207 protein-coding genes, 5 tRNA genes, 1 other RNA gene and 2 pseudogenes (1 of these 215 only partly in view) are annotated in these 228345 nt (G+C 68.3%); 120 read left to right on the top strand and 95 right to left on the bottom strand.

Going from position 1 to position 228345, the window contains the following annotated elements:
* Positions 1 to 18, top strand: partial view of a formate dehydrogenase subunit delta gene (locus J2126_RS21115; RefSeq protein WP_168456475.1) — the 3' end only. The gene continues 213 nt to the left of window position 1, outside the view; 18 of the gene's 231 nt are visible here — the last part of the coding sequence; its start codon lies beyond the left edge, outside the window; it ends in the stop codon at positions 16 to 18.
* Positions 19 to 33: 15 nt separating this feature from the next.
* Here the strand turns inward: J2126_RS21115 and J2126_RS21110 are convergent, their stop codons facing one another.
* The 6 genes from J2126_RS21110 to J2126_RS21080 form a co-directional block, all read right to left on the bottom strand.
* On the bottom strand, positions 34 to 1083 hold the full coding sequence (locus J2126_RS21110; protein ID WP_209488783.1) for a cation diffusion facilitator family transporter: 1050 nt from the start codon (positions 1081 to 1083) through the stop codon (positions 34 to 36).
* Positions 1084 to 1165: 82 nt separating this feature from the next.
* Positions 1166 to 1939 (bottom strand): 3-oxoadipate enol-lactonase, encoded by a 774-nt coding sequence (gene pcaD, locus J2126_RS21105; protein ID WP_209488782.1) that lies wholly within the window; start codon positions 1937 to 1939, stop codon positions 1166 to 1168.
* Positions 1940 to 2202: 263 nt separating this feature from the next.
* Positions 2203 to 2589, bottom strand: coding sequence for a DUF3126 family protein (locus J2126_RS25505; RefSeq protein ID WP_024279618.1), 387 nt, complete (start codon positions 2587 to 2589; stop codon positions 2203 to 2205).
* Between the two features lie 68 nt (positions 2590 to 2657).
* Positions 2658 to 3557 (bottom strand): serine O-acetyltransferase, encoded by a 900-nt coding sequence (gene cysE / locus J2126_RS21090; protein ID WP_209488781.1) that lies wholly within the window; start codon positions 3555 to 3557, stop codon positions 2658 to 2660.
* 78 nt (positions 3558 to 3635) lie between these two features.
* Complete coding sequence (locus tag J2126_RS21085; protein WP_209488780.1) at positions 3636 to 4388, bottom strand: alpha/beta fold hydrolase; 753 nt, start codon at positions 4386 to 4388, stop codon at positions 3636 to 3638.
* The gene (locus J2126_RS21080; protein WP_209488779.1) at positions 4316 to 5728 is read right to left on the bottom strand and encodes a hypothetical protein; all 1413 of its coding nucleotides are present in this window, start codon (positions 5726 to 5728) and stop codon (positions 4316 to 4318) included. The genes J2126_RS21085 and J2126_RS21080 overlap by 73 nt, the downstream gene beginning before the upstream one ends.
* A 196-nt stretch (positions 5729 to 5924) precedes the next feature.
* On the opposite strand from J2126_RS21080, the gene J2126_RS21075 reads away from it, so the two are divergent.
* The 3 genes from J2126_RS21075 to J2126_RS21065 all read left to right on the top strand — a co-directional run bounded on the left by J2126_RS21075 (position 5925) and on the right by J2126_RS21065 (position 9814).
* Positions 5925 to 7757: a type I secretion system permease/ATPase gene (locus J2126_RS21075; RefSeq protein ID WP_209488778.1), complete on the top strand. Its 1833-nt coding sequence runs from the start codon at positions 5925 to 5927 to the stop codon at positions 7755 to 7757.
* Positions 7758 to 7764: 7 nt separating this feature from the next.
* Entirely contained in the window at positions 7765 to 9117 is a 1353-nt protein-coding gene (locus J2126_RS21070; RefSeq protein WP_209488777.1) for an HlyD family type I secretion periplasmic adaptor subunit, read from the top strand.
* 61 nt (positions 9118 to 9178) lie between these two features.
* Positions 9179 to 9814, top strand: a complete 636-nt coding sequence (locus J2126_RS21065; protein WP_209488776.1) for a glutathione S-transferase family protein — start codon at positions 9179 to 9181, stop codon at positions 9812 to 9814.
* Positions 9815 to 9831: 17 nt separating this feature from the next.
* Here the strand turns inward: J2126_RS21065 and J2126_RS21060 are convergent, their stop codons facing one another.
* Entirely contained in the window at positions 9832 to 10581 is a 750-nt protein-coding gene (locus J2126_RS21060) for a sulfite exporter TauE/SafE family protein (protein WP_209488775.1), read from the bottom strand.
* A 137-nt stretch (positions 10582 to 10718) separates the two neighbouring features.
* Positions 10719 to 11426 (bottom strand): aspartate/glutamate racemase family protein, encoded by a 708-nt coding sequence (locus J2126_RS21055; RefSeq protein WP_209488774.1) that lies wholly within the window; start codon positions 11424 to 11426, stop codon positions 10719 to 10721.
* 252 nt (positions 11427 to 11678) lie between these two features.
* Between J2126_RS21055 and J2126_RS21050 the strand changes: the two genes are divergently transcribed.
* The 9 genes from J2126_RS21050 (at position 11679) to J2126_RS21010 (ending at position 20905) form a co-directional block, all read left to right on the top strand.
* Entirely contained in the window at positions 11679 to 13373 is a 1695-nt protein-coding gene (locus J2126_RS21050; protein ID WP_245327505.1) for an ABC transporter substrate-binding protein, read from the top strand.
* 279 nt (positions 13374 to 13652) lie between these two features.
* Positions 13653 to 14597, top strand: a complete 945-nt coding sequence (locus J2126_RS21045) for an ABC transporter permease (protein ID WP_209488773.1) — start codon at positions 13653 to 13655, stop codon at positions 14595 to 14597.
* Entirely contained in the window at positions 14594 to 15487 is an 894-nt protein-coding gene (locus tag J2126_RS21040; protein WP_209490432.1) for an ABC transporter permease, read from the top strand. The genes J2126_RS21045 and J2126_RS21040 overlap by 4 nt, the downstream gene beginning before the upstream one ends.
* Positions 15484 to 16545, top strand: coding sequence for an ABC transporter ATP-binding protein (locus J2126_RS21035; RefSeq protein ID WP_209488772.1), 1062 nt, complete (start codon positions 15484 to 15486; stop codon positions 16543 to 16545). The genes J2126_RS21040 and J2126_RS21035 overlap by 4 nt, the downstream gene beginning before the upstream one ends.
* The gene (locus tag J2126_RS21030) at positions 16542 to 16757 is read left to right on the top strand and encodes a hypothetical protein (RefSeq protein ID WP_209488771.1); all 216 of its coding nucleotides are present in this window, start codon (positions 16542 to 16544) and stop codon (positions 16755 to 16757) included. Before J2126_RS21035 ends, J2126_RS21030 begins: the two co-directional genes overlap by 4 nt.
* Positions 16754 to 18196, top strand: a complete 1443-nt coding sequence (locus J2126_RS21025) for an amidase (RefSeq protein ID WP_209488770.1) — start codon at positions 16754 to 16756, stop codon at positions 18194 to 18196. Before J2126_RS21030 ends, J2126_RS21025 begins: the two co-directional genes overlap by 4 nt.
* Positions 18196 to 19185 (top strand): ABC transporter ATP-binding protein, encoded by a 990-nt coding sequence (locus tag J2126_RS21020; RefSeq protein WP_209488769.1) that lies wholly within the window; start codon positions 18196 to 18198, stop codon positions 19183 to 19185. Before J2126_RS21025 ends, J2126_RS21020 begins: the two co-directional genes overlap by 1 nt.
* Positions 19185 to 20435, top strand: a complete 1251-nt coding sequence (locus J2126_RS21015; protein WP_209488768.1) for a Zn-dependent hydrolase — start codon at positions 19185 to 19187, stop codon at positions 20433 to 20435. Before J2126_RS21020 ends, J2126_RS21015 begins: the two co-directional genes overlap by 1 nt.
* The gene (locus tag J2126_RS21010; protein WP_209488767.1) at positions 20435 to 20905 is read left to right on the top strand and encodes an ureidoglycolate lyase; all 471 of its coding nucleotides are present in this window, start codon (positions 20435 to 20437) and stop codon (positions 20903 to 20905) included. Before J2126_RS21015 ends, J2126_RS21010 begins: the two co-directional genes overlap by 1 nt.
* A 64-nt stretch (positions 20906 to 20969) precedes the next feature.
* Here the strand turns inward: J2126_RS21010 and J2126_RS21005 are convergent, their stop codons facing one another.
* From J2126_RS21005 to J2126_RS20955, 11 genes are all read right to left on the bottom strand, one after another.
* A complete protein-coding gene (locus J2126_RS21005; RefSeq protein WP_209488766.1) occupies positions 20970 to 22133 on the bottom strand; it encodes an acyltransferase family protein in 1164 nt (387 codons plus the stop codon).
* Between the two features lie 184 nt (positions 22134 to 22317).
* A complete protein-coding gene (locus J2126_RS21000) occupies positions 22318 to 23262 on the bottom strand; it encodes an NAD(P)H-dependent flavin oxidoreductase (protein ID WP_209488765.1) in 945 nt (314 codons plus the stop codon).
* Positions 23263 to 23436: 174 nt separating this feature from the next.
* Positions 23437 to 24354, bottom strand: coding sequence for an enoyl-CoA hydratase-related protein (locus J2126_RS20995; protein ID WP_209488764.1), 918 nt, complete (start codon positions 24352 to 24354; stop codon positions 23437 to 23439).
* Between the two features lie 3 nt (positions 24355 to 24357).
* On the bottom strand, positions 24358 to 25566 hold the full coding sequence (locus J2126_RS20990; RefSeq protein WP_209488763.1) for an acetyl-CoA C-acetyltransferase: 1209 nt from the start codon (positions 25564 to 25566) through the stop codon (positions 24358 to 24360).
* Between the two features lie 42 nt (positions 25567 to 25608).
* The gene (locus J2126_RS20985) at positions 25609 to 27414 is read right to left on the bottom strand and encodes an AMP-dependent synthetase/ligase (RefSeq protein ID WP_209488762.1); all 1806 of its coding nucleotides are present in this window, start codon (positions 27412 to 27414) and stop codon (positions 25609 to 25611) included.
* 10 nt (positions 27415 to 27424) lie between these two features.
* Entirely contained in the window at positions 27425 to 28234 is an 810-nt protein-coding gene (locus tag J2126_RS20980) for an ABC transporter ATP-binding protein (RefSeq protein WP_209488761.1), read from the bottom strand.
* Positions 28235 to 28239: 5 nt separating this feature from the next.
* Entirely contained in the window at positions 28240 to 29421 is a 1182-nt protein-coding gene (locus tag J2126_RS20975; RefSeq protein WP_209488760.1) for an ABC transporter substrate-binding protein, read from the bottom strand.
* 208 nt (positions 29422 to 29629) lie between these two features.
* Positions 29630 to 30673, bottom strand: a complete 1044-nt coding sequence (locus J2126_RS20970; protein WP_209488759.1) for a branched-chain amino acid ABC transporter permease — start codon at positions 30671 to 30673, stop codon at positions 29630 to 29632.
* Entirely contained in the window at positions 30673 to 31551 is an 879-nt protein-coding gene (locus J2126_RS20965) for a branched-chain amino acid ABC transporter permease (RefSeq protein ID WP_209488758.1), read from the bottom strand. The genes J2126_RS20970 and J2126_RS20965 overlap by 1 nt, the downstream gene beginning before the upstream one ends.
* Complete coding sequence (locus J2126_RS20960; RefSeq protein ID WP_209488757.1) at positions 31551 to 32405, bottom strand: ABC transporter ATP-binding protein; 855 nt, start codon at positions 32403 to 32405, stop codon at positions 31551 to 31553. The genes J2126_RS20965 and J2126_RS20960 overlap by 1 nt, the downstream gene beginning before the upstream one ends.
* A gap of 126 nt (positions 32406 to 32531) precedes the next feature.
* Positions 32532 to 33311 (bottom strand): FadR/GntR family transcriptional regulator, encoded by a 780-nt coding sequence (locus J2126_RS20955; RefSeq protein WP_348634359.1) that lies wholly within the window; start codon positions 33309 to 33311, stop codon positions 32532 to 32534.
* Between the two features lie 339 nt (positions 33312 to 33650).
* Between J2126_RS20955 and J2126_RS20950 the strand changes: the two genes are divergently transcribed.
* The 3 genes from J2126_RS20950 (at position 33651) to J2126_RS20940 (ending at position 35531) form a co-directional block, all read left to right on the top strand.
* A complete protein-coding gene (locus tag J2126_RS20950; RefSeq protein ID WP_245327504.1) occupies positions 33651 to 34376 on the top strand; it encodes an alpha/beta hydrolase in 726 nt (241 codons plus the stop codon).
* A complete protein-coding gene (locus J2126_RS20945) occupies positions 34339 to 34986 on the top strand; it encodes a hypothetical protein (RefSeq protein ID WP_245327503.1) in 648 nt (215 codons plus the stop codon). The genes J2126_RS20950 and J2126_RS20945 overlap by 38 nt, the downstream gene beginning before the upstream one ends.
* Before the next feature lie 62 nt (positions 34987 to 35048).
* The gene (locus J2126_RS20940; protein ID WP_209488756.1) at positions 35049 to 35531 is read left to right on the top strand and encodes a YybH family protein; all 483 of its coding nucleotides are present in this window, start codon (positions 35049 to 35051) and stop codon (positions 35529 to 35531) included.
* A gap of 80 nt (positions 35532 to 35611) precedes the next feature.
* Here J2126_RS20940 and ilvC read toward each other — a convergent pair whose 3' ends face one another.
* From ilvC to J2126_RS20925, 3 genes are all read right to left on the bottom strand, one after another.
* Positions 35612 to 36631, bottom strand: coding sequence for a ketol-acid reductoisomerase (gene ilvC, locus J2126_RS20935; RefSeq protein ID WP_024279649.1), 1020 nt, complete (start codon positions 36629 to 36631; stop codon positions 35612 to 35614).
* Positions 36632 to 36779: 148 nt separating this feature from the next.
* The gene (gene ilvN / locus J2126_RS20930) at positions 36780 to 37295 is read right to left on the bottom strand and encodes an acetolactate synthase small subunit (protein ID WP_169121281.1); all 516 of its coding nucleotides are present in this window, start codon (positions 37293 to 37295) and stop codon (positions 36780 to 36782) included.
* A 91-nt stretch (positions 37296 to 37386) separates the two neighbouring features.
* A complete protein-coding gene (locus J2126_RS20925) occupies positions 37387 to 39147 on the bottom strand; it encodes an acetolactate synthase 3 large subunit (protein WP_209488755.1) in 1761 nt (586 codons plus the stop codon).
* A 428-nt stretch (positions 39148 to 39575) separates the two neighbouring features.
* Between J2126_RS20925 and J2126_RS20920 the strand changes: the two genes are divergently transcribed.
* The 7 genes from J2126_RS20920 to lpxK all read left to right on the top strand — a co-directional run bounded on the left by J2126_RS20920 (position 39576) and on the right by lpxK (position 45287).
* The gene (locus J2126_RS20920) at positions 39576 to 40058 is read left to right on the top strand and encodes a hypothetical protein (RefSeq protein ID WP_209488754.1); all 483 of its coding nucleotides are present in this window, start codon (positions 39576 to 39578) and stop codon (positions 40056 to 40058) included.
* A 10-nt stretch (positions 40059 to 40068) separates the two neighbouring features.
* Positions 40069 to 41034, top strand: coding sequence for a 4-hydroxybenzoate octaprenyltransferase (gene ubiA / locus J2126_RS20915; protein WP_209488753.1), 966 nt, complete (start codon positions 40069 to 40071; stop codon positions 41032 to 41034).
* 85 nt (positions 41035 to 41119) lie between these two features.
* Complete coding sequence (locus tag J2126_RS20910; RefSeq protein WP_209488752.1) at positions 41120 to 41971, top strand: 3'(2'),5'-bisphosphate nucleotidase CysQ; 852 nt, start codon at positions 41120 to 41122, stop codon at positions 41969 to 41971.
* Positions 41968 to 42213, top strand: coding sequence for a DUF4170 domain-containing protein (locus J2126_RS20905; RefSeq protein WP_168456440.1), 246 nt, complete (start codon positions 41968 to 41970; stop codon positions 42211 to 42213). Before J2126_RS20910 ends, J2126_RS20905 begins: the two co-directional genes overlap by 4 nt.
* A gap of 59 nt (positions 42214 to 42272) precedes the next feature.
* Positions 42273 to 42971, top strand: coding sequence for a lysophospholipid acyltransferase family protein (locus J2126_RS20900; RefSeq protein ID WP_209488751.1), 699 nt, complete (start codon positions 42273 to 42275; stop codon positions 42969 to 42971).
* A 10-nt stretch (positions 42972 to 42981) separates the two neighbouring features.
* The gene (locus tag J2126_RS20895) at positions 42982 to 44277 is read left to right on the top strand and encodes a 3-deoxy-D-manno-octulosonic acid transferase (RefSeq protein ID WP_209488750.1); all 1296 of its coding nucleotides are present in this window, start codon (positions 42982 to 42984) and stop codon (positions 44275 to 44277) included.
* A gap of 2 nt (positions 44278 to 44279) precedes the next feature.
* Positions 44280 to 45287 carry a tetraacyldisaccharide 4'-kinase gene (gene lpxK, locus J2126_RS20890; protein ID WP_209490424.1) on the top strand — a complete coding sequence of 336 codons (1008 nt, stop codon included), beginning with the start codon at positions 44280 to 44282 and terminating at the stop codon, positions 45285 to 45287.
* Positions 45288 to 45293: 6 nt separating this feature from the next.
* Here lpxK and J2126_RS20885 read toward each other — a convergent pair whose 3' ends face one another.
* Positions 45294 to 45665 carry a DUF423 domain-containing protein gene (locus tag J2126_RS20885; RefSeq protein WP_209488749.1) on the bottom strand — a complete coding sequence of 124 codons (372 nt, stop codon included), beginning with the start codon at positions 45663 to 45665 and terminating at the stop codon, positions 45294 to 45296.
* 278 nt (positions 45666 to 45943) lie between these two features.
* Here J2126_RS20885 and acs point away from each other — a divergent pair, with 278 nt between their 5' ends.
* Positions 45944 to 47896 (top strand): acetate--CoA ligase, encoded by a 1953-nt coding sequence (gene acs, locus J2126_RS20880; protein ID WP_209488748.1) that lies wholly within the window; start codon positions 45944 to 45946, stop codon positions 47894 to 47896.
* Between the two features lie 547 nt (positions 47897 to 48443).
* Here acs and J2126_RS20875 read toward each other — a convergent pair.
* From J2126_RS20875 to J2126_RS20865, 3 genes are all read right to left on the bottom strand, one after another.
* A complete protein-coding gene (locus J2126_RS20875; protein WP_229645783.1) occupies positions 48444 to 48716 on the bottom strand; it encodes a hypothetical protein in 273 nt (90 codons plus the stop codon).
* A gap of 105 nt (positions 48717 to 48821) precedes the next feature.
* Positions 48822 to 49223, bottom strand: a complete 402-nt coding sequence (locus tag J2126_RS20870; RefSeq protein WP_209488747.1) for a TIGR02301 family protein — start codon at positions 49221 to 49223, stop codon at positions 48822 to 48824.
* A 62-nt stretch (positions 49224 to 49285) separates the two neighbouring features.
* Complete coding sequence (locus J2126_RS20865; RefSeq protein ID WP_209488746.1) at positions 49286 to 49750, bottom strand: NUDIX hydrolase; 465 nt, start codon at positions 49748 to 49750, stop codon at positions 49286 to 49288.
* 182 nt (positions 49751 to 49932) lie between these two features.
* Here J2126_RS20865 and J2126_RS20860 point away from each other — a divergent pair, with 182 nt between their 5' ends.
* The 3 genes from J2126_RS20860 (at position 49933) to J2126_RS20850 (ending at position 54295) form a co-directional block, all read left to right on the top strand.
* Positions 49933 to 50496: an HD family hydrolase gene (locus J2126_RS20860; protein ID WP_169121510.1), complete on the top strand. Its 564-nt coding sequence runs from the start codon at positions 49933 to 49935 to the stop codon at positions 50494 to 50496.
* A complete protein-coding gene (locus tag J2126_RS20855; protein ID WP_209488745.1) occupies positions 50493 to 50999 on the top strand; it encodes a tyrosine phosphatase family protein in 507 nt (168 codons plus the stop codon). Before J2126_RS20860 ends, J2126_RS20855 begins: the two co-directional genes overlap by 4 nt.
* Positions 51000 to 51370: 371 nt before the next feature.
* The gene (locus tag J2126_RS20850) at positions 51371 to 54295 is read left to right on the top strand and encodes a calcium-binding protein (RefSeq protein ID WP_209488744.1); all 2925 of its coding nucleotides are present in this window, start codon (positions 51371 to 51373) and stop codon (positions 54293 to 54295) included.
* Positions 54296 to 54313: 18 nt separating this feature from the next.
* On the opposite strand, the gene J2126_RS20845 is transcribed toward J2126_RS20850, so the two are convergent.
* Positions 54314 to 55249: a methyltransferase domain-containing protein gene (locus J2126_RS20845; RefSeq protein WP_348634357.1), complete on the bottom strand. Its 936-nt coding sequence runs from the start codon at positions 55247 to 55249 to the stop codon at positions 54314 to 54316.
* Between the two features lie 78 nt (positions 55250 to 55327).
* Between J2126_RS20845 and J2126_RS20840 the strand changes: the two genes are divergently transcribed.
* The 3 genes from J2126_RS20840 to J2126_RS20830 all read left to right on the top strand — a co-directional run bounded on the left by J2126_RS20840 (position 55328) and on the right by J2126_RS20830 (position 58854).
* Positions 55328 to 56374: a ligase-associated DNA damage response exonuclease gene (locus J2126_RS20840; RefSeq protein ID WP_209488742.1), complete on the top strand. Its 1047-nt coding sequence runs from the start codon at positions 55328 to 55330 to the stop codon at positions 56372 to 56374.
* The gene (locus tag J2126_RS20835; protein ID WP_209488741.1) at positions 56371 to 56667 is read left to right on the top strand and encodes a GIY-YIG nuclease family protein; all 297 of its coding nucleotides are present in this window, start codon (positions 56371 to 56373) and stop codon (positions 56665 to 56667) included. The genes J2126_RS20840 and J2126_RS20835 overlap by 4 nt, the downstream gene beginning before the upstream one ends.
* A 555-nt stretch (positions 56668 to 57222) precedes the next feature.
* Positions 57223 to 58854, top strand: coding sequence for a cisplatin damage response ATP-dependent DNA ligase (locus tag J2126_RS20830; protein WP_209488740.1), 1632 nt, complete (start codon positions 57223 to 57225; stop codon positions 58852 to 58854).
* Positions 58855 to 58996: 142 nt separating this feature from the next.
* Here the strand turns inward: J2126_RS20830 and J2126_RS20825 are convergent, their stop codons facing one another.
* Positions 58997 to 59674, bottom strand: coding sequence for a LexA family transcriptional regulator (locus tag J2126_RS20825; RefSeq protein WP_209488739.1), 678 nt, complete (start codon positions 59672 to 59674; stop codon positions 58997 to 58999).
* 525 nt (positions 59675 to 60199) lie between these two features.
* Entirely contained in the window at positions 60200 to 61156 is a 957-nt protein-coding gene (locus J2126_RS20820) for an IS1595 family transposase (RefSeq protein WP_209488738.1), read from the bottom strand.
* 168 nt (positions 61157 to 61324) lie between these two features.
* Here J2126_RS20820 and J2126_RS20815 point away from each other — a divergent pair, with 168 nt between their 5' ends.
* Complete coding sequence (locus tag J2126_RS20815) at positions 61325 to 61675, top strand: DUF952 domain-containing protein (RefSeq protein WP_209488737.1); 351 nt, start codon at positions 61325 to 61327, stop codon at positions 61673 to 61675.
* 180 nt (positions 61676 to 61855) lie between these two features.
* Here the strand turns inward: J2126_RS20815 and J2126_RS20810 are convergent, their stop codons facing one another.
* The 3 genes from J2126_RS20810 to J2126_RS20800 form a co-directional block, all read right to left on the bottom strand.
* Positions 61856 to 63178 (bottom strand): MATE family efflux transporter, encoded by a 1323-nt coding sequence (locus J2126_RS20810; protein WP_209488736.1) that lies wholly within the window; start codon positions 63176 to 63178, stop codon positions 61856 to 61858.
* Between the two features lie 4 nt (positions 63179 to 63182).
* Entirely contained in the window at positions 63183 to 63452 is a 270-nt protein-coding gene (locus J2126_RS20805; protein ID WP_209488735.1) for a DUF6460 domain-containing protein, read from the bottom strand.
* Positions 63453 to 63525: 73 nt separating this feature from the next.
* Positions 63526 to 64413 carry an alpha/beta fold hydrolase gene (locus J2126_RS20800; protein WP_209488734.1) on the bottom strand — a complete coding sequence of 296 codons (888 nt, stop codon included), beginning with the start codon at positions 64411 to 64413 and terminating at the stop codon, positions 63526 to 63528.
* Between the two features lie 390 nt (positions 64414 to 64803).
* On the opposite strand from J2126_RS20800, the gene ffh reads away from it, so the two are divergent.
* From ffh to J2126_RS20785, 3 genes are all read left to right on the top strand, one after another.
* Positions 64804 to 66354, top strand: a complete 1551-nt coding sequence (gene ffh, locus J2126_RS20795; protein ID WP_209488733.1) for a signal recognition particle protein — start codon at positions 64804 to 64806, stop codon at positions 66352 to 66354.
* Between the two features lie 89 nt (positions 66355 to 66443).
* Positions 66444 to 66809 carry a 30S ribosomal protein S16 gene (rpsP, locus tag J2126_RS20790; protein WP_029557928.1) on the top strand — a complete coding sequence of 122 codons (366 nt, stop codon included), beginning with the start codon at positions 66444 to 66446 and terminating at the stop codon, positions 66807 to 66809.
* Positions 66810 to 67050: 241 nt separating this feature from the next.
* Positions 67051 to 68550, top strand: coding sequence for a leucyl aminopeptidase (locus tag J2126_RS20785; protein WP_209488732.1), 1500 nt, complete (start codon positions 67051 to 67053; stop codon positions 68548 to 68550).
* A 330-nt stretch (positions 68551 to 68880) separates the two neighbouring features.
* Here the strand turns inward: J2126_RS20785 and J2126_RS20780 are convergent, their stop codons facing one another.
* Positions 68881 to 69129 (bottom strand): hypothetical protein, encoded by a 249-nt coding sequence (locus J2126_RS20780; protein ID WP_245327500.1) that lies wholly within the window; start codon positions 69127 to 69129, stop codon positions 68881 to 68883.
* Positions 69130 to 69307: 178 nt separating this feature from the next.
* Here J2126_RS20780 and leuS point away from each other — a divergent pair, with 178 nt between their 5' ends.
* The 4 genes from leuS (at position 69308) to J2126_RS20760 (ending at position 74309) form a co-directional block, all read left to right on the top strand.
* Positions 69308 to 72001, top strand: a complete 2694-nt coding sequence (leuS, locus tag J2126_RS20775) for a leucine--tRNA ligase (RefSeq protein ID WP_245328045.1) — start codon at positions 69308 to 69310, stop codon at positions 71999 to 72001.
* The gene (gene lptE, locus J2126_RS20770; RefSeq protein WP_209488730.1) at positions 71988 to 72572 is read left to right on the top strand and encodes an LPS assembly lipoprotein LptE; all 585 of its coding nucleotides are present in this window, start codon (positions 71988 to 71990) and stop codon (positions 72570 to 72572) included. The genes leuS and lptE overlap by 14 nt, the downstream gene beginning before the upstream one ends.
* A gap of 3 nt (positions 72573 to 72575) precedes the next feature.
* The gene (gene holA, locus J2126_RS20765; protein ID WP_209488729.1) at positions 72576 to 73601 is read left to right on the top strand and encodes a DNA polymerase III subunit delta; all 1026 of its coding nucleotides are present in this window, start codon (positions 72576 to 72578) and stop codon (positions 73599 to 73601) included.
* 255 nt (positions 73602 to 73856) lie between these two features.
* Positions 73857 to 74309 (top strand): hypothetical protein, encoded by a 453-nt coding sequence (locus J2126_RS20760; RefSeq protein WP_209488728.1) that lies wholly within the window; start codon positions 73857 to 73859, stop codon positions 74307 to 74309.
* 10 nt (positions 74310 to 74319) lie between these two features.
* Here J2126_RS20760 and J2126_RS20755 read toward each other — a convergent pair whose 3' ends face one another.
* From J2126_RS20755 to J2126_RS20745, 3 genes are all read right to left on the bottom strand, one after another.
* Positions 74320 to 75672 carry an AmpG family muropeptide MFS transporter gene (locus J2126_RS20755; protein WP_209488727.1) on the bottom strand — a complete coding sequence of 451 codons (1353 nt, stop codon included), beginning with the start codon at positions 75670 to 75672 and terminating at the stop codon, positions 74320 to 74322.
* 108 nt (positions 75673 to 75780) lie between these two features.
* On the bottom strand, positions 75781 to 76455 hold the full coding sequence (locus J2126_RS20750; RefSeq protein WP_209488726.1) for a LuxR C-terminal-related transcriptional regulator: 675 nt from the start codon (positions 76453 to 76455) through the stop codon (positions 75781 to 75783).
* Between the two features lie 171 nt (positions 76456 to 76626).
* Positions 76627 to 77100, bottom strand: coding sequence for a secondary thiamine-phosphate synthase enzyme YjbQ (locus tag J2126_RS20745; protein WP_209488725.1), 474 nt, complete (start codon positions 77098 to 77100; stop codon positions 76627 to 76629).
* A 107-nt stretch (positions 77101 to 77207) separates the two neighbouring features.
* On the opposite strand from J2126_RS20745, the gene J2126_RS20740 reads away from it, so the two are divergent.
* The gene (locus tag J2126_RS20740) at positions 77208 to 78164 is read left to right on the top strand and encodes an alpha/beta hydrolase (RefSeq protein ID WP_209488724.1); all 957 of its coding nucleotides are present in this window, start codon (positions 77208 to 77210) and stop codon (positions 78162 to 78164) included.
* Between the two features lie 305 nt (positions 78165 to 78469).
* Here J2126_RS20740 and J2126_RS20735 read toward each other — a convergent pair whose 3' ends face one another.
* Together J2126_RS20735 and J2126_RS20730 are read right to left on the bottom strand one after the other, a co-directional pair.
* Positions 78470 to 78952 carry a hypothetical protein gene (locus tag J2126_RS20735; protein WP_209488723.1) on the bottom strand — a complete coding sequence of 161 codons (483 nt, stop codon included), beginning with the start codon at positions 78950 to 78952 and terminating at the stop codon, positions 78470 to 78472.
* Between the two features lie 98 nt (positions 78953 to 79050).
* The gene (locus J2126_RS20730) at positions 79051 to 79695 is read right to left on the bottom strand and encodes a 2-hydroxychromene-2-carboxylate isomerase (RefSeq protein ID WP_209488722.1); all 645 of its coding nucleotides are present in this window, start codon (positions 79693 to 79695) and stop codon (positions 79051 to 79053) included.
* A 43-nt stretch (positions 79696 to 79738) separates the two neighbouring features.
* Here J2126_RS20730 and J2126_RS20725 point away from each other — a divergent pair, with 43 nt between their 5' ends.
* Together J2126_RS20725 and J2126_RS20720 are read left to right on the top strand one after the other, a co-directional pair.
* Positions 79739 to 80203: a hypothetical protein gene (locus J2126_RS20725; RefSeq protein WP_209488721.1), complete on the top strand. Its 465-nt coding sequence runs from the start codon at positions 79739 to 79741 to the stop codon at positions 80201 to 80203.
* On the top strand, positions 80200 to 80649 hold the full coding sequence (locus J2126_RS20720; protein WP_209488720.1) for a hypothetical protein: 450 nt from the start codon (positions 80200 to 80202) through the stop codon (positions 80647 to 80649). Before J2126_RS20725 ends, J2126_RS20720 begins: the two co-directional genes overlap by 4 nt.
* 221 nt (positions 80650 to 80870) lie before the next feature.
* Here J2126_RS20720 and J2126_RS20715 read toward each other — a convergent pair whose 3' ends face one another.
* Positions 80871 to 81323: a DNA polymerase III subunit chi gene (locus J2126_RS20715; protein ID WP_209488719.1), complete on the bottom strand. Its 453-nt coding sequence runs from the start codon at positions 81321 to 81323 to the stop codon at positions 80871 to 80873.
* Between the two features lie 121 nt (positions 81324 to 81444).
* Here J2126_RS20715 and J2126_RS20710 point away from each other — a divergent pair, with 121 nt between their 5' ends.
* Positions 81445 to 82899 (top strand): sodium:proton antiporter, encoded by a 1455-nt coding sequence (locus J2126_RS20710; protein ID WP_209488718.1) that lies wholly within the window; start codon positions 81445 to 81447, stop codon positions 82897 to 82899.
* A gap of 299 nt (positions 82900 to 83198) precedes the next feature.
* On the opposite strand, the gene J2126_RS20705 is transcribed toward J2126_RS20710, so the two are convergent.
* From J2126_RS20705 to fabD, 4 genes are all read right to left on the bottom strand, one after another.
* Positions 83199 to 84551 (bottom strand): SAM-dependent methyltransferase, encoded by a 1353-nt coding sequence (locus tag J2126_RS20705; RefSeq protein WP_209488717.1) that lies wholly within the window; start codon positions 84549 to 84551, stop codon positions 83199 to 83201.
* Between the two features lie 176 nt (positions 84552 to 84727).
* A complete protein-coding gene (locus J2126_RS20700; protein ID WP_209488716.1) occupies positions 84728 to 87241 on the bottom strand; it encodes a hypothetical protein in 2514 nt (837 codons plus the stop codon).
* Positions 87242 to 87371: 130 nt separating this feature from the next.
* Positions 87372 to 88115: a 3-oxoacyl-[acyl-carrier-protein] reductase gene (gene fabG, locus J2126_RS20695; RefSeq protein WP_209488715.1), complete on the bottom strand. Its 744-nt coding sequence runs from the start codon at positions 88113 to 88115 to the stop codon at positions 87372 to 87374.
* A gap of 134 nt (positions 88116 to 88249) precedes the next feature.
* Entirely contained in the window at positions 88250 to 89236 is a 987-nt protein-coding gene (gene fabD / locus J2126_RS20690) for an ACP S-malonyltransferase (protein ID WP_209488714.1), read from the bottom strand.
* Positions 89237 to 89452: 216 nt separating this feature from the next.
* Between fabD and J2126_RS20685 the strand changes: the two genes are divergently transcribed.
* The 6 genes from J2126_RS20685 (at position 89453) to J2126_RS20660 (ending at position 94167) form a co-directional block, all read left to right on the top strand.
* The gene (locus J2126_RS20685; protein ID WP_209488713.1) at positions 89453 to 90526 is read left to right on the top strand and encodes a polysaccharide deacetylase family protein; all 1074 of its coding nucleotides are present in this window, start codon (positions 89453 to 89455) and stop codon (positions 90524 to 90526) included.
* A gap of 421 nt (positions 90527 to 90947) precedes the next feature.
* Positions 90948 to 91400, top strand: coding sequence for a 30S ribosomal protein S6 (gene rpsF / locus J2126_RS20680; RefSeq protein ID WP_209488712.1), 453 nt, complete (start codon positions 90948 to 90950; stop codon positions 91398 to 91400).
* On the top strand, positions 91400 to 91660 hold the full coding sequence (rpsR, locus tag J2126_RS20675; protein ID WP_168456403.1) for a 30S ribosomal protein S18: 261 nt from the start codon (positions 91400 to 91402) through the stop codon (positions 91658 to 91660). Before rpsF ends, rpsR begins: the two co-directional genes overlap by 1 nt.
* Before the next feature lie 139 nt (positions 91661 to 91799).
* Positions 91800 to 92753, top strand: coding sequence for a DUF2232 domain-containing protein (locus tag J2126_RS20670; RefSeq protein WP_209488711.1), 954 nt, complete (start codon positions 91800 to 91802; stop codon positions 92751 to 92753).
* 40 nt (positions 92754 to 92793) lie between these two features.
* Entirely contained in the window at positions 92794 to 93375 is a 582-nt protein-coding gene (rplI, locus tag J2126_RS20665; RefSeq protein ID WP_209488710.1) for a 50S ribosomal protein L9, read from the top strand.
* A 372-nt stretch (positions 93376 to 93747) separates the two neighbouring features.
* Entirely contained in the window at positions 93748 to 94167 is a 420-nt protein-coding gene (locus J2126_RS20660) for a hypothetical protein (RefSeq protein ID WP_209488709.1), read from the top strand.
* 21 nt (positions 94168 to 94188) lie between these two features.
* On the opposite strand, the gene J2126_RS20655 is transcribed toward J2126_RS20660, so the two are convergent.
* Positions 94189 to 94518 carry a DMT family transporter gene (locus J2126_RS20655; protein ID WP_024279705.1) on the bottom strand — a complete coding sequence of 110 codons (330 nt, stop codon included), beginning with the start codon at positions 94516 to 94518 and terminating at the stop codon, positions 94189 to 94191.
* A 326-nt stretch (positions 94519 to 94844) separates the two neighbouring features.
* Here J2126_RS20655 and J2126_RS20650 point away from each other — a divergent pair, with 326 nt between their 5' ends.
* The 6 genes from J2126_RS20650 (at position 94845) to J2126_RS20625 (ending at position 99402) form a co-directional block, all read left to right on the top strand.
* Entirely contained in the window at positions 94845 to 95303 is a 459-nt protein-coding gene (locus J2126_RS20650; protein ID WP_348634356.1) for a PaaI family thioesterase, read from the top strand.
* Positions 95303 to 96031 carry a DNA/RNA nuclease SfsA gene (gene sfsA, locus J2126_RS20645; RefSeq protein ID WP_209488707.1) on the top strand — a complete coding sequence of 243 codons (729 nt, stop codon included), beginning with the start codon at positions 95303 to 95305 and terminating at the stop codon, positions 96029 to 96031. The genes J2126_RS20650 and sfsA overlap by 1 nt, the downstream gene beginning before the upstream one ends.
* A 94-nt stretch (positions 96032 to 96125) precedes the next feature.
* The gene (locus J2126_RS20640) at positions 96126 to 97130 is read left to right on the top strand and encodes a L,D-transpeptidase (protein ID WP_209488706.1); all 1005 of its coding nucleotides are present in this window, start codon (positions 96126 to 96128) and stop codon (positions 97128 to 97130) included.
* Entirely contained in the window at positions 97130 to 97999 is an 870-nt protein-coding gene (gene mepA / locus J2126_RS20635) for a penicillin-insensitive murein endopeptidase (RefSeq protein ID WP_209488705.1), read from the top strand. The genes J2126_RS20640 and mepA overlap by 1 nt, the downstream gene beginning before the upstream one ends.
* A 120-nt stretch (positions 98000 to 98119) precedes the next feature.
* Positions 98120 to 98407 carry an HdeA/HdeB family chaperone gene (locus tag J2126_RS20630; protein ID WP_209488704.1) on the top strand — a complete coding sequence of 96 codons (288 nt, stop codon included), beginning with the start codon at positions 98120 to 98122 and terminating at the stop codon, positions 98405 to 98407.
* A gap of 83 nt (positions 98408 to 98490) precedes the next feature.
* A complete protein-coding gene (locus J2126_RS20625; protein ID WP_209488703.1) occupies positions 98491 to 99402 on the top strand; it encodes an alpha/beta fold hydrolase in 912 nt (303 codons plus the stop codon).
* Positions 99403 to 99406: 4 nt separating this feature from the next.
* Here J2126_RS20625 and J2126_RS20620 read toward each other — a convergent pair whose 3' ends face one another.
* On the bottom strand, positions 99407 to 99850 hold the full coding sequence (locus J2126_RS20620) for a nucleoside deaminase (protein ID WP_209488702.1): 444 nt from the start codon (positions 99848 to 99850) through the stop codon (positions 99407 to 99409).
* A 76-nt stretch (positions 99851 to 99926) separates the two neighbouring features.
* On the opposite strand from J2126_RS20620, the gene J2126_RS20615 reads away from it, so the two are divergent.
* Positions 99927 to 101921 (top strand): pseudouridine synthase, encoded by a 1995-nt coding sequence (locus tag J2126_RS20615; protein WP_209488701.1) that lies wholly within the window; start codon positions 99927 to 99929, stop codon positions 101919 to 101921.
* A gap of 16 nt (positions 101922 to 101937) precedes the next feature.
* Entirely contained in the window at positions 101938 to 102489 is a 552-nt protein-coding gene (gene rsmD, locus J2126_RS20610) for a 16S rRNA (guanine(966)-N(2))-methyltransferase RsmD (protein WP_209488700.1), read from the top strand.
* Between the two features lie 9 nt (positions 102490 to 102498).
* On the opposite strand, the gene J2126_RS20605 is transcribed toward rsmD, so the two are convergent.
* On the bottom strand, positions 102499 to 102774 hold the full coding sequence (locus tag J2126_RS20605; RefSeq protein WP_024279715.1) for a metal-sensitive transcriptional regulator: 276 nt from the start codon (positions 102772 to 102774) through the stop codon (positions 102499 to 102501).
* Between the two features lie 140 nt (positions 102775 to 102914).
* On the opposite strand from J2126_RS20605, the gene J2126_RS20600 reads away from it, so the two are divergent.
* The 5 genes from J2126_RS20600 (at position 102915) to J2126_RS20580 (ending at position 108189) form a co-directional block, all read left to right on the top strand.
* Positions 102915 to 105464 carry a heavy metal translocating P-type ATPase gene (locus J2126_RS20600; protein ID WP_209488699.1) on the top strand — a complete coding sequence of 850 codons (2550 nt, stop codon included), beginning with the start codon at positions 102915 to 102917 and terminating at the stop codon, positions 105462 to 105464.
* Between the two features lie 56 nt (positions 105465 to 105520).
* The gene (locus J2126_RS20595; protein ID WP_209488698.1) at positions 105521 to 106312 is read left to right on the top strand and encodes a ComF family protein; all 792 of its coding nucleotides are present in this window, start codon (positions 105521 to 105523) and stop codon (positions 106310 to 106312) included.
* A 63-nt stretch (positions 106313 to 106375) separates the two neighbouring features.
* A complete protein-coding gene (gene grxC, locus J2126_RS20590) occupies positions 106376 to 106630 on the top strand; it encodes a glutaredoxin 3 (protein ID WP_209488697.1) in 255 nt (84 codons plus the stop codon).
* A gap of 192 nt (positions 106631 to 106822) precedes the next feature.
* Positions 106823 to 107692, top strand: a complete 870-nt coding sequence (locus tag J2126_RS20585; RefSeq protein ID WP_209488696.1) for a carbon-nitrogen hydrolase family protein — start codon at positions 106823 to 106825, stop codon at positions 107690 to 107692.
* Positions 107689 to 108189, top strand: a complete 501-nt coding sequence (locus J2126_RS20580; RefSeq protein ID WP_209488695.1) for a DUF1178 family protein — start codon at positions 107689 to 107691, stop codon at positions 108187 to 108189. Before J2126_RS20585 ends, J2126_RS20580 begins: the two co-directional genes overlap by 4 nt.
* Positions 108190 to 108192: 3 nt before the next feature.
* Here J2126_RS20580 and ubiG read toward each other — a convergent pair whose 3' ends face one another.
* From ubiG to tkt, 13 genes are all read right to left on the bottom strand, one after another.
* A complete protein-coding gene (gene ubiG / locus J2126_RS20575) occupies positions 108193 to 108936 on the bottom strand; it encodes a bifunctional 2-polyprenyl-6-hydroxyphenol methylase/3-demethylubiquinol 3-O-methyltransferase UbiG (RefSeq protein ID WP_209488694.1) in 744 nt (247 codons plus the stop codon).
* An 82-nt stretch (positions 108937 to 109018) separates the two neighbouring features.
* On the bottom strand, positions 109019 to 110053 hold the full coding sequence (gene trpS / locus J2126_RS20570; protein ID WP_209488693.1) for a tryptophan--tRNA ligase: 1035 nt from the start codon (positions 110051 to 110053) through the stop codon (positions 109019 to 109021).
* Between the two features lie 130 nt (positions 110054 to 110183).
* The gene (murJ, locus tag J2126_RS20565) at positions 110184 to 111710 is read right to left on the bottom strand and encodes a murein biosynthesis integral membrane protein MurJ (RefSeq protein WP_209488692.1); all 1527 of its coding nucleotides are present in this window, start codon (positions 111708 to 111710) and stop codon (positions 110184 to 110186) included.
* A 164-nt stretch (positions 111711 to 111874) separates the two neighbouring features.
* Positions 111875 to 113797, bottom strand: coding sequence for an ATP-dependent zinc metalloprotease FtsH (ftsH, locus tag J2126_RS20560; protein WP_209488691.1), 1923 nt, complete (start codon positions 113795 to 113797; stop codon positions 111875 to 111877).
* Between the two features lie 114 nt (positions 113798 to 113911).
* Positions 113912 to 115063 (bottom strand): tRNA lysidine(34) synthetase TilS, encoded by a 1152-nt coding sequence (tilS, locus tag J2126_RS20555; RefSeq protein ID WP_209488690.1) that lies wholly within the window; start codon positions 115061 to 115063, stop codon positions 113912 to 113914.
* Positions 115064 to 115066: 3 nt separating this feature from the next.
* Positions 115067 to 116023 (bottom strand): tol-pal system protein YbgF, encoded by a 957-nt coding sequence (gene ybgF, locus J2126_RS20550; protein ID WP_245327499.1) that lies wholly within the window; start codon positions 116021 to 116023, stop codon positions 115067 to 115069.
* Positions 116024 to 116216: 193 nt separating this feature from the next.
* Positions 116217 to 116708: a peptidoglycan-associated lipoprotein Pal gene (gene pal, locus J2126_RS20545; RefSeq protein ID WP_209488689.1), complete on the bottom strand. Its 492-nt coding sequence runs from the start codon at positions 116706 to 116708 to the stop codon at positions 116217 to 116219.
* Between the two features lie 394 nt (positions 116709 to 117102).
* Complete coding sequence (locus J2126_RS20540; protein ID WP_209488688.1) at positions 117103 to 118230, bottom strand: tetratricopeptide repeat protein; 1128 nt, start codon at positions 118228 to 118230, stop codon at positions 117103 to 117105.
* Positions 118231 to 118271: 41 nt separating this feature from the next.
* The gene (locus J2126_RS20535) at positions 118272 to 118919 is read right to left on the bottom strand and encodes a thiamine phosphate synthase (RefSeq protein WP_209488687.1); all 648 of its coding nucleotides are present in this window, start codon (positions 118917 to 118919) and stop codon (positions 118272 to 118274) included.
* Between the two features lie 129 nt (positions 118920 to 119048).
* Positions 119049 to 120071, bottom strand: a complete 1023-nt coding sequence (locus J2126_RS20530) for a class I fructose-bisphosphate aldolase (protein WP_209488686.1) — start codon at positions 120069 to 120071, stop codon at positions 119049 to 119051.
* Positions 120072 to 120293: 222 nt separating this feature from the next.
* Positions 120294 to 121487, bottom strand: coding sequence for a phosphoglycerate kinase (locus J2126_RS20525; RefSeq protein WP_209488685.1), 1194 nt, complete (start codon positions 121485 to 121487; stop codon positions 120294 to 120296).
* 21 nt (positions 121488 to 121508) lie between these two features.
* Positions 121509 to 122516 carry a type I glyceraldehyde-3-phosphate dehydrogenase gene (gene gap / locus J2126_RS20520; RefSeq protein WP_209488684.1) on the bottom strand — a complete coding sequence of 336 codons (1008 nt, stop codon included), beginning with the start codon at positions 122514 to 122516 and terminating at the stop codon, positions 121509 to 121511.
* Positions 122517 to 122621: 105 nt separating this feature from the next.
* Positions 122622 to 124628 carry a transketolase gene (gene tkt / locus J2126_RS20515; protein WP_209488683.1) on the bottom strand — a complete coding sequence of 669 codons (2007 nt, stop codon included), beginning with the start codon at positions 124626 to 124628 and terminating at the stop codon, positions 122622 to 122624.
* A 369-nt stretch (positions 124629 to 124997) separates the two neighbouring features.
* Between tkt and J2126_RS20510 the strand changes: the two genes are divergently transcribed.
* The 6 genes from J2126_RS20510 to J2126_RS20485 all read left to right on the top strand — a co-directional run bounded on the left by J2126_RS20510 (position 124998) and on the right by J2126_RS20485 (position 128322).
* Positions 124998 to 125303, top strand: a complete 306-nt coding sequence (locus J2126_RS20510; RefSeq protein ID WP_209488682.1) for a DUF4164 domain-containing protein — start codon at positions 124998 to 125000, stop codon at positions 125301 to 125303.
* Positions 125304 to 125307: 4 nt separating this feature from the next.
* Positions 125308 to 125691, top strand: a complete 384-nt coding sequence (locus J2126_RS20505) for a cell division protein ZapA (RefSeq protein ID WP_209488681.1) — start codon at positions 125308 to 125310, stop codon at positions 125689 to 125691.
* A gap of 54 nt (positions 125692 to 125745) precedes the next feature.
* Positions 125746 to 125900: non-coding RNA, 6S RNA (ssrS, locus tag J2126_RS20500), on the top strand.
* Positions 125901 to 125931: 31 nt separating this feature from the next.
* Complete coding sequence (locus tag J2126_RS20495) at positions 125932 to 126543, top strand: 5-formyltetrahydrofolate cyclo-ligase (protein ID WP_209488680.1); 612 nt, start codon at positions 125932 to 125934, stop codon at positions 126541 to 126543.
* A gap of 41 nt (positions 126544 to 126584) precedes the next feature.
* On the top strand, positions 126585 to 127406 hold the full coding sequence (locus tag J2126_RS20490) for a TIGR00282 family metallophosphoesterase (RefSeq protein ID WP_209488679.1): 822 nt from the start codon (positions 126585 to 126587) through the stop codon (positions 127404 to 127406).
* A gap of 169 nt (positions 127407 to 127575) precedes the next feature.
* Entirely contained in the window at positions 127576 to 128322 is a 747-nt protein-coding gene (locus J2126_RS20485) for a YebC/PmpR family DNA-binding transcriptional regulator (protein ID WP_209488678.1), read from the top strand.
* Positions 128323 to 128413: 91 nt separating this feature from the next.
* On the opposite strand, the gene J2126_RS20480 is transcribed toward J2126_RS20485, so the two are convergent.
* A complete protein-coding gene (locus tag J2126_RS20480) occupies positions 128414 to 128854 on the bottom strand; it encodes a MerR family transcriptional regulator (RefSeq protein ID WP_209488677.1) in 441 nt (146 codons plus the stop codon).
* A 577-nt stretch (positions 128855 to 129431) separates the two neighbouring features.
* Between J2126_RS20480 and J2126_RS20475 the strand changes: the two genes are divergently transcribed.
* The 4 genes from J2126_RS20475 (at position 129432) to ruvA (ending at position 133663) form a co-directional block, all read left to right on the top strand.
* Positions 129432 to 131990, top strand: coding sequence for an SEL1-like repeat protein (locus J2126_RS20475; RefSeq protein ID WP_209488676.1), 2559 nt, complete (start codon positions 129432 to 129434; stop codon positions 131988 to 131990).
* Between the two features lie 70 nt (positions 131991 to 132060).
* On the top strand, positions 132061 to 132570 hold the full coding sequence (ruvC, locus tag J2126_RS20470; protein WP_209488675.1) for a crossover junction endodeoxyribonuclease RuvC: 510 nt from the start codon (positions 132061 to 132063) through the stop codon (positions 132568 to 132570).
* A 30-nt stretch (positions 132571 to 132600) separates the two neighbouring features.
* The gene (locus J2126_RS20465) at positions 132601 to 133032 is read left to right on the top strand and encodes a DUF1772 domain-containing protein (protein ID WP_209488674.1); all 432 of its coding nucleotides are present in this window, start codon (positions 132601 to 132603) and stop codon (positions 133030 to 133032) included.
* 10 nt (positions 133033 to 133042) lie between these two features.
* Positions 133043 to 133663 (top strand): Holliday junction branch migration protein RuvA, encoded by a 621-nt coding sequence (gene ruvA, locus J2126_RS20460; protein WP_209488673.1) that lies wholly within the window; start codon positions 133043 to 133045, stop codon positions 133661 to 133663.
* A gap of 5 nt (positions 133664 to 133668) precedes the next feature.
* Here the strand turns inward: ruvA and J2126_RS20455 are convergent, their stop codons facing one another.
* On the bottom strand, positions 133669 to 134199 hold the full coding sequence (locus J2126_RS20455) for a flavin reductase family protein (RefSeq protein ID WP_209490418.1): 531 nt from the start codon (positions 134197 to 134199) through the stop codon (positions 133669 to 133671).
* Between the two features lie 168 nt (positions 134200 to 134367).
* Here J2126_RS20455 and ruvB point away from each other — a divergent pair, with 168 nt between their 5' ends.
* The 9 genes from ruvB (at position 134368) to J2126_RS20410 (ending at position 142133) form a co-directional block, all read left to right on the top strand.
* Complete coding sequence (gene ruvB, locus J2126_RS20450) at positions 134368 to 135399, top strand: Holliday junction branch migration DNA helicase RuvB (RefSeq protein ID WP_029557872.1); 1032 nt, start codon at positions 134368 to 134370, stop codon at positions 135397 to 135399.
* Positions 135400 to 135455: 56 nt separating this feature from the next.
* On the top strand, positions 135456 to 136088 hold the full coding sequence (locus tag J2126_RS20445; protein WP_209488672.1) for a TetR/AcrR family transcriptional regulator: 633 nt from the start codon (positions 135456 to 135458) through the stop codon (positions 136086 to 136088).
* A gap of 83 nt (positions 136089 to 136171) precedes the next feature.
* Positions 136172 to 136579: a DUF2852 domain-containing protein gene (locus tag J2126_RS20440; RefSeq protein WP_209488671.1), complete on the top strand. Its 408-nt coding sequence runs from the start codon at positions 136172 to 136174 to the stop codon at positions 136577 to 136579.
* A gap of 121 nt (positions 136580 to 136700) precedes the next feature.
* Complete coding sequence (ybgC, locus tag J2126_RS20435; RefSeq protein WP_209488670.1) at positions 136701 to 137210, top strand: tol-pal system-associated acyl-CoA thioesterase; 510 nt, start codon at positions 136701 to 136703, stop codon at positions 137208 to 137210.
* A 295-nt stretch (positions 137211 to 137505) separates the two neighbouring features.
* On the top strand, positions 137506 to 138312 hold the full coding sequence (tolQ, locus tag J2126_RS20430; RefSeq protein ID WP_209488669.1) for a protein TolQ: 807 nt from the start codon (positions 137506 to 137508) through the stop codon (positions 138310 to 138312).
* Positions 138313 to 138315: 3 nt separating this feature from the next.
* Positions 138316 to 138774, top strand: coding sequence for a protein TolR (tolR, locus tag J2126_RS20425; protein ID WP_209488668.1), 459 nt, complete (start codon positions 138316 to 138318; stop codon positions 138772 to 138774).
* Between the two features lie 12 nt (positions 138775 to 138786).
* Positions 138787 to 139734, top strand: coding sequence for a hypothetical protein (locus tag J2126_RS20420; RefSeq protein WP_209488667.1), 948 nt, complete (start codon positions 138787 to 138789; stop codon positions 139732 to 139734).
* 180 nt (positions 139735 to 139914) lie between these two features.
* Positions 139915 to 141192 carry a Tol-Pal system beta propeller repeat protein TolB gene (tolB, locus tag J2126_RS20415; protein ID WP_245328042.1) on the top strand — a complete coding sequence of 426 codons (1278 nt, stop codon included), beginning with the start codon at positions 139915 to 139917 and terminating at the stop codon, positions 141190 to 141192.
* A gap of 152 nt (positions 141193 to 141344) precedes the next feature.
* A complete protein-coding gene (locus J2126_RS20410; RefSeq protein ID WP_209488666.1) occupies positions 141345 to 142133 on the top strand; it encodes an inositol monophosphatase family protein in 789 nt (262 codons plus the stop codon).
* A 154-nt stretch (positions 142134 to 142287) separates the two neighbouring features.
* Here J2126_RS20410 and mutL read toward each other — a convergent pair whose 3' ends face one another.
* Positions 142288 to 144135 (bottom strand): DNA mismatch repair endonuclease MutL, encoded by a 1848-nt coding sequence (gene mutL / locus J2126_RS20405; protein WP_209488665.1) that lies wholly within the window; start codon positions 144133 to 144135, stop codon positions 142288 to 142290.
* Between the two features lie 198 nt (positions 144136 to 144333).
* Here mutL and map point away from each other — a divergent pair, with 198 nt between their 5' ends.
* The gene (gene map / locus J2126_RS20400) at positions 144334 to 145161 is read left to right on the top strand and encodes a type I methionyl aminopeptidase (protein ID WP_209488664.1); all 828 of its coding nucleotides are present in this window, start codon (positions 144334 to 144336) and stop codon (positions 145159 to 145161) included.
* 9 nt (positions 145162 to 145170) lie between these two features.
* Positions 145171 to 145875, top strand: a complete 705-nt coding sequence (gene radC, locus J2126_RS20395) for a RadC family protein (protein WP_209488663.1) — start codon at positions 145171 to 145173, stop codon at positions 145873 to 145875.
* Positions 145876 to 145893: 18 nt separating this feature from the next.
* Here the strand turns inward: radC and J2126_RS20390 are convergent, their stop codons facing one another.
* From J2126_RS20390 to petA, 4 genes are all read right to left on the bottom strand, one after another.
* A complete protein-coding gene (locus J2126_RS20390) occupies positions 145894 to 146430 on the bottom strand; it encodes an adenine phosphoribosyltransferase (RefSeq protein ID WP_209488662.1) in 537 nt (178 codons plus the stop codon).
* Positions 146431 to 146601: 171 nt separating this feature from the next.
* On the bottom strand, positions 146602 to 147444 hold the full coding sequence (locus tag J2126_RS20385) for a cytochrome c1 (protein ID WP_209488661.1): 843 nt from the start codon (positions 147442 to 147444) through the stop codon (positions 146602 to 146604).
* A 20-nt stretch (positions 147445 to 147464) separates the two neighbouring features.
* Positions 147465 to 148739: a cytochrome b gene (locus J2126_RS20380; protein ID WP_209488660.1), complete on the bottom strand. Its 1275-nt coding sequence runs from the start codon at positions 148737 to 148739 to the stop codon at positions 147465 to 147467.
* 37 nt (positions 148740 to 148776) lie between these two features.
* Entirely contained in the window at positions 148777 to 149304 is a 528-nt protein-coding gene (gene petA / locus J2126_RS20375) for a ubiquinol-cytochrome c reductase iron-sulfur subunit (RefSeq protein ID WP_209488659.1), read from the bottom strand.
* Positions 149305 to 149724: 420 nt separating this feature from the next.
* Between petA and J2126_RS20370 the strand changes: the two genes are divergently transcribed.
* From J2126_RS20370 to J2126_RS20355, 4 genes are all read left to right on the top strand, one after another.
* On the top strand, positions 149725 to 150924 hold the full coding sequence (locus tag J2126_RS20370; protein WP_209488658.1) for a beta-1,3-glucanase family protein: 1200 nt from the start codon (positions 149725 to 149727) through the stop codon (positions 150922 to 150924).
* A 42-nt stretch (positions 150925 to 150966) separates the two neighbouring features.
* Positions 150967 to 151431 (top strand): tRNA (cytidine(34)-2'-O)-methyltransferase, encoded by a 465-nt coding sequence (locus tag J2126_RS20365; RefSeq protein ID WP_245327498.1) that lies wholly within the window; start codon positions 150967 to 150969, stop codon positions 151429 to 151431.
* A gap of 67 nt (positions 151432 to 151498) precedes the next feature.
* Positions 151499 to 152440, top strand: coding sequence for an oxygen-dependent coproporphyrinogen oxidase (gene hemF / locus J2126_RS20360; RefSeq protein WP_209488657.1), 942 nt, complete (start codon positions 151499 to 151501; stop codon positions 152438 to 152440).
* 73 nt (positions 152441 to 152513) lie between these two features.
* Entirely contained in the window at positions 152514 to 152723 is a 210-nt protein-coding gene (locus tag J2126_RS20355) for a YodC family protein (protein ID WP_209488656.1), read from the top strand.
* Positions 152724 to 152726: 3 nt separating this feature from the next.
* Here the strand turns inward: J2126_RS20355 and J2126_RS20350 are convergent, their stop codons facing one another.
* The 4 genes from J2126_RS20350 to J2126_RS20335 are packed head-to-tail and all read right to left on the bottom strand — an operon-like array spanning position 152727 to position 155552.
* The gene (locus J2126_RS20350; protein ID WP_209488655.1) at positions 152727 to 153965 is read right to left on the bottom strand and encodes a CCA tRNA nucleotidyltransferase; all 1239 of its coding nucleotides are present in this window, start codon (positions 153963 to 153965) and stop codon (positions 152727 to 152729) included.
* Positions 153962 to 154222 carry a DUF6111 family protein gene (locus tag J2126_RS20345; RefSeq protein ID WP_209488654.1) on the bottom strand — a complete coding sequence of 87 codons (261 nt, stop codon included), beginning with the start codon at positions 154220 to 154222 and terminating at the stop codon, positions 153962 to 153964. The genes J2126_RS20350 and J2126_RS20345 overlap by 4 nt, the downstream gene beginning before the upstream one ends.
* Entirely contained in the window at positions 154222 to 154899 is a 678-nt protein-coding gene (locus tag J2126_RS20340) for a CoA pyrophosphatase (RefSeq protein WP_209488653.1), read from the bottom strand. Before J2126_RS20340 ends, J2126_RS20345 begins: the two co-directional genes overlap by 1 nt.
* Positions 154899 to 155552, bottom strand: a complete 654-nt coding sequence (locus J2126_RS20335; protein WP_209488652.1) for a DUF1285 domain-containing protein — start codon at positions 155550 to 155552, stop codon at positions 154899 to 154901. The genes J2126_RS20340 and J2126_RS20335 overlap by 1 nt, the downstream gene beginning before the upstream one ends.
* 400 nt (positions 155553 to 155952) lie before the next feature.
* Here J2126_RS20335 and J2126_RS20330 point away from each other — a divergent pair, with 400 nt between their 5' ends.
* The 4 genes from J2126_RS20330 (at position 155953) to J2126_RS20315 (ending at position 163027) form a co-directional block, all read left to right on the top strand.
* On the top strand, positions 155953 to 156954 hold the full coding sequence (locus J2126_RS20330; RefSeq protein ID WP_209488651.1) for an AAA family ATPase: 1002 nt from the start codon (positions 155953 to 155955) through the stop codon (positions 156952 to 156954).
* Between the two features lie 20 nt (positions 156955 to 156974).
* Positions 156975 to 157940, top strand: a complete 966-nt coding sequence (locus tag J2126_RS20325) for a DUF58 domain-containing protein (protein ID WP_209488650.1) — start codon at positions 156975 to 156977, stop codon at positions 157938 to 157940.
* A complete protein-coding gene (locus tag J2126_RS20320) occupies positions 157940 to 160771 on the top strand; it encodes a DUF4159 domain-containing protein (protein ID WP_209488649.1) in 2832 nt (943 codons plus the stop codon). Before J2126_RS20325 ends, J2126_RS20320 begins: the two co-directional genes overlap by 1 nt.
* 189 nt (positions 160772 to 160960) lie before the next feature.
* Positions 160961 to 163027 (top strand): hypothetical protein, encoded by a 2067-nt coding sequence (locus J2126_RS20315; RefSeq protein WP_209488648.1) that lies wholly within the window; start codon positions 160961 to 160963, stop codon positions 163025 to 163027.
* Between the two features lie 304 nt (positions 163028 to 163331).
* Here J2126_RS20315 and J2126_RS20310 read toward each other — a convergent pair whose 3' ends face one another.
* The 3 genes from J2126_RS20310 to J2126_RS20300 are packed head-to-tail and all read right to left on the bottom strand — an operon-like array spanning position 163332 to position 166240.
* Entirely contained in the window at positions 163332 to 164147 is an 816-nt protein-coding gene (locus J2126_RS20310) for an ABC transporter permease (RefSeq protein WP_209488647.1), read from the bottom strand.
* Positions 164144 to 165061 (bottom strand): ABC transporter permease subunit, encoded by a 918-nt coding sequence (locus J2126_RS20305; protein WP_209488646.1) that lies wholly within the window; start codon positions 165059 to 165061, stop codon positions 164144 to 164146. Before J2126_RS20305 ends, J2126_RS20310 begins: the two co-directional genes overlap by 4 nt.
* A 12-nt stretch (positions 165062 to 165073) precedes the next feature.
* Positions 165074 to 166240, bottom strand: a complete 1167-nt coding sequence (locus J2126_RS20300) for an ABC transporter ATP-binding protein (RefSeq protein WP_209488645.1) — start codon at positions 166238 to 166240, stop codon at positions 165074 to 165076.
* 246 nt (positions 166241 to 166486) lie between these two features.
* Here J2126_RS20300 and J2126_RS20295 point away from each other — a divergent pair.
* A tRNA-Thr gene (locus J2126_RS20295) sits at positions 166487 to 166561 on the top strand.
* A gap of 224 nt (positions 166562 to 166785) precedes the next feature.
* Here the strand turns inward: J2126_RS20295 and J2126_RS20290 are convergent.
* Positions 166786 to 167499, bottom strand: a complete 714-nt coding sequence (locus J2126_RS20290) for a TetR/AcrR family transcriptional regulator (RefSeq protein ID WP_209488644.1) — start codon at positions 167497 to 167499, stop codon at positions 166786 to 166788.
* A 169-nt stretch (positions 167500 to 167668) separates the two neighbouring features.
* On the opposite strand from J2126_RS20290, the gene J2126_RS20285 reads away from it, so the two are divergent.
* From J2126_RS20285 to rnk, 5 genes are all read left to right on the top strand, one after another.
* On the top strand, positions 167669 to 168442 hold the full coding sequence (locus J2126_RS20285; RefSeq protein ID WP_348634355.1) for a cyclase family protein: 774 nt from the start codon (positions 167669 to 167671) through the stop codon (positions 168440 to 168442).
* Positions 168443 to 168465: 23 nt separating this feature from the next.
* Positions 168466 to 169392 (top strand): 3-keto-5-aminohexanoate cleavage protein, encoded by a 927-nt coding sequence (locus J2126_RS20280; protein WP_281066347.1) that lies wholly within the window; start codon positions 168466 to 168468, stop codon positions 169390 to 169392.
* A 16-nt stretch (positions 169393 to 169408) separates the two neighbouring features.
* Positions 169409 to 170425 (top strand): SMP-30/gluconolactonase/LRE family protein, encoded by a 1017-nt coding sequence (locus J2126_RS20275; protein ID WP_209488641.1) that lies wholly within the window; start codon positions 169409 to 169411, stop codon positions 170423 to 170425.
* A gap of 37 nt (positions 170426 to 170462) precedes the next feature.
* Positions 170463 to 171698, top strand: a complete 1236-nt coding sequence (locus J2126_RS20270; protein ID WP_209488640.1) for an ABC transporter substrate-binding protein — start codon at positions 170463 to 170465, stop codon at positions 171696 to 171698.
* Positions 171699 to 172086: 388 nt separating this feature from the next.
* Entirely contained in the window at positions 172087 to 172503 is a 417-nt protein-coding gene (rnk, locus tag J2126_RS20265; RefSeq protein WP_209488639.1) for a nucleoside diphosphate kinase regulator, read from the top strand.
* Positions 172504 to 172547: 44 nt separating this feature from the next.
* On the opposite strand, the gene J2126_RS20260 is transcribed toward rnk, so the two are convergent.
* A complete protein-coding gene (locus J2126_RS20260) occupies positions 172548 to 172961 on the bottom strand; it encodes a hypothetical protein (RefSeq protein WP_209488638.1) in 414 nt (137 codons plus the stop codon).
* Between the two features lie 269 nt (positions 172962 to 173230).
* Between J2126_RS20260 and J2126_RS20255 the strand changes: the two genes are divergently transcribed.
* The gene (locus J2126_RS20255; protein ID WP_348634354.1) at positions 173231 to 175054 is read left to right on the top strand and encodes an amidohydrolase; all 1824 of its coding nucleotides are present in this window, start codon (positions 173231 to 173233) and stop codon (positions 175052 to 175054) included.
* Between the two features lie 42 nt (positions 175055 to 175096).
* Positions 175097 to 175420, top strand: coding sequence for a hypothetical protein (locus tag J2126_RS20250; protein WP_209488637.1), 324 nt, complete (start codon positions 175097 to 175099; stop codon positions 175418 to 175420).
* A 43-nt stretch (positions 175421 to 175463) separates the two neighbouring features.
* Here the strand turns inward: J2126_RS20250 and J2126_RS20245 are convergent, their stop codons facing one another.
* Positions 175464 to 176486, bottom strand: coding sequence for an LLM class flavin-dependent oxidoreductase (locus tag J2126_RS20245; protein ID WP_209488636.1), 1023 nt, complete (start codon positions 176484 to 176486; stop codon positions 175464 to 175466).
* Between the two features lie 260 nt (positions 176487 to 176746).
* Here J2126_RS20245 and J2126_RS20240 point away from each other — a divergent pair, with 260 nt between their 5' ends.
* A complete protein-coding gene (locus J2126_RS20240) occupies positions 176747 to 178696 on the top strand; it encodes a YgiQ family radical SAM protein (RefSeq protein ID WP_432445354.1) in 1950 nt (649 codons plus the stop codon).
* 6 nt (positions 178697 to 178702) lie between these two features.
* On the opposite strand, the gene J2126_RS20235 is transcribed toward J2126_RS20240, so the two are convergent.
* The 13 genes from J2126_RS20235 to tuf form a co-directional block, all read right to left on the bottom strand.
* On the bottom strand, positions 178703 to 180028 hold the full coding sequence (locus tag J2126_RS20235; RefSeq protein ID WP_348634353.1) for an RsmB/NOP family class I SAM-dependent RNA methyltransferase: 1326 nt from the start codon (positions 180026 to 180028) through the stop codon (positions 178703 to 178705).
* 92 nt (positions 180029 to 180120) lie between these two features.
* Positions 180121 to 180606, bottom strand: coding sequence for a J domain-containing protein (locus J2126_RS20230; protein ID WP_209488633.1), 486 nt, complete (start codon positions 180604 to 180606; stop codon positions 180121 to 180123).
* A gap of 146 nt (positions 180607 to 180752) precedes the next feature.
* Complete coding sequence (locus tag J2126_RS20225) at positions 180753 to 182099, bottom strand: APC family permease (RefSeq protein WP_209488632.1); 1347 nt, start codon at positions 182097 to 182099, stop codon at positions 180753 to 180755.
* Positions 182100 to 182269: 170 nt separating this feature from the next.
* Entirely contained in the window at positions 182270 to 186454 is a 4185-nt protein-coding gene (gene rpoC, locus J2126_RS20220; protein WP_209488631.1) for a DNA-directed RNA polymerase subunit beta', read from the bottom strand.
* 102 nt (positions 186455 to 186556) lie between these two features.
* Positions 186557 to 190633, bottom strand: coding sequence for a DNA-directed RNA polymerase subunit beta (rpoB, locus tag J2126_RS20215; RefSeq protein ID WP_209488630.1), 4077 nt, complete (start codon positions 190631 to 190633; stop codon positions 186557 to 186559).
* A 273-nt stretch (positions 190634 to 190906) separates the two neighbouring features.
* Positions 190907 to 191278, bottom strand: a complete 372-nt coding sequence (rplL, locus tag J2126_RS20210; RefSeq protein ID WP_024279832.1) for a 50S ribosomal protein L7/L12 — start codon at positions 191276 to 191278, stop codon at positions 190907 to 190909.
* A gap of 68 nt (positions 191279 to 191346) precedes the next feature.
* On the bottom strand, positions 191347 to 191865 hold the full coding sequence (rplJ, locus tag J2126_RS20205; RefSeq protein WP_209488629.1) for a 50S ribosomal protein L10: 519 nt from the start codon (positions 191863 to 191865) through the stop codon (positions 191347 to 191349).
* Positions 191866 to 192598: 733 nt separating this feature from the next.
* On the bottom strand, positions 192599 to 193297 hold the full coding sequence (rplA, locus tag J2126_RS20200) for a 50S ribosomal protein L1 (RefSeq protein WP_209488628.1): 699 nt from the start codon (positions 193295 to 193297) through the stop codon (positions 192599 to 192601).
* Between the two features lie 5 nt (positions 193298 to 193302).
* A complete protein-coding gene (gene rplK / locus J2126_RS20195; RefSeq protein WP_024279835.1) occupies positions 193303 to 193752 on the bottom strand; it encodes a 50S ribosomal protein L11 in 450 nt (149 codons plus the stop codon).
* 178 nt (positions 193753 to 193930) lie between these two features.
* Positions 193931 to 194461: a transcription termination/antitermination protein NusG gene (nusG, locus tag J2126_RS20190; protein ID WP_024279836.1), complete on the bottom strand. Its 531-nt coding sequence runs from the start codon at positions 194459 to 194461 to the stop codon at positions 193931 to 193933.
* Between the two features lie 14 nt (positions 194462 to 194475).
* Complete coding sequence (secE, locus tag J2126_RS20185; RefSeq protein WP_209488627.1) at positions 194476 to 194673, bottom strand: preprotein translocase subunit SecE; 198 nt, start codon at positions 194671 to 194673, stop codon at positions 194476 to 194478.
* 273 nt (positions 194674 to 194946) lie between these two features.
* Positions 194947 to 195023: transfer RNA gene (locus J2126_RS20180), tRNA-Trp, on the bottom strand.
* 239 nt (positions 195024 to 195262) lie between these two features.
* A complete protein-coding gene (gene tuf / locus J2126_RS20175) occupies positions 195263 to 196453 on the bottom strand; it encodes an elongation factor Tu (protein WP_029557786.1) in 1191 nt (396 codons plus the stop codon).
* 300 nt (positions 196454 to 196753) lie between these two features.
* Between tuf and J2126_RS20170 the strand changes: the two genes are divergently transcribed.
* Positions 196754 to 197398, top strand: coding sequence for a hypothetical protein (locus J2126_RS20170; RefSeq protein ID WP_209488626.1), 645 nt, complete (start codon positions 196754 to 196756; stop codon positions 197396 to 197398).
* A gap of 26 nt (positions 197399 to 197424) precedes the next feature.
* Here J2126_RS20170 and J2126_RS20165 read toward each other — a convergent pair whose 3' ends face one another.
* Positions 197425 to 198261, bottom strand: a complete 837-nt coding sequence (locus tag J2126_RS20165; protein ID WP_209488625.1) for a substrate-binding periplasmic protein — start codon at positions 198259 to 198261, stop codon at positions 197425 to 197427.
* Between the two features lie 533 nt (positions 198262 to 198794).
* On the opposite strand from J2126_RS20165, the gene J2126_RS20160 reads away from it, so the two are divergent.
* Together J2126_RS20160 and J2126_RS20155 are read left to right on the top strand one after the other, a co-directional pair.
* Entirely contained in the window at positions 198795 to 200225 is a 1431-nt protein-coding gene (locus J2126_RS20160; RefSeq protein ID WP_209488624.1) for a DUF1254 domain-containing protein, read from the top strand.
* A 132-nt stretch (positions 200226 to 200357) separates the two neighbouring features.
* Positions 200358 to 200969, top strand: a complete 612-nt coding sequence (locus tag J2126_RS20155; protein WP_209488623.1) for a hypothetical protein — start codon at positions 200358 to 200360, stop codon at positions 200967 to 200969.
* A gap of 291 nt (positions 200970 to 201260) precedes the next feature.
* On the opposite strand, the gene J2126_RS20150 is transcribed toward J2126_RS20155, so the two are convergent.
* Positions 201261 to 201334, bottom strand: a tRNA-Gly gene (locus J2126_RS20150).
* A 132-nt stretch (positions 201335 to 201466) separates the two neighbouring features.
* Positions 201467 to 201551 (bottom strand) — tRNA-Tyr (locus J2126_RS20145).
* A 300-nt stretch (positions 201552 to 201851) separates the two neighbouring features.
* On the opposite strand from J2126_RS20145, the gene rlmB reads away from it, so the two are divergent.
* From rlmB to J2126_RS20075, 15 genes and pseudogenes are all read left to right on the top strand, one after another.
* Positions 201852 to 202709, top strand: a complete 858-nt coding sequence (gene rlmB, locus J2126_RS20140; RefSeq protein ID WP_209488622.1) for a 23S rRNA (guanosine(2251)-2'-O)-methyltransferase RlmB — start codon at positions 201852 to 201854, stop codon at positions 202707 to 202709.
* Positions 202710 to 203035: 326 nt separating this feature from the next.
* The gene (locus J2126_RS20135) at positions 203036 to 204703 is read left to right on the top strand and encodes an MFS transporter (RefSeq protein WP_209488621.1); all 1668 of its coding nucleotides are present in this window, start codon (positions 203036 to 203038) and stop codon (positions 204701 to 204703) included.
* 139 nt (positions 204704 to 204842) lie between these two features.
* A tRNA-Thr gene (locus J2126_RS20130) sits at positions 204843 to 204917 on the top strand.
* Between the two features lie 297 nt (positions 204918 to 205214).
* Positions 205215 to 205505 (top strand): annotated as a pseudogene (locus tag J2126_RS20125) (nickel/cobalt efflux protein RcnA); the annotation flags it as partial.
* Positions 205506 to 205809: 304 nt separating this feature from the next.
* The gene (locus J2126_RS20120) at positions 205810 to 205968 is read left to right on the top strand and encodes a hypothetical protein (protein ID WP_209488620.1); all 159 of its coding nucleotides are present in this window, start codon (positions 205810 to 205812) and stop codon (positions 205966 to 205968) included.
* Between the two features lie 90 nt (positions 205969 to 206058).
* Positions 206059 to 206265: a hypothetical protein gene (locus J2126_RS20115; RefSeq protein ID WP_209488619.1), complete on the top strand. Its 207-nt coding sequence runs from the start codon at positions 206059 to 206061 to the stop codon at positions 206263 to 206265.
* 616 nt (positions 206266 to 206881) lie between these two features.
* Positions 206882 to 207094 carry a cold-shock protein gene (locus J2126_RS20110; RefSeq protein ID WP_024278065.1) on the top strand — a complete coding sequence of 71 codons (213 nt, stop codon included), beginning with the start codon at positions 206882 to 206884 and terminating at the stop codon, positions 207092 to 207094.
* Positions 207095 to 207299: 205 nt separating this feature from the next.
* Complete coding sequence (locus J2126_RS25685; RefSeq protein ID WP_280938289.1) at positions 207300 to 207428, top strand: hypothetical protein; 129 nt, start codon at positions 207300 to 207302, stop codon at positions 207426 to 207428.
* A 9-nt stretch (positions 207429 to 207437) separates the two neighbouring features.
* Positions 207438 to 207743, top strand: a complete 306-nt coding sequence (locus J2126_RS20105; RefSeq protein WP_209488618.1) for a hypothetical protein — start codon at positions 207438 to 207440, stop codon at positions 207741 to 207743.
* Positions 207744 to 207794: 51 nt separating this feature from the next.
* Positions 207795 to 208034 (top strand): annotated as a pseudogene (locus J2126_RS20100) (DUF1488 family protein); the annotation flags it as partial.
* A gap of 96 nt (positions 208035 to 208130) precedes the next feature.
* Positions 208131 to 208352 (top strand): hypothetical protein, encoded by a 222-nt coding sequence (locus J2126_RS20095; RefSeq protein ID WP_209488616.1) that lies wholly within the window; start codon positions 208131 to 208133, stop codon positions 208350 to 208352.
* 103 nt (positions 208353 to 208455) lie between these two features.
* Complete coding sequence (locus tag J2126_RS20090; RefSeq protein ID WP_209488615.1) at positions 208456 to 217017, top strand: GH36-type glycosyl hydrolase domain-containing protein; 8562 nt, start codon at positions 208456 to 208458, stop codon at positions 217015 to 217017.
* A gap of 86 nt (positions 217018 to 217103) precedes the next feature.
* Positions 217104 to 217523 (top strand): CopG family transcriptional regulator, encoded by a 420-nt coding sequence (locus J2126_RS20085; RefSeq protein WP_209488614.1) that lies wholly within the window; start codon positions 217104 to 217106, stop codon positions 217521 to 217523.
* Between the two features lie 93 nt (positions 217524 to 217616).
* The gene (locus J2126_RS20080) at positions 217617 to 218867 is read left to right on the top strand and encodes an extracellular catalytic domain type 1 short-chain-length polyhydroxyalkanoate depolymerase (protein WP_209488613.1); all 1251 of its coding nucleotides are present in this window, start codon (positions 217617 to 217619) and stop codon (positions 218865 to 218867) included.
* 140 nt (positions 218868 to 219007) lie between these two features.
* Positions 219008 to 219229: a hypothetical protein gene (locus tag J2126_RS20075; RefSeq protein WP_209488612.1), complete on the top strand. Its 222-nt coding sequence runs from the start codon at positions 219008 to 219010 to the stop codon at positions 219227 to 219229.
* Positions 219230 to 219879: 650 nt separating this feature from the next.
* Here the strand turns inward: J2126_RS20075 and J2126_RS20070 are convergent.
* Positions 219880 to 221220, bottom strand: coding sequence for an ATP-binding protein (locus tag J2126_RS20070; protein ID WP_209488611.1), 1341 nt, complete (start codon positions 221218 to 221220; stop codon positions 219880 to 219882).
* Positions 221217 to 221879, bottom strand: coding sequence for a response regulator (locus tag J2126_RS20065; protein ID WP_209488610.1), 663 nt, complete (start codon positions 221877 to 221879; stop codon positions 221217 to 221219). Before J2126_RS20065 ends, J2126_RS20070 begins: the two co-directional genes overlap by 4 nt.
* A gap of 76 nt (positions 221880 to 221955) precedes the next feature.
* Here J2126_RS20065 and dsbD point away from each other — a divergent pair, with 76 nt between their 5' ends.
* From dsbD to J2126_RS20050, 3 genes are read left to right on the top strand one after another with little or no spacing between them, the layout of a single operon-like run.
* Positions 221956 to 223791 (top strand): protein-disulfide reductase DsbD, encoded by a 1836-nt coding sequence (dsbD, locus tag J2126_RS20060; protein ID WP_209488609.1) that lies wholly within the window; start codon positions 221956 to 221958, stop codon positions 223789 to 223791.
* Between the two features lie 22 nt (positions 223792 to 223813).
* A complete protein-coding gene (locus J2126_RS20055) occupies positions 223814 to 224443 on the top strand; it encodes a DsbA family protein (RefSeq protein WP_209488608.1) in 630 nt (209 codons plus the stop codon).
* A gap of 8 nt (positions 224444 to 224451) precedes the next feature.
* Positions 224452 to 225129, top strand: a complete 678-nt coding sequence (locus J2126_RS20050; RefSeq protein WP_209488607.1) for a L,D-transpeptidase — start codon at positions 224452 to 224454, stop codon at positions 225127 to 225129.
* A 136-nt stretch (positions 225130 to 225265) separates the two neighbouring features.
* Here the strand turns inward: J2126_RS20050 and J2126_RS20045 are convergent, their stop codons facing one another.
* Entirely contained in the window at positions 225266 to 227356 is a 2091-nt protein-coding gene (locus tag J2126_RS20045; protein ID WP_209488606.1) for a c-type cytochrome, read from the bottom strand.
* Positions 227357 to 228345: the final 989 nt, after the last annotated feature.

Raw genomic sequence — 228345 nt, 5'->3', positions numbered from 1 at the left:
GCGCCGAAGGCCGCCTGATCCCCGCGCCCTCCCCTACACCACGTCCTTCGGCGCGAGGGCGCACTGCATGCGCCCTTGCTCCACCTGAAGCACCGGGTGGACGATCCCGAAACGCGCCTTCAGCCCCTCGCAGGTCGCCGACAGGAAATCGTCGTCGAGGTCGGCGCCCGGCCGGACCAGATGCGCGCTGAGCGCCACGGACGTGGTGCTGAGGCCCCAGATGTGGAGATCGTGGACCTCGCTGACGCCGGGACGCCCGGCGAGATAGGCCTCCACCGCTGCAGGGTCGATGCCCTCGGGCACCATGTCCATGGCGAGGTTCACGCTGTCCTTCAGCAGCCCCCAGGTGCCGGCGATGATGGCGACGGAGATCGCCAGCGACACCACCGGGTCGAGCCACAGCCAGCCGGTGAGCGCGATCACCGCGCCCGCGACCACCACGCCGAGCGAGATCGCGCCATCGGCCACCATGTGGACGAAGGCGCCACGGACGTTCAGGTCGCCCTTGCGCCCCGCCATGAACAGCAGCGCCGTGCCGATGTTCACGCCGACGCCCACCAGCGCCACCACCATCACAATCCCGGTCTGGATCGGCTCGGGGTGGGAGATGCGGCCGAAGGCTTCCAGAATGATGCCGCCGGTGGCGACCAGCAGGAGCATCGCATTGGCGAGCGCGGCGAGGATGGACGAGCGGCCATAGCCGTAGGTGCGCTTCGCCGTCGGCGCGCGGCGCGACAGCCAGGCGGCGCCCCAGGCGAGCAGCAGGCCGAGCACGTCGGAGAGATTGTGCCCCGCATCCGCCAGCAGGGCGAGCGAGCCGGACCAGAAGCCGAACCCCGCCTCGATGATGACGAAGCCGAGATTCAGCCCGGCCCCGATGGCGAAGGCGCGGAGCGAATCCGGCGGGGCATGGGAATGGCCGTGACCGCCGTGGCCGTGGGCATGGCCACCGTGCGCACGTCCGGCGTGCGCATGTCCGCCATGGTCGTGACCCGCGTGGTCGTGGGAGCCGTGGTCGTGGGACCCTAGGCCTTGGCCGCCATGATCGTGATCGTGGTCCGGACCGCCGTGAAGGGATGCCATGCCGCGCCTCCATGCCTTTGCGCGGCATCTTCCACAAGCGCCGTGCGATGTCACGTCCGGCGGGCGCGGCGCAGGCGCGCGGCTATTCCAGGAACGTGGAGACGGTCCGCGCGAAAGCCTCAGGCTGCTCGATGGCGGAGAGATGCCCGCCGGGCAGCCGCGCCAGCTTCGCGCCGGGAATGGCGCCCGCGATGGTCTCGCCCCAGGCCGGCGGCGTGGAGCGGTCGCCGTCCGAGACGATGACCAGCGTCTGCGTGGCGATGCGCGGAAGGTCGGCGCGGAAATCCATATCGCGCATGGCGGCGCTGGTGCCCATGTAGCCGGCGGGCTTCGTGCCCGTGACCATGGCGCGGACCTCCGCCACCCGCGCCGGACGCTGGGCCTTGAACTGCGGCGTGAACCAGCTGTCGATGACGGAATCGGCAATCGGCCCGGTGCCGTCCTTGCGCACCGCCTTGATGCGATGATCCCAGAAGCGCGCCGGCCCAGCATGGGCGGTGGTGTTGGCGATCACAAGGCGGGTGAGGCGCTGCGGCGCGTTCAGCGCCAGCCACTGGCCCACCATGCCGCCGAGCGACAGGCCGCAGAAATCGGCGGTGGAGAGACTGAGGCGGTCCATGATGGCCAGCACATCCCGGCCGAGATCGCCCATGGCATAGACCTGATCCGGCGCGGCGCTCTCGCCATGGCCCCGGGCGTCGTAGCGGATGAGGCGGCGGCCGGGGAACAGGGGCACCACCTCGTCCCACATGCCGAGCGTGCAGCCGAGGGAGTGGGAGAGAATGAGCGGCGGCGCGCCCACCGGCCCGGTCACCTCCACCCTGAACCGCTCGCCCGAAACCTCCAGCAGCGCCACGGCGCCCTCCCCTCCGGATTCAGTATGCCAGAGGTGTAGCGCGTTCAGGGGAAGGCGCAAGCGTATGGTGGAAAGTGTGACCGCCGGAGCGGGCTGTAGCCCACCGTCGTCCTCCGGCTCGACCGGAGGACCCACCTCTCCTCCCGCACCGGCGCCGGGCCAGACCATGGCCCTCCGGTCGAGCCGGAGGGCGACGGCGGCAGAAGGGGAGAGCGAGGGAAAAAGGACGTGGACGGTTCGAGGGAGAAACCCTTACCGCGCGCTCACTCCAGATCGGTCTCGAAGATGGCCATGCGAAAGTTCTGCGTGGCCTTCCCCTTTTCCTCGTCCTTGGTGAGGGTGCCGATGGCATCATCGCCGAGATAGACCTCGGCCGTGTCCTTCGACTTGGCGAAGGCAACCACCTTGAACTTCGGATTGCCGAACTTGGTGCGGAGGTAGCTCGGAGCGTCCTTATCCAGAACCGGCATGCGGAAATGGTAGGAAAGCTCGCCGTCCTCCTCGTCCTTGTCCAGAGTGCCGATGGCTTCCTCGCCGAGGAACACCTCGGCGCTGCCCTTCGGCTTCGCGCGGGCCGCCACGTTGATCTGCGGATTGTTGAAGAGGTTCCGCATATAACGCTGCACCTGCTCGATCTCGGTCTTGTCCAAGGGGTGTCCTCCTGAGAGCGGATGGCCGCCTTATGGCCGCCATCGGGCGCGCGTTCAAGCCGGCCGGGTCAGATGTCCGCACCGGACCAGATGTTGTCCTCGAACATCTGGTCCATGGAGCGCGAGGGCTCGGCGCAGCCGGCCTCGCCCACAACCTTGGCCGGGATCCCGGCCACGGTTGAGTTGCGCGGCACCGGCTTCAGCACCACCGAGCCGGCGGCGACGCGGGCGCAGCGGCCCACCTCGATGTTGCCCAGCACCTTGGCCCCGGCGCCGATGAGCACGCCGCGGCGGATCTTGGGATGCCGGTCGCCGCTCTCCTTGCCGGTGCCGCCGAGCGTGACGCCCTGGAGGATGGAAACGTCATCCTCGATCACCGCCGTCGCGCCGATGACGATACCGGTCGCATGGTCAAAGAACACGCCCCGCCCGATCGGTACCTGCGGATGGATGTCCACGGCGAAGACGGAAGAGGCCCGGCTCTGGAGATAGAGCGCGAAATCCTTGTGCCCGTTGTTCCACAGGGAATGGGCCAGCCGGTGCGACTGGATGGCGTGGAAGCCCTTGAAATACAGCACCGGCTCCAGCGTGCGGTCGGCGGCGGGATCGCGGTCCACCACCGCCATCACGTCGGCGCGCAGGGCCTGGGAGATGTCCTTGTCGCGGGCGACCGCATCGAGCCAGGCGGCGCGGATGGCTGAGCCCGGCAGATCGGTGTCGCCGAGACGGGCGGCGATGCGCTCGCCGATCACGGCTTCCAGGCTCGGCTGGCCGAGGATGGCGCTGGTGAAGAAGCCGGCGAGCAGAGGCTCGCGCTCGGCGGCCTCCTCGGCCTCGTTGCGCAGGCGCGCCCAGACCGGGTCCACCACGTCGTGCCAGCGCTCGGTGCCAAGGCGCGTGACGCGCGGCGCGGCAATGTCCGGCGCGGACGAAACCGGCAGGGGCGAAACCATCGGCACTTGCGGCATCTCTGCCTCCTCGGGGATCAGACTTGCCTCTGTTCTAGCACATGCTGCGGCAAGGCGAGAGGTTCCCGCCGGCCGGCGTCAGGGGCGGGCCTTCAGGAAGTCGAGAGCGCCCTGCTTGAACACCTTGTCGCCCACGGCGGGATTGTGGTCGCGGTTCGGAATGTCGAGCTGGGTGCCGTCCGGCAGCAGGGCCACGAGCGGCGCGGCGGCGCCCGCAACCGTGTCGCGGGTGCCGATGGCCACCATCACCGGCTGGTAGATGCGGCCCACCTCCTCCCGCGTCAGCACCTGCCGGGACCCCCGGATGCAGGCGGCGAGCGCCTTGAGGTCCGCCTTGTTGGCATCGGCGAAGGCGCGGAACATGCGGCCCATGGCATCCTTCACGTCATCGAGGCTGGGCGCCTCCAGCGCGTCCGCCACCGTCTGCGGCAGGCCCGCGCCTTCCACCAGATGGATGCCCAGCCCGCCGAAGATGGCCGAGCGTACGGCGTGGGGGAAGTGGAGCGCCATCTGGGCCGCGACCCGCGCGCCCATGGAGTATCCGATTACGTCCGCCCGCTCGAGGCCGAGGTGTCGGATCAGGCGGTGCGCGTCCTCCGCCATCAGGCGCGTGTCGTAGAGCGCGGGATCGTAGAGCTTTTCGGATTCCCCGTGACCGCGATGGTCGAAGGCGATCACGCGGTAGCCGGCCTCGGAGAGCGTCTTCGTCCAGGAGGGACCGACCCAGTTGATCTCCTTGGTGGAGGCGAAGCCGTGGATCAGGAGGACCGGCTCGCCGGCACCCTGATCGAGATAGGCGATATCGACGCCATCGGAGGAGAAATGGGGCATGAGGGACCTTCGCGGGGAACGACAAGCGGGGGAGCCTCGCGCCGCTCGGGCGCGCGGGCCGGGAAACTAGAAGGTCCCTCCCCGCCTGCCAACTCCCCGCCCGCTCCTTGCTCCCGTCCAAGCGCACGCACCGCTTCCGTGGCCGCGAGCACGTCCCGCGTCGCGGCGGCGATGACATCGCCGGCGCTGGCGGCCGGAACGGTGCGTTCCGCCACCGGCGCGAGGGTCGGCGCGCGGCGCACGAACAGCTTCGCGCGCGGGGCGGCGCGGGGGACGTTACGCGGGACGCTGTTCTTGCGCCGCTTGTGCCGCCATGTCCGCCGGGCGCAGGCGACGCAGAAGGAATTGAAGCTCGATACGAGAGCGAAGAGGTAGAAGGCCGCCAGAAAAGCCCACCAGATGAGGTGGAACAGCAGGCTGGTGATGGCGATGGCGCCGCGCCCCAGCGTCTTCAGGATGGCCAGCGTCTGCGCGCCCTTGGCATCGGCGAGGCGGGCGACGCGGGAGAGATCGCGGCCGCCTTCCGCCACTTTGAGGCCCTCCAGCGCGGCGCGGGTGCCAGCCTTGGCCTGTACCCGCGCGGTGTCGTCCAGCATCCGCGTGAGGGTGGCGACACGATCGGTGCGCACCACGCTCTTCACCGCCGCTCCATCTACCGCCGCCGAGCCGGAGAGGAGGCGGCGCAGGGCGATGAAGTCCACGCTTTCCCGAGCGGCACGGGTGAAGCTGCGCAGCAGCCCTGCGGAGAGGCGGCCGGTGCGCTTCGCCACCTTCACCAGGGAAATGCCCATGCGCACCGGCAGGCTCGCGCCCACGGTGGCATATGTGCCGGCGGTCACCGCGATGCCCACGGCGGACAGGCCGAGAATCAGCTGGTCCGGCTCCTCGCCGCGCGCGATCTTCAGACCCTCGCGGCCGGCATCGCGGATGTCGCCCCAGACCATGAGGTCGCTGGTCGCCGCGCCGGCAAGACCCGCGAGATCCGTCGGCTGGCCGGTGACGAAGCCCATGCCGAACGCCTTGGCGGAGTGAAGCGCCTGCGCCGCCGCGCCGTTGGCCGTCTCCACCCGCGCGCGCAGATCGGCCGGGACTTCGAGGTGCCGGGCGTCGGCCAGCGCGAGATAGGAGCTGGCCAGCGCCGCATCGTCCTCCGCCAATGCCGCCTCGATGGCGCGCGCCGCGTCCGCCCCGCTGAAGCCCTGAAGGCCGAGGTCGGCGAGCGCGGCGGGGTCATCCCGCGCGGCGATGAGCTTCGCGCTCTCCTTCGCCACGGGCACGAGCCAGGGCGCCGCGCCGAGCAGCGAGATGAAGACGACGAGGAAGGCGAAGATGCGGGCCATGGTCTTTCCGTGCCGTCATCCTCGCACCGCATTGTGGCGAAGTCGAAGACGTCCACCTGCCGCAAGGATACGGCAGATTGCCGTCGCGCCGTGTCGCTGCGCGGCTTCCGCCGGCCGCTTCGCCCGCATACAAGGGAGGAGCGCCGTCGCGCGCGAGACGAGCACAGGCCCGAAGCCGGGCCGGAGACGCCGGGGCATGAGCGTTACGGGATCGAGAGAACCAGCCGCCGCGGGCGCGCCGACGGCACTGGACCAGGCTCTGAGGACGATCCGGCCGGCCTTCGTGAGCGTCGTGGTGTTCAGCTTCTTCATCAACCTGCTCGGCCTCAACGCCTCCATCTACATGATGCAGGTCTACGACCGGGTGCTCGGCAGCCGCAGCATCGAGACGCTGGTGCTGCTCACCCTCATCACCGGCTTCCTCTATCTGGTGTGGGCGGCGCTGGAGGGGCTGCGCTCGCGCCTGCTGGAGCGGGCCGGCATCGCCTTCGATACCAAGGTAGCGGCGGACGTGTTCGACGCCGTGCGCCGCATGGCGCTGCGCGCGCCGGGCAACGGACAGGCCCAGGCCCTGCGCGATCTCGACACCGTGCGCGACTTCTACGCCGGCGCCGGCCTCGCCGCTCTGTGCGACGTGCCGTGGGTGCCCATCTACATGATCTGCGCCACGCTGCTGCACCCCTATTATGGCGTGCTGGCGGTGGCGAGCTGTCTGTTCTCCGGCTTTCTCGCCGTGCTGAACAACCGCGCGACCCGACAGAGCCTCGCCGAGGCGAGCCGCGCCGGCATCAAGGCGAATGCTCTTGCCACGGCCACCCTGCGCAATGCGGAAGTGCTCAAGGCCATGGGCATGTCGAAAGCGCTGCGCGCGCGCTGGAGTGAGGCGCACGAGGCCGCCATGGGCTGGCAGAGCCGGGCGGGCGACCGGGGGGCGCTCCTCATCGGCATCACCAAGTTCAACCGGGCGCTGGTGCAGAGCATCGTGCTCGGGCTGGGCGCGTGGCTTGCCATTCAGAAGCAGATCTCCCCGGGCATGATCATCGCCGGCTCCATCCTCGTGGGCCGCTGCATCCAGCCCATCGAGCAGGCGGTGAGCAACTGGAAATCGGTGGTGAACATGCGCACCGCCTATGGCCGCATCCAGCTGCTGCTGCGCGCCGCCCCGCCCCCCGCCGAACGGCTGCGCCTGCCCGAGCCCTCGGGCGCGGTGAGCGTGGAGAACCTGTTCGTGCGGGCACCGGGCCGCGAGGCCGCGGTGCTGCGCCAAGTGTCGTTCCGCCTCGATGCCGGCAGCGTGCTCGGCGTCATCGGGCCGACGGCGGCGGGGAAATCCACCCTTGCGCGGGCGCTGGTCGGCGTATGGCCGGCCGCCACCGGCGCGGTGCGGCTCGACGGCTCCGACCTTGCCCACTGGGACGAGGAGCAGCTCGGCCGGCATGTGGGCTACCTGCCGCAGGACGTGGAGCTGTTCGCCGGCACCATCGCCGAGAACATCGCCCGCTTCACGACGGCCGAGTCGGAGGCCGTCGTGGCGGCGGCGCGGCTTGCCGGGGTCCACGAAATGATCCAGCAGCTCCCGCAGGGCTACAATACCGAGATCGGCGACGGCGGCCTCGCCCTGTCCGGCGGGCAGCGCCAGCGCATCGGCCTCGCGCGGGCGGTCTTCGGCCTGCCGGCGCTGATCGTGCTCGACGAGCCCAACGCGAGCCTCGACCCGGCCGGCGAGGCCGCGCTGACCGAGGCGCTGAAGCAACTGAAGGCGGCGCGCCGCACGGTGGTGCTCATCACCCACCGGCCGGCCGCCCTCGCCCAGTGCGACCTCGTGCTGGCCCTGAAGGACGGCGTCGCCCTCGCCTTCGGCGCCCGCGACGAGGTGATGAAACGCGTCGCAGAGGCGGCTCAAGGCGCCCCGGCCGGGGCGGCGCCCTCGCCGGCGCCCGCCGCGCCCTCTGTCCGGGTGCGAAAATCCGTCGCCGGCCTCGGGGCCACGCGCCCCGCACCGTCCGGCGATCCGGCGAACCAGCCGTGAGGCGCCCGTGACCTTTCCCGCCTCACCCGCTTTGACTGAGCGTCCCGTCATCGGCACCGCGCCGCGGCCGCCCTCGGGCTATCGCAGCGTCGCGCTCGTCGGCTACGCGCTGATCGCCGTCACCTTCCTAGGCCTTGGCGGATGGGCGGCGACGGCGCGCGTCGACGGTGCCGTGGTGGCGCCCGGCGTCATCGGCGTGGAGAGCAAGCGGCAGGTGGTTCAGCACCTGGAGGGCGGCATCGTCGCTGCCATTCTGGTGCAGGAGGGGCAGAGGGTGGTCCGCGACGCCGTGCTGTTCCGGCTCGACCCCACCCAGTCGCGGGCCAACGACGAGGCCGCCCTGGCCCAGCGCCGCGCCGCTCTGGCGCTGGAGGCCCGTCTCGTCGCCGAGCGGGACGACGCCCCGACGATCACCTTCCCGCCGGAGTTGATGGATCTCGCCCGCGTGCCAGCCGTGCGCGAGGCCATGGCCGACCAGATCGCCCAGTTCCGCGACCGCCGCGCCGCCTTCCAGAGCCAGATCGACATATTGAACGGCCGCATCATCCAGCTCGGCCACGAACTGGAGGGCCTCGCCCAGGAACGCGCGTCTGCCCGCCAGCAGCTCGATTTCATCGAGGACGAGCTGACCGCCGTGCGCGAGCTGGAGCGCAAGCGCCTCGTCAACAAGTCCCGCGTCTCATCGCTGGAACGGGAGAAGGCGCGCCTCGAGGGCCTCGTCGGCCGCAACATCGCCGACGAGGCCAAGGCGCGGGGCTCCATCGGCGAGCAGAAGATGCAGATGGTCCAGCTCAGCCAGCAGCGGGCCGAGGATGTCGGCTCCCAGTTGCTTGAGGTGCGCGAAAAGCTCGCGGAGCTGAAGGAGAAAGTGCAGGTCACCCGCAGCGTGCTGGAGCGCATCGAGATCCGCGCTCCGAGCGGCGGCATCGTGCAGAACATCAATCCGCGCATCTACACGGTGGGCGCAGTCGTGCGCCCCGGCGACACGCTGCTGGAGATCGTGCCCCTGGACGCCCCCCTGGTGGTGGAGGCGCGCGTGCCCGTGCAGGACATCGACCGCCTCGATCTTCATCAGGCGGTGGAGGTGCGCTTTCCCGCCTTCCACGGCCGCACCACCCCCATGGTGCTCGGCCATCTCGGCTCGGTGTCCCGCGACCGGCTGGTGGACGAGACCACCCACCAGCCCTACTTCCTCGCCCGCGTGGGGGTGGACGAAACGGATGTTCCCGCCGACCTGCGCGGCCGGCTCCAGCCGGGCATGGATGCGGAAGTCGCCTTCCATACCGGCTCGCGCACGGTGCTGAGCTATCTGCTGCGCCCCCTCTCGGACGCCATGGCCCGCTCCTTCACCGAGCGCTGACGCCCTCGCGCGGTGACGCCAACCGGACTAGAAGAGCCGCGAACGACGACAGGACACGACCATGCTGAAGGTCTGGGGCCGCATCAATTCGGTGAATGTGGAGAAGGTGATCTGGACCCTCCAGGAGCTCGGTCTACCCTTCGAGCGGATCGAGGCGGGCGGCGCCTTCGGGGTGGTGGATACGCCCGCGTTCCGCGCCATGAACCCGGTGGGCCGGGTGCCGGTGATCGAGGATGACGGCTTCGTGCTGTGGGAATCCAACGCCATCGTGCGCTACCTCGCCACCCGCCACGGGCTCGGCACGCTGATGCCCGCCGATCCGCGCGCGCAGGCCGAGGCCGGACGCTGGATGGATTTCCAGCTCGGGACAGTGGCCGCGCCACTGAGCGCGCTGACGTGGGGCATCGTTCGCACGGCACCGGAGAAGCGGGATATCAAGGCTGTCGCTCCGGCCTTCGCGAACCTCGGTGCGGCGCTGGCGCTCGTGGACACGGCGCTGGCCGGCCGCGCATTCCTGGTGGGCGAGGCCCTGACCGTCGCGGACATCCCCCTCGCCTGCTGCGCCCACCGCTGGTTCAACCTGCCGCTGGAGGGCACCGGGCTGGAGCGGCCGGACCTGCCCAACCTCGCCGCGTGGTACGGACGGCTGAAGGCCCGGCCGGCAGTTCAGGGGCTCATGCCGACGCCATTGACCTAAAGCAGGCGGGGCGCCTCTCAGAAGTGCGTCAGCCCGTCGTAGATGAGCTTCAGGCCGACCACGGCGAGGATCGTATAGACGAAACCGAAGAAGCGCTTCGGCGAGACCCGCCGCACCAGCCAGACGCCGGCCATGGTCGACACCACGGCGATGGGAAACAGCACGGCCGAGGTGGCGAGGTTCTCGAAGGAGACCTGGCCGAGCGCGAGGAAGAAGGGCAGCTTCACCCAGTTCACCACCGCGAAGAAGGCAGTCGCCGTCGCCGCGAACTGCTGGACGGGAAGCGAGCGCCGGAGCAGGTAGATCATCAGCGGCGGCCCGCCCGCGTTGGCGATCATGCTGGTGAAGCCCGAGACCGCGCTCCACACCGCGCCCGAGACCGGGCCCGCCTCTCCCGGCTCGCGCTTCAGCCGGCGGGACAGGAAAGCGCGCGTGGCCTCCACCACCGAGAGCACGCCGATGCCGAAGGCCACCGCCGCATCCGACACCGAGGCGGCGAGGAGATAGCCCAGCACGATGCCGGCGACGGCGCCGGGCAGGGTGCGCAGCAATTCGCTCCGGCTCCAGCGGCGCCAATAGGCGTAGAGGCTCACCACGTCCTGCACGATGAGCACCGGCAGGATGATGGCGGCCGCCTGGATGGGCGACATCACCAGTGCCAGAATGGGCTGGCCCAGCACGGAGAGGCCGGTGAAGCCGCCCTTGGAGAGGCCCACCAGAATGGTGGCAGGCACGGCGGCGGCGTAGAAGGCGGGATCGACGATCAAGGGGAACTCGCTGCGGCAGCCGCCCTCACGCGGGAGCGGGCGCCGGTCACAGGCAAGCGCCGGCCCGCCGCCTATAGCAGCCCGGCGGACCCGGCACGACAGAAATTACCCTTGAAGGCCAAGCTCCAGCAGGATCCTCACCGCCTTTTCCTGCGGCATGGGCCGAGCCGCGCGAGGGCCAGCGCCTGCTCGAAGCCGGCTTCGAGGGAATCGATCACCGGAACGGGTGCTTCGACCTCGATCTCGGCCGCATAGCCGGCGAGGGCGGCGCCGCCGAGGATGAGCACGTCCGGTGCCTGCGCCGCGATGGTCTCCTCCACCACCCGCGCCACGGCCCAGGTCTTGTCCGAGGAACCGTCGGGATGGCGCGTGGAGAGGCCGAGGGCATCGCCCGGAACCATGGCGATGCCCGCGCAGCGCCCCTCCAGATGGGTGCGGCGCATCAGTTCACGCAGCATGGCAGGCCACTCGCCGTGCGGCACCACGATGGAGAATCGTTCGCCCAGCTGGAGCGCGGCGAGGATGCTCGCCTCGGCCATACCCGCGAAGGGAAAGGCGAAATTGGCGCGCAGGGCCTCCAGCCCCGGCTCACCGAAGCAGGCATAGAGGGCGGCATCGAACGGCGGGCGCCCGGCCTCTTCCTCTTTCGTGACAGCCGCCGCCACCGCCTCAAGCGCCGCATGGCCCGCCACCACCGCGGATTGGCGCGTTGTGACGTAGGGCTGGCCGAAGGTAGCGGTGATGCCGGCGAGTTCGACCTCCCCAGGCGCGCGGCGCCTCAGGGCCGCGACCATCCGGTCGGTGACGGCCTCGCTGGTGTTCGCGTTCAGAACAAGAATCTTCACAGCCCCCTCCCCTGCCCGCACCAAGGGAAGCATCCTCGGGCCGCACTGAAAAGCGGCACGGGCCGTCTCCCACCTGAAATGCATGCGATGAGCCAGAGATGCCCAATCGATAGGCAAATATACAAATCGTTGATGATTTAAAGATGAATTGTTTGCCTCATTACCTAGCGGCACAAAGGTTCGCGGCCGGTTCCGGTCGGGTGGCACAGGGGTTGCTAGCCACCGGGGCATCTCGCCGAAGAGGACTCGACGATGCTCACCAACGATCTGCGCAACAGCCCCGCCCGCCGCCTCCTGCGGACGGCCGCCTTCCTTGTGGCCACCGGGGGTGCCATCACCGCCCCAGCCCTTCTGGCACCGGGCTTTGCCGCCGCCGAGACCACGCTGCGCATCGGCATGACGGCGGCTGATATTCCGCGCACCCTCGGCCAGCCCGACCAGGGCTTCGAGGGCAACCGCTTCACCGGCCTCACCATGTATGACGCGCTGGTGCTGTGGGACCTGTCCTCCGCCACCAAGCCCAGCGTCCTCCTCCCCGGCCTCGCTACCGAGTGGAAGGTGGACGAGAGCGACAAGACCAAATGGACCTTCAAGCTGCGCCCCGGCGTGACCTTCCATGACGGCTCGCCGTTCAACGCCGATGCCGTGGTGTGGAACGTGGACAAGGTGCTCAACAAGGAGGCACCCCAGTTTGATGCCAGCCAGGTGGGCGTCACTGCCTCGCGCATGCCCACCCTGCGCTCTGCCAAGAAGATCGACGATTTGACGGTGGAGCTGACCACCTCGGAGCCGGACTCCTTCCTGCCCTACAACCTCACCAACCTGTTCATGGCGAGCCCCGCCCACTGGCAGAAGCTCTATGAGACCGCCGAGGGCGCCGACGCCAAGGCGAAGGCCGCGGCGGCCTGGACCATCTTCGCCCGCAGCGCCTCCGGCACCGGCCCGTGGAAGATGGCCGCCTTCGTGCCGCGCGAGCGGCTGGAGCTGGTCAAGAACCCGGTCTATTGGGACAAGAACCGCATCCCCAAGACTGACCGCATGGTGCTTCTGCCCATGCCGGAGGCCAACGCCCGCACCGCCGCGCTCCTCGCCGGACAGGTGGACTGGATCGAGGCGCCCGCCCCCGATGCGCTGCCGCAGCTGAAGTCGCGCGGCTTCAAGATCGAGAGCAACGAGCAGCCGCACGTCTGGCCGTGGCAGTTCTCGCGCATCGAGGGGTCGCCCTGGAACGACATCCGCGTCCGCAAGGCGGCGAACCTGTGCATCGACCGGGAGGGCATGAAGGACGGGCTGCTCGGCGGCCTCATGGCTCCGGCCACCGGCACCGTGGAGCCCGGCCACCCCTGGCGCGGCAGCCCCACCTTCCAGATCAAGTATGATGTGAAGGAGGGCCAGAAGCTGATGAAGGAGGCCGGCTTCGGCCCCGACAAGAAGCTGAAGGTGAAGACGCAGACATCGGCCTCCGGCTCGGGCCAGATGCTGCCGCTGCCCATGAACGAATACCTGCAGCAGGCGCTCGCCGAGTGCTATTTCGACGTGCAGCTCGACGTCATCGAGTGGAACACGCTGTTCACCAACTGGCGCAAGGGCGCCAAGGACCCCTCCGCCAACGGCTCGAACGCGACCAACGTGACCTATGCGGCCATGGATCCGTTCTTCGCCATGGTGCGGTTCCTCCAGTCCGGCATGGCGCCGCCGGTGTCCAACAACTGGGGCTTCATCAACAACCCGAAGTTCGACGAGCTGGTGAAGAAGGCGCGCAATTCCTTCGAGCCTGCCGCGCGCGATGCTGCCCTCGCCGAACTGCACGCCGCCTCGGTGGACGATGCCGCCTTCCTGTGGGTCGCCCATGACGTGGGTCCGCGCGCGCTGAGCCCGAAGATCAAGGGCTTCGTGCAGCCCAAGAGCTGGTTCGTGGACTTCTCGCCGGTGTCCATCGGGCAGTGAAGTTCCTCAAACGGCCCGGATGCCCGAGCTTGTCCCGGGCATCGGCGACGGGGCGGAGCAGGCCGGAGGGCTTCCTTCTCCCCTCGCGGGAGAAGGTGGACCGCGGCGCAGCCGCGAGACGGATGAGGGGGCTGTCGCGGGCCGGAAGGTGCCCGTAGGCCGAGGCGCTTTCACCCCTCACCCCCGCCCCTCTCCCGCAAGGGAAGAGGGGAGAGAACAGAAGCGACCTAAGCGCGGAGCCGCCGCCCCGCGCTCTTCCGACACAAGCAAGGTGGCCCCGTGCTCCTCTATATCCTGCGGCGCATCGTCTATGTGATCCCCATCGTCGTCTCGGTGGCGCTGGTGTGCTTCCTGCTGGTGCACATGACCCCCGGCGATCCGCTGGTGGCGGTGCTGCCGCCGGACGCCTCCGCCGAACTCGCGGCGCAGATGCGCGCGGCCTACGGCTTCGACCAGCCATTGCCGGTGCAGTTCGGCATCTGGATCTGGAAGGCCCTGCACGGCAATCTCGGCACCTCCATCGCCACCGGCCGGCCGGTGCTCAGCGAAGTGACGGCTGCGGTGGGCAACACCTTCATCCTCGCGGTGACCGCCGCTTGCATCGGCTTTGTGCTGGGCTCCTTCTTCGGCCTCATCGCCGGCTATTTCCGCAACACCTGGGTGGACAAGCTCGCGACCTCCATCGCGGTGGCCGGCGTTTCGGTGCCGCACTACTGGCTCGGCATGGTGCTCGTCATCATCTTCTCGGTGTGGCTCAACTGGCTGCCAGCCGTGGGCATGGGGCCGGGCGGCTGGTCGTGGGACTGGGAGCACCTGCGCTTCCTCATCCTGCCGGCCGTCACCATGTCGGTGATCCCCATGGGCATCATAACGCGAACGGTGCGCGCGCTCACCGGCGACATCCTTTCCCAGGACTTCGTCGAGGCGCTGCGCTCCAAGGGCCTGCGCGAGACGCAGGTGTTCCGCCACGTGGTGAAGAACGCTCTGCCCACCGCCATCGCCGTGATGGGCCTCCAGCTCGGCTATCTGCTCGGCGGCTCGATCCTCATCGAGACGGTGTTTTCCTGGCCCGGCACGGGCTTTCTCCTGAACTCGGCGATCTTCCAGCGCGACCTGCCGCTGCTGCAGGGCACGATCCTGGTGCTGGCGCTGTTCTTCGTCTTCCTCAACCTCATCGTGGACATCGCCCAGGCGGCGATCGACCCGCGCATCAAGAGGGCCTGAGCGTGACCGCTACAAGCGACGCCGCCCTCGAGGCGGCCCCCATCGAGAAGGCCCGCGGCTACTGGGCGACGGTGGCCCGACGCCTCTCCCGCGACAAGGTGAGCATGGCCTGCGCGGCCATCCTCATCCTCATCGTGCTGGCGGCCATCTTCGCCCCCTGGCTCGGCCTCGCCGATCCCTATCAGGGCTCCATGATCCGCCGGCTGCGCCCCATCGGCACGCCCAACTACCCGCTGGGCACCGACGAGCTCGGGCGCGACATGCTCTCCCGCCTCGTCTATGGCGGACGGCTGTCGCTGCTCATCGGCATATTGCCGGTCATCCTCGCCTTCGGCATCGGAACCAGCCTCGGGCTGCTGGCGGGCTATCTGGGCGGCAAGGTCAACACGCTCATCATGCGCACGATCGACGTGTTCTACGCCTTCCCCTCCGTGCTGCTGGCCATCGCCATCTCCGGCGTGCTCGGGGCGGGCATCGTCAATTCCATCGTCTCACTCACCGTGGTGTTCGTGCCGCAGATCACCCGCGTGGCGGAGAGCGTGACCACCTCGGTGCGCTCGCTGGACTTCGTGGACGCCGCGCGGGCGTCGGGCGCCTCGGCCTTCACCATCATGCGCGTGCACATGCTGGGCAACGTGCTGGGACCCATCTTCGTCTATGCGACGGGCCTTATCTCCGTCTCCATGATCCTCGCGGCGGGCCTCTCCTTCCTCGGTCTCGGCACGCGGCCGCCCGAGCCCGAATGGGGCCTGATGCTGAACACGCTGCGCACCGCCATCTACGTCAATCCGGGCGTCGCGGCGCTGCCGGGCGTGATGATCTTCGCCGTCTCCATCTGCTTCAACATGCTCAGCGACGGGCTGCGCAGCGCCATGGACATCCGCAATTGAGCACCATCGAACCTCTTGAGGATCTCGGCGGACCGGCCCAGCCGCTGCTCGCCGTCAACAGCCTCACCAAGCACTTCCCCATCGGCGGCGGCCTGTTCGCCGAGAAGAAGACGGTGCGGGCGGTGGACGACGTGTCCTTCGCCGTCGCCAAGGGCGAGACGCTGGGCATCGTGGGCGAGAGCGGATGCGGCAAGTCCACCACCGCGCGGCTGCTGATGCACCTCATGCCGCGCACATCAGGCGAAATCCTCTTCGACGGGCAGGTCGTCGGCTACAGCCTCTCCCTGCGCGAGTTCCGGCGCGGGATGCAGATGGTGTTCCAGGACAGTTATGCGTCGCTGAACCCGCGCCTCACCATCGAGGACAGCATCGCCTTCGGCCCCAAGGTCCACGGCGTCTCCGACAAGGAGGCGCGGGCGCTCGCCCGCGAGCTGATGGGCAAGGTGGGCCTGCGCCCCGAGGTCTTCGCCAACCGCTATCCCCACGAGGTCTCCGGCGGCCAGCGCCAGCGCGTCAACATCGCCCGCGCCCTCGCGCTGAATCCCCGGCTCGTGATCCTCGACGAGGCGGTCTCGGCGCTCGACAAGTCGGTGGAAGCGCAGGTGCTGAACCTGCTCACCGACCTCAAGCGCGAGTTCGGCCTCACCTATGTCTTCATCAGCCACGACCTCAACGTGGTCCGCTACATCTCCGACCGCGTGCTGGTGATGTATCTCGGTCAGGTGGTGGAAGTCGGGCCGGTGGATCAGGTGTGGGAGGCCCCCGCCCACCCCTATACGCGCGCTCTGCTCGCCGCCATGCCGGCCCTCGATCCGGACAAGCGCACGCAGACGCCGCCGCTCTCGGGCGATCCGCCCAACCCCATCGATCCGCCCGCCGGCTGCCGCTTCCACACCCGTTGTTCCTTCGCCGAAGAGGTGTGCGGCCGCGTCGGCCCGGCGCTCTCCCCGGCGACGCCGGGCGATACGGCGCCCGATGTGCATCTCGCCGCCTGCCACATGGTGATTCCGGGCTCCGGCCATAGCCGCGCGCCCGCCGCGACGGAGGTCGCCGCATGAGCCAGCATCTCTCAACAGAAGACGCCGCCGCCATCATCCGCGCCGCCGGCCTCGATCTTCCCGCCAGTGATGCCGCACGCATCGCTTCCGGCATTTCGCCCGGCCTCACAGCCTTCTCGGCCATCGCCGGAACCCTGCCGTTCGATCTCGAACCGGCGACCTTCCTCGCGGTGCAGCGGCCCTGCGCGGAGCCGAAGGAGGGCGGCCAATGAGCCTGTCGCTCCGCCCCTCCGCCGGTGGCCCGGCCGATCCGGCGCTGATGACGCTCGCGGAAGCCGCCATGGCCATCCGCGCCGGAGTTCTCTCCTCCCGCGAGGCGACGGAGGCGTGCCTCGCCCGCATCGCGCGGCTCCAGCCGACCATCAACGCCTTCATCGCCATCGAGCCGGAGGCGGCCCTCGCCGCCGCAGACGCGGCCGACGCGGCGCTGGCGCGGGGCGAGGAGAAGGGCCTGCTCCACGGCCTGCCGCTCGCCCACAAGGACATGTTCTACGAGGAGGGTCGCGTCTCCACCTGCGGCTCGAAGATCCTGCGGGACAAGGTGGCGACCACGAACTCCACGGCCCTCGCCCGCATCAAGGCGGCGGGAACGGTGCGGCTCGGCACGCTGCACATGGTGGAGTTCGCGTATGGCCCCACCGGACACAACGCCCATTTCGGCGCGGCGCGAAACCCGTGGAACACCGCCCATGTGACGGGCGGCTCCTCCTCCGGCTCGGGGGCGGCGGTGGCGGCGCGGCTCACCTATGGCGCGCTCGGCTCGGACACCGGCGGCTCCATCCGCATGCCGGCCAATTTCTGCGGCGTCACGGGGCTGAAGACCACGGTCGGGCTCGTGAGCCGCTACGGCGCCATGCCGCTGTCCTTCTCCCTCGACACCATCGGCCCGCTGGCGCGAACGGTGGAGGATTGCGCCATCCTGCTCCAGCTGATGGCCGGCCACGACCCGTTCGACCCCACCACCGCTACCGCGCCGGTGCCGGACTATCTCGCCGCCGCCGAAGGTCGCCTCAAGGGCCTCACCATCGGCATCCCCGATGCGTTCTATGTGGACGATCTCGACCCCGAGGTCGCCCGCGTGCTGGACGAGACCATCGCCACCCTGAAGCGCGGCGGCGCGCGCATCGTCGGCGTCTCGTTGCCCGACCAGACGAAGCTCTCCGGCGCCTCGCAGGTGGTGCTGAACTGCGAGGCCTCTGCCAGCCACAAGGCGTGGCTTCTGGAGCGTCCGCAGGATTATGGCCCGCAGATCCGCTCCCGGCTGGAGAACGGCTTCGCCATCCCCGCCGTGACCTATCTGGAAGCGCTGCGCTGGCGCGGGCCGGCGCTGGCGGAGCATCTGGCCGCAGTCGCGGAGGTGGATGCCGTGCTCGCCCCCACCGCCCCCATGCCCGCCCCCACCATCGCCGAGACCGTCACGGACGGTGGGCCGGGCGCCGAGGCGATGATCCAGCGCATCACCCGCTTCACCCGTCCGGTGAACTATCTCGGCCTGCCCACCGTGAGCCTGCCCTGCGGCTTCACCGGCACGGGGCTTCCCATCGGATTTCAGGTCATCGGCCGGCCGTTCGCCGAGGCGACGCTGATCCGCATCGGCGCCGCTTTCCAGCGTGAGACCGATTTCCACGAACAGATGCCGGAGGAGGCATAATGGCCGACGCCCCCGCCCCCCTCGTCGACATCCGCGACCTCACCATCCGCTTTACCGGCGAGCGAACCGTTCACGCGGTGAACGGCGTGTCCCTTTCCCTCGGCGAGGGCGAGGTGCTGGGCTTGCTGGGCGAGTCCGGCTCCGGCAAGAGCGTCACCATGCGCGCGCTCATGCGCCTCCTGCCCAAACGCCGCTCGGTGATCTCCGGCAGCGTGCATGTGGCGGGGCAGAATGTGCTCGCCATGGACGACGCCACCCTTTCCGACTTCCGCGGCCGCACCGTCTCGATGATCTTTCAGGAGCCGGCGCTGGCGCTGGACCCGGTCTACACCATCGGCCGGCAGATTTCGGAATCGGTGATGCGCCACGAGGGGGCGAGCCAGCGCGACGCCACCGCCCGCGCGCTCGAGATGCTGGAGCTGGTGCGTATTCCCTCGGCGAAGCGACGGCTGGATGCCTATCCCCACGAGATGAGCGGCGGCATGCGCCAGCGCGCCATGATCGCCCTCGCCTTGGCCTGCCGCCCCAAGATCCTGCTGGCGGACGAGCCCACCACCGCGCTCGATGCCACCGTGCAGATCCAGATCCTGCTTTTGCTGCGCGAGTTGCAGCGGGAGATGGGCATGTCGGTGATCTTCGTCACCCACGACATCGGCGTCGCCATCGAGATCTGCGACAAGGTGGCGGTGATGTATGCCGGCCAGATCGTGGAGACGGGCACGCTGGGCGAGATCGTCCGCACGCCGCGCCATCCCTATCCGCGCGGGCTGCTCGCCTCCACCGTCCACGGCGCGGCGCGCGGGGCGAGGCTGGAGACCATTCCCGGCACGCCGCCCTCCCTCGACAAGGCGCCCGTCGCCTGCTCCTTTGCGCCGCGCTGCGCCTCTGCGCAGCCGCGATGCACCGCCGCGCCGCCGCCTTACGTCCATCTCGGACCCGGGCGCGACGTGCGCTGCATTCTGGCTGAAACCCCCGTCCCGGTGAATTGATGTCCGCGCCCGCCTCCAACCTCACGATCAACGCCGAACGCCTGTGGAGCACCATCATCGAGACCGCCCGCTTCGGCGGCACAGAGAAGGGCGGCGTGCGCCGCCTGACCCTGAGCGAGGAAGACCGGCAGGTGCGCGACTGGTTCCGCGCCGCCTGCGAGGCAGCCGGCTGCACCGTGACCGTGGACGGCCTCGGCAACATGTTCGCCTTGCGGCCGGGCAAGGACATGACGAAGCCGCCCCTCGGCATCGGCTCCCACCTCGACACCCAGCCCACCGGCGGCAAGTTCGACGGCGTTCTTGGCGTGATGGCGGCGCTGGAGGTGGTGCGCACGCTGAACGACGCCGGCATCGAGACCGACGCGCCGCTCTGCATCTGCAACTGGACCAACGAGGAAGGCTCCCGCTTCGCCCCCGCCATGATGGGCTCTGCGGGCTATGTGGCGGACCTGCCGGTCGCGGACATCCTCGCCCGCACCGATGCGGAGGGCGTAAGCGTCGGCGCGGCGCTGGACGCCATCGGCTATCGCGGACCGGAAGAGGTGGGCGCGCAGAAACTTTCGGGCTTCCTCGAAGTCCACATCGAGCAGGGGCCGATCCTGGAGGCGGAGGGGCTTCCCATCGGCGTGGTGGAGCACGGCCAGGGGATCATCTGGTACGACGGCCGCATTACCGGCTTCGAGAGCCATACGGGCTCCACGCCCATGCATCTGCGCAAGGATGCGCTGGCGACCCTCTCCGAGATCGTGCTCGCCATCGAGGCGCTCGCCAAGGCCCATGGGCCGAATGCGGTGGGCAGCGTCGGCGAGGCGGTGATCGCGCGGCCCTCGCGCAATGTGATCCCCGGCGAGATCGCCTTTTCCGGCGAGTTCCGCACGCCGGACGCCGGCATCCTCGATGCGCTGGACAAGGCGCTTCAGGTGCAGGTGAAGGAGATCGCCGCCCGGCGGAAGGTGGACGTCCGGCTCGACACCATCTGGCGCAAGGAGCCGACCCATTTCGATCCCGTGATGACCGGCGCCATCGCCGCCGCCGCCGACCGGCTAGGCCTGCCGCATCGGCCCATCGTCTCGGGGGCGGGGCATGACAGCTTCCACCTCGCCACAATGGTGCCCACGGCCATGATCTTCGTGCCGTGCAAGGACGGTGTGAGCCACAACGAGCTGGAGTCCGCCAAGCCGGACGACTGCGCCGCCGGGGCCAACGTGCTGCTGCATGCGGTGCTCGCAGTGGCGGGCGGCGGGGCTTGATGGCGCTGGTTCCGCGTCCGCTGACGGCCGAGGCCTTCGCGCCCTATGGCGAGGTGTTCGCGGTGCCGGAGGCGGTGGGCGTGCGCACCTCGTTCGACAGAGGCCTCGCCAACCTGAAGCCCCATGTGCCGGCCAGCCTCTCCATCATCCTCGCCGCGCCGGTGCCCCAGCCGGTGGTGGTGGAGGTGATCGAGCGGCACGTCTTCACCTCCCAGAGCTTCGTGCCCATGGCGGCGGCGCGCTGGGTGATCGTGGTGGCGCCGGGCACCGCCGAGGACAGGCCGGACCTTGCGGCGGCGGAAGCCTTCCTGCCCGCGCCGGGACAGGGCATCACGCTCGCCCCGGGCACATGGCATGCGCCGCTGACGGTGCTCGATGCGCCGTGCCCCTTCGCGCTCCTCATGTGGCGCGACTACGGGTCGGAGGATGAAGAGGTGATCGCCATGCCGGCGATAGCAGTGGCCCTCTAAGCCCGCGCGGCGCTTGAGCGGAGGCAACGGACAAGCCCGCGCGGCGCCTGAGCGGAGGCAACGTTTACGCAGCGGCCAGCCGCGCCCGCCCCCATTTGCGCACGGCGTGCAGGCCATCCAGCACCGGACGCTCCACGGCGACGAGGAACAGGCTGGCGAGCGCGAACGTCGCCAGCGCGGTCAGCGCGAACAGGAGCGCGAGCCCTCCCACGCCCATCGGCGCGAAGTGTACGAAGGCCCAGGCCGCCGGCCCGACGATCAGCGGCACATGCACCAGATAGAGCGGGAAGGAGAGCGCGCCCAGATGCTGCAGCGCCGGCCGCTCGAACAGGTCGCGCAGCCAGGGCGTGGTGAGGAAGGCGATGATGACGAGGAGCGCCCCCGCCTCCCGCCATCCGTCGCCGCCGAGGCGGGAGAGCACGGCATCGGCAAGTCCCGGCCCGGCCGCATGGCCGGGATAGGTCGCGCCCAGCACGAGGCCGAGGAGCGCGAGCAGCGTGCCCGCCACCGGAATGGGCCTCAGCCAGCCGCGCAACTCGAACACCAGCGCCCCGCCGCAGAAGGCGGCGAGGGAAAAGTTGCCGGCCACCCCCAAGGCGACCAGCCCCGCGACCAGCGCCGGAACCCGCGCCCGTCCACGCACGAGGGCATAGCCGCCATAGATGAGGATCGAGCCCATAAGCTCGATGCGCATGGTCCACAACGGATTGTCGAACAGCGGCCTGCCCGTTGCCACGAACACCTGCACCGCACCTTCCCACACCGCCTGCCATAAAGGCGGGATGGGCGGCTGGTGGGTCCAGCGGAACCAGGAGCTGCCGGAGAGCGCCTGCGCCGCCTTCCCGGCATCGGGAAAGCCGGCGATCCAGAACCAGGCGATGAGCGAGCCGGCCAGCGCGGGCAAGGCGAGGCGGAAATACCTGAGGCCGATCAGCAGCGGCGCTTCCTTCAGCGTGCGCGGCGCCGAGGCGGCCAGCACGAAGCCGCTCAAGGCGAAGAAGACGGCGACCGAGAAATGCCCGTTCCACAGCACCGCCAGCGGCGTGTCGGACACCGAAAACCCCTCGCGCCCCCAGGACCGGAAGGGGCCGGGCACGAAGGCGTAGAAGAAATGGAAGATCGCGACCGTGCAGGATGCGAAGCCGCGCAGGCCGTCGAGGCTCGTCACACGCCCGAGGGGCGGCGCGGCGTGGGGCGGATCGATGAAATGGGTTCCGGAAACGGGCATAAGGCGGGCATCGGGGCAGCAAGCGGGAGCCGGACCGTAGCGCCGCGGCGGGTGCCGGTCCATCGCCAGCTCCGCCGTGCGCCCGGCTCGAACCGAGCCCGCATTTCCGCCGCGCGGCCCGCCGCACGCATGATCCCTCCGGTCGAGCCGGAGGGCGACGCTGTACTGATAAGCCCCTTGCCGGTCAGACCCCGGCGAACGCATCCGAGGACAGGGCCTTGAGCGCCGCGCGATATTCATCGCCCAGCCGCGCGCACAGCTCCGCCGCGCCGGGCAAGTCTGCGATGCCGCCCACCCCCTGCCCGGCTGACCATACGGTCTTCCACGCCTTCGCCTCGTTGGACATGTCGAGCTTGGCGTGGCCCTGGAGATTGTCCGGATCGAGCCCTGCCGCGCGGATGCTGGGCTTCATGAAATTGGCGTTCACGCCACTGATGGCCGGGGTGTAGAGGATATCCGCCGCCGAGGAGGACAGGATCATGTCCTTGAATTCCTGCTGCACCATGGCCTCGCGCGTGGCGATGAAGCGCGTGCCCATGTAGGCGAGGTCCGCCCCGGCCGCGCGGGCGGCGAGGATCTGCGCGCCGGTGTTGATGGCGCCGGCCATCAGGATGGTGCCGGCGAACACCTGGCGGATCTCGGTGACGAGGGCGAACGGGCTGATCTGCCCCGCATGGCCGCCCGCGCCGGCGGACACCGCGATGATCCCGTCCACGCCGGCTTCAGCCGCCTTCTCCGCATGGCGGCGGCCGATGACATCGTGGAACACGATGCCGCCATAGGCATGCACCGCCTTCACGAGATCCGGCACCGCGCCGAGGGAGGTGATGATGAGCGGCACCTTCTCCTCGACGCAGATGGCGAGGTCCGCCTCAAGGCGCGGGTTGGACTTGTGAACGATGAGATTGACGCCGAACGGCGCCGCATCCGCCGTCTCGGCGAGGCGCGCCTTGATCTCGCGCACCCAGTCGCGGAAGCCGTCGCTCGTGCGGGCGTTCAGCGCCGGAAAGGTGCCCACGAGCCCCGAGCGCGACACTTCCACCACGAGATCGGGGCCGGAGGTGAGGAACATGGGCGCGGCCACGGCGGGGATTTTCAGGCGGCCCTCGAAGGCGGCGGGAAGCGGCATGGGGTGGTCCTTGTTCTGGGGCGGCTGAGCCGCCGTCTCATTGGCATATTGTGAACCGTCATGCCCCGGCTCGTCCGGGGCATCCACGACGCCGCCGGGGGGCGGTGCTACGCGTTCCGGCGCTCCTCTTGCGGCCAAGTGGATCCCCCGGACGAGCCGGGGGATGACGACCGCTTACGATGCCGCTCCGCCCGCCTTCGCGGCCTGGCGGGCGAAGAAGACGGCGATCTTCTCCTGCGCCTGGGGGCTCTGAATGAGGCTGGCGCAATAATCGCGCTCCACCCTGAGCGCCTTGTCGATGGGCAGGCGTGCGCCCTCGAACACACACGAGAGGATGGCGCGCTGGGCAGGGTCCTCCCCCCTGGTGCGCGCCAGCACCCGGGCGTTCCACAAAGCGAAGAGGTCGCCCGCGGCGATGCTGGTGGGCGCGAGGCCCGGCAGGCGGAAGCCCTTCACATCCCACGGCGCAACCGGGCTGACCCGGCCCTCGCGCAGGGCGGCCTTGGCGGCGGGAACGAGATCGTCCGGCGCCACGACCGCATCGATCAGCCCCGCCCCCTGCGCCTCGGCGGCGCTCATGGGGCACCCCTCCAGCAGGATCGGCAAGGCGGCGGCGATGCCGAGGCGGCGCAGCACGCGCTGGGTGCCGCCGGCGCCGGGGAGGATGCCGAGCGTCACCTCCGGAAGGCCGAACAGGCCTTTCGGATTGTCTGCTGCCAACCGGTGATGGCAGGCGAGCATCAGTTCCAGCCCCGCCCCCAGCGCGGTGCCCGGCGCTGCGGCGACCACCGGCTTGCCGCAGGTCTCCAGCCGGCGGAACAGCGCGCCCATGCGGCCGATGCGCCGCGCCGCCTCAGGCAGGCTCACATCCGGCGCCGCGAGGTCGCCCATGATGGCGAGGTCGGCCCCGGCGAGGAAGGAGGACTTGGCGGACGTGACGACGATGCCGGCAACGACGCCATCCGCCGCCAGCCGCTCCACCTCGGCCTCCAGCGCGTCCACCAGCGCCCAGCCGAGCGTGTTCACCGATCGGCCGGGCTGGTCGAGGATGAGGGTGGCGATGCCGTCGCCGTCGATCTCGGTGCGCAGCATGGCTCAGACCCGTTCGATGATGGTGGCGACGCCCATGCCGGCGCCGATGCACAGGGTGGCAAGCGCCGTGCCCTTTCCCGTGCGCTCCAGCTCGTCCAGCACGGTGCCGAGGATCATGGCGCCGGTGGCCCCCAGCGGGTGGCCCATGGCGATGGCGCCGCCGTTCACGTTCACCTGCGCGGGGTCCAGCTCCAGCGCATCGATGAAGCGCAGCGCCACGGCGGCGAACGCCTCGTTGATCTCGAAGAGGTCGATGTCCGCGACCGCCATCCCCGCCCGCTTCAGCGCCTTCTCGGCCGCAAAGGACGGCGCAGTGAGCATGATGGTGGGTTCTGAGCCGATCTCCGCGAAGGCACGGATGCGCGCGCGCGGCTTGAGCCCCGCCGCCGCACCGGCCTCGCGCGTGCCGATGAGCACAGCGGCCGCGCCGTCCACGATGCCGGAGGAATTGCCGGCATGGTGCACATGGGCGATCTCGCCCACCTCGGGATAGCGCAGGCGCGCGATCTCGTCGAAGCCGGGGTCCGCCCCCATGGCCGCAAAGGCGGGCTTGAGGCGGGCGAGATCGTCGACGCTGGAATTGCCCCGCACCGTCTCGTCGCGGTCCAGCATCACCTCGCCGATATGGTCGGTGACAGGCACGACGGAGCGGGCGAAACGCCTTTCCGCCCACGCCTGCGCGGCACGGCGGTGGCTCTCCACCGCGAAGGCGTCCACATCCGCGCGCGAATAGCCCCATTTGGTGGCGATGAGGTCCGCGCTGATGCCCTGCGGCACGAAGCGCGTGGCGAAGGCCACGTCCGGGTCCTGGCTCCAGGCCCCGCCATCGGAGAGGATGGGAATGCGCGACATGCTCTCGCAGCCGCCGCCGATCACCATGTCCGCCTGCCCGGCCATGACCTTGGCCGAGGCCATGTTCACCGCCTCCAGCCCGGAGCCGCAGAAGCGGTTGATCTGAACGCCAGCCACCTCGTCGTCATAGCCCGCGCGCAGGGCCGCGATGCGCGGCAGGCATTGGCCCTGCTCGCCGATGGGCATGACGACACCCATCACGATGTCGCTCACCATCGCCGTGTCGAGCCCGCTGCGATCGCGCAGGGCGGACAGCACGGTTGAGGCAAGATGCACGGGCGTCGCCGCGTGCAGCGCGCCATCCGGCTTGCCGCGGCCGCGCGGGGTGCGCACATGGTCGAAGATGTAGGCGTCTGGCATAAAATATCCTTGCAGCCCCCAAAGGTCTTTCAGCCGCGCCGCTCAGGCGTAGAGGCTTTCGATCTCGGAGGCGTATTTCTTCTGGATGTTGGAGCGACGGATCTTCATGGTTGCCGTCACCTCGTCGTCGTCATGGTCCAGCTCCTTGGTGAGGAGGTGGAAGCGACGGATGTGGGACACCTGCGCCAGCTCCGCATTGGCCTTGGCGATCTCCCCCTCGATCAGCGCGCGCACCTGCGGGTTTTCCACGAGGTTGCGGAAATTGGTGTAGGCAAGAGACTTCTCCTCCGCCCATTTGCCCACCGTCTCGAAATCGATCTGGATGAGGGCGGAGACATATTTGCGCGCCTCGCCGATGACGATGCACTCCTTGATGAAGACGCTCGATTTCGCGACGTTCTCGATCTCCGACGGGCTCAGATTCTTGCCGCCCGCGGTAATCATGATGTCCTTCAGGCGATCGACGATCTTCACCTGATCGCCCACCATCTCCACCACGTCGCCGGTGTGCAGCCAGCCGTCGCGCAGGGCGGCGGCCGTCGCCTCCTCGCTGCGGTAATAGCCGGCGAAGACCAGATCGCCCTTCACCAGCAATTCGTTGTGCGGGCCGAGTTTCACCTCGACGCCCTCCGCAGCCGGCCCGACACAGCCGGGGCGCAGGTCGTCGAGCCGCTGGCCGGTGCACATGCCGGTGGTCTCGGTGGCGCCATAGACTTCCACCAGAGGCACGCCGAGCGTGCGGAAGAAGCGCACAATGTTGGGCGAGATGGGCGCCGCGCCGGTCATCGCCACCTTCGCGCGCCTGAGGCCGATGAAGTTCTGCAGCGCGCGGAAGTAGAGCAGGTAGGCCACGAAGAAAAGCGCCCGCTCCTTCAGCGTCCGCGCGGAAGGATGCTTCTCGGCGAACGGCTCGCACGCCTTCACGAGGCGTTCGTAGAGCGTGCGGCGCAGGCCTCCCGCCTCCATCATCTTGATGGTGATGGACGCCGCGAGCTTTTCCCAGATGCGCGGCACGCCGAGGAACATGGAGGGCGCCACCTCCCGCAGGTCCTCCTGGATCGTGCGGATGCTCTCGCCGAAATTCACCTGCGAGCCCAGATAGATGGGCGCCATGGTGGTGAGCATCTGCTCGGCCACGTGGCAGAGCGGCAGGTAAGAGACGTGGGTGGTGGTCTCGTCGAGTCGAAGGCGCTCGGCGAGCGCGATCGCCTCGGCGCGCAGGTTGCGATAGGTGAGCATCGCGCCCTTGGGCTTTCCGGTGGAGCCGGAGGTGTAGATCATCAGCGCCACGTCGGTGAGCGACTGGCGCGCCAGCGCCGCGTCGATGAGGCGGGGGTGGGCGGCGCGATGGGCGGCGCCCATCTCCACGAGCTGATCGAAGGCGATCACCTCGCCGCCCGCATAGGTGCGCAGGCCCTTCTTCTCCACCACCACGATGCGCCGGAGCTTCGGCAGTTCGTCCCGCCGCTCCAGCACCTTGTCCACCTGCTCCTGGTCCTCGCAGACGACGATCTCCGCCTCCGCATGGCCGAGCACATAGGCCACCTCGTTCGCCGGGCTGGTGGGATATACACCCACCGTGACCGCGCCGAGGAGGCCGGCGCCGAGCTGGGTCAGCACCCATTCGATACGGTTTTCCGAGAGTACCGCCACATGCCCGCCCTCAGGCAGGCCGAGCGCTCTGAGACCATGCCCGGCCAGGGCAGCGCGCTCGAAATACGCCTGCCAGGACACCGGATTCCAGATGCCGAAATCCTTCTGGCGAATGGCCGTGCGGGTGGCGATGCGCTCCGCATTCAGGCGCAGCATCTGCGGCAGGGTGAGGTCGGGGAATTGGGGTGCGGTCATGGTCGCGCGCTCACGAAAGCCAGCGCTTGCGGCGCTTGTAATGCTTGATGTCGCGGTAGCTCTTCGCCCCCGCCTCCCCGGCCATGCCGAGGTAGAATTCGCGCACGTCCTGGTCCGCCATGAGGCGCTCGGTGGGACCATCCAGCACGATCTTGCCGGTCTCCATGATGTAGCCGTAGTGGGAGACGGCGAGCGCCACCGCCGCATTCTGCTCCACCAGCAGCATGGAGACGCCCCGCTCGCGATTGATGCGGGCGATGATGGTGAAGATCTCCTCCACCAGCTTGGGCGACAGGCCGAGGGAGGGCTCGTCCAGCAGGATCAGCTTCGGCTCCGCCACCAAAGCGCGGCCGATGGCGAGCATCTGCTGCTCGCCGCCGGAGAGATAGCCGGCGCGGCCGGTGCGCCGCTCGTGCAGGCGAGGGAAATACTCGTACACCGCATCGAAGGAGGAGGGCTTCGCCGCCCGCCCGGTGAGGGCATAAGTGGCGGCGACGAGGTTCTCCTCCACAGAGAGATCCTCGAAGATACGCCGCCCCTCCATGACGTGGAACAGGCCCCGGCGCACGAGGTCGTGCGGCTTGGCTTCGCCACTCGCCACCCCGTCGAAGGTGATGGCGCCGGAGGTGACGTCGCCGTCCTCCAGCGCGAGAAGGCCGGAGATGGCCTTGAGCGTGGTGGACTTGCCGGCCCCGTTGGAGCCGAGCAACGCCACCACCTTGCCGGCCTCCACCTTGAGCGACAGGCCGCGCAGCACCTGGATCGTCTTGTTGTAGACGACCTCGATGTTGGAGATGTCGAGGATGGGTTGCGCGGTCATCGCCATCACTTCTTCAGGCTGATCCAGTCGGACGCCGGCTTCATCTGCTTGTCAGCGGCGCTGAACTGGTAGATGCGGCCCACAGGGACGGAATTTCCGGGCACCGAGATCGGAACGCCGATGATGCCGCCGGTGTCGAAATCCTTGATGGAATTGAGGGCGGCCTTCAGCGTCTTGCCGTTCAGCTCCTGCCCGGCGGCGAGCGTGCGCTTGGCCGCCTCGCCCATGAGCATGGCGGTGAGGAAGCCCTGCATGTAGCCTGTCGCCTGATAGGTGGGGCGGAGCTTGCGGATCTTCTCGAGGATCGGCGCGTCGGGAGCCGTATCGTAGTAATAGCGGTAGGGCATCACGCCCATGAAGCCGTCCGCCGGCGCGCCGACATTGGCCCAGAGCGAGTTGTCCATGGACCAGAAGGTGCCCATGAACTTGGTCTTGAGCCCGAGTTGCTTGGCCTGAGACATGAATTCCGGCAGCGGCGCCAGCACATAGCCATGGAAGATGGTGAAGTCCGGATTGGCCCGGCGCAGCTTCAGCACCTCGGTGGAGACGTCCACCGCCGAGGGCGGGGTGACGATCTGGGCCACCACGTCGAGGCCCATGGCCTTCGCCCGCTTCACGCTCGCCTCGATGGGGTCGCGGCCGAACTCGGTATCGGAATTCACGAACACCAGCTTCGCGCCCGGCTGCGCCTTGGCGATGTATTCGAGCAGGATGGCGAACATCTCCACATAGTCCGGCCCGGCCATGAACTGGAACGGATACTTCGCGGGATCGTTCAGCTCGCTGCCGAAGGAGGCGCCGGCCATCATGATGGTGCCGCGGCGGTTCAGCTCCTCGTTGATGGTCTTGGCGAAGCCGGTGGAGTCTCCATAATAGAGATGAATGTCGTTCTGCGTGGTGAGCTTGTTGAACACCGCCACCGAGGTATCCACCTTGTAGGCGGTGTCCTCATAGGCGAGGCGCAGCTTGCGCCCGGCGATGCCGCCGGCCTCGTTGGTGAGCTTCACATAGTCGGACATCCCCGCCTCGATGGCGACGCCGGCGAAGGCGAACACGCCGGTGAGCGGGATGGAGCCGCCGATGACGATCTCCTTCTCCTGCGCATAGGCGGTGAAGCCGGGAAAGGCCGAGGCGAGGCCGGCGCCGGCGGCGAGGCCCATGATCTGGCGTCTGTTGAGACTGGTCATTGGCGTTTTCTCCCTTGGATTTCTACTTGATCTTATTTTTCGTCATGCCCCGGCTCGTCCGGGGCATCCACGGTCCGGCCGGGCTGTACTCTTCGTTTCAAACACCCGCCACGCGGCCGGGTGGATCCCCCGCACAAGGCGGGGGATGACGGCGGGGGATGACGGCGGGGGATGACGGCGGTGATGCGAGCGGCTTTTCATGTGCGCCTCACGTCCGGAACGGCCACAAATGAAAGAAGCGGCGCGCGCGGCGCACCATTTCCGCCAGTCCATGCGGCTCGAAAACGAGGAACAGGATGATGAGCGCGCCGAACACGATGGTGCGCACCGGCGAGAGCGCCGCGCCCGCATTGGGGAAGATGGGCGCGAGCCACTCCACCACATATTTCAGCAGTTCCGGCATGAGCGTCATGAAGGCCGCGCCCAGCACCGAGCCGATGATGGTGCCGAGCCCGCCCACGATCACCGCCGCGAGAAAGAAGATGGAGGTGGCGAAGGGGAAGCTTTCCGGCGTCACCACGCGGAAGAAATAGGCCCACATGCCGCCCGCGACGCCCGCGTAGAAAGACGAGAGGGCGAAGCTCATGAGCTTGTAGCGGAGCAGCGGAATCCCCAGCACCTCGGCCGAGATGTCCCGGTCGCGGATGGCGATGAAGGCGCGGCCGATGCGCGTGCGGAACAGGTTGGCCGCGCCCAGCACCATGAGGCAGGTGATGGGCACAATGACGAAATAGAGCGCGAACGGGCTCGCCAGCTCCAGCCCGAAGAGCCGCGCGGGCGCGACATTGATGCCGCGCACGCCGCCCGTCACCGACACCCAGTGGGTGAACACGAAATGCAGGATCACCGAGGCCGCGATGGTGGCGATGGCAAGATAGAGCCCCTTAACCCGGAGGCTCGGAATGCCGACCAGCACGCCCACGAAAGCCGCCACGAAGCCGGCGGCGATGATGTTGACGAGGAACGGCGTTCCCACCTGCCCCTCGAAGAAGGCGACCGTATAGGCGCCCACCGCCATGAAGGCCGCCTGCCCGAGGCTGACGAGGCCAGTAAAGCCGGTGAGGATGTTGAGTCCTGTCGCGCTCGCGACATTGATGGCGACGAGGCAGGCCAGATAAAGCCAGTATTGGTTGAGCACGAAGGGCGCGAGCAGCAGCATCGCGAGGAGCATGCCCAGCCACGCCCGCTGCGTGGCGGTGACGAGCAGGCCCTCGTCGGCGATGTAGGTTTCCTTGGCGGTTGCGATGCGCATCAGAGCCGCTCGATCTCCACGGTGCCGAACAGGCCGTAGGGCCGGATCATCAGCGCCGCGATGAGGATGGAGAAGGTGGTGACGAGCTTGTACTCGCCGCCGAGGAAGGTGCCGGCCCAGGCTTCCACGAGGCCGATGAGGATGCCGCCGATGAGCGCGCCGAGCACGCTGTCCAGCCCGCCAATGATGACCACCACCAGCGCCGAGAGGCCGAACACACCCATGGTGGGCGAGATGCCGCCGATGGCCCCCACCAGCAGCCCCGCCCCGGCGGCGGTGGCGCAGGCCACCATCCAGGCCAGCGAGAACACCGCCGGCACGTTGATGCCGCAGGAATAGGCCGCCGCCTGGTCGGTCGCCGTGGCGCGCAGGGCGACGCCGCCGCGCCAGAAGCGGAACAGCAGCAGGAACAGGGCGATGACCAGCGCCGACACCACGAAGCCGATGGCGATCTTGCGCGAGACATACGCCTCGCCGATGAACACCGGCGCCTGCCCCATGAAGTCCGGCAGCGCGCGCGGATCGGTGTTCCAGATCAATTCCGTCGCGCCGATGAGCACCGAGCCGAGCCCCACCGTGAGCATCAGCACCGAGATGGAGCTTTCCCCCAGCATGGGGCGGATGAGGGTGCGCTCCACCACGAAGCCGAACAGCGCACCCCCGGCGATGGCGAGCGGAATGGCAAGCCAGGTCGAAAGCCCGAATGCGGTGACGAAGGCGAAGAAGAGATAGCCGCCCAGCATCAAGATCTCGCCCACCGCAAGATTGATGACGCGCGTCGCCTTGTAGATGAGCACGAAGGACAGTGCGGTGAGCGACAGCAAAGCGCCGGAGCCGAGCCCCGCCAGCGTCACCTCGGTGAAGAAGAGCCAATCCATCAGGCCGCCTCCCCCACGCCCGCGAGGCGCCGCATCAGTTCGGCCGGATCGCCGGAGCCGAGATAGGCGGCGGCGACCTCGGGATTGGCTTGCACCTGCGCCGGCAGCCCCTGCGCGATGACCTTGCCGAAATTCAGCACCACCACATGGTCGGAGATGTCCATCACCATGCCCATGTCGTGCTCCACCATGAGGATGGAGATGCCCCATTCTTCCTTCACGTCGAGGATGAAGCGGGCCATGTCCTCGGTCTCTTCCCGGTTCATGCCGGCGACGGGCTCGTCCAGCATCAAAAGGCGCGGGCGCATGGCGAGCGCGCGGGCGAGTTCCACGCGCTTCTGGAGGCCGTAGGAGAGCGAGGCGACCGGCTTGTTGCGGATGTGGTCGATCTCCAGGAAGTCGATGATCTGCCGCTCCACCTCGGCGCGCAGCTCCATCTCCTCGGCCCGGGCCGCGCCCCAATAGGTCAGCGCCTGCAACAGGTTGGTCTTCATGTGGGCGTGCCGGCCGAGCTTGATGTTGTCGAGCACGGTCATGCCCTTGAAGAGCGCGATGTTCTGGAAGGTGCGGGCAAGCCCGGCCTTGGCGCGCGCGGGGGGATGAGTGTGGGTGATGTCCGCGCCGTCGAGCCGGATGGCGCCGGCGCGCGGGCGGTAGAAGCCCGAAATGCAGTTGAACAGCGAGGTCTTGCCGGCCCCGTTCGGGCCGATGAGGGCGGTGATGGTGCCGGGCTTCACTTCGAACGACACGTCGGTGAGCGCCTTCAGCCCGCCGAACCACAGGCCGAGTCCATCCACCGCCAGATGCGCGGCGGGGGGCGCATGCGTTGCCGCGGAGGCGGGAGCGGCGCTCATGCCGCCCTCCCCAGCCGCGAGCCGACGCATCCGCGGCGCCCGGCCATGCGGACCGAGTTGACGTATTCCAAGGCATTCCCTCCAAAGCCGCCGGTTTTCCGGCGATCGTCTTGGTTTTACTTCAGCTCAAACTTGCGACTTGCTCAGCGCATAACGCGCGAAAATGCGTTCCACGGGCGCATCGATCTCGCGGCCTGCCCGAATGAACCCCTTGCGCCAGTCGTTCAGGTGGCGGCGCATCCAGGTGCGGGAGAGTTCGAGATCGCGCGCCTTGACGGCCTCGATGATGAAGCGGTGCGCCTCCGCCATGCGCCGCGCGCCCTCGGGCACCCGCCGGCAGATCATCTCCGTGGACGGAAAGAACAGCAAAGCGGCGGGCTCGCGCGCCATTTCGAGCACGCGGTTGCCACAGGCGCGCGCGAGGAGCGCGTGAAATTCGGAATCCAGCTCCGCGATGACGGCGGGATTGTTCACCGCTGCCTCAAGGCGTTCCTGATTGTCCTCCAGCGCGGCCAGCATCTCTTCATCCGCGTGGACGACGGCGCCCTCGACTGAGCCGACCTCCAGCACCATGGCGGTGTCGAACAATTCGCGGAAGGTCACGTCCTGCAGCACCAGCGCGCGGCTGATGCGCGTGGAGAGCGCCGCCGGGTGCGGCTCGCACACGAACAGCTTGCGGCTCGCCTCCCGCCGCACGAGGCCACCCTGCTCCAGCACGCGGATGCCCTCGCGCACGGTGGAACGGTTCACCCCGAACTGCCGCACCAGCGCCGCCTCGGTGCCGATCTCGTCCCCCGGCCGCAGCCGGCCGGACACGATCTCGGCCTCGATGGCCTCTGCAACCATCTCGTAGGCCGAGGGGACCTTGATGCGGTCGAACCGTTCCATGAGCACCGGGAAATCCACGAAAGGACGCTTTGTCGGACAAAAGGCTATTTCTGGGTCATGGGGTTGTCAACGGCGATTTTGTGGCCGCGATTAGTATTATTAGTCGATTGATATTAGGACATTTTTACCGATCTTTGTCTTCGGACGGACATATTGTGCATTGCGACATCGCAGGCGCACCCTTGGCGGTCGCCGGAAGCTGAGGCTCTCCCGGCCCTGTTCTTGCGTCGGCTGCGGCTGGGTGGCCGGGTTCGCCGGCACGCGGCCGCAGCAGGTGAATATGTCATTGGTTTTACAAGATGAATGCGAACGGGCCGGACGCCTTGGCACCGCGTCGCAAACCCGACATGGCGCCTCTTGCCCCAGCTTCCGGGCAACGGCCTGATGACGGCCGCCATCGCCGCCGGGCCAAAGATCGCCGCGCTCTCTTGCGGCAAGCCGGTCTATCTCGTGGTGCTGCTCCATGCCGAGGGCAGTTCCGGGCAGGAGGTGATCGACCTCGCGCTGAACTTCGCGCCCGAACTGCCAAAGGCGGATTTCCTTGCCGCCGAGGCGCCGTTCCCGGCCGCGACGGGCCGCCGCTGGTTTCCCGGCGAAGGCTTTTCCAGCGAGACCATCGTCGCCGGCCTCACGACCAGCGCGCCGCTGCTCGACGCCTTTCTCGACGAAATGCTGTCAGCACGGCGCCTGCCGGGCGACCATCTCGCCCTCGTGGGCTTCTCGCAGGGGGCCATGCTGGCGCTCGACGTGGGTCTGCGCCGTGCCGTGCCGCCCGCCGTCATCATCGCCTTCGGCGGTGCCCTGCCCGAGACGCGTGACATCGGCGCGCCGCGCGCGCAGCCGCCGGTGGTGTTCATCCATGGCGAGGACGATGCGGTGGTGCCGCTCGCCGACATGATCGCCACCCGCGACCGCCTGAAGGCCCTCGGCCTGCCGGTGAAGAGCATGCGCCGGCCCGGCCTCGGCCATGGGGAGGACGACGACGGCATCATCGCTGCCGGCAGCGTGCTGACGGCCGCCCTCGTGAAGCCGAAGAAAGCGAGCGATGACCATGACCACGGCGACCACGATCATGACCACTGAGGCGGGAGCCCCGCCCGAGCCGCTGCGGCGCTTTTGCTGGGACATCCAGTCCATGGTGGAGCTGGCCGACGATCCGCGCGAAATCCTGATGATAGGCCGCGACCTCATGGCCCGTCTGGTGGCGCAGGACGACTGGCTGCCCGACGCCTTCGCCCGCCTCGACGGCGCGCCGTTTCGCCAGTACCAGCTTTATGCAGACCAGATGACCCGCTTCACGGTGATCGCCACCGTGCTCGGCCCCGGCGCTGCCCTGCCCTTGTGCGCGCAGCCGGTCTGGGAGTTGGCCGGGGTGCTGCGGGGTGAGGTCGCGCGCCAGCGCTTCGCGCTTCCCGAAGGCTTGCCGCCGACGGCACGGGCGGCGGCGAAGCAGCTGATGGCGGGCATGGTCGATGCCTTCGTCGCGAAGGATGGCGACGGCCTCGCCATCGCCAACGGCTCCGCCACCGCGCCGGCCATCCTCATCGAGGTGCATGGCGCGGAGATCGGTGGGATGGCGCGCCGCGCCGTCGATCCGGATGGACGCAGCGACGTCTTCACCACCGCCTATGCCAACCCGCCGGACATGCCCGCGTGGGACATTCTGACCATTCAGGCCCGCATCGTGGACTGACGGTTGCCGGATTGTGGGTGCGGGTGTTCTAGTCACCGGCGCGCCGATCGGAGACTTGCGAAATGCGCCGGGCCGTTCTGATCCTTGCTCTGCTGCTCTCGCCCACGATCACGCTGGCCGAGGACCGCACCAACGCGGATCGCGCCGCCGAGACCGCCATCCGCGCCCGCCTCGCCGCCTGGACCGAGGCCTTCAACCGGGGCGATGCCGCGGCCACCTGCGAATTGTTCGCCCAGGACCTCCAGTCGGACATGCAGGGCGCGCCGGCGGGCGACAAGGCCGCCGTCTGCGCGCGCATCGCGAAGGCTTTGGCGAAATCGCCCGGCAGGCTCGCCTATGCGTTCGACATCAAGGACATCATGGTGTCCGGCGACCTCGCGATGGTCCGCCTTACCTGGATCCTCACCGAGCGACCGGAGGGCCGGCTGGTGTCCCGCGATGAAGGCATGGACATCTTCCGCCGGGAAGGCGACGGCATGTGGCGCATCGCCCGCTACATGGCTTTCCCTGTGGCGGGAGAGGATGCGCCAGCTCAGGGCAAGTGACGGAGAGCCGTGATCCTTGGCCAATAAAAAAACCCCGGAGCAGCCTTCGCCGCTCCGGGGCCTGCCTCAGCGAATGAGGATCAGTTCTTGGACTTGTCCACCAGCGCCTTGGCCTTGATCCAGGGCATCATGGCGCGCAGCTTCTCGCCGACTTCCTCGATGGGGTGGGCGTTGACGCGGGCGCGGGTGGCCTTGAAGGAGGCCTGGTTGACCTTGTTCTCCAGCATCCAGTCGCGGGTGAACTTGCCGGACTGGATGTCGTTCAGCACGCGCTTCATCTCGGCCTTGGTCTCGGCGGTGATGATGCGGGGGCCGGTGACGTATTCACCGTATTCGGCAGTGTTGGAGATGGAGTAGTTCATGTTGGCGATGCCGCCCTCATAGATGAGGTCGACGATGAGCTTCACCTCGTGGAGGCACTCGAAATAGGCCATCTCGGGGGCGTAGCCGGCTTCCACCAGCGTCTCGAAGCCGGCGCGGATCAGCTCCACGAGGCCGCCGCAGAGCACCACCTGCTCGCCGAAGAGGTCGGTCTCGCACTCTTCCTTGAAGGTCGTCTCGATGACGCCGGCGCGGCCGCCGCCGATGGCGGAAGCGTAGGAGAGGCCGAGATCATGGGCGTTGCCCGAGGCGTCCTGGGCGATAGCGATGAGGGTCGGCACGCCGCCGCCGCGCTGGTACTCCGAGCGCACGGTGTGGCCGGGGCCCTTGGGGGCGACCATCAGCACGTCGAGGTCCTTGCGGGGCTCGATGAGGTTGAAGTGGACGTTGAGGCCGTGGGCGAACAGCAGCGCCGCGCCGTGCTTCATGTTGTCGGCGAGGCTCTCGCGATAGATGTCACCCTGCAGCTCGTCGGGGGTCAGCATCATCACCACGTCGGCGATCTTGGCCGCCTCGGCGGGCGCCATCACCTTGAAGCCCTCGGCCTCGGCCTTCTTGGCGGAGGCGGAGCCGGGACGCAGGCCGATGATGACATCCTTCACGCCCGAGTCGCGCATGTTGAGCGCGTGGGCATGGCCCTGGCTGCCATAGCCGATGACGGCGACCTTCTTGCCCTTGATGAGGTTCAGGTCGGCGTCGCTGTCGTAATAAACGCGCATCATGGTCTCCTTGTGGGCGTTGTCTTGAATTGGGGGATGGCCGCGGCTCCTTTGCACCGGATCGCGGCAAATGAAAACAGGCGTTTCGCACGGCAGCGCTGCCGGCGAACGCCTGTTTCCGAATGGTCACATGCTCAGGCCGCGATCCTCACATGGCCTCGGGGCCGCGCGAGATGGCCACCACGCCGGTGCGCGCCACCTCCACGAGGCCAAGCGGCTCCATGAGCCAAGCGAACTGGTCGATCTTGTCCGACTTGCCGGTGATCTCGAACACGAAGCTCTCGCGGGTCGCGTCGATCACGCGGGCGCGGAAAGCCTCGGCGAGCCGGAGCGCCTCGCCGCGGGCCTCGCCCACGCCGCGCACCTTCACCATGGCCAGCTCCCGCTCCAGGGAGGACGCCTCCACGGTGAGGTCGCGCACCCGGTGCACCGGCACGAGGCGGTCGAGCTGGTTCTTGATCTGCTCGATCACCATGGGCGTGCCGGTGGTGACGATGGTGATGCGCGAGAGGTGACCCTCGTGGCTCACCTCGGACACCGTGAGGCTGTCGATATTGTAGCCGCGGCCGGAGAACAGGCCGATGACGCGCGCCAGCACGCCCGGCTCGTTGTCGACCAGGACGGAGAGGGTGTGGCGCTCGATGGGCTCGGAGGAATTGGGCATGGAAGTCTCGAATGGAGATGGGGGCGGCGATGCGCCGAGAAGAGGCTCCCTCTCCCCTTGCGGGAGAGGGGAGGAAGCGAGAGGGCCCGCCTCACACCAGCATCTTGCCCTCGTCGGTGATGGCCTCGTCGAGATCGATCGCCATGTCGCCGAGGATCATCTCGTTGTGGGCGCGGCCCGACGGGATCATGGGGAAGCAGTTCTCCTGCTGGTCCACGATGCAGTCGAAGATCACCGGCCGCTTGATGGCGATCATCTCCTCGATGGCCGCGTCGAGGTCGGCCGGCTTGTCGCAGCGGATGCCCACGCCGCCGTAGGCGTCGGCGAGCTTCACGAAGTCGGGCAGCGCCTCCGAATAGGAGTGCGAGTAGCGCCCGCCGTGCAGCAGCTCCTGCCACTGGCGCACCATGCCCATGTACTTGTTGTTCAGGATGAAGATCTTCACCGGCAGGTCGAACTGCACGGCGGTCGACATCTCCTGCATGTTCATGAGGATGGAGGCCTCGCCGGCGATGTCGATGCACAGGGCATCGGGATGCGCCTTCTGCGCGCCGATGGCGGCGGGCAGGCCGTAGCCCATGGTGCCGAGGCCGCCGGAGGTCATCCAGCGGTTCGGCTCCTCGAAGCGGAAGAACTGCGCCGCCCACATCTGGTGCTGGCCCACTTCGGTGGAGATGTAGACGTCCTTGTCCTTGGTGAGATTGTAGAGCCGCTCGATGGCGTATTGCGGCTTGATGATCTCGTCCGAGTGCCGGTAGGCGAGCGAGTTGCGCGCCCGCCAGCGGTCGATCTGCGCCCACCAGGCGTCCAGCGCCGCCTTGTCCACCTTCAGGCTGCGCGCCTTCCAGGCGGCCAGCATGTCGGCGAGCACGCGGGTGCAGTCGCCGATGATGGGCAGGTCCACCTTGACGTTCTTGTTGATGGACGAGGGGTCGATGTCGATGTGGATCTTCTTGGAGAAGGGCGCGAAAGCGTCGAGGCGGCCGGTGATGCGGTCGTCGAAGCGCGCGCCGATGCAGACCATCACGTCGCAATCGTGCATGGCCATGTTGGCTTCATAGGTGCCGTGCATGCCCAGCATGCCGAGCCACTGGCGGTCGGCCGCCGGATAGGCGCCGAGGCCCATCAGCGTGGAGGTCACGGGCACGCCGGTGAGGCGGGCCAGCTCGCGCAGGATGCGGCTCGCCTCCGGCCCGGAATTGATGACGCCGCCGCCGGTATAGAAGATCGGCTTCTTCGCGCCGGCGATCAGCTCCACCGCCGCCGCGATCTGCGGCGCCTCGGCGTCGAGCTTGGGGCGGTAGGTCTTGTGCTGGATGTTCTCGCGGCCGACATAGGTGCCGGTGGCGAACTGCACGTCCTTCGGAATGTCCACCACCACCGGTCCGGGCCGGCCGTTCTGGGCGACATAGAAGGCTTCATGCAGCGTGCGCGCGAGATCATTCACGTCCCGCACCAGATAATTGTGCTTGGTGCAGGGACGGGTGATGCCCACCGTGTCGCATTCCTGGAAGGCGTCGTTGCCGATGAGGTGGGTCGCGACCTGCCCGGTGATACAGACGATCGGGATCGAATCCATCAGCGCGTCGGTGAGGCCGGTGACAGCGTTGGTCGCGCCGGGGCCGGAGGTGACGAGCACCACGCCAACTTTGCCGGAGGAGCGGGCATAGCCCTCGGCCGAGTGCACCGCCGCCTGCTCGTGGCGCACCAGGATGTGCTCGATATGGTTCTGGTGGAACAGCGCGTCATAGATCGGCAGCACCGCGCCGCCGGGATAGCCGAAGATGTGCTCGACGCCCTGGTCGGCGAAGGCCTGGATCACCATCTCGGCGCCGGTCATCTGCTTGCTCATGGCCCAACTCCCTGCGGGATCCTTGCCGGTCCCGGCCGGCGGGCTCCGCCGGACTTCTGTCGCTGTCTCAACCCGGCCTGCGGCCCGGCTCGATCTCAAAAATTCCGCGCCGGCGCCCCGGCTCAGAAACGACGAAGGGGCCCGAAGGCCCCTCGTCACGCGCCACCTCGTTCGTCGCAGCCTCAGGCCGGACGGAAAGTGGCGCACCACCCTACGAGAAGAATAACGATCTTGCGCATGTCGGCGCCGTCCCTTTCAAAAGTTGCGCGAAATTACCCATGAGGAGCAGGGCCGTCAAGCGTCGATGCACTCCGTTAGGGAATGTGTTGTAGCTTTCCGCAGCTTCCGCCGTGATATTGCCCAAAGTTGGGGGTCTGTATATCAAACCTGTGGTCCCGAAGGACCCCGATGAGGAGGGGCGCTGCCTCATGAAGAAGTTCACGCTCGCGATCTCGGCCACTCTGCTCGCAACTGCGCTGTCTGCCGGCGTCGCGCTGGCGGACTGCCAGAGCGATGTCGCGTCGGTTCGCGGTGAACTGGAGGAAAAGGGCAAGGCCCTGCAGTCGGTCGTGAGCAAGAAGGAAAAGAACCCGCAGGTGCTCTGCCCCGCGTTCCGCGCTTATGCCGCGGCCGAGCAGAAGTGGGTGAAGTTCCTGACCGACAACAAGGACTGGTGTCAGGTTCCCCAGCAGGCCATCGATCAGGCCGCCGCCTCCAACAAAAAGACCGCCGATCTGCGCAACAAGATCTGCGAAGCCGCCGCCAATGGCGCGACCGGCGTCGGCGGACCCAACAAGCCCCCGCCGCAGGGCTCCATGTCCAGCGCGCTCGGCATCACCACCGGCTACAGCGTCAACGCGGAAAAGAACTCCGGCGTGTTCGGTACGCTCAACGGCAACGCGCTGAAGTGAGGTTGCCGTATTGAGTGCCCGCGAAGGGGCTGCCGCCCCGCAGATTGCCGATGCCCCGCGCGGTAACTGGGTGGAGCGCATCGCTCCAGGCCCGGTGCGTCCATACCTGCGACTCGCGCGGATGGACCGCCCAATCGGCTCCTGGCTTCTGCTGTTGCCCTGCTGGTGGTCCACCGCGCTTGCCGCCATCGCCAATGACGATCCCTACCCTTCGGTGAAGCTGCTGGTGCTGTTCGCCATCGGCGCCGTCGCCATGCGCGGGGCGGGCTGCACCTGGAACGATATTCTCGACCGCAAGATCGACCGGCAGGTGGCGCGCACGCGCGGCCGGCCCATCGCCTCCGGCCAGGTGAGCGTTCCCGCGGCTTTCGCCTTTCTCGTCGTTCAGGCCCTCATCGGGCTGGCGGTGCTGCTGTCCCTGCCGCATTTCGCCATCGTCACGGGCATCGCCTCCCTCGGTGTGGTGGCGGTCTACCCGCTGATGAAGCGTGTCACCTCGGTGCCGCAGCTCATTCTCGGCATCGCCTTCTCGTGGGGCGCGCTGATGGGCTGGGCGAGCGTGATGCGCACCATCGCGGACCCGGCGCTGCTGCTGTTCGCCGGCTCGGTGCTGTGGGTGTTCGCCTACGACACCATCTATGCCCATCAGGACAAGGAGGACGACGCCATCGTCGGCGTCCGCTCCACTGCCCTGCTGTTCGGGCGCAGCACGGGGCTCGCCGTCTCCCTGTGCTATGTGCTGGTGGTGTTCCTGTTCGCGGGGGCGCTCATGTCGGTGCCGGTGGGGCCGTTTGCCTACCTCGGCCTGATCGGATTCGCCCTTCACCTATGGATGCAGGTGCGCCGTCTCGACATTGATGATCCCGAGCGCTGCCTCGCCGTCTTCAAGTCGAATCGCGACGCCGGGCTCATCCTGTTTGCGGGCCTCGCCCTCGACACCCTCCTGCCCAACACCATCCTGCCTCTCTTGCCGTAAGGGCAAGCCGGAGGGCGGTCCGATTGACGCGGTGCAGCATCAGGTGGCTTGCCTCGCGGCGTCTACGCCCCTATTTGGCAGGGCAATGAGCACCGAACCGACGCGCGCCGGCAGCGGGGATCATCCCCGGATCGCCATCGACGATGCCTTTGCCCGCCGTATGGTCGCGACCGTGGCCGAGGCCGGCGAGATGGCGCGCGGCATGTTCGCGGCCGGCGTGAAGACCTGGACCAAGGGCAACGATTCCCCCGTCACCGAGGCCGACATGGCGGTGGACGCCTTCCTGCGGCAGCATCTGACGGCGCTCGATCCGGCTGCCGGCTGGCTGTCCGAGGAATCGGCCGATACGCCGGCGCGCCTGTCCGCCCGGCGGCTGTGGGTGGTGGACCCCATCGACGGCACCCGCGCCTTCATGGCGGCGGGCAGCGACTGGGCGGTGTCCGTGGCGTTGGTGGTGGAGGGGCGTCCTGTCGCCGCCGCCTTGTTCGCTCCCGCCACCGACGAGATGTTCACGGCCATTGCCGGCGCGGGCGCCTTCCGCAACGGCCGCCCCCTCGCCGTATCGCCCCGTGCGCGGCTGGACGGCGCACGGGTCGCCGGCCCGCCGGCCGATCTCGACCGCATGGCCCGCGCCGCGCCCATCGAGCGCCTGCCGCGCATCCGCTCGCTGGCGCTGCGCCTCGCGCGGGTGGCGACGGCGGAGATCGATGTCGCCCTTGCCGGCGGCAATTCCAACGACTGGGATCTGGCCGCCGCCGATCTGGTGGTGAGCGAGGCCCAGGGCCGCCTCACCGGCCATGACGGGGCGCCCTTGCGCTACAATGCGCCCGTCCCGAGCCACGCCCCCCTCGTCTGCGCCGGTGCTCCGCTGCACCCGGTCGCGCTTGAGGCCATGGGCGCACCCGTTTCTTTCAAAGCCGCATTGGATACGCCATGACTGAGACGAAGAAGCAGTTGCCCCACCTTGTGTTCGGCGGGGAATTGACCGCGATCGACAGCACCGAATTCAAGGATCTCACCAAGCTCGACATCGTCGGCATTTATCCCGACTATGCCAGCGCCGCGGCCGCCTGGAAGGCGAAGGCGCAGCAGACCGTGGACAACGCCCTGATGCGCTACTTCGTGGTACATCTCCACCGCCTCCTTGATCCGGAAACCGGCAAGGTTCAGGGCGGGTGAGCATCGGGTCCCTCGTCCTGCCCACCGGGCAGGACGCAACAACAGTGGGCAAACCATAGATGTGGCGGCGACTGAGGACCAACCGCGCCTTCAAGGTGGCAGCGGGAACGACGTTTGCGTCCTATTTCAAGCTCGTGGCGCGGACGAGCGACTTCGTCATCGAGCCGCCAGACGTCTTCGAGACCATCGACGAGCACCTGCCGGTGATCGTCACCTTCTGGCACGGGCAGCATTTCCTCACGCCGTTCGCCATGAAGCCCCACCACAAGGCCAAGGTGCTGATCTCCCGCCATGCGGATGCGGAGATCAACGCCATCGCCGCCGAGAAGCTCGGCGTCGGGACCATTCGCGGCTCCGGCGCCACCTCCAGGCGCGACTTCCACCGCAAGGGGGCGGTTTCCGCCACCTATCAGATGCTCGATACCCTTGCGGAAGGCATCAATGTGGCGATGACCGCCGATGTCCCCAAGATCGCCCGCAAGGTGGGCATGGGCGTCGTTACCATTGCACGCTACTCGGGACGCCCTATCATCCCGATCGCCATGGCGACCCGAAATCGCATCACCCTGAAGAGCTGGGACCGCGCCAGCCTGAACCTGCCGTTCGGGAAGGGCGCCGCCGTCGCCGGAGCCCCCATCTGGGTGGCCCGTGACGTGGACGAGGCCGGCCTCCTCGCGGCCCGCGATCAGGTGCAGGCCAGCCTTGAGGACGTGACCCGCCGGGCCGAGGCGCTGGCCGCGCGGACCACGCGTCGATGAAGGCGCCGGCATGAAGGGGCGCAAGCTGCCCATCACTCTGCGCGCCTACCGGCGGGCGAGTTCCGTGGCGTCGCTGCTGGCTCCGGCCTGGCTGTCCTACCGTGTCCGCAAGGGCAAGGAGGATCCCGCGCGTCTCGCCGAGCGGCGCGGCTATGCCAGCACCGAGCGTCCCCCCGGCCCTATGGTGTGGGTGCATGGCGCCAGCGTCGGCGAGGTCATTTCCGTCCTGCCGCTGATCGAGCGGCTGACCCAGCGCGGCTTCCGCGTGCTGCTCACCTCCGGCACGCTCACCTCCAGCCGGGTGGCCGAGCGGCGGGCGCCGCCCGGCGTCATCCACCAGTTCGTGCCTCTGGATGCGCGGGCCTTCGTCGCCCGCTTCCTCGACCATTGGGCGCCGGACCTCGTGTTGCTGGCCGAATCCGAACTCTGGCCGAACCTGCTCTCCGAGCTTGGCCGGCGGGGAACGCCCATCGTGCTGATCAACGGCCGGCTCTCCGAGCGTTCCGCCAGGCGCTGGGGGAAGCTGCCCAAGAGCGCGCGGGCGCTGCTCTCCCGCGTCGATTTGTGCCTCGCCCAGAGCGAGGAGGATGGCGCGCGCTTCCGGGCGCTGGGCACGCCGCGCGTGGAAGTGTGCGGCAATCTGAAATTCGACGTGCCGGCCCCCTCCGCCGACCCGGCCGAATTGCAGCGGCTGGACAAGGCGCTCGGCAAGCGGCCGATCCTGCTGGCCGCCTCCACCCATGAGGGCGAGGAGGCGCTGATGATCGAGGCGCACGAGATCCTCACCTCGAAGATCCCTGAGCTGGTCACCGTCATCGCCCCCCGCCATCCCGAGCGCGGGCTGGATGTGGCGGCGCTCGCCCAGGCGGCGGACCTCGCCACCCGTCAGCGCAGCCTCGGCGAGCTGCCGGACAAAGAGACCGACATCTACATCGCCGACACCATCGGCGAACTGGGCCTGTTCTACCGCATGGCGCCCGTGGTCTTCATGGGTGGCTCGCTGGTGGAGCATGGCGGGCAGAACCCCATCGAGCCCGCGAAGCTCGGGGCGGTGGTGCTGCATGGCCCACATGTGTGGAACTTCGCCAACATCTACGAGCGGCTCGATGCCGACGAAGGCGCGGCGGAAGTGACCGACGCGCTGGGCATCGCCCGCGCCGCCTATGCCCTCATCAAGGATCCGCAACTGCACGGCGAGATGGCGGATGCCGCCCATGCGGCCGTGACATCGCTGGGCGGCGCGCTGGACCGCACGCTCGCCGCCATCGAGCCCTATCTGGTCCACATCCGCCTGCAGGCCCGCTGATGCTGCGCGCGCCCGCCTTCTGGTGGCGCGACCGGCCCGGCCTTGCCGCCGCCCTGCTCTCTCCGGTGGCGGCGGTGATCGGCGGCGTCGCGCTGCGCCGGCTCGGGCAGGCCGGCGGCACGGTGGACGTGCCGGTCATTTGCATCGGCAATCCCACCGTTGGCGGCGCGGGCAAGACGCCCACCGCCATCGCCCTCATCGAGCGGCTCAAGGCGCGCGGCGCGCGGCCGTTCGCGCTGCTGCGCGGGCATGGCGGCAAGGCCAAGGCCCCCCTTCGCGTCGATCCCGCCGCCCACGGCGCGGCGGACGTGGGCGACGAGGCCCTGCTGCTCGCCCGCCACGCGCCCACCATCGTCGCCGGTGGCGATCGCCTGGGTGGGGCGCAGCTCGCGGTGGCGCAGGGCGCGAGCCATGTGGTGATGGACGACGGGTTCCAGAATCCCTCGCTCAGCAAGGACAGTGCGCTGCTGGTCATCGACGCCGGCGTGGGTGTGGGCAACGGCCAAGTCACCCCGTCCGGTCCCCTGCGCGCCCCGCTGGCGCCGCAGCTCGCCAAGGCCGATGCGGTGCTGGTGATCGGCGATGGCACGCCAGGCGAGCGGGTGGCCGTCGCGGCGGGCGCGGCGGGGCTGCCCGTATTGCGCGGGCATCTCGCGCCGGAGCCTGCGGCCATCGCAGCACTGGAGGGCATGCCGCTCATCGCCTTCGCCGGCATCGGACGGCCGGAGAAGTTCTTCGCCACGCTGGAGGCATGCGGCCTGACGGTGGTCGCCCGCCATGCCTTTGCCGACCACCATCCCTACCGGCCCGAGGAGATCGCCCGCCTCGCGGCGGACGCGGTGCGGCGCGGGGCGCGGCTCGTGACGACGCAGAAGGATCACGTGCGGCTGGCACCCGAGGTCGGGGACGGCATCGCCTCCCTGCCCGTCCGCCTCGTCCTCGATGGCACGGACGCGCTGGATGTCCTGATCGACCGCGCCGAGGCCCGCGCCGCCGCGCGAACGTCCTGATGCGCCTCAGCGCCGCCGCGCCAGCAGCGCGGTCGCCGCCACCGTCAGCCAGCCGAGGATCATCAGGCTGCCACCGAACGGCGCGCTGCCGCCCAGGAGCTTGACATCCATCAAGGCCCGCGCCGCCAGATCGCCCGAAAACAGAAGCGTGCCGAGCGCGATGGCGCTTGCCCCCACCTTCAGCAGCACGCCGCCACGGGTGAGCTGAAGGGCAAGGGCCACCAGCGCGGCCAGCGCGGCAGCGTTGAACAGCAGGAAGTGCGCGGCGGTTTCCAGATTGGGTCCGCCGCCCACATGGGCCGCAGCCGCCGAGGCGGCGACGCCGGCCGCCCCGAACAGGCCGGCAAGAAGGACGAGAAGACGGGTCCAGAGGTCCATCGGGCGTTTCCTTGAGGCGCCGCGGCCGATCGCGGGCAGCCCGTCTATACGCCCGCCGGAAGGGTCGCGGTGCATGACATCGCGGCGCAGGGTGTTGCAGCGCCCGTCACGATTCCCCGGCAATGCCCGGGGCCAACCAAGGGCTATGAGCCCAAAGTCTGGCTGGGCGGTGCCTTGTGGAGCGTCGAGGCGCTCAGCATAATCCGCCCCAACCAAGGCGGGTACCGCCGTGAACGATGGACAGCGGACGAAGCAGTCCGCGCGAGGGAGGCTTGAAAATGTCCGACAAGGTTTATGACGTTCCGTCCCAGTGGGCCCAGAAGGCCTATGTGGACGACGCGCACTATCAATCCATGTATGCCGCCTCGGTCAACGACCCGAACGCCTTCTGGGGCGAGCACGGCAAGCGGATCGACTGGTTCACGCCCTACACGAAGGTGAAGAACACCTCGTATGATCCCGGCCACGTCTCCATCAAGTGGTTCGAGGACGGCGTCACCAACGTCGCCTACAATTGCGTGGACCGGCATCTCGAGACCCGCGGCGACCAGGTGGCGATCATCTGGGAGGGCGACAGCCCCGACGAGAGCCGCAAGATCACCTATCGCGAACTCTCCTCCGAGGTGAACAAGCTCGCCAACGTGCTGCGCAACCGCGGCGTGGAGAAGGGCGACCGCGTCACCATCTATCTGCCGATGATCCCCGAGGCGGCGTTCGCCATGCTCGCCTGCGCGCGGCTCGGCGCCATTCACTCCATCGTGTTCGGCGGCTTCTCCCCGGACAGCCTCGGCGGGCGCATCGCCGACTGCGGCTCGAAGGTCGTCATCACCGCGGACGAAGGCCTGCGCGGCGGCCGCAAGGTGCCGCTGAAGGCCAATGTGGACGCGGCCGTGAACCAGATCGAGGGCGGCGTGGACCACGTGATCGTGGTGCGCCGCACCGGCGGCAAGGTGGACATGGTTCCCGGCCGCGACGTCTATTACGACGAAGCCGCCGCCATGGTGACGGACGAGTGCCCGGCCGAGCCCATGAACGCGGAAGATCCGCTGTTCATCCTCTATACCTCCGGCTCCACCGGCAAGCCGAAGGGCGTGCTGCACACCACCGGCGGCTATCTCGTCTATGCGTCCATGACGCATCAGTACGTGTTCGACTATCACCCCGGCGACATCTACTGGTGCACCGCCGACGTGGGCTGGGTGACGGGCCATTCCTACATCGTCTATGGCCCGCTCGCGAACGGCGCCACCACGCTGATGTTCGAGGGCATCCCCAACTATCCCAGCATGTCCCGCTTCTGGGACGTGATCGACAAGCACCAGGTGTCGATCTTCTACACCGCCCCCACCGCCATCCGCTCGCTGATGCAGGCGGGCGAGGACCCGGTGAAGAAGACCTCGCGCGCCTCCCTGCGCCTGCTGGGCTCGGTGGGCGAGCCCATCAATCCGGAAGCCTGGGAGTGGTATTACCGCGTGGTCGGCGAGGAGCGCTGCCCCATCGTCGATACGTGGTGGCAGACCGAGACCGGCGGCATCCTCATCACCCCCCTGCCCGGCGCCACGAAGCTCAAGCCCGGCTCGGCCACCCGTCCCTTCTTCGGCGTGCAGCCGGAAGTGGTGGATGCGGCCGGCCAGGTGCTGGACGGCGCCTGCGAGGGCAACCTCGTGATCGCCGATAGCTGGCCGGGCCAGATGCGCACGGTCTATGGCGACCATGAGCGCTTCGAGCAGACCTACTTCGCCACATACCCCGGCAAGTACTTCACGGGCGACGGCTGCCGCCGCGACGCGGACGGCTTCTACTGGATCACCGGCCGCGTGGACGACGTGATCAACGTCTCCGGCCACCGCATGGGCACGGCGGAGGTGGAAAGCGCCCTCGTCGCCCATCCGAAGGTGTCCGAGGCGGCGGTGGTGGGCTTCCCGCACGACATCAAGGGCCAGGGCATCTATGCCTATGTCACCCTGATGGACGGCGTCGAACCCACCGAGGAGTTGCGCAAGGAACTGGTGGCGTGGGTGCGCCGGGAGATCGGCCCCATCGCCTCGCCCGACCTGATCCAGTTCGCGCCGGGCCTGCCCAAGACCCGATCGGGCAAGATCATGCGCCGCATCCTGCGCAAGATCGCGGAAGACCAGTTCGAGAGCCTCGGCGACACCTCGACGCTGGCCGATCCCGGCGTGGTGGAAGACCTCATCAGCAACCGCCAGAACAAGCGCGACGCCGCCTGAGCGGCACGTCTCAGGCGCCCTTCATCGTCACCGTCATGCCCCGGCTCGTCCGGGGCATCCACCGGGCCGATGGAGCGGTTTGAGCGGCGAATATCCGGCCCAGCCGCTCCGTGGATCCCCCGGACAAGCCGGGGGATGACGGCGGTGAAAAGGTCGGCGGGAGCGACAGTAGGACCAGACCGGCGTCCCTCGGGGCGCCGGTTTTCTTTTCAGCAACCGCCAGAACAAGCGCCACGCCGCCTGAGCGGCAAGTCTCCGGCGTTCCCTCATCGTCACCGTCATGGCCCGGCTCGTCCGGGCCATCCACCGGGCCGATGGAGCGGTTTGAGCGGCGAAGACCACCCCGGCCGTACCGTGGATCCCCCGGACAAGCCGGGGAATGACGGCAGTGCGGGACGTGGGTGGCGAACCCGAAAAGGCAAAACCGGCGTCCCTCGGGGCGCCGGTTTTCTTTTGGGCCGGCACACAAGAAAAACCGGGCGCTCGCGAGAGGCCCGGCGGGAGGAATGCGACGAAGACAGAACGGCGAGGGGGCTCGCCGCGCCGCTCAGTGCGAGCGGCTGACCACGGTGTATTCGCCGGCGGCGACCCGCTCGGCGACGCGCGCGACATATTCGGAACTCGCGGCCTCGCCATAGGTGGCGACGAGGCTGCGCAAAGCGGTGAAGAGTGCGGCCTGCACCAGGCAATCCTCGTCCAGCCCCTCGCGCACGGCCTCGACCCACGCATCGTTCAGATAGGTCAAAGCGGCGTGACGGTCATCGGCGGCCATGTCCGAGATTTCGGGCAGGTCGATGACGGGGTTTGTCAAGGTGGACACGTTTGGCTGCCTCCGCGCCGCAGAACCGAACGGCGCACGGGATATCTAGCACTTCACGCAGGGCGATTCAGGCGAGTTCTGACCAAAAGGTTAACACGGAACCGGTCAATTGCCCCCATACCGCACGACGATTTCGTGCGTGAGGCGCCCGCCCTCGTCAAGCTGGCGATCCACCGCCATCCGCGCGGCCGGCGTGCAGCTGCGGTAGACCTCCGCATAGCTGGAATAGCCGCGGTTGAAGCTGGCGATGATCTTGGTGCGGCGCGTCTCCGAAGGCTGCTCGGTGTCGATCAGCGCCTGCATCTCGTTGCGCCAGCGCTGCGCCTCGGCGGTGACGCCGCACAGGGGCCGCAGGTAATGCAGGGCGCCGAGGATTTCCGCGAGCCGCATCAAATCGCCATCATAGGGCGGCGCCGCGCCTTCCGTCGGCCCGGCGGCGCGGGACGATTCGGGGCCGGCCAGCAGGAGGCCGGCGGCGAGAAGGAGAGAGAGGGCGCGCATCAGCATGGTTCCACCGCCACTCCTGCGGCGCCCGCCGTCCGCGGTCAAGGGGGCGGCGAACCCGCGGCTCAGATCTCGCCCATCAGGAGCGCGGCCTTGGCTACCACCTCGGCGAGCCCCTCGGTGGTGGTGAGGCCGGCGACCTCATTGATGCGAAACCAGCCCACTTCCGCCGCTTCCGCGCCGGGCATGGGCTCCCCGCCACGCCAGCGGGCGGCATGGGCGAGCACCACGAAATGGGCCTTCAGCTCGCCCTCGCGGTTGCGGACGATGATGTCGCGGGCGGCGGCGAGGCCGATGATCTCGGCCTCCACGCCCACCTCTTCCATCACCTCGCGCACGGCCGCCTCGGCCACCGTCTCGCCCGGCTCGACACGCCCGCCCGGCAGGCTCCACAGACCGGCACCGGGATTGGCGGCACGGCGGGCGAGCAGCACGAGGGGGCCGCGGAACACGGCGGCGCTGGCGGCGAGCGTCGGGCGCACCTCCACCGGCGGGAGGGCCGGCGTCTCGCGCTCAAGGGTGTCGGACATGAGAAATCCCGGAACGGAAAGGGTCGCGGCCACCCGTGACGGGCGGCTTGTGGCGTTTCGGCCGGAGCTTACCTTTCCCCGATCCGAGGAGCACGCGATTCGTGACCGAGCCAGCCGTCCCCGCCAAACCCCTTCCAAAGACCTCCCGCCGCGCCGGCGCCGCGCCGCGCGCGTGGCAGCGCATGCTCTCCGGCCGCCGGCTCGACCTGCTGGACCCCTCCCCCCTCGACGTGGAGATCGAGGACATCGCCCACGGCCTCGCCCGCGTGGCGCGCTGGAACGGCCAGACCTCGGGCGCCAACATCTTCTCCGTCGCCCAGCATTCCCTGCTGGTGGAGAAGATTTCCCGCCGCACCCATCCGGACCTCGACGCCCGCTGGCGGCTGTGCGTGCTGCTGCACGATGCGCCGGAATACGTCATCGGCGACATGATCTCCCCCTTCAAGGCCGTTCTGGGGGGCGACTACAAGGCCGTGGAGGCGCGTCTCCTCAGTGCCATCTGCGTGCGCTTTTCACTGCCGGTGGGCTGGCCCGATCAACTTTTGAAGATCGTCAAGGCGGCGGACCGCGCCTCGGCCTATTTCGAGGCGACGCGGCTGGCGGGATTCGCGGAGGAGGAGGCGAAAGCCTTCTTCGGCCGCCCCGCCCGCCTCGACGCTGGGGTGGAAAAGGATTATCTCACCCCCTGGGAGGCGGAAACGGCGAAAGCCCGTTTCCTCAAGAGATTCGAGGAGCTTGCGCCATGATCCATGTCTGCTCCCTCGCCAAGCTGCACGATACGGTCGCAACGACCGGCGCGCGGCATGTCATCACCCTCATCAACGGCGGCACGGTTCTGACCCGGCCGAGCAACGTCGATCCCACCAACCACCTCTTCCTCGGCATCAACGACATCGCCGAGGAGATCGAGGGACTGGTCGCGCCGGGCGAGGCGCACATGCTTGAGCTGTTCGAATTCGTGCGCGCCTGGCCGCGCCAGACGCCGCTGGTGATCCATTGCTACGCCGGCATCTCGCGCTCCACGGCGGCCGCCTATGCCACCCTGTGCGCCCTCTTGCCGGACCGCGACGAGATGGAATTGGCCCAGCGCCTGCGCCACGCCTCGCCCACCGCGACGCCCAACCCGCGCATCGTCTCCCTCGCCGATGCGGCGCTGAAGCGGGAGGGACGGATGGTCGCCGCCATCCACGCCATCGGCCGCGGCGCCGACGCCTTCGAGGGCGAGCCCTTCGCTCTGCCCGTGGCCTGACCGGGCCGGCCTACCCCTCCCCCGGCAACGCTGAAGCACCGCGACGCCGCGCGGCGTCGTGAGCGCGCGGCGTGACGTAAGGTTGTAGGGGCGATGGTCATAGGATACGGTTCGCAGCAGGAACGAGCATGGCCCTCTGCGATGGTTCACCCGCGTTCGGGCTTTCCATCGCTGCGTTCCCGGCCACGGCGCGATGCGTGCCGGAAAACAAGACTCGTCACCATTCCTGATCGTCCCGGGGCCGCGCTGCCGTCCCCGCGTCCAGTCCCGGTGCGTTCGAGCCGGGCGGGAGCGGGTGTCTGGCGCGCCCCGTGATCTCAATGGACCGGCGGCCGTCAGGTGCGAGCCGCGAACACGGAGCGTGAGCAGCCATGAGCGATCCGGCACCCATTATCGGCACCGACGATCCCGACGACCTGACCGGCGGGTCCGGCAATGACCAAATCTACGGCCTCGGTGGCGATGACATCCTCAGCGGCCTCGAGGGCGACGATCTCCTCGTGGGCGGCATCGGCAACGACACGATGTACGGCGGCACCGGGAACGACACCTTCATCGTCGACAGCGCCGGCGATCAGGTGATCGAATATGGCCGCGACGTCGAGGGCACCGACACCATCCGCACGTCCCTTTCCACCTACACGCCGCCGCGCTACGTCGAGTATCTCGTTTACGAGGGCACCGGTGATTTCACCGGCATCGGCACCAGGAGCACGAGAAGGATCACCGGCGGCGCGGGCAACGACACCCTTACCCTCGACCCTGATGTTTGGACGGCCGAGTTGTTCGGCGGCGACGGCAACGACACCCTGACCGGAGGCAGCGGCGCCGACTGGCTCGATGGCGGCGCGGGCAGCGACACCATGGCCGGAGGCGACGGCAACGACACCTACATCGTAGATGATGTCGGCGACGTGGTGACGGAGCAGACCGGCAGCGGCATCGATTACGTGCTGACCCCGCTCGCCAGCTACGCGCTTCCCGCCAACGTCGAGCAGCTCAAGTTCACCGGCACGGGCGCGTTTACCGGCCAGGGCAATTCCAGCTCCAACAAGATCACGGGCGGCACGGGCGACGACACGCTGGCGGGTGGTGACGGCAATGACACCATCTACGGTCAGGCCGGCCGCGACATGATCGACGGCGGCGCGGGCAATGACACTCTCTATGGGGGCTCCGGCAACGACGTGCTCGATGGCGGGACCGGCGGCGATGGCATGGAGGGTGGGACCGGCGACGACGTCTACCTGGTCGATTCCGCATACGACGGCGTCGGCGAATACTCCGGCGGCGGCATCGACCTGGTCCGGGCGTCCGTGGCGACTTGCAAGCTCGGGCAGGAGGTGGAAAATCTCACCTACACGGGATCCGGCGATTTCACGGGCACCGGCAACAAGCTCGCGAACGTGCTGAAGGCCGGCACCGGCAACGATGCCCTGTACGGTGGTGACGGGGACGACACGCTTTACGGCCTCGCTGGCAACGACATGCTCGACGGCGGTTCGGGCAACGACACCATGATTGGCGGATCCGGCAACGACACCTATGTGGTGGACGCCACCGGCGATGTCGTGACCGAATACAGTGGCGGCGGCACCGACACCGTCCAGACGACGCTGACCTCCTTCGCCCTCGGCGCCGAGGTGGAGAACCTCACCTACACCTTCGCCTTCCCCAGCACCGGAGCAGCGTTCACCGGCACCGGCAACAGCCTGGCGAACACCATCAGCGGCGGCAACTGGAACGATTCCCTATACGGCGGCGGCGGAAACGACACGCTCTATGGCCTCGACGGCAACGACTTGCTCGACGGTGGCGCAGGCAACGACGCCATGATCGGTGGCGCCGGCGATGACCTCTATTATGTCGATTCCATCGGCGACACGGTCACGGAAAGTGCGGTCGGGGGAACCGATTCCGTCCGCACGACGCTCGGCGCCTACACGCTCGGCACCTACGTGGAGAACCTCACCTATACCGGGACGGGCGCCTTCACCGGCACCGGCACCGGCGCCGACAACGTGCTCAAGGGCGGCACGGGCAACGACACCCTGTACGGCGGCAGCGGCAACGACACCCTCTACGGCCTCTCCGGCAATGACACCCTCGATGGAGGAGCCGGCAACGACGCCATGATCGGCGGCTCGGGCGACGACCTCTATTTCGTGGATTCCCTCGGCGACACCACCGTCGAATATGCCGGCGGCGGAACCGACTCCGTGCGCACGAGCCTGTCGGCCTTCACGCTGGACGCCGAGGTGGAGAACCTCACCTACACCGGCACGGGCAGCTTCACCGGCACCGGCAACGCCCTCGACAATATGCTGAAGGGGGGCGCCGCGAATGATGTCCTGTCCAGTGGTGCGGGCGACGACACCATCTACGGCCTCGCCGGCGACGACATCATCGACAGCGGTTCGGGCAACGACGTGCGGATCGGCGGCTCGGGCAACGACACCTACATCATCGATTATGTCGGCGGCTCGATCATCGAATACGCCGGGGGCGGCACGGACACGGTGAAGACGTCGCTTTCCACCTACAGCCTTGCGGCGGAGCTGGAGAACCTGACCTACACCGGCTCCGGCGATTTCACCGGCAACGGCAACGGCCTCGTCAACACCCTCAAGGGCGGCACCCGCAATGACATCCTGAGGGGCGGCGCCGGCAACGACACCCTCTACGGCCTTGCGGGCAACGACACGCTGGACGGCGGCGCCGGCGACGACACCATGATCGGCGGTTCCGGCGACGACGCCTATGTCGTCAATGCCGCCGGGGATGTGGTGACGGAGTATTTCGGCGGCGGCACCGATACGGTCACGTCCTATCTCTCCAGCTACACGCTGGGTGCGGACGTGGAAAACCTCACGCTGGTGGGGGCCGGGCTGTCCGGCACGGGCAACGGCCTCGCCAATGTCATCCGAGGCGACACGGGCAACGACACCATCACCGGTCTCGGCGGCGCGGACACGCTGTTCGGGGACGCCGGCGCAGACACGTTCGTCTACAAGGCCACCAGCGATTCCGGCGCCTCGTCCTTCGACACCATCGGCGACTTCTCCGCGGCCGCGGGCGACGTCATCGACTTGACCGCCATCGACGCCAACAGCGTGGGCGGCAGCGCGAACGATGCGTTCGTCTATGTCGGCGCCGCCGAATTCTCCGGCACAGCCGGTGAGCTCAGATTGGCCAACGGCCAGCTGCAGGGCGACACCAATGGCGACCGGATCGCCGATCTTTCGATCGCGCTCACCGGCGTCACCTCGCTCAGCGGATCGAACCTCAGATTGTGACGGGCATGCCGCGGGGGATCATCCGCGGCATGCCACCCCCACGAGCCCCGGCACCGGCGCACCTTTCTCGGAGCGGGTGGAGGCCTGCTCCAGCAGCAGGAGGGCAAGCCCTGCCTCCCCCGCCAGCGCGCGGACATACACTTGCGCGTGGGCATAGCGCAGCGTCTCGCGCAGCAGCACGCCCTCGCCCTCATGCGTCTCCAGCGTGAAGGCGAGGAGCCCGTCCGGCGCCAGCGCGGCGCGGGCGGCGTGGAAGATGGGGCCAAGGTCGCCCACATAGCAGAGCGCGTCAGCGGCGATGACGAGATCGAGGCTGCCGGCCGGCACCGCCTGAAGCGCCGCGCCCATCTCGCCGGCTTCAAGCGCGGCGTAGAGGCCGAGCGCGCGCGCCTTCTCCAGCATGGCGGGGGAGAGGTCCACCCCATCCAGCCGCTCCGCGAGCGGCGCGAAGAGCACACCGGCGAGGCCGGTGCCGCAGCCGAGATCCAGCGCCGCGCCGAAGCGCAGCTCCCGGCCCTGCGCGGTGCATGCGGCGCGCACCGCTTCCAGCAGCAGTTCGGGGCCGCGATAGGCGAGTTTCTCGCGCAGCGCCGTGTCGAAGCGATCGGCATATTGGTCGAACAGGGTGCGCACATAGGCCGCCGACATGGCTCCTTCCGCGCCTTCCGTCCCATCCCCGAGCCGCGCCCGCCTGAGCCCCGCGCCGAGCCGGTCGGCGGGATCGAGCGCCAACGCCCGGCCATAGGCCTCCCGCGCGGCGTCCCCTTCCCCCTGCCCTTCCCGCGCCTCGCCCAGCAGGAACCAGGCGGCGGCGAAACCGGGCGCGGCCTCTACCGTCTCGGCCAGAAGCTCGGCGGCGGCGGCAAAATCCCGCTCGCCAAGGAAAGCGCGCGCCCAGTCGAGCCGCCGGTCGAGGACGGGATCGCCGGAGGTATCGAAGGCAGCAGCGGACACGCTCGATCTCGCGTTTGTGGGAACCTCGCGCAGGTGCGCAACGCTCCCCATATAATGGGAAACCCGCCCGATAAAGTGATGCGCCCGGAAGACCTCCTCTGCCCCTCGCCCAAGGGCCTCTACAGCCCCATCGGCGACTTCTACGTGGACCCGACGCGCGCCGTGCCGCGGGCGGTGATCACCCACGGCCATTCGGACCATGCCCGCGCCGGCCACGCCCATGTGCTCGCCACCCGCGAGACGCTGGACATCATGGCCCTGCGCATGGGCGCGGACTTCGCGGGCGGGACGCAGGCGCTGGCCTATGGCGAGGCGATCGCCATCAACGGCGTGAAGGTGAGCCTCCATCCCGCCGGCCACGTGCTCGGCTCGGCGCAGGTGCGCCTTGAAAAGGACGGGCTCGTGATCGTCGTCTCCGGCGACTACAAGGACGCCGCCGACCCCACCTGCGCGCCGTTCGAGCCCATAAGCTGCCACGTCTTCGTCAGCGAGGCGACCTTCGGCCTGCCGGTGTTCCGCCATCCCCCGGCGGCGGGCGAGGTGGACAAGCTGCTCGCCTCGGTGCGCATCTTCCCCGAGCGCACCCACATCGTCGGCGCCTATTCCCTCGGCAAGGCGCAGCGGATGATGGCGCTGATCCGCCAAGCGGGGCATGACGCGCCCATCTACGTGCACGGGGCGCTCGTCAACATCACCGATTATTATCAGAGCTGCGGCATGGAGTTCGGCGAGATCCTGCCGGTGAAGGGCGCGCCGAAGTCGGCCTTCGCCGGGGCCATCGTCATCGCCCCGCCCTCCTCCATGACGGACATCTGGGCGCGCCGCTTCGCCGATCCCATCACCTCGCTCGCCTCCGGCTGGATGCGCGTGCGCGCCCGCGCCCGCCAGCGCGGCGTGGAACTGCCGCTGGTGGTTTCCGATCACGCCGATTGGGACGGCCTCACCGCCTCCATCCGCGCCACCGGCTGCGAGGAAGTGTGGGTGACCCACGGCGCTGAGGACGCCCTCGTCCACTGGGCCCACACCCGCCAGCTCCGCGCCCGGCCCCTCCACATGGTCGGCTACGGAGAGGAGGATGAGGAGCCCGCGGTGGCGGCGGAGGGGGAGAAGGAGGCGGGTGGATGAGCGCCGCCTTCTTCGTCTACATCCTCGCCAGCGAACCCAATGGAACGCTCTACATCGGGATGACGAACGATCTTGTGCGCAGGGCTTTCGAGCACCGCGGCGAAGACGCAAAAGGCTTCACCAAAACTTATGGCGTCAAGAGGCTGGTCTATTTCGAACTGCATGACACAGCCTACGCCGCCATCACACGCGAGAAACGGCTGAAGAAATGGCCGCGCGAGTGGAAGATGAACCTCATCGAGCGTGAAAATCCGCACTGGCTGGATCTGTACGATGACATTGCCCGGCCCTGACCGCGCTTTCTCCAGCCGTCATCCCCCGGCTTGTCCGGGGGATCCACCGCGCCGCGAGAGGGCTGCCGCGAAGCCCGGCACCCCACCGATGGAGGCGTGGATGGCCCGGACAAGCCGGGCCATGACGGCGGAGGGGGTGGCGCTGCGATCGCAGGCGCCGGCGCACTCTCGCACGCGCGCCATGCACCGCGATCTCTCCAGCTGTCATCCCCCGGCTTGTCCGGGGGATCCACCGCGCCGCGAGAGGGCTGCCGCGAAGCCCGGCACCCCGCCGACGCAGGCGTGGATGGCCCGGACAAGCCGGGCCATGACGGCGGAGGGGATGGCGCTGCGATCGCAGGGGCCGGCGCACTCTCGCACGCGCGCCATGCACCGCGCTTTCTCCAGCCGTCATCCCCCGGCTTGTCCGGGGGATCCACCGCGCCGCGAGAGGGCTGCCGCGAAGCCCGGCACCCCGCCGAGGGAGGCGTGGATGGCCCGGACAAGCCGGGCCATGACGGCGGAGGGAATGGTGCGTCAGGGAGCGTCGGTCGCGTTTAGGCAAGGCAAGCAGCCATGAACCGCTTCGCCGCTTTACTCGATCGCATGTCCTACGAGGCCGGGCGCAATGCCAAGATCCGGCTCATGGCGGACTATTTCCGCTCCACGCCGGACCCGGAGCGCGGGCTCGCGCTGGCGGCGCTCACGGGGGCGCTGTCGTTCGCCAATGCCAAGCCCGGCGTGGTGCGCGCGCTGATCGCCGAGCGGGCCGACCCGGTGCTGTTCGAGATGTCCTACGATTATGTGGGCGACCTCTCGGAAACCGTCGCCCTCATGTGGCCCCGGCCGGAGGGCGCGCGGCCCCACGCGCCGCTCTTGTCCGAGATCGTCCACGGCCTCTCCACCTTCTCAAAGGTGTCCCTGCCCCGGCATCTCGCCGACTGGCTGGACGGCCTCGACGAGACCGGCCGCTGGGCGCTCCTGAAGCTCATCACCGGCGCCATGCGCGTGGGCGCCTCCGCGCGCCTCGCCAAGACCGCCGTGGCGAGCCTCGGAGATATCACGCCGGACGAGGTGGAGCTGGTCTGGCCCGGCCTTGAGCCACCTTATGAAGAGCTGTTCGCCTGGGTGGAGGGGCGCGGGCCGCGGCCGGAGACGTCCAACCCCGCCCCGTTCCGCCCGGTGATGCTGGCCCACGCCATCGAGGAGACGGATTTCACCGCTCTCGCCCCCGCCGATTTCCGGGCCGAATGGAAGTGGGACGGCATCCGCGTGCAAGCCGTGGCGGGCACGGGACCGGACGGCGCACGGGTGGTGCGGCTCTATTCGCGCACCGGGGAAGACATCTCCGGCGCCTTTCCGGATATGGCGGAGGCCATCGCCTTCGATGGCGCCATGGACGGCGAACTGCTCATCGTCCGCGACGGCAAGGTGGAGCCCTTCAACGTGCTGCAGCAGCGGCTGAACCGCAAAACGGTGACGGTGAAGATGCTGGCGGAATTCCCCGCCCACATCCGCGCCTACGATTTGCTCGTGGACGGCACGGACGATTTGCGCGGAGAGCCCTTCGCCGCCCGCCGCGCCCGGCTGGAGGCGCTCGTCGCCCGCCTCCACACCCCGCGCATCGACCTCTCGCCCATGGTGCCCTTCTCGACCTGGGAGGAACTGACCGCCGCCCGCCGCGACCCCGCCTCGGCCGGCGCGGGGGCGGATGCCGGGGCGGTGGAAGGGGTGATGATCAAGCGGGCGGACAGCCCCTATCTGCCGGGCCGCCCCAAGGGGCCATGGTGGAAGTGGAAGCGCGATCCGCACACGGTGGATGCGGTGCTCATGTATGCCCAGCGCGGGCACGGCAAGCGCTCGTCCTTCTACTCGGACTACACCTTCGGCGTATGGACCATCGGCGACGAGGGCGAGGATGTGCTGGTGCCGGTGGGCAAGGCCTATTTCGGCTTCACCGACGAGGAATTGAAGCAGATCGACGCCTTCGTGCGGCGCGCCACCATCAACCGGTTCGGCCCGGTGCGCGAGGTGGTGCACGAGAAGGAGGAAGGGCTGGTGCTGGAAGTGGCCTTCGAGGGCCTCGCCCGCTCCACCCGCCACCGCTCCGGCATCGCCATGCGCTTCCCCCGCATTGCGCGCCTCAGATGGGACAAGCCGCCGGGCGAGGCGGACCGGCTGGAGACGCTGGAGGCGCTCTTGGGGTGAGGGGGCGGCGCGCTCAGATGTGGGCCGTCGCCCTCCGGCTCGACCGGAGGGCCCATTCCGCCGCCGGGACAAACGTCGGGATGGGTGCTCCGGTCGAGCCGGAGGGCGACAGCGATGTCTCTCGTCGAGCCGCTTTGTGTCCCTACTGGCTCGCCCACACGATCCGCGCGATCCAGTCCACCTGATCGAGCGGTATCTGCCGGTCCTCGTGGGCGGGGTTGAGGGAGCGCAGCTCGATGTGGCGGGCGGTCTTGCGCACAAGCTCCTTGGCCAGCACCTCGCCCTCCCTGGTCTTCAGCACCACCCGGTCGCCGCGGCGCGGCTCGGAGGCGGGGGAGACCACCACCACGTCGCCGTCGCGATAGACCGGCTCCATGGAATCGCCGGCGATCTCCAGCGCATAGGCGTGGGCGTCGTGGACATCGGGAAAGACGACCTCGTCCCAGCCGGCGCCCACCGGGAAGCCGGCATCGTCGAAGAAGCCGCCGGAGCCGGCCTGGGCGAAACCGATCTGCGGAATGGCGTTGAGCGGGCGCGGCGCCGGGACGGGCGCATCTTCGGCAAAGCCGCCGCCATGGGCCGGCCGCTCGGAGGCGTCCAGCAGCGAGAAGAACTGCTCCGGGCTGGTGCCGGTGGCGGCGAGCGCCTTGGCGATGCTCTCGGTGGAGGGCCAGCGCGGGCGGCCGTCAATGGTGATGCGCTTGGAGCGGTTGAAGGTGGTGGGATCGAGCCCCGCCCGCCGCGCGAGGCCGGAGGTGGAGAGCCCGTGCTGCTCGGCGAGTTGGTCGACGGCACGCCATATCTTACCGTGGGTCAGCATGGGAAAGACGTTCCTTGCCTCGACGTGCCTTTGCCTCGACGGTCTTTGCTCGACGGCGAATCCGGATGCGGACCGGGCGCCCTGCGCAACGCCGCGCCCCCTGTGCAAAATAAGCACGGGGAGCCTATCACTTGGGGCGTAATTTTGGGAAATATCGGCAGAAAGATAGACGATCTTCCTAAAGGAGCAGAGCAACGGGAGTGGCGAGAGGTACACCTACTGCTTACGAATGTTAACCAGGCTTGGCGGACCGAGACGATGCACCCTAAGCAAACCTATACCGAAGAAGAGGCCAAAACGATTCTCGACTCATGTGCGGCATTCATGCGCCGTCTGGCTCTGCTTTCGTAGTTGGTAGAACCGCCTTCACAGCCTTATCGAAAGATGCACCACTTTCATCAACCTCAAGCTCCCGGGCGGTATTTATGAACCGCCGGGACTGTTCTTCCTGACTAAGCTTTTTGGCCTTTTTCCCGCTGGGCTTTCGGCTTGTATTTTGAGGGTCGCCAGACGCCATATGGTTTCTCACCTTGCACGAGCCGTTTGATAGGTGAGGCGCTTGCCGACCACACCGGAGAGGATGCCATCAGCGCGGGCGGTGTCGTTCACGCCCAACGCGACACGGCGATTATGCCGGAAATCGAACTCCGCAAGATAGCGGTGCAGGTGCTTTTCAGCGCAGTGCTGGTAAGTGCCGCGCATGCCACGCTTGAACACCGAGAAATAGCTTTCGATGGTGTTGGAGTGGATGCCGCCTTCCCTGACGTACTCACCAGCTGAATGCTTGGTGGTCTGGTGGTCGGCGAAGAGCTTGCCCACTTCGCCGTAAAGGCGGCTCTCGTCAGTGAACAGGCGGCTTTCGCGAGCCACGTTCTGCGACACGAGCGCTGCAACATTCTCCTTGTTCGCCTGAGCGACGTGGAAAGTGCGGACCTTTCCGCCCCGCTCCACAAGCCCAAGGACGGCGCGCTTACCGGAAGGGCCAGACTTGCCGCTCTTGGTGAAGGGGCGCCCGCTGGTGGTCATCTTGGGCTGGTTCTCGGTCTTGCCGAAATAGGTTTCATCAGCCTCGACAATCTGGCCTTCTCCACCCAGCGGACCAAGCGAGCCGTCGCGCATGGCCTCGCGGATACGATGCCCCATGAACCACGCGGTCTTGAGGGTGACGCCAAGGGTCCGGTGAAGCTGGTTGGCGGAAATGCCCTTCTTCGAAGAGGCCACAAGGAAGATGGCTTGCAGCCAGAGGTGCAACTTGACGTGGCTGCTTTCGAAGATGGTGCCGATTTTTACGGTGAAGGGTTTGCGGCAGGCGTAGCACTTGTGAACGCCGAGACGGGTGCTGTCGCCCTTGAGCTTGCCGATCTTCGCCGCATCCACGTTGCCGCAGTGAGGGCACACCGGGCCGTTTGCCCAAACATGCGCTTCTACGAAGCGGTAGGCGGCGGCCTCATCGTGAAAGTGGCGGTCGGACAGGGCGGACATGACGTATCTCCTTGACCGTTCTTATAGAACCGTCTGCCTGGGTACGTCAAGTATAATATGCGGACTTCAGTCCGCATGCAACCATAAGGCGAACGCAGTTGCCCTTTCGTTCGTCCCGGCCTATGTGCGGCGCCGACCCACCCCAAGGACGCCCGAGGAGCATCGCCCGTGACCGCCGCCCCGCTCATCTACAAGATCGCCCCCGCCGCGCTCTGGGCCGCCGCCGAGCACGCGCGCGTGTTCACCGGCGCGCCGGTGGATGTTGCGGACGGCTACATCCATTTCTCCACCGCCGCGCAGGCCCGCGAGACGGCGGCGAAGCACTTCGCCGGGCAGGCCGACCTGAAGCTGGTGGCGGTGGAGGTCGCGGCGCTCGGCGCGGCGCTGAAGTGGGAGCCCTCGCGCGGCGGTGCCCTCTTCCCGCACCTTTATGCGCCGCTGCCGCTCACAGCCGTGCGCTGGGTGCGCGACCTGCCCCTCGGCGCAGGCGGGGCGCACGTCTTTCCCGATCTGGATTGATACCGTCGGCCTCGGTCTTCGACCGATGCCAAGCGGGTGACGCTCTAGAGCGCGATCCGATCAAGTTGAATCAACTTGATCGGTGAATCGCCCTCTAAACTCAAGAAAGAGAACGCGTGATCCGATCTGATTGCGACGCAATCAGATCGGCGCGTGCTCTAGCGCCGCGTGGGCTTGGCCTCAGCCGAAGGTCCGCCGCACCAGGGCGGGCAGGCGCAGGGCCTGCAAGCCGCCGCGTGCGAGCAGGAAGGCGAGCATCGCGAGCCACAGGCCGTGATTGCCGAGGGGCCGCAGCGCCAGGAACACGCCGAGATAGACGACGAGGGAGGCCAGCATCAGGTTGCGCATGTCGCGCGACCAGAGCGCGCCGATATACACGCCATCGAAGGCATAGGCCGTCACCCCCGCCACCGGCAGCAGGGCGGCGTAGAGCAGAAAGACCCGCGCCTCGGCCCGCACCTCGGGGCTGGTGCTCATGGCGTCCACGATGGCCGGGCCGGTGACGAGGTAGACCGCCCCCGCCAGCACCGCGAAGGCGAAGCCCCAGACGAGGCAAAGCCGCACGCCGGCGGAGAAATCCGCCCGGCGCCGCGCGCCCACGGCGGAGCCGCAGATCTGCTCGGCGGCGGTGGCGAAGCCGTCGAGGAAATAGGCGGCCACCATCACCATGTTCTGGAGGACGGCGTTGGCGGCCAGCGTCACGTCCCCCGCCCGCGCGCCCTGCGCGGCGAAGAAGGAAAAGGCGAACATCAGAGCCGCGGTGCGGATCATGATGTCGCGATTGAGCATGACCGTCTCGATGAGGCGCGCCTTGTCGATGAGCACCGCCCGCGCCACCCCGAGCCGCCCGCCCAGCAGGCCGGCGCACACCGCGACGCCCGCCACCGCGCCGGCGATCTCGGCGACCAGCGTGCCGGCCGCCGAGCCGGGAACGCCCCATCCGGCACCGAGTACGAGGGCGGCCGACAGGCCCATGTTGAGGACATTGATGCCCAGCTGAAGGGCGAGCGCCCGCCCGGTGCGGCCGAGGCCCACCAGCCAGCCCAGCACCACATAGTTCGCGAGCGTGAAGGGCGCGGCGAAGATGCGGATGGCGTAATAGTCGCGCACCGCCGCGTTCACCTCCGCGCTCGCCCCGGCCAGCGACAGGGCCGCGCTCTCGATGGGCGTGCGCAGCAGCACGATGAGGAGGCCGAGCGCTCCGGCCACCAGCAGGCCGCGCGCCAGCACCGCCCGTTCCTCCACCGCATCGCGCCGCCCCACCGCCTGCGCGGCGAGGCCCACCGTGCCCATGCGCAGGAAGCCGAACACCCAGAACAGCATGTCGAAGATGACGGAGGCCAGCGCCACGCCGCCCAGCAGGGCAGCGCTGCCGAGCCGGCCCACCACCGCCGCATCCACCACGCCCAGCAAGGGCGTGGTGAGGTGCGCCAGCGTCATGGGCAGCGCGATGGCCAGCACGCGCCGGTGCGTCACGCCCCCGGAAACAGCCGCGAGCGACACGGCCTCAGCGCCGGCCGAACACCCGCATCAGCAGCCAGAGCGGGATGACGATGACGGCGCCCAGCAGGAAATAGCGCCACATGCGCTCCACCGCCTCGAAGCTGAAGCTGAACAGGTTGCGCAGCAGGCGCTGAAGGCTGGTGAATATGTTCATCGGATCGAGCCCGAGGGCGGCCAGAATCACGCCCACCACCACCGAGAGCAGCACGAGCCGCACCAGCACCCAGGCCGGCGAACCGCCGAAAAAGCGCGTGAGCTGGTTGTTCTCGGACATGGGCTGACCTCCTGTGACGGCCGTGATTTAGCACGACCGCCGAGCAGGGGGGAGACGGGGCCTGAGCGGGCTTCTACTTCCCGTCCAGAAAGTCCGTCACCAACGCGATGGTGGCGGCGGGATTCTCTTCCATGATCCAGTGGCCACTGCCGGGCACCACGTCGCCCGTCACGTCGGTGGCGGCGAAACGCATCACCTCGGCCATGGTCAGGCCGAACGAATGCTCGCCGCCCAGCGCCAGCACCGGCATGGCGAGCTTGCCCGCCTTGAGGAATTCCGCGTTGTCGACGGCGTCCTGGTCGAAGGCCGCGAACTGGGCGAAGCCCGCATGCATGGCGCCGGGCTGCGCATAGAGCGCGGCGTAATGGGCGCGCGCGGCCTCGGAGAAATGGCTCGGATCGGCGGAGAATTCGTTCCAGAAGCGATCGAGATAGATGCGCTCGCGCCCGGCAACGAGGCGCTCCATGTCCGGCCCACCGAAGCGGAAATGCCAGAGCAGCGGGTTCTTGAGAATCTCCTCCCATGGCCCGACGCCCGGCAGCGGCGCGTCGATGAGCGCGAACTTCGTCACTCGGTCACGATGGAGCGCGGCGAAGGCGAAGCCCACCATGTTGCCGATGTCGTGGGTGACGAGCGCAACCTTGTCGATGCCGAGGGCATCGAGCAGGCCCGCCATGTCGGCGCCCTGGGTCTTCTTGTCGTAGCCGCCGGGCGGCTTGGCCGAGAGGCCCATGCCGCGCAGGTCCGGCACTACCACCGTGTGCGTCGGCGCCAGCGCTGCGGCGAGCGCGCCCCACATGTCGCCGGTCTCGCCATAGCCGTGGATGAGCAGCACCGCCGGCCCCTGCCCGCCGGTGCGGACATGGAGGGTGGTGCCGTTGGTCGCGATCTCCTGGACACGGAAATCGGCGGGAAAGGGAACGATCTGGCTTGCTTCGGGGGCAGTCGAAGTCTGGGGCATGGTTTCCTCCCCGCCGGTGGCCGGCGGACCCGCGCGTGATGCGCCAATGGAAACATGCGCTCTTCCGATGACGCCTAGTAGTGGCGTTCCGCGCAAACTTCGCCTGCAAGGCGAAACTTGCCGCAGCGAAGGCGCCAGCGCAGGATGCCCGTGCGCGATGGGCTTTCCGCCGGGAAATTTGCCTCTCGCCCCCAAACCTGCTAACAGCCCCAGCTTCACACGGACGGCCATGCCGATCCCGCCGACCGGGCCGAGAGCCCGGAGGCCCCCGCCCGACAGCGCGATGCGCCCTCGGGCGTGCTTTGCGTTGGCTTGATGCGGCGTCATCTCGTCCTGCGCGGCGCGGGAGATCATAGCGGTCCGGTGTGAACCCTCAACGCATGGGTGCCCATGTTCGACAACCTTTCCGACCGCCTCGGCGGCATACTCGACAAGCTGAAGCGGCGCGGCGCCCTCACCGAGGCCGACGTCGGCGAGGCCATGCGCGAGGTGCGCCGCGCGCTGATCGAGGCGGACGTGGCGCTGGACGTGGTGCGCTCCTTCACCGACCGGGTGCGCCAGCGCGCCGTGGGCGTGGAGGTCATCAAGTCCGTCACCCCCGGCCAGATGGTGGTGAAGATCGTCCACGACGAGCTCGTGGCGACTCTCGGCTCCGACGCCGACCCCATCGACCTGAACGCCCCCGCCCCGGTGCCGATCCTGATGGTCGGCCTGCAGGGCTCGGGCAAGACCACCTCCACCGCCAAGATCGCCAAGCGCCTCACCGAACGCGGCAAGCGCAAGGTGCTGATGGCCTCGCTCGACACCCGCCGTCCGGCGGCCATGGAGCAGCTGGCCACGCTGGGCAAGCAGGTGGAGGTCGCGACCCTTCCCATCGTCGCCGGCCAGTCCGCCGTGCAGATCGCCAAGCGCGCCATCGAGGCGGCCAAGCTCGGCGGCTACGACGTGGTGATGCTCGACACCGCCGGCCGCGTCACCCTCGATGAGGGGCTGATGGCCGAGGTGGCCGAGGTGAAGGCCCTCACCAAGCCGCACGAAGTGCTGCTGGTCGCCGACAGCCTCACCGGCCAGGACGCGGTGAACACCGCGAAAGCCTTCGACGGCCGCGTCGGCCTCACCGGCATCGTGCTGACGCGTGCGGATGGCGATGGCCGCGGCGGCGCCGCGCTCTCCATGCGCGCCGTCACCGGCAAGCCCATCAAGCTGCTGGGCACCGGCGAGAAGATGGACGCGCTGGAGGATTTCGATCCCCACCGCGTGGCCGGCCGCATCCTCGGCATGGGCGACGTGGTCGCCCTGGTGGAGCGGGCCGCCGAGAATATCGACATCGAGAAGGCGAAGATCACCGCCGAGCGCATGCGCAAGGGCACCTTCGACCTTGACGACCTGCGCGGCCAGCTGGAGCAGATGGCCAAGATGGGCGGCCTCGGCGGGCTCATGGGCCTCATGCCCGGCGTCGCCAAGGTGAAGAACCAGATCGCCAGCGCCAATCTCGACGACAAGGTGTTCAAGCGGCAGGTGGCCATCATCAACTCGATGACCCCCAAGGAGCGCCGCGCCCCCAAGCTGCTCGACGCCTCGCGCAAGCGCCGCATCGCCGCCGGCTCCGGCACCAAGGTGGAGGAGATCAACCGCCTCCTGAAGATGCACCGCCAGATGGCCGACGTGATGAAGTCGCTCGGCGGCGCCGCCGGCAAGCGCGGCCCGCTCGCCGGCCTCGCCGGCATGATGGGCTTCGGCGGCGGCGGCCCCTCGCCCGAGATGCTGCAGGAGATGGCGGAGAAGATGGGCAAGGGCGGCATGCCCGGCGGCGCTGGCGGCGGCCTGCCTCCGAACTTCCCCGGCCTGCCCGGCGGCGGCCTGCCATCCAAATTCCCCGGCGGCCTTCCCGGCCTGCCCAAGGGCTTTCCTGGAGTGGGAGGCCCCGGCAAGAAGAAGTAAAGCCAACGCCCCCTGCCTGCCCGGGCGCCGGCAACAGCAATCAACCCGAATACCAAACGCAAGACACTGATTTAAAAAGGAAGAAGACCATGTCCCTCAAGATCCGTCTCGCCCGCGGCGGCGCCAAGAAGCGTCCCTACTACCGCATCGTCGTCGCCGACGCCCGCGCCCCGCGCGATGGCCGCTTCATCGAGAAGATCGGCACCTTCAACCCGCTGCTGGCGAAGGATTCCGAGACCCGCGTGGTGCTCGACACCGAGAAGGCGAAGGCCTGGCTCGAAAAGGGCGCCCAGCCCACCGACCGCGTGGCCCGCTTCCTCGACGCCGCCGGCCTGCTGAAGCGCGAAGCCAAGAACAACCCGAAGAAGGCCGAGCCCGGCCAGAAGGCCCAGGAGCGCGCCAAGGAGAAGGCCGACAAGGCCGCAGCGGCCGCCGGTGGCGAAGCCGCCGAGTGAGGCTTTCCTTTCGGGAAGATGAGGAATGGGGGCGCCTGGCGCCCCCTTTTCTTTTGGCAGAACGGTTCACAACCGCGCCCCGGCACCTATCTAAGCTCCAGCCCCGAAAGCTCGGGCGCGGCGGCAAGGCGCGCTAAGGCGCCACGCCATTGGCGGTTTCCCCTGTCCGCCGGCCGGGCTAGACAAGGGCGACGCATCTTTTGAATCCATTCTGCCCCCTTTGCTGCTTCTGGAGCGCCTGATGTCCGATCCCGTCACCGTCTCGTTCGCCCGGCTCACCGGCGCGCCCAAGGGCGTGCTCGTGGTGCTCACCGACGACAGCCTCGCCTTCGGCGCGCAGGCGCAGAAGCTGGTGAAGGGGGCGGACAAGGCGCTGACCCGCGCGTTCGACGCGGAGAAGTTCAAGGGCAAGGCCTGGAGCGCGCTGGACCTGCTGGCCCCCGCCGGCATCGAGGCGCCGCGCCTTATCGTGCTCTCGGTGGGCAAGGCGGCGGACCTGAAGCCCAAGGACTTCCTGAAGCTCGGCGGCCTCATCGCCGGCAAGCTGCCCGCCTCCGCCCGCGAGGCGAGCGTGGTGCTGGAGCTGCCCGGCACCAAGATTTCCGCCGACGCCGCCGCCGAGGTGGCGCTGGGCATCTCGCTGCGCAGCTACAGCTTCGACCGCTACAAGACCAAGAAGAAGGACGATGCGGAAGCGACGGCCGCCCGCGCCGTGACCCTCCTCGTTTCCGACGAGGCCGGCACGAAGCGCGCCTATGCCGCCCGGCAGGCGGTGGGCGACGGCGTGCTGTTCGCCCGCGACCTCGTGAACGAGCCCGCCAACGTGCTCGACCCGCCGGAATTCGCCCGTCGCGCCGAGGAGCATCTCTCCGCCGTCGGTGTCGAGATCGAGGTGCTGGATGACGACGCCCTCGCGGAAGCCGGCATGAAGGCGCTGCTCGGCGTCGGCCAGGGCTCCATCAAGGAAAGCCGTGTCGTGGTGATGCGCTGGAATGGCGGCCCCGAGGGCGAGGCCCCCGTCGCCTTCATCGGCAAGGGCGTCACCTTCGACACCGGCGGCATCTCCATCAAGCCCGCCGCCGGGATGGAGGACATGAAGGGCGACATGGGCGGCGCCGCCTGCGTCACCGGCCTCATGTATGCGCTCGCCGCCCGCAAGGCGAAGGTGAACGCGGTGGGCCTCATCGGCCTCGTGGAGAACATGCCCGACGGCGCCGCCCAGCGCCCCGGCGACATCGTCACCTCGCTGTCCGGCCAGACCATCGAGATCATCAACACCGACGCCGAGGGCCGGCTCGTGCTGTGCGACGTGCTCTGGTACGCCAAGGAGCGCTTCAAGCCCAAGTTCATGATCGACCTCGCCACCCTCACCGGCGCGATCCTGGTGGCGCTGGGCGCGGAATATGCCGGCCTGTTCTCCAACGACGACGAGCTGTCCGAGCGCCTCTCCAAGGCCGGCCAGGAGACCGGCGAGCGGGTGTGGCGCATGCCGCTCGGCCCGGAATACGACAAGATGATCGATTCCAAGTTCGCCGACATGAAGAACACCGGCGGCCGCCACGCCGGCTCCATCACCGCCGCCCAGTTCCTCGCCCGCTTCGTGGACAAGACCCCGTGGGCGCATCTGGACGTCGCCGGCACGGCCATGTCCTCGCCGGCGAGCGACATCAACAAGAGCTGGGGCTCGGGCTGGGGCGTGCGCCTGCTCGACCAGCTGGTGAAGGACCATTACGAGGGGTGAGGCCGTCGCCCTCCTCGGGCCGCCCTCGCCTCTTTCACCACCGTCACCCTCCGGCTCGACCGGAGGGCCCATCCCCCCGCCTGAGCCAAGGCGGGGAAGGACGAGCAAACGGCGCCATGGATCCTCCGGTCGAGCCGGAGGACGACGGCGGTTCAAAGCGACGGCGGTTGCAAGCGACGGCAATTGCAGGCGATGGACAGCGGATGAAGCGGCGTTATTCCGCAGGCCCGGCGTGGGGCGGGTGCTTGGGCTCGGTCAGGCGCACGGCGGCATAGCCCATCGCGATCACGACGAGCGGCATCACCACATACGCGTACAGCCAGAGGCCGGTCATATCAGTCGTCCAAGCACGCTTCTTGCCATGAAATGTAGCACACCCGCGGCCGCCAGCCAAAAGACGCTGCCGAGGGCGATGAGCACGCCATGGGACGGCCCCGCCGCGCCGATGCCGCCGAGCCCATAGAGCGAGGCCACCGCCGGCCCCAGCGCACCCACGGTGAGGCACGCGGTGGACGCCCGGTCGAGGGCATTGGCCGTCAGCTTGGTGCGCTCGTTCTGGATGAGGCTCATGGCCGGCATATGGAAGGCCCCCACGGGCGGGTCAAGCCGGAGCGCGGCGCTCGCGCCCCCGCGTGCCAGCCTCTCCGGTTGCGGAGAGAGCTGGGCCTTCCGCAGTGCGGGACGGTTGACCGCAGGGTCCGTTTCTGTCCTAGTCCCGGCCGTTTCGACGCCTGACGGACCCATGACCCAAGATCGTATGCCGGACAACGCCGCCGAGTGCGCGCAAGATCGCACCCAGGACCGCACGCAAGACCGCTACAACGCCCGCGAAGCCGAGCCGAAGTGGCAGAAGACCTGGGCCGAGCGCGGCATCTTCCGCACGCGCAACGACGACCCGCGTCCGAAATTCTTCGTCATGGAGATGTTCCCCTATCCGTCGGGGCGCATCCACATCGGCCACGGCCGCAACTATGTGATGGGCGACGTGCTCGCGCGCTACAAGCGCATGCAGGGCTTCAACGTGCTCCATCCCATGGGCTGGGACGCCTTCGGCTTGCCGGCGGAGAATGCCGCCATCGAGCGCGGCATCCACCCCAAGGCCTGGACCTACGAGAACATCGCCTCCATGCGCGAGCAGCTCCAGCTGCTCGGCCTGTCGCTCGACTGGAACCGCGAGATCGCCACCTGCGACCCGTCCTATTACGTGGAGCAGCAGCGCATCTTCCTCGATTTCCTGGACAACGGTCTCGCCTATCGCAAGGAGAGCGAGGTCAACTGGGACCCGGTGGACAACACCGTGCTCGCCAACGAGCAGGTCATCGACGGCCGCGGCTGGCGCTCCGGCGCCATCGTGGAGCGGCGCAAGCTGTCGCAGTGGTTCCTGCGCATCACCCAGTTCGCCCAGGAACTGCTCGACGCCATCGACACGCTCGACCGCTGGCCGGACAAGGTGCGCCTCATGCAGCGCAACTGGATCGGCCGCTCGGAAGGGCTCGAAGTCCTGTTCGAGTTCGCCAAGCCCGCGCTCGCCGCCGGCAAGCTGCCGGCCGACACGAAGGCGGTGAAGGTCTACACCACACGCCCGGACACCCTGTTCGGCGCCTCCTTCCTCGCGCTCTCGCCCGACCATCCGCTGGCCAAGCACCTCGCCGGCACGGACGGGCAGCTCTCCGCCTTCATCGCCGAGTGCAAGCGCGGCGGCACCTCGGCGGAAGAGATCGAGACGCAGGAGAAGAAGGGCTACGCGACCGGGCTCAGTGTCGTCCACCCGCTGGACGCCACCCGCACCGTGCCGGTCTATGTCGCGAACTTCGTGCTGATGGACTACGGCACCGGCGCCATCTTCGGCTGCCCGGCCCACGACCAGCGCGACTTCGACTTCGCCACCAAATACAGCCTCGCCATCACCCCCGTGGTGCTGCCCGAGGGCGCGGACCCCGCCACCTTCTCGGTGGCCGATGGGCCGTATGACGGCGACGGCACCCTGTTCAATTCCGCCTTCCTCGATGGCATGAGCGTGCCCGAGGCCAAGGAGGCGGTGGCCCGCCAGCTGGAGCGCTTCCGCGTCGGCGACGAGCCGCAGGGCACAAGGCGGGTCAATTTCCGGCTGCGCGACTGGGGCATCTCGCGCCAGCGCTACTGGGGCTGCCCCATCCCGGTCATCCATTGCGATGATTGCGGCCCGGTGGGCGTGCCGCGCGACCAGCTGCCGGTTCAACTGCCGGATGACGTGACCTTCGACCGTCCCGGCAATCCGCTCGACCGCGCCAAGGCGTGGCGCGACGTGCCGTGCCCCAAATGCGGCAAGCCGGCCCGGCGCGAGACGGACACCATGGACACCTTCGTGGATTCGTCGTGGTACTTCCTGCGCTACGCCTCGGACAATGTGGAGACCCCGCTGGACAAGGCGGCGGTCTCCCACTGGCTGCCGGTGGACCAGTATATCGGCGGCATCGAGCACGCGATCCTGCACCTGCTCTATTCCCGCTTCTTCACCCGCGCGCTGAAGCATTGCGGGCGCGTGGACCTGGAGGAGCCGTTCGCCGGCCTCTTCACCCAGGGCATGATCGTCCACGAGACGTATAAGGATACCGAGGGCAAGTGGCTCTTCCCCGAGGAGGTGAAGCTCCTCGGCAACGGCAAGGCGGTGAAGATCGAGGACGGATCGCCCGTCACCGTCTCCCCGCCGGAGAAGATGTCCAAGTCCAAGCGCAACGTGGTGGCGCCCGAAGTGGTGGCGGATACCTACGGCGTGGACTGCGCCCGCTGGTTCATGCTCTCCGACACCCCGCCCGAGCGCGACAGCGAGTGGACGCAGGGCGGCATCGAGGGCGCCTGGCGCTTCGTCCAGCGCGTCTGGCGCCTGGTGAACGAGGCGGTGGAGCTGGGCGCCAAGCCGGGTGCAACTTCGGGTGCGCCGCGCCCTGAGACGTTCAGCGAGCAGGCCCTCGGCCTGCGCCGCGCCGCCCATGGGCTCGTCGCGACGGTGGCCGAGGACATCGAGCGGCTGCGCTTCAACGTGGCCGTGGCGCATGTGCACGAATTCGCCAACGTGTTCGGCTCGGCCATCGCCGCCGCCCGCAATGCGAAGCCGGTGCCGGACGACCTTGCCTTCGCGCTCACCGAGGCGGCGCAGATGCTCGCCGCCGTGGTGGCGCCCATGGTGCCGCATCTCGCGGAGGAGTGCTGGGTGGTGCTCGGCCATGAGGGCCTCGCCGCCGAGGCCGCGTGGCCCGCGACCGACCCGGCGCTGCTGCGCCGTGACACGGTCACACTTCCGATCCAGATCAATGGCAAGAAGCGTGACGATATCGTCGTCCCGCGCGAGGCGACCCCCGCCGAGGTCGAAGCCGCCGTGCTGGCGCTGGAAAGCGTGCAGCGGGCACTCGACGGACGCGCGCCGAAGCGTATCATCGTCGTGCCGCAGAGGATCGTGAATGTCGTCGCCTGATCCCTCGTCCCGAACGCACCCCGCGCGCCTGCTGGCGCGGCTCATGGTCGTGGGCGCCCTCTCGGGCGCGCTCGCGGGCTGCTTCCAGCCGCTCTATGCCGAGAATTCGACCACCGGCGGCCCGGCCCTGCTGGACAAGATGAAGGACGTCGAGATCGTCCAGATCCAGGGGCGGCTCGGCAACGAGCTGCGCAACGACCTGATCTTCGCCCTCACCGGCGGCGAGGGGAACCCCAAGGGTGCGCCCCTGCAGATGATCATCTCGGTGGATTCCTCCACCTCCACGGCGCTCATCAATTCGGCCTCGGGCCTGCCCGAGAACCAGATCATCCGCGTGACCGCCAACTGGCGCATCATCAAGGCGGACGACAAGAAGAAGGCGACGGTGACGGAAGGCGCGGCCACCGGCACCGCCACCATCGACACCAGCGACCAGCGCTTCGCCAATTACAGCGCGCAGATCGACGCCGAGAAGCGCGCCGCCCGCTCCGTGGCGGACCAGATCAAGGCGCAGCTCGCCGCCTGGTTCATCCGCACCGGCAACGCGCCGCCCGTCCGCTCGGGAAGCTGAGCCATGGTCGCGGTCCGGCCCGGCGACGCCGACGCGGCGCTCGCCCGGCGCGACCGCGGCAAGAGCGTCGTCCTCATCTTCGGTCCCGACACCGGCCTCGTGCGCGAGCGTGCCGAGGGGCTGGTGCGCCGTGCCGTGCCCGACGCCCAGGACCCCTTCGCGCTGGTGCGGCTGGAGGGCGATGAGATCGCCTCCGATCCCCGCCGGCTGATCGACGAAACCTCCACCATCGGCCTGTTCGGCGGCGAGCGGGTGGTGTGGGTGCGCGCCGGCTCCAAGAACATCGTGCCCGCGCTCCAGCCGGTGCTGTCCAATCCCTGTGACGCGCTGGTGGTGGTGGAGGCCGGCGACCTCAAGAAGGGCGCCCCGCTGCGCACGCTGTGCGAGAACGCCCAGAACGCCCTCGCCATCGCCTGCTACGCCGACAGCGAGCGCGACCTCGCCCGCCTCGTCGACCAGATGATGGCGGAGGCGGGCCTTGCCATCGACCGCGACGCGCGCGAGTTGCTCGTCTCGCTCATCGGCGGCGACCGGCTGGCCTCGCGCGGGGAGATCGCCAAGCTCATCCTCTACGCCATGGGCTCCCAGCGCGTGACGCTGGACGACGTGCGCCTCATCGTCGGCGATGCCTCTGCCCTCGCGCTGGACGATGTGGTGGATTCAGCCCTCGCCGGCGAGACGCGGGAGGCGCTGGCCGCGCTCTCGAAGGCCTTCGGCGCGGCGACGCGGCCGGATGCGGTGCTGGGCGGCCTGCTCCGCGCGCTCACTGCTCTGCACCCCATGACGCTGGCCGTGGCGGGCGGATCGAGCCCCGACAGCGTGGTGGGCTCCGCCCGCCCGCCGGTGCATTTCTCCCGCAAGCCCAAGCTGGAAAAGGCCCTGCGCGGCCTCGACCCCGATCGCTGCATGAAGGCGCTGCTCGCCGTGGACGACGCGGTGCTCGCCGCCCGCCGCAACGCGACGCTCGCCCCCGCCATCTGCGAGCGCGTGGTGCTCCAGGTGGCCCAGCAGGCCGGGCGGCGGCGGTAGATCAACACTCCGAATGAAGCGTCATCCCCCGGCTTGTCCGGGGGATCCACGTATCCGCCGATCCGGTGCCAGTGTGGCGATCATCCTGCCGGCTGAGGGGGCGACCGCCCGCACAAGGCGGGCGATGACATCCCCAGGAAAGCGCCCGCCCTTCGGGCCATTTTCCGCCATCCGGTCCGGGCGCGAGCGATGCCATAACTCCGGATGGCGGCTTCGTCCCGCGTGCCGCCCGTCCTCGCCCGCCCGGAGCGCTGCATGAACTGGATCCTGCCGGACCGCATCGACAATCACTTTCCCGGCCATCGCGCGGTGGTGGCGGTGTTCGCGGCGATCACCGCCATGACCATCGGGCGCAGCCTGTTCCACATGTTCGCACCGGATGGCGGGGCGCAATCGGTGGCGCATATCCCGCTCGACACCTTCTCGCCGGTGCAGGCGGGTCAGGCGGTGATCTTCGTGTTCGCGCTCTGGGGCCTGTCGCAGCTCATCATGGGGCTCTTCTACGTGGTGGCGCTGGCGCGCTACCGGGCGCTGATCCCGCTGCTGCTGGTGTTCATGTTCGTGGAATATGCCGGCCGCTATCTCCTCGGCCACATGCGGCCGCTGGATGTCACCCACGCGCCGCCGGGCAAGATCCTGGATCATGTGATGATCCCGCTCGCCCTCGTGCTGCTCTGGTTCAGCCGTCCGGCCTTCGGCCGGCGCTGAGGCGCGCCGGTCAGGCCTTCTCCCGCGCCAGCTCGGCGAAGTGCCCCTTCGTCTGCAGCCAGAACAGCACGGCAAGGCCCGGCAGTCCGGCGACGGCGGTCAGGATGAAGAACACCGGCCAGCCCGACGCCTCCGCGATGGCGCCGCTGGAGGAGCCGAGCAGCGTGCGGCCCACCGCCGTCAGCGCGGTGAGGAGCGCATACTGGGTCGCGGTGTGCTCCCGTGCGCCGCACAGGGCCGAGAGATAGGCGACGAAGATCACCGTGCCGACGGCGCTGGTGAAGTTCTCGACAAGGATGACGCCCGTCAGCACCGCCTCGTTCGGCCCCGCATAGGCCTGGAGGGTGAAGCCGAGGTTGGAGGCCATCTGCAGCACGCCGGAAATCCACAGGCACGTCACCAGCGGACGCTCTCGCGCCAACCACGCCCCCGCGAAGCTGCCGGCGATGGTGCCGCCGAAGCCCACCACCTTCACGATTTCCACATAGGTCGCCTTCGAGAAGCCGATATCCAGCACGAACGGCCCGGTGAGCACGCCGGCGAAGGCATCGCAGAATTTGAACAGCATCACGAACAGCAGGATCATCACCGCCTGGTTGCGGCGGAGGAACTCGCCGAACGCACCCACCGTGGTGGCGACGAGGCGGTGGCCGGTGCCTTCCTCCGGCGCCCGCACCGGCGCCGTGGGCTCGCGGGCGAAGAGGGTGGCGCCGACGCCGATGAGGACGCAGCCGGCGGCGATCATGTAGCCCCAGAACCAGCTCGTGCCGCGCGGCAGGCCCAGCGCCGTTTCCAGATAGGCGACCAGCGCGATGACGCCGGCGCCGGTGGCCAGCATGGCGATGCGATAGCCGGTGACGTAGCCGGCCATGCCGGCCGCCTGCTCGCCGGCGCTTTCCAGCCGCTCCACGCGAAAGGCGTCCACCGCGATGTCCTGCGTCGCCGAGGCGATGGCGACGGCGAGCGCGCAGGCGGCGACGCCGAAGGGCGCGGCGATGGGGTCCTGGAGCGCCAGCGCGGCGATGGCGGCGATGAGCACGATCTGGCAGGTCAAAAGCCAGCCGCGCCGCCGGCCGAGCAGGCGGGAGAGGAGCGGCACGTCCACCGCGTCCAGCACCGGCGCCCAGAGGAATTTCAGGGTGTAGGGCAGGCCCACGAGGCTGAACAGGCCGATGGCGGTGAGCGTCACCCCCACGTCCTTCATCCACAGCGAGAGCGTGCCGCCCACCAGCGCCAGCGGCAGGCCGGAGGAGAAGCCGAGCAGGCTGACGGACAGCACGTCGCGCTGGGTGTAGAGCGCGACCGCCTCCTTCAGGGTGCGGCGCCGGGGCGCTTCAGCGCCGCTCAGGCTTTGCTCGGTCATCTCGATCCTTCCGCCGTTCCCGCGACGCCGCAGGCGTGCCGGTCCCCGCCCTGTTTAGGCCGGAGCGGTGAAGAGGTCCCTACCGCGGCGGAGCCGGCCAGCCCGCGCTCACGCCTGCGGATGGCTCCACAGGCCCTGCTCCACCTTGGACACGGCGATCACGGCCTGGGTGCGGCTTTCCACCCCGAGCTTCTGCAGGATGGCGGAGACGTGCGCCTTCACCGTCGCCTCGGAGACGGACAGCTCGTAGGCGATCTGCTTGTTGAGCCGGCCCTCGGCCAGCATCATCAGCACCCGCACCTGCTGGGGCGTGAGAGTGGAGAGGCGGGCGATGATGGCGTCGGTCTCGGCGTCGGCCTTGGTGGTCACGTTGATGTCGGGCGGCAGGAAGGTCTCGCCCTTCAGCACCTGCGCCACCGCATCGCGCATGCTGCCGACGCTCATGCTCTTGGGGATGAAGCCGGAGGCGCCGAGATCGATGCAGCGGCGGATCACCGCCGGCTCCTCATTGCCGGAGACCACCACCACCGGGATCGCCATGTATTGCGCGCGCAGATAGATGAGGCCGGAAAAGCCCCGCGCGCCCGGCATGGTGAGGTCGAGGAGGATGAGGTCGAAATCCGCGTCGCGTTCCAGAAGCGCGGTCAGGTCGTCGAAGGTGCCGACCTCCTCGATCCGTGCGTCGGCGCTGCGGCCGAGCACCGCCTCGCGCAGGGCGCCGCGGAACAGGGGATGGTCGTCGGCAATGACGAGGCGCAGTCCGTTCCCGGCATCTTCCACCATGCTTCCTCCCCCGCAAGGCTTCCGCTTCTTGTCGCGCAGCCGCCGCAACGCCAGAGCGCAATCCGACCAAGCTAAACCAACTTGATGGGTGAATCGCCCTCTAAACTCACGAAGAGCACGCACGAATCAATCTTGCGATCATCAATCCGTGGCGAACCGGTGACAAGCCGATCAGGGAAATTGACCAAGCGTTCCGGTGAAAGTCAAAACCACCTCCCGGCGATGGGGCCGGTCACGGTGCTCCACGAGATAGAGGCCCTGCCATGTGCCGAGCCACGGCCGCCCGCCGCGCACCGGGATGGAGAGGCTCGCGTCGCTCAGCATGGTGCGCACATGGGCCGGCATGTCGTCCGGCCCCTCGGTGTCGTGGACCCAGCGGAAAGTGCGCGGCGCGAGGGTGCGCAAGGCGGTGAGGAGGTCGGTCTGCACATCCGGGTCGGCATTCTCCTGGATGGTGAGGGAGGCCGATGTGTGCCGGCAGAAGACGGTCAGCACGCCGTCGCCGGCCGCGATCTCGGTGAGGAAGGCGGCGGCCTCGCGGGTGATGTCGGTGAAGCCCTCGCCGGGCGTCTCCACCTGAAGCGTCGCCTCGGCGTGGCGCACGGCCCCGCTCAGTCTCGCCGGGGTGCGGCTGGTGCGCGCCATGGTGATCTCTCCTCCTGCTTGCGCGGCTTTCGCCCGCCACGTACCAGTTGGGGACCTGTCGCGCCGCGCCTTCCGGGCGGTTATTCCCGAACCATCAGGGTCCTTCAATGTCGAAGCTGGTTCTCGATCCCGCCGTGTTCTCCGACGCGGCCATCGCGCCCGACACGCGCATGGTCAACGATGCCATCGTGAAGGCCCTCGGCGCCATCCCGGACCGCTGGGCGGCGCCGCTGGCCGACATCCGTGCCGCCCGCCTCGCCGGCAAGGGCACGTTCCCGCTGTCGCCGGAGAGCCCGCGCGCCTCGGTGGAGACCATCCCCGGCCCGCGCGGTGCGGTGCCGGTGCGCATCTTCATGCCGGACGGGGCGCCCAAGGGCGTCTATTTGCACATCCATGGCGGCGGCTGGACGGTGGGCTCGGCGCGCGAGAACGAGGCGCTGCTCGACCGCATCGCCGCCAATTGCGGGCTGGCGGTCGTGTCGGTGGATTATGCCCTCGCGCCGGAAGTCCCCTATCCCGCAGGCCCCGACGATTGCGAGGCGGCGGCGCTGTGGCTGGTGAAGGAGGGCAAGGCCCGCTTCGGCACCGAGCGCTTCGCCATCGGCGGCGAATCGGGCGGCGCGACGCTGGCGGTCGTCACCCTGCTGCGGCTGCGCGACCGCCACGGCCTCAGCCCCTTCTCCGCCGCCGTGCTCACCGCCGGCTGCTACGATCTGCGCCTGACCGCCTCCGTCCGCAACTGGGGCGACCTGCCGCTGGTGCTGAACACGCGGGACGTGACCTTCTTCGTCAACAACTACCTGCGCCTCGAAGGCAAGGCGGACGATCCCGACGTGTCGCCTCTCCTCGCCAACCTCAAGGGCCTGCCCAAGGCGTTGTTCATCGTCGGCAGCCGCGACCTTCTGGTGGACGACACCCTCTTCATGGCCAACGCGTGGGCTGCGGCCGGGAACGGGACGGAGCTGGACGTCTATCCCGGCGGCTGCCACGTCTTCATCGCCTTCCCGGGCAGCATCTCCGATCAGGCGCTGAAGCGGGTGGATGGGTATCTGGCGGATTTCTGAGGGGAGAGTTGTCTGCGCATTCTCGCGTCCCGGACGCATGCAGCGCAGCGGAATGCGCGCCGGGACCCAGCGCAAAAAGACCGCCGAAGGCGCAGCAGCGTCTCCCTCTCCCCTTGGGGGAGAGGGTCGGGGTGAGGGGTATCTCTCCCTTGGCCCGAAAGCAGGAATGGCGTCACCAGCCCCCTCACCCCCAGCCCCTCTCCCGCAAGGGGAGAGGGGAGGATGCCCGCTGCGCGGGAACCCTCACCTGGCCTCGGATCAGCGCTCCGGCTCCGCCGTCGCATGTCCGGGGCGCTAGGCCGCTCTCAGAGCCGCTCCTGCCCGTTGGGCGAGCGGAACTCGTCGATCATCCCCCTTAGGCGGCGATAGAAGCGCTCGGCATAGGCCAGCGCCTGGTCAATGTCCGACGTGTCGGGGCTGGCGTTCGGCCCGGCACCGGGCGACGGAGGCAAAGGCGGGATGGGCGGAAGCTGGGCCGAGCGGCGCAGGGTGTCGTTCTCCGCCTGCAGGCGGGCGATCTCCGCCTCGTAGGCGTCACGCGTATCCGGCACCGCCTCGCAGGTGAAGCCGGTGCCGCGTTTCGCGCACAGGGAGACGCGGCCGGTTTCGCGGTCGAGCTTGAGCGCGCCGCCCTCCACCGGGGCGAAGGAGAAGCGCGGCGCCGCCGTGTCGCCGGGCGGCACCGGCACCGGCGCCTGCGCGAGGGCCGGGGCCGCGAGAAGGCTCGCGGCGAGGGCCGCCGCGAGGGGAAGTCCGGCCGAATGCGCCGGGGCTGTCGGGAAGACCATGCGCGCCTCCAAATCCCGCCTCACGTCCCGCGGCCATTCCGCCGCGTCATCGTCGCTAGATAAGCACGCCGATCGGGGCCGGAAGGGGGCGGACGGGATCAGGCCACATCCGGCTTGTAGGGCGCCCGTCCCGAGGTGAGGGCATCGTCCAGCAGGTCGATGCGGTCCTGGCCCCAGAACACCTCGCCGTCGAGCACGTAGGACGGCGCGCCGAACACGTCGGCGGCGAGGGCCTTCGCGCGGTTCTCAAGATAGATGGCGGCGATCTTGTCCTCCCCCGCGGCCGCGACCAGATCGGCGCCGGGCAGGCCCACCGCGTCGGCGCAGGCGGCGATGACCTCGGGCAGAGCGAGGTTCTCCTGCCGCACCCAGACGCCGGAGAAGATGCGCTCCATCAGGTCGCCGGGCGCGTGCCCCGCTTCCATGGCGGCGATGATGGTCTGGTCGGCGAGCGTGCCGTCGAACGGCCAGTGGGCGGGATGGACCTTGAGGTCCACCCCGCGCTTCTCGCGCCAGCGCTGCAGTTCGAGGATGCGGTAGCGCTGGCGCGGCGGGGCGCGCTTGGGCAGCGGCAGGCCACCGGTCTCGGCGAAGACGGGGCCGAGCGACACCGGATGGAAGCGCACCTCGACCCCGTGGCGGGCGGCCACCGCCATCACCGGGCCATGGCCGAGGAAGGTCCAGGGGCTCACGCTGGAGAAGAAATAGTCGAGGGTGCGCGGCGCGGCGTTGGTCGGGCTCATATGGGGCAGGCCTCTTTAGGGATCGTCCTTGGGCGGGAGGGGGATGCTAGAGCGCGATCCGATCAAGTTGAACAACTTGATCGGTGAATCGTCCTCTTTCGACAAGAAAGCCGCTTTTCACCACCTTGAAGCCCGCGATGTCGGTTCATCGCGGATCAATCGCCCGATCCGGCAGTTGTTGCTTGCGCAGGGCGGCTTGACAGGACGGGGCGCGGTGCTTCCCTCTCAGGCGCCCGGAGACGATCCGGGAGGCGGCATGGGCGACGAACGGGAATCCGAGCTGGTCGGGCTCCAGAGCGAGCTGGCGGGGGTGGCCCTCAGGGCGGCCATGTCGAAGGATCCGCCCAGCGGACCCGAGGCGGTCGCCGCCGCCGGGAGCGCCAGGGCGCGGCGGACCGTGCGGATGAGCCCGCTGGCGTGGATGGCGGTGGCCTTCGTCGCCGGTACGGTGGCAGGCTCGCTGCTCCAGCCGGTCCGGTGGGTGCGCAGAGGAAGGGACGCGGGATGAATTTCGACCAGCTTTCGCGGAATCTGAAGATTCTGCTGCGCACCAACACGATCATCGCCGAAATCCACCTGCGCCACATCGCGGCGCGCACGGGCCTCTTCGCCTTTGCCGCCTTGGTGGCGAGCTTCGGCGTGGTGATGCTGGGCGTCGCGCTGTTCCTGGCGCTGGAGCAGTCCATGGGGCCGATCTGGGCGGCCGTGACGGTGGGCGGCGGCGGGCTGCTGCTCGCCCTCATCGTCGCCATCGTGGGCGCTTCGCTGAAGCCCTCGCGCGAACTGGCTCTGGCCAACCAGGTGAGCCAGTCGGCCATGGACGCGGTGGCCGCGGACCTGCGCGCCACCCAGGCCAACGTCGCCTCCTACGCCTCCCTCGCCGCCGTGCCGGGCCTCGTGCTGCCGGCGCTGACGCTGCTGTCGCGGCTGTTCCGCCGCCGGCCGCGGGCATAGGAAACTCTCGGGCTCCGTCATCCCCCGGCTTGTCCGGAAGTCGGCTGCTGCCGACTTCCGTTCGCAAAGGCAGGAACCCGGTTGCAGCCGGGTTCCGGGGAATTCACTTTGCCGTTTGAGCGATGTGCGGATGCGTGACCCCGCCGAACCGTGGATCGCCCGCACAAGGCGGGCGATGACGGACCACGGAGATCGTTCCTCCGATGGCAACGCCCGGCAGCTCACGCCTTCCGAACCCAGCGCCCGTTCTCGTCCTGTTGCCAGTAGGTGAGTTCGTTGCCGGGCGCCGCCTTGGCCTCGCGCCAGCGCTCGCGCGCCTTGGCCACCTGCTCGTCGTCGCGCCCGTCGAACAGGTGGACGACCCGCGCATAGGGCGAGGCATCGGCCAAAGGCACCGCATCCACCAGGAAGCGCACCTGCGCGCCGTTGGGGTTCGCCTCGGTGGTGGCGATGAGCACCGGCTGGCGCTCGGGCAAGGGCTGAGCCTCCGTTCCATGGGGCAGGAAGGAGGCCTCACTGTAGGTCCAAAGGTGGGAATCGAGCGCGTCCCGCCGCTCCGCCGAGCCGCACTGCACCACGCACCGCCAGCCGCGCTCCAGCGACTTCTCCAGCAGCATCGGCAGCACCTGTTCCAGCGGGCGGCGCTCAAGGTGATAGAAGAGGATCTCGGTCATCGGGCCGAGCTTATCACGACGCGCCGCGCACCGCCCCCGACCGCCGTCGCGGCTGGTTTGGCCTTGCCACATGCCGGCCCTTCGTCCATCAAAACCGGAGGGATCAAACTGGAGGGTGGCGATGACGGCGCCGGGTCGCGGGTTGAGGGTCGCTTCGGGCGTTGCAGCAACACTCCTCCTGACCACCCTCTCGGCCGCGCCGGCACTGGCGGCGGACGGCGTGCCCGCCCTCAACGGCGCCGCGCTCCCCCTGCTCTGGGGCATTCCCTTCGCCGGCATGCTGCTGTCGATCGCGCTTTTCCCGCTGCTTGCCCCGCACTTCTGGCACCACCATTACGGCAAGGTGGCGCTGTTCTGGGCGCTGGCCTTCGCGGTGCCCTTCTCGCTCACCTACGGGCCGTCGGCGACCGCGCACGAGGTGGTGCACACCGCGCTCCTGGAATACATCCCCTTCATCATCCTGCTGTTCGCCTTGTTCACCGTATCCGGCGGCATCCTCGTCACGGGCAACCTCCGGGGCACGCCCCTGCTGAACACGGTGATCCTCGCCATCGGCACGGTGATCGCCAGCCTCATCGGCACCACGGGCGCCTCGATGGTGCTGATCCGCCCGCTGCTGCGCGCCAACGACAACCGCCGGCACAATGTACACACGGTGGTGTTCTTCATCTTCCTCGTGTCGAACATCGGCGGCTCGCTGACGCCGCTCGGCGACCCGCCCCTGTTCCTCGGCTTCCTGAAGGGCGTGAACTTCTTCTGGACCACCACCCACCTCTTCCACGACACCCTCGTGGTGGCGGCCATCCTGCTCGGCGCCTTCTACATCCTTGACCGCTTCTTCTATTCGCGGGAAGACGAGATCATCCGCCACCCGCCGGACCCGACGCCGACCACGGACAGCATCGGCCTGCGCGGCGCGCAGAACATCCCGCTGCTCGGCGGCATCATCGGCGCCATCCTCGTCTCGGCGCTGTGGAAGCCCGGCATCAATTTCAACGTCTACGGCACTCATGTGGAGCTGCAGTGGGTGGTGCGCGACGTGCTGCTCATCGTCTTCGCGCTGATCTCGCTCGCCATCACCCCGGCGCTGGTGCGCGAGCGCAACGGCTTCGACTGGGAGCCCATCCGCGAGGTGGCGAAGCTGTTCGCCGCCATCTTCCTCACCATCATCCCGGTGATCGCCATCCTGAAGGCAGGCAGCAGCGGCGCGCTCTCCCCCCTCGTCGATCTCGTCACCGGGCCGGACGGACAGCCGGTGAACGTCTGGTACTTCTGGCTGACGGGCGCGCTCTCCGCCTTCCTCGACAATGCGCCGACCTATCTCGTGTTCTTCAACCTCGCCGGCGGCGATCCCCACCAGCTGATGGGGCCGCTGGCGGTGACGCTGGAGGCCATCTCGGCCGGCGCGGTGTTCATGGGCGCCATCACCTATATCGGCAATGCGCCGAATTTCATGGTGCTCTCCATCGCCCGCCATCGCGGGGTGAAGATGCCGAGCTTCTTCGGCTACATGGCGTGGTCCTTCACCTTCCTGCTGCCGCCCTTCGCGCTGATCACCTGGCTGTATTTCGTCTGAGTGGCGGGGGCGCCGGGGCCGGAACGCCGTCGTGCTTCGGACGCCATACAGCGTTGGCCAAAGGCACCGTCCCGCTGCGCGGGGGGTGTTTCGCTGGACCCCGGCTCGGTGCTCCGGCTTTCGCCGTCGCTGGTCCGGGGAGCGGGCCGCCGGCTGATCGCCGCCGTCGTGCTCCGGCTTGACCGGAGCACCCATCCCGCCGTTTGCGTCGGCGGCACCATGGGCCCTCCGGTCACGCCGGAGGGCGACGGACCGCTCGGGGCGGCGCCGCTCACCTCCACGCAGTGCCGAAACCGCCCCTACTCCCCCGCCAGCCGCAGCGGCGCGGCGCGGGCGGCTTCCGCCTGCCGCAGCCGCGCTTCGGCCTCGGCGATGTAGCCGCGCGTCAGCGGCACCGCATCCTGCCGGCGGGCGAGCTGGATCTGGAACACGTTCAGGCCCTGGTGGCGAAACCCCATCTCGCTGGCGGCGAGGTAGAAGTCCCACATGCGGCAGAAGCGCTCGTCGGTGAGGCGCACGGCCTCGTCCCGGCGGGCGCGGAAGCGCTGGCGCCACGCCTTCAGCGTCTGCGCATAATGCAGGCGCAAAAGCTCGATGTCGGTGACGAAGAGGCCGCTCTTCTCGATGTGCGGCGTCACTTCCGACAAGGCCGGGATGTAACCGCCGGGGAAGATGTATTTGGCGATGAACGGATTGGTGACGCCCGGCGGATCGGAGCGGCCGATGGCGTGCAGCAGCATCACCCCGTCCTCCTTCAGCAGGCTCCGCGCCTTGCGGAAGAAGGCGCCGAAATGGTCCACGCCCACATGCTCGAACATGCCCACCGAGACGATGCGGTCGAACGGCCCCTCCACGTCCCGGTAGTCCCGCAAGGCGAATGACACGCGCTCCCCCAGCCCCCGCTCCCCGGCGCGGGCGGTGGCGAGGGCCAGCTGCTCCTGCGAGAGGGTGACGCCGGAGACCTCCGCCCCCGCCATCTCCGCCAGATAGAGCGCGAGCCCGCCCCAGCCGGAGCCGATGTCGAGCACCCGGAGCCCCGGCCGGTCCAGCACCAGCTTTGCCGCCACATGGCGCTTCTTGGCGAGCTGGGCGTCGTCGAGGCTCTGCCCCTCATGCTCGAAATAGGCGCAGCTGTATTGCCGGTCGTGATCGAGGAAGAGGGAATAGAGCCGGCCGTCGATGTCGTAATGGTGGGCCACGTTGGCCCGCGACCGCTCGGGCGGGTTGAACTGGGCGATGCGCCGCCCGAGCCGCCGCAGCATGTGGAACGCCTTGGCCGGCACGCTCGGATTGAAGGAGGCCGGCTGCGACATGAGCAGGGCGAGGAGATCGGCGATGTCGCCCGCCTCCATCACCAGCTCGCCGTCCATATAGGCCTCGCCCAGCTTCAGCTCGGGGTCGAGGACGATGCCGCGCTCGGCCTGCGGGGTGGTGAAGCGCACGGCGAGGAGGGGCTCTTGGTGCGGGGCCTCTTGGTGCGGGGCCTCTTCGTGCGGGGCCTCTTGGTGCGGGGCCTCTTGGGGCGGGGCCTCTTGGGGCGGCCCGTCGCGGGGCGGGGCGTTCACGGTGAAGCTCCGGCCCGTGGCCGTCGTGACCTTCAGCGCGCCATTCACGATGACGCGCCGCAGCAGTATTTCCAGCAACCGGTCCATCGGCCGCCTCCGCGCTCGCCCGCTCAGTCCTTTCCCGCTTCCCGGCCAAAGACGATCCGGCCCGCCTCCTGCGACCCGAAGTTCCCGGCCTGAAGCGCCGCAACCTCGAAATGAAAACACCAACCGTGCCGCACCGCAATACGGCACGCGACGATTTGACTCAGGTGCTCGGCAGCTCAGGGCGTCGGGCCGGTGCAGACGTCGGAGCGCGTGGCCAGGGCCGACCACACCGCGCTCACCGCCGCGCGGTTGTTGCAGCGGTCGGGGGTGGGCTCCAGCTGCTCGTGCAGGTTCATCTGCACCGGCTTGGAGAGCCACCAGCTCATGGAGACCTGGCGGATCTTCTCCGGCGTCGCGGTGCCCACGGGGCAGCGGCCGGCGCTGTCCTCGGGCCAGACCTTGATCTGCACGAGGTTCACCGGGCAGCGCCCGCCGAAGCGGGCGTCGAGCCAGGCCGAGGCGTGGGCGACGGCAAGCCGGCCGCGTCCGCCGCGCACCGCGCCGATGGCGCCGAGCGGGCCGGCGACCTCGGGCAGCAGGCTGCTCTCCTCGGCATCCGGCACCACCACGCCGCGCGCGGTGCGCTCCTCGGTGAGCACGCTCTGGGGATCGTTGGAGATGACGAGGATGAAGGGCGCGAGCGCCGGCTCCACGTCCACGATGGCCTGCGCAAGTTCGAGGGCGCTCTCGGCCCCGAAATTCTCGAAATAGCCGCCGTCCACGATGCGGTCCACCACGTCCGTATCCACCTGATAGATGGCGCCCGGCGGCGAGATCACCGGGAAGCGGGCCGAGTTGGTGGCCGCCGTGGAGAGGCGCACGTCGAGGTCCGAGCGCACGAGGCTGTGGAAGTCGATGGCGTGGGTGAAGATAGGGCATTCGGCATTGGGGCCGCCGCTCGGGCAGCGGTTCGACGCCGCGTAGGTCGGCAGGAGATCGGTGGTGATGATCCGCTGGCCGGTCTCCACCGACGTGCCGTTGAGCACCAGATAGGGCACCCAGTGCGCGGGATCGCGCGGGGCGCCGAGGAACGGCTCGGAGAGGCGGCGCGCGGCGCCGGGGCCGGCCGGCGCGCCGGTCGCGCCCGCATGACGGGCGAAGCTCGCCTCCCAGGCCTCCTCCAGCAGCGCGGCACGGTCGCGCAGGAAGAGCTGCACCTGATCGTGGAAGGCGAGGCCGAAGAAGGTGGAGGTGAGGAAGTCGTCCGCCGTCATGCTCTCCAGGCAGTCGCGCCAGCCGTTGATGGCGCCGCCGAACCAGTGGGCCGGCGCCTCGGCGGGGCACGGCGGCGCGTTGCCAATGCGTCCGGACAGGGCGGCGGCCACCACCGCCGCGCCATAGGCGCCGCCCGAGACGCCGGAGATGGCGAACAGGCGGGTGGCGATGTCCTTGCTCTGGAGCTGCTGCCCGTCGAGCGCGCTCTGGATGGCCGGGGTGAAGCGCCCGTCGTCCCGGGCCGCGCGGCTCACCTTGGAGCCGTCGGCGCGGGTGAAGGCGAAGGCCTGCTTCTGGCGGTCGTAGTCCAGGAAATGGCCGATCACGCTGGCGGTGAAGAAGCCGGCCCGGCTCGCCCCGCCGGCGGCGGCGATAATGACGGGGCGCGGGCAGGAGGCGGGCATCTCGGCGCAGCCGTTGGCCTGCATCCACAGGTGGACCGCCTGCACGAGGCCGGTGCGCCGGTGCGCCGGCTCGTCGGCCACCACGGTGCGCACCGCGTGGTTGTCGCCGAACACATAGACGCCGACGGCCCCGGCGACGAACAGGCCGGTCAGGATCGGCACATGGAAGCGCCGCCCCACGGAGGAGAGGTAGGCGAGGATCGGCACCCAGCCGCCGAAGATCAGCGGCACGGCAAAAGCGAGCGGCAGCCGCGCCGCGAGCCAGTGCGGGCTCGCCACCAGCACCGCCACCACCAGCAGCGCGTAGACGAGGAGGACGAGGCGGCCGGTGGCGTGGAGCTGACCCTCGGCATCGTCCCGCCGGGGGGCGATGCCCAGCAGCGCGAACACCGGCTTCAGCCAGCGCCCCAGCACGCGGTCGAACGCCGCGAGGGCACCCACCCGCGTCAGCCGCCCGCGCAGCACGCAATAGAGATAGAAGAGCGGTGCCGCCGCCAGCATGGCCCACATCAGCACCGTAAGCTGGTGGTGGGCGGCCTCGATGGCCGGGCGGTCGGCGAGTGTCGGCAGGTTGGCGATGGCGGCATAGGCGCCGATCGCGAAGATCAGGAAGGGCAGCACCCCGATGAGGCGGGGCACCTCGCGCACCATGGCGGCCATCAGCCAGTCGTGCCCCGCAATGCCACGGCGGCCCGCGGCGGAATCGCGCCGGGCGACCTTGGCAGCGAGGCCGTTGTCCGTCTCCACCAGCAGCCGCGCGGCGTAGTGCACCGGCATGGCCCACAAGAGGAAGACGGCGCCGACGAGGGAGAGGATTGCGCGGGAGAGGCCGGCTGTCGCACCCACCGGGGCGCCGGCCATGGCGACATCGAGGGTCACGTCCTGCGCCTGCGTCACGCCCGCCATCAGCGCGAGGCCGAGGAGGACGCTGAAGAGCGGAACGCGCAAGACCCAGAGGACGAGCGCGAAATCGAGAATGCGGTCCCACACGCGCCCGACCCGGCCTTTCGGCCTCCGGCGCAACGACAGCTCAGCCGGCTGCGAGCCCGCGCGCACCCGCTCTATCCTCATGCGTGCCTCCCGTCCCCCGCACGCTTCTTGAAGATAGATCAGTTCCGATCCCGCTTACAACGTCCGCCCGGTTGAAGGTCCCGGGCGGACGCCGAAAAGCGGTATCGGAAGGCGTCAGATCATCGCCAGATCAAATCATCGCCATGCCGCCGTTGACGTGCAGCGTCTGGCCGGTGACGTAGGCGGCCTCGTTGGAGGCGAGGTAGACGCAGGCGGCGGCGATATCCTCCGGCGTGCCGAGCTTGTTGGCGGGCACGGCCTTGAGGATGCCCTCGCGCTGCTTCTCGTTGAGCGCGTCGGTCATCGGCGTGGCGATGAAGCCGGGGGCGATGCAGTTCACCGTCACCCCGCGCGAGGCGACTTCCTGCGCCAGCGACTTGGACATGCCGATCATGCCGGCCTTGGCGGCGGCATAATTGCCCTGGCCCGCATTGCCGGTGACGCCGACGATGGAGGTGATGGAGATGATGCGGCCGGAGCGGCGGCGCATCATGGTGCGCACGGCCGCGCGCGACAGGCGGAAGGCGGCGGTGAGGTTCACCGCGATCACCTGATCCCACGCCTCATCCGACAGGCGCATGAAGATGTTGTCGCGGGTGATGCCGGCATTGTTGACGAGGATGTCCACATGCCCGCCCAGCGCCTCCTCGGCGGCGGGGATGAGCTTCTCCACCTCTTCGGTGTTGCCGAGGTTGCAGGGCAGCACGATGACGCGCTCGCCGCCCATCTCTGCGGCGATGGCATCGAGCGCCTCGCGGCGGGTGCCGGAGACGGCGACGGTGGCGCCCTGGGCATGCAGCGCCTTGGCGATGGCGCCGCCGATGCCGCCGGTGGCGCCGGTCACGAGCGCGGTCTTGCCGGTCAAATCGAACATGTCAGCCCCCAGTTTCTTTCGGGTGTCGCGGCTTTTGCGCCGCCGGTTGTATCGGCTTGGTCGGATGGTGTCCCGACACAAGGGCGCCCTCGCCCGGATTTTTCCGGGGAGGGCGCCCGTGCGGTGAAAAAATGTCAGGCGGCGGAAGCGGCCGCGTTGCGGGCGGCGATGAAGGCCGCCACATCGTCGGGCGTGCCCACGGCGCTCGCCGCGATCTGCTTGTCGATGCGCTTCACGAGGCCGCAGAGCACCTTGCCGGCGCCCACCTCGACCACGCGGGTGACGCCCGCGCCGGCCATGTAGATCACGCTCTCGCGCCAGCGCACGGTGCCCGTCACCTGCTCCACCAGCAGGCGGACGATCTCGGCCGGGTCGGTCACCGGGGAGGCGCGCACATTGGCCACCAGCGGCACGCGCGGCGTCATCACGGTGGAGCCGGAGAGGGCCACTTCCATGGCCTCGGCGGCGGGGCCCATGAGGCGGCAATGGAAGGGGGCGGACACCGGCAGCAGCACCGCCTTTAGCGCGCCGCGCTCCTTGGCGATGAGAATGGCGCGCTCCACGGCGGCCCTGGTGCCGGAGACCACCACCTGTCCGGGCGCGTTGTCGTTGGCCGCCTCGCACACGTCGTCGCCAGCGGCTTCCGCCGCCACCGCGACGGCCTGGTCGTAATCTAGGCCGAGCAGAGCGGCCATGGCGCCTTCGCCCACCGGCACCGCATCCTGCATCGCGCGGCCGCGGATGCGCAGGAGCCGCGCCGCCTCGGTGAGGGTGAGCGCACCGGAAGCCGCCAGCGCCGAATATTCGCCCAGCGAATGGCCGGCGACGAAGGCCGCCTCGCGGGCGAGATCAAGCCCCGCTTCCGATTCGAGAACCCGAAGGGCGGCAATGGATACCGCCATCAGCGCCGGCTGGGCGTTGGCGGTGAGGGTCAGCACATCGGCCGGACCGTCCCACATGATGCTGGTGAGGCTGTCGCCGAGGGCGGCGTCCACTTCCTCGAACACGGCCCTGGCGGCGGGGAAATTGTCGGCAAGGGCCTTGCCCATGCCCACGGCCTGGCTGCCCTGACCGGGAAAAATGAAGGCGGTCTGGGGTGTTGTGCGCGACCCTTCGGTCATGGGCGGCCCTCCGGCTGGAAATTGGGGAGCGGAGAGACACCGGGATTGTGGGGGAGTCAAGGCAAGGTAACCGGCGGCACGCCGATGGCGCGATTGTCAACCCGTCCTTACGATGAGGAAACTGGGGGTTGGCCACGCCCGCTTCACAATTTATCCATAACGAGCGATGGACATTGGGCGCCGACAGGTACGTCCGCATCAGAAAGTGGTTCCGCCGTGAAGCCTGAAGTGAAGGCCATCCGGGGATTTCCGGCGCTTCTTGCCGCCGCGCTCCTCTCCGCCACCGTCATCGTCCCCGCCTGCGCGCAGACGCTGACGCCCTCCGGCACTGCGCCTTCCGCGCCGCCCACCTCCACCTTCACCCCGGCGAAGCCCGCGCTGATGACCGGCCCCGTGCCCTCCTCCATGATGGAGCCGGCCCCGGCCAACCTGCCGGCGAGCACCGGCATGGCCGCCCCGGCGGCGGCCTCCGGCGGGACCGACCCGCACAATCTCGTCGCCTATTCCTCGGCGGTGGTGGATGGCCCCTACATCGCCATCACCTTCGACGACGGCCCGAACCCCGAGACCACCCCGCGCCTCTTGAAGATGCTGGAGCAGCGCGGCATCAAGGCCACCTTCTTCGTGCTCGGCAGCCGCGCCGTCGCCTCGCCCAACATCATCAAGCAGATGATCGCGCAGGGGCACGAGGTGGCGAACCACTCCTGGGATCATCCCCAGTTGCCCAAGATCCCGCAGGCTGCCGCCGACAAGCAGATCGGCGACACCAACGCCGCCATCGAGCAGATCACCGGCCTCAAGATCCGCAACGTGCGCCCGCCCTACGGCGCCATGACCCCGGCGCTGCGCGCGCACCTGCGCGAGAAATTCGGCTCCACCTTCATCTACTGGTCCGTGGACCCGCTGGACTGGAAGGACCGCAACCCGCAGCTTATCCACGACCGCATCGTGAACAATGTCCACGCGGGGGCGATCATCCTCGTGCACGACATCCACCCGACCACGGTGGACGCCATGCCGAAGACGCTCGATGACCTTCTGGCCAAGGGCTACAAGTTCGTCACCGTCGCCCAGCTCATCGCCATGAACAAGGGCGTGCCGGAACCCAAGGTCGCCGCCCTCAACCCGGCGCCGAAGAAGAAGCCGAAGCCCCAGGGCACGGCTGCGACGGCCAGCGCCAGCACCACCGGCTCCACCGCTGCGAAGCCGGCCTCCACCGCTCCCAAGCCTGTCAGTGCCAGGCCGGCGTCGACAGCGCCGCGCCCGCCGGCCAGCGTCGGGCTGTATTGAGGGGCCGGTTTAACCGCCCTCGCGCCCCGGACGCATGCAGCGATAACGGAATGCACCGGCCGTGCCCCCTCTCCCCTTGCGGGAGAGGGGAGGACCAGCCCCACTGCGCGGGAAACTTTACGCTGGCCCCCGGCTCGGCGCTCCGGCTGTGCCGTCGCTGCTCCGGGGAACCTGGACGGGTTCCCCGCCTTGCCTTTCCCCCGAAACCTGCTATACGCCCCGCTTCCGTCGCACCCGGCCGGGGGCTGAACGGACGGTCTTCTTTTGTCGCGGCCCATCCTCCGGGGTGGCCAAGGTTCAGGAAGGCAGGGTGAGAGCCCGTCGTCCCGTGTCCCCGCCTTCCGAGCTTCGCGCCTTTCCGAAAGGCAAGAAGGGCTTGGCGCCGGTGGGCGGAAAAGTGAAACCGAAAGGCAGTGAACACATGCCGCTCTACGAGCACGTGTTCCTCGCGCGCCAGGATGTCACGGCGCAGCAGGTCGAGGAACTCACCACCCGGTTCAAGGGTGTTATCGAGGCGAATGGCGGCTCGGTCGGAAAGACCGAGTATTGGGGCGTGAAGTCCCTCACCTATCGCATCAACAAGAACCGCAAGGCCCACTTCACCCTGCTCAACATCGACGCCCCCGCGGCGGCGGTGCAGGAGCTGGAGCGCCAGCAGCGCATCGACGAGGACGTCCTGCGCGTCCTCACCCTGCGCGTCGAGGAGCATGAGGAGACTCCCTCCGCCATGCTCCAGAAGCGTGACCGGGACGATCGTGGCGAGCGCGGAGAGCGTGGCGACCGCGGTGATCGTGGTGACCGCTTCGGCGGCCGCGAGGATCGCCCCCGCCGTCCGCGTCCGACTGAAGAAGTGCAGGCCGAGGAGGAGAACTGATGGCTTTCGCATCGTCCGGTGGTGCCGGCGGCGGCCAGCGCCGTCCTTTCTTCCGCCGTCGCAAGACCTGCCCCTTCTCCGGCCCGAACGCGCCGAAGATCGACTACAAGGATGTGCGTCTCCTGCAGCGCTACATCTCCGAGCGCGGCAAGATCGTGCCCTCGCGCATCACGGCGGTCTCCGCCAAGAAGCAGCGCGAGCTGTCCGCCGCCATCAAGCGCGCGCGGTTCCTGGGCCTGCTGCCCTTCGTGATCCGCTGATCGCGTGATCCGCTGATCCGGTTCGCCCTCCTCCGGGAGGGCGAACCTATTTTAAGACGCGCTTCGGGGAATGACCCCCGGATCGTCTGCTGGGGCGGAAATCCCGCCTCTAACCGCACCCGCGGGACAGCTTGTCGAGATGGTGTACCTTCTTCTCACAGGCGTGGCTGCCGGCCTCGCATCCGCCCTTCTTGCCGCCGGAGCCGCGGCGGGATCGGCGCTGGCCGTGCCCCTGTTCTATCTCTCGCCCCTTCCGGTGATGATCGCCGGCATCGCCTTCTCGCCGCTTTCGGCGCTGGTGGCGGTCCTCGTGGGCGGCGCAGGCCTCGGCCTCGGCTTCGGCGGCACCTTCCTCCTCACCTATGTGGTCAGCCTCGGCGGGCCGGCGTTCGCCCTGGCCTATGCGGCGATGCTGGCGCGGCCCGATCCGGCCGGCCGCGACGGGCTGGTGTGGTTCCCGGTGGGCGGGCTGGTGCTGCTCTCCGCCGGGCTTTCGACGCTCGCGGTCATCATCGCCTTGTTCGCCGTGGCGGGGGATTACGAGACCTACCGCCGCGCGGTGATCGCCGCGTTCGAGGCGCTGCTCTCGGGCCAGGTGCTGCCCGGCGCTGAGCCGGCCGATCCTTCCGCCGTCGGCGCCCTCGTCGCACGCCTGCTGCCGGGCATGGCGGCGGTGATGTCCATGGTCTCGCAGCTCGTCTGCCTTTATCTCGCGGCCCGCGCCGCGCGGATCTCCGGCCGCCTCAGGCGTCCGTGGCCGAACCTGTCGGCCGTCCGCCTGCCGCCCGCGACCTCGCTGGTGCTGGCGGTGGCGATCGCCCTGTCCATGGCCGGGGCGATGCTGGGGCTGTCGGCCTCCGCCGCCGCCGCGACGCTGGTGTGCGCCTACGCGCTCGCGGGCTTCGCCGTGGTGCATGCCGTGACCATCGGCCATTCGGCCCGTTTCCTCATCCTCGCCGGGCTGTGGCTCACCACGGCCATGCTCGGCTGGCCGGTCATCGCCATGGCGGTGCTCGGCTTCGTCGACGCCATGTTCGACTTCCGCTCGCGCATGGGCTCCGGGCAAAGCCCGCCCGCCGCGAACGACCGCTGAAATTCAACCAAATCCAACGATCAGAGACAGGAGAACCAAAATGGACGTCATTCTTCTCGAGCGCGTCGCCAAGCTTGGCCAGATGGGCGAAGTGGTGAAGGTGAAGGACGGCTTCGCCCGCAACTTCCTGCTGCCCAACGGCAAGGCCCTGCGCGCCACCAAGGCGAACAAGGAGCGCTTCGAGACCATGAAGATCGAGCTCGAGGCCCGCAACCTGGAGCGCCGCAAGGACGCCGAGGCGGTGGCCGAGAAGCTCAAGGGCCAGGCTGTCATCATGATCCGCCAGGCGGGCGAGAGCGGCCAGCTCTACGGCTCGGTCTCCACCCGCGACATCGCCGACGGCTTCACCGCCTCTGGCTTCCACCTCGATCGCGGCCAGATCGTGCTCAACCACCCCATCAAGACCCTCGGCCTGCACGTGGTGCCGGTGAGCCTGCACCCCGAGGTCGAGGTGACCGTGCAGGTCAACGTCGCCCGCAACGCGGAAGAGGCCGAGCGCCAGTCCCGCGGCGAGGACGTGCGCACCGCCCGTGACGAGGACGCCGAGATCGAGGCCGAGCTCGCCATCGAGCGCGCCGCCGTGGCCGCCGAACTCGCCGCCGAGGAAGGCGAGGAAGCCTGATATCGGTTTGAGGCCTGCGCTGGCGCTCCGGCGCCGGTTTCAAGCCCTGAACACGGCGTCCCGGCCTCACCGCCGGGGCGCCGTTTTCGTTTCCGGGTGCGGGCTCCGGCTCGCATTCCGCTTTGTCCGGTCGTCATGCCCGGCACAAGCCCGGCCATGACGGCGGTATGGGAGGCCCCACCGGCCTTGCCGCCCCTCACATCGCGCTGCCTTTGCGTGGCGCCCGGCGCCTCGTTCCCCGGACAAGCGACGGCGCGACAGGCTGATGCGGCAGGATACCGTCAGCCGCGCGTCTCCATTAGACTCCCCCCGTTTCATCCGCCGCCGGCCCGACCGGCACCCGTTTCAGTCATGTCATTGGAGCTGCCCGCCATGGCGCGCGCCCGTACCGCCTATCTCAACCGGGCCGATGTGCCCGACCGTGCCGCGCTTCAGGCGGCGCTCGATGCCTTCAAGCTCAAGCTGGTGCTGGATGACGGCTATGTGCCGCTGGAGACCTCCGGCTACTTGCCCTGCACCCTCCACGGCGAGGATGCCGGCTTCACCCTGCGGTTTCGCGACGTGGGGGAGGATGGCGGCAAATATCCCGCCCTCGCCCCCATGCTGGGCGCGCGGGACGTGGCCGCCGACATCAAGTGGAGCGGCGACATCCGCGAGGAGGTGAGCGCCATGGCGGTGCTCGCCGCCCTCGCCGGCGCGTTCGGCGCCGTGGTGCATGACGCGGAGAAGGATGCGCTCATCGCGGCGAAGACGCTCCTCGCCCGTGCCAGGGAAGGCGCCGAGGAGCTGTAGGCGCCTTGCCGGCGCTTCGCCTCAGTGGGCGACGCTCTTCGACAGCAGGTTGATGACCACCACGCCGGCGATGATGAGCCCGAGGCCGATCAGCGCCGCGAGGTCCAGCTTCTGGCCGTAATAGATCCAGGCGAAACCCGTGACGAGCACGATGCCGACGCCGGACCAGATGGCATAGGCGATGCCCACCGGCAACGTGCGCAGGGTAAGCGACAGGCAGAAGAAGGCGATCGCATAGCCGATCACCACGATGACCGAGGGGCCGAGCTTGGTGAAGCCTTCCGCCGACTTTAGGGCCGAGGTGGCGATGACCTCCGCGACGATGGCGATGAGAAGATAGACGTAGCTCATGTGCGGCCCCCCGCTGCGCCCCGCAGCCCCTCGCGCAGAAGAGGCGCCGGCCCCGCCGCTGTCAACGCGGGGAATGCCCGCCTCTTCCGGCAACCTCCAATCTCCAACCTCCAACCACAACCGCCGTCGCCCTCCGGCCTGCCGGAGGGCCCATCCCGTCCTCAGCACCAGCGACGAAGGCCGGGACAAGCGGCGCCATGGGTCCGCCGGTTGAACCGGAGGACGGCGGCGCCTGAACGGCGTGAGCGCTCCCTACCCTCCCGCTTCCAGCACCGCGATCACCCGGCTATGGTCGCCCCTCCCCTTCCCCCAGCATGACGGCGACCGTGACCGAGCCCTTCACCCCCCGTGATCCCGCCTATGAGACCAAGGTGCGCGACAGCTTTGCCCGCCAGCCCTTCATGACCCTCATCGGCGCCGAGCTGGGCGCGGTGGCGCCGGGGCGGGTGGAGATCGTGCTGCCCCATGCGGAGAAGGTGACCCAGCAGCACGGCTATTTCCACGGCGGCTCCATCGGCGCCATCGCCGACACGGCCGGGGGCTATGCCGCCTTCAGCCTGTTTCCGCCGGACTCCACCGTGCTGACGGTGGAGTACAAGATCAACATCATGGCCCCCGGCAAGGGCGAGCGCCTCGTCGCTGTGGGCGAGGTGACGCGGGCGGGGCGCACCCTCACCGTCGCGAAGATCGAGGTCTATGCCGAGGCCGGCAGCACCCGCACCCATTGCGCCACCGCCACCCAGACCCTGATGTGCCTCGCCGGCCGCCCCGACGCGCGCGCCTGATGCTGTTCGCCGCCCCTTTGCTGCCGGGCCGGCTGGTGCGGCGCTACAAGCGTTTCCTCGCCGACGTGGTGCTGGACGACGGCACCGAGACCACGGCGCAAATCACCACGGCTCATGTGGCGAACTCCGGCGCCATGCTGGGGCTCGATGCCCCCGGCAGCCGCGTGCTCCTCTCCCGCTCGCTCAACCCGGCCCGCAAGCTGGCCCTGAGCTGGGAGCTGGTGGAGGCCGATTTCGGCGCCGGTCCGGAATGGGTGGGGGTGAACACCATGCACCCCAATCTGCTGGTCGCAGAAGCCATCGCCGCCGGCCAGGTGCCGCCCCTCTCCGGCTATGCTCGCATGCGCCGCGAGGTGAAGTACGGCAAGGCGAGCCGGGTGGACATCAAGCTGGAGGACGACGCCCGCCCCGACTGTTTCGTGGAGGTGAAGAACGTCCACCTCATGCGCGCCCCCGGCAAGGCCGAGTTCCCCGACTGCGTGACCGCGCGCGGCGCGAAGCATCTGGAGGAACTGGCCGGCGAGGTGGCGGCCGGACGGCGGGCGGTGATGGTCTACATCAGCCAGATCGGCTCGGCGGATTCGATCGCCCTCGCCCGCGATCTCGACCCCGGATATGGGCGCGCCTTCGACCGGGCGCGAGCAGCCGGAGTGGAGGCCATCGGCCTCGCCTGCCGGATCACACCGGAAGGTATCTGGGTGATCCGCACCGTGCCGATGCTGGGGTGAGGCGCCGATTCGAGAGCTGACACCATTGGACACGCACTGAACCCCGGGCGAAAACGTGGTGAAACCCGATTCGGAAACCTGGGGTGAATCGCCGATGGCCGACCCGTTCAGCCTCTCCCGCCGCGGAACCCTGAAACTCGCCGCAACCCTCGCCGGTGCCGTGGTGGCCGACGCCCTGCTGCCCGCCATCGCCGCCGACGATCCCGACCTCGCCGAGATTAAGGCCCTGAAACCAGGCACTTACGTCTGGTATCCCGAGCGCGCACCGGACGGCTTCGTGGCCATCGTGGTGAATCTGACGGACCAATTGTGCTTCGTGTACCGCAACGGTGTCCGGATAGGGGCCTCCAGGGTCTCCACCGGCAAGGACGGGCACGAAACCCCTACCGGGGTATTCACGATCCTGGGCAAGGACGTGGACCACCATTCCTCGCTTTATAACGACGCTTCAATGCCTTACACGGAGCGCCTGACGTGGTCGGGCGTGGCTCTGCATGCGGGTGGGTTACCGGGATACCCCTCGTCCCACGGGTGCATTCACCTGCCTCTTGAGTTCTCGAAGCTCGTCTTCGGCATCACCCATCTGGGCACCCCGGTGATCATTGCAGACAGCCATTCGGCGCCAGAAGATGTTTTAAATCCGGGACTTATCATGAGCGAGGGTCTGGAGCAGCAGCTCGCCACCTCCGCCACCGGCCAGGGTGCCCCGCAGGATGCCACCGCCGCCCCGGAGCCGGTCTCCATGGTGGTGAGCCGGGCCGATTCGTCCATCACCGTCCTGAAGGGCGCCCAGACCGCCGTGCAGGGTCCGGTGACCATCCGCGATCCGCAGAACCCATTGGGAAATCTCGTTTATGTGCTCATGAGCAAGGACGGCAGCGCGCCCCGCTGGAGCGCCGTTTCCTATGAGGGCAGCGGCGTCGCGGCCGGTCAGGCGCAGGATGCGCTGGCCCGGATCAGCGTCGATCCCTCGATCAACAAGCAGGTGGCGGCGCTGGTGACGCCGGGCGCGACGCTCTTCCTCACCGACCTCCCCGCCCATCCCGGCACCCGGAGCGACGGCGGATTTGTTGTGATGAAGCAGAAGGTTACGAGCTGATGCGCCGGCTCGCCGCCGCCCTCGCTCTCGTCCTTCTGGGCACCGCCGCTCATGCCCAGAGCAAGCCCCCGGTGCCTGCGAAGGAACTGTTCGGCCGCGCCACCCAGCCGGCCCCCATGGCTGCGCGTAGCATCGGCTTCTATTCCAAAGGCTGCCTTGCTGGCGGCGAGGCCTTGCCGGTCAACGGTCCGAACTGGCAGGTCATGCGCCTCTCCCGCAACCGCAACTGGGGGCATCCGGACCTCGTTGCCTTCCTCGAGCGCTTCTCGGCGAAGGTGCCGCAAGTGTCTGGCTGGCAAGGCATTCTCGTCGGCGACATGGCCCAGCCGCGCGGCGGCCCCATGCTCACCGGCCATGCCTCCCACCAGATCGGCCTCGACGCCGACATCTGGCTCACCCCCAGCCCCGGCCGTGAACTGAGCCGCGAGGAACGCGAGAAGCTCTCCGCCTCCATGATGGTCCGCGCCGACCGCAAGGACATCGACCCCGCCAACTGGCGCCCGGACACCTGGAAGGTCATCCGCGCCGCCGCCGTCGAGCCGCGGGTGGAGCGCATTTTCGTCAATGCCGCCATCAAGAAAGCCCTGTGCCGGGAGGCGACGGGCGACCGCTCTTTCCTCGCCAAGGTGCGGCCCTATTGGGGGCATGACTACCACATGCACATCCGCCTCACCTGCCCGGCCTCCAGCCCCGATTGCCGGCCACAGGAAGCCCCGCCAACCGGCGAGGGCTGCGGATCGGAGCTGGACTGGTGGTTCTCTGACGCGGTGCTGCACCCCAAGCCCGAGAAGGAACCCTCCAAGCCCAAGCCGCCTCTCACCCTCGCCGATCTGCCGGACGCCTGCGCCGCCGTGCTCGACGCGCGGTGAATGTGGCGTGCTCGCGCGATCTTGCTTTCAGGACATGCCCCGCCCCGTCTGGTGCCGCCAAGCTCTCGGGCGCATCATGGCACCGCAGGCCGAACGGCCGCCGCATCCTGGGAGGACGCAATGCTGAAACGTCTGGGCGTCGGGGCCATCATTCTCATGGCGGGTCTTGGCCCCGCGGCGGCCGAGAAGTGGGATCTCTCCACAATGACCTGCCAGCAATTCCTGCAGGCGGACAAGGATACGATTACTATCATCCTGACGTGGCTGGATGCCTACTACAAGGATGACGACGCGCCGCCGGTGATCGACACGGACAAGTTCGTGAAGAATGCCGAAAAGCTCGCCGGCTTCTGCGCCAAGTCTCCGAGCCTCGGCCTCATAACTGCGGCCGACGAAGTCTTCGACTGAGCATGGAACCGCTGCTGCGCCCAAGCCTTCCATAGCCGTCCGCAATTCCGGCCGCCGCTCAGCCGGCGGCGAGAGGAGGTTTCATGTCCGAACTGTCTGATCTTTTTCCCGGATTTGCCTCGCACTACGTGGACACGAAGGCTGGCCGCATTTTCCTCCGGCAGGGGGGAGCGGGCGCTCCCCTGCTGCTGCTGCACGGCTTTCCCCAGAGCCACGTGATGTGGCACCGCATGGCGCCGAAGCTCGCCGAACAGCACACGCTCGTCATCCCCGACCTGCCCGGCTACGGCTGGAGCGCGGCACCCGAAGGCGGGGCCGACCATTTCCCCTATTCCAAGCGCGCCATGGCCGCCGCCATGGTGGAGGTGATGGAAAACCTCGGCTTCGCCCATTTCTCGGTCATGGGCCATGACCGGGGCGCGCGGGCCGCTTACCGCCTGGGGCTGGATCATCCGGGCCGCCTCGACCGGCTGGTGCTGCTCGACATCGTGCCGACCTACGTCATGTGGCACCGCATGGACCGGGCACGGGCGCTGCAGGTCTATCACTGGTCCATGCTCGCCCAGCCGAAGCCGCTTCCGGAGAAGCTGGTGGGCGCCAACCCTGCCTGGTTCCTCGACTGGACCATGGCGAGCTGGACAGCGCACAAGGACATCTCAGCCTTCGATCCGCGCGCCATGGCGGCCTATCGCGCGGCCATCTCCTCGCCCGACCGGCTGCACGCCATGTGCGAGGACTACCGCGCCGGCGCCACCATCGACCTTGCCCATGACGAGGCCGACCTCGCGGCAGGTCGCACCCTCTCCTGCCCCACCCTCGCATTGTGGGGCGCCGCCGGCATTCCGAGCCGGGGCGCGAGCCCGCTGGAGGCCTGGAAAGCTTTTGCACCGCAGGTGGAGGGGCAGGCCATCGAGGCGGGCCATTTCATTGCGGAGGAGGCCCCGAAGGCGACGCTCGATGCGGCAATCCCTTTCCTGGCGCAGGGCCGGTCGTAACGGCCTATCGGCGTTCCTGGAAGAAGGCGCGCAGCACTTCCGCCGCCTGCCGCTCGGCAATGCCGCCATAGACTTCCGGCGTGTGATGGCAGGTCGGCTGGGAGAAGAAGCGCGGGCCGTGCTCCACGGCACCGCCCTTGGGATCCGGCGCGCCGAAGTAGAGCCGGCGGATGCGGGCGAAGGAGAGCGCCGCCGCGCACATGGCGCAGGGCTCCAGCGTCACATAGAGATCGCAGTTCATCAGCCGCTCGGATTTGAACTGCGCGCCCGCCGCGCGGATCACCAGCATCTCCGCATGGGCGGTGGGGTCGTTCAGCTCGCGGGTGCGGTTGCCATCGCGGGCGACGACTTCCGATCCGCGCACCAGCACCGCGCCCACCGGAACCTCGCCCCGCTCGGCCGCCGCGCGCGCTTCGTTGAGCGCCATCTGCATGAACGTTCCCGACATGGTGCCTGCCGCCCCCGATCCCGCCCGGCGCATCGCCGCGCTCGCCGCGCAGCCTGCGCTGTGCTAACTCCCCCTCATGCCGCGCACATCACCGCCCCGCAAGGACAAGAACCGCGTTCCGCGCCAGAAGCGAGAACTTCCCGCCGCCCCCCAGAAGGAGGCGGAGCGCGTCGCCAAGGTCGTCGCCCGCGCCGGCCTCGGCTCGCGCCGCGAGATCGAGGAATGGATCGAGGCCGGCCGTGTGGCCGTGAACGGCGAGGTGCTCACCAGCCCCGCCGTCACCGTCACGCCGGCCGACGCCATCACCATCGATGGGGAGCCGCTGCCCGAACGCGAGCGCACCCGCCTCTTCCTGTACCACAAGCCCAAGGGCGTCGTGACCACCAACCGCGACCCGGAAGGCCGTACGACGCTGTTCGAGATCCTGCCGAAGGGCCTGCCGCGCCTCGTCAGCGTGGGCCGGCTCGACCTCAATTCCGAAGGCCTGCTGCTGCTCACCAATGACGGTGGCCTCGCCCGTGTGCTGGAGCTGCCCGAGACCGGCTGGCTGCGCCGCTACCGCGTTCGGGCCAACGGCGAGATCGATCAGGCGAAGCTCGACACGCTGCTGAAGGGCATCACCGTGGACGGCGTGGAGTACGGCCCCATCGAGGCGGAACTCGACCGCGTGCAGGGCGCCAATGCCTGGATCACCGTCTCCCTGCGCGAAGGCAAGAATCGCGAGATCCGCAACGTGCTGGGCGCACTCGGCCTGGCCGTGAACCGGCTGATCCGCGTGTCCTATGGGCCGTTCCAGCTGGGCGAAATTCCCGAAGGCAGCGTCGAGGAGGTCCGCACCCGCGTGCTGCGCGACCAGATCGGCGCCGACCTCGCCGCCGCCGCGGGAGCGGACTTCGCTGGCCCGCTGGTGGAGCGCGAGATCGAGGAAGTGCCGGTCCGGCCGGCCTACCGTCCGGCCGGACGCAAGCAGGCTGCGGCCGACAAGGCCGGTGGTCTGAAGGTCCCCGCGCGGCGCACCACTCGGGAGCGTGAAGACTTCGACGCGCCGGTGGAGGATGTCATCCGCCCAGCCGCGCCGCGTGTGCGCCGTCGCGCCAGCGAGGAGCATGGCACCGAGCGCGTGGGCACCGTCGCCGACCGCAAGGGCCGCGCGGTCAAGGTCGAGCGGGTGCGGGCGCCGAAGGACGAGGCACCGCGCGGTGCCCGGCCGGCCGGCCGGTCCGCGTCTGGGGAAAGCGAGGGCCGTCCCTTCCGCAAGAGCCGCGAGGAGGGCGCAGGGGATCGTCCGCGCCGCGCCGGCCGTCCCGCCTTCCGCGATGACGCGCCACGCGGGCGCGGGCCGCGTGAGGAGAAGGAAGATTTCCGCCGCCGCCCCACCCGCTCCGGCGGCGGCGACGAGCGGCCCCGCCGCTATGAGGACGACGGCGGCGTCAAGCGCTCCGGCCCCCGCCGCGAGGGCGAGCGCCCGCAAGGCGACCGCCCGTTCCGCTCGCGTCCGGAAGGGCGCAACGGCGATTTCGGTGACCGGCCGACCCGAAGCCGCAGCTTCGGCGGCGACCGCCCCGAGGGCGACCGTCCGACCCGCCGTCCGCGCCCCGAGGGTCGTGGTGGCGACTTCGGTGACAAGCCCGCCCGCAGCCGCAGCTTCGGTGGTGACAGGCCCGAGGGCGATCGCCCCGCCCGTGCCCGGCCCCGGCCGGAAGGACGTGGCGGCGACTATGGCGATAAGCCTGCACGCCCACGCAGCTTCGGCGGCGATCGGGCGGAAGGCGATCGCCCCACCCGTGCCCGGCCCCGACCGGAAGGACGAGGCGACTTCGGCGACCGGCCGCCGCGTGAGCGCAGCTATGGCGACAAGCCGGCTGGCCGCACCCGTTCGTTCGACGATCGTCCGGGCGGTAGCAAGCCGGCGGGACGGCCGGGCGGAAAACCCGGCGGCTTCGGCGCGAAGGGCCCGAGCAAGGGAGGCGGAAAGCCCGGTGGTCGTCCTTCGGGCGGCAAGCCGGGTGGCAAGCCCGGTGCGGGACGCTCCGGTGCTGGCAAGCCGGGCGGTCCGCGCGGCAAACGCTGACACAGGCTTCTGACCCATGCGCATCGTGGGCGGCCGCCTCAAGGGACGGGCTCTGAAAGGCCCGTCTTCCAGCCTCACGCGGCCGACCTCCGACCGGCTGCGCGAGAGCCTGTTCAACGTGCTCGCTCATGCCTATGGCGACCCGTCCGAGGGCGCGCGCGTGCTCGACCTGTTCGCCGGCACCGGCGCGCTGGGCATCGAGGCCCTGTCGCGGGGGGCGCGCTTCGCGCTGTTCGTGGAGGAGGCGGCGGAGGCGCGGGGCCTCATCCGCGACAATGTGGAGGCGCTCGGCCTCACCGGCGTCACCAAGGTCTTCCGCCGCGACGCGACCCGCCTCGGCGAAATGGGACCAGGAGAGCCTTATGGGCTCGCCTTCTGCGATCCGCCCTATGGCAAGGGCCTCGCCGAGCAGGCAATCGTGGCGGCGGTCGAGGGCGGCTGGCTGACGGCGGATGCCCTGCTGATCGTCGAGGAACGTACCGGCCTGTTCGTCACGCCCGACGGCTTCCGCGAGATCGAGCGGCGCGCCTACGACGAGAGCGAGCTGACCTTCATCGAGCGGACCTGAGTCCGGCCCTCACCGCTCGCTGCGGACGATGACCTCCATCAGCTCGGCCACTTTGCGGCGCTGGTCCTCCGCGTCGCCGGAGCGGATGGCGTGCTCGACGCAATGGCCCACATGATCCTTCAGCACCTCTTCCTCCACCCGCCGCAAGGCGGCGCGGACGGCGGAGAGCTGGGTGATGATGTCGATGCAGTAGCGATCCTCCTCCACCATGCGGGAGAGGCCGCGCACCTGGCCCTCGATGCGGCTCAGGCGCTTCTGGACTTGTTCTTTGGTCGGGCTGCGCATGGCTTGCCTTATACCCCCCATGGGTATATTGGACAAGAGAGATACCCCCAGGGGGTTTATTGCTGCCTTGAACATGAGCCAGCGCAAGGCCACCTGCCCTGATGCGGCCTAACGCTGGCAGCCGGATTTGCGGAGCCGCCATGGCACAGGATCATTCATCGCACGACCATTCCTCCCACGGCGGCGATTGCTGCGGCGGCAAGGCCCCGCCCCCGCTCGACCTGTCGGCCGCCGCCAGGCCGGTGCTGCCCGAGACGGTGAAGGATCCCGTCTGCGGCATGGACGTTAAGACCGACCCGGCCGCCGGCAAGCCCACGACGGAGCATGAGGGGCGGACCTATTTCTTCTGCTGCAACGGCTGCAAGACCAAGTTCGAGGCCGCGCCCGAGACTTATCTGGCGCCCGTGAAGGACCCCGTGTGCGGGATGATGGTGTCCCCCGGCTCGGCGAAATATTCTGCCCGGCACGAGAAGAAGCCCTATTTCTTCTGCTCCTCCTCCTGCGAAACCAAGTTCAAGGCCGATCCGGTGCGCTACGTGGGCGGAAGCGCCCCGCCGCCGCCCGTCGAGGTGGCGGCCGGCACCATCTACACCTGCCCCATGGACCCGGAGATCCGGCAGATCGGGCCGGGCACCTGCCCCATCTGCGGCATGGCGCTGGAGCCGGAGGTGGTCACCCTCGACGACGGACCGAACCACGAGCTGGTGGACATGACCCGCCGCTTCTGGATCGGCCTCGCCCTGACACTTCCCGTCTTCGTGCTGGAGATGGGCAGCCACCTCTTCGGCTGGTCGCCGCTGCCGCAGCAGATGTCGAACTATGTGCAGTTCGCCCTCGCGACGCCCGTGGTGCTTTGGGTGGGCTGGCCTTTCCTCCAGCGCGGCTGGCTGTCGCTGAAGACGCGGCATCTCAACATGTTCACCCTCATCGCCATGGGCACGGGGGTGGCCTATCTCTATTCGCTGGTGGGAACTTTCGCGCCCGGCCTGTTCCCGCACGATTTCCACGCCCATGGCGGCGGCGTTCCGGTCTATTTCGAGGCGGCGGCGGTCATCACGGTGCTGGTCGCGCTCGGGCAGGTGCTGGAGCTGCGGGCCCGCGACCAGACATCGAGCGCGATCAAGGCCTTGCTCTCCCTCGCCCCCAAGACCGCGCTGCGCATCCGGGCCGATGGCTCGGACGAGACCATCGACCTCGGCCTCGTCGCCCCCGGCGACCGCCTGCGCGTGCGCCCCGGCGAGAAGGTGCCGGTGGACGGCACGGTGGCAGACGGCCGCGCCGTGGTGGATGAAAGCCTCGTCACGGGCGAGTCGCTGCCCGTCTCCCGCGAACCCGGCGAGAAGGTGATCGGCGGCACGGTCAACGCCTCCGGCGTCTTCACCATGAAGGCGGAGAAGGTGGGCAGCGACACCCTCCTCTCCCAGATCGTGCAGATGGTGGCGCAGGCGCAGCGCTCGCGCGCGCCGATCCAGCGGCTGGCGGATCAGGTCTCCGGCTGGTTCGTGCCGCTGGTGTTCGCCGCCGCCGTTATTGCCTTCGCAGTGTGGATGGCGGTTGGCCCCGAGCCCCGGCTCACCTTCGCGCTGATGGCGGCCGTGAGTGTGCTCATCATCGCCTGTCCCTGCGCCCTCGGCCTCGCCACCCCCATGTCGGTGATGGTGGGCGTCGGCCGCGGCGCCCAGCTCGGCGTGCTGGTGCGCAACGCCGAAGCGCTGGAGCGCATGGAAAAAGTGGACGCGGTGGTGGTGGACAAGACCGGCACCCTCACCGTGGGCAAGCCCAAGGTGATCGCCGTGCGCGCCTTCAACGGTCGCGACGAAAGCGAGGTGCTGCGCCTTGCCGCCGCGCTGGAGCGGTCGAGCGAGCACCCGCTCGGCGCCGCCATCGTGCATGAGGCTTCAGCGCGCGAGCTCGTCACATCCGAGCCGACCGGGGTCGAGAGCCCAGCCGGCAAGGGCATCGTCGGGCAGGTGGAAGGGCATGTCGTTGCCGTGGGCCATGCCGCCTTCATGAGTGAGATCGGTGTTCACACCGATCACCAGACGGCAGTTGCCGAGAGTTTCCGCCGCGAAGGCGCGACGGCGGTGTTCGTCGCCATCGACGGCAAGGCCGCCGGCCTCGTCGCCATCGCCGATCCCGTGAAGGATACGACCGAGGCCGCGCTGAAGCGCCTCCAGCAGGATGGCGTGCGTGTGGTCATGCTCACCGGAGACAACCGCACCACGGCTCTGGCCGTGGCCAAGCGCCTCGGCATCACCGAGGTGGAGGCGGAGGTTCTGCCCGCCCGCAAGGCCGAGGTGGTGGAACGGCTGCGCAAGGAAGGCCATGTGGTTGCCATGGCCGGCGATGGCGTGAACGACGCCCCCGCCCTTGCCGTTGCGGATGTGGGCATCGCCATGGGCACGGGCACGGACATCGCCATGGAAAGCGCGGGCATCACCCTGCTCAAGGGTGACCTCGCCGGCATCGCCCATGCCCGCGCCCTGTCCCGAGCCACCATGGCCAACATCCGCCGCAACCTGCTGTTCGCCTTCCTCTACAATGCGGCCGGCGTGCCGATCGCGGCCGGCGTGCTCTATCCAAGCCTCGGCCTGCTCCTGTCGCCCATGGTGGCGGCGGCGGCCATGGCGCTCTCCTCGGTCAGCGTCATCGCCAACGCCCTGCTGCTGCGGACCTTCACGCCGCGCTGAAATAGCCCGGCTTTACAGGCACCGCCCGCGGACGGAAGATCGATCCGGGGGCGGTCATGGGGCTTTCAGCGGCGGGCATTTCGGAGCGGATCGGCCGGGCGGGCGCCGCCGCACGCGGCCTCGGTTCCGCTCTGCTCGGCCTCGCCCTTCCGCCCACCTGCATCGCCTGCGGCGACATCACCGGCGCGGCGGGGGGATTGTGCGGCCCGTGCTGGGGCAGGCTCTCCTTCATCAGCCGGCCCTATTGCGAGCGGACGGGCGCGCCGTTCAGCCACGATCCCGACCGCGTGTTCGGCGATGGGTGGGTTTCCGCCGAGGCCCTCGCCGATCCGCCGGCCTATGATCGCGCACGCGCGGCGGTGACCTTCGACGACGTGGCCCGCGGCCTCGTCCACAAGCTGAAATATGCCGACCGTCTCGACCTCGCCGCGCCCATGGCCCGGATGATGCTGCAGGCCGGCACGGACCTCACCGCCACGGCGGAGATCATCGTGCCGGTGCCGCTCCATCCGCTCAGGCTGTGGCGGCGCAAGTTCAACCAAGCGGCGCTGCTCGCCCGGCACATCGGGGCGGCAACCGGCCTCAAGGTGGATTCGACCGCGCTGGTGCGCCGACGCCGAACGCCCTCGCAGACGGCGCTGGGCCGCGCCGCGCGTCGTGCCAATGTCGCCGGTGCCTTCGCGGTGCAGCAGAGCGCCACCCACAGGATCGAGGGCCGGCGCGTGCTTCTGGTGGACGATGTCTACACGACCGGCGCGACGCTTGATGTCTGCGCCCTCGCACTGCGGCGGGCGGGCGCGGCAGGCGTTGACGCGCTGACGTTCGCGCGGGTTGTCGAATTCGGCTGACCCCTTATGATACGACGCTTTCGTGACGGCACGCCCCCTGGCCGTCCTACCTGTCGTGACATGATGAAACCCATCGAGATCTATACCAAGAGCTGGTGCCCCTATTGCCATTCCGCCAAGGAATTGCTGCGGCGCAAAGGCTTGACCTTCACCGAACTCGACGTCACCACCGACGCCGAAGGCCAGCAGGAGATGATCCGGCGCGCCAATGGCCGCACGTCCGTGCCGCAGATTTTCATCGGCGAGACCCATGTGGGCGGCTGCGACGATCTCTATGCCCTCGAGGAGGCCGGCCGGCTGGACGTACTGGCGGCTTGATGGCGGTCCCGGGAAACATTGCGCGGGGCAGGCCGACGGCCGACCCGTGCATTCTCGCTGGGAAGAGCCTATCTGTCTGATGTCGCGCCGTGCCGGGCGCGATACGGCGATCCTGGCTCCGGCGGCAGCGAAAGAGCAAGCCCCATGACCCCCTCGGAACCGACTCCGGCCAATTCCGCGTCTGAACCACGCATGGGCTCGACGCTCCGCGTTGGCCTGGTCCAGCTGCGCAGCGGCCGCGAGCCGGCGGCGAACCTCGATGCCGCCGCCGCCCTCATCCGCGAGGCGGCGCGCGACGGTGCGCAATACGTCCAGACGCCCGAAGTCACCAACATCATGGAGCTGGACCGCAAGGTCCTGTTCGAGAAGCTACAGGACGAAGGCTCCGACGCCACCCTCGCCTCCCTGCGGCAACTGACGCGCGAACTGGGCATCACCCTGCATATTGGTTCGCTCGCCCTCAAGGTCTCCGACGCGAAGGCCGTCAACCGCGGCTTCGTCATCGACCCGGACGGCGAGATCAGCGCCCGCTACGACAAGATCCATATGTTCGACGTGGACCTCGGCAATGGCGAAAGCTACCGCGAGTCGAACGCCTACCGGCCCGGCGAGCGCGCCATCCTGACCGACGTGGACGGCATCCGCCTCGGCATGACCATCTGCTACGATTTGCGCTTTCCCTCGCTCTACCGGGCGCTCGCGGAAGGCGGCGCCAAGGTGCTCACCGTGCCCTCAGCCTTCACCCGGCCCACGGGCGAGGCCCACTGGCACGTGCTGCTGCGCGCCCGCGCCATCGAGAACGGCGCCTATGTCCTCGCCGCCGCCCAGGGCGGACGGCACGAGAATGGTCGCGACACCTACGGCCATTCGCTGGTCGTGGACCCCTGGGGCCGTGTCATCGCCGAAGGCGGCACCGATCCGGGGGTCATCCTGGCCGAGATCGACATGGCGGAAGTCGCCGCCGCCCGGGCGCGCGTGCCGTCCCTCGCCAACGGCCGCCGGTTCGAGATCGCGGAGCCGGGACAGATCGGCCACCTCCACGTGGTGCGTGCCTCCTCATGATCCGCTACACCCTCAAGTGCGACGACGGCCACGAGTTCGAAAGCTGGTTTCCGTCATCCGCCAGCTACGACACCCAGCGGGGCCGCGGCCTCGTCACCTGTCCCACCTGCAATTCGGCGCAGGTGGACAAGGCCGTGATGGCGCCCTCCGTCGCGCGCACGGACAAGGGTGGGCCGGCGCAGGAGCCTGCGGCGGAGTCCGGGAGCGCATTGGCAGGCGCGCCGGTCGGAGGGCCCGCCGTGGAGGGCACGCCAGTGCCGATGATGGCCCGGCCCGACGGCGAACTGCGCACACTCATGCGCCAGTTGCGCGACCACATCGTCGCCAACTCCGACTATGTGGGCGACAGCTTCGCCGACCTCGCTCGCAAGATGCATGATGGCGAGATCGAGCACCGCCCTATCCGCGGCGAGGCGACGGTGGACGAGGTCAAGGCGCTGCACGAGGACGAGGTGGAGATATTCCCTCTGCCCGTGTTGCCGGAAGATCGGAACTGAGGCTCAGGCCTCGCGCTCGGCCACCATGAAATAGTTGACCGACAGGTCCTCCGTCAGCCGGAAATCCCCGGAGAAGGGCTCGTAGGCGAGGCCCACCTTCTCCCGCGCGGTGAAGCCGGCTGCGGCGAGCGTCGCCTCCAGTTCCTCCGGCGTCACGAACTTCTCCCAGCGATGGGTCCCGGGCGGCAGCCAGCGCAGGACATATTCGGCACCGACGATGGCGAGGGCGAAGCTCTTGGGCGTGCGGTTGAGCGTGGAGAGCACCAGCACGCCGCCCTCCGCCACCAGACGCCCGGCGGTGCGCACGAACAGGCCGACATCGGCCACATGCTCCACCACCTCCAGCGCCACCACCACATCGAAGCGCACGCCGCGCTCGGCCAGCACCTCGGCCGTCTCCGCCTCGTAGGTCACCGTGAGACCCGACTGGGCGGCATGGGCGCGGGCGATGTCCACATTGCCGGGGGCGGGATCGATGCCGGTCACGTCCGCGCCCATGCGGGAGAGCGGCTCGCTCAGGAGCCCACCGCCGCAGCCGATATCGAGGAGGGTGAGGCCCTTCAGCGGGCGAAGCGAGCGGGCGTCACGGGAGAAATGGCGCACCAGCGTGTCGCGCAGGAAGGCGAGGCGCGCGGGGTTCATGGCGTGCAGCGGCGCCATCTTGCCCTTCACGTCCCACCACTGGGCCCCGAGCGCATCGAAGCGGGAGACCTCTTCCGGGTCAACCGTGGCGTTCATCTGCGGCATCACGGCCTCCTCTGCGGCGGGCAACATGCCCCACACTTAGGCGCCGCATCCGGCGCGGGCAAGGCCGCGCCGGCAGTCCCGGTCAGCGCACCATGCCGACGATGTCCTTCACGTCGCGCAGGGTCTGGTCCGCGATCACCCGCGCGCGGTCGGCGCCATCGATCAGAATGGCGTCGATGGCGGCGGGATCGGCCATCAGGCGCTGCATCTCGGTGCCGATGGGGCCGAGCTTCGCGACAGCAAGATCCACCAGCGCCGCCTTGAACGCCGAGAACTGCGCGTTGCCATACTCCACCAGCACCTGCGCCTTGGTGGTGTCGGAGAGGGCCGCGAAGATGCCGACGAGGTTATCCGCCTCCGGTCGGCCCTTGAGCCCCTCCTCCTCGGAAGGCAGAGGCTCGGGATCGGTCTTGGCCCGGCGCACCTTGCCGGCGATGGCGTCGGCATCGTCGGTGAGGTTGATGCGGGAGAAGTCCGAGGGCTCCGACTTCGACATCTTCTTGGAGCCGTCGCGCAGGCTCATCACCCGCGTCGCCGGCCCGGCGATGAGCGGCTCGGTGATGGGGAAATAGCCCTCGCCATGCCCGTTGGCGGCGATGGAGGGGGCAAAGTCCGTGTTGAACTTCTGGGCGATATCGCGGGTCAGCTCCAGATGCTGCTTCTGGTCGTCGCCCACCGGTACATGGGTGGCGCGATAGAGCAGGATGTCGGCAGCCATCAGGGTCGGGTAGGCGAACAGGCCCACGGAAGCGTTCTCGCGGTCCTTGCCGGCCTTCTCCTTGAACTGGGTCATGCGGTTGAGCCAGCCCATGCGGGCGACGCAGTTGAACACCCAGGCCAGCTCGGCGTGACCCGAAACCTGGCTCTGGTTGAACACGATATGGGCCTCGGGATCGATGCCGCAGGCGATGAAGGCGGCAGTGACCTCGCGTGTGTGGCGCTTCAGCTCCTCGGGGTCCTGCCAGACGGTGATGGCGTGCAGGTCGACCACGCAATAGATGCACTCGTGGCTCTTCTGCAGCTCCACGAAGCGCTTGATGGCGCCGAGATAATTGCCGAGATGCAGGTTGCCCGTAGGCTGCACGCCGGAAAATACGCGTTCTGCGACCGCCGCCATGGCGAACTCCCCAAAGAGCGGCGCGCCGCTCGACCTGAATGCGGGCAAAGGCCCGCGAAAGTGAATGCGGCGCGTCATGCCACCTGGTGCGGCAGGGCGCAAGGGCGCGGCCCGTACCGCCCCTGCCCGCTCAGGTGCCGTGCCGCCAGGCACGTGAAACGGCGACCTTCACGCCAAGCGCGCCGGCGCCATAGATGACCGCTCCGCAGCAGATCAGCCCCGTCAGCCGCAGGATGCCGGAAAGCGTTCCCTGCGCCGGCGGCCAGGCCGAAGCGAAGGCATGGACCGCGACGCCCATGGCAAGGCTCGCAGCCGCGAGCCCGGCGGCGGCAAGCAGCGCGGGCACGGAAAAACGCAATGCACCCCGCCGCACCAGCGAGCCGCCGAGGGCGAGGATCGAAGCCAGCGATGACAGCGCCACGGCGCCCGCAGCAGCCAAGGGCCCCAGGGCCCAGGCAAGCGCCGCGGCCGCCGCCATGCAGAGCACGAGGGAGGCAAGCGCGATTCGCTCCGCGACCGTGATGAGGCCCGCCGTGGAGGCGGCGGCAGAGAGAATGCGCTCCAGCCCCTGCGCCGGCAGCGAGGCGGCGAGCACGGCGAGTAGCGCCCCGGTGAGGCGGGCGTCCTCGGCATCGAAGCTGCCGCGCTGGAACAGCGTGACGACGACGGGTTCGGCGAGGACGGCAAGCCCCACCGCCGCAGGCAGAGCGAAGGCGAGCGCCGCGAGCACGGCACGTCCCGCATCGTCCGCCGCTTCGGCCCTCCCCCGCCGCAGCAGTGCGGGCACCAGCACGGCCCCGGCGCTGGCACCGACAAGGCCGAGGGGCAGATCGAGCAGCCGCTGGGCATAGTTCAGCGCCGCCACGGCGCCGGGACTGGCCGAGACAGCCGCGACCACCACGATGAAGCGCAGCTGGCTCAGCCCCGCGAACAGCAGCGCGGGCAAGGCCGCGCGCAGCACGCCGAGCGCACCCCGGAAATCCTGCACCGTCAGAACACGGAACAACGGCAGCGCTGGGCACCCGCGGGCGGCCAGTCGCATCAGAACGAACTGGGCGGCGCCCGCGCCCACCTGGGCGACGACGATGGCGAAGGCGGCCGTGTCGCTTTCCATCAGCCCTCTGGCGAGGAGGACGGCGATGACGCACAGCACGGTGACATTGGCCGCCGCCGGGGCCAGTGCCGGCAGCAGCACCCGGTGGGTGGCATTGGCGATACCCCCGTAGATTGCCGCCAGTCCGGCCAGAGGAACATAGAGCACCACCACCCGGCCGCAGAGAATGGCGACATCCGCCCGCTGTCCGCCCGCCTCGAAGCCCGGCGCCATAAGGCCGATCAGCTGCGGCATGAAGAGCGCGGCCGCAGCGGCAAGGAGAAGGAGCAGGCCGCAGAGCAGGAGCAGGGTCGCGCCGGCGAGCCTTCGGGGTGCGGCCTCATCGTCGCCCGCCCGCGCGAGGGCCGGAATGAAGGCGAGATTGAAGGCCCCCTCCGCCAGAAGCCGGCGCGCCAGCAGGGGCAGCGCCATGGCTGCCGCGAGCGCATCCGCCACCGGCCCCACGCCCAGCACGGCGGCCGTGGCCGCGTCCCGAGCGAAACCCAGAACACGGGACGCGAGCGTTGCCGCCGAGACGAGAGAGGTGCGGGCGAGAAGGGACATGAGAGAGGCTATGCCCTGCTCGGACCAAGCTGTCGATGGGGTCCGCGCCCGTCCTCCTCTCGGCCGCGCGCGCCAAAATCAGGCACCCCCGGGCGCCCTGCCCTGATACCGGCCAGAACGAAAAACGCCCGCTTGCGCGGGCGTTTTCCTAAGGTGGTCCGTTCTCAGGCCTGGGGCTGGGGCTCCACAGAGCCGCCGGCACCGCCCGGACGCGGGCGCTTGGTGGTGGGAATGGCCGAGCCGCGCGGGTTCGACGGCTCGATCACGCTCTCCCGGTTCGGCGTCTTGCCGTCGAGGAGGTCCACGATCTCCTCGCCCGACAGAGTCTCGTATTCGAGCAAGCCGCGCGCAAGAGCCTCGAGGTCATCGTACCTCTCGGTCAGGATGCGCTTGGCCTCGGAATAGCCCTCATCCACCAGTCGCCGGACCTCCTTGTCGATGGTCTGCGCGGTGGCCTCGGACACATTCTGGTGGCGCTGCATGGACATGCCGAGGAACACGTCCTCGTTGTTCTCGCCATACGCCACCTGACCGAGGAGGTCGGAGAAGCCCCAGCGCGTCACCATCATCTTGGCCAGGCGGGTCGCCTGCTCGATGTCGGAGGCGGCGCCGGACGTCACCTTGTCGTGGCCGAACACCAGCTCTTCCGCGACACGGCCGCCCATCATGATGGCGAGGCGCGAGGTCATCTGCTCATAGCTCATGGAGAGCTTGTCGCGCTCCGGAAGCTGCATGACCATGCCGAGCGCGCGGCCGCGCGGGATGATGGTGGCCTTGTGGACCGGGTCGGTGGCCGGGACGCTCAGCGCCACGATGGCGTGACCGCCTTCGTGGTAGGCGGTGAGCATCTTCTCTTCCTCGGTCATCACGAGGGAGCGACGCTCGGCGCCCATCATCACCTTGTCCTTGGCGTCCTCGAACTCGGACATGGTGACCATGCGCTTGTTGCGCCGGGCCGCCATCAGCGCCGCCTCGTTGCAGAGGTTGGCGAGGTCCGCGCCGGAGAAGCCGGGGGTGCCGCGGGCAATGGTCTTCAGGTTCACGTCGGGGGCGACGGGAATCTTGCGGGCATGCACCTTCAGGATCTGCTCGCGGCCGACCACGTCCGGATTGGGAACGATGACCTGGCGGTCGAAGCGGCCCGGACGCAGCAGAGCGGGGTCAAGCACGTCGGGGCGGTTGGTCGCGGCGATAAGGATGATGCCCTCGTTCGCCTCGAAGCCGTCCATCTCCACCAGCAGCTGGTTGAGGGTCTGCTCGCGCTCGTCATTGCCGCCGCCGAGGCCGGCGCCACGGTGGCGGCCCACCGCGTCGATTTCGTCGATGAAGATGATGCAAGGCGCATTCTTCTTCGCCTGCTCGAACATGTCGCGCACGCGGCTCGCGCCGACGCCCACGAACATCTCGACGAAGTCGGAGCCCGAGATGGTGAAGAACGGCACGTTGGCCTCACCCGCGATGGCGCGGGCGAGCAGCGTCTTGCCGGTGCCGGGGGGGCCGACGAGCAGAACGCCGCGCGGGATGCGGCCACCGAGGCGCTGGAACTTCTGCGGGTCGCGCAGGAATTCCACGATCTCGGTGAGGTCGCTCTTGGCCTCGTCGATGCCGGCCACGTCGTCGAAGGTCACGCGGCCATGCGCCTCGGTGAGGAGCTTGGCGCGGCTCTTGCCGAAGCCCATGGCCTTGCCGCCGGCACCCTGCATCTGGCGCGACAGGAAGATCCACACGCCGATCAGCGCGAGGAAGGGCAGCCAGGACAGAAGCAGGCTCACGAACCAGGGCACGTTGTCCGACGGGGCGCGCGCGGTGATCTGCACGCCCTTGCCGTACAGGCGCTGCACGAGCGAGGGGTCGTTCGGCGCGTAGGTCTGGAACGAGCCGGAGCGGTCGGAATAGGTGCCGGTGATGTTCGGCCCCTCGATCACGACCTCGCGCACCTTCCCGGCGTCCACGTCGTTGAGGAGCTGCGAGAAGGAGATTTCGTTCGCGTTCGTGCGCTGACCCGGGCTGTTGAACAGCGAGAACAGGGCCAGCAGCAGCAGGACGATGATCACCCAAAGGGCGAAATTGCGTAAATTGGCGTTCATTGAACCCTCGTGGGGACAGAAGGGCGGCCCTGCTTCGACGCCTCACCATACGGAAGGTATACCTCCGCACCGCGCTGCTGCCGGTGGAACCTCCCGCACCGTCCAGCGGCTAATTTAGGTGCGAGGCCCCGACTTGCCAAGGACAGGAGCCTTTTCCGCACTTGAATTCGTCGCGATCCTTGCGGCAAGGCGCCGGGGAGGTGCGGTGGATACGAGCACCTGCCCCTTTCGGACGGTCACGCTGGCGCCCGCAAGGGTGCGGCGAAATGGAGCAGGCGCCAGCGCCAGCGCAGCCAGTACCGCCTCCAGCAGAAGCTCGAGCTTGGCGAGTTCCACCGGCCCTTCTCTGCCCTGCGTGGCGACCAATCGGCCGAGAAGCCGCAGGGCGATTTCCTCGGGCAAGGCCGCGAAAGCGGAACCGCTGATCGCGCGGCCGGATTTCTGAACGGTAACAAGCTCCGCCTCCGCCCGGTCCGTGGCCGCCTCAAGCGCCGCGTCCGCGCGGGCGACCCGACGGGCAAGGCGGCTAAGACGCCGCGCATCGAGCCCCTCGCGCGCCAGCGCGGGCGCAAGCGCCCTAAGCCGCGGACGGGCAAAGCGGGCGTCGAGGTTGGACGGATCGCTTGCATAGACGAGCCCGGCCGCATCGAGCGTCGCCAGAAGACGCGCCTTGGGCAGGTCGAGGAATGGCCGCAGCAGCACGAGCCCGCCACGGGTCGTCTCGGCGCTCATCCCGGCAAGGCCGGCGAGGCCGGAGCCGCGCGCCATGCGGAACAGCACCGTTTCAGCCTGGTCATCGCGTGTATGAGCCAGCGCGAGGGCCGAGGCCCCCACCCGGCGCGCCTCGGCGGCAAGCAGCCCGTAGCGCGCCTCGCGGGCCGCTTCCTGCAATCCATGGTCCGGCTTGTCGCCCTGCCAGGGCAAGGTGCGATGGGGCAGCTTGAGCGCCCCCGCCAAACGCGCCACCTCCGCCGCCTCCCCTGCCGAGGCCTCCCTGAGGCCATGGTCGACCGTCGCCGCGAAAAGCCGGGGCCCGCCTGGGGCTCGGTCCCGCCAGCGCGCGGCGAGATGCATCAGAGCTGTCGAATCGGGGCCGCCGGAGATGGCGATCAGGATGGCCGCATGGCTGGAGAAGCGGGCGAACAGCAGGTCCAGCTCACTGTCCGCAATGGCGGAGCCGGGCTCGGGCGCGATGCTTTCGGCAACACCCGGGGGGACAGGCGATCCGGATGTCCCGCGCGAACGGTCTGCGGGGTCCCTCGCCATGCCTCAACAGCCGACGCGCTTCTGCTCGCGCTCCACGGCCTGCCGGATGGAGGAGGCGGTGCGGGGATACTTGCGATCCACCTCCTGGAAGGTGGCGCAGGCGGTCTCCTTCTCGCCGAGGCCGGCGAGCGACTGGCCGAGGCGCAGCAGCGCCTCGGGTGCGCGGGCGGAATTCTGGTACTTGGTGGAGACTTCGAGGAACGAGGCCGCCGCGTCGGAATAATTCTGCCGCAGGAAGAGGCTCTCCCCGAGCATGAAGGTCGCGTCGGCGATCAGGCGATCGTTGGGCGAGGCCTGGATGATCTGCCGGAACGTCTGCTCGGCACCGGCATAATCCTGGCGCTGAAGCTGGGACTGGCCGGCATCGTACAGCTCACGCACCGTGGCGCCGGCGGATGGCAGCGCCGCGACCTGCTGGCCCGTGGAGGCGCGCACGGGCGCACCCTCGACTGTGCGCGACGGAGGCGCGGCGCTCCCGGCCGAGCCGAGCGGCTGCGGAGCGCCCGGCGCGGCGGGGTCCATATTGGGATCGAACGCGTCCGAGCGACGCGCGGGCGCGGCGGGGGAAGCCGACGGGCGGCCGGAGGGAAGCAAGGCCGGGGCCGGCCCCGGCCCTGCGGCGGGAGACGCGGCTGGAGGCGCCGAGGGACGGCCACCGCCGGCCTCTTCCAGCCGGCGCACCTGCGCCTCCAACTGTTGGTTGCGATACTGGAGTTGCTCGACCTGGCCGGTGAGCTGGCGCAAGGTCGATTCCAGTCGCTCCATGCGGCCTGTCAGCTCGGGGTCCTCGCGCGGGGCCTCCTGCACGGGCTGGGGCGGCTTGAAGAGGTTGCCGAAGAGGTTGCCGTCGTTCTGCGCCGCCGCCGGCGCCGCCGTGCCAAGGGCCGCAGCGAAGGCGATGCCGAGGAGGACGGCGTGGGTGCCGACAAGAACACCGACCGGGCGCAGGCGCATCTTCATGAGACTTTTGCTTGAGGCTGGTGGTGAGGATCGCGGCCGGAAACGTGCCGGCTCGGGCAAAGAGACTTTACCCCGGCGATCGCGTCCAAAGTGTGACCCGGCAATGGCTTGGCGGCACAGGCCGCCCGTCCGGCGCCACACGCGCGAAGGCCGGCACCCGTGGGTGCCGGCCTTCGGGACGTGGTCATGACACTCAGGCGCCGCCGCCGTTCAGCACCGTCACCGCGCGTCGGTTCTGCGACCAGCACGAGATGTCGTTGCACACCGCCACCGGCCGCTCCTTGCCGTAGGAGATGGTCCGCATGCGGGCCGGGTCGATGCCGCGGGACGTGAGGTAGTCCCGCACGCTCTGGGCGCGCTTGGCCCCCAGCGCGATGTTGTATTCGCGGGTTCCGCGCTCGTCCGCATGGCCTTCGATGGTGAAGGTGTAGCGGTTGTACTGCTGCAGCCACTGGGCCTGACGGTCCAGGGTGGCACGCGCCTGCGGGGTGAGATCGGTCTGGTCGCTCTCGAAGAATACGCGATCGCCGACGGCGACCACGAACTCCTGAGGGGAACCGGGAGGGCCACCCGCGCCGCCGACGCCGGCATTCTGGTTGGGATTGTTGGCGCACGCGGCAAGCGCCAGCGCGAAGCCGAACAGAGCCGCGAACCGGAAGCCGCGAGCAAGGCTGAGGAAACGCATCCGGTAACTCCCTTCTAAACGCTGCACCGGAGGCTTCGGGTCTAAAGCCGTCCGGTTAAGCGAACGTTCCGTGCGCGGCTGACGGGCCGCTCCGAGGGCCGAAAACAAGCGGGTACGGGCAATTCCCGCTCGCCATGGTTTCCGGGCCGTTATCGCCACTCCTCCGGATCCGGCAGCTCGCATCATCCCGCGCGCCAAGCAGGCGCGGGCGGTGGCGAGAGGCTGTCCCGAAGGGCCGGGAGAGGTGTCAACCCCCGTCCGGCGCGTCCTTCACTGATGCCGCGACGTGGCGTCATCATGGCGCGGAGGTGCAGGGGTGAAGGCAGAGCGAGTGTGGCTTGGGGCGTTGCAGAATGGCCACAGCCATCGTCACGCGGTGCCGTGCGGCGTCCGGTCAGGCGCGACCGGCTTCCCAGCGGGCGGCCTGGGCCTGAGCCTTTTTGCGATCGGCCTCGGGAAGCTTCGCGACCACCTCGTCCAGCATGGGATCGCCAAGGCCCCGGCTCTTCGCGACGAGGTGCCAGGCCGCCGCCTGCACCTTGTCCTGCGCGACGCCCCGCCCCACGGCGAGCAGCCGCGCATAGCGGTTCTGGGCGATGGCATTGCCGGCCAGCGCCGCCTTGCGGAACATGGCGGCCGCCGCGGCCTCGTCCTTCGGCACGCCGGTGCCGTTGAACTGCATGATCGCGAACTCCACCTGCGCCGTGACGTGGCCGAGCCGCGCCGCCGCACCGATCATGCGGGCCGAGGCCGCGATATCCTTGTCGACACCGTTGCCTTCCTTCAGCAGCACGCCGAGGGCGTACTGGGCGTCCTCCACGTCCTTGGCGGCGGCGATTTCGAACCACCGCGCGGCCTCGGACGGCTCCTTGGGAATCTTCCGTCCCTGGAGGTAAAGCAGGCCGAGATTGTAGGCGGCGCCCGCGCTACCCTTCTCCGCAGCCTGTCGGAACAGCTGCGCCGCCGCCGGCTCGTCCATGGGGACGCCCCGGCCGGCGAGCGTCATGTTGCCAAGAGCGAACAGCGCGGAAACTGACCCGGCGTCCGCCGCCTTGCGATACCACTCGACGGCCTTCTTCGGGTCCAGCGGCACGCCGAGGCCTTCCGAATAGAGCTCGCCGAGCAGCGTCATGGCGGCCGGATCGTTAGCCGCGCGGGCACGCTTCAGGGCCTCGTTGAAGGCGGAGATGTAATAGCCGCGCTGGTATGCGCCATAAGCGAGATCGCCGGTGCCGCCCGGGGTATCCAGGCTCGGATAGCTGATCTGCTGGCCCAGCAGGGGCATGGGCGCAGGTTCGCGCGGACGCTGGGCCGCCTTCGGATCGGACTTTGCCGGCTTGTTTCCGGATTTCGCATCCGGCTTTGGATCGGGCTTTGGATCGGGCTTGGGCTTTGCCGCCGGCTTGGGCGCGGCCTGGCCGGATGGGGCAGCCCCGCCGGTGGACTGCGCAAAGCTGAGGGATGGCAGGGCGGCAAGCGTCGCGCCCAGGGCGGCGGCGAACAGCACCGCGCGGAAAGGCATGGCTTCACCCGGCCAGCGGCGCGGAGCGCGGAAACACCACGTCATTGCGCGTCTTTACCCGCGTCGGACGCACCCGCGGCAAGGCGCGCCTGCACGGCGGCGACCGCCTTCGCCGGTCCCCCCGCCGACGCCAGCAGCGCTTCGGACACGGCGACGAAATCGGCTCCGGCTCCGGCGAGCGCGCTCACCTCGTCGAGGGTGGAGGCGACACCGACGCAGGGCACCTCGAACAGTTCGGCCCACCAGCCCACCAGATCGAGCACGCGAAAGAAATCCCCGCTTTCAGGGGCGAGCGGGCCAAAGGCGACGTAATCCGCGCCGCTCTCGCCCGCGACCATGGCCTCGTGGCGCGTGACCAGCCCTCCGGCTCCCACGATGGCGGCGGGCTTCAGCAGCCGCAGGGTCGCATCGAGCGCCGGTCCGGCGGCGACGTGGACGCCATCCAGGCCAGCGGCAGCGACGAGGCCGTCCGGGCCGTCGAGAAGCACGGCCACGTCATGGCGCTGCACCGCTCCGGCAATCTCCGCGAGCCGCGCGGCATCGACCGTCTCGCCCGGCGCCACGCGCAGAACCACGCACGCCACATCGCCCGCGCGCACCGCCGCCTCCACCGTGCGCGGGTCGAGCGCGGGCGTCAGGGTGAACACGAGCATGAGGCGGGCGCCGGGGGCGGGCGGAGGATTGGCCATGGGTCTGATCGGTCTGCCAAGAAATCGGCGAATTGGGGGCACGGACGCGGAATGTCCTCGGCTTTCGCCAGACCATAAGAAAAGGGCCGGCGCAAGCCGGCCCCTCCCTATGGGTGATGTGCCTTACGCTCAGGCGGCCTTGCGCTCGTCCTCGGGCGACCACTTGCCGAGGGCCGCGAGAGAGTTCATCTGCGCCCGGTGGGCGAAGGCGGCCTGGGCCTTGGCGACGTTCTCGGGCTTGCCGGCCCATGCCTTCTGCGGCGCGGCCTGGAGGGCGCGGCCGTAGGAATAGGTGAGCTTCCACGGCAGGCCGCCGAGCTTCACCATGGCATCGAGATGGGCAGTGGCGTCCTCGTCGGACTGGCCGCCGGAAAGGAAGGCGATGCCCGGAACGGCGGTGGGCACGCAGGCCTTGAGCACGCGCACGGTCTTCTCCGCCACCTCGGCCACCGAGGCCTGCGCCGGGCTCTTCTTGCCGGGCACGATCATGTTGGGCTTGAGCACCATGCCTTCCAGGCGGACGCGCTGGTAGTACAGCTCCTCGAACACCGTCTTCAGCGCCCATTCGGTGACGCGGTAGCAGGTGTCGATGTCGTGGGCGCCGTCCATGAGCACTTCCGGCTCGACGATCGGGACGATCTTCGCCTCCTGGCACAGCGCCGCATAGCGGGCGAGCGCGTGGGCGTTGGCGCGGAGCGAGGTGTAGGACGGGATGTGCTTGGTGGTGTCGATGTCGATCACTGCACGCCACTTCGCGAAGCGGGCGCCGAGGTCGTAATACTCCTTGAGGCGGCCGGCCAGGCCGTCGAGGCCCTCGGTGATGGTCTCGCCCGGGCAGAAGGGCTGCGGCTTGGCGCCGGCGTCCACCTTGATGCCGGGGATGGCGCCGGCCTTTTCGATCAGCGAGACCAGCGTCGTGCCGTCCTTCGCCTTCTGGCGGATGGTCTCATCATAGAGGATGACGCCGGAGATATAGTCCATGCCCTGCGAGCGGAACATCAGCTCGCGGTAGTCGCGACGATTCTCCTCGGTGGATTCCACCCCGATGGCATCAAACCGCTTCTTGATGGTTCCGCCGCTCTCGTCTGCCGCGAGGATGCCCTTGCCGTCGGCCACCATTTTCTGCGCGATCGCGTCGAGCTCCGCCGTCATGTTCTTCACCTGCCTTGTTGCCGCCCCTCGGCGGACATGGACACCGGAGCGTGGCACTCCGGCATATTGGAGGTCGTGGCACGCCCGGAACGCAGCGCGCCTGTAGCGCGGCAGCAAGTCCGGAAGCCGGCACCGGGTTCCCGACCGGTGCCCTACCCGAAAAGCGCCCGCCGCGGAGGCCGGGCGGGCGCAATTCTCGTCATTTTGTTCCGCAGCGCAACATCAGCGCCGCAGGGCCTCCACGCCCGGAAGCGCCTTGCCCTCGAGCCATTCGAGGAAGGCACCACCGGCCGTCGAGACGTAGGAGAAGCGATCCGCCGCGCCGGCGTGGTTCAGCGCCGCCACGGTATCGCCGCCGCCCGCAACGGAAAGCAGCTTCCCGTTATGGGTGAGATCGCCCACATAGCGGGCCACGGCCACCGTCGCCGCATCGAACGGGGTCAGCTCGAACGCGCCGAAAGGCCCGTTCCACACCACCGTCTTCGCCCCGTCGAGCTTCTGCTTGACGATCGCGACCGTCGCCGGCCCGGCGTCCAGCATCATCTCGTCGTCCTTCACGTCATCGACGCTGGCGACGCGGTGCGCGGCATTGGCCTTGAACTCGGTGGCGACCAGCGCGTCCACCGGCAGGACGATCTCGCATCCGGCCGCCTTGGCCTTGTCCAGGATGTCCCGCGCGATATCGCCCAGGTCATGCTCGCAAAGCGACTTGCCCACCTTCTTGCCGAGAGCCGCGAGGAAGGTGTTGGCCATGCCGCCGCCGATGACGAGGATGTCCACCTTCCGCACGAGATTGCCGAGCAGTTCGAGCTTGGTGGACACCTTGGAACCGCCGACCACGGCGAGAACCGGGCGCTGCGGGGCCTCGAGGGCCTTCGTCAGCGCCTCGATCTCGCTTTCCATGGAGCGGCCGGCATAGGCCGGCAGCTTGTGGGCAAGCCCCTCGGTGGAGGCGTGCGCCCGGTGGGCCGTGGAGAAGGCGTCGTTGACATAGACGTCGCCGAGGCTCGCGAGAGCCTCGATGAAGTCCGGCGCGTTCTTCTCCTCGCCCGCATGGAAGCGGGTGTTCTCCAGCACGATCACCTCGCCGGAGGCGAGGCTGGAGACGGCGCTCTTCGCCTCGTCTCCCACGCAGTCGCCGACGAAAGCGACCTTGCGGCCGAGTTCGCCTTCTAGCGCCTTGGCGACGGGGGCGAGGGACTGGGTCTCGTCGCGGCCCTTGGGCCGCCCGAAGTGCGCCAGCAGGACGACCTTGCCGCCCTTGCCGGTGATGTCCCGGATGGTGGGCAGGATGGCCTTGAGACGGGTCGCGTCGGTGACGCGCCCGCTCTCCATGGGAACGTTGAGGTCGACACGGACGAGGACCCGCTTGTCGGCGAGGTCCGCGGCGTCATCGAGGGTGCGGAAGGCGATCATGATGGCGCCCCCTTTTCCCGGTCAGCCCAGCTTGCCCATGGCGACGGCCGTGTCGCTCATGCGGTTCGAGAAGCCCCACTCGTTGTCGTACCAAGACAGCACGCGCACCAGCGTGCCTTCCATGACCTTGGTCTGGTCCAGGTGGAAGGTCGAGGAGTTGGGGTTGTGGTTGAAGTCGATCGACACGTTGGGCTGGTCGGTGAAGCCGAGGATGCCCTTCAGCTCCTGCGCCGCCGCGGCGATGATCGCCTCGTTGATCTCTTCCTTGCTGGTCGCGCGCTTGGCGACGAACTTCAGGTCGATCACCGAGACGTTGGGCGTGGGCACGCGGATGGACGTGCCGTCCAGCTTGCCGTTCAGCTCCGGCAGCACCAGGCCCACCGCCTTGGCGGCGCCGGTGGAGGTGGGGATCATGGACATGGCCGCAGCGCGGGCGCGGTAAAGGTCCTTGTGCATGGTGTCCAGCGTGGGCTGGTCGCCGGTGTAGGAGTGAATGGTGGTCATGAAGCCCTTCTCGATGCCCACGGCATCGTTGAGGACCTTGGCCACGGGGGCGAGGCAGTTGGTGGTGCAGGAGGCGTTGGATACGACGAGGTGCTCATTGGTGAGCTTGTCGTGGTTGACGCCATAGACCACCGTCAGGTCCGCGCCGTCGGCCGGGGCCGAGACCAGCACGCGCTTGGCGCCGGCGGTGAGGTGCGCCGCAGCCTTGTCACGCGAGGTGAAGATACCGGTGCATTCCAGCGCGATGTCCACGCCCAGCTCCTTGTGGGGCAGCTCGGCGGGGTTGCGCACGGCGGTGACCTTGATGGGGCCGCGGCCCACGTCGATGGTATCTCCGGCGACCTTGACCTCGCCGGGGAAGCGGCCGTGCACGCTGTCGAAGCGGAAGAGGTGGGCGTTCGTCTCCACCGGGCCGAGGTCGTTGATCGCCACCACCTCGATGTCGGTGCGGCCCGATTCGATGATGGCGCGCAGCACATTGCGACCGATGCGACCGAAACCGTTGATGGCCACCTTGACGCTCATGTTGGGTCCTCCTGAGCCGGCTTTAAGCCCGGCCTCGCTGAATTGAGATGGGCGCCTGCGGATGATCCGCGACGCCGTTCCTTCGCGCCCGCCGTGCGCCGAACCTCAGGCCTGCCGGAGCTGGTCGAGCGCGCGCGCCGCGACCGCCTGGGCAGTAATGCCGAAATGGGCGAAAAGCTCCTTTGCGGGCGCGCTGGCGCCGAACGAGGTCATTCCCACGAAGGCGGCATCCGAACCGACGATGGCGTCCCACCCCATGCGGATAGCGGCCTCAACCGCGACCTTGGCCGGAGCGTCCCCGATCACCTTTGCCCGCTCTGCGGCAGGCCTTTCGAGGAACAGTTCGAACGAGGGGATGGAGACGACGCGGGTGGGTACACCCTGCGCCTCCAACAGCTTGGCGGCTTCCACCGCCAAGGACACTTCCGAGCCGGTGGCGAACAGGCTCGCCTGCGCCGGCCCGGACGCAGCGAGGATTTCGTAAGCGCCCTCCGCCGACCGGTTCTCGGCGGTGGCATCGGAGCGCAGCAGCGGCAAGTTCTGGCGCGAGAGGATGAGCGCCGAGGGCCTGTCGGTGGACTGTAGCGCAATCTGCCAGCATTCCGCTGTCTCCACCGTGTCGCAGGGACGCATCACGAGGAGATTGGGAATGGCGCGCAGGGCGGCGAGGTGCTCCACCGGCTGGTGGGTGGGGCCGTCTTCGCCCAAGCCGATGGAATCGTGGGTGAGCACGTGGATGACCCGCTCCCCCATCAGGGCCGCAAGGCGGATGGAGGGGCGGCAATAGTCCGAGAACACCATGAAGCCGCCGGAGAAGGGGATGAGCCCCTTGTGCAGCGCCATGCCGTTCATGGCCGCGGCCATGCCGTGCTCGCGCACGCCGTAATGGATGAACGAGCCGGAAAAGTCGTCCGGCGTCACGGACTTGGCGCCCTTGGCCTTTGTGTTGTTCGAGCCGGTGAGATCGGCGGAGCCGCCCACCATCTCGGGCACTGCCTGGGTGATGAAGTCCAGCACCAGCTCGGACGACTTGCGGGTGGCGATCGCACCGCCGTCCTTCACCGCCTTCTCCTTGGCGGCAACGATGGCACCTTCCAGGGCCTGGGGCAGCGTGCCGGCGACCCGGCGCTCGAACTCGCTGCGCTCCTCGGCCGGGCGGGCCGCGAGGCGGGTGTCCCAGGCCTCGCGGGCAGCGCGACCGGCGGCACCAGCCGCGCGCCAGCCGGCGAGTGCGTCCTCCGGCACCACGAAGGCCGGCGCTTCCCAGCCGAGGGCGGCGCGGGTGGCGGCGATCTCCTCGGCGCCCAGCGGCGAGCCGTGGACCTTCTCGGACCCCGCCTTCTTGGGGGAGCCGAAGCCGATGGTGGTGCGGCAGGCGATCAGGGTCGGACGGTCGGAGGCCTTGGCGGCCGTAAGGGCTGCGAGGATCGCCTCGGGATCATGCCCGTCCACCGACGCCGTGGCCCAGCCGGACGCGGCGAAGCGCGCGAGCTGGTCGGTCGAGCCGGAGATGGAGGTGGGGCCGTCGATGGAGATCTTGTTGTCGTCCCACATGACGATGAGCTTGGACAGCTTCAGGTGGCCGGCGAGATCGGCCGCCTCCTGGCTGATGCCCTCCATCAGGTCGCCATCGGAGGCGAGGACGTAGGTGTAATGATCCACGACGTCCGCGCCGAAGCGGGCGGCGAGCAGGCGCTCAGCCATGGCCATGCCCACGGCTGTGGCGATGCCCTGCCCGAGCGGGCCTGTGGTGGTCTCGATGCCCTCGGTGACGAAATTCTCGGGGTGGCCGGGCGTGAGAGAGCCCATCTGGCGGAAGCGCTTGATCTCGTCGATGGTCACCTTCTCGTATCCGGCGAGGTGCATCACCGAATAGAGCAGCATGGACCCGTGGCCGGCGGACAGCACGAAGCGGTCGCGGTCCGGCCAGAACGGGCGGGAGGCATCGTACTTCAGCACCTTGGTGAACAGCACGGTCGCAATATCCGCCGCGCCCATGGGCAGGCCCGGGTGACCGCTGTTCGCGGCCTCGACCGCATCCATTGAGAGAAACCGGATGGCATTGGCCAATCGGTCGTGACTCGTGGAGCGGTCGCTTATGCGGCTGGACATATTCCCGTTTCTCCGGTGCCGGCGCTCTGGGCAGCCGGCCGGCTAGAGGCACTCAGGGGGGACATGGTCCAATGCGGCGGAACGGGCTTCAGCCCCTGTCCGAACCGATGGACCCTAGCCTTCGAGGCGCCTTGTACCAAGGCTCGCCGCGCTGTCAAACCTGCCCCGTCCCCTCACGTCAAGCCAGCGCCCGCCCCGCCGCCCGCGCCGCATCGTCGCGGCAACGCAACAATGCCATGCGCCGAGGCGTGCCGCAGATCGACCTTGCAGGCAGGGGTTGCAGGTTGCCACCCGACGCCATCGCATTCATGTTGACAGACTGGAACGAGCGGCGTTCCGCTGCTCGGCCGACTCGGCTAAAGTTCGCTCATGTACGCGCTGAAGCAACGCCCGCCGCTGCAGGATGCCCCCATCGAGGCGTCGACCCGGCGCCTCCACGCCGCGCTCGATGCGCTCACCGACGCCATCGATCGCCGGCGCGATGCTGATCGCCATCAGGAGGCGCTGCTGGCCCAGCTGCACGCCCTTGGGAACGACCGCGCCCGGCTCGCCGCCGAGCTGGACGTGGCGCAGGCGGAGGCCGGCGAGGTCGAGGAAGCCGGCCGCGAGATCATCCGCCGCCTCGACGTGGCCATGAGCACCATCCGCGACGTGCTCGCGACCCACGGCGGCTGACGAGATGCCTCACGTCTCCGTCACCATCGCGGGCCGGCAATACAGGATGGCCTGCGACGAGGGGCAAGAGGAGCACCTCATCCGCCTCGCCCGCGATATCGACGAGCGCATTACCCAGCTGCGCGGCGCGTTCGGCGAGATCGGCGACCAGCGGCTCGTCGTGATGGCCGCCATCACCATCGCCGACGAGCTGGCCGGGGCGCGCGGGCGCATCCGGGCGCTGGAAAGCGACATCGAGAGCCAGCGCGACGCCCGCGCCTCCGCCATGGCCCGCATCGAGGCCAGCGAGGAGGAGGTCGCCCGCACCATCGATGCGGTGGCTGAGCGCATCGAGCGCCTGGTGGCCGAACTCGCGCCGAAGGAGCGCGGAACGGTGGGGATGGGCTGAGGCGCCGGATCGAAGGGGCTGGCGCCCAACCGCTTTCGTCCCTACATTGGTGAGGCGGGGCTGCGGGGCTCGTTAGGAGACTTTTCCCCGGGGCCTTATCGATCCTTAAGGGAGCTGTCCCTGACCTCGCCTCTGGGCTTGGACACACGGCGCCCACCTACGCTGTAGGTTTCCCGGGATCGACCTCCGACGGCTTTTGTGGCTCCGCACTCTTCTTTCTATCGACGCGTTCAGATTGACATGGCCTCCGCAGATGCGGCCGGCGCGACGCTGGCTGGCGAAAAGAAACGCCTGCGCCTCGTCGCCCTCGGCCGGCGCGCGGCGATGGGCGAGAATGCCCGCCGCGCCGCGTCCGAGGCCGCGGCCCTCAATGCCGTCGCCGCGCTGGGCGACGTGACGGGCCGCACCATCGCCCTCTTCTGTGCCTTCCGCGACGAGATCGACACCGTCCCCCTGGCCGAAAAGCTGCGGGCCCGCGGCGCGCTGCTCGCTTTGCCTGTCATCCTCGGGCGCGGCGAGCCCCTGCTCTTCCGGCGGTGGCGTGCCGACGACGTGCTTACGCCGGCTGGCGCCTTCCGCATTCCGGAGCCGCCGGAGGAGGCCGGCGCGGTCATACCGGACATCCTGATGGTGCCCCTCGCCGCCTTCGACCGCAGAGGCCACCGGATCGGCTACGGGGCTGGCTTCTACGACCGCACCCTCGCCCGGCTGCGCGCCGAGCGTCCCGTGCGGGCGCTGGGCTATGCTTTTGCGTGCCAGGAGGTCGAAAAGGTATCCGCTGAACCCCATGACGAGCCGGTGGACATGATGATAACGGAGAGGGAAGCTTTCAGCGTGACGGCGCGGCCCTGACGCCCGCCCGCTGCCCTTCGTTCGTGTTGCCGGAAGAGTTCATGCGCATTCTGTTTCTTGGCGACGTCGTCGGCCGCTCGGGCCGCGAATGCGTCGTGTCGCATTTGCCGGGCCTCGTCGCCCAATGGTCGCTCGATCTCGTTGTGGTGAACGGCGAGAATGCCGCCGGCGGCTTCGGCATTACCGAGGCGATCCATGACGAACTGCGCGCCGCCGGCGCCGATGCCATCACCCTCGGCAACCACGCCTTCGACCAGCGCGAGGCCCTGGTGTTCATCGAGCGCGCCCCGGCTTTGGTGCGGCCGCTGAATTATCCGCCCGGCACGCCCGGGCGCGGGGCCACTCTGGTGGAAGCGCGCAACGGCGCCCGCGTGCTCGTGGTCAACGTGATGGGCCGCGTCTTCATGGATCCGCTGGACGATCCCTTCGCCGGCCTCGACAGGGCGCTGGACGGCGCCACGCTGGGCGAGATGGTGGATGCCGTGGTGGTGGATGTGCACGCCGAGACCACCAGCGAGAAGCAGGCGATCGGCCATTTCTGCGACGGCCGCGCCTCCCTCGTGGTGGGCACCCACACCCACGTCCCCACCGCCGATTACCGCATTCTCTCCGGCGGCACGGCCTACATGACCGACGCCGGCATGTGCGGCGCCTATGATGGGGTGATCGGCATGGACAAGGAGGAGCCGCTGCGGCGCTTCACCCGCAAGCTCGCGTCCGGCCGGTTCGAGCCGGCGGCAGGACCGGCCGCGCTCTCCGGCGTCGCGGTCGAGACCGACGACCGCACCGGCCTTGCGGTGAAGGTGGCGGCCGTGCGCATGGGCGCGGGACTCGAACCCTCCCGTCCGACCTTCTGGGATTGAGCCCCTGCCTTAGCGGTAGAAGAAGCGTGGCATCGTTATGCTGCACCCGCTTCCTTGCCCTTTTCCCTTTGGCCCGCCTATAAGGCCCGCTCCAGTCAACAGGATCGGTCCGGGCGGCGCCGCTGATGCGGGGCGCGGGGCGGGTCCGCACAACGGGACGGTGGCGGCCATGGCCGGGCATTCACAATTCAAGAACATCATGCACCGCAAGGGGCGGCAGGACGCGATGCGCTCCAAGCTGTTCTCCAAGCTGGCGCGCGAGATCACGGTCTCGGCCAAGATGGGCCTGCCCGATCCCAACATGAACGCGCGCCTGCGCGCCGCCATCCTCGCGGCCCGCGCCGAGAACATGCCCAAGGACAACATCGACCGGGCCATCAAGAAGGCGGCCGGGGCGGACACCGAGAATTACGACGAGATTCGCTATGAGGGCTACGGCCCCGGCGGCGTCGCCGTGATCGTCGAGGCGCTCACCGACAACCGCAACCGGACCGCCTCCGAAGTCCGCTCCTACTTCACCAAGTCGGGCGGCAACCTCGCCGAGACCGGCGCGGTGTCCTTCATGTTCGACCGGGTGGGGCGCATCGAATATGCCGCCGGCAAGGCGGATGCCGACACCATGATGGAAGCGGCCATCGAGGCCGGCGCCGACGACGTGACCTCCAGCGAGGATGGTCACGAGGTGATCTGCGCAGCCGAGCAACTGGCCGAGGTGCAGCGGGCTCTGGAGCAGAAGTTCGGCGAGCCGAGCAAGGCGGCGCTGGTGTGGCGGCCACAAAATTCCGTGGCGGTGGACGACGAGACCGGCGAGAAGCTCATGCGCCTCGTCGAGACGCTCGAGGACAATGACGACGTGCAGACCGTCACCGCCAATTTCGAGCTGTCCGATGCCTTGCTGGCGAAGCTGAGCGCCTGATCCCGCGCCCGCTTTGAGATCGAACGCCCGGCAAGACCGGGCGTTTTCCATTCGAAATGTCCAGAGGCGGCCTGCGCCGCCTCCGTCCAGCTCAGGCCGCGAAAGCCAGGGCCATGGACTTCAGCTCGGAGATGGCGGTGTCGATCTCGCCGCGCTGACGCTCCAGCTGGGCGATCTGCGACAGGCAGCGATCGCGCGACAGGGAAAGCTCGCTCTCGCCGCCCTCATGGGCCGCCACCAGCGCCCGGATCTCCGCCAGGGTGAAGCCGAGGTGCTTGCCCTTCAGGATCACCGCCAGACGCTTGCGATCGGTTTCGGAATAGAGCCGGGTCATGCCGTCGCGGCGGGGCGAAATCAGGCCCTTGTCCTCGTAGAAGCGCAGGGCCCGCAGGGTGATCCCGAACTCGCGGGAGAGGTCGCCGATCGTGAAGACCACGGCCTCGCGATAGCCCTCACCAGCCGGGTGAGCCTGCGCCGGAGCGACGGTGTCCAGCCCGTGGTCGAACGACTTCTCGAACGTGTTGGCGTCCATGCCTCAATTCCCCTTATCTCGATCCCGTCCTGGCGCGGACGGGGTGCCGGTAACGACGTGCTTATGGACGCAGCGCCCCCACGCACCTGAGTGCGTTCCCCCGGGGACGGAACCGGCTCTCTCGGGTGGGCTGGATGACCCAAGCCGGATCCCGAGGTGCCGCTGCGCCACTATGCGTACCGCCATGCCGGCACGATGGGGAGGTTCTCGGGGCTACCGTAGGGGAAAGTAACAGTTACAAGTCTGCAAACTCAGATAGTTAGATGGGGCACGTTCAGGGCCCTCGCCATGGCATCCAACGTCCTCAAGTTGCCGCTGCGGCGGGTGCGACGCTGGTTAGGTGTCCGTAGCGGCACGCTAAACGGCCCTGAAGGCGGAGCTTGAACACACTCCTGGATTGTATTTCCGGCCTGTAACGCCCTGCCGGCGAACGAATGGCGCTCGACCCCTCTTCCGTCTTTGGCCGCAGGATTAACCGGCGATTTACCTTGATCCGAAATTCTGTGCCGAAGACATCACCGAATCGGGGCGCGGTACTTTGACACCTCAAAGTCATTTGTCGCCCCGGGAGGCCGGAATGGAGCGTTTTGAGCGCACGGCCCGGACGCGCGCAGGCTTCGAGGCCCACCATGGCTTCGATCCCCATGCGCAGGCCGATCACCCCGACGTCCCCGCATGGGACGTCTTTGATCTTCCCGCGTCGGCGATCGAGGCCCTGCGGGGTGAAATCGGCATTCTGCGGGAACGTCTCGCGACGGCTGCGCCCAAGCGCGCCGTGACCGAGATGGACCGCGCAATCACGCTTCTTGCGCGCCGTGTGGACGACCTTCGGGAAGCCGGCGCGACCCGCGACGGTTCGGATCAGGCGATCCTCGCCGAGCTCACTTCCATCCGCGACAGCCTCGGCCAGATGGGCCGCAACGAGCGGTCCACCGAGCGCTTCAAGGTGGTCGAATCGGGCATCGATGCCCTCGGTCGCAAGATCGAGCTGCTCGGCGCCCGCGCGGTGGACCCGGTTGAGGTCGCCCGCCTGCAGAGCCAGATGAACGAGATGCGCGAACTGGTGCAGCGCCTCGTCAGCGGCGGCCAGGGCCAGGACGCCATGGCCAAGCTCGCCCAGCGCCTCGCGGCCTGCGCCGAGGGTGTCGCCCTCGCCGGCGAGCAGGCGGCGCGGCGGGTCACCGATGCGGCCGTCGATTTCGAGCGCAATGCCGATGCCCTGCTACAGCGCTTCGCCGAGGTCGAGGCGCGCGGCCGCGCTGACGATGCGCAGGCGACAGAGCACCTTCGGTCCTCGCTCCTTGAAGCCGTGAACGGCGTCCAGGCGCGGCTCGACCGCATGTCCGGACAGATCGCCGACCAGGCGGCGAGCGTCTCACCCGCGCTTGGCCTTGAAATCTCCCAGCGGCTGGGCGCCCTCGCGGCACGCCTGACCGCGGCCGAGGAAAGCGGCAGGGCGGAGCACCCCATCGTCGACACGATGGAGCGTCATCTGTCCGGCCTCTCCGAGCAGTTGCGCCAGGCCCAGGAGCGGCTCGGTCGGCTGGACGATATCGAATCAGGCCTGCGCCGCCTGAGCGAGGAAGTACGCCACGTGCGCGAGGATACGCGCTCCGTCGCCTCCGAGGCCGCCTCGGCCGTGGCCGCCAAGGTGTCTGACCATCCGGACGGCGCCGCCGTGCTCGGGCTGAAGCGCGGGCTTGCCGCCCTTGAGGCGCGTCAGGACGAGATGGAGCGCCGGGCCGGCGAGCTTTATGGCGCCGAGCTTGAACAGCAGCTCGAAGGTATCTCCGTCTCCCTCGCCCAGGCGGGTGACGGCACCTATGCCCCGCGCACCGCTCCCGCGCGGGCGCACGACGGCGACGATGAGGACGCTGCGTATCGGGATGTCACGGATCAGGCGGCCGGATATTACCGGGAACCGTTCTTCGAGGAGGCGACGCTCTCGCACGCGGATGCCGCAGCGCCCCATCCGCAACCCTACGCTGCCGAACCCCAATCCGCCCAGCCTCACGCCGCCGACGCCCACGCTGCCGCAGCCGAGGTCGATCCGCTGGAAAGCGCCTTGCGTGCGGCGGCGAGCGACGTTCCGTGGCCCCGTCCGAACCGGCGCGTCGACTGGGGCACCCCCCCATCCTCGGCCAAGGAGACGGACGAAGAGCGTCCCCGTGTCGAAAAGCGCAGCCGGAAAACCGAAAAGACCCGGGAGCGCCGCCCTCAAGGGGCAAGCGTCTTCGCCAGCTTGTTCGCGCGGCGCCGTCACATCGCCATGGTGGCGCTCATCGCCGGCGCGACCACCGTCTTCACCGGCCTCAGCGTGGGCATGGCCGTGCGCAGCGGTCCCGAGCTTGTCACGAGCCTGACGGATACGCTCCGCCGGCTGGCCGCGCCAGCCGTCGCCGGGGTCTCCCCCACCGAGCTGCCGCCGGCCATCGGGCCGTCCGCTTTGCAGATCGCCGCCCGCGCGGGAGATCCGGCGGCCGCCTTCCTCGTCGCCGGCCGCTATGCGGAAGGACGCGGGACGGACGCGGACCTCGACGCCGCCACCAAATGGCTCGGCTATGCGGTGCAGCGCGGCTCCGCCCTCGCCGCGCTCCGGCTCGGCGCGCTCTATGAGTCCGCCGGCAAGGACATGGGCGAAGCGCGGCGCTTCTACACCTGGGCGGCCGAACAGGGGAACGTGCGGGCCATGCACGCGCTCGCCATGCTCCTGTCGGAAGGCACCCTGCCCGGCCTCAACGGCCAGCCGGACTGGGCTGGCGCGCTCAGGTGGTTCCGCGCCGCCGCCGACCTCGGGCATCGCGACAGCCAGTACAATCTGGGCGTCATCTACGCCCGTGGCCTCGGCGTAAGCGCCGATGCGGCGGAAGCGTGGAAGTGGCTCGATCTCGCTGCCCGTCAGGGCGACGAGGACAGCGCCCGCAAGCGCGACATCCTGAGTCGCGACGCGGATCCCGCCTGGCTGGCCAAGGCGCAGCAGGCGTCCGCCACCTTCGTTCCCGCGACGCCGGTGGCTGCCGCCAACATGGTGACGGTCAAGCCCGAGTGGCAGGAGCAACCCGCGGACGTGGTGGCCAACGCCGCCCCGGCCAAGGTCGCGACCCGCGTCGCGAGCTCCGCCGGCACCACCCGCTGACCGTGCGGCGCGGGATGCCGGTCCACGGCATCCCCTTTCCCCCGCCCGGCCGGTGGCGCACCTTCCCGCCATGAACCTGAACGCGATTCGCATCCTCGGCCTCGACCCCGGCCTGCGCCGCACGGGCTGGGGCGTCATCGACGTGCTGGGCTCGCGGCTGTCCTTCGTCGCCTGCGGCACCATCCTTCCGCCCGAGACGGGCGAGATGGCCGAGCGGCTCGCCGCCCTGCATCGCGGGCTGGTTGACGTGCTCCTGCGCTTCGCCCCGGCCGAGGCGGCGGTGGAAGAGACGTTCGTGAACATGAACCCGTCCTCGACCCTGAAGCTCGGCCAGGCGCGCGGGGTCGTCATGCTGGCGCCCGCCCAGATGGGCCTTCCGGTGGCGGAGTACGCGCCGCTGCTGGTGAAGAAGAGCGTGGTCGGCGCCGGCCGAGCCGAGAAGGCGCAGGTGCGGATGATGATCGGCATCCTCTTGCCCAAGGCGACGCCCGAGACCGACGACGCCGCCGACGCGCTCGCCATCGCCATTACGCACGCGCACCATCGCGGCGCGGCTGCGCGTGCGCGCGCGGCGCTGTAAGCTCGCCGGCGGCCCTCAGGGATGTTCGCCATGATCTATGGACAACTGGCGCTCGTGACGGCGGCCGTCTTCACCGGCGCCGCCTTCTATATCAATGCGGTCGAGCAGCCGGCGCGGCTGATGCTGCCGGACCGCGCGGCGCTCGCCCAATGGAAGCCGGCCTACCGGCGCGGCTTCGCCATGCAGGCAACCCTCGCGCTGGTCGGCGCGCTGCTCGGCGGCGCAGCGTTTGCCACCGATGACGACTGGCGCTGGCTCGCCGGCGCGGTGTTGATGCTCGCCAACTGGCCGTTCACGATGGTCGGCATCATGCCCACCAACCGGGCGCTGATGGGCGCGCGGGAGGAGGAGGCCGGGCCGGACACCCGCCGCCTCATCGCCAACTGGGGGCAGTTGCATATGGTGCGCACCGGCCTCGGGGCGCTGGCCACCTTCGTCTTTTTCATCGCAGCCACGGGCTGAAGGGTCGCACATGATCGGCAAGCTCAAGGGCGTGGTGGACGAACTCAACGAGGACCACGCCATCATCGACGTGCACGGCGTCGGCTATCTCGTCCACTGCTCCGGCCGCACGCTCTCGGCCTTGCCAAGGGCCGGCGAGGCGGCGGCCCTGTTCATCGAGACCCATGTGCGGGAAGACGCCATCCGCCTGTTCGGCTTCGCCTCGGCGGCGGAGCGGGACTGGTTCCGGCTGCTGCAGGGGGTGCAGGGCATCGGCACCAAGACGGCGCTGGCGGTGCTTTCCACGCTCAGCGCCTCCGAGCTGACGCAGGCCATCGCGCTGGGCGACAAGACGACAGTCGCGCGCGCCCCCGGTGTCGGGCCACGGGTCGCCACCCGCATTATCACCGAGCTGAAGGACAAGATGCCGGGCTTCGGCACCGGCTCGGTCTCCCTCGCCGACCTCGGCGGCGCCGCGGCCGCTGCGCCGGTCGCCGGTGGCGCGGCGGCAGATGCAGTGTCCGCGCTCGTCAATCTCGGCTATGGGGCGCCGCAGGCCAACACCGCCATCGCCGCCGCCCTGCGCAGCGCGGGGGAGGATGCGAAGACCGAGACGCTGATCCGGCTTGGGCTCAAGGAACTGGCCAAGTAGACGGCTCAGGGCATGCGCGAGGCGATCTTCAGTTCTTCGCCATCGACCGAGAAGGTGCCGTAGCCGCGATGGTGAATGGTACGCGGCGCCTTCTGCGCCGGGTCGCGCCACGCCTTGACCACTTCCAGCACGAACAGGTTGAAGCGGTTGACGAGCCGCGTCTCCACTACGCGGCATTCAAGGTTGGCGAAGCACTCCGCCACCAGCGGCGCCTGAACCAGCGCCGCAGGAACGGGCGTGAGCCCGACGGTGGAGAACTTGTCCACCTCTTCGCCGGAGCAGTTGCCCACGGCCACCACCTTCTCCGCCAGCGCCACGGCGGGAATGGCGATGACGCATTCCTTCGTGGTGCGCAGTGCCCCGAAGCTGAAATCGGCGGAGGAGACGATGCAGGCGATGAGCGGCGGGGTGAATTCCACCATCATGTGCCAGGACATGGCCATGACATTGGCCCGCCCCCGCGCCGCCGTCGTGAGCAGGACCACCGGCCCCGGCTCGATCAGCTTGTAGACCTCCGCGAGCGGAAGCTCCTTCATGGCACGGCCCATGGCGACCTCCTGAACTGAAGGCGGCAGGTTTCCACGTGCGGCTCGCGCCCGCATTAATCCAGATCACGCCGGGCCGGACCGTTCCCCTTCCGTACCCGGCCGGCAGGCACTACAGTCGCGCGAGTCGCTGGTCCCGAGGCGCGCAAGGCTCTCGTCATGAACACCCGCCTCCTCTCCGGCGAAAAGCGCGGCGATGATGCCGCCGATTCCACCCTGCGCCCGCAGCTCCTGTCGGAGTTCGTGGGTCAGGCGCAGGCGCGCGCCAATCTGGAAATCTTCATCAAGGCGGCGCGGGCACGCGGCGAGGCTCTGGACCATGTGCTGTTCGTGGGGCCGCCCGGCCTCGGCAAGACCACGCTGGCGCAGATCATGTCGCGCGAGATGGGCGTGGGCTTCCGCTCCACCTCCGGCCCGGTGATCGCCAAGGCGGGCGACCTGGCCGCCATCCTCACCAATCTCGAAGAGCGCGACGTGCTCTTTATTGACGAAATTCACCGCCTCTCCCCGGCCGTGGAGGAAATCCTCTATCCGGCCATGGAGGATTACGAGCTCGACCTCGTGATCGGCGAGGGCCCCGCCGCCCGTTCGGTGAAGATCTCGCTGCCGAAATTCACGCTGGTGGGGGCCACCACCCGCTCCGGCCTGCTGACCACGCCGCTGCGCGACCGCTTCGGCATTCCCGTCCGGCTCCAGTTCTACACGGTGGAGGAACTGGAGAAGATCGTGGTGCGCGGGGCGCGGGTGATGGGCATCGCCATCGCGCCGGACGGTGCCACCGAAATCGCCCGCCGCGCGCGCGGCACCCCGCGCATCGCCGGGCGACTGCTGCGGCGGGTGCGCGATTTCGCGCTGGTGGCCGAGGCGGAGCGGATCGACCGCAAGATCGCCGACCGCGCCCTCCTTGCGCTTGAGGTGGATGCCGCCGGTCTCGATGCCATGGACCGGCGCTACCTAACGGTGATCGCTGAATTCTACGGCGGCGGCCCAGTGGGCGTGGATACGCTGGCCGCAGCCCTTTCGGAGCCGCGCGATGCCATCGAGGAAATCGTCGAGCCCTTCCTTGTGCAGCAGGGCTTCATCCAGCGGACCCCGCGCGGGCGGATGCTGACCGGTGCCGCCTTCCGTCATCTCGGTCTCGCCGAACCACCGTCCGTGAAGCAGATGCCGCTGTTCGACGAAGGCGACTGAGCGGCGGTTGACGCCGCTCTCGACGGCGGCCTCCGCGAAATGTAAAGCACATTGACATGAGCTGGACCCGGAACGGCGAAACGCGCTCCTACCATCACGGCAACCTGCGGGAAGCCCTGATGCAGGCCGCACTCGACCTCGTGGCCGAGAAGGGTGTCGCCGGCTTCACCTTCGCCGAGGCGGCCCGACGCGCGGGGGTGAGCCCCGCCGCCCCCTACCGCCATTTCCGCGACCGGGACGAACTGCTCGCGGCTGTTGCCACGGCAGGGTTTGAGCGGCTCACCGAGACCTTGCAGGCCGCCTGGCAAAGCGGGCGCCCCAAGGCCTTGGAAGCGTTCGAGCGGGTCGGCCGCGCCTATCTCGCCTTCGCCCGCAGCCGGCCGGCCGAATATGTGGCCATGTTCGAATCCGGCCTCTCCCCCGACCGTCACGAGGGTTTGAAGCAGGCCGGGGACAAGGCGTTCGGTGTACTGCGGGAAGCCGCGGAAGTTCTGGTCTCTCACATGCCCGGCCCCGGGCGCCCGCCGGCGCTGATGGTGGCCCTGCATTGTTGGTCCCTCGCCCATGGCATTGCCTCGCTGTTCGGCCGCGCCGATGGTGGCCGGCGCAGGCTGCCCATGGATCCGGACGACCTTCTTGAGGCCGGATTCCTCGTCTATCTGAAAGGCCTCGGCGCGCCCGACGCGTGAGGCGCCGGAAGAGCGCCATTGACAAAAGCTCCCCTCGCCCCTATCTATGTGAATGTTATTTACATTAACCGGGAACGACAGCCATGGAGCTCGCTTACAAGCTCGACAGCTACGGTAAACCGGCGTGGATCGCGCTCACGGTGCTGGGCTTCATGGCCTGGTGGCCGTTGGGCCTCGCGATCCTCGCCTTCGCCATCGGCAGTGGACGGTTCGCATGCGGCAAGCGCAGCTTTGCCCGCTGGCAGGAACAGGGAGGAGAGACGATGAAGGGCTTTGGATGCTGGACCCGTTCGGCTCCCTCCAGCGGCAACCGGGCGTTCGATGAGTATCGCCAGGACACGCTGCGCCGCCTTGAGGAAGAGCAGAAGGACTTCCGCGACTTCCTTGAGCGTCTGCGTCAGGCCAAGGACAAGGCCGAGTTCGACCAGTTCATGGCCGACCGCCGCCGCCGCGCCAACGAGCCGCAGCCGGACACCACCAGCAACGGCTGACCGTTGCTGACGTAACGCCGGTCACGAACGTCGGTACGGTCGCCAACGCCCCCCAGGTTCCGTATCGGCCGAACCGCGCCCTTTGTTCACAAGGGGCGCGGTCTCGTTTATGGGAGGCGCCATGATTGACCGCCCGACACCCTCCCCGTCCGATACGAGCCTCCATCTCGCCGGCCGTCTCATTCCCGGCGGCCATGCGCTGGACGTGCGCGTCTATTACGAGGACACGGATTTCTCCGGCATCGTCTATCACGCCAACTATCTGCGCTTCATGGAGCGCGGCCGCTCGGACTACATGCGGCTGCTGGGCGTGGTGCAGGGCGAACTCTTCGCCCAGGCGGCCGAGGAGGCGCCCGGCTTTCACTTCGTCGTCCGCGCCATGCAGATCGACTTTCTGAAACCCGCGCGCATCGACGACGTGCTGCAGATCGTCACTCTCTCGAAAGATGTCGCGGGCGCGTCCATCACTTTGCTTCAGCAGGTAAAGCGGGGAGATGAACTGCTCGTCTCCGCCACCGTGCGCGTGGCCTTCGTGTCCGAGGGGCGCGCCAAGCGCATCCCTGATTCCCTGCGACAGGCAACGCTCGCCGACGCGCGGGAGGCGGAGGCGCTCGGCGAAATTCGTCGCTGACGTTACGTCATCCAGGGTTTTCCGCGCTCTACCGCGTTGCGCTAACGCAGCATTAAGCGTGTTCATGCACAGCTTCATCCGGTTGCGGCGCCTTCGCACCGCAGCGTAGACCGGCACGCCCGTCAAAGTTTGGACAGTTTCGCCCGTTCAAAGGGCCGTCAAACTTTGAATGCGACGTCCGGTGCTCGAAACCCGCGCGGCCTTGAGCCGGAGCGGGAGCCGGATGCTTCGGGCGGGGCAGCCCCTCCCGAGCGCAGAAGCGGGCCTCCTGAGGGAGCGCGCCGCGGAGCCGAGGATGATTGATGTGACGAGCCGCACCGGCACCGTTTCCCGCCTGACGCCGGCGATCGCCGCGGCGGCGGGCCTTCTCCTGCTCGGTACCCTGCCCGCCCTCGCCCAGGATCCGATCGGCAGCGCGGCAGCGCCGCCGGCCGCGGACTTCTCCTTCCTCGGCCTGTTCCTGCAGGCCCACATCGTCGTCAAGCTGGTGATGATCGGCCTGATCGTGTCCTCGATCTGGGTCTGGGCCATCGTCATCAACAAATGGATGCTGTTCTCGCGCAACAAGCGCGAGATGGACCGCTTCGAGCAGGTGTTCTGGTCCGGCCAGAGCCTCGAAGACCTCTATCGCACCCTGGCGGGCCGCTCCAACCACGGCATGGCCGCCATCTTCGTCGCGGCGATGCGCGAGTGGAAGCGCACCTACGAGGGCGGCGCCCGCTCCCTCGCCGGCCTCAACCAGCGCATCGACAAGGTGATGAACGTCACCATCGCCCGCGAGGTGGAGCGGCTGGAGACCGGCCTGCTGGTGCTGGCGACCGTCGGTTCCGCCGGCCCCTTCGTCGGCTTGTTCGGCACGGTCTGGGGCATCATGACCTCGTTCCAGTCCATCGCCGCCTCCAAGAACACCTCGCTCGCCGTGGTAGCGCCGGGCATCGCGGAGGCGCTCTTCGCGACCGCGGTGGGCCTCATTGCCGCCATTCCCGCGACGATTTTCTACAACAAGTTCATTTCCCAGGTCGGGCGACAGGCCCAGCGTCTGGAGGGTTTTGCGGACGAGTTCTCCGCCATCCTCTCGCGCCAGATCGACGAGCGGGGCTGAATCATGGGCATGTCGGGCGGAGGGGCGGCAGGATGGCAGAGCCGGCGCTCGCGCCGTCGCGCGCCGCCGGTGATGGCCGAGATCAACGTGACGCCCATGGTGGACGTCATGCTGGTGCTGCTCATCATCTTCATGGTGGCGGCGCCGCTGCTGACGGTGGGCGTTCCCATCGACCTGCCGCAGACGCAGGCGAGCGCGGTGAACCAGGAGAACAAGGACCCCATCACCCTCTCGGTGCGGCCCAACGGCCAGATCTATCTCGGCGACAGCGAGATCAAGTACGAGGATCTGGTCTCGAAGTTGCAAGCTGTGACGCAGGCGCGCGGCGGCTTCGAGGAGCGCATCTTCGTGCGCGGCGACAAGAACGCCAATTACGGGCAGATCATGCGGGTCATGGGCCGCCTGTCGGGGGCGGGTTTCAAGAAGGTGGCGCTGGTCACCGAGGTCGAGCAGGGAGGCTGAACCATCAACCCCATGCGCAGCAGCCTCGCAGCATCGACGGCGCTCCATGTGGGCGTTCTCGTCCTCACCCTGGTGACCTTCTCCGGGGCGAAGCCGCTCGACCCGATGATGCAGGACATTCCCGTCGACGTTATTACCTCCTCCGAATACACCAAGCTGACCCGAGGCGCGCTGAACGGGCAGAAGTCCGAGAAGCCGAAGCAGGTGGCCGAGAAGGTCGCCGCGCCGACGCCCATCGAGGATCCCAAGCTCAAGGCCAGCGAGAAGCCGCCGGTCGAGGCCACCGCTCCGCCCCCGCCTCCGCCGCCCCCGCCCCCGCAGAAGGCCGAGCAGCCGACGCCCCCCAAGGCAGAGCAGGCGCCGCCGCCCAAGGAAACGGCGGAGGTGGCGCTGAAGAACGAGCCGAAGAAGCAGGAGCAGCCGCAGGAGCAGGCCAAGGCGGAGGCCGCCCCGCCCCTGCCCCCGCGCAAGCCCGCGCCGCCGCGCGAGCAGCCCAAGCCCATCGAGGCCAACGCGCCCTCGCGGGAGTTCAATACCGACCAGATCAAGGAACTGATCGACAAGCGCACGCCCACCCGCCAGGTGGCGAGCGCCGATCAGGTGTCCACCACCTCTTCCATCGGCGCGCCGAGCGGACAGGCGGCGACCCTCAGCATCAATGAGATCGACGCCTTCAAGCGCCGCCTGAAGACGTGCTGGGGCACGATGCCTGGCAATCTCACCGCGCCGCCCCCGGTGGACGTGGACATCTTCTTCAACAAGGACGGCACCCTGTCGGCGCAGCCCCGGATCGTTCCGGGACAGGCGAATGCGGGCAACCCGGCCTTCCAGGCGGTGGCGAGCATCGGCATCCGGGCGATCATCCAGTGCCAGCCCTACACGATGTTCCAACCCGAGAAATACGCTTCTTCGTGGAAGACGCTGGGCATCACCCTCAGCGACAAGCTCTTTACCCAATAACAGGCCGGCGCCCCCGGCGGCCCGCGCCGCCGGCCCCTCGGGCGCGGCGTGACCCGAAAGAACGAGGATAAAATGACGCGGTCCGGACGCCCGGAAGCCTTCCAGCGCCCACTCGATGAGGCTGACGCCGCTGGCGCGCTCACGCGCGGCCTCGGCCGCCGCGCCTTCCTGAGGACCGGCATGGCCGCCGGCGCCGCCGGGATGCTGGGCGGCTTCGGCCCCGCCCACGCGCAGGGCCGCATCGAGATCACGCCCGGCGCCTTCAAGCCCATCCCCATCGCCATCACCGACCTGCTGGGCGAGCCGGAACTCGGGCGCAACATCTCCGGCGTCATCACCTCGGACCTGCGCCGCTGCGGCCTGTTCGCGCCCATCGATCCGAAGGCGTTCGTCGAGCAGATCACCAATCCCGACACCCCGCGCTTCCAGGACTGGCGCGTCATCAACGCCCAGGCGCTGCTCACCGGCCGCGTCACCCGGCAGGCGGACGGGCGCGTGCAGGTGGTGTTCCGCCTGTGGGACGTGTTCGCCGGGCAGCAACTCGCCGCCCAGCAGTTCGTGGCGCAGCCGGAGAACTGGCGACGCATCGCCCACATCGTCGCCGATGCCATCTATGAGAAGATGACCGGCGAGAAGGGCTATTTCGACACCCGCATCGTCTTCGTGGACGAGAGCGGGCCGAAGGAACGCCGCATCAAGCGCCTCGCCATCATGGACCAGGATGGCGCCAACGTGAGCTATCTCACCCGCGGCGACAGCCTGGTGCTGACCCCGCGCTTCTCGCCCACCAGCCAGGAAATCACCTACATGTCCTATGGGCAGGGTGATCCGCGCGTATTCCTGCTGAACATCGAGACCGGCCAGCGGGAGATCGTCGGCAATTTCCCCGGCATGAGCTTCGCGCCGCGCTTCGCGCCGGACGGGCAGAAGGTGATCCTGAGCCTCCAGCAGGGCGGCAACTCGAACATCTTCGTCATGGACCTGCGCTCGCGCGCGACAACCCGCCTGACCGATACGGCGGCAATCGATACCGCCCCCTGCTATTCGCCGGACGGGCGGCAGATCTGCTTCGAGAGCGACCGGGGCGGCACCTCCCAGATCTATGTGATGAACGCGGACGGGTCCGGCGCGAAGCGTATCTCTTTCGGAAACGCCCGCTATTCGACGCCAGTCTGGTCACCCAAAGGCGACTGGATCGCATTTACCCGCCAAGGCGATGGTCGTTTCGCTATCGGCGTGATGCGCACCGACGGCTCGGGCGAGCGGGTCCTCACCGAGGGCTATCACAATGAGGGGCCGACCTTCTGCCCCAACGGCCGCGTGCTCATGTTCTTCCGCGATCCGGGCGGCGCCTCCGGCCCCTCGCTCTATACGGTCGATGTGACCGGCTACAACGAGCAGCGCCTGCCGACCCCGAGCTACGGGTCGGATCCGGCGTGGTCTCCGCTGCGCTCCTAAGATTAGCTGGCTACCTCCAACTTCTCTTGGGGCGCGGCTGAACGCGCCTTGACGAGGGGAGCCAAGGCGGGCAAACGCAGGTCCAACCCCTCTTCCCTGCCCGCTGCCCCGGCGACGGGCGCGCCGGCTTTCGGCCTCACGTCAGGTTTTTCATGATCCGCTCGCCCCTCATCACCGTCATGGTCCAGGCCGTCCGCAAGGCCGGGCGCACGCTCGCCCGCGATTTCGGCGAGGTGGAGCAGCTTCAGGTCTCCATGAAGGGTCCCGGCGATTTCGTTTCTGCCGCCGACCGCAAGGCCGAGGACACCATCTTCGCCGAACTCTCCCGCGCCCGTCCCAACTACGGCTTCCTGATGGAAGAGCGCGGCGCGGTGGAGGGCACGGACCCGGCCAACACCTGGGTGGTCGATCCCCTCGACGGCACCACCAACTTCCTGCACGGCATCCCGATCTTCTCCATCTCGCTGGCGCTGGTGCGTAACGGCGTGCCGGTGGCGGGCGTCATCTACAATCCCGTCAGCGACGAGCTTTACGTGGCCGAGAGCGGCCAGGGCGCCTATCTCAACGAGCGGCGCATCCGCGTCGCTGCGCGGCGCAAGCTTGCCGATTGCGTCGTGTGCTGCGGCCTGCCCCACATGGGCCGCGGCAACCATGACCAGTTCAACCGCGAGCTCGAGCTGGTACAGCCGCAGGTTTCGGGCCTCCGCCGCACCGGCTCCGCCACCATCGACCTCGCCTGGACCGCCGCCGGCCGCTTCGACGCCTTCTGGGAGCGCAACCTGTCGCCGTGGGACATGGCGGCCGGCATCATCATGGTGCGCGAGGCGGGCGGCTATGTCTCCGACATGGACGACGGCGACAAGATGCTGGACAACGGCCACATCGTTGCCGGCAACGAACTGATCCGGCGCGACCTGCAGAAGCTCCTGAAGAAGGCCTGAGGCGGGCGGGTTTCTGCCCTGCCCTTCCTGATGGCCGTCATCGCCCGCCTTGTGCGGGCGATCCACGCTTGGGCCTGGTCCGGCGTGCATCCTGTCAGAGCAGGACCATCGGATAGTGGAGCCCCCGGACCATCCGGGGGATGACGGCGGCTCCCTAGCGGCGCGCGAACAGCTTCTCCACGTCCTTCAGCGAAAGCGTGACGAAGGTCGGCCGGCCGTGGTTGCACTCGCCGGCATTGGGCGTCTGCTCCATCTCCCGCAGCAGCGCGTTCATCTCCTCCACCCGAAGCCGCCGCCCCGCCCGCACCGAGCCGTGGCAGGCCATGGTGGCGGCCACATGCAGCAGGCGCCGCTCCAGCGGCAAGGCATCGTCCCATTCGGCCGCGTGCTCGGCGAGGTCGGTGACGAGGCGGGTCACGTCCGCATCCTTCAGCACAGCCGGCACCTCCCGCACCAGCACCGCACCGGGGCCGAACGGCTCCAGCACCAGGCCCAGCGCCGCAAGGTCGGCGGCCCGCTCGGTGAGGCGGTCGGCGTCGGCGGGGTCGAGGTCCACCACGGCCGGGATCAGCAGCCCCTGCCGCGCTACGCCATCGCGCTCCATGGCCGCCTTGAGCTTCTCGTAGACGAGGCGCTCATGGGCGGCATGCTGGTCGATGAGGACCAGCCCCTCGCGGGTCTGGGCAACGATATAGGTCTCGTGCAATTGCGCGCGGGCCGCCCCCAGCGGCCGGTCGAGATCGACGGCCGAGACGGGCGCGGCATCGGCCCGCGCATCGGCCGACGGCTCAGCGATCTCGAGGCGCACCTGCTCTTCACTGGAGCGGAAAGCCTCGGGCCGGGCCGGCGACTGGCGCCAGTCGTAATCGAGCCGTGGCGCCGGCCGGAAGCCGGCGAAGGCGCCGCCGCGCTCGGGTTCGGCGAGACCGGAGGCAGCGCGGGGCGGCAGGCTTGGCGCCTGGGCCAGCGCCACGAGACGGTCCGCCATGTTTGCGGCGGTGGAGGGGATGCGGGCGGCGAGCGCATCGGAGAGGGTGCGCACGATGAGCGCCCGCACGTTGCCGCCATCGCGGAACCGCACCTCGGTCTTGGCGGGATGGACGTTCACGTCCACATCGCGCGGATCGAGGGTGAAGAACAGGGCCAGAACCGGGTAGCGATCGGACGGCAGCAGGTCCGCATAGGCCGCGCGCACCGCGCCCATCAGCAGCTTGTCGCGCACCGGGCGACCGTTCACGAACAGGTACTGGCTCAGCGAATTGGCCTTGGAGAAGGTCGGCAGGCCGGCGAGGCCATCGAGCCGCACGCCCTCCCGCAGGCCGGACACGGCGATCACATTGCGACCGGCGTCGGCACCGAGCACGTCGGCGAGCCGTTGCGCCCGGCCGGCCTCGTCGTCAGGGCGAGCCGGGAAGGTCACCGGCGCGCGCTCGTCGGTGGCGAGGGTGAAGGCCACGTCGGGTCGGGCCAGCGCGAGGCGCCGCACCACGTCCGCCGCAGCAGCAGCTTCCGCGCGATCGGATTTCAGGAACTTGAGACGGGCCGGCGTGGCGTAGAACAGGTCGCGCACCTCCACCCGCGTTCCGCCCCCCAGCGCCGTCGGCCGGGGCGGCGTGACCACCCCGCCATCCACCCGCACCTCGAAGGCGTGGTCAGCGCCCGGCGGGCGGCTGGCGATGGAAAGATGCGCCACCGCGCCGATGGAGGGCAGCGCCTCGCCCCGGAAGCCGAGGGTGGCGATGGCCAGAAGGTCCTCGCCGGAGAGCTTGGAGGTGGCGTGGCGCTCCACGCACAGAGCGAGATCGTCCGGCCCCATGCCCGACCCGTCGTCGGTGATGCGCACGAGGCGCCGCCCGCCGCCCTGGATCACCACCTCGATGCTGCGCGCCCCGGCATCGAGTGCGTTCTCCACCAGTTCCTTCACCACCGCAGCCGGCCGCTCCACCACCTCGCCGGCGGCGATGCGGTCGATAAGGATGGGCGGCAGGCGGCGAATGGACATGGTGCTCTTCGCGATTCGAACCGCGCGATCTTAAGGGCTCCCCCCGGCCGCGTGAAATCGCTGCAAACCCGCCGAAATGCATGCGCCCAAAGGGCCGCCGCAACGGCCGAGCTTGCTTTGACGCCGGCAAGGACTAATTGTGTAGTCTGTATCCTAAGGAACGGGACGGCTCCGCGCGCCGTCCGCGAAGGCAGCGTCATGAATTATGTTGAGGCGGCGAATGCGCCGCTGCGCAAGACCGGCCATATCAAGCTCTATGGGCCGCAAGGCTTCGAGGGCATGCGCCGGGCCGGCGCGCTGACCGCTCAGGCGCTCGATGCCGTATCGGAAATGATCGGGCCCGGCGTGACGACCAGCGCCATCGACCAGCTCATCTTCGACTTCGCCATGGACCATGGCGCCTATCCCGCAACGCTGATGTACCGTGGCTACCGTTATTCGGTCTGCACCTCGGTCAATCACGTGGTGTGCCACGGCATGCCGAACGCCCGCCCGCTGCGCGACGGCGACATCGTGAACGTGGACGTGACCCTCGTGCTCGACGGCTGGTACGGCGATTCGAGCCGCATGTTTGCAGTGGGGGCCATCCCGCGCCGGGCTGAGCGGCTGCTGGACGTGACCTATGAGGCGATGATGCGTGGCATACGCGCCATCCGTCCCGGCGCCCATGTGGGCGACATCGGCGCCGCCATCCAGGAGTTCGTGGAACCGCAGCACATGAGCGTGGTGCGCGACTTCTGCGGCCACGGTGTGGGCCAGGTGTTCCACGACGAGCCCAACATCGTGCATGTGGGCCGCCGCGGCGAGGGGCCGAAGCTGGTGCCCGGCATGATCTTCACCGTGGAGCCGATGATCAACCTCGGCCGCCCGCACGTGAAGGTGCTCTCCGACGGCTGGACCGCGGTGACGCGGGACCGTTCGCTCTCCGCCCAGTTCGAGCACGCGGTGGGCGTGACGGAGACCGGCGTCGAGATCTTCACCCTGAGCCCGAAGGGCTATCACAAGCCGCCTTACGTCACCGCCTGAGGGAGCCGGATGGCCGAAGCGCCGGAAGACGGCCTGAACGAGGCGCCCCACTTCCATGGGCATCGCGACCGGCTTCGCGCGCGCTTCCGCTCGGCCGGGGCGCTGGCGCTGGCGGATTACGAACTGCTGGAGCTGGTGCTGTTCCGCGCCGTGCCGCGCCGGGACGTGAAGCCCCTCGCGAAGGCCCTCGTCGACCGCTTCGGCTCGTTCGCCGAAGTGGTGGCCGCGCCGGTGCATCTGCTGGGCGAGGTGCCCGGCGTGAAGGATGCCATCATCACCGAGCTGAAGGTGGTGGAGGCGGCGGCCCAGCGCCTCGCCAAGGGCCAGGTGAAGCGCCGGCCAGCGCTCTCGTCCTGGAGTGCGGTGATCGACTATTGCCGCACCGCCATGGCCTATGCCGACCGCGAGCAGGTGCGGGTGCTGTTCCTCGACAAGCGCAACCAGCTGATCGCCGACGAGGTGTTGCAGACCGGCACCGTGGACCACGCTCCGGTCTATCCCCGTGAGGTGGTGAAGCGGGCGCTGGAGGTCTCGGCCTCGGCGCTCATCCTCTGCCACAACCACCCGTCTGGGGACCCCACCCCCTCGCGCGCCGACATCGACATGACCCGCCGCATCATCGACGTGGCCAAGCCCCTCGGCATCGAGGTGCATGACCACATCATCGTCGGCAAGGACGGCCACGCGAGCCTCAAGGGCCTGCGGCTGATCTGAGCCCGCCGCCGGGGCGGATCAGTGCCCCTCGAAAGCCACCAGCGTGCGCACGGCGACGCCGAGGCCGCGCAGCTTCTCCGCGCCGCCCAGGTCCGGCAGATCGACGATGAAGCAGGCCGCCTCGACCACCGCGCCGCACTGCTGCAGCAGCTTCACGGCCCCGGTGGCGGTGCCTCCGGTGGCGATCAGATCGTCCACCAGAAGCACCCGCTGGCCGGGCGTGATGGCATCCACATGCATCTCGATCTCGTCCTCGCCATATTCGAGGGCGTAGGCCATGCGCACGGTCTGATGGGGCAGCTTGCCCTTCTTGCGGATGGGTACGAAGCCGGCCGAGAGCTGATGTGCCACCGCCCCGCCGAGGATGAAGCCGCGGGCCTCGATACCGGCCACCTTGTCGATCTTCGCGCCGGCCCAGGGCTGGACCAGTTCGTCCACCGCCCGGCGGAAGGCGCGGGCATCACCGAGCAGGGTGGTGATGTCGCGGAACAGGATGCCTGGCTTGGGATAATTCTCGATGGTGCGGATGGACGCGGCGAAATCGGCAGGGGTCATGACAGGCTCCGGTTTGGCGGAGAAGCTAAGGCCGCGGCGGCGGCGGGGAAAGCTGCGAAACAACGGAAAGGGCCGACGCCGCGAACTCGTGATCCAGTCTGTGGTCAGCACGAAAAAGGGCCCCTCGCGGGGCCCTTGATCGCTCGATCAGGATCGTGTCGTCGCGCCCGGTCAGTGCGCGACGTTCGACCAGACCTTCTTCTTGGTGAAATAGAGCAGGCCGCCGAGCACGATCAGGAAGATCATGACCTGGAAGCCGATGCGCTTGCGCTGGTCGAGGTGCGGCTCGGCCACCCACATCATGAAGGCCGACACGTCCTGCGAATATTGGTCGACCGTCTGGGGCGAGCCGTCCGTGTAGTCGACCTGGCCGTCGCTGAGCGGCTTCGGCATGGCGATCTGGTGGCCGGGGAAATAGGTGTTGTAGTGCAGGCCCGGCTGCACATGGGCATCCGCCGGCGCATCCACGTAGCCGGTGAGCAGCGCGTGGATGTAGTCCACGCCATGCTCCTGGTACTGGATGAAGGCGTCGGTGATGAAGCCGGGGAAGCCGACGTGATAGGAGCGGGCCTTGGCCAGCACCGAGAAGTCCGGCGGCAGCGCACCGCCATTGGCGGCGCGGGCGGCGTTGTCGTTGGGGAACGGCGCGGGCCAGTGATCGGACAGGCGGCCGGGACGCTGGAACATGTCGCCAGAATCGTTGGGGCCGTCGGTGATCTGATACTCGCTCGCCACCTGCTTCGCCTGCGCCTCGGTGAAGCCGGGGCCGCCGGGCTGGGCGAGGTTGCGGAAGTACAGGTAGTTGGCCGAGTGGCACGCGGCACAGACTTCCTTAAACACCTTGAAGCCGCGCTGAAGCTGCGCGGGATCGTACATGCCGAACGGCCCGGCGAAGGACCACGACATGCGATGCGGACGCGGCGATGCGCCTTCCGCGGCCTGCGCGCCGGAGGCGCCCACTGTCAGGAGCAGTGCCGCCGCGACGGCACCGAAGAGAGAGCTACGAATGGTCATTGCTGGTCTCTCCGCGCCGATCACTTGGTCTCAGGACCGGCCGCCCCGGCGACCACCACCGCTCCGCCCTTCGACTTCGCGAGCACGGCATCCGCGATGGAGGCCGGCACGGGCTTGGGGCGCTCGAACAGGCCGAGCAGCGGCAGGATCACGAGGAAGTGGATGAAGTAGTAGGCCGTCAGGATGCGCGAGACGATGAGCGCGCCGCCCTCGGCGGGCTGGGAGCCCATGTAGCCGAGGAGGACAGCAACCACCGCGAACACCCAGAAGAACTGGCGGTACAGCGGACGGTACTTGGCCGAGCGCACCTTGGAGGTGTCGAGCCACGGCAGGAAGGCCAGCACCGCGATCGCCGCAAACATGGCGAGCACGCCGCCGAGCTTGTCCGGGATGGAGCGCAGGATCGCGTAGAACGGCAGGAAGTACCATTCGGGCACGATGTGCGCCGGCGTGGAGAGCGGGTTGGCCGGGATGTAGTTGTCCGAGTGGCCGAGATAGTTCGGGATGTAGAAGATGAACCAGGAGAAGAAGATCAGGAACACCACCATGGCGAAGGTGTCCTTGATCGTCGCGTAGGGGGTGAAGGGCACGGTGTCCTTCGACACGCTCTTGATGTCCACGCCGTCCGGGTTGTTCTGGCCCACGTGGTGGAGCGCCCAGATGTGGAGCCCGACCACGCCGGCGATCATGAACGGCAGCAGGTAGTGCAGCGAGAAGAAGCGGTTCAGCGTGGGATCACCGACCGAATAGCCGCCCCACAGCCACTCCACGATGGTGGTGCCGACCCAGGGAACCGCCGAGAACAGGTTGGTGATGACGGTGGCGCCCCAGAACGACATCTGCCCCCAGGGGAGCACGTAGCCCATGAAGGCGGTCGCCATCATGAGCAGGTAGATGATGACGCCGAGGATCCAGAGCACTTCGCGGGGGGCCTTGTAGGACCCGTAGTACATGCCGCGGAAGATGTGGATATAGACCGCGATGAAGAACATCGAGGCGCCGTTGGCGTGGATGTAGCGGATCAGCCAGCCATAGTTCACGTCGCGCATGATGTGCTCGACGCGGGCGAACGAGATCGGCGCGTAGGCCACGTAATGCATGGCCAGCACGATGCCGGACACGATCTGGCACACGAGCATGAAGCTCAGGATCGCGCCGAAGGTCCACATGTAATTCAGATTCTTCGGCACCGGATAGGCGATGGCCGAGGAATGGATCAGCCCGACGATCGGCAAGCGGCTCTCGAACCACTGCGCGACCTTCCCCTTGGGCTGGTAGGTGGAATGTCCTTCCATGAGTCCAACCTTTTTGAAAGCGGCGACGATGCGCGCGTCAGCCGATCACGATCTTTGTGTCGGTGGTGAAGGCGTAGGGCGGCAATTCGAGATTGAGCGGCGCCGGTCCCTGCCGGATGCGGCCGGACGTGTCGTACACCGAGCCGTGGCAGGGGCAGAACCAGCCGTTGTACTGGCCCTGATGGCCGAGCGGCACGCAACCGAGGTGCGTGCAGATGCCGATCACAACCAGCCACTGCTCCTTGCCGGCCTTCACGCGGGCCGAATCGGGCTGCGGGTCGGGCAGCGCGGAAAGGGGGGTATCCACCGCCGACTTGATCTCCTCCGGGGTGCGATGGGAGATGAAGATGGGCTTGCCGCGCCACTGCACCGTGACGATCTGGCCTTCGGCGATGGGGGACAGGTCCACCTCGGTGGTGGACAGCGCGAGCACGGACGCATCGGGCTGCAGCTGGGAGATGAAGGGCCACGCCATGGCTGCGGCGCCGACAGCGCCCACGGCGCCGGTTGCGATGTAGAGGAAGTCCCGACGCGTCGTCGTGTCCGACGTCTCCGTATGTGCCACGGCGCAGTCCCCGATAATGTTGTCGTCCCGACGCACGTCCCTCAGCCGCCAGCAAAACCGCCGGCTACAGGCCGCACGCACCAGCGCGGCCGCATGGACATGCGAGCCGCCAATTTCAAGCGCCTCTAATTGCACCCTAGCCCCATCTTGTCCAGATCATGGCGATGCGGCACGCGGTCCTGCACTGCGACAGATGCGTGTCGCTACGTGAGGTCGGGCGGCGACGCTCCGGAAGGCTGTGACGGCACGCTCCGACCCGGCTTAAGGCCAAGATCAAGCATTGCACGAGCCCAGACCAAGCGTTAGCTTGGCTTTGCTTTCCTAAGGCATGCCTAGCCTCGTCCTGCCCGCGTCGGCCCAACCCGCGCCGGACCGCATGAGCCGGTTTGCCGCACGCCAATCAGACTCGGGGGAGAACACATGGCAAGACGCATTCTGGCCTGCCTTGCGGCAGTGGCCGGCATCGGCGCGGCGGGGACTGCTTATGCCCAAACCGTCCCGGTGACGATCGTGAACAAGACCGGCATCAACGGGAAGATGTTCGTTACGGTATATGGACAGGAACTGAACGGGAAATCCTTCGTCTATTTTGATGCCGCCGGAAACAAGAAGACCTTCTCGAGCGCCAACCCGACGCCGACCGACTACGGCTTCAACACCACGGGCAGCTCCATTACCTTCAATGTCCAGCAAGTCGTTTCGGCCCGGGTCTACGTCTCGTTCTGCCAGCCGGCCTACATCACGGTCAGCCTGAACGGAGACCAGATCTACGCACCCAACACTCCGGCGCCGTGGTCGCCATCCGACAAGAACTACAGCACTGTTCTGGACTTCGCCGAATTCAACTACAATAACGCGGCATCGCCGCCTTTCGACGTCGACATCACGCAGGTGGATACGCTCGGCATCCCCATGCAGCTGAACCTGAAAAGCGCCAGCCAGAACCTGACCTCCGGCTTCAACAACGCCACGTCGGGCCCGACAATCCTTGCCAGCCTCTCAGCAGCCCCGTGGAACAAGCTCATCGTCCGGGACAGCAAGAAGCGCGCGCTTCGCGTGCTGATCCCCGAAAAGGCTATGATCCTCCCGTCCAGTGATCCGAATTATTTCCCGAACACATTTCTCGATAACTATATAAATCGGGTTTGGACGAATTTTGCCCAGCCTGGAAAAAGCTTCACGCTCAAGAGCGGGAACACGACTTACACTGGCACCGTTGTCAACAATCAGTTGCAGCTCAAGCCCGCCTCGGGGCAGACAGCGGTTTTCGGCAAGCCGAGCACGCTGTATGCTTGGCAGAATGGCGCCCCGGTCGTGAGCGCCGGCGGGGCCCCCGTGGGCGACCTCCAGCGTTACATCCAGGCCGCACTTCTGCGTTCGATCTTCCTGACGAACAAGGATATTTCAGCCTGCCCGGTGAAGAACGCCTATACGCAGACGCCGGTGAACCTCTACGCCAGCACCATGCACGCCAATTCGATCCGTGGCGGCGCCTATGCCTTTGCCTATGACGACGTGTGCGAGAACAGCAGCAACATTGGCCTCGCCAACCCCACCCAGCTGACCATCACGCTGATGCCGCTTGATGTCACCTGGTCCAAGATGACATGCAGCAACTGACCTGACGACCCGCTCCGGCGGCGTCCCCGCCGGAGCCTTCCCTTGACCCTGCGCATCGCCCTCTATTGCCCGGACATCGCGCAGAATGCCGGTGCCATCCTGCGCACCGGCGCCTGCCTGGGGGCGGAAGTGCACATTATCGAGCCGGCGGGCTTCCCCGTGGGAGACGCCGGCTTCCGCCGCGCCGGCATGGACTATATCGATCAGGTGGTCTGGCGACGGCACGCCTCGTTCGCCGCCTTCGATGCGGAGCGCCGCGCGGAAGGCAGCCGGCTTGTGCTCCTCACGACCGCCGGCGCCGAACCGCTGTTCGGCTTCTCCTTCCAGCCCGACGATGTGATCCTGTTCGGCCGCGAATCCGCCGGTGTGCCGCCGGAGGTTCACGGAGCGGCGGATGCTCGGGTGCGCATTCCCATGCGGCCGGGCGTGCGCTCGCTCAATGTGGCGGTCAGCGCCGGCATCGTCCTCGCCGAGGCGCTGCGGCAGACGGGCGGCCTGCCCGGCTGAGCTTTCTTCCGCCGCAGGGAGGCGATAGAAGCGCGCCAGCCAGAAGACCAGCGAAGGCGGAACGCTCATGGAAAACCCCAAGCCCCCTGCTTCCGCCCCCGCCCCGGCAACCGCAGATGCCGTGCTGGACGCGCGCCGCGCGCAGGCCCGCGCGTGGTTCGAGGACTTGCAGGGCCGCATCATCGCGGCCTTCGAGGCGCTGGAGGACGAGGCCGATCCGGCGCTCTATGGCCCCTCCCCGTCCCGCTTCGTCCGCACGCCGTGGACGCGCACGGACCATACCGGCGCGCCGGGCGGCGGCGGCACCATGGCGCTCATGCGCGGGCGCCTGTTCGAAAAGGTGGGCGTCCATACCTCCACCGTGTTCGGCGAGTTCGCGCCCGAGTTTCGCAGCCAGATTCCCGGCGCCGCCGAGGACCCGCGCTTCTGGGCGTCGGGCATCTCGCTCATCGCGCACATGGCCAATCCGCATGTGCCCGCCGTCCACATGAACACGCGCTTCGTCGTCACCACCAAGGCGTGGTTCGGCGGCGGAGCGGACCTGACGCCTGTGCTGTCGCGCCGGCGCACCCAGGAGGACGAAGACACACTCGCCTTCCACCGCGCCTTCGAAGCGTCCTGCGCCGCCCATCCGGTGGCGGACTATCCGCGCTACAAGGCGTGGTGTGACGAGTATTTCTTCCTGAAGCACCGCAACGAGATGCGCGGCATCGGCGGCATCTTCTACGACTATCTGGACTCGGCGGCAGCCGGCAAAGGCCGATGGGAGGATGATTTCGCCTTCACCCGCGAGGTCGGCCTTGCCTTCCTCGACATCTACCCCCGCCTCGTGCGTGCCAACATGGCGACGCCGTGGACGCAGGAGGACCGCGAGGAGCAGTTGGTGCGCCGCGGGCGCTATGTGGAATTCAACCTGCTCTATGACCGGGGGACGATCTTCGGGCTCAGGACGGGCGGCAATGTGGATTCGATCCTCTCCTCCATGCCGCCGGTGGTGAAGTGGCCGTGATCGGCCCGTCATAAAGGAGCACTAAGGCTTGCCGGTGCGTCGGCCCCTTCGCGGCCGGCCCGGAGACACAGCCATGGCGTTCGCCCCCGGAGATATCGTCCAGCTCAAGTCCGGCAGCCCCGCCCTCACCGTCGTCACCGCCTCCGAGACGGAGATCTCGGTGGTGTGGTTCGCCGAGGACGTGAGCGAGTTCCGCAAGGAAACCCTGCCCGCCGTCGCGGTGGAGAAGCTCGAGATCGCCGATTTCGAGGAAGAGGACGAGGAAGAAGACGACGAGGACTGAGGCCTAGACAGGCCCACCCTCCGTGTCGATCGACGCCCGTAGGAGGGCGTCGATCCGCGCGCGATCCCCGGGAAAGCCGGCGTCGATCCATGCCACCTCAGCCCGCCGAAGCGCCGTACCGAGGGCGCGTCCCGGCTTGAGCCCGAGCGCCATCAGATCATCTGCGCTAAAGGGCGGCCGCGGCACCGTCCAGTACGTCGCCAGCCGGCCGATCCGCTCCATGCCCGCCCGTCCGCGCGCCGCCGCCAGCAGGGCGCGATCGCGGGCGGCGTCCGCGCCGGTGCGGTAGATGAAAGCCTGTGCGGCTGCATCGTCGCCAACCTCCGGCACGGGGCCGGCCATGAGCGCGAGACGCCGCGCCTCGGCATTGGACAGGCGCAGCTTTCCGCGCAGACGGTCCGCATCGTCCGACACCCGCAAGGCAAGGGCGGCGAGGCGGCGGATGGCATCCGGCGGGACGTTCCTGCCCTGCGCACGCCATTGCGCCTCGATCTCCACCAGCCGCGCGAAGGCGCGGGCATCGGCGATGCCACCGATCAGCGGCTGGATGAGACCCGCATCGCTCATGGTCGCGAGCGTCGCCGCCGCGCCGGGGGCAAGCAGCAGCTTCAGCAATTCCGCGCGCACCCGCTCGTGCGATAGGGACAGCAGGCCCTGCCGAAGGCGCACCGCCCCGGAAAAGGCCGCCCCGTCCACCGCGCCGGCCCCGTAGGCCGCGTGGAAGCGGAACAGCCGCAGGATGCGCAGGTAATCCTCGCGGATGCGCGCCTCCGGCGAGCCGATGAAGCGCACCTTGCGCGCCTCGAGATCGGCAAGGCCACCCACAAGGTCCAGCACCGTGCCGTCCGCAGCCGCATAGAGCGCGTTCAGGGTGAAGTCCCGCCGTTCGGCATCATGCTCCCAGCTCCGGCCGAAGCGCACCACCGCCCGCCTGCCGTCGGTCTCCACATCCTCGCGCAGGGTGGTGACCTCGTATCCATGGTGGCCCGACACCACCGTGACCGTGCCATGCTCGATGCCGGTGGGCACCGCCTTCAGGCCGGCGCGTGAGGCACGGGCGGCGACCTCCTGCGGCACGGCGGTGGTGGCGATGTCCACGTCGGTCACTGGCAGACCGAGCAGCGAATTGCGCACCGCGCCGCCGACCACCCGCGCTTCCTCTCCCCCGCCGTTCAGGGCTGCGAGGAGGGGCGCAAGGCCGGGCGTCGCCCAGAACGGGGCGCCGGCAACGCTCGCTGTCATTCGAAATGCCCCGGCACGAACACGCCGTCCTTCGTCTGCGCGGGCACGTAATGCGCGCCGGGGGGCGCCACGCGGCCATGCTCGAACAGGAAGAGCCCCAGAACGACAAGAGCCACTGCCGCGAAGGCGGTGACCGCGAGGGCGCGGGGCGACCAGTTGGCCGGCACTGCCGAGCCTTTGGTCGCGATCAGCAGGGCGCCGTAGAGCAGGAACGGCGTAAGGAACAGGGCAAGTTCAATGAGCAGGCTGCGCGCCATCAGGCGTAGACCTTCTCGTAAAGGTTGCGCAGCATGCCCGCCGTCGCGCCCCAGATATTATGCCCCTCGAACGGCATCACGTAATAATGCCGCAGCGTGCCCTTCCATTCCCGCGACTGGCGCTCGTGGTTGCGCGGGCTCATGAGGAAACCGAGCGGCACCTCGAACGCCTCCTCCACCTCGGCCGGATTGAGCGTGAGCGTATAGGCCGGGTCCACCAGCGCCACCACCGGCACGATCCAGAAGCCGGTGCCAGAGAGGTAGCCGTCGAGGAAGCCGAGCGGACGGACCCGCGCCGAATCAAGCCCCACCTCCTCGCGCGCCTCCCTGAGCGCCGCGTCGATCTCGTCCTTGTCGCCGGGATCGACGCGCCCGCCCGGAAACGCCACCTGCCCCGCATGCTCGGAGAGGTGTGATGACCGAAGCGTCAGCAGGATGGTCGGCTCCGGCCGGGCGATCACCGGCACAAGCACGGCGGCGTGGCGGGGGCGCTCCTGCGGGATGAGGCTGACCTTTTCCGGCTGCAAGGCGTGATCGCCATTGAGCGCGAGAAAGTCGCCTTCGGAATAGAACGGCGGCGGTGTGGGCGACAGGCGCTCCCCGGCGCGGCGCAGGAAATCAGCGAGGCTTCCGCCTGCGCTGTTGGTTTCGGAAAACGCTTCGTCGAACGCCCGCATCAGTCCAGTCCCAGTTCGGTCGCCGGAAGGATGGGGAAGAAGAGCCCGCCCGACGCCACCCCGAACATGGGGACGCCGCCCTCTTCCCGCACCTCCCCGCGTTCCATCAGGTCGAGATGCACCGCCCGCGACAGCCGCGCCTCCAGCCCACGGCGAACGTGCAGGTAGGGCACGACCTCGCCGTCGCCGGTGCCGTGAGCGAAGCGCAGTTCTTGGCCCGGCCCGCAGCGCACCACGTCGTCGAGATTGGTGCGGAAGACGAGAGTGGCGCCCCGGGGTCCGTGCTCTGCCGCACCGGCCTCCACGGCCATATCGACAGCGAGGAACGGCGCATCCTCCACTGTGATGCCCACCTTTTCCACCGGCGTCTTGAGCACGAAGCGCTCGCCTTCCCGCGCGAGCACGGAGGCGAACAGCTTGACCAGCGCCGGGCGCGTGATGGGGGTGCCCATGTAGGTCCACGTCCCGTCGGCCCGGATCACCATGTCCATGTCGCCGCAATCGGGCGGGTTCCACAGCTCCACCGGCGCCGGACCCTTCCCCCCGCCGGCACGGGCGGCCGCCATCAGCGCCTCCAGCCGGCCGGTGGCCGAGGAGGTGCTGGATGCGGCGTCCGGCGAAACGGGGGGCGTGTCTGGCTCAGGTGCGGGCATCTGGTCTCCTTGGCCGGTCACGCCGCGAAAAGCGGCGGGCTCGCGATGACGTGAGTGCGGCGCACTCGCGCAGCGTTCGGGGGGGCTCGACGCACGCGCATCATATCGTAAGCTCTGTGTCCGGGTGGCGCGACGTTTGCAAGACTTCGCGAGACGGGCCTTTTCACGCGGAGACCGCAAGGCGGCCCCGTGGTTCGGCGTCCGTCCCAGGCCGGCGCATGGAACGGCCCGCCCGATGCCCATCAGACCGGCAGAGGGCGGAACGGCCCGGCGAAGGAGGAGCGGAGGCGTTTTGTTGCCGCTTTTGGCAGCAAGCTTGCGGTGCATGTTCGGCATGCGGGCAAGTGTGCGTGCGGTGCGTATTTGGCGTGCGATTCGTTCGCGTGGAGGAGATGAGCATATGTCGGCTGCCGGCGAGACCTTCGACCTCGACCAGATGATCATCCGCAACGCGGAAGCCGCCGCCGCCCATGTGAAGGCCGCCCGCGCGGCCATTTCCAACGTCATCTTCGGGCAGGAAACGGTGGTGGAGCGCGCGCTGATCACCATTCTCGCCGGCGGCCATGCGCTGCTCGTCGGCGTGCCGGGCCTTGCCAAGACCAAGCTCGTGGACACCATGGGTACGGTGCTGGGCCTCGATGCCCGTCGCGTGCAGTTCACGCCGGACCTGATGCCTTCCGACATCCTCGGCGCCGAGGTGCTGGAAGAATCGGCCGGCGGGCGGCGCGCCTTCCGCTTCATCAAGGGTCCGATCTTCGCCCAGCTGCTGATGGCGGACGAGATCAACCGCGCCTCGCCCCGCACCCAGTCGGCCTTGCTGCAGGCCATGCAGGAATACCACGTCACCGTCGCCGGCGAGCGGCATGACCTGCCCAAGCCCTTCCATGTGCTCGCGACCCAGAACCCGCTGGAGCAGGAAGGCACCTATCCCCTCCCAGAGGCGCAGCTCGACCGTTTCCTGATGGAGATCGACGTGGATTATCCGGACCGCGACGCGGAGCGGAAGATCCTGTTCGAAACCACCTCGGCGGAGGAGCAGAAGCCCCGCGCCGCCATGACGGTGGACGACCTTATCGCCGCCCAGCGCCTCGTCCGCCGCCTGCCGGTGGGCGAATCGGTGGTGGAGGCCATCCTCACCCTGGTCCGCTCCGCCCGTCCGGGCGCGGAAGGGCCGGAGCAGGCCTATATCGCCTGGGGTCCTGGCCCGCGCGCCAGCCAGGCGCTGATGCTGGCGGTGCGTGCCCGTGCCCTGCTGGACGGGCGCTATGCGCCTTCCCTCGACGACGTGGTGGCCCTCGCCGAACCGGTGCTGAAGCATCGCATGGCGCTGACCTTCGCCGCCCGCGCCGAGCGCCAGAGCGTCACCGGCATCATCCGCCGCCTCACCGAGCGACTCGGGTGAGCGCGGACCGGCCCGCGCCCATGGCAACCGCTGCGAAAGGCCAGACCACGACCGACGATGCGCATCAGGCGGTCGAGACGGCCACCCACGCCGCGGCCGATCTCGCGGCGGCCATGCCGCGGCTTGTCCTGGAGGCACGGCGTATCGCCATGAGCGTGCAGCACGGCCTGCACGGGCGACGCCGCGCGGGCACCGGAGAGAACTTCTGGCAGTATCGCCGCTTCGTGGATGGCGAGCCGGCGAACCGCGTGGACTGGCGCCGCTCCGCCCGCGACGACCATCTGTATGTGCGCGAGCGCGAGTGGGAGGCAAGCCACACGGTGTGGATCTGGCCCGATCTTTCGGCATCCATGAATTACGCTTCCCGGGGACAGGCACCGAAGCGCGAGCGCGCGCTGGTGGTGGCCTTCGCCCTCGCCGAGTTGCTGGTGAAGGGCGGCGAGCGCGTGGGCATTCCCGAGCTGATGCGCCCGTCCGCCAACCGCCGCATTGTCGAGCGCATGGCCGAGGCCGTGGTGCTGGCACCGCGCCTGCCGGCGAGCCTGCCGCCCGAGTTCGGTCCCTCGCCCTTGTCGGAAATCGTTCTGTTCAGCGATTTCTGGAGCCCGGCGGACGAGATCGAGGCGCGCCTCCACACGCTGGCCGCGTCCGGCGCCCATGGTCACCTGGTGCAGATCGTGGACCCGGCGGAGGAGACCTTCCCCTTCTCCGGCCGCATCGAGTTCCGCGAGCCCGAGGGCGGCGACCGCCTGACCGTCGGCCGGGCCGAGAGCTGGAAGGCCGACTATGACCTGAAGCTGGTCGATCACCGCGCGCGCCTGCGCGCCGCGGCGGAGCGTCTCGGCTGGAGCTTCGCCATCCACCGCACCGACCGTCCGGCGAGCGAGATGCTGCTCGCCCTGCACCAGCGCATGAGCGTGGGCGGCGGTCCCTCCGCTTTGCCGAAGGGCGGCGGACATGCCTACGTGTCCGGAGGACCGGCCTGATGTTCGGTCTCCCCCTCGCTTTCTCCGCCCCGCTGCTGCTCACAGCCTTCCTCGCGCTGCCGCTGCTGTGGTTCCTGCTGCGCGTGGTGCCGCCGAAGCCGCGCCAGGTGAGCTTCCCACCGCTGCGCCTGCTGCTCGGCATCACGCCCAAGGAGGAGAGCGCGGCGCGCACGCCGTGGTGGCTCACGGCTCTCAGGATGCTGCTCGCCGCACTCGTGATCCTCGCCGCCGCAGGGCCCATCTGGAATCCGCCCGCCGCGGCGCCGACCGGCTCCGGGCCGCTTCTCCTCGTCATTGATCAGGGCTGGCCGGCCGCCGCGAGCTGGGAGGCCCGCCGCAGCGCCGCAGCGGCCCTCATCGACGAGGCGGAGACCGACGGGCGCGGGGTCGCCCTCATCCCCACCGGCGACGTGCCGCGCGAGGCGACCCTCTCCACCCCCGCCGCCGCGCGCGACCGCCTCCGCTCGCTGGAGCCGGTGCCCTATGCGCCCGCCCGCAAGGAGGCGCTGGCGCTGGCCGGGCGCCTCCTCGGCGCGGAGCCCAGCGCGGGCGTGGTCTACATTTCCGATGGCGTCGACCTTGGCGCCGATCCCGACACCGCGCGCGCCTTCGCCGACCTCGGCGCCGGCGCCCGGCTGCTTGTGGTGGGTGGCGGCGTCGCCGAACCGCTCGCGCTCGCGGCGGCGGAGAATGCAGCCGAGGCGCTCACGGTGAAGGTGGTGCGCCCCACGTCCGGTGCCCCCCGCGCCGGCCGCGTGACGGCCCGCGACATGCGCGGCCTCGTCCTCGCCGAAGCGCCTTTCACTTTGCCGGAGGGCACGAGCGAGGTGGACGCCCGCTTCGACCTGCCGGTGGAACTGCGCAACGAAGTGGCGCGGCTGGAGATTGCCGGCGAGCACTCGGCCGGCGCCGTGCAGCTTCTGGACAAGCGGTGGCGGCGGCGCTCGGTGGGCGTCGTCTCAGGCACCTCCACCGACACCGGCCAGCCGCTGCTGGCGCCGACTTATTATCTCTCCCGCGCGCTCGGCCCCTTCGCCGACCTGCGGGTGGCGGAGACGGGATCGGCCACGGAGAACATCAACCGCTTCCTGGACCAGCGCCTGCCCGTGCTGGCGCTGACCGATGTCGGCACCATTCCGCCCGCCACCCGCAACCGGCTCGCCAAATTCGTGGAGGACGGCGGCGTGCTCATCCGCTTCGCCGGGCCGCGCCTCGCCAATGCGCAGGACGATCTCCTGCCTGTGCGCCTGCGACGCGGCGGCCGTGTTCTGGGCGGCTCCCTGTCGTGGGAGACGCCGCAGAAGCTCGGCTCCCTGACGCCGGAAGGCCCCTTCCGCGACATCAAGCCCGCCGACGACGTGACCGTGAACCGGCAGGTGCTGGCCGAGCCGGACGGCACGCTCGGCGACCGCACATGGGCGACGCTCGCGGACGGCACGCCCCTCGTCACCGGCACCCGCCGGGGCAAGGGCGCGCTGGTGCTGTTCCATGTCACCGGCGACACCTCCTGGTCGAACCTGCCCCTTTCCGGCACATTCGTTGAAATGCTGCGCCACGTGGTTGCCCTGTCCGACGCCCCGCCCCCGCCCGAGACGGCCCCCGCCGGCACGGCGCTCCAGCCCGCTGGCCGGCCGGATGTGGCGGCGCTGCCGCCCGCCCGCGTGCTCGACGGCTTCGGCGCCTTCCGCCCCGCCGGCCCTACCGCCCGCGCTTTACCCGCCGATTATCGCGGCCGCTCCACCGCCGATCATCCGCCCGGCTTTTACGGTCCGCCGGACGGCCTCGTGGCGGTGAACACCCTGCTCCCGGCCGACCGCCCCAAGGTGCTTGATCTCGCAGCGTTGGGGGGCCGCACGGAGCCCTTGCAGGAGAGCGCGCCGCGCGACATGCGCGGGCCGATCCTGATCGGCGCCATGCTGTTGCTTCTTCTCGATGCGCTGGCGGTGCTGTTCCTGGCGGGAGGGCTCTCGCGCATGGGTGGAACGAAAGCCCGTCGCGGCGCCGCGGCGGCCCTCCTCGCCGCGGTCATGCTGGGCGCAACCGCCGGCGCCCTCGTGCCCGCCCCGGCCCGCGCCGACGATGGCTTCGCGCTGAAGGCCACCACGCAGACCCGTTTCGCTTATGTGGTGACGGGCGACAGCGAGGTGGACGACATCTCCCGCGCCGGCCTCGACGGCCTCGCGACCTTCCTCGGCCAGCGCACCGCGCTGCAGGCGGGAGAGGCCATGGGCGTGGACCTCGCGCGGGACGAGCTTGCCTTTTTCCCCGTGCTCTACTGGCCCATCCTCGCCAACACGCCCATTCCCGCCCAGCCGGTGCTGGCGCGCATCGATACCTATATGAAGCAGGGCGGCACGGTGATCTTCGATACCCGCGACGCCATCGAATCCCCCGGCGGCCCCGGCGCGCCGCTCACCCCGGCGCAGGCGCGGCTGAAGGAAATCCTCTCCCGCCTCGACATTCCGGAACTGGAACCGGTGCCGCGCGACCACGTGCTCACCAAAGCCTTCTATCTCCTGAAGGATTTTCCCGGCCGCTTCACCGGCGGCACAACCTGGGTGGAAGCGCTACCCGCCGCCCGCGACGATGCCGACCGCCCCGCCCGCGCCGGCGACGGCGTGTCCCCCGTCATCATCACCTCGAACGATCTGGCCGGCGCCTGGGCCGTGTCACGCTCGGGCGAGCCGATGCTGCCGCTCACCCCCGGCGAGCCGCGCCAGCGCGAGATCGCCTTCCGGGCCGGTGCCAACATGGTGATGTACGTGCTGACCGGCAACTACAAGGCGGACCAGGTGCATGTTCCGGCGCTGCTGGAACGGCTGGGGCAATAGCATGCATACGCCCGGCCGTTCGGTCTTCTTCCCGCGCTCGCCGCTCGCCTCCCCTCTCCCCCTGCGGGAGAGGGGCCGGGGGGTGAGGGGGTGGCTCCGCCAGGCTTTCCCGGCGGCCCCCTTGCTCGGCAGACCCCTCACCCCGGCCCTCTCCCGCAAGGGGAGAGGGAGTCGCGCGAGTGACCAAGCATGAGCTACGGCCTCACCTTCTCCCCCTTCCTGCCGCTGCCGGCGCTGATCGCGGTTGCGGTCGCGGCTGCGCTGCTCGCCGGGCTGCTGGTCTATTCCCGGACCCGCGGCTCGGTGTTCCGCGCGCTGGCGCTGGCGGTGGGCCTGCTGGCCCTCGCCAACCCGTCTTTCACCCGCGAGGAGCGCGAGCCGCTCTCCTCCGTGGTTGCGGTGGTGGTGGACAAGAGCCAGTCGCAATCCTTCGGCGAGCGCACCCAGCAGACCGAGGCGGCGCGCGCCCAGCTCGCCGAACGCCTGGGCAAGCTTTCCGGCGTCGAGGTGCGGACCATCGAGGCGGATGCGGGCGACGGCTCGGCGGACGGCACGCGCCTGTTCTCCGCGCTCTCGGCCGGCCTTGCCGACGTGCCGCCCGAGCGGGTGGCCGGCGCCATCATGATCACCGACGGGCGCGTCCATGACACGCCGGAGAATGCCGGCGCGCTCGGCTTCTCCGCTCCCGTCCATGCCCTCATCACCGGCCGTGCCGGCGAGCGGGATCGCCGCGTGGCGCTGGAGAAGACGCCGCGCTTCGGCATCGTCGGCCAGAAGCAGACCGTGACCTTCAAGGTGACGGACGAAGGTGCCCCGGCCGGTGCCCGCGTGCCCGTCACCATTCGCCGAGACGGCGAGGTGATCGGCCGGCCCACCGTCACCACCGGCCGCAGCGCCAGCATCGACGTGGACATCACCCACGCCGGCCCCAACATCGTCGAGTTCGAGGTGCCCCCGCTCGAAGGCGAGCTGACGCAGGTGAACAACCGCACCGCCGTCGCCATCGACGGCGTGCGCGACAAGCTGCGCGTGCTCCTCGTTTCCGGCGAGCCGAACGTGGGCGAGCGCACGTGGCGCAACCTCTTGAAGAGCGACGCCAACGTGGACCTCGTCCACTTCACCATCCTGCGCCCGCCGGAGAAGCAGGACGGCACGCCCATCAACGAACTCTCGCTCATCGCTTTCCCGACCCGCGAGCTGTTCCAGACCAAGATCAAGGATTTCGACCTCATCATCTTCGACCGTTACGCCCAGCAGGGCGTGCTGCCGCAGATCTATTTCGACAATATCGTGCGCTACGTGCGCGCAGGTGGCGCCGTGCTGGTGGCGGCGGGTACGGACTTCATCGATACCGGCTCGCTCTACAACACGCCGCTGGAGGAGATTCTGCCCGGCATTCCGCGTGGGGAGGCCACCGATGCGCCCTACCACGCGAAGCTCACCGACCCCGGCAAGCGCCATCCCGTCACCCGCAACCTGCCGGGGTCGGAGAGCGACCCGCCCCACTGGAGCCGCTTCTTCCGTGTGATCGACGCGCAGGCGCGCTCCGGCACGAGCCTCATGTCCGCGCCCGGCGAAAAGCCGGTGCTGCTGGTGGACCGGGTGGGAGAAGGCCGCGTCGCCCTGCTCCTCTCGGACCACATCTGGCTGTGGGCGCGCGGCTATGAAGGCGGCGGCCCCCACATCGACCTGCTGCGCCGCCTGTCCCACTGGCTGATGAAGGAGCCGGATCTGGAGGAGGAGCGGCTCAAGCTCACCGTCTCCGGCCGCGATCTCATCGTGGAACGCCAGACCATGGCGGACCAGGTGCCGCCCGCCACCGTCACCACCCCATCCGGCGCGCTGCGCACCCTCACCCTGGCGCAGGTCGAGCCCGGCCTTTGGCAGGCGAAGACGCCGGCCGATGAACTCGGCCTGTGGCGGGCGCAGAACGGCACGCTGAACGCCCTCGCCAATATCGGCCCGCTGAATCCGAAGGAGTTCGCCGAGGTGACCAGCACCCGCGACGTGCTCGCCCCCATCGCGGCGGCCACCGGCGGCGGCGTGTGGCGCCTTGCCGACCTAAACGGGCAGGTGCCGCGCCTCGTGCAGGTCTCGGCCTCCGATAGGCTGGCCGGCGAGGACTGGATGGGCCTGAAGACGCGCGATGCCTCGGTCGTGCGCGGCATCGGCCTGTTCCCGATGTTCGCGGGTCTCTCCGGCCTGCTCCTGTTGCTCGGCGTCATCACCGCCGCATGGGTGCGCGAGGGCCGCTGAGGCGGCCTTTCGCCGCGGACGCTGGACGGGCAGAACTTAAGGTTATGGTTAACACTTCACTGTCACGCTCCCGGTGTCTCGCACACCGGGAGTTTGGGCATGGCCACCGCCGCCTCCGTATCCGCTGATCGCAACCGTGGACTCGCCCTGCTGATGGGCGGAGCGATGCTGGCCGGCGCCTTGCTGCTCATGATCCAGATCGTGACCGCGTTCGGCGCTTTTGCCGCCGGGATTCCCTCGCGGCCCTGCGCCGAGGCGACGGCATGCGCGAACCGGTCGCCCGAAGGCCTTCGCCTCTCGCGCCCTATTGCAGCGCCGCCCGCTCCTCCGCCTGCCGCTGGTTCTCTGCGCGCTTGGTGAGAATGGAGGCGACGATGACCACCACCGTCACGATGGCGATGAGGATGGTGCAGACCGCGTTGATCTCCGGCGTCACGCCCAGGCGGACCTGCGAATAGATGCGCATGGGCAGCGTGGTCGCACCGGGCCCGGTGGTGAAGCTCGCGATCACGAGATCATCCAGCGACAGGGTGAAGGCCAGCATGAAGCCGGACACCACCGCCGGCAGGATAAGCGGCAAAGTGATCTTGATGAAGGTCTGGAACGGCGGACAACCGAGATCCAGCGCCGCCTCCTCCAGCGTGCGGTCGAAGGTGACAAGGCGCGACTGCACCACCACGGCCACGAAGCACATGGTGAAGGTGATGTGGGCCAGCAGCACCGTCCAGAAGCCCCGGTCGAAATTCACCGCCACGAACAGCAGCAGCAGCGACAGGCCGGTGATGACCTCAGGCATTACGAGGGGCGCATAGATCATGCCCGAGAACAGGGTGCGGCCACCGAACCGCCCGTAGCGGGTCAGCGCCAGCGCCGCCATGGTGCCGAGCACGGTCGCCACCAGCGAGGAGAAGAAGGCGATGCGCAGCGTCACCCACGCGGCGTCGATGAGCTGCTCGTTCTCCAGCAGGGACCAGTACCATTGGGTGGAGAAGCCCGCCCACACGGTGACGAGGCGCGAGGCGTTGAAGGAGTAGATGACCAACAGCAGGATCGGGATGTAGAGGAAGGCGAATCCGAGCACGATGGACGTGATGTTGAACCAGGTGAGGCCCTTCTTCATTTGCCCGCCTCCAGTTCACGCTGCTGGATGTTCTGGTAGATGACGATGGGGATCACCAGAACCAGCAGCAGCAGCACCGCCACCGCCGAGGAGACCGTCCAGGAGCGGTTCACGGTGAACTCGGTCCACAGCGACTTGCCGATCATCAGGGTGTCGGAGCCGCCGAGCAGATCGGGGATCACGAACTCGCCCACCGCCGGGATGAAGCACAGCAGCGCGCCGGCGGCGACGCCAGGGATGGAGAGCGGGAAGGTGATGGTCCAGAACGCCTTGGTCGGCGGGCAGCCGAGGTCTGCCGCGGCCTCAAGAAGCGTCAGATCCAGCTTCTCCAGCGCCGAGTAGAGCGGCAGCACCATGAACGGCAGGTAGGAATAGACGATGCCGATATAGACCGCGAGATTGGTGTTCAGGATCTCCAGCGGCGTATCGATGACGCCCAGCGCCATGAGCCCCTGGTTCAGCAGGCCCTCCGGCGAGAGGATGCCGATCCAGGCGTAGACGCGGATCAGGAACGAGGTCCAGAACGGCAGGATCACCAGCATCAGCAGCGTCGGCTGGATGGAGCGCGGCGCCCGCGCCATGCCGTAGGCGATGGGGTAGCCCACCAGCAGCAGAAGCACGGTGGAGATGGAGGCGATCACAAGGCTTGAGCCGTAGGCCTCCAGGAACTCGTTGGAGAAATCGAGCACGTAGCCGTAATTGGCCAAGGAGAGCTGCGAGAGGAAGTCCGTCAGCCCCGCAAGTCCGTTGGAGAGATCGAGCTGCGGGGCATAGGGCGGCTGGGCCACCACGTCCTGCGACAGCGAGATCTTGAACACGATGAGGAAGGGCGCGAGGAACAGCGCCAGAAGCCACAGATAGGGAACCGCGATTACGAACCAGCGGCCCCTGCCCTTCTCGCCCGCCATGGCCATGTCCGTTTCTCCTCAGCGGGTCAGCAGAACGCCGGCGTCGGGGTCGAACGTGACCCACACCTCGTCTTCCCAGGAAATGGGGCGCGCCACCCGGCGCGACAGGTTCGGCTGGGACACCTTCAGCCGCTGACCGCAGGCGAGCTCCACATGGTAGATGGAGAGATCACCCAGGTAGCCGATATCCCAGATCTTGCCGGCGAAGATATTCTCGCTCCCCTCCGGCGGAGGATCGAGGGAGATCCGCAGCTTTTCCGGCCGGATGGCGATGCAGGCATTGCCCCCGGCGGCCACTTCGCACGGATGGGCCACGCTCAGCGGGGAAGGCGTCACATCGGAGGTCAGCCGGGTCATCTCGCCCTCACAGGCGGTGACGGTGGATTCGATGAGATTCACCTCGCCGATGAAGTCGGCGATGTAGCGGGTGGCGGGCTGCTCGTAGATTTCAGCGGGCGGGGCTACCTGCACCAGCACGCCGTGATTCATGACGGCGATCCGGTCCGCCACGGTCATGGCCTCCTCCTGGTCGTGCGTCACGATCAGGAAGGTCATGCCGAGGGACATCTGCAGGTCCATCAGCTCAAACTGCGTCTCCTCGCGCAATTTCTTGTCGAGGGCGCCGAGCGGCTCGTCCAGCAGCAGCACCTTGGGCCGCTTGGCGAGGGATCGCGCCAGCGCCACGCGCTGGCGCTGGCCGCCGGACAGCTGGTGAGGCTTGCGCTTGGCGAACTGCTCCAGCTTGACGAGATGCAGCATCTCCTCGACGCGGGCATCGATGTCGGCCTTGGGCATCTTGTCCTGCTTCAGGCCGAAGGCGATGTTGTCCGCCACGTTCATGTGCGGGAACAGCGCATAGGACTGGAACATCATGTTCACTGGCCGCCGGTAGGGCGGCACCCCCGCCAGATCCTCCCCGGCCAGCGTGAGGCGGCCGGAGGTGGGCTCCTCGAATCCGGCCAGCATGCGCATGAGGGTGGTCTTGCCGCAGCCAGAGGGGCCGAGCAGCGCGAAGAATTCCCGCTCGTAGATGTCGAGGCTGACGTTGTTGACGGCGGTGAAGTCGCCGAACCGCTTGATGACGTTCTCGAAGCGGATGAGCGGGGTCTGGCCGGGGTCCTTCCACGGGGCGAATGTGCGCCGGACGGCGCCTATGGTTTCCTTGCGCGCCTTGTCCGCTGCCATGACTTCCCCCATCCAGGCCACGTAGGATGGAGGCTAGCTGGGCAGAAGGAAACGCTCAAGCCGCAAGCAGGCGCATTTTTTCGGCGAATGGCACCGGGGGTTTGCGCGGGCGCGTCCGTTTGTGGCGTCATCCACCGCCATCGGCACCCGGCCCCTTGCACCGCAGCGCCGCATGTACTAGAGGAGCGCTCCTGACGACGGCACACCCGTCGCCGCGGTCCCCGCTTCCATGCGGCCCGCCGGCACGCTGCGGTAGCTCAGTGGTAGAGCACTCCCTTGGTAAGGGAGAGGTCGAGAGTTCAATCCTCTCTCGCAGCACCATTCCAAAGCGTTGCAAACGCTTGTTGTACCGCCACATCCCGTGATCTCCGCCCGGAAGTCGCGCCAGAGGCTGCTCCAGCCAACGATGATCGCCGCTGCCATCGATCGCGCCGCGCCATCACCCGGCGAGCGCTTTTCCGGTCGTGAGGTGGCTTGAACCCATCGCCGATGGCGCCTGAAGCGCGGAACCCTTGCGCAGCCTTGCGGAGCCCCCCGGCCCGCCTTCAGCGGCACATGGCCGTGAGGCCGGCGGTGACGAAGCGAACGAAATCGTCGAACCGCGCCGGGTCTCCGGCCGTTGCCCGGCCGTTCGACAGACGCTCGATGCGCTTGTCGGCGACGTACATCAGCAGCGCGCCGACCGCATATTCGTAGGCCCAGAGCAGCTTGTCCGCAGGGCAATCCGGCAGCGCCACCGACATGGCCTCCAGGAAGGCATGCACCAGCGGATCGTAGAAGCGCCCGATGATCTCCGTCGCCTCCGGCCCCGGGTCCCAGGCCGTGCGGGCGACGAGAAGGGAAAAGCTGTCGCCGCTCGCCGAGCCGGTCAGCCGCACCACCGGCTCCGCCCAGGCGGCCACGATCTCTTCCACGCGGCCAGGGCCCGGCCCGCGCGCGCCGATTTCCCGGATGCGGGAAATGCGCTCATCCAGATTGGCCTGCCGATGCGCGAACACCGTCGCCAGCAGCTCCGGCTTGCGGCCGAAATAATAGCTCACCAGCGCCACGGGAACCCCCGCGCGGGCGGCGATGTCGCGCACGGAAACGGCGGCATAGCCCCGCTCGGCGAAGAGGAATTCCGCGCTGTCGAGGATGTCCTGCCGCCGGTCGGGACGCTGAATCTCCTCGGGTGCCACGGGTGAGCGGCGCGGCGCCTTCCGGCGCGCCGCCGGAGCAGCCGAGCGCCGGACCGGCGCGGTCTTCTTCGTCGTCTCCATGGCCTCTTCTAGCGCTGCCATTGCATTCGCACCAGTCGCGGTGTGAGGATCTGCGCCATCGGTGCCCTCGCATTCATATGCATCTTGAACGTACGTACAATAACCTGTACGACTGTTCAAAATGCCAAAAATCGAAGCCCGCCTGACGGGCCGGGGAGGATGGGACGCCGTGCCGAAATTCGTCGACATCTCCATTCCGCTGGAAAACGACGTGCCCGCCGACCCACCCTTCCAGCGGGTCCGCATCGACTATTCAGTCCACACCGAAACCGCCGCCACCTTGTGCGCCGCCTTCCCCGGCCTCACGCCCGAGCAGCTTCCCGAGGGCATGGGCTGGGCGGTGGAGACCGCCCACATCTCCACCCACAACGGCACCCATGTGGATGCGCCGTGGCACTATCACCCCACCATGGACGGCGGCGCCCGCGCCATCACCATTGACGAGATCCCGCTCGACTGGTGCTTCCGCCCCGGCGTGAAGCTGGACTTCCGCCATCTGCCCGACGGCCATGTGGTGACGCCGGCGGAGATCGACGCGGAACTGGCGCGCATCGGCCATAGGCTGAGCCCCCTCGACATCGTGGTGGCGAACACCTCCGCCGGCATCGCCTATGGTCAGGCCGATTACATCGACAAGGGCTGCGGCTTCGGCCGCGACGCCACGCTCCACCTTGTAAATCAAGGGGTTCGGGTCGTGGGCACGGACGGCTGGAGCTGGGACGCGCCCTTCTCTTTCACCGCGCGCCGCTTCGCCGAGACGGGTGATGCATCCCTCATCTGGGAAGGCCACAAGGCCGGCCGCGAGAAGGGCTATTGCCAGATCGAGAAGCTGCACAATCTCGAGGCGCTGCCCTCCACCGGCTTCACCATCAGCTGCTTCCCGGTGAAGGTGCGCGCCGCCTCCGCCGGCTGGACGCGCGCCGTCGCCATCCTTCCCGATTGAACGCATTTTTGCGGAGACACGTCTTGAGCAAGGTCATCATCACCTGCGCGGTGACGGGCGGCATTCACACGCCCACCATGTCCGACGCGCTGCCCATCACACCCAACGAGATCGCCGAGCAGGCCATCGCCGCGGCCGAGGCCGGCGCTGCCATCCTGCACCTGCACGCCCGCGATCCGAAGGATGGGCGCCCGACGCCCGATCCCGCCGTGTTCATGGAGTTTCTGCCGCGCATCAAGCAGGCGACCGACGCGGTCATCAACATCACCACCGGCGGCGGCCTGAACATGACCGTGGAGGACCGCCTCGCCGCGCCGCTGATCGCCGCGCCCGAGATGTGCTCGCTGAACATGGGCTCCATGAACTTCGCGCTGCACCCGCTGGCGAAGCGCTATTCCAACTGGAAGCACGACTGGGAGGAACCCTACCTCACCGGCACGAAGGACTTCATCTTCCGCAACACGTTCGGCGACATCGAGCGCATCTACAAGATGCTGGGCGAGGAGCACGGCACCAAGTTCGAGCATGAATGCTACGACGTGGGCCACCTCTACAATCTTGCCCACTGCCTCGACCAGGGCTGGTTCAAGCCGCCGGTGTTCCTGCAGTTCATCTTCGGCATTCTCGGCGGCATCGGGCCGGACATGGACAATCTGATGTTCATGAAGCGCACCGCCGACAAGCTGTTCGGCAAGGATTATTACTTCTCGGTGCTCGCCGCCGGTCGCCACCAGATGCCGTTCGCCACGCAGGCGGCCATGCTGGGCGGCAATGTGCGGGTGGGGCTGGAGGACAGCCTGTTCATCGGCCGCGGCAAGCTCGCCTCCTCCAATGCCGAGCAGGTGGCGAAGATCCGGCGTATCCTGGAAGAGCTGGGCCACGAGATCGCCACCCCGGACGAGGCCCGCGCCACCCTCGGGCTAAAGGGCGCCGACAAGGTGAGCTTCTGACAGACTGAGGAACGCCATGGCAGCGCCCAACCCCATCGACGGCTTTACGGTCGACCCCGCCGCCATCGCCTATGTGGGCGAGAACTTGCAGCGTCCCGAGTGCATCCTCGCGGAGCGCGACGGGTCCCTGTGGAGCGCGGACGCGCGCGGCGGGGTGGTGCACATCCGCCCGGACGGCACCCAGACGCTGATCGCGCAGAGCGAGGCGACGCACTTCGCCTCCGCCGCCGACGAGGAGACGCGCTTCGTCGCCGGCACCCTGCCGAACGGCCTCGCCTTCGCCCGCAATGGGGACATCCTGATCTCCAATTTCGGTACCGACCGGCTGGAAATCATGACCCGCGACGGACAATCCCGCGTGCTCGCCGACACCATCGACGGCACACCGATCGGCAAGGTCAATTTCGTGCTGCGCGACAGAAGGGACCGCATCTGGCTCACCATCTCCACCCGCATCAAGAACTGGATGCAGGCCATGAGCCCGAACGTCGCGGACGGCTATGTGGCGCTTTACGAGAACGGCCATCTGCGCATCGTCGCGGACGGCTTCTGCTTCACCAACGAGATCCGCTTCGACGCCAAGGAGGAATGGCTCTACGTTGTCGAGACGGGCGGCAAGCGGGTGACGCGCCTCAGGGCGCTGCCCAACGGCGACCTCACCGACCGCGAGACCTTCGGCCCCTCGGACCACGGCGCCTTCATCGACGGCATCGCCTTCGACGCGCATGGCAACCTCTGGGGCACCCATGTGATGACGGACCGCATCTTCGCCATCACCCCGGACGGCGACCTGCGCATCATCCTCGATGACGACCGCGGCAGCGCCGCCGGCAAGGCGCTGATGGCGGCGCTGGAGAAGGACGCCGTGACGCCCGAGCTGATGCTCGCCTGCGGCGGCACCATCGCCCCCTGGTTCGCGAGCGTCACCTTCGGCGGCCCGGACCTTCGGACCGTCTATGTGGGCAGCCTGCGCGGCACCCGCATTCCCTTTTTCCGTTCACCGGTGGCGGGCCTGCCCATGGTCCACTGGTGAGCGCCGACCAATGACAAGAATGACCGGGAGGACATCCATGACAGCGAAATTCGGCCCCCTCGCCTTGGCCCTGGCGGCGGGACTCGCCGCAGCTCCGGCGGCGGCAGAAATCTCCGGGGGCACGGTGAAGGTGGGCGTGCTCACCGACATGTCCGGCGTTTATTCGGACATCACCGGGAAAGGCTCGCTGATCGCCGCGCAGATGGCCATCGACGACTGCCTGAAGGCCGAGTGCGCCGGCATGAAGATCGAGATGGTCTCCGCCGACCACCAGAACAAGGCGGACATCGCCTCCGCCACCGCCCGCAAGTGGATCGACCAGGATGGCGTGGACGTCCTCGCCGACATGTCCAACGCCTCCATCCAGCTCGCCATCGCGCCGCTGGTGAAGGAGAAGAACCGCGTCGCGCTCTTCCCCGGCGGCACCGCCCGCCTCACCGGCGATGCGTGCCAGCCCGGCCACGTGGTGCAATGGATGTGGGACACCTACGTGCAGGTGGCCGGCATCGCCAACCGCCTGACCCAGCCCGGCACATCCTGGTATCTCGTCACGGCGGACTATGCCCTCGGCCAGCAGTTGGAGGCCGACGCCAAGACCGTGGTGGGCAAGAAGGGCGGCAAGGTGCTCGGCTCCGTGCGCCATCCCTTCCCGGCGGTGGACCTTTCCTCGCCGCTCCTGACGGCGCAGGGCTCGGGCGCGGACATCATCGCCCTCGCCAATGCCGGCAACGATACGGTGACGGGCATCAAGACCGCCCGCGAGTTCGGCATCACCACCTCGAAGCAGAAGCTGGTCGCCTTCTTCCTCACTGCGCTGGACGTGAAGAGCGTCGGCCTGCCGGTGGCGCAGGGCACGCTGCTCTCGGAAGGCTTCTACTGGGACCTCGACGACGGCACCCGCGCCTTCTCGGAGCGCTTCAAGGCGCAGAATGGCAAGATCCCGTCCGCCATTCACGCCGGCGTCTATTCCTCCGTCCTGCACTATCTGAAGTCTGTGGCGGCGACGAAGAGCGATGATGCGCAGACCGTGGTCAAGAAGATGGGCGAGCTGCCGATCAAGGACGACGTGGTGCGCAATGCCAAGCTCCGTGAGGACGGGCGCATGGTGCATGATTTCTACGTCTTCGAGGTGAAGTCTCCCGAGGCCTCCAAGGGCGAGTGGGACCTCTACAAGCTGGTCGCCACCCTGCCCGGCGACGAGGCCTTCCGCCCCTTGTCCGAAAGCGCCTGCCCGGCGGTGATTGCCGCGCGAGGCGAGAAAAAGGCCAACTGAACCATGTACCCTGCCGTCCACGCTCGGACGGCAGGGCTCATCTTTTCACGGCGGCCACGCGGCTGGCCGAATGACGCGGCGAATGGCCCACATCTCGCCCTCCCGCCCCATCAGCGCACCGCGCCGACCGACTTGACATAAGGGAAGGTCGGGGGCCTCATGGGCGCATGAACGGCGCCCGATACATTCCCTGCCGCCCCTGCCCTATCGCAGGAGCGTAGCCCCGCGTCCGGCGTTTGCGCCCCGGATGCCGGGGTGATGCGATGCCGTGCCCGGACCCGAGGCGGCGGCCGCCGATCGCGCAAATCCGCCATCCCATCGCGCCTTATGCCAGCGGCCGCTGCACCGACAGCCGCCGCAGCGCGCGCTCGTGCGAAAGATCGACCACATGACGAAACAATCCCGCCGGGAGCGCCTGCCGGCGCTCATCCTCAATCGCGCCGACCACGGCCGCCTCACCAGCCTCGCCACCGCTGCGCTGGACACCATTCCCGACGTGGCGGAGGAACTGCTCTCGGAGCTGGATCGCGCCCGGCTCGTGGCACCCGACCGCGCGCCGCCGAACTCGGTGCAGATGGGCACCACCGTCACTTACCGGTCGGGGGGCACGACCCGCACCGTCCGGCTGGTCTATCCCGAGGACGCGGATATCGCCGACGGCAAGGTCTCGGTGATGACCCCCGTCGGCGCGGCGCTGATCGGCCTGTCCGAAAACCAGTCCATCTCCTGGACAGCCCGGGACGGGCGGCGCCATCAGCTGGAGGTGGTCGCCGTCGTGCCGGCCATGACGCCCCCGATGGGCTGATTCTCGGCGGGCGCGGCGCCGGATCGAACCAGCGCCGCGCCGCTTCATGCATTCACGTCATTCACCGGAGCCAGCCGCAGGGCGGCCCGACCGCCGCCGCGCGGGGGCGGCTCTCCATTGGGGCGTGACCGCGCCTTGCGCCACGGGGGCGAGAACGGCTTCTGGCGGCGCGCGACGGCGGTCCAGCTCCCGCCCGGCCCGCATCCGGCAGGCGCGGTAGGCAGCGCCGCCAGCGCGGCCAGAATGTCGTCGATGGAAACAACCGCGCCGCTGTCGAGACGCCGGAGCGCCGGCGCATGCTCGACCGCGTGGCGGTCCGATGCCCAGGACGACAGCAGCGCCCGCTTTTCCTCATCATTCATGGACGGGTGATCGAGCACCTGGTCCGGATGGACCAGAGCGGCTTTCGACTGAAGGGACGGCGGCGCCTGCGGCCGCTCGCCTCGCGTGGTTCTCATAGCCACATCCTCCTTCGAGCAACATGGGTACAAGCACCTCGCACGCATGGTGCGATGTCTGTCCCGGCCTTGCGGCCGGCAATGTTGATTTGGGTGCGTCTTCATGTCCGTCAAGGGTTGCCCCGGGCGGCCGACAGAAATTGCGGCAATTCACGAGAGAAGTCGTTTTTACCGTCACAGGATCGCGCTACCCTCTCGGAAGGCGAGTGATTTGCGTTGCTTTCACGCACGCGCAATCAGCACATCGCCGCTCACGGGAGGGGACGGCAGTGTGTATCGCGTGTGAATGGGCACCCCATTTCGAGGCTTTCGGCCGGGCGAGCGGCCTCAACCGCCGCTCCGTGCTGGGTGCCGGCATGGCCATGACGGCGGCGGCAGCCATGGCGCCGGTCTTCCGCGCGACCGAGGTGCGCGCGCAGGGGTCCCAGCCCGCCGCGGCGGCGACCGGCCCGGCCGATTTCGTGTTCCGCAACGGGCCGGTCTACACCGTCTCCGGCGCGCAGCCCTGGGCGAAGGCGGTCGCGGTGCGCGGCAAGACCATCATCCATGTGGGCGACGAAGCGGGCGCCATGGCGCTCGCGGGACCGAAGACGCAGGTGATCGACCTCAAGGGCCGGCTGCTCATGCCCGGCTTCGTGGAAGGGCACACCCACCCCCTGCTCGGCGCCTTCCTGACCTCCGGCATCGACCTTCAGCTGCCGACCATGAAGGATGCCCTCGCCGCCATCGAGCAATATGCCAAGGAAAATCCCACCGGCCCCATTCGCGGCTTCGGCTGGCGCGTGGACATGTTCCCGCCGGAGGGCCCGACCCGCGCCGAGCTCGACCGCATCCTGCCCGACCGGCCGGCCTTCTTCTTTGCCATCGACGGCCACAGCCTGTGGGTGAACTCGAAGGCGCTGGAGATGGCCGGCGTGACCCGCGACACGCCGGACCCCATCCCGCGCTTCAGCTATTACGCCCGCGACGAGAAGGGCGAGCCCACCGGCTATGTTCTCGAAGTCAACGCCGTGCTCGCCCTCGTCAATGCGGTCGAGCCGATCACCGCCGCCAACCTGGGCAAGCTGCTGGATCGCTGGCTGCCCAAGGCCGCAGCGGCCGGCATCACCTCGCTGTTCGACGCCGGCGTGCCGCCCATTGGCTCCGACCAGGGCGCCGTCATCAACATCTATGTGGACGCAGAGAAGCGCGATGCCCTGCCGTTCCGGGTATCGGCCTCCTATTCGGTGAAAAGCCTGCCCATCGACGACGTGGTCGAACAGTTCAAGAACGTCCGTAGCCGGGTGTCGAGCGAGCTGGTGCACGTGGACATCGTGAAGATCGTCGGCGACGGATCGCAGGGCGGTTACACCGCGTGGCTGATCGAGCCCTATGCCGACATGCCCAACTCCATCGGAGCCTCGCCCTTCACCGAGGCCCAGTGGCACCAGCTCATCGGGGCGGTGGACGCGGCCGGCTATGACGTCCACGTCCATGCCTGTGGCGAGCGCACGGCCCGCGTGGCGCTCGACGGCATGGAGAAGGCGATCGCCACCAATCCCAAGCGCGACCGCCGCAATGCCATCGCCCATCTGGTCTATGTGGAGGACAGCGACGCCCCGCGCTTCGCCAAGATGAACGTGACGGCGCAGTTCTCCGCCAACTGGTCGTCGGCCGATCCGGACACGATGATCAACATGCTCGCGCGTTACGGGCAGCCGCGCGCCAGCAAGCTGTACCGCACCAAGACCATCCTGAACCAGGGCGGGCGCGTATCGTTCGGCACCGACTGGCCGGCGGCGGGCTATTTCTCCACCTACAAGCCGCTCGATTCCATCGAGGTGGGCGTGACTCGCCGGTTGATCGGCAAGGCGGACGCCGCCGTGCTTGTGCCGGCCGACGAGCGGCTGACGGTGGCCGAGGCCATTCACGCCAACACAATGGGCGCCGCCTACCAGCTCCGCATGGACGACAGGATCGGATCGCTGGAGGTCGGCAAGTTCGCCGACCTGATCGTGCTCGACCGCAACATCCTCGAGGGCGATCCGCGCGACATCCACAAGGCGAAGGTCGAGCTGACCATGATGAATGGGAAGATCCGCCACAAGGCCTGATATTCCGGCCGGAGCCAACAACACCCACGAATGGTGGACGCAATGAAACGGCTTATCGGACTTCTGGTGCTTCTCGCGGCGCTGGGCGGGGTTTCCGCCCAGGCTCAGCCGGTGCCGGAGATCTGCTCCAAGAAAAAGTCCTGCTTCATGACCTTCGACGGCCCGGACCGTGGCTTCTGCCAGGCCTATGTCGAAGGAAAATCATGCTTCATGTCGTTCAACGACGCAGCGGATCGCGGCTGGTGCCAGCGCCTGCGCGAGGGCAAGTCGTGCTTCATGGCGCTGGACGGCGAAGCGCGGCGCGCCTGCGAGGCCGGCCGCATCCCGCGCGAGCACCGGCACTGGATGCGGCTCTGCAGCGGCTGATAGCTTGCAGGGCCATGGCCCTGCAAGCCGATCATGTCCCGCCTCAGCGCCAGCCCAGGGCTGGCGCGACATGGGTCAGGATGGCCTCGATGACATGGGCGTTGTAGTCGACGCCCAGCTGGTTCGGCACGGTGAGCAGCAGCGTGTCGGCCTCGGCGATGGCCTCGTCCTCGGCGAGTTGCTTGATGAGGGCGTCCGGCTCGGCGGCGTAGCTGCGGCCGAAGATGGCGCGGGTCTTCTCATCGATGAAGCCGATGGAATCCTCCTCCTTGCCGCCCCGGCCGAAATAGGCGCGGTCGCGGTCGTCCACGAGCGCGAAGATGGAGCGGCTCACCGAGACGCGCGGGGTGCGGGCGTGGCCCGCCTCGGCCCAGGCGGCGCGGTAGGCGCGGATCTGCGCAGCCTGCTGGACATGGAAGGGCTCGCCCGTCTCATCGTCCTTCAGGGTGGAGCTTTGCAGGTTCAGCCCGAGCTTGGCGGCCCAAACCGCCGTTGCGTTGGAGCTGGCGCCCCACCAGATGCGCTCGCGCAGGCCCTGCGAGTGCGGCTCCAGCCGCAGCTTGCCGGGCGGGTTGGGAAACATGGGCCGGGGATTGGGCTCAGCGAAGCCCTCGCCCTTCAGCACCTCCAGGAACACCTCGGCATGGCGACGGGCCATGTCGGCGGCGGTCTGGCCTTCCGGCGGGCCGTAGCCGAAATACCGCCAGCCATCGATCACCTGCTCCGGCGAGCCCCGGCTGATGCCGAGCTGAAGCCGCCCGCCGGCGATGAGATCGGCCGCGCCGGCGTCCTCCGCCATGTAGAGCGGGTTCTCGTAGCGCATGTCGATGACGGCGGTACCGATCTCGATGCGCTTGGTGCGCGCGCCCACCGCCGCCAGAAGCGGGAACGGGGCGGCGAGCTGGCGGGCGAAGTGGTGGACGCGGAAATAGGCGCCGTCCGCGCCCAGCTCCTCCGCCGCCACCGCGAGCTCGATGGATTGCAGCAGCGCATCCGCCGCCGAGCGGGTCTGCGACTGGGACGAGGGCGTCCAGTGGCCGAACGAGAGAAAGCCGATCTTCTTCAAGGCAGACACTTCTGGGCTGTGAAACGTTGCCGCCAACCTAGCCCGGCCAGCCGCCCCGCGCACCTTTCGCCTCCGCAAGCCGGCTTTGCACGGGAAGGGTCCCCGCACGAGAAGATGTGTTCCGGCATGGGCCAGGATCGGTTGAATTTGCCGCTTTTGATCCCTATTCGTCACCCATGGACACACAGGTCTGCCCCGTAACGCCGTTGCCTTTCCTGCCCTGGCCCGCCCCGGCCAGCCGGCCGGCCCCCTTCCTGCCCATGAGCCGCGCCGAGATGACGGCGCTCGGCTGGGATCAGTGCGACATCGTCCTGGTGACGGGCGATGCCTATGTGGACCACCCGAGCTTCGGCATGGCCATCATCGGCCGGCTTCTGGAGGCACAGGGCTTTCGCGTCGGCATCATCTCCCAGCCGGACTGGCAGTCGGCGGAGCCGTTCAAGGCGCTGGGCAAGCCGCGCCTGTTCTTCGGCGTCACCGGCGGCAACCTCGATTCCATGGTCAACCGCTACACGGCGGACCGCCGGCTGCGCCATGACGACGCCTATACAGCCGGCGGCGAGGGCGGGAAGCGGCCGGACCGCTGCACCATCGTCTATACGCAGCGCTGCCGCGAGGCGTACAAGGACGTGCCAATCATCCTCGGCGGCATCGAGGCCTCGCTGCGCCGGATCGCCCATTACGACTACTGGTCCGACAAGGTGCGCCGCTCCATCCTGGCCGATGCCAAGGCGGACCTGCTCATCTACGGCAATGCCGAGCGCGCCGTGGTGGAAGTCGCCAACCGCATCGCGGACGGCGACGCCCCGCGCGACATCGACGACGTGCGCGGCGTGGCCCTGTTCCGCCGCGTGCCCGAGAACTACACCGAACTCCACGCCGACGACCTCGACGCCTCGGACGAGGGCGCCGCGCGCCATCCCGGCGATGTGGTCATCCGCCTGCCGGCCTACGAGCAGGTGGAGGTGGACAAGGAAGCCTATGCCCGCGCCTCCCGCGTGCTGCACCGGGAGAGCAACCCCGGCAACGCCCGCCCCCTCGTGCAGCGCCACGGCGACCGCGACCTGTGGCTGAACCCGCCGCCCATTCCGCTCACCACGCAGGAAATGGACGCGGTCTACGACCTGCCCTACGCCCGCGCGCCGCATCCCTCCTATGGGGACGCGAAGATTCCCGCGTGGGACATGATCCGCTTCTCGGTGACGATCATGCGCGGCTGCTTCGGCGGCTGCACCTTCTGCTCCATCACGGAACACGAGGGCCGCATCATCCAGAACCGCTCGGAGGGCTCGATCCTGCGCGAGATCGAACTGATCCGCGACAAGACCCCGGGCTTCACCGGCGTCATCTCCGACATCGGCGGCCCCACCGCCAACATGTACCGGATGGCCTGCAAGGATCCGAAGATCGAGGCGGCCTGCCGGCGCCCGTCCTGCGTCTTCCCCGGCATCTGCCCGAACCTCAACACCTCCCACGACGACCTCATCCGCCTCTATCGCAAGGTGCGCGAGGTGGAGGGGGTGAAGAAGGTGATGGTCGCCTCCGGCGTGCGCTACGACCTCGCCGTGGAGAGCCCGGAATACATCAAGGAGCTGGTGACGCACCATGTGGGCGGCTACCTGAAGATCGCCCCGGAGCATACCGAGCGCGGGCCGCTCGACAAGATGATGAAGCCGGGCATCGGTACCTATGACCGCTTCAAGGAGATGTTCGACGCCGCGGTGAAGCAGGCGGGGAAGAAATACTACCTCATCCCCTATTTCATCGCCGCGCATCCGGGCACGACCGACGAGGACATGATGAACCTCGCGCTCTGGCTCAAGAAAAACCGCTATCGCGCCGACCAGGTGCAGACCTTCCTGCCCTCACCCATGGCGACCGCCACAGCCATGTACCACACCGGCGTCAATCCGCTGCGCGCCGTGCGGCGGGGCGGCAGCGACCGGGTGGCGACCGTCACGGGGCTGCGCCAGCGGCGGCTGCACAAGGCCTTCCTGCGCTACCACGACCCGGATAACTGGCCGCTGCTGCGCGATGCCCTCAAGGCCATGGGCCGCGCCGACCTCATCGGCCCGCGCCCCGACCAGCTCATCCCCGCGCACCAGCCGCCCGGCACCGGCAAGGCCGCCGGCACCCGCCGCCCGGTGCGGCCCACCCCTGCAGGAGCGCAGCGCTTCACCACCAAGGGCGTGCCGCTGCGCAAGAAGTAGGGCGGCCTATTCGGCGGCAGCGTCCGTCTCGGCCGCAGCCGCCTCGCGCTGAAGCACGGCGGCGAAAAAGCCGTCCGTGTCGTGCCGCGCGGGCGTGAGCGCCAGATAGTCGGGATGCGCCGAACCTTGGATCTGCGGCGCCACCTCGCTCAGGGGAACGACCCGGAAGGCGGGGTGCGCCGCGAGGAAGGCGGCGACCTGCTCCTCGTTCTCCTCGGCCAGCAGGGAGCAGGTGGCATAGACCAGCCGTCCGCCCGGCTTCACCAGCCGCGCCGCGCTGGCGAGGATGCGCGCCTGTAACGGCAATAGCGCGTCGAGCCCCGGCCCGAGCACGCGCCAGCGCGCGTCGGGATTGCGCCGCCACGTGCCGGTGCCGCTGCACGGCGCATCCACCAGCACCCGGTCGAAGCCGCCCTTGTGGCGCTTCACCCAGCGGTCGGTCTCGCTGGCGAGCGGCCGCATCTCGATATTGTGGAGGCCGGCGCGGCGGAACCGCTCGGCGGCGCGCTTCAGGCGGTTCTCCAGCACGTCGCAGGCGATGACGTGGCCCTTGTTTTTCATCTGCGCGGCGATGGCCAGCGTCTTGCCACCCGCCCCGGCGCAGAAATCCACCACCCGCTCGCCGGGCTTGGCATCCACCACGACGGCCACCATCTGGGAGCCCTCGTCCTGGATCTCCACCTCGCCGGTCTTCAGCATGGGCAGGCGGTTGAGCGCCGGGCGCTCGCTGACGCGGATGCCATAGGGCGAGAGGAGCGACAGCTCGGCCGGCAGGCCGAGAGCACGCAGGGCGGCCAGTATCTCCGCGCGGTCAGCCTTGATCGGATTGACGCGCAGGTCGAGCGGCGCCGGTGTCAGCATCGCCGCCATCTCATGGGGGAAGTCCTCCCCGAACCGGCGATGCAGCCCCTCCGCGCACCATTCAGGGCATTCGTAGCGCACATCCTCCGGCATGGAGGGATGGTCGATCCGCGCGCCCTGCAGCTTGACCAGCAGCGCGCGCTCCTGATCGGTGAGCGGGGCCGGCGCGAACTTGGCGCCGGAGAACAGCGCCTGCACCTGATCCCGCGTCTTGCCGCCGCCGAGCACCAGCCAGGCCAGCAGCCGGTTGCGGGGCGTATCCGGGCGGCCGTGCCGCTTGAGCCACCAGCCGAGCCGGGCGTGATGCCGCAGCAGGATATACAGCAGCTCCGAAATCGGGCCGCGCTGCACCGCCGGAATATCACGCCGGGTGCGGAAGAAGTCGGAGACGACAGCATCGGCCGGACGCGCGACGGCGTCGACTTCCTCAATCAGATCAAGGGTGGCTTGGAGGACTGCGGCGAAGCTCACTGAGGCACGATCAGGCTGGAAACGGGGCGGCACCATAGGCGATGGCGCAAGCCTTGACCATCATGGCGCCCGCTTGCAGGTCCAGCAGCGCCTCACGCGTCCACCAGCATCTCCAGCAGCGCGTCGCGGGCCTCGGCGATACGGCGGTAGTGCGCATCGCTGCCGCCCGCATCGGGATGGGCGGTCTTGGCGCGGCGGCGGAAGGCCGCGTTGATCTCGGCGGCGTCCAGCCGGCCGTCGGGCGGCAGGCCCAGGGCCTCGCGGTGCGCGCTGTCGTCCTCCCCGTCAAACATGGCCATGAGCGCGCGGCGGGCCTTCTGCGCGGCGCTGCGCAGCTCGACCTGATCCTCCTGCCAGCGCTTCCGGGACATGACGAAGCAGGCGCCGAAGGCGATGCGGCCAGTCTCCTCCAGTTCGTCCAGGCTGAAGGGCCCGACCACGCCATAGGGTGCATCGAGCCACGCCTGCCGCCCCGCAGCGTCCGCCTCCACACGGCCGATGGTGACCATGTCGAGCACGCCCAGAGAGCCGTTCCAGACGACCCATTGCTCGGTCCCGGAGAAACTCGTGTCGGTCATGCAACGCGCCTTTTGCCCGCGGGCGCGTGTCTGTGACAGGTGCCCGTGCCCGGGAGGTGCTTCCTCAGCCCCTCCCTGTCGGAAAGGCGCCGCACCGGCACATCCGCGGTACGGCCATGCAGGACTGAAGCCAAATCGGCTCGGGCCTACGGCTCGGCGTTCCGAATGCCCGGGCGCAGCATCGCAAGGGCGGCGCCGAGCGCGATCCAGGCCATCACCACATAAGGCCAGAGGTTTCCCGGGAACGCTGGCACGGGATAGACAGAATTATAGAGCGGCCAGAGCATGGCGAGCGAGCCGAGCAGTCCCAGCGCGAGCCAGACGAGGCTCCTCGCCTTCACCGCATGGACGACGGCGGCGAGCGTGACGCCGAGATAAGCGACGATCAGCGCCAGCACGCCGATGGTGCCCACATTGTCGTAATAATCCGCCGGGCCGATAAAGGGCGCCCAGGCCAGCAGGCCGGCGAGCATCAGCAGGCCAACCACCAGCACCGACACCGCAGGCGTGCCGTGGACGGGATGCACCCACGCAGCCGTGTCCGACAGGCCCGCGCGGCCCAGCACGAACAGCATGCGCCCGGCCGCGGCAAGCGTGCCAAGCACGCAGGAGATGGCAGACACCGCGGCGGCGATGTCCAGCGCGGTCGCCATCCGAAGGGTGCCGTATTTCAGCGCCAGCGTGTTGAGCGGCGCCTCGTCGGCGGCCAGCGCCTTCATGTTGTCGACGCCGAAGCCCACCACCTGGATGTAGGAGGCGAAGACGAAGAACAGGCCGGCGAGCACCACCGAGCCCAGGAGCGCGATGGGAATGGCGCGGCCGGGCTGGCCGGTTTCCTCAGCGAGGGTCGCTGCCGCCTCGAAGCCCGCGAAGGAGAGCACGGCGAACACCACCGCATAGCCCACCCCCCACCAGCCCATGGTGGGATCCGGCCGGAACGGCGCGGCGGTGAGGCCGCCGGTGGCGCCGACGGCGGTGAGGATCTTCACGCCCAGATAGACGATGACGCAGATGGAGCCCAGCTCCAGCAGCAGCATGAGCCGCGCCGCCACCGCCATGTCGCGGTAGGCGAAGAGAGTGCCGACGAGCAACGCCGCGACGCCCAGCGCCAGCCACCAGGCTCCGATATGGATGCCGTGGTCGGCGAAGGCGGCCCGCAGGAAGTCCCCCACCAGAGCCGCGCTGCCCGAACCGCCTGCAATGTACAAAAGCAGCATGCACCAGCCGGCGATGAACCCGGCACGCGGACCGAAGGTCTGGCCGATGTAGGAATAAGCCGAGCCGGCGCGCGTCGTCTTCCGTGCGAAGAAGACGAAGGAGAATCCGACAAGCGCCACCATGAGCGTGCCGAGCGCGAAACCGAGCGGCGCGGCGATACCCGCGGCGCCCACCGCCAGCGTTACATTGAGCGCCATGGCCATGGTGGGCGCCATCACCGAGACCGACAGCCCCACAGCCTCGACCGGCCCGAGGTTACGCTTGAGTTTGACCATGATCTGCGCCCCGAATCCCCCGAGATCGTGCTCAGTGTCAGCTTGCTAGCGTTGCCTGGGCAATGCCGGAGATCGGCCCGATCGGCCGCTTTGGCCGCCCTCTCCCGGCAAAAGAAAAGGCCGCCTCGAAGGGCGGCCTTTCCGATGGATGCGAGCGCTTGAGCGCCGGATCACTCCGCCGCGTCGGCGGGGCCTTCCACGAGCGGCTGGCCGTCGCCCTGCTCGTCGCGGGTCGCAACGATGAGGTCGTCGCGGTTGGTCGCGATGGTCCGCAGGCGAGACATCTGGGCGCCGGTACCGGCCGGGATGAGGCGGCCGACGATGACGTTCTCCTTGAGCCCTTCCAGCGGATCGATCTTGCCGTTGACCGCCGCTTCCGTGAGGACGCGGGTGGTCTCCTGGAAGGAGGCCGCCGAGAAGAAGGAGCGGGTCTGCAGCGACGCCTTGGTGATGCCGAGCAGCACGGGATGGCCGGTGGCGGGCTTCTTGCCCTCCTCGGCGGCCTTCTCGTTCGCCTCGAGGAACTCGAGCCGGTCGACCTGCTCGTTGTCGAGGAAGTCGGTCTCGCCCGAGTCGTCGATCTCCACCTTCTGGAGCATGTTCCGGACAATCACCTCGATGTGCTTGTCGTTGATGTGCACGCCCTGGAGCCGGTAGACCTCCTGGATCTCGTTCACGAGGAACGCGGCAAGCTCTTCCACGCCCTTGATCGCCAGGATGTCGTGCGGAGCCGGGTTGCCGTCGACGATGAAGTCGCCCTTCTCCACCACGTCGCCGTCCTGGAGATGGATGTGCTTGCCCTTCGGGATCAGGTACTCGACCGGATCCCCACCGTCCGTCGGCTCAATGGAGAGCCGGCGCTTGTTCTTGTAGTCGCGGCCGAACCGGATGGTCCCGGAGATCTCCGCGATGATGGCCGCATCCTTGGGACGGCGCGCCTCGAACAGCTCCGCCACGCGCGGCAGACCGCCCGTGATATCGCGCGTCTTGGCGCTTTCCATGGGCACGCGGGCCACCGCGTCGCCGGCCTTCAAGGTCTGGTTCGGATCGACCGAGATGATCGCCTCGACAGGCAGGGCATAGCGTGCATCGCCGCCACGGGGCAGCTTGATGATCTTGCCGTCCTTGCCCTTGATGAGGATCGCCGGACGCAGCTCCGGACCACGGCCAGACCGCGAATCCGTCACCACGCGCTTGGCGATGCCGGTCGACTCGTCGACCTGCTCGTTCATCGAGGAGCCCTCCATGAGGTCCTCGAAGGCCACCGTGCCGTCCACTTCCGACAGGATGGGACGGGTGTAGGGATCCCACTCGGCGATGCGCTGGCCGCGCTTGATGGTATCGCCCTCGTCCACCTTGAGGCGGGCGCCGTACTGAACGCGGTTCACCGCGCGCTCGGTACCGTCATGATCGACGATGACCACAGCGAGGTTGCGGCCCATCACCACGAGATCGCCGTCCGAGTTCCGCGCCACGTTGCGGTTGCGGATGCGAACGGAGCCCTCGAAGTTCGATTCCACGAAGGACGAGTCAGCGAGGGTCGCCGCGCCGCCGATGTGGAAGGTGCGCATGGTGAGCTGGGTACCCGGCTCGCCGATCGACTGGGCGGCGATGACACCCACCGCCTCACCCATGTTGACCGGCGTGCCGCGGGCGAGATCGCGCCCGTAGCAGGTGCCGCACACGCCGTTGCGGGTCTCGCAGGTCAGCACCGACCGGATCTTGATTTCCTGGATGCCCGACTTGTTGATCCGCTCGACGTGCGGCTCCTCGATCATCTGGCCCTTGGGCACGATGATGTCGCCGGTCGCCGGTTCCACGATGTCTTCCGCCGCGGTGCGGCCGAGGACGCGTGAGGCGAGCGACGCCACGATCTGGCCCGCGTCGATGATGGCGCGCATGTGGATTCCCTTGTCCGAGCCGCAATCGCGCTCGGTAATGATGGAATCCTGCGCCACGTCGACGAGACGACGGGTGAGATAGCCCGAGTTGGCCGTCTTCAGAGCGGTATCGGCAAGGCCCTTACGCGCGCCGTGGGTGGAGTTGAAGTACTCCATCACGGTCAGGCCTTCCTTGAAGTTCGAGATGATCGGGCTCTCGATGATCTCGCCCGACGGCTTGGCCATGAGGCCACGCATGCCGGCGAGCTGCTTCATCTGAGCGGGCGACCCACGCGCTCCGGAGTGGCTCATCATGTAGATCGAGTTGATCTGCTTCTCGCGGCCGGTCTTGGGGTCCTTCTTGACCGAAGAGATTTCCTTCATCATCTCCTCGGCGACGCGATCGGAGCACTTGCCCCAGGCGTCGACGACCTTGTTGTACTTCTCACCCTGGGTGATGAGGCCGTCGTTGTACTGCTGCTCGTATTCCTTGGTGAGCGCGCGGGTCTCCTCGACCAGATCCCACTTCTTCTTCGGCACCACCATGTCGTCCTTGCCGAACGAAATGCCGGCGCGGAACGCATTGTAGAAGCCGAGCGCCATGATGCGGTCGCAGAAGATCACGCTCTCCTTCTGACCACAGTGCCGATACACGGCATCGATCATGTTGGAGATTTCCTTCTTCGTCATCAGCTTGTTGACGACATCGTAGGAGAGCTTCGGATCCTTGGGCAGCAGCTCGCCGATCTTCATGCGACCGGGCGTGGTCTCATAGATCTTGGAATACTGCTTGCCGTCCGGGCCGATGCCGATGTAGCGGCCCTTGATCTTGGTGGCGAGGGTGATCGCCTTGGCGTTCAGCGCGTGGTCGATCTCCGCCATGTTGGCGAACATCATGCCCTCGCCCGGCTCCTTCTCCTTCATGATGGAGAGGTAGTAGAGCCCAAGCACGATGTCCTGCGACGGCACGATGATCGGCTGGCCGTTCGCCGGGTGCAGGATGTTGTTGGTGGACATCATCAGCACGCGCGCTTCCAGCTGGGCTTCCAGCGAGAGCGGGACGTGGACGGCCATCTGGTCGCCGTCGAAGTCGGCGTTGAACGCCGAGCAGACGAGCGGATGCAGCTGGATGGCCTTGCCTTCGATGAGCACCGGCTCGAACGCCTGGATGCCGAGGCGGTGGAGCGTCGGCGCGCGGTTCAGCATCACCGGATGCTCGCGGATCACCTCGTCGAGGATGTCCCAAACCTCGGGACGCTCCTTCTCCACCAGCTTCTTCGCCTGCTTGACGGTCGCCGAATGGCCCTTCGCGTCGAGGCGCGAATAGATGAAGGGCTTGAACAGCTCCAGCGCCATCTTCTTGGGCAGGCCGCACTGGTGCAGCTTCAGCTCCGGTCCCACCACGATGACCGAGCGGCCGGAATAGTCCACGCGCTTGCCGAGCAGGTTCTGGCGGAACCGGCCCTGCTTGCCCTTCAGCATGTCGGCGAGCGACTTCAGCGGACGCTTGTTGGCGCCGGTGATGACGCGGCCGCGGCGGCCGTTGTCGAACAGCGCGTCAACCGCTTCCTGAAGCATGCGCTTCTCGTTGCGGATGATGATGTCCGGCGCGCGCAGCTCGATCAGCCGCTTGAGGCGGTTGTTGCGGTTGATGACGCGGCGGTACAGGTCGTTGAGGTCGGAGGTCGCGAACCGGCCGCCGTCCAGCGGCACCAGCGGGCGCAGGTCCGGCGGGATGACCGGGACGTGGGTGAGGATCATCCACTCCGGCTTGTTGCCGGAGAGCTGGAAAGCCTCGACGATCTTCAGGCGCTTGGCGAGCTTCTTGGGCTTCAGCTCGGTGGTGGCCTCGGAGATCTCCACGCGCAGATCGGCGGCGATCTTGTCAAGGTCCATGGAGCGCAGCAGCTCGCGGATGGCCTCGGCGCCGATCATGGCGGTGAAGCTCGATTCGCCGTACTCGTCCTGGGCGCGCAGGTAATCGTCCTCGGAGAGGAGCTGACGGTACTTGAGCTTGGTGATGCCCGGCTCGATGACGACGAAGTACTCAAAGTACAGGATGCGCTCGAGGTCCTTGAGCGTCATGTCGAGCAGCAGGCCGATGCGGCTCGGCAGCGACTTCAGGAACCAGATGTGCGCCACCGGGGCGGCGAGCTCGATGTGGCCCATGCGCTCGCGGCGCACGCGCGAGAGGGTGACCTCGACGCCGCACTTCTCGCAGATGATGCCCTTGTACTTCATCCGCTTGTACTTGCCGCACAAGCACTCATAGTCCTTGATGGGACCGAAGATGCGCGCGCAGAACAAGCCGTCACGCTCGGGCTTGAACGTGCGGTAGTTGATGGTTTCCGGCTTCTTGATCTCGCCGTAGGACCACGACTTGATCTTCTCCGGGCTCGCGATCGTGATGCGGATCTGATTGAAGCTCGGGGCCGGAACGGTCGGATTGAAGACGTTCAGGATTTCCTGATTCATGAGCTGGCTCCCAAACGAAGTGGGCCTTTAACTTGAGGCCCGGCCGGCAGAAGCGCCGGTCGGGCAATCCGCTTTGCGCGGGGCGACGGGCTGAAGCGCCCGTCAGGTGTTCTCGAGATCGACGTTGAGGCCGAGCGAGCGCATTTCCTTCACGAGCACGTTGAAGCTCTCGGGAATGCCGCTCTCGAACGTGTCCTCGCCGCGCACGATGGCCTCGTAGACCTTGGTGCGGCCGGCCACGTCGTCCGACTTCACGGTGAGCATCTCCTGCAGCGTGTAGGCGGCGCCGTAGGCTTCGAGCGCCCACACCTCCATTTCGCCGAAGCGCTGGCCGCCGAACTGCGCCTTGCCGCCCAGGGGCTGCTGGGTGACGAGCGAGTAGGGGCCGATGGACCGGGCGTGGATCTTGTCGTCGACCAGGTGATGCAGCTTCAGCATGTAGATGTAGCCGACCGTCACCTTACGATCGAACGGCTCGCCGGTGCGTCCGTCGAACAGCGTGGACTGTCCGGAGCGGTCGAGGCCCGCCCGTTCCAGCTCGTGCTCGATGTCCGCCTCGTGGGCGCCGTCGAAGACCGGAGTGGCCATCGGCACGCCCTTGCGCAGGTTCTCGCCGAGCTCAGGCAGTTCGTCGTCCTTGAGCTGCTCGATCTCATCCTTGCCGTAGATGATCTCCAGCCGATCGCGCAGCGGCTTCAGATCCTGCTTGGCGTAATAGGCTTCCACCGCGGCGGCCACCTGCCGGCCGAGGCCCGCGCAGGCCCAGCCGAGATGCGTCTCGAGGATCTGCCCGACGTTCATGCGCGAGGGCACGCCCAGCGGGTTCAGAACGATGTCGACGTTGGTGCCGTCCTCGAGGAACGGCATGTCCTCCACCGGCACGATGCGCGAGACCACGCCCTTGTTGCCATGCCGGCCGGCCATCTTGTCGCCGGGCTGGATCTTGCGCTTCACCGCGACGAAGACCTTGACCATCTTCATCACGCCGGGGGGCAGTTCGTCGCCGCGCTGCAGCTTCTCGACCTTGTCGAGGAAGCGCTGCTCGAGCCGCTTCTTCGAATCGTCGTACTGGGCGCGGATCGCCTCCAGCTCGGCCATGATGGCGTCGTCGGCGACGGCGAACAGCCACCACTGCGAGCGCGGATACTCGGTGAGGATCTCGCGGGTGACGGCGGTTTCCTTCTTGAAGCCCTTCGGCCCCGCAATGGCGACCTTGCCGTCAAGGATCTCGGTCAGGCGGCCGTAGACGTTGCGATCGAGGATCGCCTGCTCGTCGTCACGGTCCTTGGCGAGACGCTCGATCTCCTCGCGCTCGATGGCCAGGGCGCGCTCATCCTTGTCGACGCCATGGCGGTTGAACACGCGCACCTCGACGATGGTGCCCGTGGTGCCCGGCGGCAGGCGGAGCGAGGTGTCGCGCACGTCGGCGGCCTTCTCGCCGAAGATGGCGCGCAGGAGCTTTTCCTCCGGCGTCATCGGGCTCTCGCCCTTCGGCGTGATCTTGCCCACCAGGATGTCGCCCGCGCGGACCTCGGCGCCGATGTAAACGATGCCGGCCTCGTCGAGATTCTTCAGCGCCTCTTCCGAGACGTTGGGAATGTCGCGGGTGATTTCCTCAGGCCCGAGCTTGGTGTCGCGGGCCATGCACTCGAATTCCTCGATGTGGATCGAGGTGAACACGTCTTCCTTGACGATGTTCTCCGAGAGGAGGATCGAGTCTTCGAAGTTGTAGCCGTTCCACGGCATGAAGGCGACGAGCACGTTGCGGCCAAGCGCGAGCTCGCCCAGCTCCGTGGACGGGCCGTCGGCGATGATGTCGCCCTTGCGCACCTGATCGCCCACGCGCACCAGCGGACGCTGGTTGATGCAGGTCGACTGGTTGGACCGCTGGAACTTCATCAGCCGGTAGATGTCGACGCCCGACTTGGAGGGGTCGGACTCTTCCGTGGCGCGGATGACGATACGGGTGGCGTCCACCTGGTCGATCACGCCGGTGCGGCGGGCGGCGATGGCGGCGCCGGAGTCACGGGCGACCACGGCCTCCATGCCGGTGCCGACGAGCGGCGCCTGCGAACGCACCAGCGGAACCGCCTGGCGCTGCATGTTCGAGCCCATGAGCGCGCGGTTGGCGTCGTCGTTCTCAAGGAACGGGATCAGCGCCGCGGCGACCGAAACCAGCTGCTTCGGCGACACGTCCATGAAGTCCACGCGGTCGGGGCTGACGAGCAGCACGTCGCCCGCATGGCGGCAGACGATGAGGTCTTCCTCGAAGCGGCCATCCTTGTCGAGCGGGATGTTGGCCTGCGCGACGTAGTACTTCCCCTCCTCCATGGCGGAGAGATAGACCACTTCGTCGGTGACCTTCGAATCCACCACGCGGCGGTAGGGCGCCTCGATGAAGCCGTACTTGTTCACGCGGGCGAAGGTCGCCAGCGAGTTGATGAGGCCGATGTTCGGGCCTTCCGGCGTCTCGATCGGGCAGATGCGACCGTAGTGGGTCGGGTGCACGTCGCGCACCTCGAAGCCGGCGCGCTCGCGGGTCAGACCGCCCGGGCCAAGCGCCGAGAGACGCCGCTTGTGCGTGATCTCGGAGAGCGGGTTGGTCTGGTCCATGAACTGCGACAGCTGCGAGGAGCCGAAGAACTCGCGCACCGCGGCCGCCACCGGCTTCGCGTTGATGAGGTCCTGCGGCATCACGGTGTCGATGTCGACGGACGACATGCGCTCCTTGATGGCGCGCTCCATGCGCAGCAGGCCGACGCGGTACTGGTTCTCCATGAGCTCGCCGACCGAGCGGACGCGGCGGTTGCCCAGGTGGTCGATGTCGTCGATCTCGCCCTTGCCGTCGCGCAGCTCCACCAGCGTCTTGATGACGGAGAGGATGTCGTCGCGGCGCAGCACCCGCACGGTGTCGGGGCAGTCGAGGTCGAGGCGCATGTTCATCTTCACGCGGCCGACCGCGGAGAGGTCGTAGCGCTCGGGATCGAAGAACAGCGAGTGGAACATGGCCTGCGCCGAATCGAGCGTCGGCGGCTCGCCCGGGCGCATCACGCGGTAGATGTCGAAGAGCGCGTCCTCGCGGGTCACATTCTTGTCCGCCGCCAGCGTGTTGCGGATGTAGGCGCCGGTGTTGACGTGGTCGATGTCGAGGATCGGGATCTCGTTGTAGCCGGCTTCCTCGAGCAGCTTCAGCGTCTTCTCGGTGATCTCGTCGCCGGCCTCGGCGTGAATCTCGCCGGACTGGAGGTCCACGAGGTCCTCGGCGATGTACTGGCCGACCATCTCCTCATCCGAGATCTTGAGGGCCTTGAGGCCCTTCTCGGCGAGCTGACGCGCAGCGCGAACGGTGAGCTTCTTGCCGGCCTCGAGCACGACCTCGCCGGTGTCGGCGTCGATCAGGTCGGCGACGGCCTTGTAGCCCTTCATGCGCTTGGGATCGAACGGCATGCGCCAGCCGCCCTTCGCGCGCTCGTAGGGCACCTTCTCGTAGAAGGTCGAGAGGATTTCCTCGTTGTCGAGGCCGAGCGCGTACAGCAGGCTCGTCACCGGGATCTTGCGGCGACGGTCGATGCGCGCATAGACGATGTCCTTGGCGTCGAACTCGATGTCGAGCCAGGACCCGCGATAGGGGATGATGCGCGCCGCGAACAGGAGCTTGCCCGAGGAGTGGGTCTTGCCCTTGTCGTGGTCGAAGAAGACGCCCGGCGAGCGGTGCATCTGGGAGACGATGACGCGCTCGGTGCCGTTGACGATGAACGTGCCGTTCATGGTCATCAGGGGGATGTCGCCGGTGTAGACGTCCTGCTCCTTGATGTCCTTGACGGACTTGGCGCCGGTGTCCGGATCCACATCGAACACGATGAGGCGGAGCGTCACCTTCAGCGGGGCGGCAAACGTCATGCCGCGCTGGCGGCACTCGTCCACGTCATACTTCGGCGGCTCGAACTCGTAGCGCACGAACTCCAGCATGGCCGCGCCGGAGAAGTCGGAAATGGGGAATACCGACTTGAACACCGCCTGCAGGCCGTCGTCGTCGCGTCCGCCCTTGGGCTCCTCGATCTGGAGAAACTGGTCGTAGGACGCCTTCTGAACCTCGATGAGGTTCGGCATCTCGGCCACTTCCTTGATCTTGCCGAAGAACTTGCGGATCCGCTTACGACCGGTGAACGTTTGCGCCATCTCGATCCTCGTCCGTCCTGGTCTCTCGGGCCGGCCCCTGTCCTCCCGAAGGAGGCGGGCTCGCCGCGCCGGCACCGGAACCTCAATCAGCCATCGTGCCTTCAAGGGTTGGGGGCGAAACGCCATCCCCTTTCAGCACCATGACGGCTCTCCCGGCAGCCCCGAACTTTGTCCGGACCGGCTGCCGGGAGAACCGTCTCTCTCCCTGTCCGGCCTTCCGGCCGGCTATGGAACGGGTCCCGGCACAAGGCCGGGACCCGAAACGTCAAAAGCTCACTTGAGCTCGACCTTGGCGCCAGCCTTCTCGAGCTGGGCCTTGAGCTTCTCGGCCTCGTCCTTGGAAACGCCTTCCTTGACGGGCTTCGGAGCGCCTTCCACGAGGTCCTTGGCTTCCTTGAGGCCAAGGCCGGTGATGGCGCGGACTTCCTTGATGACTTCGATCTTCTTGTCGCCGGCGGCGGCAAGCATCACGGTGAACTCGGTCTGCTCTTCCACCGCGGCGGCGGCAGCAGCCGGGGCAGCGGCCACGGCCACGGCGGCGGCGGCGGAAACGCCCCACTTCTCCTCGAGGAGCTTCGCCAGCTCGGCGGCCTCGAGCACGGTGAGGGAGGACAGCTCGTCGACGAGCTTGGTCAGGTCAGCCATGGGATATTCCTTAAGATAGGTTCGGATTTTGGAATTGCGAGATCAGGCCGCCAAAGGCGGCCGCGGCCTCACGCTGCTTCGTCCTGCTTGGCATAGGCCCCGAACACGCGGGCGAGCTTGGCCGCCGGTGCCGTGGTGAGCTGCGCGATCTTGGTCGCCGGGGCCTGGATAAGGCCGACGAGCTTGGCACGCAGTTCGTCCAGGGACGGGAGTGTGGCAAGCGCCTTCACACCGTCCACGTTAAGGGCCGTCTTGCCCATCGCGCCGCCGAGGATCACGAACTTGTCGTTGGCCTTGGCGAACTCGACGGCAACCTTCGGCGCCGCCACCGGATCGCTGGAATAGGCGATCACGGTGGGTCCCTTCAGCAGGGACGCCACATGGGCGACGTCGGAGCCTTCCAGAGCGATTTTGGCGAGGCGGTTCTTGGCCACCTTCACGGTCGCACCCTCGGCCTTCATCTGTCGACGGAGTTTCGACATCTGGGCCACGGTGAGGCCGGAATAGTGGGCGACCACGACGACGGACGTGCTCTTGAACACATCCGTGAGCGTCGTGACGAGCTCTTGTTTTTCCGCTCGATCCACGTCTGGCTCTCTTTAAGCCTTGGCGGCACCCTCAACCTCCCGAAGGAGGCGTCCGGTCCCGCCGGTTGCGCCTTGCCGCGTCCTGCGGCCAACCTGTCTGACGACATGGAAGGCCGCGATCCGCGACGCTCTCATGCCCTGTCCCCTATTGCCCGGGCACGGAATTCCGTGTCGCGAAGCGCAAGGCGCTGGTTCCGAACCGATCTTCATCTCCGCCGGCTCGCGCCGTCCGGAGGGCAAATTACGGTCTTCCCCGTCTATGCTGGCTCCCCATTAACCACCCGTTAGGGCGGATTTCGGGAATTAAGCCTTGATCCTCGGCCCGATTGAGCGAACATCCCTTGCGGGCGCATCTCCATCGGGCCGGCACCACGGCACCGGCAGTCTCGGACAGGACTTTGCCTGCTGGTTCGCCCGGAGGCTCCAAGGAGCCACCCGAACGCCTGACAGACGACAAGGCCGGGCGGGCGAACCCTCCCAGCCCTTCCACCCGGTCAAGGGCGAAAGCCACAATACCTGATCCGGGCAGCAAGCCGCCCGGGAACAGCCCATATAGAGGCTGCTCTTCCTCTTGTCACGCCCCGATCATGATCCTTGCGCACTTTTTGCATACGGCAGCTGCCGGCCTGCCATGCGCCGATGGAAGGCCGTGCGAACCTCGCCAAGACGTGACATCCAAACGAAAAGGCCGGACCAACCGGCCCGGCCTTTCCAGAAGCTTGATCTGTGCCGATCAGGCGGAGAGCACGGTGGACGGCTCAACCTTGATGCCCGGCCCCATGGTGGAGGAGACCGCGACGCGCTGCAGGTAGGTGCCCTTGGCGCCGGCGGGCTTGGCCTTCACCACCGCGTCCACGAAGGCGCGGATGTTCTCGGCCAGCTTGTCGGCCGGGAACGAGGCCTTGCCGATGCCGCCATGGATGATGCCGGCCTTCTCGACGCGGAACTCCACCGCGCCGCCCTTGGCGGCGGCGACGGCGCCCTTCACGTCCATGGTCACGGTGCCGACCTTCGGGTTCGGCATCAGGCCGCGCGGGCCGAGCACCTTGCCGAGACGGCCGACGAGGGGCATCAGGTCCGGGGTCGCGATGCAGCGATCGAACTCGATGGTGCCGCCCTGGATGGTCTCCAGGAGGTCCTCGGCGCCCACGATGTCGGCGCCCGCCGCCTTGGCCTCGTCGGCCTTGGCGCCGCGGGCAAACACCGCCACGCGCACGGTCCGGCCGGAGCCGTTGGGCAGGTTGCACACGCCACGGACCATCTGGTCGGCGTGACGGGGATCCACGCCGAGGTTCAGCGCGACCTCGATGGTCTCGTCGAACTTGGCGGTGGTGCGCTCCTTGAGGAGCTTGAGGGCGTCGTCCAGGCCGTACAGCTTGTTACGGTCGATGCCCTCGTTGATGGCGCGGATGCGCTTGCCTTCCTTCGCCATGGCGCTCACCCCTGAACCTGCAGGCCCATGGACCGGGCCGAACCTTCGATCATCTGGACGGCGGCCTCAACGGTGTCGCAGTTCAGATCCTTCATCTTCTTCTCGGCGATCTCGGCGAGCTGGGCGCGCGTGACCTTGCCGACGAAGGTGCCCTTGCCGGGCGTCTTCGAGCCCGAGCCGGGCTTCTTCTTCGTCTCGAGGCCGGCGGCCTTCTTGAGGAAGTAGGAGACCGGGGGGGTCTTCAGCTCGAAGGTGAAGGAGCGGTCCTGATAGGCCGTGATCACCACCGGGATCGGCATGCCCTTTTCGAGCTGCGCGGTCTGGGCGTTGAACGCCTTGCAGAATTCCATGATGTTCAGGCCGCGCTGACCGAGCGCGGGACCAATCGGCGGGGCCGGATTGGCGCTGCCGGCGGGCACCTGCAGCTTGACGTAACCGGTAATTTTCTTCGCCATTTCAACAACTCCCAAAATGCGCCGCCGTCCGGTGAGGGAGCGGCGGGCGGGATTGCGTGGTGCGGGTCAAAAGGGCGCTTGGCGAGACGCCCCCTCCCCTCCCACGCCGGCGCACGGCCCCAAGGCAGCGCGCCAGACTTCGGCCCCTTGCCCCCGAAGGAGCGACGGGCCGTTCCGGTCAGACCTTCTCGACCTGACCGAATTCGAGTTCCACCGGCGTCGCGCGGCCGAAGATGGACACCGCCACCTTCAGGCGCGAGCGGCTGTCGTCCACCTCTTCCACGATGCCGTTGAAGGAGGCGAACGGGCCGTCCGACACCTTCACTGTCTCGCCGACCTCGTAGGAGATCGACGGCTTGGGACGCTCGATGCCTTCCTGCACCTGCTGCAGGATGCGCATGGCCTCCGATTCGGAGATGGGCATGGGCTTGTTGTCGGCACCCAGGAAGCCGGTGACCTTCGGCGTGTTCTTGATGAGATGGAACGCCTCGTCGGTGAGGTCCATCTTCACCAGGACGTAGCCCGGGAAGAACTTGCGCTCGGCATCGACCTTCCGGCCGCGGCGCACTTCCACCACCTTTTCGGTGGGCACGAGGATCTGCTCGAACAGGTCGGTCAGGCCACGCTGGTCGGCCTGCTCGCGGATCGAGTCGGCCACCTTCTTCTCGAAGTTCGAATATGCGTGAACGATGTACCAGCGCTTCGCCATGTGGGCCTCCCGCCTCAGTGCCCGAGGGTCAGCAGCGTGGAGACGCCGAACCGGATGATCTGGTCGGCCACGAGAAAGAAGATGGACGCCAGGAACACCATCACGAACACCATGGCGGTGGTGATCAGCGTCTCGCGGCGGGTGGGCCAGGTGACCTTGGCCGTCTCCGCGCGGACCTGCTGATAGAACTCCATCGGGCTGTTCTTCGCCATGGCGTCTTGCCGTCCGTTCCTGTTGCCGCCCGTTCCCGCGCCGCCTGCTCATGCGCCCCGGACCGCCCGGTGGCGCGGATGCGGCACTTGCCGCTTAAATTCTCTTCCCGCCGGCTTCGGCTCTCGCGAGACGTTGCTGCGGTGTTGCCTTCGGCGGGGCCGGGCCATGCCTCATATGGGCCGCCCGAAACGCGCCTTCAAGCCGTGCCGTTTCGGCGGCGTCTCGCCTGACCTGCCATCCCGAGCAAGCCCGCTCCTTGGGCTTTCCAGAAATGGCAGGAGTGGAGGGACTCGAACCCCCAACCCCCGGTTTTGGAGACCGGTGCTCTAACCAGTTGAGCTACACTCCTAAGGCCTGCGCCCCGACGCCCGGAATAATCCGCTATTCAGCGATCAACCTGCATCGAGGGTAGACTCCGCCGCGCCGGGAAGTGACCCAGCGCATCGGCCGGCTGTGTTTAGTGGGATGCCGCGCGGCTGTAAAGGGGCGGCTGGGTGATCTCGTCCCGTGTCCCCAACTCAGGCCGCCGCCCAAAAGCAAACGGGCGCCCGAAGGCGCCCGTCCGGAAAGACCTGAGGGTCTTTGCAATCACTCGATGATGGCAGCGACGACGCCGGCGCCAACCGTACGGCCGCCTTCACGGATGGCGAAGCGCAGCTTCTCCTCCATGGCGATCGGAACGATCAGGTGCACGTCCATCGACACGTTGTCGCCCGGCATCACCATCTCGGTGCCTTCGGGCAGCGTGCACACGCCGGTCACGTCCGTCGTGCGGAAGTAGAACTGCGGGCGGTAGTTGGTGAAGAAGGGGGTGTGACGACCACCCTCTTCCTTCGTCAGGATGTAGGCCTCGGCCTTGAACTTCGTGTGCGGCTTCACCGAACCCGGCTTGCACACCACCTGGCCGCGCTCCACGTCCTCGCGCTTGGTGCCGCGCAGCAGGATGCCGACGTTGTCGCCAGCCTGGCCCTGATCGAGCAGCTTGCGGAACATCTCGACGCCGGTCACCGTCGTCTTCACCGTCGGACGGATGCCGACGATCTCGACTTCCTCGCCCACCTTGATGATGCCGCGCTCGACGCGGCCGGTCACCACGGTGCCGCGGCCGGAGATCGAGAACACGTCCTCGATCGGCATCAGGAACGGCAGGTCGATGGGACGCTCGGGCTGCGGGATGTAGGCGTCGACCGCCTCCATCAGCTTCAGCACCGCGTTCTTGCCCAGCTCCGGATCGCCGTTCTCGAGCGCAACAAGCGCCGAGCCGCGGATGATCGGGATGTCGTCGCCGGGGAAGTCGTACTTCGAGAGGAGCTCGCGCACCTCCATCTCCACCAGCTCCAGGAGCTCCGGATCGTCGACCATGTCGCACTTGTTCAGGAACACCACCAGCGCCGGCACGCCGACCTGACGGGCGAGCAGGATGTGCTCGCGGGTCTGCGGCATGGGGCCGTCGGCCGCCGACACCACCAGGATCGCGCCGTCCATCTGCGCCGCGCCGGTGATCATGTTCTTCACATAGTCGGCATGCCCGGGGCAGTCGACGTGCGCGTAGTGGCGGTTGTTGGTCTCGTACTCAACGTGAGCGGTCGAGATCGTGATGCCGCGCGCCTTCTCTTCCGGCGCCTTGTCGATCTGGTCGTACGCCGTGAACGTCGCGCCGCCGGACTCCGCAAGAATCTTCGTGATCGCAGCCGTCAGAGACGTCTTGCCGTGATCAACGTGACCGATCGTGCCGATGTTGCAGTGCGGCTTCGAGCGGTTGAACTTCTCTTTGGCCATTTCTCTCTCTCACTCTCGGTCAGCGTCCCGCGCGGGCCGCCAAAAAATCCGCCGTGGGATAGGGGGTTTCAGGGGCGGATGCAAGAGGCGCTTCATTGGGCGGGACATGCGGCGGGGCATCCTCCAGCCCGTTGGACCGCGGCCCGATTGGCGTCCGGCCTCGGCGCGGGCGCTCCGGGTTCTTGAGCCGACGTGTCATTGCAACCACACACATCCAAAACGTGCACTTCCCAGCGGAATACGCCTTGCCATGCGGGCGGCCGCCCGACACCGTCCGTCACAAAAGGGCGGGAGGATCGATTGAAACTGCGAATCTGCACGACGGCCATGCTCGCCGTCGCGGTGCTTCTTGCCGCCTGCTCCACTTTGCCGAAGCACACCCTGACCGAAGCCGACGTGGCCGGCCTCACGCTTGCCAGCGTGAAGGTCACGTTTCCCTCCGACGCCGCCGTGAAATGGGCCGAGGCCGACGCGCTGGAAAAGAAGGAGCAGGAGACGCCCAGGGCCGATCTCCACCGCGTCGAGCGCGCCGGCTTCCGCTCCTATGCGGAGCACCGGCTCGCGGCGGCCCTGACGACCGAGAGCCACCGACTTCTGCCAAGCCTGATGCAGGGAACGCGTCCCGCACGGCTGGAAATCACCGTGCGCAGCCTGCTCATCCCCACCTCGTCCGAGCGGACCGGGCAGGTCATGGCGGCGACCGCTTTGACAGCCGTCATCGCCGGCCCCCTCGCCGCCGGTGTCGCCGTGAGCACGACCCAGGGCATCTTCATCACCTGCGATGTCACTCTCGTGGACGTGCCCACCGGGGCGGTCCTCGCCGCCGTGGCCGATGTGAAGGCCTCAAGCGCGGCCGCCCAGTTCAGCGGCGAATCCGTGGACAGCATCGCCGCCGCGGTGATCGGCAAGGTGAAGGGCTGGCTGGCGGAAAAGCCCTCGGCCTGATCCTGGGGGCGAGGCCCTCCCCTCGCCTATCGCCTTTCCTCCGGACAGGCATCCTGGCCCCGGCCGGCACCGTAGGGCGTCGCGGCGATGAAGGCGTTGAGCGCCTCCGCCACGCCGATCGATTTCGCCCCGACGATGAAGGAGAAGGGCTCGTTCCTCACCTTGCCGTCCGGCGTCATCATGCAGTGGGGCCACACCGGGACGAGGCCCATCTTCCGTGACAGGTATTGAACGGTGCCAAGCCCTGAGCCGAACGCGAAGGGGCCATCGTCTCCCGAGGCATCACGGACCCGCCGCGCATTCTCCACGTCGTCCGAGGTGCCGATAATGGTGACATCCGGGACGTGGCCATGCGCAACCCGGCTTCTGACATCGACATCCGCCGTCGAGCCGGCGATGACCATGATCGTCTTGCCCTCAAGGTCGCCTGCACGCGACAGCTTCCCGGCATCGGCCTTGCGGACGCCGAAGGCGCGCAGGACGAAATAATAATGATCCGACCACACCCCTGCCGCGCCCGTCTCCTGCCGTCGCGCGGCAAGGTCGGCAATGCCCGAGGCGGCGATGTCGCAGGCTCCCGCGCCGGGGCGCAGCCACAGCCCGTCGAAATCCGCCACCTCCACCGGCAGGAACCGGAGCCCCATCTTCGCGGCGAAGGCTTTCAGATAATCCACGTCCGATCCCTCCCACGCGCCGGCATCGGACTTGCCGACGAAGGGTGGGAAGGTAGCGAACATGCACACCGAGAGCGTGCCCGGCGCGAGCGTTTCGAGGGGCGCGGCGGCCAGCGGCGGCAGGGCGATGACGGCCGACAGGCCCATTCCGGCCGCGAAAGCCTTGGCCCAACGTCGAACTCTACGCACGCGCGTCTCCTTGAAGCTCCACCGGAACAATAATCAGGGCAGCCGCACGCGCAACGCGGCGGTATCGCTAGCGCGGGGCCGCCCGATCCGCGCACGCCGGCCTCCCTGGCTGGGCGACACGGAAACCCAGATGCGGGCCGCTGAGCCCTCTTTGCCGAATCCTGCGCCCGGCAAGAAGTGAGCGAACGTCCTCAAATACCAGTCCGCTTGAGAACGGCAGGGCAGTTCGGGTTTGTATGTAAGTTGGAGCCAATTTTCGGCGGGCAAAGGGCCGCTGGGGCCCCTCTGCGCCCGATGATCCGCGAAGTCATTACAATATTTGTACAAATTTCTTCTTCGTCAGCACGCACCAAATTCCGGGAGGCTACTTTATTACCACCCTCCGTAACGACAGGTGCCGACGTGCTGCCCCGAAGCTTCCCGCGATGGCGCGCAAAGCAAAACCTGCCCCTTTGGCTTGATATAACGTCCCGCCGCGCCGCAGGGCCGCCAGAGGCAACGCAAGTTGCACGTTGTTGATCGGGGGATACGCGATGAAAGTTTCCAGGCGCACCGTTGCCGCCGGTCTCGGCCTTCTGACAGCGAGCACCGCGCTTGGCTCGGCTCAGGCAGAAGGCCTGATCCATGAATTGACCGCCGACGTCGAGGACCTGCGCGCCGCCTCGGAAGCCTATATTTACGGCTATCCGCTGGTGACCATGGAAATGACCCGCCGGGTGATGACCAACGTTGCCACCGCGGAGGGCACGCGGGCGCCCATGGGACAGCTGGTGCGCTTGCGCACCTATCCCGACGCGAGCTTCCGCGACGTCACGGCGCCCAACGCCGACACGCTCTACACCACCGCCTGGCTCGACGTGGGCAAGGAGCCGTGGATCGTCAGCATCCCCGACATGAAGGGGCGCTACTTCCTCTTCCCCATGCTCGACGGCTGGACCAACGTGTTCCAGGTGCCGGGAACGCGCACCACGGGCACGGGTGCGCAGACCTATGCCATTACCGGTCCCGGCTGGAAGGGCACGCTGCCGGCCGGCGTCGTGCAGTATAAATCTCCGACCGCTCTCGTCTGGCTGCTGGGCCGCATCTACTGCACCGGCACGCCGGAGGATTATGCGGCGGTGCATGCGCTTCAGGACGCCTGCAAGCTCTATCCCCTCAGCGCCTGGGGCAAGGACTACACGCCGGCGGCGGGCACGGTGAACCCGGCCATCGACATGAAGACGGCGGTGCGCGACCAGGTGAACGGCCTCAGCGGTGTCGATTACTTCAAGCTGCTCGCCGAACTGATGAAGACCAACCCGCCCGCCCAGGCCGATGCCCCCATCCTGCCCCGGCTGGCCGCGATCGGCATCGTCCCCGGCAAGGATTTCGACCCCAAGGCCGCCGATCCCGCCGTGCTCAACCGGGTGCCGAAGTTCAGCTTCGACCGCATCATGGCGCACTTCGTGACCGGGTCGGAAATCAAGAACGTGAACGGCTGGCGCTTCACTACCGCGACCGGCGTCTACGGCACGGACTACATCCAGCGCGCCCTCATCACGGCCGTCGGCCTCGGCGCGAACCGGCCGGAGGATGCGGTCTACCCGACCTCGCTGAAGTCCGGCGGCGGCCTTCTCGCGCGCAAGTACGACGGCTCGAAGACATATGTCATGCACTTCCCCAAGGGACAGCTTCCCCCGGTGAAGGGCTTCTGGTCGCTGACCATGTATGACGAGAATTATTTCTTCGTCGCCAATCCACTGAACCGCTATTCGATCAGTGCCCGGCAGAACCTCAAGACGAATGCCGACGGCTCGGTCGACCTCTATATTCAGCACGCCTCGCCGGGCGCCGACAAGGAATCCAACTGGCTCCCGGCGCCGGCCGGGACGTTCGTCCTCATGCTGCGCATGTACTGGCCGAACCCGAAGAAGCCGTCGATCCTCGACGGCAGCTGGAAAATTCCCGCCGTCTCGGCCTCCTGACGCCGCCGCATCACGCGGCGCGGGTCAGGCAATAGCGATGCGCCGGGGCGCAGGCCGCCGAAAAGACGATCCGCGTTTCGGGGCGCATCCATGCGCGTTCCCATCCATACAACGATCCAAAAGGACTATCACATGACCTTTCGCACCCTGAAGCTGGCCATCGTCGCCGCGAGCCTCGCCACGGCGAGCGTGTTCACCGCCCTGCCGGCCGCCGCACAGGATGTGCCGAAGCCCGAGGCGATAGACGTCGTGACCCTGCCGGGCCTCGGCAGCGCCACGATCCTCTCCTGGAAGGTGCGCTTCGTGTCCGCCAATCCGGCGACCCGCACCGTGGTGCTGGAGACCCCGGCCGGCAAGCGCTGGGCCGTTGTCGCGCCGCCGCTGGTGGGTGACCTCAGCGCCTTCCGCAACGGGCAGAGCCTGCTGATCCGCAAGCTGCCGGGCGTGGTCACGGCCATCGCCAAGCCCGCCAAGAACGAGCCGGCGGAAGTGCTGAACGAGGTCGTGGTCAATGACGGCCTCCCCGGTCTGCCGGAAGGCTTCGGCCTGCGCGAGGTGACGATCGTCGCCCCGGTCGTCGCCACCGATCCCGCCGCCGGCACCGTGAGCTTCCCCGGCCCCGATGGCTACCTGCGCGTCCTGAGGGCCGCCAATGCCACGGTGCTCAGCGCGCTGCCGACGCTCCAGCAGGGCACCAACGCCAAGTTCACCTACGTGGAAGGCCTCGCCATCAACGCGCAGTGACCGGCCGCGCAGCGGTCGTTTCAGGATCGGAACCTCGACCTCGGTGGGGTGTACGTGCTGGCCCCAGGCCGCCGTGCAACGAGGCGGGGTTCCAGGCCGTCAGGGGCGCCGAGCGCCCCTGACGGCCGTTTATTTGGGACGAGCCGTCGCCATCGCCCTCGGCCCGACGGCGGCACGGTCTCCCCTCCCCCGCGAATCAATTGGAATGCGGGCGGTGCCTGGACCGGCCCACGCTCATATGGGGGACGTTGCCGCGCAGAGCGGATTGATCTGATTTTCGGCAGATGAAGCTGGAGCGGGTGAAGGGAATCGAACCCTCGTATTCAGCTTGGAAGGCTGCTGCTCTACCATTGAGCTACACCCGCATTCCGACCGGCTTAACACGCCGGCCTTAAGGGCGGAAGAGGTGGCAGGCGACCGGATCGACCGGTGCCGTCCTGCTTCCAGGGACCGGCGCAACCGGTCCCGCGCCCCTGAGAGCGTATCGCGACGACGGGTGGTGGAGGGGGTTGGATTTGAACCAACGTAGGCAGAGCCAACGGATTTACAGTCCGTCCCCTTTAACCACTCGGGCACCCCTCCATAACGACGCCCGTCATCGCGGACCTTCATGCCGAAGCAGGAAGGCTTCGAGCCGGACTGGTGATGCAGGAAAGCCCCAGCGGCCGAAGGTGACGCAGAGCCTGAACTCAAATCGCCATCCGAGGCCGGGTTTATGTGAAAACACCGTCCCGAAGTCAACCGGAAATCGCCGCCTCATGCGCCAGCGCCCGCGGCCCTGTGGACGGCTTGGCGGCCCGCACCGGCGCAGCCGGCCGCGAAAGGCCCGTCCCCACCGCGACGCCCCTTGCGCCGGGCGGCCGCGTCTGACAAAGCCACGGCATGTCTGATCGTCCGCCTCGCGAACCGCGCCGCCCCGGCGCCCGCCCGCCCTTCGCCGGCCGTGGCGGCACGCGCCCATCCGGCGCGCCGTTTCCCCCGCGCAAAGGCAAGGGCGGCGGCAAGCCACCGCCGTGGGCCGGGGCGGAGGACGTCGCCCTGCTCTATGGCTGGCACACGGTCGCCGAGGCCATCGGCAATCCCAAGCGGCGCTTCCGCAAGCTGATGGCCACGGAGAACGCCATCCACCGCCTCGCCGAGGAGGGCCTCGTGCCTCCGGTGACGCCCGAGCTGGTGCGCCCCGGCGACATCGACAAGCTGCTCGGACCGGACGCGGTGCATCAGGGCCTGCTGGCGGAAGTCGATCACCTGCGCTCGCCGCCCCTGAAGGACCTGGCGCAGAGCGAGCTCGTGCTGGTGCTCGACCAGATCACCGACCCGCACAATGTCGGCGCCATCGTGCGCTCGGCGGCGGCCTTCGGGGTCAGCGCCATCGTGACCACCGCGCGCCACAGCCCGGTGGCGACCGGCGTGCTGGCCAAGAGCGCGTCCGGCGGGCTGGAGCACGTGCCTTTCTGCCTGGTGCAGAATCTCTCCCGCGCCCTGACCGAGCTGAAGGACAACGGCATGCTGGTGGTGGGCCTCGACAGCGCCGGACCGGCGGACATCGAGGACACCGGCCTGAGGGCGCCGCTGGCCCTGGTTCTGGGCGCCGAGGGTAAGGGGCTGCGCCAGCTCACCCGCGAGACGTGCGACGTGCTGGCCCGCATCGACCTGCCGGGCGCCATCAAGAGCCTCAACGTGTCCAACGCCGCCGCCCTGGCCCTCGGCATCGCCCGCCGCGCACTCAAGAAGAGCTGAAGCGCAGCGGAACCGGGGCGTGCAGCCGCGCTGCAGCGCACCCACAATTCCGCCCTGCACCTAAGACCATTGACCAATCGTAAGGTCGCCACACCTTCGCCATGATACCGCTCGGCGCGCCGTGCGCGCCCAGCCCTGCGGGATATCCGCGCGCCAACAATGACGCGGAACCCAGAGGGTCTACCGGAGGAACGCCCTGAGATCCGCCGCACGCCACGTGCGGACGGCCTTGTGGGCTTGCGCCGAAAAGACCCTCTCCCGCAGGACCTGTTGGGTCCGACATCCGCCGGCGGCGGAGCCCCGAAGCGATGGGAGGGAGTGGTTCCATGAGCGTGACAACAGCGGGGGCGGCAGCGAAGCCCCGCCCCATGAGCCGGGAGGAGAAGAAGGTCATCTTCGCCTCGTCCCTGGGCACCGTGTTCGAGTGGTACGATTTCTATCTGTACGGCTCGCTGGCGGCGATCATCGGCGCGCAGTTCTTTTCGGCCTATCCGCCGGCCACCCGTGACATCTTCGCCCTTCTGGCCTTCGCCGCCGGCTTCCTTGTGCGCCCCTTCGGCGCCATCGTGTTCGGCCGCATCGGCGATCTCGTGGGCCGCAAATACACCTTCCTCGTCACCATCCTCATCATGGGCCTGTCGACCTTCATCGTCGGCATCCTGCCCAACGCGGCCACCATCGGCATCGCCGCTCCGATCATCCTCATCGCCCTGCGCCTGCTGCAGGGCCTCGCCCTCGGCGGTGAGTATGGCGGCGCTGCAACCTACGTGGCCGAGCATGCCCCGCACGGCCGCCGCGGCTTCTACACCTCGTGGATCCAGACCACGGCGACCCTCGGCCTGTTCCTCTCGCTGATCGTCATCCTGTTCACCCGCACCATCGTGGGCGAGCAGAATTTCGCGGCCTGGGGCTGGCGCGTGCCGTTCCTCGTCTCCATCGCTCTGCTCGGCATCTCGGTCTGGATTCGTCTCCAGCTCTCCGAATCGCCGACCTTCCAGAAGATGAAGGAAGAGGGCACCACCTCGAAGGCACCGCTGTCGGAGGCCTTCGCCAAGTGGGGCAACCTCAAGGTCGTGCTGATCGCGCTGTTCGGCCTCGTCGCCGGCCAGGGCGTGGTCTGGTACACGGGCCAGTTCTATGCCCTGTTCTTCCTGCAATCGATCCTCAAGGTCGATGGCTACACCTCGAACCTGCTGATCGCGTGGTCGCTGGTGTTCGGTACGGGCTTCTTCGTGTTCTTCGGCTGGCTGTCCGACAAGATCGGCCGCAAGCCGATCATCCTCGCCGGCTGCCTGATTGCCGCGGCGAGCTACTTCCCGCTGTTCAACATGATCACCACCTACGCCAATCCGGCGCTGGAAAAGGCGATCCAGAACATCCGGGTCACGGTGGTGTCCGATCCGGCGAACTGCGGAAGCCTGTTCAACCCGGTGGGCACCCGCATCTACAGCCAGCCCTGCGACCTCGCCCGCGACTTCCTCGCGAAGTCCTCGGTGAAGTACTCGACCGAGGCCGGCCCCGCCGGTTCCCCGGTGCAGCTGAAGATCAACGACACCGTGATCCCCTATACGCCTGACTTCAACAAGAACGCCCTGGCGGCGCTGCAGTCGGCGGGCTACCCGTCCGCGGCGACCAACAAGGACGTCGTGAAGATGGCGCATCCGTTCGACATCTTCCGCCCGCAGGTGGCGGCGGTGATCGGGCTGTTGTTCATCCTCGTGCTGTTCGTGACCATGGTGTACGGACCGATCGCGGCGGCTCTGGTCGAGCTGTTCCCGGCCCGCATCCGCTACACCTCCATGTCGCTGCCCTACCACATCGGCAACGGCTGGTTCGGCGGCCTGCTTCCGGCGACGGCCTTCGCCATGGTGGCGGCCACCGGCGACATCTACTACGGCCTCTGGTACCCGATCGTGATCGCGCTGATGACCTTCGTCATCGGTCTTCTGTTCGTGCCCGAGACCAAGGATCGCAACATCGATCACTGGCACTGAGCACCCGCGCAGCCCTGCTGCGCGGCCTCCGATCGAACGGCTCCGCCCCCGGGCGGGGCCGTTTTCATGTGACCCAACCGCCGCGCTTGTCCGTGCGCGGCGCCGCTGCTAGAGGAAAAGACGCACCCGAATGGGGGCCGCCGGATTAGCACAGCGGTAGTGCAGCGGTTTTGTAAACCGAAGGTCGGGGGTTCGATCCCCTCATCCGGCACCATTCCCCCCAACCCACGACAAGAGCTGCGCTGCAGCTCATGCCGATCCTCTTTCCAAGGCCTGGCGAGATCAGGATGACGGAATGGAGCGAGTTCGACCTGGAAAAGGCCGAATGGACCATTCCGGCGGCGCGCATGAAGATGCGACGTCCGCACCGGAGCCCCCTGCCCCGACAGGCAGTATCGATCCTCAACCGGCTGCACCAGATCACAGGGCGGGGAAGGCTGGCCTTCCCCTCGATCCGCACCGTGCTCCGCCCGAAGGGAAGAAGGTGTCCAGGAATCTAGGGGTGGTTCACCTGATCCCATGCCCTGCGGCCATCACCGTGCTGCTGATCTGCATGCAGCTCAAGCAGTTGAGCATCGGCTTCGTGCTGGTGGTTTGCTTCAGCATCGGCCTTGATCTCACGCTGGTATCGGCCGGCGTGCTCGCCGCGCTCAGCGTCCGGCATATCTCGCGGAGGTGGTCCGGCTTCAGCGCCTTCGCCCGGCGTGCTCCCTATGCATCCGCCGCGCTTATCTTGATGGTCGGGCTATACACCGCCTGGCTTGGCTGGCATGGGCTGGCCATGATGCCCCATCTCTCCTAACCTGGGGCCTATCAAGGGCTAGGGTATTCGTCCGCCTCACGCGGGCCATGGGAGCGCGATCCGCGAGGTTGAGATGGCCTGAAGCACTTCGGCCCGCATCGAGGAACCGGTCGCAGGCGGTTTGCTGTCCACCGGGGCTGCAGCGGCGCTTTCAGCACCCCAACTGGTGAACAGAAGTTCGAGATAGGCAGCTTGAGCGGAACAGCAAAACACGACGATCAACGTACATATAGTTGGACGCATTGTAGTAAAACGAGTAACGTCGCGCTTCGTCTGAGAACTGCCCTCCGGAAAGGAGCGCGCAATGCCCAGCATTCATGACGACTTCGTGCATCGCAATAACATTAAGAACTTTGAAAAAAAGATCGAGACTGAAACGGACCCAACCATCCGCAAAATTCTTATTCGCCTGCTTGCGGAAGAAAAAGCTGACAGAATTCCTGCGCCATCCCGCAAAACGTAGATCTGCCTCGGAGGGGAGACGCAGGGGTGCTCGCGATGCAGATGGAAATCCATTCTGACGCGGCCCATCTGCCTAGCAGGAAATGATAAAATGCAACGCTTGGCGGCGCTGGAACGTGCAATTATCATGTTTACAGCCATCGAAACATCTATCGCATCGAGTGATCGGATGTTGATGTTGTCTTTGCTCGGAGACATAGTCGCAGACTCAGATAAAATGCGAATTCGCGAGGGGCTTTTGTTGCGCCCTGTGACGCTCAAAACCGCTGGGTTCACGTTAAAATCGAATGCCAATTGAATAGACCATCGGCATCTGCCTCCGCCGGAGGCGGATGGGGGCAGAACAGCCGCCCCGCAACGGCTGCTCTGCCCTCCTCAATTTGCCACCCCGCCCTCGACGATCGGACAGCAGCTGAGGAACGTAATCTCCGGTCACCGGTCATAGACGCGACCGGCGCAGCGTCGTGCTGATGATCGAACGGATCTGCCGGAGCATGGGCTATCCGCGGAACATCCGGGCGAATCACCGGCCGATGGAAGCGAAAGGTGGTGGTGTGGCGGATCTGGAGAGGAATCAAGGGCGCCTCGGTGGGGCTCTGCCGCGCTTGGGCGTCTGGCCAGGCTGCGCAAACAAAAGCGCACCTGGCTAGCCTGGGGTCAGGTCTGCTCAAAGGGAGCGGGGCCATCAGCTTAGCACATGGGCGGGCTGCGGCCTTGTTGAATTGATTGACCTATAAATAATGTTGCTAATTCGCGGATATCGGAGCATAGTGATTTGGTCGATACAAAGCCTGATCAATTGGTTTTGCGCAGATTTGTATTTTGCGCCCATCCAGAAATTCTCGCCAGAAAATGCGATGTCGACGACTGGCCATGGGCCGGTGAGCTAATTATCGAAATTGAGAGGGTTTCCCATGACTGAGGGAACCGTGAAGTGGTTCAACGCCCAGAAGGGCTTTGGATTCATCGCTCCTGATGCGGGCGGCAATGACGCGTTCGTCCATATCAGCGCTGTCGAGCGCTCCGGCCTTGGCGAGCTGCGCGAAGGCCAGAAGGTGGGCTTTGAGCTCGTCGCCGATCGCAAGAGCGGGAAGATGTCCGCGGACATGCTCAAGGATCTGAGCTGACCTAATGGCCGGCAGCCCGAGTCTTTCAGGAGCGCCGGACTGATCATTGTTGCCGAAGGCTGACCGCGGATGTACCGGCAGCCCCGGTGGCGATGTGCCATCCCTTTGCCTAGCAGAGCGCCCGACGCCCTGTGGCCCTTGATGGTCGCAGGGCGTTTTTCGTTTCGCCGGCAGGATCGACCCACGTGCCCGAGAGGAGACGATCATGGCCAAAGGACAGATGCGCGGCAATCGCGAAACCAAGAAGCCGAAGAAGGTCAAGGTGCCCGAGCCGCCGGCGTCGTTCGTGAAAGGGTCTCCCGTTTCCTTGGGGCCGCCCAAGAAGAAAGGCTGAGGTGATGTCATGAACGTCCGCACCCGTGAAACCACGGTCACGTTCGACCACGCCTTCCACCTCAGCGATACGGACGGCGACCTCCCGGCGGGAACCTACCGACTCGTCATCGACGAGGAGCAGCTTCTCGGCGTCTCATTCCTGGCCTACCGGCGCATGGCGACGATGCTGCACACGCCCGCTCTCGCGGCGCCTCCGGGTCGAAGCAAGTGCCTTTCGGTGAATGCCGCCGAACTCGATGCCGCCGTCTTGAAGGACCAGCAGACATCCGCGAGGGCGCGTGAAGCCCCTTCGGCGGACGCGCTCCTCCTTTGACGGATGGGCCGTAAACAGGAGGCTTCCATGACCCTTTAGTTTCCCAATGCCAGCCGCGTCTTTGATCCCGTCAGGCGCTGCGTGACCTTCTGGGGGCACGATTCCGCCTTCGAAGTCGCGTTCCATCTCGACGCTGATGTCCTGACGCGGTTCAGTCCCCAGAGCGGCCAGGACGAGGCGGCCTCCCTGCGCACCTTCGACACCAACCGGCAGCGGATCGAGCGCGCCGCGAGCGGCGTCTACGCGCGGCGGCGGCAAAGCTTCCACCGCCTGTCCACGTCCGACTTCTAGGACCCACCATCGGCCGGCGCCCCGGCCCCCTTCGCGCGATCGCACGCGAGCGGTGCGTCGCACGCCGTGCCTCCGGCAAGAAAGGCGTTCGATCGCATGAACAAGGGCCTCCAGATCGTTTTCCAGTCGCTCGACGCGGAGCACGTCCTCGCCCGGGTCATCTGGCGCGAGCAGGACAGCGGCGGCGGCAGCCTCACGCTCGAGATTCCTGTCCGCAATAGCGCGGCCGCTCCCAAGAGCACCGAGCAACTCCAGGCCGACGCCCGCGCCCTTGCCGTCCGCTTCGCCCGGGCCTTCGCGGACACCATTCAGGATTAGGGCGGTGTCCCGCCGGTCATGAGACCGCACGCGAAGCTGTGCACATCGACAGCGCTTTCCGCACGGCCGATCACCGGCCGCACCACGCGGCAGAAAGGTCCATTTGCTTTCCCTTCTTCTCAGTGTCTTCGGGCGCACACCCGCATCCTCGCCGTGGGATCAGCAGCCCATCCGCGAGGAACTGTTCGGTTCGGAAAGGCTTGAAGAGCACGCCCGCAGCCTTGCGTCCGCCCAGATGGTGGAACCGCGGCTCGCCCGGGGACACGCACTCTCCGCCCGCCTCGCCGACAATGGCGCCATTCTGCTGGCCGCCTACCGCGCCATCGCCACATCCGTCGCGGAAGGCGGCGCCATCACCCCGTCGGCGGAATGGCTGATCGACAACTATCATCTGGTGGAAAAGCAGATCCGGGAGATCCGCTCCGATCTGCCGCCGGGCTACTACCGCCAGCTTCCCAAGCTCGCCGGCGGGCCGTTCGCGGGGTATCCGCGCGTGTTCGGCGTGGCATGGGCTTTCGTGGCCCATACCGACAGCCGTTTCGATCCGGAGATGCTGACGCGCTATCTCACGGCCTATCAGGAGATCCAGCCGCTCACTATCGGCGAGCTGTGGGCGGTCTCCATCACCTTGCGGATCGTGCTCATCGAGAATCTCCGGCGCCTGGCCGAGGCGATCGTCGACGACCGGATCGCCCGGCGCGAGGCTGATGCGCTGGCCGATCGGCTGCTGGGCGTCGGCGGGACACCCGGCGAGCCGGTCGAACGCGTGCTCGGCAAGCATGAGCAGGGTCAGATCTCCGACGCCTTCGCCGTCCAGCTGGTTCACCGGCTGCGCGATCAGGACCCGCGGATCACTCCGGCTTTGGTCTGGCTCGACCAGCGCCTGGCGGCGCGCCACACGACAGCCGACACGGTGGTGCGCGACGTGCACCGCAGCCAGGGTGCGGCGAACGTCACCATCCGCAACATCATCACCAGCCTGCGGCTGATCTCCGACCTGGACTGGCAGGACGTCTTCGAGCGCACCAGCCTCGTCCACGCTTTGCTGTCCGCCGGAAGCGACTATGACGCCATGGATTTTCCGACCCGCAATCTCTACCGGGACGCCATCGAGCAACTGGCGCGCGGGTCCCGGCACAGCGAACTCGACATCGCCCGGGAGGCCATTGCCGCAATCGAGAGTGCCTGCGCTGCGCATCCCCATCAGGAGCCGCTCCCGCGTGACTGCGAGCCCGGCTATCACCTGATTGGAAGCGGACGGCGCGCCTTCGAACGTCAGGTCGGATTTCGCCTGCCCATCCGCAATATCTCCACCCACCTGAACCGGGCTTTCGGCGTCGGCGGCTATGTGGCCGCCATCGCCATCGCGGCAGCAGTGCTTCTGGCCCTGCCGCTTCTCGCCCTCGGTGCCGCCGGCGTCGGTGCGGCACAGCTCGTTATTCTCACTCTGCTCGGATCGGTGCCGGCCATCGATGCCGCGGTGGCCCTGGTCAATCGCGCCATGAGCTTCGGCTTCGGGGCAACGGCCCTGCCGGCGCTTGAGCTGCGCGATGGCGTTCCCTCCCATCTGCGCACCCTGGTGGCGGTGCCCACCTTGCTGACGAGTCCCCCATCCATCGCGGAGAATGTCGAACGGCTGGAGATTCATCACCTCGCCAGCCCCGAAGGCGACCTGCATTTCGCTCTTTTGTCCGACTGGACCGATTCCGAGACGGAGCATGCGGACGGCGACGACGCCCTGCTCGCCGAGGCTGCGGCGGGGATCGCAGCCCTCAACGCGCGCTACGGGCCCGCGCCGGGCGGTGCCCGGTTCGCCCTGCTGCACCGGCGGCGGGTGTGGAATGCGGGCGAGGCGCGCTGGATCGGCTGGGAGCGCAAGCGCGGCAAGCTGCATGAGCTGAACCGCCTGCTGCGCGGCGCCACCGACACCACGTTCGTGGACATCGCCGGATCTCCGCCGAGCCTGCCGGAGGGCGTGCGCTATGTGGTGACCCTGGATGCCGACACCCGGCTGCCGCGCGACACGGTCCGCCGGCTCATCGGCAAGATGGCCCATCCGCTCAACCGACCCCGCTTCGATGCGGCGGCGGGCCGCGTAGTGGAAGGCTATGGTGTGCTGCAGCCGCGCGTAACGCCCTCTCTGCCCATGGGCGAGGAGGGATCCCTGTTCCAGCGCACATTTTCCTCCATGAGCGGCATCGACCCCTACGGTTCGGCGGTGTCCGACGTCTATCAGGACCTGTCAGGCGAGGGCTCCTATGTCGGCAAGGGCATCTACGACGTGGACGCCTTCGAGGCGGCGCTGAACGGGCGCGTGCCGGATTCCACCCTGCTCAGCCATGATCTGTTTGAAGGGGTGTTTGCGCGCGCGGGCCTCGCCTCCGATGTGGAAGTGGTGGAGGAGTTTCCCGCCCGCTACGACGTCAGCGCCCTGCGGCGCCATCGCTGGGCGCGGGGCGACTGGCAGCTTCTGCCCTGGATACTCGGACGCGGCCCCAAGCTTCCCGGCGCCGCCCCCGGCTTCGACACCATGCCCGTCATGGGGCGCTGGAAGATGCTCGACAATCTGCGCCGCTCGCTCTCGGCGCCGCTCGCCGTTGCGGCTCTGGTCGCCGGGTGGACGCTGCCGTTCGCCGCCGCGCTGTTCTGGACCGCCGCCGTGCTGTTCACCCTCGCGCTGCCGCACTTCATTCCGGTTCTCGCGGCCATCGTGCCCCGCCAGCGCGGCATCGCAGCTGTCAGCCATCTGCGCGCCCTGCTGGCCGACCTCAGGCTGGCGACGCTGCAATCCTCGCTCAATGTGGTGTTCCTCGCCTACGAGGCCTGGCTGATGGGCGATGCCATCGTGCGCACCCTGTGGCGGCTGCTGGTCACCCGCAGCCACCTGCTGGAATGGGTGCCCGCCGCGCAGGCGAGCCTTGCCCGGCACCTCGACCTTGCGGGCTCCTACCGCCGGATGGCCGGAGGCTTGGTCATCGCTGCGGTCGCGGTGGCTGTCGCGGCCGTCGCGGGAGAGGGCGCCTGGCCGCTCGCGGCCGTGTTTGCCGTGGCGTGGGCTGCATCGCCAGCCGTGGCTTACCGCATCAGCCGTGCGCCCCATCCGGCAGGCCAGCTGGAAATGTCCGACGCCCAGGCACAGACCCTGCGGCTGACCGCGCGGCGCACATGGCGGTTCTTCGAGACGTTCGTGACGGCGTCCGACCATCATTTGCCGCCGGACAACTTTCAGGAAGACCCTGCGCCCGTGGTGGCGCACCGGACGTCGCCCACCAATATGGGCCTCTATCTTCTCTCCATCGCGAGCGCCCGCGATTTCGGATGGCTCGGCACCGATGCCGCTTTGGGGCGGCTGGAAGCGAGCCTTGCCACCATGGCGCGACTTCCCCGCTTCCGCGGCCACTTCTTCAATTGGTATGATACAAGTGACCTGCGCCCGCTCGACCCGAAATACGTCTCCACGGTCGACAGCGGCAACCTCGCCGGGCACCTTATCGCGCTCGCCAACGCGCTCCATGCGTGGAATGCGTCCGAGCAGCCCATCGCGCAGCGTCTGGCCGGCATTGCCGATGCGCTGGACCTGACCCGCGAGGAGGCCGGCCTCCTCGCCGACGGACGGCGCACCCAGACGGTGACCCTCCCGCAGCTGGACGAGACCCTCGCCGCCCTTGCCGCCGGCGCGCGCCGGGCCTCACACGCGGACGAGGATCTCGCCCTCCGGCTCGCCGATCTCGCCGCCGGCGCGGACACCATGATGGATATCGCCCTCGCCCTCGCCACCGAGCGCGGCGACGCTGCCGGCGCGGATATGCTGTTCTGGGCGCGGGCCAGCCTCGACATCATCGCCAGCCATCGCCGGGACCTCGCACACAGCCAGACCCAGGAGACCGCGCTCGCCTCCCGCCTCGCCGCACTTGAGGATGCGGCCCGCGCCATGGCGCTTGAGATGGAGTTCGGCTTCCTCCTGTCCCGCGACCGCAACCTGTTGTCCATCGGCTATCTGGTGGCGGAGGGGACGCTCGACCCCAGCTGCTACGATCTTCTCGCCTCGGAAGCCCGCCTCGCCAGCTTCTTCGCCATCGCCAAGGGGGATGTCCCCGCCAAGCACTGGTTCCGCCTCGGGCGCTCGGTGACGCCCATCGCCCATGGCGGCGCGCTGATCTCGTGGTCGGGCTCCATGTTTGAGTATCTGATGCCGTCGCTGATCATGCGTGCGCCCGCCGGCAGCCTGCTCGACCAGACCAACCGGCTCGTGGTGCGCCGGCAGATCGACTATGCGGCCGACCTGCGGGTGCCGTGGGGGATTTCCGAATCCGCCTACAACGCCCGCAACCTGGAACTCACCTATCAATACTCCAATTTCGGCGTTCCCGGCCTGGGGCTGAAGCGGGGGCTGGGCGACAATCTGGTGGTCGCGCCCTACGCGACCGCTCTTGCCGCCATGGCCGACCCGATCGCCGCCTGCGCCAATCTTGCCCGGCTCCGGGAGGCCGGCGGCCGTGGCCGCTACGGCTTCTACGAAGCGCTGGACTACACCACGAGCCGCGTCCCGGTGGGCGCGCGGCATGCCGTGGTGAAGGCCTTCATGGCGCACCATCAGGGCATGACCATCGTCGCCATCGCCGACACGCTGATGGGCGGCATCATGCGCGCGCGCTTCCACGCCGAGCCGTTGATCCAGGCGACGGAACTGCTGCTGCAGGAGCGCACGCCCCGCGACGTGGCCGTGGTTCGCCCCTGGTCGGCGGACGGGCGCTCGACGGCCCGCGCCCGCGATCTGGATCCACCTGCCGGCCGCACCTTCACCTCTGCGCGGCAGGCAACGCCCGCCACCCACCTGCTCTCCAACGGGCGCTATTGCGCCATGCTGACGGCCGCCAGCTCCGGCTACAGCCGCTGGGGCGACTTCGCCGTCACCCGCTGGCGTGAGGATCCGACCTGCGATGACTACGGCTCCTATGTCTTCATCCGCGACGTGCACAGCGGAGAGGTCTGGTCGTGCGGGGCCCAGCCGAGCGGCGTCGAGCCGGCCGCCTATCATGTGACCTTCCACGAGGACCGCGCGGAATTCGCGCGCCGCGACGGCACTCTGGAGACCACGCTGGATGTGCTCGTCTCCGCCGAGGACGATGCCGAGGTGCGCCGCGTCTCGATCTCCAACACTGGCACCCGCTGGCGGGAGCTGGAAATCACCTCCTACGCCGAGCTGGTGCTGGCGCCCCAGTCCTCCGACATCGCCCACCCTGCCTTTTCCAAGCTCTTCGTCGAGACCGAATACCTCTCCGACATCGGCGCGATCCTCGCGACGCGCCGGCGGCGCTCACCGGGCGAGCCGGAAATCTGGGCCGCCCATTTCAGCGTGCTGGATGGCGAGGCCGTGGCTGGGCCGGAGATCGAAACCGACCGGGCCCGCTTCCTCGGCCGCGGCCATGGCGTGCGCGACCCCATCGCGATCATCGACGGGCGGCCCCTCTCCAACACCACCGGCAGGGTGCTGGACCCCATCTTCGCCCTGCGCCGGCGCGTGAGGATCGAGCCGGGCGGCATGGCGCGGATTGCGTACTGGACCATGGCCACGTCCAGCCGCAGCGCGCTGCTGGACGGCATCGACAAGCATCGCGACACGGCTGCCTACAGCCGCGCGGCTACCCTCGCCTGGACGCAGGCTCAGGTCGAGCTCTACCACCTCGGCATCACCGCGAGCGATGCGGCCACATATCAGCGGCTCGCCGGCTATGCGATCTACGCTGCGCCAACGCTGCGCCCGTCGTCCGACACCCTCCTGCGCGGCGGGGGGCCGCAGTCCGGCCTCTGGGCGCAGAGCATTTCCGGCGACCTCCCCATCGTGCTGCTGCGCATTTCCGACCTCGAAGACATCGATGTCGCCCACGAACTGCTTAAGGCGCACGCATATTGGCGCATGAAGCAGCTGGCGGTGGATTTTGTGATCCTCAATGAACGCCAGTCGTCCTATGTGCAGGATCTGCAGATCGCCATCGAGGCCCTCGTACGCACCAGCCGCTCGCAGCCGCAGACGGAGCGAAACGGGCCCACGGGGCGCGTCTTCGTGCTGCGGGCCGATCTCATTCCGGGGGAAACGCGGTCGCTCCTGTCCTCCATCGCCCGCATCGTCCTCGTGGCGCAGCGCGGCAGCCTCGTGGAGCAGCTGGATCGGATCAGCGAAGCCGAATTCGCCGCCAGCGCCCCGCCCAAGCGTCGCGTGGTGGTGCCGGAGCCGCCGCCCGTCGTGCCGGAGCTGGAATTCTTCAACGGCCTTGGCGGCTTCGCCGACAATGGGCGCGAATATGTGACTGTGCTCGGCCCGGGCCGGTCCACCCCGGCGCCGTGGATCAATGTCGTCGCCAACCCCGCGTTCGGCTTCCACGTGGCCACCGAAGGCAGCGGCTGCACCTGGGCTGAGAACAGCCGGGAGAACCTCATCACCCCCTGGTCCAACGATCCCGTCACCGACCGGAGCGGCGAAGCCTTCTACCTGCGCGACGACGAGACCGGCGCCGTCTGGACGCCCACCGCCTTGCCCATGCGCGACGAGGCGGCGACCTACGTCGCCCGGCACGGGCGCGGCTACAGCGCCTTCACCCACGCGGCACACGGGATCGCCAGCGATCTCATCCAGTTCGTGCCGGTGGAAGGCTCGATCAAGATCGCGCGCCTGAAGGTGCGCAACATGACCCATCGCCCGCGCCGGATCTCCCTCGCGGCCTATGTGGAATGGGTGCTTGGCCCGTCACGCGCCGCAACTTCTCCGTTCGTGACCACGGGCATCGACGACGAGACCGGCGCGCTGTTCGCCCGCAATCCCTGGAATGGGGATTTCGGCGCCCGCGTCGCTTTCCTCGACATGGCCGGACACCAGACCGACTGGACGGGCGACCGCAGCGAATTCATCGGCCGGAACGGTACCCTCGCCGCGCCCGCGGCGATGCTGCGGGGCGGACGGTTCTCCGGGCTGGTGGGAGCGGGTCTGGACCCCTGCGGCGCCATGCGCACCACGGTGGATCTGCGCCCCAACGCCAGCGCGGAAATCGTCATCCTGCTTGGCCAGGGCGCCGATGCGGCGGAGGCCCGCGAACTGATCGCCCGGTTCCGCGCCGCCGACCTCGACGCGGTCCTCGCCGAAGTGACCCGAGGCTGGGACGCCATCCTCGGCGCCGTCGAGGTGCACACACCCGACCGCGCCATGGACATCATGCTGAACGGCTGGCTGCTCTACCAGTCGCTTGCCTGCCGGGTGTGGGCGCGCTCGGCTTTCTACCAGGCAAGCGGGGCCTACGGCTTCCGTGATCAACTGCAGGATGGCATGGCCCTGGCGCCGCTGCGTCCCGACATGACGCGCGCCCATCTCCTGCGCGCCGCCGGGCGGCAGTTCGTGGAGGGCGACGTGCAGCATTGGTGGCTGCCCCATTCCGGCCGCGGCGTGCGCACCCGCATCTCCGACGATCGGGCCTGGCTCGCTTATGCCACCGCACACTATATGAAGGTGAGCGGCGATGGCGCGGTCCTCGATGAGGCGGTGCCCTTCCTGGAAGGACAGAGGCTCCATCCCGGCGAGCATGAGGCCTTCTTCCCGCCCAGTGTGTCCGATCAGTCTGCATCCCTTTTCGAGCACTGCGCCCGCGCACTGGACGAGAGCCTCGCGCTCGGGCGGCACGGCCTGCCGCTGATCGGCACCGGGGACTGGAACGATGGCATGAACCGTGTGGGCGAAGGCGGCGAAGGCGAGAGCGTCTGGCTCGCCTGGTTCCTGCATGCTGCGCTGACAGCGTTTGCGCCCCTCGCTGAAGCAAGGGGAGAGGATGGTCGGGCCGCGCGCTGGCGCGCCCATGCGGAAGGACTTCAAGCCGCCCTCGAGCGCACGGCGTGGGATGGAGACTGGTACCGCCGCGCCTTCTTCGATGATGGCACCCCGCTCGGCTCGGCCATGAGCGACGAATGCCGCATCGATTCCATCGCCCAGTCCTGGGCGGTGCTCTCCGGCGCGGGCGATCCCGCGCGGGCGGTCCGCGCCATGGCGGCCGTGGAGCGGGAGCTGATCCGGCCGGGGGAAGGGCTGGCGCTGCTGTTCACGCCGCCCTTCGACAGGACGCTGCTGGATCCCGGCTACATCAAAGGCTATCCGCCGGGCATCCGCGAGAATGGCGGCCAATACACCCATGCGGCGCTTTGGTCCGTGATGGCGTTCGCGGCCCTGGGAGAAGGCGACAAGGCCTCGGACCTGTTCTCCATGCTCAATCCCATCAATCACGCGCGCACTCGCTCGGACGTGGTGCGCTACAAGGTCGAACCCTACGTGCTCGCTGCCGACATCTATTCTGAGCCGCCCCACGCGGGCCGCGGTGGCTGGACCTGGTACACCGGCTCCGCGGGATGGATGCAGCGGGCGGGGATCGAGAGCATCCTGGGCTTGCGCAAGGAAGGGGACATGCTGCGCCTTGATCCCTGCATTCCGCGGGACTGGCCCGGGTTCGATCTCACGATCCGCCATGGCGCGGCGCGCTATCGCATCACCGTGGACAATCCGAAGGGGGTGAGCCGGGGCATTGCTTCGGCAACCCTCGACGGTGTTGCACTGTCCACAAGCCCGCTCCTCATCCCGCTGCGGGATGAACCGGGAGAGCGTGCCGTCCACGTACGGCTCGGGTCCTGACGCGACAAAAACCTTCACCGGAGCCCCTTGTGCAGGGCGACTGGCAGGGCCATCTACCATCCACACAGATGGTTTAGGGATGGAAAATGGCCCACAAGGTGCAGGAGCTCAGGCCGCGGCAGGCGGAGAGCGAGAAGATCACCATCAACCTTGGTTACGTCGACCTGGGCCAGGTGGACCTTCTGGTGCGCGAAGGGTTTTATTCCAACCGCACGGATTTCATCCGCACCGCGATCCGCAATCAGATCGAACGCCATGATGAGGCTCTGAAAAAATCGCTGAGCCGGCATCAGCTGGACCTGGGTCTGCGGCGTTATAGCCGCAAGGATCTTGAGGCCGCGCACAATTCCGGCGAGATGCTCCATATCCATGTGCTCGGTATGGCGGTCATCGAGGAGGATGTTTCGCCCGAGCTGGCGCGGTCCACCATCGCCTCTCTGCAGATTCTCGGGGCTCTTCAGGCCAGCGCGGGTGTCAAGGCGGCGCTGGCCGATCGGATCTGCTGACGACCTGAACTCGCCAATGCTGGAGAATTCCAGCCTTTCACCGCAGGGCCGGCTCCTGCGCTTTGTCCGAATGAACTCGTGGAGCCGCACCAGATGGCCAGACAATTCAAGATCGACGTGTTGGAAGCCACACGCCTCACCCGCCAGGGCCGGCTCGAAGAAGCCATGACCGTCCTGCGTGACGGCCTTTCCAACTCCCCTGACACCGATCGGCCTGCCGAGGCGGACGCGGGCACACCGATCGTTGACCTCGTTCCGCCTTCGCCGGAAACCGGCAGCGCCTGGACTGCGCCTGCAGCCACAACGGCTGCCCCTGTCCATGTCGACCACGTCGCCGCCCGGCCCGCCTCCTGGCTGGACGGAATGCTGGATCTGGTCCTTGACGCCAGCCCCTCTGCCCGCCTCAAGGCGAGGAGACCGCGCGTGGCCACGCAGGTGCCGGTGCCGGAAGGTGCAAGCTTCGAGGAACGCAGTTTTGCCAACCAGGCGGGCCGCCGATCCTACAAACTCTATGTACCCCGGACCCTGGCAGGTGAGGCGGTGCCGCTCGTGGTGATGCTGCACGGCTGCACCCAGTCCCCGGACGACTTCGCGGCCGGCACGCGCATGAACGAGCTGGCGGAGGAGCATGGCTTTATCGTCGCTTATCCAGCGCAGAGCCATGATGCCAACGCCTCCGGCTGCTGGAACTGGTTCAATGCGGGCGATCAGAAGCGCGACCGGGGCGAGCCCTCGCTGATTGCCGGCATCGCGCGCCAGATCATGGACGAGTTCCCGGTCGACCCGGACCGGGTATTTGCCGCCGGCCTGTCCGCCGGGGGTGCGACGGCAGCGATCATGGGCGCGACCTATCCCGATCTCTTCCGCGCCATTGGTGTGCATTCCGGACTGGCGTGCGGTGCCGCCCGCGACATGCCTTCCGCCTTCGCGGCGATGCGCCAGGGCGGCAGTCCCGCGGCGCACCGAAGCGATGGGGTCGTCGTGCCCACCATTGTCTTTCACGGTGACGGCGACAGGACGGTCCATCCGGTGAACGGCACGCAGGTGGTGGCGCAGGCAGCCGCGCAGGCGCAGGGGGAAATGAAGTTCCGGACGACGGTCACCTCCGGCCAGTCTCCGGGCGGCGTGGCTTACACCCGGGAAGTCCACAGCGATGCCGCGGGGAATGGGGTGCTGGAAAACTGGGTGCTCCACGGCGCCGGTCATGCTTGGTCCGGCGGCAGCCCGTCGGGATCCTTTACCGATCCGAACGGGCCGGACGCGAGCCGCGAAATGGTGCGCTTCTTCCTGAAGAGCAGCCGCGCCGAGCGCACGCGGCTGGCAGCGATTAGGCCTCGGCGCTGACGGGGCGAGATTTGCGTGATACCCCGTCACGCTCTCGGCCTCGCCCCATCGCATTCCGCGCGCCTCGACTGGATGGGGGCCTACTGCCATGGGCATGGCTCGCGGTCGATCTCGCGAGGCGCACGTCCAAGAAAGACGACATGGGCTCCGCATATTTCCCGAATCCACGTCGTCTTCCGGCAGGTGGTGAGCTGGACTGGCGCGGCATCGGGCCAGACCTGCCCGTGCTCTCCTCCATCGACTGGCGCGCGGCCGCCCTCTCCGCGATGGCGATAATCGCCATGTTCCGGCTCAGGCTCGGGATGCTTCCCACACTCGCGGCTTGTGGCGTGGCGGGGATGGTGCTCGCAGCGCTGGGCTAGGTGAGCCCGGCCGTCGGTCCCGGCGGCACTGCCCTTGTGGACAACAAGGCAATCTCCGCGCGGATCTTGAACCGGGTATGGGAGGCGGCCTGAGTGGCCGTCGTTCTGTCCCTTCGCGCCAGATCCCGGCAGTTCGCCGGATAGTGCCATCGAGGAGCATCGCTCCGATTTGTTGGCATTTGTGTTGGCACCAACTTGATATAGGACTGAAATTTATAACTATTTTCAACTAGATATGTGAGAATTGAGGCGCCCTCATCCGGCACCATTTAAGCATTTGATATATAAAGAAAAATCAGACGGCGAGATATTGAAGTCGGATAGGTCGCCCCGCGTCGCCACCGAAGTCAAAGTACAGATGAGTGAAGAAGGAGGCGGTGATCCAACCCTCGCACCGGCCTGTGGAGCCGGAGGTCGGGGGTTCGAGCCCACCCAGCTGTCCCATTTAACGCCTTATAACACCTGAGTTTTTAGGTAGACAAGCGTAGTGGCTGGAACAGGCAACGGAGCGCAAACGGCTCCTGGGTCGGAAATTTTTTAGGCCGAGAATTGTCCGGAACACCGGTGTTCCCCTGTTCCATCCCAGTGCAGGTCGAATCGAGCGGCAGGCGGCGATTGTTCGCCTGGGCCGGAGCCGCCATTGCCGGAATTCAGGTGCGCGACCAAATGATCGTGGCTCTCAGCCCCTGTCGATCAGGGCGGTTTTCCAGCGTGAGCCGGGCGCCGGCGCGGGCGGCCGCCATGGTGGCGATGGTGAGCCCCAGGCCGCTTCCCGCCCCGCTGCGGCTGCGGCCCCGGTAGAAGCGGCGCGTCACCAGCGGCAGCTCGTCTTCGGGAATGCCCGGCCCGTCATCCTCCACGCACAGCCCGCCGGCGCAGGGGCGCCAGGAGATGGTGCCGCCGCCGGCCGCATGCTCGACGGTGTGCTCCACCGCGTTCTCGTGCAGGTTCCGCAGCATCAGGTGCAGCGCCTCGCGGTCGCCCTTCAGCTTCACTCCGTCGAGGGCGTGGTCCACCACCACATGCGCCGTGGCAGGCTTCGACGTCTGGCGCACGATGTCGCGCAGCAACGCCCCGGCCTCCGTCTCGCCGGAAGCTTCGAGCGACGGGGATGGCGTGCCTTCGAGCTTGGCGAGCGCCAGCAGCTGCCGCACGAGGCGGGTGGTGCGGTCCACCGAGACGAGGATCTGCCGCAGTGCGCCCTCGCGCGTCGGTGCATCATGTGCCGCCAACGCGATCTGGGCCTGCGTCTTCAGACCGGCGAGGGGCGTGCGCAATTCGTGCGCGGCGAAGGCCGTCACGTCCCGCTCCTGCCGCCGCGCGGCCTCCACCTTGGCGAACAGGCCGTTGATGGCCTCCAGCAGCGGGCGGATTTCGGCCGGGGCCGCCGCCGGCGCCACGGGGCGCATGTCCTCGCCGTCACGGGCGGCGATGTCGCCGGCCACCGCATGGAGCGGCGCCAGACCCCGGCCGACGCTGATCCAGATGAGGAGGCCGAGCAGCGGCACGATGAAGATCACCGGCGCCAGCAGCCCCGCCACCAGATCGCGCACCAGCCGGTCACGCAGGCCGATGCGGTCGCCCACCATGACCCGCACGCCCTTGTCCGGATCGAGGATGGTATAGACCCGCCACGGCTCGCCGTTCACCGTGCGCTCGGAGAAGCCTTCCGCGGGCCCCGCCAGCGCCTCCTCCGGCGCGCCGCCGGATTTCGCCACGAGGCGCCCGTCCAGCGACCAGATCTGGCACGAGAGCTGGCGCTCGTAGCCGGCCTCAGGCGGCGCCGTCGCCTGCGCCACGGCCTCGGCGGCCGCGATGTTGCCGCCGGCCACCAGCGAATGGACCATGCGCGCCGCCTCCTGCAGGCGGGTGTCCAGCACATGCTCCAGCTCGCTGCGGCTCGAGGCGTAGATCCAGCCGGTTGCGCACAGCCAGATGACGCCCGTTGCCGCCAGCAGGATCAGCACCAGCCTGCGCTTGAGCGAGGTCATGCCGGCCCCCTGACGCGATAGCCGAGGCCGCGCACGGTCTCGATGGTCTCGCGGCCGACCTTGGCCCGAAGATTGTGGATGTGCACCTCCACGGCGTTGCTCTCCACCTCCTCCTGCCAGCCATAGAGCCGCTCCTCGATCTCCATGCGGGAGCGGATCACGCCCGGCCGCTCCATCAGGGTGGAGAGCACCGCGAATTCGCGCCGCGACAGGGCGATGGGTCGCCCGTCGAGCGTCGCGGCGAGGGTCGCGGGATCGAGCACCAGCGTCCCCACTTTGAGCAGCGGGCCGGCCCGGCCGTGGCCGCGGCGGGCGATGGCGCGCACGCGGGCATTCAATTCATCGAGGTCGAACGGCTTGCCGAGATAGTCATCGGCGCCGCCATCGAGGCCGCGCACTCGGTCAGGCGCCTCGTCGAGGGCGGTGAGCAGGAGGACGGGCGTCGCGTCGCCTTGCGCGCGCAGGCCGGCGAGCACGTCGAGGCCGGAGCCGTCCGGGAGCATCACGTCGAGCACCACCGCATCGAAGCGCGCGGCCGCGAGCGCCGCCCGCGCATCGGCGCAGGTCGTCGCATCGTCCACCGTCGCCCCGGCGAGGCCGAGCCCCACCTTGAGGCCGTCCATCAGGACCGGGTCGTCCTCGACGACCAGTATGCGCATCACACCGCTCTCCTTGCCCCTTCCCTTCTACCCCGACCTTAAGGCCCGCTTAAGGTGGGCATCCGAGGGAGCGTTCATGGTCGCGAACACGCTCCGCTCTCCCCTCTCCCCCCTCCGCCGCGCGCTCGCCGCGCTGGGGCTCATCGTGCTGTCAGCCATCGGCGCCGTCCCTGCGCTGGCGCAGGGCCGCATCCTGAAGGCGGACGAGGCTTTCACCGTCACCGCATCACGGGCGACGGACGGCAGCCTGTCCCTGAGCTGGCGTATCGCGCCGGGCACCTATCTCTATCGCGAGAGCCTGAAGGCCGGGATGGGGGGCGCATCCGTCGCCCTCGCTTTGCCGTCCGGCGAGGAGAAGGACGATCCGAATTTCGGGCCGGTGGACATCTATCACCGCGCGGTGACGGCGGTGGCCACCGGCCTGCCGGCGACAGGGGCGCTGGACGTTACCTTCCAAGGCTGTGCCGAGCAGGGCGTCTGCTACCCCGCCGTGACACGGCGCGTGGATCTGGCGACGCTCGCCGTAACCCCCGCCCGTCCGCCTGCCGACGCCTCGCCCGCGCAGGACCAAGGGAGCACCGCGTCCCCCCGCGAACCGGCCGCAGCGGCCGAGCCCGCCGCACAACCGGCCGCCATGGATGCACTGTTCCACAGGGGCTTGCTGCCCCTCCTCGGCGCCTTCTTCGGCCTCGGCCTGCTGCTCGCCTTCACCCCCTGCGTCTTCCCCATGCTGCCGATCCTCTCCGGCATCCTCGCCGGCGGCGGAGCGAAGCCGACACCGGCGCGCGGCCTCGCCTTGTCCGGCGCCTATGGCCTTGCCATGGCCGCCGCCTATGGCGTGCTCGGCATGGGCGCGGCCTGGACCGGCGCGAACCTTCAGGCGGCTTTGCAGACGCCATGGGCCATAGGACTGATGGCTGCCGTGTTCGTCGCGCTGGCCGGCGCCATGTTCGGCCTCTTCGATCTTGCCGTCCCCTCCGCGCTGGCGGCGCGGCTGCCGTCGGGCGGGCGCGGCTCCATCGCGGGAGCAGCCGGCCTCGGCTTCGCCTCGGCGCTGGTGGTGGGGCCATGCGTGACGCCGCCGCTTGCCGCCGCCATGCTCTATGCGGCGCAGACGGGGGATGCGGGGCGGGGCGGCTCCGCTTTGTTCATGCTCGGCCTCGGCATGGCGGCGCCGCTGGTGGCGGTGGGGGCGTTCGGCGCGCAGATCCTGCCCCGCTCGGGACGCTGGCTTCTCGCCATCAAGCACGGCTGCGGCGTGCTCTTCCTCGCCATCGCCGCCTGGCTCGCGGCGCGCGTGCTGCCCGACGCGGCGGGGCTGGCCCTCTACGGCCTTCTCGCGATCGGCCTCGGCGTGTTCGCCGGCGGCTTCGATGCGCTGACGTCCGACGCCGATGCCGGCCGCCGGATAGGCGAAACCTTAGGCAAGACGGCGGGCATCGCCGCCGTGGCGGGTGGTCTCCTGCTGCTGGTCGGCGCGGCCGGCGGCGCGAGCGATCCGCTGCGCCCCCTCGGCTTTCTCGCCGCGCCCTCCCGCCCCGCCGCCGCGGAAGTGCGGGAGGTGCGGGTGTCGTCCCCCGCGGCGTTGAGGCAGGCGCTCGCCGCCGCAGGTCAGGACGGCCGGCCCACCCTCGTCTCCTTCACCGCCGACTGGTGCACGGTCTGCAAGTCCAACGAGGCGACGATGGCCGAGCCGGCCGCAGCCGCGCGCCTGTCCGGGCTGGACCGCATCGCCGTGGACGTGACCCGGTATGGCGACGGCGCGCAGGCCCTCATGGGCCGCTACCAGGTCATCGGCCCGCCCACCTTGTTCCTCCTCGATCCCGCTGGCCGCGAGGTGCCGGGATCGCGCCGCGTGGGCGCGCTGACCGGCGCCGACATCGACCACCTCGCCACCAAAGCGGGCCTCTGACCCCATGACCGAAGGACGACCCATGCGACGCAGGGACTTCATCCGCATCGCCGCGCTCACGGCGCTCGTGCCGGCCGCGCTGGCGGGCGCAGGCGGGGCACGGGCGGAAGGCGTCGACGTCAACGCCATCCTCCGCGACCCGGCCGCGCCGACCTTCGGCAATGCGGACGGCGATGTCACCATCGTCGCCTTCCTCGACTACAACTGCCCCTTCTGCAAGAAATCGGCGCCGGACCTTGCCCGCGTGGTGAAGGAGGACGGGCACATCCGCCTCGTCTACAAGGATTGGCCGGTCCTCACCGAGGCTTCAGTCTACGGCGCGCAGCTGGCCCTCGCGGCCACCTATCAGGACCGGTACGAGACCGTCCACAACGCGCTGATGTCGATCCCCGGCCGTCGCATCGACGAGCCGACCATGCTGAAGGCGGTGGCCGGCTCGGGCGTCGATCTCGACCGGCTGATGGCGGATCTGAACGCGCACATCGCGGACATCGGCGCGCTCCTGAAGCGCAATGCCGCGCAGGCGGATTCCCTCGGCCTCAGCGGCACGCCCACCTATCTGGTCGGCCCTCTGCTCGCCTCGACCCTCGACTATGCCAGCTTCAAGCGCGCCGTTGCCGAAGCCCGCCACCGCCAGACCGCGGGGGAATGATGCCGAACTTGGATCTTCTCTTGGCCGCCAACGTGCTCTCCCGTCGCAGCCTGTTCACCACTCTCGTCCTGCCGCTGGCCCTCGGTGCCTGCGTGACCACACAGGAGGAGATGCCGGTGAAGGCGCCGCGCATCGCGCCGACCGATGCGGCGCGCTATGGCGCGCTGGAGGACGGTGGCTTCCGCATCCCCGCCGCCGACCCGGACGACATCAAGCCGCGCAACGTCCGCCAGCTGGTGAGTAATCCCACCGGACAGGAGCCGGGCACGCTGGTGGTCGATCCCCGGAACCGCTTTCTCTATCTCGTGCAGGAGAACGGCAAGGCGCTGCGCTATGGCGTGGGCGTCGGCCGCGAAGGGCTCGAATTCTCCGGCACGGCGAATGTGGGCAACAAGCGCGAATGGCCGAGCTGGCGGCCCACCGACGCCATGATCGCGCGCGAACCCGTCAAGTATCGCCCTTGGGCCGGTGGCATGGCTGGCGGCGAGACCAATCCGCTGGGCGCCCGCGCCCTCTATCTGTTCAAGGATGGCAAGGACACGCTCTACCGCATCCACGGCACCAACGAGCCCTGGACCATCGGCGAGGCGGTCTCCTCCGGCTGCATCCGCATGATGAACCAGGACGTGATCGACCTGTACCGCCGCGTGCCCAACGGCACGAAGGTGGTGGTGCTTCCCAGCTGAGTCCTCCAAGCCTGAGCGGCGCCTGAGCGAGGGCAACGCAACACTTTCACCCTTTCCGCCCGTCCAACGTCCCGCGACGGGGGGATGCGCGAGCGCCCGGACCCTGCACGGCCCGGGCGCTCGTTGTTTCAGGCGGTCAGTAGCGGGCGTCCGCCGGCTTCTTGTCCTTCGGCCAGTCGTTCACCTTGGGGGCGAAGTCCGGCCGCGGCATGTGGCTGAAGTATTCGGCCACATCCACCGCCTCCTGGTCGGTGAGGCCGCCCTGGCCCAGCGGGAATCCGCCGTGGAAGCCGATGGGCATGTTGCGCTTCACGAAGGCCGCAGCCGTGTAGGTGCGCGCCATGCCCGCGCCGATGTTGAAGGACTGGTCGCCCCAGAGCGGGGGATAGACGAAGGCGCCGGCGGCGTCCTTGATCCCCTCTCCGTTCGACCCGTGGCAGACGGCGCACTGGGCGGCGTAAACCTTGGCGCCGTTCTCCGTATCCGGCTTGATCGCCTGGCTGATCTTGCCGACGCCACGGCCCTCCACCTTGTCCTCGGGCTTCGTCTCCCGCTTCATCCAGTCGAAATAGGCGACCATGGCCTTCATGTCGTCGCCGTCCTTGGCGAGCGGCTTGCCGTTCATGGAGCGCAGGAAGCAGCCGTTGATGCGGTCTTCCAGCGTGATCTCCCGCCCGGCCCGGGGCGCGTAGCTGGGGAAGAAGGCGGAGACGCCCACATAGGGCGAGCCGTCGGCCACCGTGCCGGCATTGAGGTGGCAGCTGGAGCAGTTCAGCGCGTTGCCGACATTCTTCGGCAGCAGAGTGTGCGTCTCGGTGTTGAGGCGCATGCCGCGCACCAATTGGGCCGCATTGGGCTCATTGAGCACATCCGCGATGCGCGGCGTGTCGAAGGGCCGGGTGTCCACCTTGGGATCGAGCGTCGCGCGCGCAGCCTTCACCTCGCCGGCCGTGACCGGCGTGGCATTGCCGCCCCAGCTGGCGCGGACGAAGGAGAGGATGTCGGCGATCTCATCGTCCCCCAGCCGGGCGAAGCCGGGCATGGTGAAGACGCGGGCATGCGCCTGCGTCTGCGCCGTCGCCCAGCCGGTCAGGGTGATGTGGACGAGCGTCGAGGCGTCCTTGGCCGAAACGGTCGGATTGCCGGCGAGCGGCGGGAACACCTTGGCGACGCCCTCCCCGTTCAGGCGATGGCAATCGGCGCAGAACTGGGCATAGGCCAGCCCGCCGCGGGTGGTGAACATCGCGGCCGGAACACCCGTGTCCGGCATGACCGGCGTCCGCCGGCGGGGCTGGTCGGTGGGCAGGCCATCCAGATAGGTGGCGATGGCCACGAGATCGGCGTCGGTGAAGTTCTGGGTGGAGTTGTGGATCACCTCGGTCATGGAGCCGGAGACGGTGCCGAAGCGGTTCTGTCCGGTCTTCAAGAGCTCCACCGTGTCATCCACGTCGCCGAGGCCGCGCAGGTTGACCGCGTTCCATTCCTCGACCTTTGAGCCGGCGAGGAACATGTCGCCGCTGCCGTCCGTGTCGGACATGGCGCGCTCCTGGAAGCCGATGCCCCGCGGCGTATGGCAGGCGCCGCAATGGCCGAGCCCCTGCACCAGATAGGCGCCGCGATTCCACACCTCGCTTTTGCCGGCATCGGCGACGAAGGGGTGGGTGTCGAGGAACATCTCGTTCCAGAAGGCGAGCGTCCAGCGCTGGTTGAAGGGGAAGCCGATCCCGGACGGCCGGTTAGGGCTATCCACCGGCGCCACTCCCTTCATGAGGTAGACGTAGAGCGCATACATGTCGTCCGGCGACATCTTCGCATAGGACGGGTACGGCATGGCCGGGTACATGTGGGTGCCGTCGGCGGTCACGCCCTTACGCATGGCGCGGTCGAAGGCGCCGAAGCTGTAGCGGCCGATGCCGGTCTTCGGATCGGGTGTGATGTTGGTGGAATAGAGCATGCCGAACGGCGTCTCCAGCCCGCGCCCGCCGGCCATGGGCTTCCCGTCCGCCGTGGTATGGCAGGCGACGCAGTCGCCCAGTTCGGCGATGTACTTGCCGCGCGCCACCAGCTCCGGGGCCGCCGCCTGCGGCAGCGTGCGGCCGCCATCATCGATGCGCGGCGGGGAGACGATCCACCCGAAAACCGCCGCGCCAACCACCGCAACGCCGGCCGCGGCCGCCGCGAGCGTCTTCAATCGCGGCCTGCGCCGGATTGTACCTTCGTCGTTCATGGAACGACCTCCTGTCCTGGCCGCGCCCCGAAAGCACGCACGAACCCTTCCAGAGAAACGGCTTCCCGTCCCTCCGGCGATTCGCGGCTGCTGTCGCGCCGCCCTCCAAGTCCCGCGCGGCGACACTATTCCCGCACCGCAGCAGGGCATTGACGCATCGCAACTGTAGAATTTCGCGATGGCGATGGTGACGCTGACTGCGCATATTTCGACCTTCAAGAAACAGCGATCGTCCCCGACACCCTACTGGATCGCACGCGCCTGGCCCCGGCGCGGATGGCATCTCGCTGTCCTATCTGGCCGGCTTCGGCTTCAACCGGCTCTCAGCCTGGTGCCCAAGCTGCCGCGTCGCCGCGCACATGGCGTTCGCCGACCTTTATGCCGAGATCTCGAACGCGCGCCGGAGGATCTGGGCAGCGTCTTGTCGTGCCCGGACTGCGCAACGCCGCGGGCTGTTTCCGCCATGGCGGAGAAGGAGGTGCGGACTGCATGAGCGCCGACTACGAGACCATCGCCTATTGATGGAATTACTGCGGCCTGTTGAATGCCCTGAAGGCGCGGCGGAAGGAGCTCGGCCTGTCCCAGCTCGAAGTCGACGACAAGGCCGGCCTCCAGGATGGCTATTGCGGCAAGCCGGAGGCCTGGGATCGTGACAGCGGCCGCCGGCTTGGGTCTCGCTCGATCTGTTGCTCGACACCTTTGGCTTCGGCCTCGTCCTGTTTGAAACGCGCCCTCCTTCCGGACGGCCCGAGCATGACCCGTCACAGCTCGGGCTCTCACTCGAGGGCGGCGGGATGCGCCGGCACCGGACGGGGAATTCGTCCGTCTCCCTGGCCGCAACCGAAGGCGGGAAGCCAAAGCGGTTCCGGGCGGCCCTGAACGCTGAGATGGCTGCGTTCAAAACATCGCAGCGTCCCCGCAACGTCTACCGCCTCGCCGAGTTGAGGGATCAGAACGAGGCCAAGGGCGCGGCGGTTCAGGCCATCCGA

The sequence above is a fragment of the Xanthobacter flavus genome (genome assembly GCF_017875275.1).
In the GTDB taxonomy this organism is placed as follows: domain Bacteria; phylum Pseudomonadota; class Alphaproteobacteria; order Rhizobiales; family Xanthobacteraceae; genus Xanthobacter; species Xanthobacter flavus_A.
The sequence above is the reverse complement of the archived record's forward strand: the minus strand, read 5'-3'. Positions and strand labels throughout refer to the sequence as shown.

Coding starts and splice junctions, on each gene's coding strand:
- J2126_RS20840 (WP_209488742.1), top strand. CDS start 55,328: ATGCGCCCGGAAGACCTCCTCTGCCCCTCGCCCAAGGGCCTCTACAGC.
- J2126_RS21000 (WP_209488765.1), bottom strand. CDS start 23,262: ATGCCGCTTCCCGCCGCCTTCGAGGGCCGCCTGAAAATCCCCGCCGTG.
- rnk (WP_209488639.1), top strand. CDS start 172,087: ATGACGAAACAATCCCGCCGGGAGCGCCTGCCGGCGCTCATCCTCAAT.
- ilvC (WP_024279649.1), bottom strand. CDS start 36,631: ATGCGCGTTTATTACGACAGCGACGCCGACCTGAACCTCATCAAGGGC.
- J2126_RS20290 (WP_209488644.1), bottom strand. CDS start 167,499: ATGGAGACGACGAAGAAGACCGCGCCGGTCCGGCGCTCGGCTGCTCCG.
- J2126_RS20825 (WP_209488739.1), bottom strand. CDS start 59,674: ATGCTGACCCACGGTAAGATATGGCGTGCCGTCGACCAACTCGCCGAG.
- J2126_RS20465 (WP_209488674.1), top strand. CDS start 132,601: ATGATCTATGGACAACTGGCGCTCGTGACGGCGGCCGTCTTCACCGGC.
- J2126_RS20735 (WP_209488723.1), bottom strand. CDS start 78,952: ATGGTCTTCCCGACAGCCCCGGCGCATTCGGCCGGACTTCCCCTCGCG.
- J2126_RS20605 (WP_024279715.1), bottom strand. CDS start 102,774: ATGCGCAGCCCGACCAAAGAACAAGTCCAGAAGCGCCTGAGCCGCATC.
- rpsR (WP_168456403.1), top strand. CDS start 91,400: ATGGCTTTCGCATCGTCCGGTGGTGCCGGCGGCGGCCAGCGCCGTCCT.
- J2126_RS20725 (WP_209488721.1), top strand. CDS start 79,739: ATGCTAGAGCGCGATCCGATCAAGTTGAACAACTTGATCGGTGAATCG.
- J2126_RS20320 (WP_209488649.1), top strand. CDS start 157,940: ATGTTCGGTCTCCCCCTCGCTTTCTCCGCCCCGCTGCTGCTCACAGCC.
- rsmD (WP_209488700.1), top strand. CDS start 101,938: ATGCGCATCGTGGGCGGCCGCCTCAAGGGACGGGCTCTGAAAGGCCCG.
- J2126_RS20710 (WP_209488718.1), top strand. CDS start 81,445: ATGACGGCGCCGGGTCGCGGGTTGAGGGTCGCTTCGGGCGTTGCAGCA.
- J2126_RS20940 (WP_209488756.1), top strand. CDS start 35,049: ATGCGCCGGGCCGTTCTGATCCTTGCTCTGCTGCTCTCGCCCACGATC.
- J2126_RS21085 (WP_209488780.1), bottom strand. CDS start 4,388: ATGCCCCATTTCTCCTCCGATGGCGTCGATATCGCCTATCTCGATCAG.
- J2126_RS20865 (WP_209488746.1), bottom strand. CDS start 49,750: ATGTCCGACACCCTTGAGCGCGAGACGCCGGCCCTCCCGCCGGTGGAG.
- J2126_RS20995 (WP_209488764.1), bottom strand. CDS start 24,354: ATGCTGCGCACCGAGATCGACGGCGACGGCATCGCCACCCTCATCCTC.
- J2126_RS20095 (WP_209488616.1), top strand. CDS start 208,131: ATGAACAAGGGCCTCCAGATCGTTTTCCAGTCGCTCGACGCGGAGCAC.
- J2126_RS20275 (WP_209488641.1), top strand. CDS start 169,409: ATGGCAGCGCCCAACCCCATCGACGGCTTTACGGTCGACCCCGCCGCC.
- J2126_RS20055 (WP_209488608.1), top strand. CDS start 223,814: ATGCGACGCAGGGACTTCATCCGCATCGCCGCGCTCACGGCGCTCGTG.
- rplI (WP_209488710.1), top strand. CDS start 92,794: ATGGACGTCATTCTTCTCGAGCGCGTCGCCAAGCTTGGCCAGATGGGC.
- J2126_RS20350 (WP_209488655.1), bottom strand. CDS start 153,965: ATGACAGCGAGCGTTGCCGGCGCCCCGTTCTGGGCGACGCCCGGCCTT.
- J2126_RS20785 (WP_209488732.1), top strand. CDS start 67,051: ATGTCCGATCCCGTCACCGTCTCGTTCGCCCGGCTCACCGGCGCGCCC.
- rpoB (WP_209488630.1), bottom strand. CDS start 190,633: ATGGCGCAAACGTTCACCGGTCGTAAGCGGATCCGCAAGTTCTTCGGC.
- fabG (WP_209488715.1), bottom strand. CDS start 88,115: ATGTTCGATTTGACCGGCAAGACCGCGCTCGTGACCGGCGCCACCGGC.
- tkt (WP_209488683.1), bottom strand. CDS start 124,628: ATGTCCAGCCGCATAAGCGACCGCTCCACGAGTCACGACCGATTGGCC.
- cysE (WP_209488781.1), bottom strand. CDS start 3,557: ATGCCGCAAGTGCCGATGGTTTCGCCCCTGCCGGTTTCGTCCGCGCCG.
- J2126_RS20900 (WP_209488751.1), top strand. CDS start 42,273: ATGTGGCGGCGACTGAGGACCAACCGCGCCTTCAAGGTGGCAGCGGGA.
- J2126_RS20835 (WP_209488741.1), top strand. CDS start 56,371: ATGAGCGCCGCCTTCTTCGTCTACATCCTCGCCAGCGAACCCAATGGA.
- J2126_RS20820 (WP_209488738.1), bottom strand. CDS start 61,156: ATGTCCGCCCTGTCCGACCGCCACTTTCACGATGAGGCCGCCGCCTAC.
- J2126_RS20980 (WP_209488761.1), bottom strand. CDS start 28,234: ATGACCGCGCAACCCATCCTCGACATCTCCAACATCGAGGTCGTCTAC.
- J2126_RS20585 (WP_209488696.1), top strand. CDS start 106,823: ATGGGCTCGACGCTCCGCGTTGGCCTGGTCCAGCTGCGCAGCGGCCGC.
- tolR (WP_209488668.1), top strand. CDS start 138,316: ATGGGCATGTCGGGCGGAGGGGCGGCAGGATGGCAGAGCCGGCGCTCG.
- J2126_RS20505 (WP_209488681.1), top strand. CDS start 125,308: ATGCCTCACGTCTCCGTCACCATCGCGGGCCGGCAATACAGGATGGCC.
- J2126_RS20800 (WP_209488734.1), bottom strand. CDS start 64,413: ATGCCCCAGACTTCGACTGCCCCCGAAGCAAGCCAGATCGTTCCCTTT.
- J2126_RS20325 (WP_209488650.1), top strand. CDS start 156,975: ATGGCAACCGCTGCGAAAGGCCAGACCACGACCGACGATGCGCATCAG.
- J2126_RS20715 (WP_209488719.1), bottom strand. CDS start 81,323: ATGACCGAGATCCTCTTCTATCACCTTGAGCGCCGCCCGCTGGAACAG.
- J2126_RS20705 (WP_209488717.1), bottom strand. CDS start 84,551: ATGGACCGGTTGCTGGAAATACTGCTGCGGCGCGTCATCGTGAATGGC.
- J2126_RS20305 (WP_209488646.1), bottom strand. CDS start 165,061: ATGGCCATGGCGGGCGAGAAGGGCAGGGGCCGCTGGTTCGTAATCGCG.
- J2126_RS20920 (WP_209488754.1), top strand. CDS start 39,576: ATGAAGAAGTTCACGCTCGCGATCTCGGCCACTCTGCTCGCAACTGCG.
- tolB (WP_245328042.1), top strand. CDS start 139,915: ATGGCCGCCGGCGCCGCCGGGATGCTGGGCGGCTTCGGCCCCGCCCAC.
- J2126_RS20985 (WP_209488762.1), bottom strand. CDS start 27,414: ATGACCGCACCCCAATTCCCCGACCTCACCCTGCCGCAGATGCTGCGC.
- J2126_RS21050 (WP_245327505.1), top strand. CDS start 11,679: ATGCTCACCAACGATCTGCGCAACAGCCCCGCCCGCCGCCTCCTGCGG.
- J2126_RS20315 (WP_209488648.1), top strand. CDS start 160,961: ATGAGCTACGGCCTCACCTTCTCCCCCTTCCTGCCGCTGCCGGCGCTG.
- J2126_RS20885 (WP_209488749.1), bottom strand. CDS start 45,665: ATGGACCTCTGGACCCGTCTTCTCGTCCTTCTTGCCGGCCTGTTCGGG.
- ybgC (WP_209488670.1), top strand. CDS start 136,701: ATGATTGACCGCCCGACACCCTCCCCGTCCGATACGAGCCTCCATCTC.
- J2126_RS20075 (WP_209488612.1), top strand. CDS start 219,008: ATGGGCTCCGCATATTTCCCGAATCCACGTCGTCTTCCGGCAGGTGGT.
- J2126_RS20475 (WP_209488676.1), top strand. CDS start 129,432: ATGGAGCGTTTTGAGCGCACGGCCCGGACGCGCGCAGGCTTCGAGGCC.
- J2126_RS20740 (WP_209488724.1), top strand. CDS start 77,208: ATGTCGAAGCTGGTTCTCGATCCCGCCGTGTTCTCCGACGCGGCCATC.
- J2126_RS20760 (WP_209488728.1), top strand. CDS start 73,857: ATGAACTGGATCCTGCCGGACCGCATCGACAATCACTTTCCCGGCCAT.
- J2126_RS21080 (WP_209488779.1), bottom strand. CDS start 5,728: ATGGCCCGCATCTTCGCCTTCCTCGTCGTCTTCATCTCGCTGCTCGGC.
- J2126_RS20240 (WP_432445354.1), top strand. CDS start 176,747: ATGAGCCGCGCCGAGATGACGGCGCTCGGCTGGGATCAGTGCGACATC.
- J2126_RS20445 (WP_209488672.1), top strand. CDS start 135,456: ATGAGCTGGACCCGGAACGGCGAAACGCGCTCCTACCATCACGGCAAC.
- J2126_RS20135 (WP_209488621.1), top strand. CDS start 203,036: ATGAGCGTGACAACAGCGGGGGCGGCAGCGAAGCCCCGCCCCATGAGC.
- J2126_RS20700 (WP_209488716.1), bottom strand. CDS start 87,241: ATGAGGATAGAGCGGGTGCGCGCGGGCTCGCAGCCGGCTGAGCTGTCG.
- nusG (WP_024279836.1), bottom strand. CDS start 194,461: ATGGCGAAGCGCTGGTACATCGTTCACGCATATTCGAACTTCGAGAAG.
- J2126_RS20390 (WP_209488662.1), bottom strand. CDS start 146,430: ATGACCCCTGCCGATTTCGCCGCGTCCATCCGCACCATCGAGAATTAT.
- map (WP_209488664.1), top strand. CDS start 144,334: ATGAATTATGTTGAGGCGGCGAATGCGCCGCTGCGCAAGACCGGCCAT.
- J2126_RS20230 (WP_209488633.1), bottom strand. CDS start 180,606: ATGACCGACACGAGTTTCTCCGGGACCGAGCAATGGGTCGTCTGGAAC.
- J2126_RS20105 (WP_209488618.1), top strand. CDS start 207,438: ATGAACGTCCGCACCCGTGAAACCACGGTCACGTTCGACCACGCCTTC.
- J2126_RS21015 (WP_209488768.1), top strand. CDS start 19,185: ATGTCCGCGCCCGCCTCCAACCTCACGATCAACGCCGAACGCCTGTGG.
- J2126_RS20925 (WP_209488755.1), bottom strand. CDS start 39,147: ATGAGCAAGCAGATGACCGGCGCCGAGATGGTGATCCAGGCCTTCGCC.
- J2126_RS21065 (WP_209488776.1), top strand. CDS start 9,179: ATGCTGAAGGTCTGGGGCCGCATCAATTCGGTGAATGTGGAGAAGGTG.
- J2126_RS20085 (WP_209488614.1), top strand. CDS start 217,104: ATGGCCCACAAGGTGCAGGAGCTCAGGCCGCGGCAGGCGGAGAGCGAG.
- J2126_RS20745 (WP_209488725.1), bottom strand. CDS start 77,100: ATGGCGCGCACCAGCCGCACCCCGGCGAGACTGAGCGGGGCCGTGCGC.
- ruvA (WP_209488673.1), top strand. CDS start 133,043: ATGATCGGCAAGCTCAAGGGCGTGGTGGACGAACTCAACGAGGACCAC.
- ruvC (WP_209488675.1), top strand. CDS start 132,061: ATGAACCTGAACGCGATTCGCATCCTCGGCCTCGACCCCGGCCTGCGC.
- J2126_RS20490 (WP_209488679.1), top strand. CDS start 126,585: ATGCGCATTCTGTTTCTTGGCGACGTCGTCGGCCGCTCGGGCCGCGAA.
- J2126_RS20120 (WP_209488620.1), top strand. CDS start 205,810: ATGCCCAGCATTCATGACGACTTCGTGCATCGCAATAACATTAAGAAC.
- J2126_RS20045 (WP_209488606.1), bottom strand. CDS start 227,356: ATGAACGACGAAGGTACAATCCGGCGCAGGCCGCGATTGAAGACGCTC.
- murJ (WP_209488692.1), bottom strand. CDS start 111,710: ATGTCCCTTCTCGCCCGCACCTCTCTCGTCTCGGCGGCAACGCTCGCG.
- J2126_RS20225 (WP_209488632.1), bottom strand. CDS start 182,099: ATGGTCAAACTCAAGCGTAACCTCGGGCCGGTCGAGGCTGTGGGGCTG.
- J2126_RS20975 (WP_209488760.1), bottom strand. CDS start 29,421: ATGACCAGTCTCAACAGACGCCAGATCATGGGCCTCGCCGCCGGCGCC.
- tolQ (WP_209488669.1), top strand. CDS start 137,506: ATGATTGATGTGACGAGCCGCACCGGCACCGTTTCCCGCCTGACGCCG.
- tilS (WP_209488690.1), bottom strand. CDS start 115,063: ATGGCGAGGGACCCCGCAGACCGTTCGCGCGGGACATCCGGATCGCCT.
- J2126_RS20410 (WP_209488666.1), top strand. CDS start 141,345: ATGATCCGCTCGCCCCTCATCACCGTCATGGTCCAGGCCGTCCGCAAG.
- J2126_RS20525 (WP_209488685.1), bottom strand. CDS start 121,487: ATGATCGCCTTCCGCACCCTCGATGACGCCGCGGACCTCGCCGACAAG.
- ybgF (WP_245327499.1), bottom strand. CDS start 116,023: ATGAAGATGCGCCTGCGCCCGGTCGGTGTTCTTGTCGGCACCCACGCC.
- J2126_RS20440 (WP_209488671.1), top strand. CDS start 136,172: ATGGAGCTCGCTTACAAGCTCGACAGCTACGGTAAACCGGCGTGGATC.
- J2126_RS20945 (WP_245327503.1), top strand. CDS start 34,339: ATGACCATGACCACGGCGACCACGATCATGACCACTGAGGCGGGAGCC.
- J2126_RS20630 (WP_209488704.1), top strand. CDS start 98,120: ATGCTGAAACGTCTGGGCGTCGGGGCCATCATTCTCATGGCGGGTCTT.
- J2126_RS20990 (WP_209488763.1), bottom strand. CDS start 25,566: ATGCCAGACGCCTACATCTTCGACCATGTGCGCACCCCGCGCGGCCGC.
- J2126_RS20535 (WP_209488687.1), bottom strand. CDS start 118,919: ATGGCCAATCCTCCGCCCGCCCCCGGCGCCCGCCTCATGCTCGTGTTC.
- J2126_RS20530 (WP_209488686.1), bottom strand. CDS start 120,071: ATGACGGCGGAGCTCGACGCGATCGCGCAGAAAATGGTGGCCGACGGC.
- J2126_RS20750 (WP_209488726.1), bottom strand. CDS start 76,455: ATGGTGGAAGATGCCGGGAACGGACTGCGCCTCGTCATTGCCGACGAC.
- J2126_RS20455 (WP_209490418.1), bottom strand. CDS start 134,199: ATGAAGGAGCTTCCGCTCGCGGAGGTCTACAAGCTGATCGAGCCGGGG.
- rplA (WP_209488628.1), bottom strand. CDS start 193,297: ATGGCGAAGGAAGGCAAGCGCATCCGCGCCATCAACGAGGGCATCGAC.
- ftsH (WP_209488691.1), bottom strand. CDS start 113,797: ATGAACGCCAATTTACGCAATTTCGCCCTTTGGGTGATCATCGTCCTG.
- mutL (WP_209488665.1), bottom strand. CDS start 144,135: ATGTCCATTCGCCGCCTGCCGCCCATCCTTATCGACCGCATCGCCGCC.
- J2126_RS20420 (WP_209488667.1), top strand. CDS start 138,787: ATGCGCAGCAGCCTCGCAGCATCGACGGCGCTCCATGTGGGCGTTCTC.
- J2126_RS21005 (WP_209488766.1), bottom strand. CDS start 22,133: ATGCCCGTTTCCGGAACCCATTTCATCGATCCGCCCCACGCCGCGCCG.
- secE (WP_209488627.1), bottom strand. CDS start 194,673: ATGGCGAAGAACAGCCCGATGGAGTTCTATCAGCAGGTCCGCGCGGAG.
- rpoC (WP_209488631.1), bottom strand. CDS start 186,454: ATGAATCAGGAAATCCTGAACGTCTTCAATCCGACCGTTCCGGCCCCG.
- J2126_RS20850 (WP_209488744.1), top strand. CDS start 51,371: ATGAGCGATCCGGCACCCATTATCGGCACCGACGATCCCGACGACCTG.
- J2126_RS20370 (WP_209488658.1), top strand. CDS start 149,725: ATGGCAAGACGCATTCTGGCCTGCCTTGCGGCAGTGGCCGGCATCGGC.
- J2126_RS20155 (WP_209488623.1), top strand. CDS start 200,358: ATGACCTTTCGCACCCTGAAGCTGGCCATCGTCGCCGCGAGCCTCGCC.
- J2126_RS20780 (WP_245327500.1), bottom strand. CDS start 69,129: ATGCCGGCCATGAGCCTCATCCAGAACGAGCGCACCAAGCTGACGGCC.
- J2126_RS20260 (WP_209488638.1), bottom strand. CDS start 172,961: ATGAGAACCACGCGAGGCGAGCGGCCGCAGGCGCCGCCGTCCCTTCAG.
- rplK (WP_024279835.1), bottom strand. CDS start 193,752: ATGGCGAAGAAAATTACCGGTTACGTCAAGCTGCAGGTGCCCGCCGGC.
- J2126_RS20495 (WP_209488680.1), top strand. CDS start 125,932: ATGGCCTCCGCAGATGCGGCCGGCGCGACGCTGGCTGGCGAAAAGAAA.
- J2126_RS21010 (WP_209488767.1), top strand. CDS start 20,435: ATGGCGCTGGTTCCGCGTCCGCTGACGGCCGAGGCCTTCGCGCCCTAT.
- J2126_RS20870 (WP_209488747.1), bottom strand. CDS start 49,223: ATGCTGATGCGCGCCCTCTCTCTCCTTCTCGCCGCCGGCCTCCTGCTG.
- J2126_RS20580 (WP_209488695.1), top strand. CDS start 107,689: ATGATCCGCTACACCCTCAAGTGCGACGACGGCCACGAGTTCGAAAGC.
- J2126_RS20330 (WP_209488651.1), top strand. CDS start 155,953: ATGTCGGCTGCCGGCGAGACCTTCGACCTCGACCAGATGATCATCCGC.
- ubiG (WP_209488694.1), bottom strand. CDS start 108,936: ATGCCGCAGATGAACGCCACGGTTGACCCGGAAGAGGTCTCCCGCTTC.
- J2126_RS20730 (WP_209488722.1), bottom strand. CDS start 79,695: ATGAGCCCGACCAACGCCGCGCCGCGCACCCTCGACTATTTCTTCTCC.
- J2126_RS20540 (WP_209488688.1), bottom strand. CDS start 118,230: ATGCCTTTCCGCGCGGTGCTGTTCGCCGCCGCCCTGGGCGCGACGCTT.
- J2126_RS20755 (WP_209488727.1), bottom strand. CDS start 75,672: ATGACCGAGCAAAGCCTGAGCGGCGCTGAAGCGCCCCGGCGCCGCACC.
- lptE (WP_209488730.1), top strand. CDS start 71,988: ATGTCGTCGCCTGATCCCTCGTCCCGAACGCACCCCGCGCGCCTGCTG.
- rlmB (WP_209488622.1), top strand. CDS start 201,852: ATGTCTGATCGTCCGCCTCGCGAACCGCGCCGCCCCGGCGCCCGCCCG.
- J2126_RS25685 (WP_280938289.1), top strand. CDS start 207,300: ATGGCCAAAGGACAGATGCGCGGCAATCGCGAAACCAAGAAGCCGAAG.
- pal (WP_209488689.1), bottom strand. CDS start 116,708: ATGCGTTTCCTCAGCCTTGCTCGCGGCTTCCGGTTCGCGGCTCTGTTC.
- J2126_RS20510 (WP_209488682.1), top strand. CDS start 124,998: ATGTACGCGCTGAAGCAACGCCCGCCGCTGCAGGATGCCCCCATCGAG.
- J2126_RS20115 (WP_209488619.1), top strand. CDS start 206,059: ATGCAACGCTTGGCGGCGCTGGAACGTGCAATTATCATGTTTACAGCC.
- J2126_RS20270 (WP_209488640.1), top strand. CDS start 170,463: ATGACAGCGAAATTCGGCCCCCTCGCCTTGGCCCTGGCGGCGGGACTC.
- acs (WP_209488748.1), top strand. CDS start 45,944: ATGTCCGACAAGGTTTATGACGTTCCGTCCCAGTGGGCCCAGAAGGCC.
- J2126_RS21020 (WP_209488769.1), top strand. CDS start 18,196: ATGGCCGACGCCCCCGCCCCCCTCGTCGACATCCGCGACCTCACCATC.
- J2126_RS20620 (WP_209488702.1), bottom strand. CDS start 99,850: ATGTCGGGAACGTTCATGCAGATGGCGCTCAACGAAGCGCGCGCGGCG.
- J2126_RS20625 (WP_209488703.1), top strand. CDS start 98,491: ATGTCCGAACTGTCTGATCTTTTTCCCGGATTTGCCTCGCACTACGTG.
- J2126_RS21110 (WP_209488783.1), bottom strand. CDS start 1,083: ATGGCATCCCTTCACGGCGGTCCGGACCACGATCACGATCATGGCGGC.
- J2126_RS20110 (WP_024278065.1), top strand. CDS start 206,882: ATGACTGAGGGAACCGTGAAGTGGTTCAACGCCCAGAAGGGCTTTGGA.
- J2126_RS20310 (WP_209488647.1), bottom strand. CDS start 164,147: ATGAAGAAGGGCCTCACCTGGTTCAACATCACGTCCATCGTGCTCGGA.
- J2126_RS20910 (WP_209488752.1), top strand. CDS start 41,120: ATGAGCACCGAACCGACGCGCGCCGGCAGCGGGGATCATCCCCGGATC.
- J2126_RS20250 (WP_209488637.1), top strand. CDS start 175,097: ATGAAACGGCTTATCGGACTTCTGGTGCTTCTCGCGGCGCTGGGCGGG.
- J2126_RS20300 (WP_209488645.1), bottom strand. CDS start 166,240: ATGGCAGCGGACAAGGCGCGCAAGGAAACCATAGGCGCCGTCCGGCGC.
- J2126_RS20345 (WP_209488654.1), bottom strand. CDS start 154,222: ATGGCGCGCAGCCTGCTCATTGAACTTGCCCTGTTCCTTACGCCGTTC.
- J2126_RS20160 (WP_209488624.1), top strand. CDS start 198,795: ATGAAAGTTTCCAGGCGCACCGTTGCCGCCGGTCTCGGCCTTCTGACA.
- rplL (WP_024279832.1), bottom strand. CDS start 191,278: ATGGCTGACCTGACCAAGCTCGTCGACGAGCTGTCCTCCCTCACCGTG.
- fabD (WP_209488714.1), bottom strand. CDS start 89,236: ATGACCGAAGGGTCGCGCACAACACCCCAGACCGCCTTCATTTTTCCC.
- J2126_RS21025 (WP_209488770.1), top strand. CDS start 16,754: ATGAGCCTGTCGCTCCGCCCCTCCGCCGGTGGCCCGGCCGATCCGGCG.
- J2126_RS21075 (WP_209488778.1), top strand. CDS start 5,925: ATGAGCGTTACGGGATCGAGAGAACCAGCCGCCGCGGGCGCGCCGACG.
- J2126_RS20340 (WP_209488653.1), bottom strand. CDS start 154,899: ATGCGGGCGTTCGACGAAGCGTTTTCCGAAACCAACAGCGCAGGCGGA.
- holA (WP_209488729.1), top strand. CDS start 72,576: ATGGTCGCGGTCCGGCCCGGCGACGCCGACGCGGCGCTCGCCCGGCGC.
- J2126_RS20615 (WP_209488701.1), top strand. CDS start 99,927: ATGCCGCGCACATCACCGCCCCGCAAGGACAAGAACCGCGTTCCGCGC.
- leuS (WP_245328045.1), top strand. CDS start 69,308: ATGCCGGACAACGCCGCCGAGTGCGCGCAAGATCGCACCCAGGACCGC.
- rpsP (WP_029557928.1), top strand. CDS start 66,444: ATGTCCCTCAAGATCCGTCTCGCCCGCGGCGGCGCCAAGAAGCGTCCC.
- J2126_RS20380 (WP_209488660.1), bottom strand. CDS start 148,739: ATGGAAGGACATTCCACCTACCAGCCCAAGGGGAAGGTCGCGCAGTGG.
- gap (WP_209488684.1), bottom strand. CDS start 122,516: ATGAGCGTCAAGGTGGCCATCAACGGTTTCGGTCGCATCGGTCGCAAT.
- J2126_RS20355 (WP_209488656.1), top strand. CDS start 152,514: ATGGCGTTCGCCCCCGGAGATATCGTCCAGCTCAAGTCCGGCAGCCCC.
- J2126_RS20335 (WP_209488652.1), bottom strand. CDS start 155,552: ATGCCCGCACCTGAGCCAGACACGCCCCCCGTTTCGCCGGACGCCGCA.
- tuf (WP_029557786.1), bottom strand. CDS start 196,453: ATGGCCAAAGAGAAGTTCAACCGCTCGAAGCCGCACTGCAACATCGGC.
- J2126_RS20070 (WP_209488611.1), bottom strand. CDS start 221,220: ATGACCTCGCTCAAGCGCAGGCTGGTGCTGATCCTGCTGGCGGCAACG.
- J2126_RS20655 (WP_024279705.1), bottom strand. CDS start 94,518: ATGAGCTACGTCTATCTTCTCATCGCCATCGTCGCGGAGGTCATCGCC.
- rpsF (WP_209488712.1), top strand. CDS start 90,948: ATGCCGCTCTACGAGCACGTGTTCCTCGCGCGCCAGGATGTCACGGCG.
- J2126_RS20965 (WP_209488758.1), bottom strand. CDS start 31,551: ATGGATTGGCTCTTCTTCACCGAGGTGACGCTGGCGGGGCTCGGCTCC.
- J2126_RS20960 (WP_209488757.1), bottom strand. CDS start 32,405: ATGAGCGCCGCTCCCGCCTCCGCGGCAACGCATGCGCCCCCCGCCGCG.
- J2126_RS20485 (WP_209488678.1), top strand. CDS start 127,576: ATGGCCGGGCATTCACAATTCAAGAACATCATGCACCGCAAGGGGCGG.
- J2126_RS20855 (WP_209488745.1), top strand. CDS start 50,493: ATGATCCATGTCTGCTCCCTCGCCAAGCTGCACGATACGGTCGCAACG.
- trpS (WP_209488693.1), bottom strand. CDS start 110,053: ATGGCGGCGGTCGCAGAACGCGTATTTTCCGGCGTGCAGCCTACGGGC.
- radC (WP_209488663.1), top strand. CDS start 145,171: ATGGCCGAAGCGCCGGAAGACGGCCTGAACGAGGCGCCCCACTTCCAT.
- J2126_RS20860 (WP_169121510.1), top strand. CDS start 49,933: ATGCTCTCCGGCCGCCGGCTCGACCTGCTGGACCCCTCCCCCCTCGAC.
- J2126_RS20385 (WP_209488661.1), bottom strand. CDS start 147,444: ATGACCATTCGTAGCTCTCTCTTCGGTGCCGTCGCGGCGGCACTGCTC.
- dsbD (WP_209488609.1), top strand. CDS start 221,956: ATGGTCGCGAACACGCTCCGCTCTCCCCTCTCCCCCCTCCGCCGCGCG.
- J2126_RS20895 (WP_209488750.1), top strand. CDS start 42,982: ATGAAGGGGCGCAAGCTGCCCATCACTCTGCGCGCCTACCGGCGGGCG.
- mepA (WP_209488705.1), top strand. CDS start 97,130: ATGCGCCGGCTCGCCGCCGCCCTCGCTCTCGTCCTTCTGGGCACCGCC.
- J2126_RS20805 (WP_209488735.1), bottom strand. CDS start 63,452: ATGTCCGAGAACAACCAGCTCACGCGCTTTTTCGGCGGTTCGCCGGCC.
- ilvN (WP_169121281.1), bottom strand. CDS start 37,295: ATGCCCAATTCCTCCGAGCCCATCGAGCGCCACACCCTCTCCGTCCTG.
- ruvB (WP_029557872.1), top strand. CDS start 134,368: ATGAACACCCGCCTCCTCTCCGGCGAAAAGCGCGGCGATGATGCCGCC.
- ffh (WP_209488733.1), top strand. CDS start 64,804: ATGTTCGACAACCTTTCCGACCGCCTCGGCGGCATACTCGACAAGCTG.
- hemF (WP_209488657.1), top strand. CDS start 151,499: ATGGAAAACCCCAAGCCCCCTGCTTCCGCCCCCGCCCCGGCAACCGCA.
- J2126_RS20830 (WP_209488740.1), top strand. CDS start 57,223: ATGAACCGCTTCGCCGCTTTACTCGATCGCATGTCCTACGAGGCCGGG.
- J2126_RS21030 (WP_209488771.1), top strand. CDS start 16,542: ATGAGCCAGCATCTCTCAACAGAAGACGCCGCCGCCATCATCCGCGCC.
- J2126_RS20595 (WP_209488698.1), top strand. CDS start 105,521: ATGGGGCTTTCAGCGGCGGGCATTTCGGAGCGGATCGGCCGGGCGGGC.
- grxC (WP_209488697.1), top strand. CDS start 106,376: ATGAAACCCATCGAGATCTATACCAAGAGCTGGTGCCCCTATTGCCAT.
- J2126_RS20480 (WP_209488677.1), bottom strand. CDS start 128,854: ATGGACGCCAACACGTTCGAGAAGTCGTTCGACCACGGGCTGGACACC.
- J2126_RS20660 (WP_209488709.1), top strand. CDS start 93,748: ATGGCGCGCGCCCGTACCGCCTATCTCAACCGGGCCGATGTGCCCGAC.
- J2126_RS20670 (WP_209488711.1), top strand. CDS start 91,800: ATGGTGTACCTTCTTCTCACAGGCGTGGCTGCCGGCCTCGCATCCGCC.
- sfsA (WP_209488707.1), top strand. CDS start 95,303: ATGCTGTTCGCCGCCCCTTTGCTGCCGGGCCGGCTGGTGCGGCGCTAC.
- J2126_RS20970 (WP_209488759.1), bottom strand. CDS start 30,673: ATGCGCATCGCAACCGCCAAGGAAACCTACATCGCCGACGAGGGCCTG.
- J2126_RS20600 (WP_209488699.1), top strand. CDS start 102,915: ATGGCACAGGATCATTCATCGCACGACCATTCCTCCCACGGCGGCGAT.
- J2126_RS20640 (WP_209488706.1), top strand. CDS start 96,126: ATGGCCGACCCGTTCAGCCTCTCCCGCCGCGGAACCCTGAAACTCGCC.
- J2126_RS20065 (WP_209488610.1), bottom strand. CDS start 221,879: ATGCGCATACTGGTCGTCGAGGACGACCCGGTCCTGATGGACGGCCTC.
- J2126_RS20080 (WP_209488613.1), top strand. CDS start 217,617: ATGGCCAGACAATTCAAGATCGACGTGTTGGAAGCCACACGCCTCACC.
- J2126_RS20720 (WP_209488720.1), top strand. CDS start 80,200: ATGAATTTCGACCAGCTTTCGCGGAATCTGAAGATTCTGCTGCGCACC.
- J2126_RS20905 (WP_168456440.1), top strand. CDS start 41,968: ATGACTGAGACGAAGAAGCAGTTGCCCCACCTTGTGTTCGGCGGGGAA.